The sequence below is a fragment of the Rhizobium centroccidentale genome (genome assembly GCF_030182565.1).
Lineage (GTDB): Bacteria > Pseudomonadota > Alphaproteobacteria > Rhizobiales > Rhizobiaceae > Rhizobium.
In genome coordinates this window covers 1-174,361 of record NZ_JAQJCG010000012.1, presented here as the reverse complement: position 1 = coordinate 174,361, position 174,361 = coordinate 1, and the positions used below count along the sequence as shown (strand labels likewise).

The window sequence follows — 174,361 nt, the reverse complement described above, 5'->3', positions numbered from 1 at the left end:
GTTAAATTGATTTATACGTCGCATAACTATAAATTTTATGAAGAAAATTACAACCGATACGAATAACACCGCCAATCTGAACAAGTAAAACTATACTCATCCTATCCTATCCCTTCACTCGCGACTTGCGGGCCCCATCTCACTTACGGTAGGTCGACGGATTGATGCCGTGACGCTGCAGACGGGCATAGAGACTTCTGCGCGGCAGTTTGAGCGCCTGCGCGACCTCGGAAATATCTCCCTCATATCGCTCCAGCGTGGCACGCAGAATGTTTGCCTCGAAGTGATCCATCTGATCGGAAAGGCCGAGCTCTATGGAAGGTTGGCTGCGAGCGGAGGCGAGGCCAAGCGCCGCTTGCGTTGCATAATTGCGCAGCTCGCGAACATTGCCCGGCCAATCGTATGTCAGAAACCGTGCCTCCATCGCGGCATCGATGGGTGGACGCGGCACACCATGCAGGCGAGCGGCCTCACCGAGGAAGGCGCTGAACAGCAGGCCGATATCAGCGCGGCGCTCCCGCAAGGGCGGAATGCGGATGCGCACGGTTTCCAACCGATAGAGCAGATCGGCACGAACGCGGTTATCGGTGATCGAGCCATGCGGATCGTTTTTCGTCGCGGCGACGATGCGGAGATCGACAGGGGCCGGCTCGCCGCTCGCCGAGGGCAGTTCGCGCTCCTCGACGACCCGCAAAAGCCGGCCCTGCAGCAGAGGTGACATGCTGTCGATTTCGTCGAGAAAAAGCGTGCCACGATCGGCCTCGGCAATGCGCCCGCGCCGGACGCGGTTCCCGAACAGGGTCTCGTCGGCGATCGCATCCGGCAGAGCGGCGCAATCGACCGCGACGAAACTGCGAGCGCGCCGCCTGCTCCAGCGGTGGATGAGCCGGGCCACAAGCTCCTTGCCGGTGCCCGTTTCGCCTTCGACCAGAACATCCACGTCGGCGTTTGCGACCTGGCGGATCGTTTCACGCAATCGTGCCATGACCGCCGTCTGACCGAGGAGCGGCGATGCATCCTCCGCCTCGGCGGCTGCCTGCCGCAAGCGCCGGTTTTCCAGCACCAGGCGGCGCGTTTCCAGCGCCCGGCGCACCGATGCGATCAGGTGATCGGTGGCAAAGGGCTTGGCAATGAAATCATAGGCGCCCTGTTTCAATGCACCGACCGCCATGGCGATATCGCCGTGGCCTGTCATCAGGATAACAGGCAAATCCGGATCGCGCGCCCGCACGGCCTCCAGCAGATCGTGCCCATCGATGCGCGGCAGGCGGATGTCGCTGACGATCACGCCAGGCAATGCGGTTGCAAGGCTTGCCAGGGCCGATTGCCCATCACCATGCGTCTCCACGTCGAAGCCCGCTATGGCGAAGGAATCCGTAAGTGCGGCATTGAAGGGGCCATCATCCTCGACCAGAAGAACTTTCTGCGACGCTTCCAGGGTCATGCTCGCCTCATTGTCATTATGAAAGCCGCGCCACCGAGCGGCGAAGCGCCGATGGTCAATGATCCGCCGAGATCATTCATGATGTCCTGGGCAATCCCGAGCCCGAGACCAAGTCCATCGGGCTTGCCGGTAACGAACGGACGGAATATTTCCTTGGCCAGTGCCGGATCGATACCGGGACCATTATCGGCGACAGTCAGTTTCACCATATCCTTTTCGGCAGCGTCCACGAGCAGAGCAACATGCGGATCCTCGATACCGGCAACGGCATCGATAGCGTTCTGCAGCAGATTGACGATGACCTGCTCCAACCGCACCCGTTCGGCAAGCACATGCGGCTGGCCCTGCGCCGGCAGATCCAGCCGCACGCCGGCTTTGCGAAACCGGTTTCCGACCAGCAGCAAGGCGCCCGCGATAATGGCATCGAGCGGCTCCGCTCCGGCTGCGCGCCGCCCCCGGCGTGAAAAACGCCGCATCTCCTGCGTGATCTTGCCGATGCGCGCCGTCACTTCGACCGCGGCATCCAGATTGGCGCCAACGCGATCGAGGCGATTGGCCGCGAGATGATGGCGAGCATTCTCGGCGAGAGTGCGGATGGTCGCGACAGGCTGGTTGATTTCATGCATCAACCCCGCGGTGATCGAACCGACGGAAGCAAGCCGGTTCGCCTGGGCAAGTTCCTCACGCGCATCGCGATATCGATCCTCGGCGCGCGCACGTTCAGCCATCTCATCGTGCAGCTCAGTCGTGCGTGCGGCGACGGCCTTCTCAAGCGCACGCCGATCCTCCGCTGCCCTGGCTGCGCGGGTCATCCGCCACCAGATCGCAGCGAGGATGGCGGCCAAACCCACAACGACGGGCAAAGCCAGCAGCCAGGCCCGCGCCTGCGCCTCCTGCAGCGCCGCGCGGGTGTCGAGAAGATGCAGCAGACGCAAATGCGTCCCGGCCACCGGCTGCTCCGCAGCGATCATGATGCGATCTCGCGGGCCGCGTATGCGACCGGCATCCTCGGCGTGATAATTCCCCTGCCCCAGCGCGGCGTCGCGATATTGCCCGCTTGCGACGATGCCGGCCCGGACTTCGGGCGATAAAGGTGCGAGCGTCGTCAGCACCTGTGACGGGTCGGATGCGGCAAGGATGATCTGATGCTCGTCGACCACAAACGTTTTTCCGCGGTCGTTCGCCCAGATCCGCGATACCGCATCGAACTCGAATTTGACCACGATGACTCCCACCGGAGCGGCGGCATCGCCGACCCTGCGGGCCAGAAACAGACCTGGCCGGCCGCTGATCGCTCCGGCGCCGTAATATTCCGCAGTACCGTCTTTCAGCGCCTCGGAAAAATAGGGACGAAAGCTAAAGTTCTTGCCGACAAAACTGTCTTCTGTTCCCGCATTCGACGCGGAAATGACAAGTCCCTTCTGATCGACGAGATAGATGATATAGGCGCCGGTTTCCCGCGCCAGAAAGCCAAGCTTGTCGTCAAGCCGGCGGGCGGCATCCGTTGTGGGGCTCGCGAGGGCCTCGCCAAGATCGCGATATTCGCCAAGCACGATTGGAAGAAGCCGGAAGCGCACCAGCTCACTGTCGAGCAGTCGGATATGCTGTACCGCAAGCCCGCTCGCCTCCGCATCCAGCCGCCTAAGTGCGTCCTGACGCGAAAGGGAAAGCGCCGCATACCAAATGCCCGCGGCAGCGGCTAAACCACCCACCACCAGCAGCACAATTCGCTTCAGACCCTGCCCACTCATTTGTGCAGAATATTGCACAAACTCCGAAATAGCCATGCAGAATCTTGCGCGAAATTTTCCAAGAGCAACGATCTCATCCTGAGAAAAATGAAATATATCAATAGAATATCCTGAGTAGCCCTCAAATCTCGTGCACCGCGCTTTCCTCACATATCAATAGCATCACTGGGAGAGTGGACCTTCAATACGCACAACAGTCGGACGTCGGCCGGGCAATGGCATTGCGGATATCGCCTTGATGTCAGCCGCCAGCCACGCCGAATGCGCAAGGCCTCTCCGGCGAACCTGTCGTTTGCAGCGCCATCGCTGTGTAGCGACGATCCGAAGCAAGAACGGGAGGAGAGGAACAATGCTGAATACACTGGATCCCATCACGACGACGGCGGCGACGGACGCGGCTGAGCGGCGTCAACGTCTGAAATCGATCATCGGTGGCTCCACCGGCAATCTCGTCGAATGGTTCGACTGGTATGTCTATGCTGCCTTCGCGCTTTATTTCGCACCACATTTCTTCCCGGCCGGCGACCAGACCGCGCAGCTGTTGAATTCGGCAGCGGTCTTTGCCGTCGGTTTCGTCATGCGGCCGATCGGCGCCTGGATCATGGGGCTCTACGCCGACCGCAAGGGCCGCAAAGCCGGCCTCGCCCTTTCGGTGACGCTGATGTGCGCGGGGTCGCTGATCATCGCGCTGACGCCGGGATATGAAACCATTGGCGTTGTGGCCCCGGCACTTCTGGTCCTCGCTCGCCTGATGCAGGGCCTCTCCGTCGGTGGCGAATATGGCGCCTCGGCGACCTACCTTTCCGAAATGGCCGGCCGCCAGCGTCGCGGTTTCTTCTCGTCCTTTCAGTATGTCACGCTGATCTCAGGCCAGCTTCTTGCCATCGCGCTTCTGATCCTATTGCAGGCTGTGATGACGACGGAAGCGCTGAATGCCTGGGGATGGCGCATTCCCTTCTTCATGGGAGCAGCACTTGCAGTCGTGGTCTTCTGGCTGCGGCGTGGCCTTGCCGAAACCGAGAGCTTCAAGAATGTGCGCGCAAGCGATACGCAGAAATCCGGCTTCTGGATGCTGATCACCCGGCACCCCAAGGAAACCGCGCTCGTCATGCTGCTGACGGCCGGCGGTACGCTCGCCTTCTACGCCTATTCGATCTACATGCAGAAATTCCTGGTCAACACCTCCGGGTTCAGCCGCGAAACGTCGAGCGAGATCAACGCAATCACGCTGTTCATCTTCATGCTGCTGCAGCCGGTCGCAGGCGGGCTTTCCGACAGGATCGGCCGCAAGCCGCTGATGATCGGCTTCGGCCTTTGTGGCGTCCTGTTTACCTACCCGATCTTCTCGGCGCTCGAAACCACGAGGGATCCATTCATCGCTGGCCTGCTCGTCATGGGCGCATTGGTCATTGTCACCGGCTACACATCGATCAATGCGGTCGTGAAGGCGGAGCTGTTTCCTGCCCATATCCGTGCTCTCGGTGTCGCATTGCCTTATGCCCTCGCCAATACGCTCTTCGGCGGCACAGCCGAATTCGTGGCGCTGAAGTTCAAGAGCAGCGGCTGGGAACAGGGTTTTTACTGGTATGTGACGGCGATGATCGGCATTTCGCTCATCGTCTATCTCTTCATGCGGGATACGGCCCGAGACAGCGCCATCCAGGAGGATTGAGATAGCAGGGGCGGCGAAAAGACTTCTGCCGACACAAGCACAACAAGACAGGAAGGGCGGGACATCCATGATGTTCCGCCTGAGGCTTTTAGCACGGTATTTTACGCGGAAATGCTTCGCCACCTCGGCCGTTTTCGACCTGACAAGCAACCAAGGGCTCGACCTTCATCGGTCGCAACCGTCAATGCACCGGCGTACGGCTTTTCTTGCGTCCGTTCAGCAGGTGAATGAAAGTGATCCCCTGCTCCAACAGCAGTTCGGCCGCTTTCAGATCCTTCGGGCCAAGATCGGACGAACAGCCGCGAAGATTGCATGCCAGGAACAGCGAATTGGTGACGGCGAGCGTATCGCCATCCTCCTCGGCCTCTTCGGCGGTGGCTTGCAGTACATCCGCGACGGCCGCCATAAGATCGGCGCGCTCCTGCAAGTTCATTTCGTCAAGACTTTTCGTGATCTCACTCATGACGTCTCCTTGGCGCGCCAGACCATTCACGACATCCGTCGGGATCGGCGCGGCTCGCAACTTAAAAATGATTGAAATGCGGTTGGTAAGTGAAATATGGCAATGAAAGCCGAGACCGGCAAGGCATGGCTTCCATGTTGGAAACGCATGGCATTGCGGTTGGTTCAAAATGCGCGAGATGACGATCGCAGGATCTAGCCTGAAGCCCCATCTATGGCTCAACAAGTTTCAAAGTCGCGGTATCCAGTCGTGATCCGGATGCAGACTTTCAAGCCTAAGACGTAAGTCAGCTCTTTCCGAAACCGAGCGCCTGGGATCGATCGACGATTCCAGGCGCAGGACGTCTGCTTTGCCGCCATTCAGCGCGGACGGCGGATGGCCCGCAGCTTGCCGCTGCCGCCGCCACCCGCATAGAAACGGTCCTTGCCATCGGATTCCAGGCCCGAAACGCCGGTACCCTCCGGCATTTCCAGCCGCTCCAAAACCTCGCCGGTCACCGGATCAACCCGGCGGACATCGCTTTCGTCGCCCTCCCAGGTGCCGTGCCATAGCTCGCCATCGACCCATGTCACGCCGGTGACGATACGGTTGGATTCGATGGTGCGCCGGATGGCGCCCGTTTCGGGATCGATTTCATAGATCTTGCGGCCGCGATGCTGCCCGACCCACAGGCTGCCCTCGCTCCAGGCAAGGCCTGAATCGCCGCCGTGGCCGGGCGCTGGAATGGTGGAGATTATCTTGCCGGTTTCGGGGTCGACCTTATGAATCTGGTCTTCGGCGATCTGGTAGAGGTAACGGCCGTCGAAGGCGGTGCCGGCGTGCGAGGCAACATCGATCGTGCGCACTTGCTTGCCGCTTTCGGGGTTCAGAGCATGCAGCTTTTCGCCGGAAGCGAACCAGACGTGCTGCCCGTCGAAGGTGACGCCGTTGACGCGCGGCGCATTGTCGAAGGGGCCATATTCGCGAATGATTTCCGCTTGGGACTTTTTCATGGATGCATCCTCCAGTCGGGATTGGTTGAGTTTCGATGATGAAAAAGCTTAATCGCTCGGCAGTGGTCCCGGGAGTAACAATGTTGACGGGAAGTCAATAACCGGCGGCATCATCCAGCGGCGAGCCCGGCCATTGCCGACGCCCTGCACCATCCCGTCCGCGGCAAGTGCATCGAGCGCGCGCTGCACCGTGCGCGGGCTTATCGCGAGCGCGATCGATAGCGCCGAACTCGACCAGGATTCTCCATCCGACAACAGGGCAAGCAGGGAGCCATTCTCGACTTCGACAGGCGGCGCCAGCACCACGACATCTCGCTTTCCTCGCGGTATCAGCGCGAAGCCGTGCTGTGTCGCGTTGATATCGGCAAGGGGCTCCAGGGCGACGCGAAGCCTGCCAATCTCGACCCTCAGTCTGGCTCTATGGGATTCGTCGATGTGACGGGCGCGGAACGCGCGGGAAAGCAGCAGCGCCCGCGGCGCATCGTCGGGTGCCGCCTCGGCCAGCGTGCGTGCCAGCGCAAAGAGCACCGGCCGGCCCGCAAGCGAGATGATGTCTCCGCCGCTGCGCACCACATTGCGGCAGGCATCGACAACCAAGGTATCGGACGTCAGAAGCGTCTCGACTTCGTCGAGCGACAACAGCTTTTCCCTCCCCTGCACAAGCAGTCGCGCCGCCGGCTCATCGAGAGCGCGCGCCGCATCGCGGACCTCGACCATAAGCGCGGGGATCCCCGCTTTGCCGGCCGCCTCCGCGGCGCGCGCCAGAGCGGCGCGTGCCGGCTGAATGCGCAGGCGGCGGATGGCGATGCCGGCAACGGCCAGTTCATGACTTGCTCTCGCAGCGGGCGGCAGGGGCGACGGATCGAGTTTTGCGAGCAGCCGTTCCGCCTCGTCCAAGTGACCGACCAGCAGCAGACGCCGTAGCTGCAGATTGCGGGCATGGGCAGCGTTGATTTGATCGCCATGTTTTTCGAGAGCGGCTCGCGCCGTCTCGAGCGCTTTCTCGGGCCGGCCGAGGTCGCGCGAGACAAGGGCGATCTCGGCTTCGGCCACAATGCAGCGGGCGCGCGCAATCGTCTCGCGCGGGCCGAAGGCGCGCGCGGCACTCTTCAGCAACACCTTCGCACGCGCAAGGTCGCCCAGCTGCGCCATCGCAATCCCACGCAGTGCCAGCGCCGGGGCATCATCGCGCAGCGCGACGCGCTTCAGCGCACCCAGCACGTCGCCGGCGGCAAGCGCCTGGGCAGCAGCGACGATCAGCGAATCCATCGAAATCCCGTCACACTTGTAACTCCCACCCCTTACGCCTCAAGCGGTAAGTTATCGCATATCGGCTGGCAAGATGCAGCGCCGACAAGGACAGACCTGACAGACAAGAGGAGATGAACCATGACGACGCATAAGACAGGAACACGCAACGAGTGGCTTTCGGCACGGCTTTCCCTGCTGGAGCAGGAAAAGGAGCTGACGCGGCGCAGCGACCAGATCGCCGCCCGCCGCCAGGAGTTGCCCTGGGTGAAGGTGGAAAAGGACTATCGTCTCGAGACCGACCAGGGTGTCGTTCCGCTCTCGGGCCTCTTCAAGGGGCACTCGCAGCTTCTCGTCTATCATTTCATGTTCGGACCGGACTATACGGCCGGTTGCCCGTCCTGCTCGTCGATCGCGGATGGTTTCAACGGCATTGCGGTGCATCTTGAAAATCACGATGTTGCCTTCTCGGCCATTTCCCGCGCACCTCTCGCGAAGCTGCAGGAATTCAAACAGCGCATGGGCTGGACCTTCGACTGGGCCTCTTCTGCCAACAGCGATTTCAACCATGATTTCAATGTCTGGTTCACGCCGGAGGAACAGAGCGGGGGCAAAATCGAATATAATTATCGCCGCGAGCCGCCAATGCTCGATGCTCAGGCGGGCAAGACGATACAGCAATGGGAGCTACGCGGCAGCGAAGGCCCGGTCGAACTGATGGCGTCAATGACGGGGACGGATATCGCGACCTACACGCGGGATCGACCCGGCGTCAGCGCCTTCGCCATGCAGAACGGTGACATCTATCACACCTATTCTTCCTATGCCCGCGGCCTTGATGGTCTCTGGGGCATGTACCAGTGGCTCGACCGCGCGCCGCTCGGCCGAAATGAGACCGGCGTGTGGTGGAGACATCACGACCGATACGGAGCCAACTGATGTCTGTCTCGTCCGAAATCGGTAAAAGGGGCGGCCGCATCGCCCCTGCCCTGCCCATCATCGCCGGCCGTCTGCTGGCTTTGGCCGCCGCGCCGAGCTTCGCCCTGATGACCGTGCTATCCGCGTATGGTTCAGCCGGCGACATGATCTGTTCCACACAGGGCAGCTCGATGCTCGGCGGGATGGTGCCGATGTATCTGCTCATGACCTTCTTCCATTGCGGCCCCTGGCTGAGGCTGCTTGCGAGAGATGGAAATGGCACCCGTATGTTGGGCTAGAGTCTCGACCGAACTATGCGAGATTCTTCAGGTAGAGGGAAAGCAGCTGGGTCTGGGATGAAATGCCGAGCTTGCGATAGACGTTGCGGCGGTGAACCTTCACCGTTCCCGTCGAGATATTGAGCTTCAGACCGATCGATTCCGACGAATGCCCCTGTAAAACGAGCTCGACGATGGCAGTCTCCCGGCTCGTCAGATTGAGATCCCGCCAGACGGTTTCCGCTGGCGGGATGTTTCCGTTCTGACCCGGCTTTCGCTTTGTCCTGCTGCCGGCAGCCAATTGCGCGTCGAAGCGCGAGGCGAGGCCGGTCCAATAGTATCTCACCATGCTCGCGACGATCGGCTCGACCTTCTTCAGCGTCGCAAATTCCGCAGGTGGAAAAACCCCGGTCTTCTCGCGCCGCATCAATGACAGAACGATGGTGACATCCTCGTCGGCATTGACGAAGAAACCAATCTCCTCGGCCAGTCCGGTCTGCACATAATAGGTGCGGTAATATTCGCTGGAAAAGAAGCGATCCGGCGCCAGCTCCCGCATCCTGAGCACGCCTTCGCGGCGCTCGCGCGCCGTGTGATAGAAGGGATCCAGCAGATAGGGACCGGCCTGATAGAGCGTGACGAAAACGACATGTTCCTCAGGATCGAAGGTACTGTAGAGATCGATCGGCCGCTCCTTGCCACGATAGGCGAAAACGACGACGTAATCGAACCGCACCAGCGCCGCCATCATCTGACGGAACATTTCTCCGAACTCGGCATCCGCCATCGCCGATCGGCCGATCGTGGCGTTGAAGGCGGCAAACAGCCCTTCAAGGTCGGTGCTCATGTGACGGATCCCCTCTGCCGCCCTGCGCGTCCAGCGCAGCCCCTATATACACCTCCCATGAAGCGTTTTGCGCGAAAATACCTCTTTCGGGGTATATACCTCGCGGGAAGCCCAGGCTTACTCTTTCCTTAACGACGGTGGCAATAAGGCAGATCAAGACTGCCGACCAACCGCAGGGAACAGACGTGGCATCCGCTTCTACGAACGATATCGAATTCCGTTCGGTCACGAAGAACTATGGCGCCGTGACCGCCGTAACGGACATCAATCTCAATGTGCCCAAGGGTGCATTCCTGGCGCTTCTCGGCCCTTCCGGCTGCGGCAAGACGACATGCCTGCGCATGATCGGCGGTTTCGAGCAGCCGAGCGAAGGTACGGTGCTGATCGACGGGCGCGAGATGAACGGCGTTCCCGCCTACCGGCGCCCGGTCAACATGGTGTTCCAGCACTATGCGCTGTTTCCGCATTTCACCGTCGCGCAGAATGTCGCCTACGGGCTGAAGCAGATGCGCCCGAAGATCGGCGGTGCCGAGATCGACCGGCGCGTTGCCGAAGCGCTTGAGATGGTTCGCCTCGGTGGATTCGCGAAGCGCCGCATCCATGAAATGTCGGGCGGGCAGCAGCAGCGCGTGGCACTTGCGCGCGCCATCGTCAACCGTCCTTCCGTGCTGCTGCTCGACGAGCCGCTGGCGGCCCTTGACAAGAAGTTGCGCTCGGCCATGCAGATCGAGCTTCAGACGCTGCAGCGCGAGCTCGGCATCACCTTCGTTCTCGTCACCCACGATCAGGAAGAGGCGCTGTCGATGGCCGACATCGTCTGCGTGATGAGCGCAGGCCGCATTCGCCAGCTCGGCACGCCTCAGGAAGTCTACGACCGCCCGGCCGATCTCTTCGTCGCCGATTTCGTCGGCAAGACCAACCGCATCGAGGCGACGATGGAAGCCGATGGCGAAACGCTTCGCCTCGCGGATGGCTCGGCGCTTTCGACCGGCAAGCGGCTCGCACCAGGAGCGGCGATTGCGGCCTTGCGCCCGGAGGCGATCCATCTCAGCCGCGACATGACTGTTTCAGGCATGTCCTTCAAGGGCACGGTGACGCATCGCATCTTCCTGGGCTCGTCAGCCGAATATGCGGTCACCGTCCCCGGCCTCGGCGATTTCCTGATCACCTCGGATCGCCGCAGCATGAACGAAAGTGATCTCGTGGGTCCGGGCGAAGAGGTCTTCCTCGGCTTCGACCCCACCGCCTTACATGTCTTTCCAGCATCGAATGCATAAGCCAAAACAAGGGAACAGCATCATGAGCAAGGATTACAAGGACAATCTCCCCATCTCAGCCGAAGGCTTCATGGATGAATTCATGCGCCTGAAGCGCGGCTCGATCAGCCGTCGTCACTTTCTGAATATCACCGGCCTCGGCCTTGCAACGGCAGTCCTTTCGCGCGTCCCGGGCGCGCTATCGACGCCCGCCTATGCCGCCGGCGAACTCGGCACGCAGATGTCCATCGCGACCTGGCCGAACTATCACGATCCGGCAACCTTCGAGAACTTCAAGGCAGCCACCGGCGTCGCCGTCGAGGTCAACGTCTTCGGCTCGAATGAGGAAATGCTCGCAAAGCTCCAGGCCGGCGCCTCCGGCTGGTCGCTCTTCGTGCCGACCAACTACACGATCTCGACCCATCACAAGCTCGGCCTCATCGAGGAGCTCGACCTTACCAAGATCCCGAACTTCAGCCAGGCGAGCGAGAGCCCACGCTTCACCAAGGAAGGGCAGATTGACGGCAAAACCTACGCCGTGCCGAAAAATTGGGGCACTACTGGCTTTTCCGTCAACACCAAAAAGATCAAGACCAAGCTTTCAAGCTGGAAGGATTTCTTTGAGATCGCCCAGACCGAAGCCGACGGCCGCGCCATGGTCCACGACTATCAGCTGACGACCATCGGCAGCGCACTGGTTTCCCTCGGCTACGACTTCAATTCGATCAAGCCGGAAGAGCTCGCCAAGGCCGAGGAACTGCTGATCAAGGTCAAGCCGCATCTCTTTGCCATCAATTCCGACTATCAGCCGTCGATGCGTTCGACCGACGCCTGGCTGACCATGTGCTGGACCAACGACGGCGCGCAGCTCAACCGCGACATGCCCGAGCTTGACTATGTGCTTGGCAAGGACGGCGGCGAGATCTGGACCGATTATTACGCGATCCCGAAGGATGCGCCAAACAAGGCGGCCGGTTACGCTCTGCTCAACTATCTGATGGATCCGAAGAACGCGGTGAAGGAGCACATCGCCAACGGCGCGCCGACCACCGACAGCCGTGTCATCGAGCTCCTCCCGAAGGAGATCACCTCGAACAAGATCGTTTATCCGGATGAAGCCTCGCTGACGCCGCTCGAATTCGGTGCCGCCGTCACGCTTACCGATCCGAGCCGCGCCGAACTGATGGCACGCTTCAAATCGGCCTGATCGTTTCTTCGACCCGATCCCTTCCGCCGTGACGGTGGCGAGGGGTCGGCTTCCTTCCCAGCACCGGCGGACAAAGAACCTCTCGATGCCCCTTACCCCTGCCACCAAACGGCGCCTCGTCACTGCTGGCCTTGTCGGGCCGGCAAGCATCTGGCTGTTCGTTTTCCTGGTGCTGCCCTTCATCGCCATTATCGTCTTTGCCTTTGGCGAGCGCGCGCCGGAAGGCGGTTATCAGGCAGCTTTCACCTTCGCGCAATTCGCCAATCTCGGCTCGCGGTCGGCCGCCTTCGTCAACACGCTGATCCTCGCGCCGATCGGTGCGGTGGCCTGTCTGCTCGTTGCCTATCCGGTCGCCTATTATCTGGCCGTCAAGGCCAGCCCGCAGCGCCGCCTGCTGCTCGTCTCCCTCGTCGTCGTACCCTTCTGGACCAGCCTGCTGGTGCGCACATACGCCTGGATGTATCTGCTCGGCGCGCGCGGTATTCCGCATCTTCTGGAATTCTTCGGCATAGAGAATATCAGACTCATCAACACGCCCGGAGCCGTGCTGCTTGGTATCGTCTACGGCTATCTGCCGCTGATGATCATGCCGATCTATGTCAGCCTGGAAAAACTCGACCGCCGCCTCCTTGAGGCTTCTGCCGATCTCGGCGCCAGGCCCATCTCGACCTTCTTTGGCATCACGCTGCCGCTATCCCTGCCCGGCGTCATGACCGGCGTTGCCTTGGTGACGATCCTGCTGCTCGGGGAATATCTGATCCCGCAGCTGCTTGGCGGCGGCAAGGTGTTCTTCATCGGCAATGCGCTTGTCGACCTCTTCCTGCAATCGCGCAACTGGCCGTTCGGATCGGCGATTGCCGTGACGCTGGTTGCCGTCGTCGTCATCGTGCTCCTGGTCGCGATGCGCATTGCCTGGCGCGTCGCCGGCACCCGCCAGGTGGATCTCGTCTGATGCGCGCACTCGTCACTTTCGTCTATCTTTTCCTTTATACGCCGATCGCGCTTGTCGTCCTGTTCTCCTTCAATGCCGGCCGAAATGCCAGCGAGTTCACTGGCTTTTCGACGCAATGGTACGGGCGGGCGCTGTCCAACACCTTCCTGATGGAAGCGCTGCGCAATAGCCTCATCATCGCCTTTACCAGCGCGGCACTTGCCGCAATCTTCGGTACGATGGCGGCGATCGGACTGGAGCGGCTCGGCCCTCGCGCTCGCGCCGTCTTCGACGGGCTGTTTGCCGCTGCGATCGTCGTTCCTGGTGTCGTCATCGGCATTGCAACGCTGGTGGCACTCGTCGAGGTCTTCGGTATCATCAACCCATTGATCGCAGCCGTCTGGCCCGGCGATCAGCCTCCGAAATTTGCGCTCGGCTATGGCTCGATCATCGCGGCGCACGGTCTCTTCACCATGGCGCTGGTGACGATGATCGTGAAAGCGCGCATCGCGAGCCTTGGCCGTGATATCGTCGAGGCATCCAGCGATCTTTATGCCACGCCGCTGACCACGTTCCGGCAGATCGTGTTGCCGCAGATCATGCCGTCGATCCTCGCCGGCTTCCTGCTCGCTTTCACCTTCTCCTTCGACGATTTCATTATCGCTTTTTTCGTCGCGGGATCGAACACGACGCTGCCGATCTATGTCTTCGCCTCGATCCGCCGCGGCGTCACGCCGGAGATCAACGCGATCGCGACCATGGTGCTGATCGCGTCACTCTGCCTCATTCTCATCGCGCGTTTTCTGATGCGCGAAAAGACAACGACAAACTGACCAGGAAAAACACATGATACTCAAGGATCGGGTCGCAATCGTCACCGGAGCCGGCTCTGGCATCGGCCGTGCCGGAGCGCTGATCATGGCGCGGGAGGGCGCGCATGTGATCGTCGCCGATATCGACTTGGCAAATGCCGAGGAAACTGTGGGCCAGATTGCCGAGGCCGGTGGCAACGCCGAAAGCCTTGTCGTCGATGTCATGGACGACCAAGCGCTTGAGGCCGGTGTCGCAAAGATCGCCGCGCGGCATGGCCGCATCGACATCCTGCACAATCACGCAGGCGCTCAGGTTGCAGGCAATCTGGAAGAGGTCGCGGTTTCCGGTTTCGATGCGTCCTGGAACCTGAATGTCAGGGCGCATTTCATGGCTTCGCGTTTCGTCATGCCGGTCATGAAGAAGGCCGGCAAGGGTGTCATTCTCAACACCTCATCATCATCGGGCGTGCTCTATGACCGCGAGATGATCGCCTATACCACCTCCAAACACGCGGTCATCGCCATGACCCGCCAGATGGCCGGCGACTATGCCCGCTTCGGCATTCGCGTCAACGCGCTCTGCCCCGGCTGGGTCGACACGCCGTTCAACGCGCCGTTCATCACGCAGATGGGTGGACGCAGCGCCATTGAAGATTACATCGCCGAGAAAGTGCCGCTCGGACGATGGGCCGATGTGTCGGAAATCGCCGAACCGATCCTGTTCCTGGTTTCCGACCGTTCCTCCTACATGACAGGTCAGATCCTGGTCGTCGATGGCGGCGAAACGGTCGTCTAGAGCCGTTTGTATTGACGCATTTCCGGACGGAAAACCAGTTCGCACTTTTCCTGGAATTGCTTTAGGCTTACGGACGTAGACGTCTCACCGATGCGTGAAATCCGTGCGCCGTCGTTCCTCTCAAAGCCAGTCCGGCAGCCCCGCCGCCACGCGCCCGGCGACAGCTGCCTCGACGCAATCGGCAAGGCTGCCAAAGCGCACGGCGCGTCCGCTGAGCCCCGGCCCGTAATGCGCATACTTGCCCGAATTGGTCATGACCGCACGCGTGCCGGGCGGAAAGACCGGCTCGGAGATCGAGCACCAGCAAAGATCGGGTAAAACCTGCACGCCGCAGTCGCGCAGCCGCGCGAGCGTGCCGTCAGCCTCGGCCGCCGCGATGACATCGCGTCCTGCCGTGACGATGACCATTACCTCAGGCAGGCGGCGCCGGCCGGCAAAAGCATCGGCGAGCGCATGACATTCGGCAAGCGAGGCATGCGGGCTGCCGATGGCGACAAGCTCGATGGCTTCCGGCCCCTCGTTTAACATCTTCCAGGCGGCAGCCATGTCGGCGCGTGTGATGGCGAGGCGATCGGCATTCGGATCGAGAGCATCGACGGCCTCTGGCGTCACGCCTTCGACATGCAGCATGGGAGCGGCAGACGTTGTGCCAAAGGCAGCGCAGAGCGCCTTCAGGTCGTCGCGCGACGGGTGCCCGGCGGCCAGACCGCGCAGCAACGGAATGCGATCGGGAGACGCCTTTCCGGCGAGATAGCCGACGAGCGGCCAGAAAGCATCGTCGCGACCTTCGGGAAGTTCGACATCGAGGATACGCGTCGCCTTGCGATTTTCATCCAGATATACGCCCGAAAGCGGCGCACGGCCTGTCAACGCGATGCAAAGATCGAGGAAATCTGGATGCTTGGCGGTGCGCGCACCAAGCACACTGTTGGCGAAGATGACGGCGTTGGATTCCGCCCAGCCGACGGCCTCGCCGGCGCCCGGTGCGCTATCGAGCAGATAGGGAGAGCAGGTGAAAGTCGGACGGCAGCCCATGCGCACATAGGCATCCGCCAGGCGTGCCGCCGGGTTGCCAAAGTCCTCCGGCACACCCTGCGACCGCCAATTGGCGTGATCGACGGAAATAGCGTTCATGGTGGTCGGCACGCGCACGCGTCCACCAAGCTCCGCCATTTTTTCGGCAAAGGTCAAGTTGGCCGGGCTTGCATAGATACATCCATCGATATGCGCTTGCGTCACGTCGATAAGGGAAGTGGCACCTTGCTGAGCCGCCATGGCGGTCAGGATGCGCATGGCCTGAGCGACCGCAACGCCTTCGCCTCCCTCCAGCATGGACCTGTCGGCTTCCGTCAAGGAAAGCCCGGAGGTGGCAGGTGGCAAAAGGGGAATGGTCTCGCCATCCGCGACGACGGCAGCGGTTTCGATCCTGACCGTCTTTGCCTGCGCCAGACGGGCAAAGATATCCGGCGGAAGGCGCACGACAGGCAGCTGCCGGCCGAACATCTCGGCGGCGACAAGCGCGCCGAGCGTCAACACATCCTCGGTCTCGCAAAAGATCAAGGCAGCCGGCGCGCGGCCTGTCAGCGCGAAATCGAGCAGTACGCCGGAGCCACTGCAGGAGCCGCGGCTCGAAGGCATCATCAGGATTGCGCCGGTGAGACATTCGCCATGCAGCGGATGATGGCTATCAATGACCTTGCCGGTGGCGGGATCGACTCCGCCCCAGAAGCTGAGGGCCTCCTGCGTGGCGGCGACGCGACCCACTGCGGTGCCACCCATGATACTGCGAGCCGATGCCGTGTCGTTCATGTCACCATAGATCCATATGCGAGAGGATCGTAAGCACCGATGTGGAAATCCACATCGGCATGCTTGTTTGCATTAGAAGCGTTGCGGCGAGAATGGCGTCAGATCGATCGCCGGCGCCTGCCGTGTCAAAAGGTCGGCGACAATACGCGCCGTGCCGGCCGATTGGGTCAAACCGAGATGACCATGGCCGAAGGCATAGATCACGTCCGGCGTCGCCTTGGCGCTGCCGATCGCAGGCAGGCTGTCGGGCAGCGATGGCCGGAAGCCCATCCATTGCACGCCACCTTCCGGCTTGAGACCGCTCAGGAAAGTGCGCGCCTTCTGCAGCATGGCTTCGGAGCGGCGAAAATTCGGCGGCAAGGCCAATCCGCCCAGCTCCACCGCACCGCCGACACGAATCCCGGTCGAAAGCTTGCTGACGACGAAGCCATGGCCGCCGAAGGTGATCTGCGTGCGCAGGTCGAAGGCATCGGCCGGCAGCGTCGTGTTGTAGCCGCGTTCGGTCTCGAGCGGTATATGTTCGCCGAGTGTTTTGGCGATCCGATGCGAGAAGGCACCGGCGGCCAGGACGACCTTGCCGGCCTGGCGCAGCTTTCCATCCGCGGCCACTACCTCGACACCAACCGGAAGCGCTCGAAGCGACGAGATCTCCGATGTCTCGATGACACCGCCGCGGCTGCGAAAATGCGCAGCCAGCGCCAGCGTGTAAAGCTTGGGATCGGCAATGGAATACCAGCCGGGCGTGAAGGCGCCGAGGATGAAACGCGATGCCAGCCCGGGCTGGATCGCTGCCATCTCGTCGGCTTTCAGATGCTGGAATTCGATGCCGTGATTGCTGCGAGCCTCCCAACCGGGCAGAGAGGCTTGGAATTCCGCCTCGCTCTCATAGACCTGGAGATTGCCCTCCTTGCGCAGCATCGAGAGCGTGTTCGTCGCGGCAAGGAAGGGTTCCAGTTCTGTCTTGGAAAGATCCATCAGGCTTGTCTGTGCCGCCGTAGAGTGGGCAACGCGCGACGGCTGGCAAGCGCGCCAGAAGCGGAACATCCAGGGCGTGATCTTGAGCGCATAGGCGGGCGGCACCGAGAGCGGCCCAAGCGGATCGAGAAGCCATTTCGGAGCCTTCTTCAAAATACCAGGGGACGCGAGCGGCAGGATATCCGTGAAGGCAAAGGCACCGGCGTTACCCGCCGAAGCGCCAGCGGCCGGTCCCTCGCGGTCGACGACGATGACGCTCAAGCCGCGCGCCTGCGCCGCGATCGCGGTGGAAAGGCCAACGACACCGGCCCCGATGACGATAACGTCTGGTCTTGCCATCAACATACACTCGAGAGAGATTTCGGCTGATACCGCGCTGCGCCGAAAATCTTTTCGGACTTGCCGATCTCAGTCATGACGTTCTGATGGAAATAGGCAATGCGATCGGAGACATCGCGAGCAAGCGCTGGTCCAAGCGTTAGGCAGATCATGGTCACCCCTACTCCCGGTGCGGGATCAAGCGCAGATATTACGTCATCAAACAACATATGTTCCGGCGACATAGCAAGCGTTCTTGTCGGAGGGATCGGGAACGTCTGGGCAAGGCCGGTGTGGGTCCGTGTTACCGTCATTTCTTCAGCTGCAGCGACCTGATATTGCGGGTGGCGGTAATTCACTGGCCTTCCTCAGCTGAAGCCGAAATGCGCGACGGCATAGCATGTCGATTTTTTGTATTCTTTTTGTATTTATAATTTTCAAGTCTATGATGCAAGCGAGCATAATATGGGAGAACCGAAATTGACTGATGTGATCACCCTGACGCCTGATGCGCTGCGAGACCGTGTCGAAGCGATCCTTTCAAAAGCCGGCGTCAATACGCAGCAGGCCGGTGCAATCGCACGGGTGATCGTCGCCGGCGAACGTGACGCCTGCAAGTCGCACGGCATCTACCGCATCGAAGGCGTGTTGCGTGCGGTCAAGGCCGGCAAGGCACGGCCGGATGCGGTGCCGGTGTTGGAACAGCGTGAGGATTCCGCCATCGTACGAGTAGACGCCAAGAGCGGCTTTTCCAATGCTGCCTTCGAGCTCGGCATGCCTGTGCTTGCCGAACGGGCTCGCCGCTTCGGCATTGCCGCACTCGCCATCAACGACTGCACGCATTTCGCAGCGCTCTGGCCGGAGGTAGAAGCCCTGACGGATCGAGGCCTTGCCGCCTTCGCCATGTGCCCGAGCTATTCCACCGTCGCGCCCGCCGGAGGTACAGCGCCGCTCCTCGGAACCAACCCCTTCGCCTTCGGCTGGCCGCGCATCGACAATCCGCCTTACGTCTTCGACTTCGCGACCTCGGTTGCCGCCCGCGGCGAGATCGAGCTGCACCGGCGCGCCGGCAAGCCCCTCCCCGAGGGCTGGGCGATCGATGCCGAGGGCCAACCGACCACGGATCCGGAAGCTGCTCTGGCAGGCGCAATGCTGCCGTTCGGCGGACACAAGGGCTCGGCCATCGGCACGATGATCGAGCTTCTGGCCGGCATCATGATCGGCGACTTCACCAGCCGCGAGGCGCTCGATTATCTCGGCTCCACGGCCTTCGCACCGCGGCACGGCGAACTCGTCGTCGCCTTCTCGCCGGAGGCTTTCGCTGCTGGTCGACCTGGAAATCCGCTCGCTCGTGCCGAAGTGCTGTTTGAAGCGATAGTCGGCCAAGGCGCGCGCCTGCCCTCCCAACGTCGCTTCGCTGCCCGGGCTCGTGCAGAAAAGGACGGTATCCCGCTGACCACAGAGGAAATCCGCCAACTCGATCGCCTAGAGGAACTCGGCCTCGACGCCGTGGCCTGAACGAAACGTAAGTGAAGGCCGACGTAAGACGATAAAAAGAGGCCCCGTCGGGGCCTCTCGCATCTTGCGCCTAAGCTATCGCAGGAGCTTAGGCCTTGTACTTTTCCACCGCGCCCGGAAGCTTGCTCCACTCGGCATACCAGCTATTGAACAGCTTGAACTGCGCCTCGACATAGCCGCGCTGGCTGTCGTTCAGCACGTCGCTTTCGTTGAAATGCAGCTCATATTCCTTGTCTCCCTTCAGCACCATCATGTGCTTGAAGAAGAGAACCAGGTCCGGACCTTCATCGAAGGATGACAGGACAGCCAGCGCCTGCTCCAACTCGAGCGCGCGCTGGCGCGCGTCGACGTCGCCCTTGGCGGCAGCCTGGGCAAGGTTGCAAAGATGGATAACTTCCTTGGGCAGGACGTTGCCGATGCCGGTGATGGCACCCGTCGCACCGCAATTGACGAAGCCGTGGAAGACCGCCGTGTCGACGCCGATCATCAGCGATACGTCGTCGTCGCGGCTGGTGATGTTTTCGGCGGCATAGCGCATATCGGCCGGGCCGCCGAACTCCTTGAAGCCGACGAGATTGGCGTGCTCGGCGCGCAGCGCGAAGAACAGGTCGGCGCGGGTGGCAAAGCCATAATAGGGGCTGTTGTAGATAACAGCCGGAAGATCCGGCGCTGCCGACAGGATCGCCTTGAAATGCGCCTTCTGGGCAGCGATCACCGAACCACGCGACAGCACGCGCGGGATGACCATCAGACCCTTGGCGCCGACCTTCTGCGCGTGCGCCGCATGGGCAACGGCCGATGCCGTATTGACGGCGCCGGTGCCGACGACGACTGGTACGCCTGCCTTGGCCAGCCGCTCGACGCCCTCCATGCGCTGCGCATCGGTTAGAAGCGGCCAATCGCCCATCGAGCCGCAATAGACCACAGCCGACATGCCCTCGGCGATCAACTGCTTGCCCTTGCACACCAGCGCATCGAAATCGGGGCTGCGATCGGCTCTGCATGGGGTCATCAAGGCCGGGATCACCCCGGAGAAAACGCTTGCAGTCATCTTTCTATCCTCTTGGGCCGTGGGTGGATCGGCTACCAGCCCAGCAGCATCCGCGGCCGCGCCGCACCGTCTTGCAGCATTGATACACCTTTGTATTTATTTTGTCGACAAGAAATATGCAAATTAAAGACTGATATCGAGCCGATCCCCGCGCATCAGCAATTTCTGTATCTGGGCGACGATCTGCTCGGCATGTTCGCGCGCGAGGCGCTCGGCAAGTTCCGTGTCCCGTGCCTCAACGGCGGCAATGATTTCATCATGCTCCTCGACGAAGCGGCGCGGCAGACGATCGTTGTAGGATTGGTAATAAAGGCGCAGGAGGCGCCGGCCCTCATTCAGCAATCGCGAGAAGAGACTGGCGAAATAGGGGTTGCGGCCAGCCTCGGCGATCGCAAGATGCAGCGCGGCGTTGGTGGAGATCATGGCGAGCGCATCTTGCGCTTCGACGGCATCGGCGAATTCAGCCTGAAGCGCGCGCACCCCTTCGAGATCTTCCGGACGATGATATTTAGCGGCAAGCTGCGTTGTCACCCGATACATCAGCACCAGCGCATCGAAATAGCTGTGCATGTTGAGGAAGTCGATCTGCGACACCATGGTCGAGCGGTTCGGCAGCGTATCGATCAGCCCCTCGCCTGCCAGCCGCACCAAGGCTTCACGGATCGGCGTGCGCGACATGCCGAAGCGCTCGGAAAGCTGCACCTCGTCGATGGGACTGCCCGGCGGCAGTTCCAGATCCAAAATCTCGTCCCGCAAGATGTCATAGACCACCTTCACGCCGGAGCCGCGCTTGCGCTCGTTTCGGAGGCTTGTTTCATTATCCATGGCTAACTGACCTCTTCTTTCAGCGTGAGAAATAAAGGGGCATACCAGCTAAATCAACGCTGCTTCCCGGCATTCCGGGCCTTTGCCAAAAATCGAGGATTACGCCGAGCGAACGTAAACTTCAGCGATAAAGTCGCTGCTCGCATCACAGACCCGGTTTCGTCCGCCTGCCTTCGCCAGATAGAGGGCACGATCCGCTTCGCGACAAAGCTCGGCAAGCGACCTGCATTCCCGCCTCACCTTCGAAATGCCAATGCTCGTCGTCACCACCACATCAGCACCGAGATCCGGAAATCGGGTTTGCTGAACAGCTTCCCGAATGCGCTCGGCATGGATAAGCGGCTCTCCCGCTTTCAAGGGAAGAAAGACTATGAACTCCTCTCCTCCCTGCCGCGCAAAAATGGCAGACGCCGGCAGGATCGCCTCTATCGTTCGCGATACTGCAACGAGAACTTCATCTCCCGCCGCATGGCCCCAACGGTCATTGAAATGCTTGAAGTGATCGATATCGAGATAAAGAATGGCATCTCCATCCCGAAGCCGTCCGGAAGCGTTCTCATTGAAGAAGCGGCGATTATAAAGACCGGTCAGGCCATCTCGCTCGGCCGTTTGTCTGAGTTTTACCTGTTGGCGCTCGCTTATGAAAATGACGATCGACAGCGCCAGCACGAACTTGGACAGGATCATCAGTAGGAAGCCGCTCGCCACATCGAGAAGGACGAAGGAATGGAACGAAAACTCGAGGGCCATTATCAGCGATAGCAGGCTGCAGGCCGATAATATTGCAGCAACGAATTTTCTGATCGGCAACGGTTCGCGAAAGGAGTCCCTGAATATGACGATCCCGGCGCCGGCAAGCATCACGCAGCCGAGGAAATTGAAGGTCACCGCCCTATATGTATTGTTCAAATGAAATGCCGTGAAAGCTCCGACGAGCAAAGTCAGCAGCGCAGGCAGCAATGCAAGAGCCGGTATCACTTTTCTGTCGGGATCGCTGATCACCACGAAAGATGAGCCGAGCAGCGAATATCCAAGCACGGCGCAAACGAGATTGATAAGGCTGAGAGGCGCATAGAATGCCGGATAGGTTTCGGCATATCCGGCCAATGTTGATGCCGCAGCGAGAATGACGAAACTTGAGGCAAGCAGACCAACGCCGCGGCTTTCATTCGAGCTGTATTTCAAATAACCCAAAGTCACCGCACCAGCGATATAGGATGTCTTTTGGAGAAAGAGCACTGTCGGCATATCTAATTCATTGATCATCTAAAACTACCAAAGCAGCCGGAAAGCATCGCGGCCTCGATACTCCGAACGATCTAAAGATTTTGCCAATGGGGCCGCTCAAGATCTTGCCAATGTAGCATCTGCGATAAGTCTTCGCCGAAAGCAGATCACCGCCGAGGGCGGGATTTGAAACAAGGCCGCAACGGTGACGACCGGCACCGGCGAAGTCGAGGTCACGCAAGTTCCGAACCTCGTGTCGGCCTCTGGAAAGGTAAAGCTGCCCGACGGCGGCGCCGACTGGCTGACGCTTCTCTACCATTGCGCCGGATCGAAAACTGCCTAGGGTGAACGCCTCGCCTCCGTTGCAAAGGGCTTGCTGAATTCAATTTTGGAAACGCTATGAATTTTACGTCGAACAGAGATTTTCTCGAGTTTCACTCGTTGCCCCTGAGCGTTACCCTTGCGATTATCGACCGGGCGGCCCAACTTGCAAAACATTGGCATGAGCGCACCATGCCGCAAACCCTGTTCGGCAAGCGCGTCGGCATCATTGTCGATGACACCGGATGGAGAAACACGACCGCTTTCGATCTCGGCGTGAAGGCAATGGGCGGCATATCTGCTCAACCTCCCATCAGCTTCAGTACCCGCGAACCTACAGCCGACCTAGCGGGCTACCTAGATAATTGGTTTGATCTTCTTGTCGTCAGGACAAAAGAGCTTGCTACCCTGCAGGAACTTGCTGCCGCCGCCGAAGCACCCGTCATCAATGCCCGAACAAGAACCAATCACCCCTGCGAAACGCTTGGCGATCTTGCCTATATCAAGAGCGCAAGAGGAACGCTTGATGGCCTCAAGGTTGTCGGAATTGCGCCAGACGCCAATATACTGAGATCATGGGTCGAGGCATCGCGAGCGATGCCGATGCACGTCGTTCAGGTCTATCCGGAGCGCTGGCACCTCACCGACCCGGACCTTCTGAACCCGAATTTTGAAAGCAGCACAGACGTTCGCCATCTGCTCGATGCGGATGTCATCATTACCGATTCATGGCCAACGGACGCAGAGGAAGATGCGTTGGCCGAGTATAGGGTGTCGGCTTCGCTTCTCAACGACGGAAAGCAAGGCACTGTCTTTTTGCCGTGCCCGCCAGTCATGAGAGGTCAGGAACTGACGGTCGATGCAATGCTGCATCCAGCCTGCCAAAGCCGGGCGGCCAAGGCATTTTTGCTTCACGCCCAGAATGCCTTGATGGAGTGGATGACTTCGTAGTTGCCGATGGCGGCATGTCTTGCGATACGATGCAGATGGCTACCGCGGCTCTGATTGGTTTTCGAACTTTGAAGCGACGGAAAAGCTTTGGTTCTTAAAGCAGCTGTGTAACCCAAATCCTGAAAACCGGAACCGCGAACAATGATCTGGTTTGATGCCTCTCTTGAAAAGCATGCTGACGATAATCTCCTGCGGCGTTCACTTGCGGCCCTACTCAGTGTCGATACTGACAGCGTCGACGTAATCCACGACATAGCCCAAATCACGGATATGCCGGCAACATGTCTCGTGACGTCGAAATCTTTCGATGACTATTCGCAGATCATCAGCATCTATCACTCGAGTGATCTGCACCCACCACCCATTCTTGAAGCTGCCAGCCAACTAGCACGGCTACTCCAGAGATCGCTTCTAGTGGCCAGCGACGAGACAGCGAACCCCTATTCTTTCATTCTGATATCCGGCACCGGTGAGGCTTCCGTCGTCCTGGTGGATTCTGACGAACTGGATGAGAACGATCGCTATGTCATCACGAGCCATACTTCTGGCGCGAGCGGACAATCGCGAGAGTCCGACAAATAATTTCCATCCTCCTTGTCGGAATCACCTTCGGTTGGCCGTCCTTGGACTATCAACCGCGTCAACCTGGAGGGATATCGTGGAAAACGCTCAATCAATTTGGCAGACAATCGCCGTTCTCGTCGCACGACTCATCTTTGCCGCCGTCTTCGTTATGGCGGTCTCGTTCAAGTTTATGGATATGGGCGCGACCGCGAGCTATATCGCCGCTGCCGGCTTCCCGTTTCCATTATTCCTGGCTTGGTGTGCCGCGATCCTTGAAGTGCTGCTTGCCGTTGCTTTCTTGACCGGTGCTTTGTTCGTCCCGGCGATGCTTATTGCAGCCGTTTATGTCATCTTCCTTGGCTTCTCATTCCATGGTCCGGCCCGCTGGGCCGGCAACCAAGCTGAATTCGGCTTCTTCGTGGATCACTTTGTTTTTGTAGCCGGACTGCTCTTCGCCGCCGTACATGGGCCGGGCAGCGTGCTTGCCGCCAGGTGGACGCCCTGGTCGGATAGGATATGATGCAGCTTCATCATGATCTGAAGCTTGCCGCGCATTGCCAGCAGCTTGGAATTCTGCTCCCTGCCGCATTTCAGAGTTATTTATGGCTCGATTGACGGGCGGCGCTTGCCGTTCGCTCCAGCAAGTTTGAACACGCCATCCAATCTGTTCCACCTACCAATGCTACGGTACATGGAACGGAATGGGTGGCATTGCTGAACCAACTTCCCAATCTGAACTGATGCGCTAAATTGAAAGCCGATACGCCGTCGAGCAGCAAGGTAGAAGTCCAGAATGAACGACCGGCAACCGTTTGATCTCAAGGCCTATGTGCACGACAGCGAAACAAAACCATGCTTCATCTGCGGCTTGGTCAGGAATGATCCCTCTTGCTTTCACCATCGCATTTTTGAGGACGGCGAGACGATTATTTTTCTGAGCAAGTACCCAACATTGCCTGGTTATTGCCTTGTCTGCCCGAAAGAGCACCGAGAGGATTTGGCTCAAGATCTGTCGACGGAAGAATATCTCCGATTACAGGAAAAGGTGCATCTGTTGTCTCGCGCCCTCAAAAAGGTGTTTCACGCCGAGCGAATTTATGTGCTTTCACTCGGTAGCCAACAAGCCAACAGCCACTTGCATTTTCATGTCGTCCCCTTGCCTGCAGGTGTGCCGCTCGAGGAGCAGCAATACCATGCTTTGATGGCGGAGCACGGGGTTCTGCATATAGCTGATGACCAAATGGCGCAAATGGCGTGGCGGATCGCTGAAGCCTATCATCGTGAGCTGACCGCATCATAGTTCGGCTTTAGGACTCTCATGGAACTTGCGGTTCAAAGAGATGATGCGGGTATCACGTGACACGGGCGATGCCACCAATTCGGCCGACGGTGGTTTTTTGCGTCCGTCGGCTTCCAAGCCGAAACGATCACCCTTTCTGCTCCACGTATCGATACCGCGGTCCGGAAAAGTCAAATGAGAGATTTCACAATAGCTTGAGATTATAGTTAATACTTCGCTTAGCCGAAGCTATTTAAGGCTTCGTTTCCGCCAGCCGCGACCATCCCTGCAATCGGGTTCCGGGCGATGCCGAGAGAGCGGATACGGAGATATCCAACCGAGGGCCACTTCGGAGCGCCAGATTGCAGCTCCAGGACTCTTCTTCCGCACGAGACCATATGCCGTTGCCTTCCAACAGCAGCAAAAAGCAGGGCGCTATACCCCGCGCACTACTTCGGCTGTGATTGCATGCTCTTCATGGCTTCGAGGTCTTCATGCGAGACGAACTCGCAAGCCAGCAGGGTCTTACCTGGGAAGGCCGCGGATTCGCGGGCGACCACGGACACTACTCCCATCTCGGCCGCGGGCTGCTCAGCCTTGCGCAAAGCGCGCCCATATGACTTCGTTGCGGTGCCGAGGAGATTGCCAAGCCCATCTGATGTCAGGTGATTGGTCTTGGCCAGATCGTCCGCCCGCAAGCCGTCGACCAGGATACCGAAGCTCGTTCCGGCGAAGACGATTTCATTCGTCTTGAAGCCTTGGCGACCGAAGTCCGCGGACATTTTGTAGACAGCAGCCGTTACGAGCGACGTATCCGCCTTCGCAAGCTTTTCAGCCTCATCATACATCTTTGTCGCGCTGGCAGTCGAATAAGGCGGCTTGCAAAGGGCAGCATCGAAGAAGGAAGATTTGTCGAAGGCAAACGCACTCGAACCGAGCGTGAGCGAAACAACGGCGCCCAGTGAAAGGGATGCTGCGATGTTCAAGAATATTTCCCCCAATGACTGATGAGCCATTCGAACTTCGATCGTGCCGACTGTGCTGCTGTATTTACCGCTACGATCGCCTTGCGCCAAGCCGCCCATAACGATTATCTCCAGATTTCTCATCGAGTTCGCAGATTACATAGCGACGGCCGGCGAATGTGCCTCAATCTATGAAGCCGCACTCCGATATAAAGCAGCCCTCTTCCATGCACCGAAGGACGTCGTTTGGCTTTAACGACGCAAGACGAGATTCGTGCGTTCCCGCTCGATAGCCAACCCCTGCCCTTCGTGGCTTCATTCTCGCAGATCCCTTCTCGTCTGCAACATCGCTCAAATGCGAATGCTCGTTCCCTGCCTTGCCGATGAAAGATGCTACAGGACGCCAGACAATAGCAACGGAGACCTTCACATAATCGAAGCCAGCAGCTTGTGTGGGAATCGAAGGCGAAATCCGTGCAACACTCTCCTGCACCATCAGGCGCGCGGAACATTCGAAGGCTGTGGCTTCACCAGACAGTCTGAACAACCTCAAACATAGGGAGCACCATCGACCCGCCCCCGATTGGCCGCGACTTGCTCCGCTAGCATTTGGTTTGCAGCCGCCCCGATAAAGAGCCCTCCCCTTTGAGATACGGCAACCCACACAAACCTGAGCCCTGCGACATTTTCGCAGGCTGCTTGTTACAAATTCGGGATTGAGGGAAGATGCGCCGCGTACGCGCTACCTATCGCGGCTTTGCGAAAACTAGCCGTCCAACTATAAAAATCTCGTTAACCAAAAACTTGCTGCAGACTGCACCACCTCATATATGAACGTCGGCTTGGCGTGAGGGCGAACAAGCGGGACAGATTTCTTTGCCATCCCGTCAAAATCACTTCACAATCAATCCGTAATGGAATTGCACGCAGAGGAACGATTTGATGGAAGAACCTTGGACAACCAATCGCGAGCCGGTCGTGGCGACCGAACTCGATGTCAAGAAGGCAGCCGCGATCAACACGCTCTTGCTTCGCCCCATCGGTATCCTGCCCGTCAAAGCCGGCGATCCCATCCGTCCTTTTGCGCTCGGCCTCTGGAATGAAATCCGTCCGCTTTTGAAACCTGACGTGCCGGTCATGTCTCTGCGTCGCTCCACCAGCGCGTTTCTGCATTCCAAGCGATATTATCATGCCTGCGCCCAGCCGGATTCCATGCGGCACAATCTCGCCGGCAATCCCGTCGAGCCGCTTTCGGCCGAAGACAGGCTTGCCGCACAGCAGCGCCTGATGACCCTGCGCCAAACGCAGGTCAAGGCTGCGGTCCAACGCGAAGAACCGCCGCCACCGCCAGCCTTGAGCAAAGCAGAACTCATTCGAGCTTCCCTCCTCGGTCGACGCTCCGATCGTGCTGCTCGCTGAAGCGCCTGGGCGCATTACCCCATAGCCTCCTCGCCTTCATTATAACGACCGCAATGGAAACGCTGCACCTTTGGAGTGGCAGTACGACAACGCGTTGACGGCAATTCCGGCTGCGTTCCGGTAGTCCGCGGACTACCGGTCAATTAAGCTCCGCTCACGAAATGGAAGCCTTGGGACGCATTTCATCCCAAAATCTCGCCCGACCTTCTGCGCGAGTGGTCCGCGGACTACTCCCCATTCATCCAAAAACATCCGGCAAAGCGAATCACTTTCCAGATCGGCACTGACCAAATCGACGGGATAGTAAAGCGGCAGCAGATCGATGTCGCAACACGCTGTTGATGCGCAAAAATGCATCAAAAACTGCCTTTTATCTAAGCATTTGTAAAACGGACACGAATCGGAGCATATTGTAACTGCGTAGTTCAGTAGCATTCTGTCACAATTGCGCAGTTAATTGGGAAAACAACGATGCAGCCGAGTCTCGCGCTCCAAGAAGATCAAGAGCACCTTCCAACGCTTCTGGCGACAGATGCGCAGGAATTGTCTTATCAGCTCCAGCAACATCAAGCAAAGATCTTCCCGCCTCAGTCACAGAAAACTATGCGGATGTTTTCGCCGGCCGAAGCTGCAGCCTTCATCGGCATCGGTGAAGGTTATCTTCGCCAGATCGCAGCCGAAGGCCATGGACCAGACCCGCTTTCCAATGGGCGCCGGCTTTATGCCGCCGAAGATATGGACCGCATCCGCAAGGTACTGGACGAGCGCAACGGGACACCCAAATATGTTCCCTGGCGCCGCGGATCGGAAAAGCTCCAGATCATCTCGGTCATGAATTTCAAAGGCGGTTCCGGCAAAACCACCACGGCAGCCCACCTCGCCCAATATCTGGCGCTAAGGGGCTATCGCGTACTGGCTATCGATCTCGATCCGCAGGCCTCCTTGTCCGCCCTCTTCGGTCATCAACCGGAACTCGATGTCGGCGAAAATGAAACGCTCTACGGCGCCATCCGCTATGAAGAGCCGCGTCCGATCGCCGATATCGTCCGATCGACCTATACGCCGAACCTGCATCTGATCCCCGGCAATCTCGAGCTCATGGAGTTTGAGCATGAAACGCCGCGCGCGATGGCGGCAGGTCGCGCGGAGACCATGTTCTTTGCTCGCATCGGTGAGGTTCTGACCGAGATCGAGAGTTTCTATGATGTCGTTGTCATCGATTGCCCGCCGCAACTGGGCTTTCTGACGATGTCTGCGCTCTGCGCCGCGACGTCGATCCTCATCACCGTTCATCCGCAGATGCTCGACGTCATGTCAATGTCGCAGTTTCTGACCATGACGAGCGAGCTCATGTCCGTGGTCGAGAATGCGGGCGGGCGCACCAGCTACGACTGGATGCGCTATCTCGTGACCCGTTTCGAGCCGAACGACGGACCGCAAAGCCAGATGACCGGCTTCATGCGCGCCATCTTCGGCAATCGCATGCTACAGAATGCCATGGTCAAGTCGACGGCCGTTGCCGATGCCGGTGTCACCAAACAAACGCTCTACGAGGTCGATCGTGCTCAATTCACCAGAGGTACCTACGACCGGGCTCTGGATTCGCTCAATCTCGTCAACAGCGAGATCGAGACGCATCTCCGCCTGACTTGGGGAAGGAAATAAATAGATGGCGCGCAAAAACCTCCTTGAAATCTCGGCGCCGAACACGGCGCGCACGGATGCGCCATCAGCAAAGGACAATCGTCCGATAGCGGGTTTCCTGCCGCAGGCGAGGGGTGGCGGTCCGGTGGGCGGCATTACAAGGACGCTTGGAAATATCACGGAGAAAATGGAGCGCGCCAGCGATCTCGAACGGCAACTGGCGGAAGGACAGACGGTCGTCGACATAGATCCCGATGCCATCGACGGATCCTTCGTTACCGATCGCCTCGAAATAGATCCGATTGAGCTCGGCCAATTGATTGAGCAAATACGCGAGCACGGCCAGCAGGTTCCGATCCTCGTGCGGCCGCATCCGGAATCCAAGGGGCGCTTCCAGGTTGCCTATGGTCATCGTCGTCTGGCAGCCGCGAAAGAACTCGGCATCAAAGTGCGCGCGGTCGTGCGTCAGCTCACGGACGACCAGCTGGTAGTCAGCCAGGGTCAGGAAAACAGCGCGCGCACTAATCTCTCCTATGTCGAGCGAGCATTGTTTGCATTGCGCCTTGAGCAACGTGGTTTCGGCCGCGATATCATCATGGCTGCGCTCGGCGTGGACAAGGCAGCGCTTTCCAAGATGCTGATCGTCACGAGACAGGTGCCTCTGCCGCTTATCAGCACGATCGGGCCCGCCCCGGAAATCGGCCGCAGACGATGGCTGGAGCTGGGAGAGCGTCTTGAGAGCATTGCTTCCGAGCCGATCATTGCCGAGTTGTCCGCGGACAACTATCGGAAGATGTCTAGCGATGAGCGCTTCCAGCACGCCCTCGCTTTGGCGACAGGAAAGCCCGCTTCTGCCAGGAGCACCGCAGCTCCCTCATCCATTACCGGAGTTCCGGTAACCTTTAAGCGAACGCCGGCGCGCGCCACTTTTGTTTTCGACAGCAAGGCTGCGCCTGGTTTCGACGAGTTCGTGCAGGAGAGACTGCAATCTCTCTTCAACGAGTTTCAGCAAGGAAAGGAAACGTAACCCGCAAAAGAAAAAGGCCCCCAAACGACGTCGTCGTGGAAGCCCTTCTCTGATCTTAAGCAAATCGAGAATCGCATTTCCCCGAATCACAGTCAAGAGTCTTTGACGCCGTTTTGGTGAGCTGTCTTCTTTTGCCACAACGTAGGTGAAAGAAAATGGAAGCCGAATATGTGACGACGCCTTTTGGGCGGCGGCCGATGACGTTTGCCATGTTGATGGCTCAAAGACGAGCCGAGCATGGGAAGCACATCAGGTCCGTCGACAAATGGAAGATTTATCGTGCGCTCTGTGAAGCCAAGCCTCTTCTCGGGGTGACGGATCGTGCGCTTGCAGTTCTCAATGCGCTCTTGAGCTTCTATCCGAAGAATGAACTATCGGATGACGCCAACCTGATCGTGTTCCCCTCGAACGCGCAGCTGTCCTTGCGCGCCCATGGCATGGCCGAGCAGACCATTCGCCGCCACTTGGCTGCGTTGATCGCTGCCGGGCTTCTCGTGCGCAGAGATAGCCCCAACGGCAAGCGGTATGTTCGCCGGAACAGGGCAGGGGACCTCAATGAGGCCTATGGCTTCTCATTGGCGCCTCTTCTCGCACGCGCCGAAGAGATCGAACATCTCGCCGCCCAGGTCGCAGCTGAACGGCTCCATATCCAGAGCCTGCGCGAGCGTATCAGCCTCCACAGACGCGATATCGCCAAACTGATCGAAACCGCCATTGCCGAGGCTGTGGAAGGCCCCTGGGAAGCCGTCTACGTGGCTTTCCGTGCGTTGATCGACGGTGTTTCACGATCTCCCACCGCAATGGAGCTGGACACTCTCCTGGATAAGCTCAGCCGCCTGCACGATCAAATCATCAACCAGTTGGAAACACACGTAAAAGCCGCGAAATTAAGCGGCAATCCCTATCAAAATGAGCGCCACATACAGAATTCAGACTCCGAATCCCTAATTGAATCTGAAACCGAGACCAGGCGGCAAAAAGTGCCGCTGGATGAGACTGCAATTCCAGGAACAACTCCAACGACGCTGGAAGCGGCGGCATCTCCGGACACTATCGGACCAACATCTTCAGCATCACGCGGCTTTCGCACTGAAGCTCGCAATGAGCCTCCGGCGGAACTGAAGTCTTTCCCACTGGATCTCATTCTCCGCGCTTGCCCGGACATCATGGCTTATGGACCAGCAGGGACCATCAACAACTGGCGTGATCTGTTTGCAGCCTCAATCATCGTCAAATCAATACTCGATATCAGCCCTGGAGCCTATCAGGAGGCCTGCAGGATCATGGGCACAGAAAATGCTGCCACCGTCATCGCCTGCATCCTCCAACGCGCCCCATACATCAATTCTGCCGGTGGTTACCTTCGAGATCTGACCCGGCGAACGGAGAAAGGAGAGTTTGCGATCGGTCCCATGCTTATGAGCCTTCTGCGGGCAAATACGATCACGCCAAAGGTGGCCTAGCCGGTTCCAATTTCAATGGTGAAAGATTGATATCCGGTCCCGCCAAGGCTTCGAATACAGAGCGCTGGTTTATACAGAGCTGATCAAGTCTGCTAACACGCATCGACGACGGTTTCGTTGCTGCGAAAGATGGCGCATGGCCCTCGTATAGCTAACAGTAGGAAAGAGAAAGATAGCTTCTAATTGAGTTTTTATTTCAATGAAATCAATCGGCTAGAGACAATGTAAAATTCAGCCAAATTGGCCGAATAAGTCATGGAAGACGTTCTTATCGTCTGCCGATCCCCAGTTTTTATGCCGTTTTTGCTGGCAAATGTCTATATATTTTCGCATCTGGGTTCTCGATCCAATGCTGCGATATCCACAGGTGGAGATACTGGACGGCATAACGACGGTGACAAGAGTTCTATCCCGGCTCGCTTAAACAGGCACGAGAATGATCCCGTTGCCTGTCGAATGTCCTGACTTAACTGTTGGCCACTGTCATTGCTGGTCGCAGATCGGGATCGGCTTGGCAGGCGGAGCCGGATGGTCCTTCTTGTACTGGACGATGATCGGCTCGAGGGTTTCCTTGGGCCAGAACTTCGGCGTTCCGATCTCCTTGAGGCAGGAGTCGTTCCAATACAATCCGGATTGGGCCGGGGAGCGCCCCGCCGCAACGGCCTTGGCGATCGCCTTGATGTCCGAGGACTCCGGGTAGATATAAAGCGTCGTCGGATTGTCCTTCACCATGGAGATGATCTGATTGGCATCCGATGCCGCCCAGCTTGTGCAGCCGTCGCTACGGCCGCCGGCATATTCCACCAGCTTTCCAAGCGGAACATATCCGTCCCGGTTGGCATAGGGGCTCTGCGGATCCTTCTTCATGCAGATGCCGGCAACCTTGGCGGCCGCATGTCCGCCGATCGCCCTTTCGCGAGCATTCGCGGTCTCCCCTTCGCCATCGAACTGGAGGAACGTGCGAAGATAGGCAGCTTCCTTGGTTTGTGAGAGTTTGTAGTAGCCCTTGAAGGTCGTCTTCGTCTCCTCCGTCACATAGGAACCGCCCGTCGTCAGGTTCGAGTCCATCGCATTGCCGAAGTTCTTGGCGCACATGCGGCCGTTGCCGAAATCGGCGACGCCCTTGAGATCGCGACCGCTGCCGTGGCCGGATGAAACGACACGGAACGTCTGTGTCGCCTCGCAAACGATGTAGAAGCGGCCTGCGGACTTGCCATCATTTGGAGTGTTTGGACGGGTTGCATCCATGGCGAAATAGCAGGGATTTTTGACCGTGCCTTCGCTCACTTTTCGCATATAGAGCGCGCGGGCTCTTTGCAGAACCGGTTGGGCAATCTGCCCTTCACCGGTACCGACATAGGCTCCGAGCCAAGCCGGAATGTCCGGCTGCCGGGCCGCGGCCAGCGATTGCGATGTTACGGGAATGACGAGGGCGAGGGAGCAAAGGCTGAGCATCTGGGGGACGCTTCGAAGGGCATATCTCAACCGCACGGAATTAGTTCTCCTATCAAATATTCTGGGTCCGCATGAGCGGTTGCCGTCAAAGGCAATGTTGACAGCCTGCCTGCCCCACAAGCTCGCCTGCCTCATGCTTTGATCCAGAACTCATACTTGTGCGCTGCTTTGCTGAACGAGACCCTAACAGATGCGGGAAATCCTGGCTGACAAGGAAAATTGCTCGCCTGTCATTGATCGACTCCATCTGTTTTGCGCCAGCATTCTTCAGCGATCGCGGCGCAAATATGGCGGAGTTCGGGCGAGCACGGCGCCAAGAAAGTCCTGTGCGCTTACGTTGCGTCATCAAGTCGAGATGCGGCCTGCTTCCGCAAGCGCGACAAGGTGGTCGACCACTTACTGTGACGACAGATGCGGGGCCGGAAAATCCAGCACTCGGCTGGTATAGCTTTCGATCAGTGCGCTGAACGGTGTTCCATCCGGCAGCTTCAGCACGGCATGGTGTTCGAGAAGAAACGAAGGGAGAGCGAGAGATCCGTTCCCGGATGGCGGCAGATCGGCGCCCGTTTCCCATCCTTGCGGAAGAGGCGACCAGAGCAGCTTTGCCGACAGGTTCGTGCGGGTGAAATTGAGGGCTTGAACGGCGCGACCGAAAGCGACATCGCTCGAATCGAGCGCCTTGTTCATCTCGGCTGTGAGCTTTGCCGGCACGTACCAATTATCCGCCTCGGACAGAATACGATCCCCGCAAGCCAGGCGAACGCGACGATAGGCGACAGGCTCGTCAGGTCCGACCGCCAGCAGCTTCCGGATTGAAGCATCGACCGGCTTGTCCTGGCCGCGCACGCGCTGGGCAACGATTTTCGAGCCTTCCGGTGCAAGCCTATGCGCAGCACACCAGCGATCGAGCGTCAGCGTGGCGCTGGCATTGCTGAGGAGATCGGCATTCAGGGTCTGCAGGATTGCCAGTGCTTCCAGACGCGAGGTCGGCGTGTCGGGCCACTGAGAGGCAGCCGACATTTCCTGCGCCGTCGCCGTCTGCGCGCCAAGCGCGATGACGACGGAGCTGCCGAGGGCAATCATGCGGACGAATGACGGGGGCTTTGATGGCATGCGATGAAATCCTCTGCACTGATGATTTTACAGGCCTGAACCTAATAGCTCGGAAATGCGCCGCTGGCATAGATGGCAGGCTTGCCGCTATTGGCAAGACCTGAAAAGGCTGTTGCGGACAAGCGCGGCAACTGGCCGCAAAATCATCCGCTGTCTTCCTCACCGGATAAGGTGCTTACGATCCGATTACATTCAGGCCGGCGAAAGCCAACTGGATGAGACCAGCCGTGGCGACGAAGGCCAGTGCTGAGACGAACAGCGCCGCCAGGATCAGCAATCCGTCCCGTGCCATCAGGGCGACCGAGATCGCCACGAGGGCAATGACCGGCATATAGTTGCCGAGCGGGATCGGAAGGACAATGGCGATCGCCAGCAGGAAGATCGGAAAGGACAGCAGCCATTGCATGGTGCCGCCCGTGAAAGCGGCCAGACGGCCTGGACGAACGACGGTTTCGACCCTGGCGAAGATCGGCGCGCTGCAGCGCACGATGAGATCAATGACCGCCGGTGAAAGCCGACGCCGGCTGAGGAAGGCCGGTAGCCATATCGTCCGTCGGCCTAGCGCGATCTGTACCGCCACCAGAGCGACAGCGCTTCCGAAAACGACGCCGAACGGCCCCGGTATCGGGATAAGTGCCGGTAGCGAAAGAAAGAGGATGGTAAAGGCCATGCTCGTGTGCCCGAGGCCGCTGAGCACCTCGCCGATGGAGATGCCGCCCTGCTCATGGGCGAGCCTGGCGAGATGGTGCAGGCGAGTGGATGCCCTGTCGTCGTGCTCGGTTGTGCCGGCAGTCTGTTCTGTCATCGGTCATCACCAGATGAGGTCACCGGAATTTCTTGCTTGCACAAAGCGTCAGGCTTCATCTGCACCTTCACCTTTTCCCTGGATAAGCTTGATGACAGGCGCGCAGTCCGGATCGCTTTTGTTAAGCAGATCGGCAGGGCTGCTCCAGCCGGTCGACAGGCCGATGACCGTGGAAATCGTCCAGAAAGTGTCTTCGGAGGCGCGTTGCGTCAGTGCCGGGACCTCGGACGAGAGACATGCCTGCGATTGCCTGATGATCTCGCCGGGCTGGCCGGCGGCAGCCGCGTGCCTCTCAATTTCGGCTTGAAGCGGACCAAGGGCGAAAGTTGCAAAAAGGGATGCGAGGAGATTGGAGATCATATCTGTTCCTTGTCGAAAATCTGCTTGAAGCGGGGAGGGACGATGCCCGCACGGGGCGGGCACCTCGCTGCATCAGGCCTGTTCGGCCTTGTCGCGGGTTTTCAGCAGGCTCCAGCCGACGCCGCTTGCGATGATGGCGAAGGTGATGCCAAGCGAAAGGGCGGCAGGGAATTTTTCCAGTCCCAGCATATCGGCGACGAAGATCTTCGAGCCGATGAAGACGAGCACGATGGCGAGCGCCGGCTTCAGATACTGGAAGCGGTGGATCATGGCGGCGAGTGCGAAGTAAAGGGCGCGTAGGCCGAGGATCGCGAAGATGTTCGACGTGTAGACGATGAACGGATCGGTCGTGATGGCGAAGATTGCGGGAACCGAATCCACGGCAAAGATCACGTCTGCCACTTCGATCAGCACGAGCGCCATGAAAAGCGGCGTGATGAACCAGACCATCTTACCGGTCTGCGGATGCGGCTGCTTGATGAAGAAGCGTTCGTCGTGATGATTTTCGGTGACGTTGAAGCGATTGCGCATGAAACGCACGAGTGGATTCTTCGAGACATCCGGTTCGGCATCCTTCACGACCAGCATCTTGATGCCGGTCACGATCAGGAAGGCGGCAAAGACGTATAGCAGCCATGAGAATTCGGCCACCAGTGTCGCGCCGACGCCGATCATGATCGCGCGCAGCACGATGACGCCGAGAATACCCCAGAAGAGCACGCGATGCTGATAGAGACGCGGGACGGCAAAGAAGGCGAAGATGAGGGCGATGACGAAGACGTTGTCGAGAGCCAGGGTCTTTTCGACGACGAAACCCGTCATGTAGGCAAGGCCGGAATCGGCACCGAGATACCACCATACCCAGCCGCCGAAGGCGAGGCCGAGCGTGATATAGAGCACGGAGAGCTTGATGCTCTCGCCGACGCCGATCTCCTTGTTTTCCTTATGCAGGACGCCAAGATCGAAAGAGAGGATGGCGATGACGAGCGCCAGGAAGCTCATCCACATCCAGAGCGGCTTTCCCAACCACTCCACGAAGAGCAAAGACGTTTCCATGACGGAGAACCTCTGTCGGCGCGATGTCGGAAGAGGTCCGACATCATGAGAGCGCCGACGGCTCTCACCAGAGGGGCCCGGACCAGCGGGTTGACCAATAGCTGGGAAGCGGACGTTTGCATTTCAAGAGCTGCACGCACTTTTCAAAGGAGCAGAGGTTTAGCTTGCTCCTTTAAGCTGCGGTCCGGCCAATGTGGATGCTGTGAACGCTTGCTCTCTTCTGCGCGACGAAATCCGTCAGCGCGGATGGAATGTCAACATGGGCGCTGCGCCGCGCAAGAATACGGAACGCTTTGGGAAGACAAGCGGCGATGCGGTCGATAATCGTCTCATAATCGACAATGAGCATCTCCCGACCGGCCATGAGATCGAAGAGAAGGGGATCGGCGAGCACGCGCTCATTTTCGCAGAACCAGTACGAGGAAATTGTCAGATCGGGGAGGTAACCGATCTGCGCCGGCAGATTTCTTTGCTCGAACTGGAAATCGCCGGGCAACCCCGCGGCAGCCATCAATTCTCTGGCGAGGGACAGCTGGTGTTCGGATAAATCCAGCCCCCGAAGCTCCAGCTCGGGATTGTGGGCGAGATAGGCAAAGGCAAGGCTGAAGGCGCCGGAGCCGCAGCCGAGATCGCATACCCTTCTATATCTGTGGACGGCGTCTTCTTCGAGGCTGGTAAGCGCCTGCAGGCATTTCAGAGAGTTTCGCATGCCGAATGCACGGGTGAAGGCATCGGCGGAAAGGTTATAGTCGAATATTTCGATCTGGCGCCGGCTTTCGACAGCATTGCGCAAAGCAATACTGTCGTTGCTTGGATGGTACAGGTGGTTACACCTTAGCAGGACCTCGGAAAATTCTTCGAGATTTCGTGTCTGTACGGCCGCGTATGTCATGAAGCCTGTCCTCGCCAAGGGTGTAGTCTTTGGCGTGATTGGAAAGGCTGCATGCGCCGAAAGCAAGCCCTCAAAAATTGCCCTTGACGCTCGATAGGGCAGGGCCGCGCAACGACGACCATCGAACGCCGACGCCATGTCAGCCTTGTGGTAGCGCGATCGGAAATCCTTCGAAGGTCTTGAGGGTATCGAGGACGATCGCCGTCTTCACGTGCTGAACGGATTCATGCGGCAGCAGCACGTCGTTGACGAAGCGGGAGAGATCGGTAAGCCCGCGGGTGGCGACCTTAAGGTGATAGTCCATTTCGCCTGTCAGCGCATAGGCTTCCAACACCTCCGGCAGCCCGTTGATAAGCTGCGAAAACCGGCGGGCGTTGTCCCTGTTGTGGGTAGCGAGCGTCACCGAAATGACAACGAGCATATCCAGCCCCAGTCGCTGCCGGTCGAGATTGGCCTGGTAGCTGCGAATATAGCCTTCCGCCTCCAGCCTTGTGCGGCGGCGCGAACATTGTGAAGGGGAGAGCGCGATGCGTTCACCCAGCTCGTTGTTCGTCAATCTGCCGTCTTTCTGAAGTTCCTCCAGCAGGCGCAGATCCGTTTTGTCGAGCTGTTCATCCATTGCGCAAAACTCTCGAAATCCTCACGAAGCCTGTATGAGTTTTGCCTTTTCCTCAGAAAGTTACAAGCTTTCGGGGTTAATCCCACGCCAAGTCTTGCGTAGTTGAACGCGATGGCTTTCGAGACTTTTGGACCAAGTGAAACGGAAAGGGACTGCGCAGCCACCCCGTTCGCGCCATCTCTTTAGATGCCGCGCATACAATCAGCCTTCCTTAGCGTTTGTCCCTTTAGAATTTCCAGTTGCAGAAAGTCGACTCCTTTTTACATGATTGTCATCTGGCTTTTATAAGTGGGAGGCGGGAAGCAACCAAACGCAGGGGGTATAAATGCGTAAATTTCTTCTCGCCATGATGTCTGCGACCGTAATGTCCGGCGCAGCCCATGCAGCGACAGTCTATCCGTTGGACCGGGCAACGGTACTCGCCGGCTCGCCATTCGATTTTAAGGTGGAATTCAGCAAGGTTGTGAAGCCGGAAGACGTGAAGGTCACGGTCAACGGCGAAAGCTACGATGCGGTTTTCGGCAAGGCGGCTGATTTCGTCGCAGAAGAAAAGGGCGCTGAAGACAAGGTTCTTGGGTCCGCCCTGATCCTGCGTGGCGTCAAGCTCGCAAAGCCCGGCCAGTACAAGGTTGAGGTTTTGGCCGGCGACGAGAAGAAGTCCGTCAACTGGGATGTCTATGGCACATCGGCCATGCCGAAGGCCAAGAACATCGTCTTCCTGCTCGGCGACGGTCTCTCGGTTGCGCATCGCACCGGCGCCCGCCTCATGTCAAAGGGCATGACCGAAGGCAAGGCCAACGGTCGTCTCGCCATGGACGATATCCCGCCGGTCGCCTTCATCGGCACGTCCTCGACCTCGGCGATTGCCACCGATAGCGCCAACACCATGTCGGCCTATATGACCGGCCACAAGTCTGCCGTCAACGCCCTCGGCGTCTACGCCGACCGCACGCCGGCAAGCCTGGACGACCCGAAGGTCGAAACGATCGGCGAGGCCCTGCGCCGCACCGGCAAGAAGTCGCTCGGCATCGTGACCACGGCCGAAGTCGAAGATGCGACGCCGGCAGCGCTTGTCTCCCACACCCGCAAGCGCAGCGACAAGGCCGAGATCGTCGGCATGATGTACGACGTTAAGCCGGATGTCCTGCTCGGCGGCGGCTCGGCCTATTTCCTGGCGAAGAGCGTTCCGGGCTCCAAGCGCAAGGACGACAAGAACTATATCGCGCTCTTCAAGGATGCCGGCTATGCCGTTGCCACCGACAAGAGCGAACTGGCCACCGCTGCCGGCTCCAACCAGGACAAGCTGCTCGGTCTCTTCCACGCCGGCAACCTCGATGTCGCGCTCGATCGCGAATTCCTCAAGAAGGGCACCGTCGACAAGTTCCCGAACCAGCCCGGTCTGGTCGACATGACCAAGGTCGCGCTCGACAAGCTCGCCAAGAACCCGGAAGGTTTTTTCCTCGTGGTTGAAGGTGCCTCCATCGATAAGATGAGCCATCCGCTCGACTGGGATCGTGCACTGATCGACACGATCGAGTTCGACAAGGCCGTGGCCGTTGCCCGCGCATTCCAGGAAAAGAACCCGGATACGCTTGTTGTAGTCACCGGCGACCACACGCATGGCGTCTCGATCATCGGCACCGTCGACGATAACAAGCCGGGTACCGAAATGCGCGAAAAGGTCGGCACCTATGCCGCTGCCGGCTTCCCGAACTACGAAGACAAGGATGGCGACGGCTATCCGGATCGCGTCGACGTTTCGCGTCGCCTGTTCATGGCCGCCAACAACGGTCCGGACCACTACGAGACCTTCCGTCCGAAGCTCGATGGTCCTTTCGTTCCGGCAATCCAGAACGAGAAGAAGGAATATGTTGCCAACGAAGCCTACAAGGACGTGCCCGGTGCCGTCTTCGTCCAGGGCAATATTCCGCGGGACGAGGATAGCGGTGTCCACGCCGTTGACGATGTCGTGCTCCAGGCAGCCGGCCCGGGTGCCGAAGGTTTCCGCGGATACATGGAACAGAGCGACGTCTATCGCGTGCTGGCCGATACCTTCGCGCTCGGCACCGAAAAGATGTAAGTTGTTACAGATCGTATACCATGGACAGGCGGCTTCGAGGCCGCCTGTCTCTTCATCTTTCATGGGGGTACGCGATGTCCGGGGACAGGATCGCCACCATCAATCGTCGGGGCTTTTTGGCCGCTGCCGCGGTTTTGCCTGTCATGGGCATTGCGACACGCGCGAATGCCTCGGATACACTGGGTTTTGACGAGCTATACAAGAGATTCGGCCCGCTCGGGCTCGAATTTTCCGACAAGGTGAAGCAGCTGAGCGGCAAGGAAGTTGCCATCAATGGATTCATGGCGCCGCCATTGAAGGCGGAGGCCGCTTTCTTCGTCCTCACGGAAATCCCGATGTCGCTTTGCCCGTTCTGCTCTTCCGATGCCGATTGGCCCGACAATATCATGGTCGTCTATCTCTCTTCCAAGCAGACATTCGTTCAGTATAACGCGCCGATCGCGGTGCGGGGTGTGCTGGAATTCGGCTCCTGGACCGATCCGGAAACCGGCTTCATCAGCCAGCTGCGTCTCCGCAACGCATCGTTCAGGACTGTTTGAGCACATGCTTGCGCTCGATATCTCCGGTCTTGAAATGCAGTTCCCCGGCCTGGCCGCGCCGGTTCTCACCATCGACCGCTTCCATCTGCCGGCGGGCGGCAGGCTTGCGATCACCGGTGCCTCGGGTTCCGGCAAAAGCACATTCGTCAATGCCATTACCGGCTTGGAAGATGTCAGGAATGGCAGCGTATCCTGGAGCGGTACGGAGATCACGCGCCTGTCGTCCGGCCGGCGCGATGCGTTCCGCGCCCGCAATATCGGCCTCGTCATGCAGGACTTTCATCTGTTTCCCGGCCTGTCCGCCTTCGAGAATGCCGTGTTGCCGATCAAGCTTAAACGGCGCCTTGCGTCCAACGAACGGGAACGTGCGCTTTATCTGCTGTCTGTCACCGGTATCGCCCGACCGCAGCAGAAGGTCGAAACCTTGTCGCGCGGCGAGATGCAGCGCGTTGCCGTTGCCCGCGCATTGCTGTCGCGCCCCGGCGTCATCGTCGCCGACGAGCCGACCGCCAGCCTCGATCGTCAGGCGGGCCATGAGGTTGCGGAACTTCTGCTGCAGCTTTCGGCCGAGGAGGGGACGACGCTTGTCGTCGTCACGCATGACGCCACACTCGCCGAGCGCCTCGGCCGCCGCATCAATCTGGTAAACGGGCGGATCGAGGAAGACAGCCAAGAGGTTGCCGCGCAATGATCACCTTCATCCTTGCCGACCTCAGACGCTTCTGGAGCGGTGCGCTGGCCGTCGTGGTGCTGATTGCCCTGTCGGTCGCGCTGAGCGTGACGGTGACGCTGCAGGAACGAGCTGTCCGGCTCGGCAGCGCGCGCGCTGCGGAAAAATTCGATCTGCTCGTGGGTGCCGCCGGCAGCGAGACGCAGCTGGCGCTTTCCGCCGTCTTCCTGCAGCCGGCACCGTTGCCGTTGATGGAGGGTGCTGTTCTGTCCCGCCTTGCCAGTGATCCGCGTGTCGAACTGGCGGCACCGGTCGGTTTCGGCGATTCCGCATACGGATATCCGATTGTCGGCACGACCACGGGCCTCATTTCGTCCCTCTCGCCCTCGCTCTCGCAGGGCGCGATGTTCGCGCGCCTCGGCGAAGCGGTTGTCGGCTCCGATGTCGCCTTGTCGACCGGCGCGGAAGTCAAGCCGATGCATGGTACGGCCGAGACCGGTGGCGAAACCCATACGGCGATTGCCTACAAGGTCACCGGCCGCATGGCGCCGACGGGAACAGCCTGGGATCGCGCCATCCTGGTGCCGATCCGTGCCGTCTGGCAGTTGCACGCCATGCATGGCGCGGACCATCACGACGATGATGGCGACGAAGCCAGTGTGCATGGCGCAGCCAAGCCGCATCAGCATTCCGACGGCCGCGAAGAAGGCCATGAGCATGGTCATGTCGATGCCGATGCGCCGCTCGACGAGCAATTCGACGCGCAGACGCCTGGCATTCCGGCCGTTCTCGTCAAGCCGAAGACGATTGCCGATGCCTATCGCTTGCGGCAGGAATACCGCACGGGCACGACGCTCGGCATTTTCCCGGCCGAGGTGCTGACCAGGCTCTATGCGACACTCGGCGATGCCCGCAACCTGCTTCTGGCGATCGCGCTCGGCACGCAGGCGATCGTGATTGCCGCGATCGTGCTCGTCACGATCATGCATGTCGGCTCGCGACGCCGGCAGATCGGCGCCCTGCGGGCGCTTGGAACACCGGTCCGTTCGATCGTCGTGCTCGTCTGGGGCGAGCTCTTCATCCTGTTCGCGGCCGGCATCCTGCTCGGCATCGTCCTCGGTTATCTCGCAGCATTGACGATTTCGGCGCGGCTTGCCGCTTCCACCGCCGTCCGCCTGCCTGTCGGCTTCATCTTCGATGACCTCTGGCTTGTCGGCGGCTTCGCCGCCGTTGCGTCCGTCATCTCCATCGTTCCCGCTCTCAGCGCTCTGCGCTCCAGCCCGGCAGTGGCGCTGCGGGCGTGATGAACCGATCTTGCGGCCCTCGGCGGCAAGATGGGGTCAATGCAAACGCACGCCGTTCGTTGGATCGAACAGATGCGCTTTTGCCGGATCGATCCTGAGCTGGATCGGCTGGCCCGGAGACACCGAGGGGCGGTCCCTGACGGCCGCGACGATCGATTGCGCGCCGGCCTGCAATTGCAGATGCGTGTCCGAGCCCGTCGGCTCGATGATGATGACCTTGGCCTGCACTCCGTCCGTATCGACTGCAATATGTTCCGGGCGGATGCCGAGCTGGACGGAGCGGCCGAGATGGCGGCGGGCACTTTCCGGCAGCGGCCAATGCAGATCTTGCGTGTCTTGCAGCCCCAGGGTCCCGTTTTGGTCGGTGACGAGGCCGTCGATAAAATTCATGGACGGCGATCCGATAAAGCCGGCGACGAAGCTATTGGCCGGTGCATCGTAGATGTCAAGCGGCGAGCCGATCTGTTCGATATGGCCGCCGCGCATGACGACGATGCGATCTGCCATGGTCATGGCCTCCATCTGGTCGTGCGTGACATAGACCATGGTGGTGCCGAGCCGCTGGTGCAGCGTCTTGATCTCGGTGCGCATCTGCACGCGCAGTTTGGCGTCGAGATTGGACAACGGCTCATCGAAGAGGAAGACGGCGGGATTGCGGACGATGGCGCGCCCCATCGCCACGCGCTGACGCTGCCCGCCCGACAATTGTCGGGGATAGCGATCGAGGAGGGCGGCGAGATCGAGGATTGCTGCGGCATCGTTCACTTTCTGATCGATCTCCTGTTTGCTGCGGCGCGCGAGCTTCAGCGAAAAGGCCATGTTGTCGCGCACGGTCATGTGCGGATAGAGCGCATAGGACTGGAACACCATGGCGATATCGCGCTCATTGGGTTCGAGATCGTTGACGATGCGGTCGCCGATTTCGATCTCGCCGTCGCTGATACCTTCCAGCCCGGCGATCATGCGCAGCAGGGTGGATTTGCCGCAGCCCGAGGGTCCCACAAGCACCACGAATTCTCCATCCTGTGCGGCGATGGAGACGCCGTGTAGCACTTCGAGCGCGCCGTAGCGTTTGATGGCGTTGCGAATGGTCAGTTTCGCCATGGATTTCTCTCCCGAAATCTCGGCCGGCGCTTCAGCGCCCGCCCATGCCCGCATTGAGGGCGATGCTGTTGTAGATGAGCTTCTGCAGGATGATCGCGAGGAAGACGCCTGGAAGCATGGAAAGGGTGGCGCCGGCCATCAGATAGTTCCACTGCGTGCCTTGCTGCGTCTGGAACAGGGTAAGGCCGACCGGCAGGGTGGCATTATCGGCACCGGTCATGACGATCAGCGGCCAGAGGAAGTTGTTCCATTGCCCGATGAAGGTGAAGAGCGACAGAAGCCCGATCGCCGGCATGGATAGCGGCACGATGATGCTGACGAGGATGCGCAGGCGGGAAGCGCCGTCGATCCTCGCGGCTTCCTCGAGTTCCATGGGAATGGACAGGAAGAACTGCCGCATCAGGAAAGCACCGAAGGTGCCGAAGGAGATCGGCAGGATCACGCCGGGGAAGGTGTTGACCAAGCCGAGCCTGTTGACGATCAGAAACAGCGGAATGATGAGCATCAGCGGCGGCACCATCAGCGTGCCGATATAACCGAGCAGCAGCGCTTCGCGTGCCCTGAATTTCAGCCGCGCGAAGGCATAGCCGGAAAGGCAGGAGACGACGACAGTAATCGCTGTCACGCAGATCGCGATGATGGCGCTGTTGAGGAAGAAACGGCCAAAGGGCAGGTGGGTCCAGGCGGCGGCAAAGTTACCCCATTCGAAGATATCGGGCAGGATGCGCGGAGGTATCGCCGTCACCTCGGCATTTGAGCGCACTGCATTCGAGACCATCCAGAAGAAGGGAAAGAGAAAGGCGATGGCGACGAGCGTGATTGCCAGGTGATTGACGACATCGAGCACCAGCTTCCGACGTGCTCTGGCTTCGGATCTAAGCGTCATAATGCACCCATTTGCGCTGGAACCAGAATTGCAGGGCCGTCAGCGCCATGATCAGCGCGAACATCACCCAGGCGATGGCCGAGGCGTAGCCCATCTGGAAGTTTTGAAAACCGCGTTGGTAGATGGCATAGCCGAGCGTCGCGGTCGATGATCCCGGCCCGCCCTTGGTCATGACGAAAATCTGGTCGAAGACCTGCAGCGAGGTGATCGCCGTCATGACGGTGCCGAAGAACAGCGTCGGCGAAATCAGCGGCAGCCGGATTTTCCAGAAGCGGTCCCAGGCCGTTGCGCCATCGATGCGGGCTGCTTCGAGGTAGCTTGCCGGCACCATGTCGAGCGCGGCGTTGAAGAGAACGGTATTGTAGCCGACGCCGGCCCAGATCGAGGTCAGGACGACCGCCTGCATGGCAAGTGTGCGATCGTTCAGCACGCCCGACAATGGCAGCGATAGTGAGGCCATCAGGCTGTCGAAAAGCCCGCCGCTCGTGAAGATCAGCATCCAGACCATGGCGACCGCAATCAGCGGGGTGAAGGTCGGGAGAAAGAAGATCACCCGGAACCAGCGCTGCCCGATCTTCAGGCTCGAAATCCACGTTGCCAGCCCGAGCGAGATGATGATGTTCAGTACAAGATATTCGACGGTGAAGAAGAGGGTGTTGCGCAAGACCGTCCAGAATTGCGGGTCGGTCGTAAACAGGCGCACATAGTTGGAAATGCCGACGAAACGCGGCGTACCGAGCAGCTGCCAATTGGTGAAGCTGAGCGCGATCGACGCCAGGATTGGCAGGACGAGAAACAGGACGATGCCGATCAGGCCCGGCAGCAGGAAGAACAGAGCCGTCCATCCCTCGCCTCTGAACCATTTGCGCGAGCGTGGCCTTGATCTTGCGATCATGTCGGTGTGCTTGCCCAGCATCATGGGCCTCTCCTTTCCGGCGATGGCGCTGCGGTCGAGCCGATGGGCCCGGCCGCAGGCCGACGAGACGCCCGGTCTATGGTAGCTGGCTTTGAATGTCGCTTAATACACCGTCGGGTTTCGAGTCTCCCGTCAGTGCAAGCGGCACGTACTGCATCACCAGATTCTCGAACTGGTTCCATTTCTCGTTGATGCGGAATGGTGTGGTGTGGGCAAATATATATTGCAGCGTATCGCGGGTGCCGCTGACATTCTTGGCCGCGCCGTCATACCAGGCGGTCTGTTGTGCAAGCCGGGCCGGCAATGCGCGTCCGGCCGCACCGAGGATTTCCGCGGCCTTCGGGCTGGTCAGCACCTGCAGCGCCTTGAACGCGGCATCCTTGTGCTGGCTGGTGGCGGAGATACCCCAGCCCGAGCCGGCCGTGATGAAGCGCGAAGAGCCGCTGCCGCGCGGCAGCGGTGCGATGCCGATCTTGAAATTGACATTGGCCTGTCCGGTAATCAGTGACCAGGGACCGTCTATATACATGGCGACATTGCCCGAAGCGAAGCGGCCGCTTGCCGCGGAGGCATCGGCCGCGGAGGCAAAGACCGGCGAGAGTTTGTCCTTGGCTGTGAGATCGGCGTATTTGCTGAACGCATCGACAAAGCCGGCATTGGTGAGGTCGAATTCATTGTCAGCGTTGAAATAATCCGCACCGAGCGCGACGGGGCCGGCGATGAAATCGAAAGCCTGGGTGCCATAGCCGTATGCTCCGTCCTTGGTCAGTGCCTTGGCGTCGGCCTTGAAGTCGTCGAACGTCCAGTCCTTGGCAGGCTCCTTCAAGCCGGCGGCTGCGAACTTGTCGCGATTGTAGAAGACCATCCACGGCCCGACATCGTAGGGCAGCGCATAGAGTTTGCCGTCCTGCGAAAGGCCGGACATGATCGATGTCTCGAAGTCAGCCACCTTCACGTCGCTGCCTTTCACATAATCGTCGAGCGGCGTTAGGATCGAAGAGAAATTCGGCAGTCGCATCGACTGCATCGAGACGATATCGGCGACCTGTCCCGATGCCGCCAGAACCGGCAGCCGCGTCCAGTAGTCAGTCCAACCCGAAAGCTGCAGCTTGACCTTGATATCGGGATACTGCTTGTTGACCAGATCGGCCAGCTGCTGCCAGAGCTCCGCATCGTTCGGCGCGCCCCACATCTGCCAGGTAAGGGTCACGGCGGCATCCTGCGCTTGCGCGCCGATACCGGGTAGTGAACTCGCCGCAAGGGCGGCGGCAAAGATCAATGAACGCTTCATGATTGTTCCTCCTCCTTAATGACTTTCGTTGCAGTGACGTTGATCACTATCCGGACGCTCCCCTCCGGCTTGGTCTTGCGGCTCGTTCACGCCGCGATCATGGCCTCCAGGTCGGCGATCAGGCCGATCAGTTCGCTTCGTTGACGCTGCCACGTGTCCGGGCCTTGCTCGGGCTCCAGAATGGCCGTCATCCGCTGGAGAAAGTCAGGCGGCAGCCGTTCAAGTTCGGCCGCCATGGGCAGGTTCCAGCCGTCGCCCGGAAAATAGACACGGTTGAAGGCAAAGACGGTCTGCAGAATGGCGTTGGCAAGCTTGCCTGTGAGACCGACGAGAAAGACGAGGTCGCGGCGAACGACCTTGCTCTCATAGTGATAATCCCTGGCCCATTAGCGCAGGACATCCATATATTGGCTGAGCACGGAGTCCCGCAGCGCTTCCGGATATTGCGCCAGCTGCTGCCTCCAGCCAGCCAGCAAACCCCTGGGATCGGCGATGATCTGCTGGTTGGCGAGATCGGTCGGCAGATGATAGCCCCAGATCGTCCATTCGAAGCTCTTCGGCACGACGACGCCGGCAAGCCAGGAATCCAGGTCGCGCTGGACGCCGGCATACCGCCGCATCCAGACGCCATCCATGCGGATGCCTTCGGCCTGCCAGTCTCGCAGCGCGGCATCGAAACGCCGCCACGCCGCGGTTTGCCGGACCTCCGGTCCGCGATAGGTGTCGGCATAGACTCTGAAGTCGAAATCCGATTGCGCATCCGACCATCCCTTGCCGCGCGATCCGGCGAGCGCGACGGCACCATTGCCGTCTTCTGCCAGATCGGCGATCAGGGGGGTCATCGCGGCAATGAGTTCGGTTTCGCGGCTCACGGCGGCACAGGGCGGCTGGGCTTCGCTATCTCCCTTAATCCTTGAGGATCAGTTCGATGACCGGGGTGACGACGTCAGGCTTGAGCACCGGCAGTTCCAGGGTCAAAATGCCATCCCCGACGGCGACGCCGATATTGGAGTCGACTTCGGCATCCGGGTCGAGCCAATGAAGCTCGCTGGCATCGTGCAGGAACTGTGCATATTTGACCTTGCGCCCCAGCCCTTCGATATGGATGTGGCGGAAGGGCCAGGTCTGTATATGCAGGTAGAGCCGATTGCCCTTCTGGGTGAAGCGGCATCCGTTTGGCGCCTTGTAGGTCGAAGGTCCTGCACCATAGATCGCGCGGCCGTTCAGCCGCAGCCATTCGCCATAGGTGTCGAGCGCCTTGATGGCGCGGGCGTCGAAGGTGCCGCGGCCGGTCGGACCGACATTCATCAGCAGATTGCCGCCGAGCGAGACCGTGTCGACCAGGATGTTGATGAGCTGGCCGGCATCCTTCCAGCTGGTCTCGTCGCGATAATAGCCCCAGGAGCCGCTGAAGGTGTGGCAAGCTTCCCATCGTACCGGCAGGCCCGCAACGGTCGGTGCGACGCGCGGCGTATATTGCTCCGGCGTGACGAGTTCGGGCATGTGATCCGCATCGCGCGGCAAGTCGAGGCGGTCGCCGACGATGATATCGGGTTGCAGCTGGCGCACCAGCTTCATCAGGTCGTCGCTCTCCCAATCGGCTCGGCCCTTGCCCGGCAGGCCCTTGTAGACGCGCTGTGGGTAGCTGAAATCGAACCAGATCACGTCGATCTTGCCAAAATTCGTCAGAAGCTCGGTCACTTGGTCGCGCATGTATTTGGCGTAACGCTTGACGTCGCGGCCCTCGTTGAGCTTGGCGGCGTCGGGATGGTTTCGCTGCGGGTGATGTCCGTCGATCGGGAAGTCGGGGTGGTGCCAGTCGAGCAGCGAATAATAGAAGCCGACCTTGAGCCCCTCGGCGCGAAGCGCTTCGACATAGGGGCCGATTAGGTCCTTGCCATAGGGTGTGTTGGTAACTTTGTAGTCGGTGACCTTGCTGTCCCACAGGCAGAAGCCTTCATGGTGCTTCGCGGTCAGAACGACATATTTCATGCCGGCTTCGCGAGCGCGGCGTGCCCATTCGCGGGCGTCGTAAAGGTCGGGGTCGAAATTGTCGAAATACTTCTGATAGGCCTCGGTGGTGAACTCTTCGCGGTTCTTCAGCCATTCGTGACGTGCGCCGAGGGCGTAAAGTCCGAAGTGGATGAACATGCCGAAGCGGTCGTGTCCAAACCATGCCTTGCCGTGGGCCACATTCTGGCCGCCACTGATCGCTGCGTCGCTCACACTATCCTCCCAAGTGTTAAGGCTTCATCGAACCGGTTCGATTTGATAATTGATCCACATGCCCAGTATGTCAAGCGCACTGTTGAAATCTCTTTCCGCATATTGCTTCATGGCCGGCGAATGTTAGATTTGTGACAAAGATTCATGGAAGGGAGTCCTTTCGATTGGAAGGTTTGAGGCGATAGAAACGGTTCGAAAAATTCATGGCCACCATTCGTGACGTCGCCAAACTCGCTGACGTATCCGTCTCGACGGTGTCGCTGGCCTTGAGCAATCCGGCGCGCGTTAGCCAGAAAACGCTGGAGAAAATCCGTCAGGCGATCGCCGCGGTCGGCTTCGTTGCCGATCCGCTTGCCCAGAGCTTGGCGCGTGGGCGCAGCCGCATGATCGGCTTCATCGTCGGAAATGTCGGCAACCCGTTTTTCGGGGATATCCGGCGCGAGCTGGAAAATTATGCGCTGGATCATCAGCACTTCGTCGTCGTCACCGATTCCTCGGGCAAAACGGATCGCGAGAGGGCCATGGTCGAGCATCTGATCGGCCTGAAGACCGCAGGCCTCGCACTTGCGCCGTCAGGCCATGATCGGGATTATATCGACTTCATTGCCGGCCTGAACCTGCCGATCGTCTGTTTCGACCAGAAGGTTGCCGGCATCGAGCGCGATTTCGTCGGCTCCGACAACTATCTGGCCGGGGCGATGCTGACGGAACATCTCCTGCAGCTCGGCCACAGGCGCATCGCCGTCATTACCGGCCCGAGCCATATGCATACCGCGATGGAGAGATATCGCGGCTTTGCCGATACGATGGCCAATGCCGGCGTGGACATCAATCCGAATTTCGTCGTCGACGGCCAGTTCACGCGCACAGCCGGCTATGAGGCTGCCATGCGTCTGCTGATCCAGCCCGAACGCCCCACTGCGATCCTCGGCACCAATAACGCCGTTGCGCTCTCGGCGCTGCAAGCCATGCAGGAGCTGGGCTTCCGCTGTCCCGAAGACATCTCGCTCGCCATGATCGACAATGTCCAATGGAGCTCCGTCATCACGCCACGCATCACCATGGTGGTCCAGGATACGCTGGCGCTCGGCGGCATCATCGCTAGACGCCTGATGCACCGCATCACCAATCCGCAAGGTGCGGTCGAGCCGCCGCAGGATTTCGTGCTGACGCCGAAATTCGTTCCGGGCAATTCCTGCCGGAGAATTTAAGGCTCCGTGCCCGCGGCGTAGCTGAGATTGATCACACCGAATGGCAAAGCACAGATTGCTGATCTAGTCTCGCGCAAGGTCCGGTTGCGATAATTTATGCGGGGCGAATATCGATGAACTGCGCTGTGGGGGCGATCTATGATTTCGACGTATCTCGGCTACGTGTCCGCGACAAAGGACATGGCATCGACGCTTGCACGCATCGCCAAACAGGCGACGGTCAAAAGCGACCAGCAATATTACGATGCGCATATCGGCAAGATTAAGAATGTCGATGAGTTTCTGAGCGACTACAAACTGTATAGCTATGCGGTGAAGGCCTATGGCCTCGAGGACATGACCTACGCCAAGGCCTTCATGAAAAAGGTCCTGACCAGCGATCTCAGCGACACGAGCAGCTTTGCAAACAAACTGACGGACAGCCGCTATCGTCAATTCGCTGCCGCTTTCAATTTCGGCGGCACGTCAAAAAATCAATCGGCTCAAAGCGATTCGCAGAAGAGCGATACGATCGGGCTCTATGAGCAATCCTTCGCCAATGAGACGGCCTTGGCCAAGAAGGAAAGCAAATTCTACGATAGCTGGATCGACAAGGTGTCGAACGTCGGCGATATCGTCAACAGCAGCAGGATGACGGACTATATCCTGCGGGCGCATGGTTTAAACCCGGATAATATCTCGAAGGCGTTCTTGAAGTCGGTTCTGACCAGCGATGTCAACGACCCTAACAGCTTCGTCAACACGGCGAGCAATTTTTCGACGGCATCGCTGCAGCCGACATACAAGCTGATCGCGTCGCAGTTCAGCTTCAATGCCGACGGAACGCTTTCCGGTGCGACTGCGCAGACGGCGGAGCAGAAGGAGGCCATGATCTCGCGGTATGACAGCATGGTCCCGAGCCTGTTGAGCCCGGCTGCGGCCACCAGCAATGACGATTACTATCGTCAGGCGATCACGAAGGTTCAGTCGCTCAGCGAGATCACCGGCGACAACAGGCTGTTTTCCTATATCAAGACGGCATTCAATCTCAATCCCAAGCTCACTCCGGTCCAGTTCAATCTTGCTTTCACGAACTCCGACTATGCTGCCGTGACCGGAATGGCGGATATGGTTTCGCACTTTCAGTTTGCGTCCGATGGTACGCTGCCGGCCGGTCAGCCGGCGCAGACGCAGCAAGCCATCGACGACATCTCGGCCAAATATTTGAACCAGGCGAAAGATGCGAAACAGAACCTGTTCGGCGATGCCGAAAAACACTACAAGACCGCGGTCGGCGAGATAAAGACGATCGCGGACTTCTTTGCCGCCAACGACACCAAGAACAAGAATCTTCCAACCGTGGAGGACATGGCGCTTCGCGCCTTTGGGATCGGCAAGAACGAGGTCTCCAGGGATCAGCTGCGCAAGATCCTGGAAAGCGATCCCTATGACAGCAAGAGCTATGTCAACTCGCTGAAAGACGACAGATTCGTCGAGCTTGCCAAGGCATTCAATTTTGATAGCAAAGGCAATCTGCGGGCGCCGGTCACGGCGCTGTCGCAAACCTCGATCAACAGCCTGATTTCCGCCTATTCGAAGTCGAAGACCTTCGGATTGACCGGCGAGATGCGAGACAAGGCGGTCAAGGATGCGAAGGACGCAGCGACCGAATTCAGCAAGTCGATCGCCAAGATCAAGACGGTCGACGAACTTCTGGCTGACAAGAAGCTGACGGAGTTTATCCTCGTTGCGAACAATATCGATCCCAAGTCGGTCGACAAGAATACCTTGAAGAAGGCTTTCACTGCGGATCCCGAGGATGCCAAGGGCTTTTTGAACACGCAGGCAGGCCAGCAGTTCAAGGCGATGGTGAACGTCTTCAATTTCGACGCCAAGGGAAATCTGACCACAGCCAAGATCGAGCAGGGGCAGAACAAGGGCGCACGTCTCGCCACTAACGATCTCTATCTTCATCAGACCCTGGAGACGGAGCAGGGGAGCTCCAACGAAGGCGTCCGCCTCGCTCTCTATTTCCAGCGCAAGGCGCCGCAGGTCAATTCCGTCTACGATATCATGTCGGATCCGGCGCTCTACAATGTGATCAAGACGACCTATTCGCTGCCCGCATCCATGTCGAACATGGATGTGACCCGCCAGGCGGCGATGCTTGAAAAGCTTTTCCCGATCAAGGACTTGCATGATGCCGGCAAGGTGAGCAACCTGCTCAAGCGCTTCTCGGCCGTCTATGATGCGGCAAATGGCGGGAATACGGCCTCTGCTGCATCCGCCATTCTGACGCGCGGGTCGGGGATTGGCATGAGCGCGGACCTGATGCTCTCGATTGCCCAGCTGAGATCGCGATAGCCTCTTCGTTTGCGATACTATTGATGCTGCAACACGCTCAGGCCCCCGTCCACGGTCAGGCAGGCGGCATTCATGAAGGGACACTCGTCCGAGACCATGAAGACTGCTGCCATGGCGATTTCGTGAGGCGTGGCGATGCGGCCGCCCGGATGCAGTTTCATCGTCTCGGTCTTGGCCTTTTCTGGATCGGGGAAACTGTTCCAGTAATCGATGGCCTTCTGCGTTGCGACATAGCCGGGCGCGAGCGCGTTCACGCGCACGTTCTTCGAGGCATATTCGATCCCCAGCGATTTGGTCATGCCAAGAAGCGCATGCTTGGCAAGCGGGTAGGGGAAGGTATGCGGAATGATCGTGAAGGCGTGGGTCGAGGCGATGTTGAGTATGACGCCACCGCCACGGGCGATCATCCCGGACAGCACGGACCGGCAGCAATTCCAGGCGCCTTTGAGATTGATGTCAAAGCAACGTTCCCAGTCCTCATCCGTCGTCTGCAACGGCTCGGCAAAGACGTTGATCCCGGCATTGTTGACGAGCGCATTGATGCCGCCGATTTCGCCGGATGCTCTGGCCACGGCTGCGCGCACGGCTTCGGCATCGGTGATGTCGGCGGCTTGATAGCCGAGATTGGCGCTATCTTCCTTCAGCCTATCCGCAGCCTGTTCCAGCAGAGCTTCGTCGCGATCGATCAGGAAGATGCTTGCATCTTCGGCCACGCATGCCTCGGCTATGGCCAGCCCGATCCCCTGCGCGGCTCCGGTAATGAAGATCCGTTTTCCCGAAAGGCGATTCGACATCCAGTATTCCTCTTTGTGCTGGGGCGGAAATCTCGCGGTCAGCCGGTCGCGGGCTACCGCGAATATTCCTGTGGCTGCAAGCGGATCGATCCTGCAAATGTCTCCCCGGGCTGCAGGATTTTCAAATCTCCGAGATCGGGAAGATTGTGACCGTTGGCAATGTGGGACATTGGCTCGAAGCAGAAATAGTCATGGCGAAAGGCCGGGTTGAAGTTTGTGTCGGGGACGAAGATGAAGGCGTGCCTGATCGACGTGTCGGCAGTCAGGCGCAGGCCTGCATGTCTCTCCGGCCAGACGATCTCCGCCTCACCGCTCCATCCCTCGAAGCCGTTGTTGACCCAGCGGCGGGGTAGGGGGGAAGGCGCGGAGAAATCGAGATCGGCCGGAATCTCGGTACGTTCTCCCGGAAGCCAGCCTTCCGTTTCTGTCCAAAATCGCTGCGCCGGCGCAAAGAGCGTCGCCTCAGGGGTCATCGGGAAGTATGGATGCCAGCCAAGCCCGAAGGGCAGCGCCTTCTTGCCGGTGTTCTCAACGCTCATGTGAAGCATCAGCCCTTCGGATGACAGAGCGATGATCTGCCTCGCTTCGTAATTGTAGGGCGTATCGCCCTCCCGATGATGAAAGCCGATCTGCAGTTCGTTGCTGCTGCGGGAGAGGATGGACCATTCAGCCTGCCAACCGTCGCCGTGAAGGTAATGAGGATCTGAGGCCGTGTTCGGCCTGAGCCGGTAGTCGCGCCCCTCGAACTCGAAGCGATTGTTTCGCACGCGGTTGCCGAAGGGAACGAGGGGATAGCAGGCGGAGGCGGACGCCTGCGCATCGTTCGGAGCGGGTCTCAATAGTGCAATTCTGCTGCCTTCCATCGTCCAGGCATAATCAAGCAATGTGCCGCCGAAGGTTGAAACGCGAGCCGAAAGCGAACCGTCCTGCAAATCGATAATGGTCATTAAACGGTTGCCTTCCCCTCACAACCAAGGCCGGTGCCGAACGGATGGCACCCTATATTTGCCTCATTCCATGTCAACATATATATATGATTTATTTTGGACTATCTCTGAGGTTTCTACCGTTAAATCTCGCGATTCCTCCATATGTGGTATTTCAAGCGGAGCTCCTCGCTACCGCTCAACGCTGCAATAACGCAAATAATCATACATAAATATTGACTGGTATGATGTTTTTTCATATTCAAGGTCGCGGGTCCTTAGGCTGCAAATGCAGCTTAATTGTTATACAAATAATTGACTCGTATTACAATATAACTTACGGAAATCGAGCGGTTCCCGGGAGATGGATGGGGATGCGCAAAACAAAGGGAGAGAGATCATGCGCTTTTTCAAAGCGGCAATCCTTGCAGGCACCTTTGCCGTTCTGGCGGCCGGCTCTGCTTTCGCGGAGGACGTCAAGATCGGCTTCATCGTGAAGCAGCCGGAAGAACCCTGGTTCCAGGATGAGTGGAAGTTTGCCGATCAGGCGGCCAAGGAGAAGGGCTTCACCCTCGTCAAGATCGGCGCCGAGGATGGCGAGAAGGTTCAGTCCGCGATCGACAATCTCGGCGCACAAGGTGCGCAGGGCTTCATCGTCTGCACGCCCGATGTCAAGCTCGGCCCCGGTATCGTTGCCAAAGCGGCTGCCAATCAGCTGAAGTTGATGACCGTCGACGACCGCCTGGTGAATGCCGAGGGCAAGCCGCTCGAAGATGTACCGCATATGGGCATTTCCGCAACGAAGATCGGCGAGACCGTGGGCCAGGCAATCGTCGACGAGATCAAGAAGCGCGGCTGGGACATGAAGAATGTCGGCGCGATCCGCGTGTCCTACGATCAGCTGCCGACCGCCGTCGACCGCGTCGAAGGCGCGATCTCGGTTCTGAAGGCGGCGGGTTTCCCGGCCGTGAATATCTACGACGCACCGCAGGCCAAGACCGATACGGAAGCAGCGCTCAACGCTGCGACAACGGTTCTCAACAAGCATGCCGATATCAAATACTGGGTCGCTTTCGGCCTCAACGACGAAGCCGTGCTCGGTGCCGTCCGTGCCTCGGAATCAGTCGGCATTCCCGCAACGAACATGATCGGCGTCGGCATCGGCGGCGCGGACTCGGCGATCAACGAGTTCAAGAAGCCCGCCGCGACCGGCTTCTTCGGAACTGTCATCATCTCGCCGAAGCGTCATGGCTATGAGACGGCGCTCAACATGTATGACTGGATCGCCAACAGCAAGGAGCCGCCGAAGCTGACGCTCACCTCCGGTTCCCTCGCATTGCGCGGCGACTATGAGAAGGTTCGCAAGGATCTCGGCATCGAATGATCATCCAGACAGGATGATGTCCGTCCGGCGGCCTCATAAGTGCCGCCGGACCTTCTCTCGATGGAGCAAGCATGGCTTTCCTTGAATTCAAGGGCATTTCCAAGGGCTATCCCGGTGTCCAGGCACTGTCCGATGTCTCTTTCGATGTCGAAAGAGGCGCCGTACACGGGCTGATGGGCGAAAACGGCGCCGGCAAATCGACGCTGATCCGGGTTCTCTCCGGCGATCAGGCGGCGGATAGCGGCAGCATCGTCATCGATGGCGTGGAGCAGCATTACAGCTCCGTACGTGACGCCTTTCATGCCGGCGTCATCGTCATCCATCAGGAACTGCAGCTGGTGCCGGAACTGACGGTTGCCGAAAACCTCTGGCTCGGCCGTTTTCCCGGCAAGGCCGGCGTGATCGACGGCAAGAGGCTGATCGAGACCGTTCGCACCAAGCTCAAGCAAATTGGCATCGATGTCGATCCCGCGGCAAAGGTGTCCTCGCTGTCGATCGGCGCGCGCCAGATGGTGGAGATCGCCAAGGCCGTCATGGTCGATGCGCGGGTGATCGCGCTCGATGAGCCGACCTCCTCGCTCTCGTCACGTGAAAGCGAAATCCTGTTTTCCTTGATCGACCGGTTGAGAGCCAACGGCACCGTCATCCTCTATGTCTCGCATCGCCTGGATGAGATCTTCCGGCTCTGCGACAGCCTCACCGTGCTGCGCGACGGCAAGCTCGCGGCGCATCATCCAAAGATCGCCGATACGACGCGCGAGCAGATCATTTCGCAGATGGTCGGCCGTGAGATCAGCAATATCTGGGGCTGGCGCGAACGTCCGCTCGGCGAGGTACGTCTCGAAGCCAAGGAGCTCTCGGGTTCGAAGCTGCGCAATCCCGCCAGCTTCTGGGTGCGCAGAGGCGAAATCCTCGGCTTTTTCGGTCTCATCGGCGCCGGAAGAAGCGAGTTGGCCCGCCTTCTCTATGGCGCCGATCATCGCCACCAGGGCAGCGTCTTGATCGACGGCGTTGCCGTTTCGCCCAATAATCCGAAGGCTGCCATCAGCGCCGGCATGGTTCTGTGCCCGGAAGACCGCAAGTTCGACGGTATCATTCAGGGGCGATCGATCGAGGAAAATATCGCCATTTCCTCGCGCCGGCATTTTTCGCCCTTCGGCATCCTCAATCCGAAGAAGGAAGCCTCGGTCGCCGATCAGTTCATCGCCAAGCTCAGGGTCCGTACGCCCTCGCGCAAGCAGGATATCGTCAATCTCTCGGGCGGCAACCAGCAGAAGGTCATTCTTGGCCGCTGGCTTTCGGAGCAGGGTGTCAAAGTTCTCGTCATCGACGAGCCGACGCGCGGCATCGATGTCGGCGCCAAGTCGGAAATCTATGAAATTCTCTACGAGCTTGCGGCAGGCGGTATGGCGATCGTCGTCATCTCCAGCGAGCTTCCCGAGGTCATGGGCATTTCCGATCGCATCATGGTCATGTGCCAGGGACGCGTCGCCGCCGATGTCGCTCGCGCCGATTTCGACGAACGGGCCATTCTGACTGCAGCCCTGCCCGACAAGAATGCCGCCGGCACGATCTAATTCAGGAATAGTAGTGATGAATTCGTTGAAAAAAATTCTCCTCGGCGAACAGGGCCTCGTGGTGATCTTCGCGATCGCCTTCGTGATCGTCTCGCTCTTTGTGCCGAGCTTCCTGACGGAGCGCAACATGCTCGGTCTGCTGCAGTCGGTGGTGACGATCGGCATCGTCGCGTGCACGATGATGTTCTGCCTGGCCTCGCGCGACTTCGATCTCTCGGTCGGCTCGACGGTCGCCTTTTCGGGCATGATCGCCGTCATGGTGTCGAACTCCACCGGCTCCATTCCGCTCGGCCTGCTCGCCGCACTGATCTGCGGCAGCGTCGTCGGCGTCGTCAATGGCGTCGTCATCGCCAAGTTCCGCATCAATGCGCTGATTACCACGCTTGCGACGATGCAGATCGTGCGTGGCCTCGCCTTGATCGCGTCTGATGGCCGCGCCGTCGGCATCAACGATCCGGCTTTTTACCAGCTGGCGCTGTCGCGCTTGCTGACGGTGCCGACGCCGATCTGGATCATGGTGCTGCTCTTCATCATCTTCGGCTTCACGCTCAACCGCACTGTTTTCGGCAAGAACACGCTTGCGATCGGTGGCAATCCCGAGGCATCGCGTCTTGCCGGCGTCAATGTCGTCAACATGCGGATCTGGATCTTTGCCTTGCAGGGTCTTGTCTGCGCCATTGCCGGCATTCTGCTTGCCTCGCGCATCACTTCGGGCCAGCCGAACGCGGCAACCGGGCTCGAGCTCTCCGTCATCTCGGCATGCGTGCTTGGCGGTGTGTCGCTTGCGGGCGGCCGCGCAGCGATGACCGGCGTGATCGTCGGTGTCCTCATCATGGGTATCGCCGAGAACGTCATGAACCTGCTCAATATCCAGGCCTTCTATCAATATCTCGTGCGCGGCTGCATTCTGCTGCTTGCCGTTCTGTTGGACAATCTGCGGTCGTCGGCGGCAGGGCGTGGCAGTCGCTTGTAACGGTCGGATTTCCCAGGAGAAGTTTGGGGAGAAGTTTGTCGGGCTTGCAGTTGCGCATTGATGCCGGGGCGTAGTGCCGCTCATGATCGCTGACGGGCCAGCGGAAGGGAGTGCTAGGGATGAGTACGCGTTTGGGGTCTTTACGGACGACGCAGGCCGGGGCCGCGCCCGAGCAGGGAAGGCGTACCGTGCGCGAGGAGCTGTTGAAGAAGCTCATCGGCCAGATCGTCTCCGGTGCTCTTGCCGAGGGCTCGATTCTTCCCAACGAGGCTGAGCTTTCGGAGGTTTACGGCGTCAGCCGCACCAGCTTGCGCGAAGCCATGCAATATTTGTCGGCGCTGGGGATGGTTCGCTCGCGCACTCGCGCCGGCACCACGGTCCTGCCACGAGAGAACTGGAACTATCTGGACCCGCTGGTTCTCGATGCGACCCTGGCACTCAGCAACGACCGCAGCTTCTACGATTCCCTGCTCGATGCGCGGCAAGTGCTGGAACCCGCCGCTGCCGCACAGGCGGCTGCCAATGCCACGGCCAAGCAGCTCGCACAGATTGCCGAGGCCTTCGAGGATATGGTCGCCGCCAATGCCCGCGACAACGAGGCATGGAGCCAGGCGGATCTGGAATTTCATACCGCCATCATCAATGCGAGCGGTAACTGGGTTTTCCGCCAGTTCGCTACTGCGATCCGCGCCGCTTTGCTCGCGAGTTTTCGCCTGACCAATCGGGCCAGCCAGTCGCATGATTACGCGATCGCGCGCCATCAGGATGTCCTAGATGCGATCCGCATGCGCCGGCCCGATGCAGCACGTTTTGCCATGGAACAGCTGATCGGAACGGCCAGAATGGAACTTAGCGACGCCCTGCGTGCTGCCAAGCCGAAGGACGGGTCGGAATAGGCCGGTTCGTCTGCGGCAAGGAAGTCTCGCTATCCGCTATGTCCGGCATGACGGAGCGCACTATATTGTTAACTCGGATATTAAACCTGGCCGGATGATTAAGCATGCGCGATGCCGACTTTCTCCGTCCAATAGTTCTCGCCTCATGAGTTGAAACGCAGCCGCTGTTGCAAGGCGGGGCTGCCTATGGAGGAGATTCGGAATGACGGAGGATGAAAAGGCAATCCGGAAAGTCGTGGAAACCTGGATCGCCGCGAGCAAGGCGGGCGATGCGGCAACCGTTTTAGGGCTGATGACTGATGATGTCGTCTTCATGGTGCCGGGCCGAGAGCCGTTTGGCAAGCAAGCCTTCGCCGCGGCCTCCAAGGGCAAGGACGGCGTGAAGATGGATGGCTCCAGCGAGATCGTCGAATTGCGGGTGCTCGGCGACTGGGCCTTCATTCGCAACCACATCGACATCACGATGACGTCGCCTGGTGCCGATGCCATCAATCAATCGGGTTACACACTCACGCTTCTGCGCAAGGAAGCCGATGGCCAGTGGCGCCTTGCGCGGGATGCGAACCTTCTGACCGTGCACAGCTGATCGTTGCAGCGTTCATCCGCGCCGTAGATCGCGGGATTTCCATCATGCAACTTCGAGCGCGGCTGCCAGATCGGCAATCAGATCGTCGGGATGTTCGATCCCGATCGACAGGCGGATCGTCGATTCCAGCACGCCGATGCGGTGGCGCACATCCACAGGCACGCCGGAATGCGTTGTCGTTGCCGGATGGGAAGCGAGTGATTCCGTGCCGCCGAGGCTGACGGCGAGCTTGAAGATCTGCAGCGCGTTCAGGAATTTGAACGATGCCGGCTGGCCACCCTTGATGTCGAAGGAGAAGGTGGAGCCCGCACCGCTGCACTGGGCGGCGAAGGTACGGCCCGTTGCCGAGGACGGATCCGTGTAGGGCAGGTAATGGATCTGCTCGACCTTCGGATGATCCCGCAGGAAATCGGCGACCGCCAGGGCGTTGCTGTTTGCCCGCTCCATGCGGATCTGCAGCGTTTCCAGCGACCGGCCGAGCATCCAGCAGGAATGCGGATCGAGCTGAGTGCCGATCGCTCCGCGCAGCGCCTTCACCTGTTTGATGACGGCTTTTGAGCCGAGGGCGGCGCCCGCGATCAGATCGGAATGGCCGCCGACATATTTGGTCAGCGAATAGAGGGAGATATCGGCCCCGTGCTCGATCGGCCGCTGAAAGACCGGGCCGAGCAGCGTGTTGTCGCAGGCGATGATCGGCGTGTGTCCTTGCCTCTTGCCGATCGCATCGGCAATGCGGCGGATCATGGCGATATCGACGAGGCTGTTCGTGGGGTTGGCAGGCGTTTCCACGAGAATGACCGAGACACGGCCTTTGGCCATGGCCTCCTCGGCTGCTGCCCTCACCGAGTTTTCGTTGACGCCATCGGCGAAGCCGACGGCGGCTACTCCGAGATTGAGGAATGTCTTGGCGACCAGCGTTTCCGTGCCGCCATAGAGCGGCTGCGAATGCAGGATCGCATCGCCCGGTCGCGCGAAGGTGAGAAGGGTTGTCGCGATGGCCGACATGCCGGAGGAAAACAGCGCGCTGCTTTCCGCCTTTTCGTAGACAGCAAGGCGATCCTCGACGATTTCGCTGTTCGGGTGGTTGAAGCGTGAATAGACGAGACCCACCCCCGTGCCCGCCGGCGGCTCGGTGCGGCCGGAGATGTAATTGAAGAAATCGCGCCCGTCCTCTGCCGATTTGAAGACGAAGGTCGAGGTCAGGAAAACAGGCGGTTTGACCGCGCCCTCGGAGAGCTCAGGGTCATAGCCGTAATTCAGCATCTGTGTTTCGGGATGGAGGGGGTGGTTGCCGATATGCGTTTTGGACGGATGCGGCGCAGTCATGACGGTCTCCTCGGCCGATGATGTGAATTTTAGACTCACATTATACATCACTTAGGATGCCGGCTCGCAATTCGTCATCATCTGCGATGCGGTTTCGGTACTGGCCCAATATAGGTTGGACTATCCAACTAGCGCATGACTATCCGGAATACGACAGAAAGGTCGCTATATCCGTGAGTGGCGCTCGCCGTGACGCCCTACCACCCCAATTTTCGAGAGCTTCCGGCTTCGCTGTAGCGGTCATGCAGAAATGGGGCGTTTCTTAATCGACCAGTCCTAACCGATGAGCAGGCTCGGAGGCGAAATGCATGAAGAAAACCAATGAGGTTTACATTTGAAATCGGGCGTTCGAAAATTTGTGTTTCGTGATCTTCAGAAAATCGATGGTTATATCGATCCGCCAGATGCGCTTGTCTTTCTGTCGTTGATCGAAAAGCAAAGACAGGAGAAACTTTACGGCGGCCTCGCCGAAATCGGGGTCTATTACGGGCGGTCGTATTTTTTGCTGCGCAAGATCAGTGCACCCGACGACAATGTGCTTGCAATCGACCTTTTCGACATAGAAGCGGATGGTGCGCAATATCAACGCTTTCTCGACAACGGAAGATCCCTCGGCATCCCCGTTGATGAGGACCTTGTCATAACAGGCGATAGCACTGGGCTCGATCCGCAGGCCATCATCGATAGGGTTGGGCAGGTTCGCTTTTTCAGTATCGATGGAGGACATTTGCTTCGCCACATCGTTGCCGACAGCCGGTTGGCGAAGAGCGTACTGGCCGATCACGGCATCATCGCCTTCGACGATACGTTCAATCCGGCCTGGCCGGAGGTCACGGTCGGCGTTTCGGATTTTCTGCGCAGAAACAGCGATACCTTTGCCGCCTTCTGCATGACGAAGTATAAGACCTACGTCTGCCGGCGGGATTTTCATGAGTTCTATCGAGCCGCGCTTGGCAGGGCACGACATCTCCTGCCGTTCGAGCATGCCGAGATGGATTTTCTTGGCTCGAAAGTCCTCAGGCTGCACGATCCTATCAACCGGAGGGTTGCCTATGAGCTCTTGCGGCGGCTGGGCTTGGGCGCCATATCCGAATGGGCCTATCGCTCAGCCTGACCTTGAGCCGGCCCGGCTTGCCGGTTGGCGGAATTAGCGCGATTTCGTTTTTCAAGTAATTCGAGGGGCCTGCCGGAGGCGGACCCCTCATCGGTCCCTGATCAGTAGATTTCGGGCACATACATCTCCGGCGGGACCGGCGTACGGTGATAGTCTGCATTGCGCATGCGTTCCGGCAGCACGATTTCCGGCTTCGGTACGCTTTCGTAGGGGATCTGGCCCAGAAGATGGGCGATGCAGTTGAGGCGCGCCTTCTTCTTGTCGACGGCATGGACGACCCACCACGGCGCTTCCGGAATATGGGTGCGCTCCAACATCTCTTCCTTGGCCTTGGTGTATTCTTCCCAATGCACGCGGCTCTGCAGATCCATCGGTGAAAGCTTCCACTGCTTCAGCGGGTCCTGAATGCGCATGTTGAAGCGGAATTCCTGCTCCTCGTCGGTGATCGAGAACCAGTATTTCAGAAGAATGATGCCGGAGCGAACCAGCATGCGCTCGAAATCCGGCACGGAGCGGAAGAACTCTTCCAGCTCCTCAGGCGAGCAGAAGCCCATGACGCGTTCGACACCGGCGCGGTTATACCAGCTGCGATCGAACAGCACCATTTCGCCTGCCGTCGGCAGGTGGGCGGCATAGCGTTGGAAATACCACTGGTGCCGCTCGCGTTCGGTCGGAGCGGGGAGTGCGACCACGCGGCAGACGCGCGGGTTGAGGCGCTGGGTGACACGCTTGATGGCGCCGCCCTTGCCGGCGGAATCGCGGCCCTCGAACAGCACGACGACCTTGAGTTTCTTGTATTGCACCCAATCCTGCAGGCGCACGAGCTCATGCTGGAGGCGGAAAAGCTCGCGGAAATAGACCCGCCGGTCAAGCGTCGCCTCGCTCTCGCTGATGAGGCCTTCGGCGACCAGCTCGTCGAGCCGATCCTCTTCGAGCTGCATCTCCAGCTCTTCGTCGAAGCTGTCGACGATCTCATCCTTGATGCGGCTGAGCGGGTCCTGGTTCTCTTCGGTCATTGTGTGCCTCCTGCGCTATTTTCATCTTGTCTCCGCAATCCTGGGGCTGCAGAGAGCCGGCACCCGGCTCAAGCATGTGCCGGCCGTGGCTTCGGTATTATTCGGCAGTCCAGCCGCCGTCGACGGAAAGCGTCGTGCCGGTAATCTGCTTGGCGGCATCGCCGCAGAGAAAGACAGCAATGGCAGCCACTTCGTCGACGGTCACGAATTCCTTCGTCGGCTGGGCGGCCAAAAGCACGTCATGCTTGACCTGCTCTTCGGTCATGTTGCGTGCCTTCATGGTCTCGGGGATCTGCTTCTCGACGAGCGGCGTCCAGACATAGCCGGGCGCGATGGAGTTGACAGTCACGCCATTCTGAGCGGCCTCGAGAGCGATGGTCTTGGTGAGGCCGGTAATGCCGTGCTTGGCCGAGACATAGGCAGACTTGAAAGGCGAGGCGACGAGGGCATGCGCCGAGGACGTATTGATGATGCGGCCCCATTTGCGTGCCTTCATGCCGGGGATGGCGGCCTTGATGGCGTAGAAGGCGGCAAGCAGATTGATGCGGATGATCGCTTCCCACTTGTCGTCGGGAAACTCTTCGATCGGAGCCACGAACTGGATACCGGCATTGTTGACGAGAATATCGAGGCTACCGAAGGCTTCCTCGGCTTCACGCACCATGGATGTCACTTCTTCGCCATTCATCATGTTGGCGGCGGAGTAGCGGCACTTCACGCCGAAATCGGCTTCGATGCCAGCGCGTTCCTTTTCGATCGCATCGGCATCGCCAAGGCCGTTGATCGTCACATTCGCGCCCTCGGCGGCAAAGGCGCGGGCGATCGCAAGCCCGATACCGCTCGTCGAACCGGTGACCAGCGCATTCTTCGAAGTCAACGAACCCATGATGCAACTCCTGCAATGTCTATGACATGGTTGAGTAAATGAAAAAGGCTGAGATGAGCGCACACTGCCAGCCTCGTATGTCGCTTTGATAACAGTGCGGTTTCGCCTCTCGCCGCAACCCTTCGACAGCTGACACTTCACTGTCATGCAACCGTGCAAGTTTTCGCTCCGGTACCGGCGATTTCCTCCAACGACGGAATATACGATGAAGGTCGAAGACATTCTCAAGCATGCCTATGCGATGCCGCTGACCAACCCCTCCTATCCTCCAGGACCCTATCGGTTCTTCGATCGCGAATATATCATCATCACCTACCGGACCTCGCGCGAGGCGCTTGAGGCCGTCGTGCCCGCGCCGCTCGAAATCGACGAGCCGCTGGTGAAATACGAATTCATCCGCATGCCGGATTCCACCGGCTTCGGCGATTATACCGAGACCGGGCAGGTCATCCCGGTTACCTATCGCGGGCAGAAGGGCGGCTATGTTCACTCCATGTATCTCGACGACGATGCGCCGATCACCGGTGGCCGCGAGATCTGGGGCTTTCCGAAGAAGCTCGCCAATCCGAAGATCGTCAACGAGGGCGAGGTCATCGTCGGCACGCTGCATTACGGTAGTGTCCTCTGTGCTACGGGGACGATGGGCTACAAGCACAAGCCGGTCGACCAGGGACCGCTTTTGTCCGCTCTCTCGGAGCCGAATTTCCTGATCAAGATCGTGCCGCATGTCGACGCCACCCCGCGCATCTGCGAGCTGGTGCGTTACTATCTGACCGATATCACCATCAAGGAAGCCTGGACTTCGCCTGCCGCCCTCGATCTCAGGCCGCATGTCATGGCCGATGTCGCGCGGCTGCCTGTGCTGGAAGTGGTTTCCGCGGTTCATTTCACCGCCGATCTGACGCTCGGCCTCGGCGAAGTCGTTCACGACTATCTCGCCGAGCGCAGATAGCCGCATCCTATTTTCATTTCATGCTGGAGACGGACCGTGCTTGAACGAAACACCAAGGCCGCAGCCCCGACCATTTCGGAAATTGCCGCTCAATATGATCGCGTCGCCCTGGTATTCCAGGGCGGCGGCGCGCTCGGCGCCTATCAGGCCGGCGTCTACGAGGCGCTTGCCGAAGCGGGATGCGAGCCGACCTGGCTTTCGGGCGTCTCGATCGGCGCGGTCAATGCCGCGATCATCGCCGGCAACGAGCCGGGCCGGCGCCTTCAGCGTCTGGAGCAATTCTGGCAGATCATCTCCGGCCGCAAGATCTGGGCCTATACGCCCGAAGGCGATTTCTTCCGCGATATCCGCAACCGCACCAGCTCGTGGATGACGATGACCATGGGCCAGCCCGGCTTCTTCAAGCCGCGCTTTCCCAATCCCTGGCTGGAGCTGCCGGGTGCGGAAGGTGCCACCAGCTTCTATGACTCGGCAGAGCTCAAGAAGACGCTGGAAATGCTGATCGATTTCGACGTGCTGAACGATGGCAAGAAGCGCTTCAGCGTCGGTGCGGTGAATGTCCGCACCGGCAACTTCGTCTATTTCGACACCGACAATATCCGTATCGGTCCCGAGCACATCATGGCGAGCGGCGCCCTGCCGCCGGCACTCCCGTCCATCCGTATCGAGGGCGAATATTACTGGGACGGCGGCATCGTCTCCAACACGCCGCTGCAATATCTGCTCGATCAGGAAGAGGATCGCAGCTCGCTGGTGTTCCAGGTGGATCTGTTCAGCGCCCGCGGCGTCCTGCCGCGCAGCATGCCCGACGTGCTGTCGCGTCATAAGGACATCATGTATTCCAGCCGCACCCGGCAGAATACCGACAATTTCAAGCGAATTCACGGGCTGAAGATGAAGCTCCTGGGTGCGTTGAAGCGTGTTCCGAAGGATCAGCTGACACCGGAAGAAGAAGAGCTGATTGCCGATTATTCCGATGCCGGCGTCGTCAACATCGTGCATCTGATCTATCAGCACAAGAATTACGAAGGTCACGCCAAGGACTATGAGTTCTCCGGCACGTCGATGCGCGAGCATTGGGACATGGGCCTCGAAGATACCAAGCGGACGCTGCGCCATACCGACTGGCTGCTGCCACCCTTCAGCGACGATGCCGTCGCCATTCACGATCTTCACAGGGAAGATCCGGCCTGAGCCGATAGTTGCCCTTCGGCCCGACTTTAGCGATGATCAGGCTGGAACGAGCTGCGCTTAGCTCCGGCTGATTTCATGGTTCCGACAAAACCCCTATCTTTTGCAGGACTGGTGTCAGCTCTGCTTGAGCCGGTGCCGATGAGCCGCCTGCTTGGCGCGATTGCCGCACATCGCCATGCTGCACCAGCGTCTGCGGTGACCGCGCGTGTGATCGACGAAGAGCAGGGTGCATGCGTGGCCTTCGCAGGCCTTCACATCGGAGAAATCCTCGGTGCAGACAAAACGTCCTAGCGCTTCGCCGATCGGCAACAGCAGCGATTCCGGCGATCGCCATTTCCGCATCGGCTGAAAACAAAGCCCCTCTTCGCTCGATTGTCTAGTGACGATCCGACCAAAACCTTCGTCGCGTTCCAGCAGGTGATTCAGCGGCTCTAGATCGTTCAAGGCATCCGATGTCAACGGCTTTCCCTTATGGGAGTTTACGAAAGCCCTGAACCATTCGCGCAGGTTTCTTGCCTGATCGGCGACCTTATCGAGCTCGCCAGGCAGGGCCCGTTCGCGCATGGCAGCGAGCGTCTCATGAGGCACCAGGCCCGCCTGTTCCAGCCAGCGCAGCAAGCCTTCCCCATCGTCAATCCAGTCGATCGGCACATCCACGGGCGTTGCGACCGAATTGAGGAAATCCAGTCCCAGCGTATCGCCGACGAAGATGGCGGGCGAGTGGTTGTCCATGGACTACTTCCTTTCCGGCCGTCGACAAGGATGCTGAATGGCCATTCGAAAACATGACAGGTGTATAACCTATTAAAAGCCGCTTGACAAGTTACGCATACCGGTAATAACCCTATCAACGTCATTTGAACGGTTACGAGCTTCGGGCCGTAAGGAGAAAGCTGATGTCGTCGCAAAATGCAGATATTATTCTTGTCCATGGCGCCTGGGCGGATGGGTCGGGTTGGGCAAAAGTGATCGTGCCGCTGGCCGTGGCCGGCTTTTCGGCAACTGCCGCTCCATTGCCGTTGACCTCCTTTGACGAAGATGTCGCCGCGCTTGAACGGGCGCTGGAGCGGGCGAAAGGACCGGTGATCCTGGTCGGCCACGCCTATGCCGGCGCGGTTATCTCAGCCGTTCGCGGCGAAAAAGTAAGGGCGCTGGTCTATGTTGCTGCACTTGTGCCGGATGAGGGCGAGACGGTCGCCGATGTCTTCTATCGCGGCGAGCCTCACCCGCAGGCGCCGAAACTCGCGCCTGACGGCCACGGGTTGATCTACCTTCCGCATGGCGCCTTCGCGACCGCCTTTGCACAGAACGCCAAGGCCGATGAACTGGTGGTACTGGCTGCCTCGCAACGGCCGATCTCGCCGGCATGCATCACCGTCCCCGTCGCCCGCCCGCTCTGGAAGGACCGTCCCACCTGGTTCCTGATCGCCGAGGAGGACCGGATGATCCGGGTCGACAATCAGCGCTTCATGGCAGCGCGCATGAAGGCAAAGCAGTGCTCCGTCCCCGCAGATCATATGCCGATGGTCACGGCGCCGGCCGCTATTGTCGACATTATCCGAGACGCGGCCGTCGCTATCTGAATTCTCTATTTTGTAACTCTATAAGTTCAATCAGAAAGGTTATGAAAGGACCTTATCATGACTGATATCAGCTATCGCACTGTCAATGTCGAAGGCGTCAAGGTCTTCTACCGCGAGGCAGGCTCTCCAAGGGCAGACAAGCTGCTGCTCCTGCACGGCTTTCCGACTTCCAGCCATATGTTCCGCGATCTCATCCCGCTGCTGGCCGATCGTTATCACATCATCGCACCGGATCTTCCGGGCTTCGGGCAATCCGACGCGCCGAAGGGCGGCAACACATTCGACAGCATCGCCGAGACGATCGATCGTTTCACCGAAATCGTTGGTTTCGACCGCTATGCCGTCTATGTCTTCGATTATGGCGCACCGACCGGCTTCCGCCTGGCCGTGAAGCATCCGGAGCGGATCACGGCGATCATCTCGCAAAACGGCAATGCCTACGAGGAGGGCCTGAGTGAGGAGTGGAATCCGATCCAAGCCTACTGGCGCGAAGCCTCGGAGGAAAACCGAAATGCGCTGAAGGCGGCGCTCACGCCGGAGGCAACAGCCTGGCAATACACGCACGGCGTTCCGGATGTCGCTAAAGTCTCACCGGACGGCTATTCGCTCGATAGTCTCTATCTGGCCCGCCCCGGTGCGGAAAAGGTGCAGCTCGATCTCTTCGGCGACTATAAGAGCAACGTCGCGCTCTATCCGACTTTCCAGAATTACTTCCGCACCCATAAGCCGCGTCTCTTGGCGGTTTGGGGCAAGCATGATCCCTTCTTCCTGCCGCCCGGTGCCGAGGCTTACCGCCGCGACATTCCCGAGGCGATCGTCAAGCTTCTCGACACCGGCCATTTCGCCCTCGAAACGCATGCGGGCGAGATCGCAGCCGAAATCCGCGCCTTCCTTGGCTGACATCAAGCCCTACCGCATCGACAAGGATCGGTGCGGTAGGGCGTCAGCTTTCTTCGAAATCAGGAGAAACATCCTGTCCGACGCTGTCGTGATCATCACCGGTGCAAACATTGGGCGCCGCTGCACGATATGACCGTCGAAGAGGCCACCGCCAAGTTCCCGCGGGAAGCGGGAATTGCCCGCTATGGCGAGCCGGAAGAGATCGCAGAGCTGATGGCGTTCCTGGTCTCGCCAGGAGCGCGCTGGATGACCGGCTCGGCCCTGCGCATGGATGGCGGCGAGGTGAAGTCGGTCTGATCGACGCTGGGTGACAAACGTCAGCGAGCCTTGTAGCTGACGGAGATCTTCGCGCTCGCCAGCGCTGTTTGCGCGAGTTGTGCCGTGTCCAGACCGAGGGTGCCGATCGGCAGCGGCTTGTCAAAAGCAAGGTCGAGCGTGAAGAAGCCTGTCGGGTGCGGCAGATCCTGTACGAAACGCAGCAGCGCCTTTTTCGATTCCGCATCGATACGGCTGTCGGGCAGAGCCTGCAGCGCGGTGACCGTCGTATCACGCAACTGGTTGATGCCTTGGGCGGGATCGTCCGAACCTGTCATCTGCTGCAGAAAGGCAGCCAGCGACGGCACGGCCATGCCCTCGAACAATCCTTGATTGTCGAGCCGGAAGCGCAAGTGCGAGAGTCCGGCAGATCCGTCCTGCATCAGAGCCGGCACGCCAGCATTTTTGGGCAGGTTCAGCTCGGCCGAGAGCGAGGCTTTACCGAGGCGCAGATTGGTGAGCTCCAGCTCCTGAATATCCAGGTAGCCATCCTTGGGATCGAAACGGAAGGCGCCGGACATCTCCATCGGCCATTGCTGGACCGTCGTAATGTAATTCGCCATGGCGTTGTCGAGCATCGGCGTGAAGCGCACGCCCTCGACCGAGAACCGCCCCCAGGTCGGCAGATGGTCGGGCTTGCTTGCGATGGACTTGAGGAAGTCGGCCAATCCGTCTCCCTTGAACTCGGCGCGCTCGAAGGTCCATCCCACTCTGCTGCCGGATTTGAACAGGCCATTCGTAACCGCGCAGCCGTCATGCAGGTCGGAAATGGCAAAGCCGTCGGCATGCTGGATCACTGCACTCCCCTCAATGAGATCGGTACATGGCGTCCCGGCCGTGGCGGTGAGGGGCGCGAATGAGACGAGCAATGGGAGCACGAGGGAGAAGCGCATCTTTCAGGACTACCTGTTTGAGTCGATCGGCAAATAGCCGCCACGCCATGTTTGCGGCTATGCCGCTTATGTCAAGGCGTGAGATCTCCGTAAGCCGTGCGCCGCCGATGCGGGTCGGTAAGCCGGCGATGCCCTCTATGTGAGGATGCTGTTAGCATCGGTCGCGCGGATCAGGTCTGCGGCCTTTTCGGCAAGGCAATAGGTGGCCGCGACCGTATTGGCCGAAACGATGCCCGGCATGATCGAGGCGTCGACGACGCGCAGGCCCTCGACGCCATGCACCCGCATGGTAGCGGGATCGACGACCGATCGTTCTCCGCGTCCCATGGCGCAGGTGCCGACGGGATGAAACAGCGTCCCGACCCGCTCGCGGATGAAGGCGTCAAGCGCGCCATCGCTTTCGATATCCGGCCCGGGGTCTATCTCGGCGTCCAGATGCGATTTGAACGGAGCCTGCGCCGTGATCTGGCGTGCCAGCCGGACGCCCTTGCGCAGTACGTCCATCGTGCTGTCGCCTCGGAAGAAATTATAGAGGATCGACGGCTTCTCGTTGGGATCGGCGCTCTTCAAGGCGACGCGACCGATGCTTCCGGGCCGCAGCTGGCAGACATGCATGAGGAAGCCATGGCCGGTGAAGCCCGATGCGGCCTGCGTATTGGCCCGGCCGGTGCAGAAGAAGAGCTGGATATCAGGCCGGTCGCTTTCAGGATCTGTCGAGATAAAGCCCCCGCCCTCGCCTGTTGTCGAGGAAAACAGGCCGCGTTTATTGAAAACCCAGTTAAGGACATGGCCGACATTGCGTGGCAAGGCGCGCCAGGAGACGCCGTAGGGCGCGATGGATTTCGCCCGATATTCGATGGTGACGTCGAGATGATCCTGCAGGTTCTCACCGACCCCGGGCAGGTCGGCGATGACAGGAATGCCATGGCGAGCAAGCTCCTTGGCGCTGCCGATGCCCGATAGCATCAGCAGATGCGGCGACACGAAGGAGCCGGAAGATAAGATGATTTCGCGGCCGTCGAGCATGCCGTTCTCCCCGTTTCTTCGAAAGGCAATACCGGTTGCCTTTCGGCCATCGAACACGACGCGCGTTACTTCGGTTTCGCTCATCACCATGAGGTTCGGCCGATGCCGCACCGGATCGAGATAGGCGCCTTCGGCAGTGACGCGCTCGCCGTTCTTTTGCGTGAAAGTATAGAGGCCGACACCGTTCTGTCGCGCGCCGTTGAAATCGGCGTTGAGGGGATAGCCAGCCTGTTGCGCCGCTTCCAGAAACACTTCCGCCATTGGATTGACGCTGCGCAGCGGCGCGATGTTCAGCGGTCCTTTCGTGCCGTGATAGGTTGGGTCGATCTGTTTCTCGAGCGGCGCGTTGCCGAAGCGAATGTGTCCGGCGGAGCCCGGCTCGGCCAGGATCTCGAAGCGCTCCAGCTTACGGAAATAGGGCAGCAGGTCGTCATAGCCCCAGCCCGGATTGCCGAGGTCGCGCCAATGGTCGAAATCCTCGCGCTGGCCGCGGATGAAGATCTGGCCGTTGACATTCGTCGAGCCACCCATGCCCTTGCCGCGCGGCAGGGCGATCGAGCGACCCTGCAGGCCGGGCTCGGGTTCGGTTTCGAACCAGGACATGAATTTCGGCCCACCGAGAAAGGCGAGCGCCGGCGCCATGAAGGTGACCATGGCGAGCGGAATGCGCACGATCGCCTTGCGCGCATTGCGGTCCATGCCCGCTTCGACTAGGCAGACGCGTGTGGCCGGATCTTCGCTCAGGCGATTGGCCAGCACGCAACCCGCCGCACCGCCACCGACGATGATGTAGTCGAAATCGGGCAAGGCTCAGATATCCTGGGTCTGCGGCAGGATCACCAGATCGCGGATGGTGACATTGGCGGGCCGCGTCAGCATGAAGAGCACGGCATCGGCCACATCTTCCGACTTCAAGCCCTCGCGCGCCGCAACCTTGGCATCGATAGCGGCGGGATCGGTATAGCCCCAGAGTTCGTTCAGCACGACGCCGGGCGCCACAGAGCCGACGCGGATATTGTGCTTCATGGTTTGCCGCCGCAGCCCATGCACGAAAGCCTGGATCGCATGCTTGGATGCCGAATAGATCGGCTCCCAATGGATGGCCTGATGCCCTGCCACCGAGGAGGTGACGACGATCTGGCCGCCGCCCTTGGCAATCATGTCTGGCAGCACGGCGCGGATCAGCCGGAAGACTGAATTGACGTTGATCGAAATAAGTTCATCCCAAGCGTCGGGATTGCCTTCGGCAACATCGCCGGGAATGTAGAGGCCGGCATTGGGCAGGAGAATGTCGATCCAGCCGAAGCGCTCTATCGCTGCATCGACGACCTTCTTGACTGCATCCGGTTCGGTGAGATCCGCCGGCAGCACCAGCGCGTCACCGCCAGCCTTGTCGGCGACCGCTTGCAGCCTTTCGGCGGAACGGCCGACAAGTGCGAGCTTCGCTCCCTCTTCGCCGAGCGCCAATGCAATTGCGCGCCCGATACCGGAGCTTGCGCCGGTAACCAGTGCGACCTTACCTTCAAGCTTTTGTCCCAAGATATCCTCCCCATTGGCGGAGCCTTGGAAACTCTCCGCCACGGGAGCCTAGGTAGGCTACTTCTACCCGTCAATGAAAAATCTTTTCTCACGTAAAATTTTGACCAATGCAGCAGACGTGCAGGCGGCGTCGGCGGACAGGACTCGTCAGGCCGACAGCTTGTATCCGTCTGTTTTCGCCTGTGCGGTCACTCGGCCGCTATAGGGCAGGATGCGACGCAGAACTTCCCGGGCAAACGTCTGGGCGTTCTGCTGCGCCTTGTCGAGATTGCTCACGGTTTCGGGATTGATCGAATAAGGGGCTGGCCATAGCCGAAGACTTCTGACCATCGGATTGACGCGCGTCAAAACCACCGAATGCGGGTCTTGCCCAGGACTTTCCCGGCGGCGCGGGGGTGCGGCTGCAAGCTGGCGCCCTGTTCGTCCTCCCCGTTAACTCCATGTTTTTCTGTTCGCTTTAGTTTCCCGGGGATAGTCTTGGGCGGGATCCGAATAGTATGGCGTATGCAGCGACAAGCCGGCAATTTATCCCATCGACGGATAGTTTCGTCGATCGCTTGGAGAGCGCCCGATTGCAGACCGCGAGACCGCAGAGATCGTCGACAACATCCGTAGTTTCAATGATGATATCGGCACTCTGCTCGATCTCTACCGAACAATGATGTCGCAGAGCGGGCAGGATGGCAAAAGCCCGATCAATTCGCTGCGCGGCGATCTCGCCGCCGCGCGGATCGTTGTCGATCGCATCGACATCGCCGCAGCCGGCACCAATCGGCTTAGCGAAAAGACGTCCGAGATGGTCAAGGAGCTGACGACGAGCATCCTGACCATCCAGCTCGTGCGGCGCGACATTCAATACATGGCGCTCAATACCAATCTGCGCTGCGGCAAGCTCGGCGAGGAAGGGCGGGCGATCAATGTGGTTGCCGGCGAGCTGCGCTCGTTCGCATAGCTGCTCGATGAAGATGCCGAGAAGATCCTAGTCGGGCTCGGCAAGCTCGAGATGCAGGCGACCGGCCTCAAGGACTGGCGACAGGCCGGCGAGGAGGAGAATTCCTCCGGTCTCGGCACGCATATAGACACCGCTCTTGCCCATATCGGCGAAGTCGGCGCGTCGATGGATCTCAACGTGCAGGAACTTCGCCGTTGCGGCGAGGCCAGGACTTCGCAAGTGGCCGATGTGATCAAGGGTTTGGACTTCCGCGCTGGGGTAGTTGAGACCTTGGCGTCCTGTATGAAGGAGGCAGGACGTACGCGGAGTGCGTTTGTCGATACGACCGGGCTGGAGGCTCCAGTAGCGGCGATTTCCGAGCGCATCTTCAAGATCTACACCATGGCTGCCGAACGCGAGATACATGCGGCCATTTTCGGTGCGGTGAACTCCCCCGCCGAAAGCGCGCCGGCTCCGGCCGGTGACGAGGATCTTTTTGCGGATGCTCTCTTTTAGCCTCCTGGCAGCTTGGTGCGGCGAACAAATATCCCATCGCCTTGCAAGTTGGCTTCAGCCTTTCATGACACGGCCCACGAAAGGCTGACGCTGCCTTGACAATTCCAATGCAGATGGTTCGGCGAAACCATATTCGCCGGGCCTTTGCATGAATCGAAAGACATCGATCGCCGTGACGCCAGAGGGCGTCATATCCAGTATTTCTCCTTCTACGATGGTCGTGCCGGCAGCTTCCAGATCGCAGAGATCCCGGTACGCCCTGCTCTGGAGAATATTGACCTTCAGCCTACGGGTGCGCTGGAAGCGCGCTCTTCTTTTCTGGTGCCGCTTTGCCGCCAACCCGCTTCTGACCATCCGGTGGTGGCGCTTTACTGCTGCATTTGCGGCTGCGCGCGAATTGCCGCTGCCCCATGACGAGCTGCTGCAGAAACCGCTGTCGAAATTTCTGGTCCACGGAATGCCCAACGCCCGGCGGCTCTCCCTTCTCGTCGAGCATTTTTCCATTGCGGAAACTATTTTCTCCGGGGACAGCATGACGCGGCTCTGGCGCGGCGAATGGCTGGAAATGGGCCTTGTTCAAGGCAAGAGCGAAGCATATGCATGCTGCATCGCGCTCGCCGATCGCAGCGGCGGCCGGCATGAGGGCGCTTTCGCGATCAAACTCCTACGCGTGAGCGATCAGGCACTTCTCTGCACGGCAAGATTCACCTTCGTCAATCAAGGGATGGAGGGGCGCTATACATTCGTCGTCGGCAGCATGCAGGGGCCGCGCAATGCCAAGCAGCGTATCGTCGAGGTGACCCGCGATCTTGCGGGCCTGCGCCCGAAAGAGGCGATCCTCATCGTGCTGCAGGGCCTTGCGGCGGAAGGCGGGATGCAGCACTTCCTGGCCGTCTCGCAGGCAAGGCACCCGATCCAGTATCGCCGGCATGTCCGGCAGTCGATGTTGCTGTCGAACATCGATGCTTTCTGGCTCGAGCGGTCCGCCGAGCCGGAAGGGGTCTACGGCTTCAGGGTTCCCTATTCGACGATCCTGGGAACAGACAGGCGCAGCCAGAGCAAGTCATGGTTCTATAATATCGGCGAACTCTTCCATTGATCGCCTGCCGGCCTCTTCCGGCGGCGATGGCTTTGGTCAACAAAGCCGGCATTGCCCCTGCTGTCCGGAACCGTGCGCTTCTTCCGGCACGCTGTCCGTCAAATGGATTGCGGTCATGGCGCCGCCCTCGGGCCGATTTGCGAATTCAAGATTTCCGCCGTGGGCAGCCGCGATTGCCTGCACCACGGATAATCCCAGTCCGGTGCCGCCGGTCGCCCGCGAACGCGAGGGGTCGCCGCGCCAGAAAGGGTTGACGGCAACGGCGTCCATATCCTGCGGAAATCCGGGACCGCGATCGAGAACGCGAATGGCGATCCTATCGTCCGCCAGCTGCTCGGTTTCGCATCGCAGCCATCCGCCCTCGGCAGCGTAACGGCACGCATTTTCGAGCAGCGCCAATACGGCTTGCCGAATGCGGGGGGAGTCGGCCGAGATCCAGGCGGGTTTCAGCCCAGTTTCGACCTGCAGCTTGCTGGCTTCCAGCATGGGTTTTGCCGAGGCGATGACAGTCTCGACCAGCAGGGATGCGTCGATGCGCTGACGGTCCATCACGAGTTTCTGACCGATGGCGAGCGACAGGGTGCGCAGATCCTCGACAACCCGCCCCAGGCCTTCGACCTGCAGGAGGAGATCGGAAATGATCTTCTGGTCCATCGGAAACACGCCGTCGAGCATACTCTGCAGGGATCCCTGCAGGATGGTCAACGGCGTGCGCAGCTCATGTGCAACCGCCATGTTGTTGAAGCGCAATCTTTCCTCCATCGTCTCCAGGCTGGTCGCAAGGGCGTTGAAGGTTTCAACGAGGCTCGCGACTTCGCGCGTGCTGCGATAGGAGGCTGCGACGCGGGCGGAGAAGTCGCCGGACTTCAGGCCTTCGGCGGCGGAAGTGAGATCTTCGAGCGGGCGCGTAAGCCGTCGCGCCAGGAAGACACCGATTACGGCGCAGAGCAGAGCCGACAAGAGGCCGAAGACGAGGACGGAGAGCTGCACCTTGAGATCCGTCGGCTCCGTCAGCGAATTAAGATGCTCGACAAGCAGCTTAAGCGAATCGCCGTCGGGAACCTTGTTTTCGCTCAGCATCTTGTAGGCTGTTGCGGCTCGCGGCGGCAGGGCATCGCTGATACCCTGCTCCAGATAGGTCGCATACCAGTTGACCCCCAGATAGGTCAGGCCGACGCTGAGCAGCAGCATGATCGTGGTGACGACGGCTGTGAGCGTTGCAAGCGGCGCGCTGGGAAATCTCGGTTTCTTCATCGAGGGTCCGAAAAGCGATAGCCGATGCCGCGCACGGCAGGAAAGAAGCCGATCTGCCCCATTTCCTCCAGTTTGCGCCTGAGGTTGGAAATGTGCGTATCGACGGTCCGCACAAGGGCATCGCTTTCCGGCAGGCAGGCATCGAGAATATCGGCGCGTGCGAAAGCCTGGGTCGGATGGCGGATCATGTAGGCGAGGATTCGGAATTCGCTAAGCGTCAACGGCACTGCAACGCGGCCTTCCTCCCTGTTGATGAAGACGGTGTAGCTGCTGAAATCGACCTCCAGCGCGCCGAAGCGCTTGATGGCGTCTGCGCGCTCGCCCTGCGTCCGGCGCAAGACCGCTCTGACACGGGCGACGACTTCCTGCGGGTTGAACGGCTTGACGACGTAGTCGTCGGCACCGAGGCGCAACCCGCTCAGGCGGTCGATGTCGTCAGCGACGGCCGTGACCATGATGACCGGCGTCGAGCCGGCCTGGCGCAGCCGGCCGAGCACGCCGAAGCCGTCCAGTTTCGGCAAACGAACATCCAGAAGCACGAGATCGGGCTTCAAAAGCGCATGGTGCTGCAGCGCGGTTTCGCCGTCGCCGGCGCGAACCGTGCGAAAGCCGTCCCGCGTCAGATAGCCCTCGAGTATCTGTGCGATTGCCGGTTCATCCTCCACGATGAGAACGAGACTGTTATCCACCCCTAGCGCCCTGTGTTCTTCTGTTTTTCCGTTCGGCTTTGTCGTCCGAACCTTACTATCGCGGACAAAGCCCGCTTCCGCAATTTCCAAACAGCTTTTCGTTCGTCCGATGGCCGATTCTGAACACGGCCTTCATGCGATCTTCGCCATTTCTTGACAATCGGGCTTCAGCTTGGCGCCGTTCCTCCTCTGGAGACATGGCATGTGGAAATATGCATCGAATTTATGGAGCTCCGGCTCCGGTCAAATGCGGCCGCGTCAGCTGCAAGCAGCTGCGGACAGCGAATTGGCGGTCATAGGCATGCTGATCGTCTGGACCAGCTTCGTCTTCGTGGTCTTTCCGAAACTCGATCTGGCTGTTGCGCGCTTGTTTGCCCACGGGCATGTCTTCTGGCTCGCAGAAAATCCCTGGCTGAAGGCGGTGAGGGATATTGCCCGTCAAAGCCAGCCTTATATTCTCGGCACCATGGCTGTCATCATCGTCCTGCATGTTTTCCTGCCGCGGCGATTGCGGTTCTGCTCCCCTCATAAGCCGCTTTTCGTGCTCCTGAGTTTTGCCGCCGGGCCGCTACTGGTGGTACAGACGCTGAAAGTAGTGATTGGACGCGTGCGCCCTCGTCAGCTGATCGAGTTCGGCGGCACAGCGGATTTTACCCCGGTGTGGCAGTTTTCGGCGGCGTGCAGCCGCAATTGTTCCTTCCCTTCCGGCGAAGCAGCCGCTGCCGCTGCGGCGCTGTCCCTATTGATATTCGTGCCCGCGGGGCGAAGATGGATTGCTGCGGCGATCCTGGTGCCATGCTCGCTGTTCGTGGCATTCAACCGCGTGATCTTCGGCGCTCATTTCCTGTCGGATGTCATGCTCGGATGGCTTTTGACCATGTTTGCCATGGCCATGATCTGGCACCGGATCGAAGCGAATTCGCGGGTGATCGATCGCCATGTCACGCGCCTGATGTTCAGATGATCCCATTGCCATGGAAGCAGGCGACGACATCCTCATTCAGTCCGGTTTCCGATCCTCGCGGAGCGGATTAGCTGCCGGGTGTCGCTGCAATGCGACAGTCCCAAGCAAACCCATGTTACAAACCTTAATACAACGTTTCTTCACCTTTCCTTCGATCAGGGGTTACCTATCTAGCGCTGGCCATGCTGTCGGACGCGATTGAGGCCGGTAGAGCGGATGGTGAAGGGACCTTTGGCGGGTGAGAGTGACGGGATGGGGTTGGTAGATTGGGCGTTGCGTGGAATGCTCGACACGGATGGCCGACGCAGGATGCGCTCCCGCAGAGACCATTACGAGCCATGGGTCGTGCTTGCCGTTGAGAGCTTCGAGCGGGAAATGCTGGCTTTCTACAGGCGTTCGCAGTTTACGGTAATCAAGAAAGCCGCATGAAGGGTAATTCGATACCGGGTATGGTCGCGCTTCTCCCGCAGCCTGCCTGACGAGCATGCGTAGCGCCGATCTTGCCGGATCGGCCGGTTATGCTACGCTAACATGGTCCTGCCTTTGCGGAGAACTTTCAAATGGTTACGCTGCGCGAACCGATCCTGCATCTAGTTCCCATCGAAGAATTGAGACCCACCCAAATCACTGTCGGCATGCGCGAGGTCAAGGCCAAGCGCAAGGCGTGGCGTCTCAAGGCGGAAGCGGCAGGCGATAAGGCCGGCGAGTTCCTCGGAAATCACATGGTGCCAGCCATTCGGGGACCGCGCGGAAAATACTACGTCATCGATCATCACCATCTTTCCCTCGCGCTTTATGAGGAAGGGGTGAAGGATGTTCTCGTCACCACAGTGGCCGATCTTTCGCGGCTTGATCGGGAGTCCTTCTGGTTCGTCATGGATTGCCATGACTGGATGCATCCTTTCGACGAAGAGGGGAAACGCCGGGGCTATGAGGACATCCCGAAGAGCATTAAGGATCTGGTCGACGATCCCTATCGTTCGCTTGCCGGCCAGTTGCGCCATGTCGGCGGCTACGCCAAGGACACGACGCCGTTCAGCGAATTTCTCTGGGCGGATTTCCTGCGCCGCCGCATCAAGCGCAAGGATCTCGATAAGGATTTCAAGGCCGCACTGGAAAGGGCGCACGACCTTGCCAAGGGCAAGGAGGCCGATTACTTGCCCGGTTGGTGCGGTCCGGTCGCTGAATAAATCTGAGTCGATCTCGCAAGCCTGAAGCTTCGCTGACCGACCGCTCAGCTTCGCGAGCCCGGGGTTGACACCCATTCGGCAAGCGCCTATTGCATAGGCAGCCGGCGCTGCTGGCCGTAAGCGTTTGACGTCAAGCAACGCACTCAACGATCCTCGTCGGTCGGAGTGCGTTTTTTTATGCCTTCGCCGATTGAGAAAAAGCCTGGAGATTATCATGGCTTTTCAATCGACACCCGATCCGGCGCGCGGCCGGCTGCTGCTGCTGAGCGCCATTCTCTTCATTTCCTATCTTTGCATCGGCATCTCGTTTCCGATCGTGCCGCTTTATGCGAACGGACAGCTCCGGCTCGGCAATGTCTGGGCCGGACTCGGCGTCGGCATCGCCTTTCTGGCAACCATCCTCACGCGCGGCTATGCCGGCGGGTTCTCGGACCATCGCGGCGCCAAGGTGGCTGTGACGCGGGGACTTGTATTCTATGTCGTCGGCGCTTTGACGGCTTTGGGTGCCGGCGTCCTCACCGACATGCCGTTGCCGTCCTTTCTGCTCCTCCTTCTGGGACGCTTGGCTTTGGGGCTGGGCGAAAGTCTGGTCGCCGTCGGCATCATCGCCTGGGGCATCGGTGTCGTCGGCCCGGCGCGTTCGGGTAGGGTCCTGGCGCTGGTCGGCGCCGCCATCTATGGAGCGCTCGCAGCGGGTGGGCCGATCGGGTTGATGTTGTTCAGCCGGCTCGGTTTTGCCGGGACAATGGCGATTAGCGCTGTCCTGCCATTCCTGGGCCTGGTGGCGATCTGGCAGGTTCCCGGCGTTGCGCCTCATCCCGGTCAACAGCGCCCGCCATTTTGGACTGTCGTCGGCAAGGTCTGGCTATATGGGGCGGTCGTGTGTTTTCAGGGCATAGGCTTTGCCGCGATCGGCGCCTTCTTTACGCTCTATTTCCTCGACCGGGGCTGGAACTATGCCGGACTGGGCCTGACGGCCTTCGGCGTCGGTTTCGTTCTGGTGCGCGTGTTCTTCGGCCATCTGCCTGATCGTATCGGTGGCCTGCCGGTCGCGCTCGGATCCCTGGCCGTCGAAGTGGCAGGCCAATTGCTGATCTGGTGTGCCGCCGATCCCATGCTCGCCCTGACGGGTGCCTTTCTGACCGGTCTCGGATGCTCGCTGATCTATCCTTCCATGGGCCGCGAGGTGGTCCGGCGGGTGGAGCCGCATCTGCGCGGCACGGCGCTTGGCGGCTTCTCGGCCTTCCAGGACCTCGCCTACGGGCTGACCGGGCCATTTGCCGGCCTCCTCGCCGACCGGGCCGGTTATGGCAGCGTCTTTCTAGCAGGCACCGTCGCCGCGATCGCCGGCCTGTTGATCGCGCTCTCGCTCCGCAGGATACGCGCGGTTGCGTTCAGCTGATTGATATGGCGGTCCCGGCGTTCGGCCGGGACTGCCAGAAGCGATTGGCAATATGCCCAGCGCCATCCTTGGCACAGCTACAGGGCAGCGAAAATCGCGCCGCCGACAAGACGTTGCGGCCTGCGCTGAAAGTAAAGCGGGGGCCAATCCGAGCGTGTTGGCGAGCTTAGAGGGCTCGCGGCGCATTCTTCGGCAGGTTTTTGAGAGCCCAGGACGCGATGGCCTTGTCCGCCAGCCTCTCCGTGACCTCGAATTCGCTGATCATCAGGCTAGGCAGAAGCGAAGCGCTGCGTGCTTGTGCGGCAAAATTCCTTTCGTAGTGCGCCGGCTCCAGCACATATGTGGCGAAGGCGGCAACCCTCCGCCCTCCAAAATCCGTCCGTTCGAGGAAGCTCATGACAGGCGGCGTGATGGTATTCCACCACACCGGGCCGCCGACGAGGATCAGATCGTATTTCGAAAGATTGGGAAGGCCATCGAGCAAGGGAGGAAGCTCTCCCGTTTCCAGCTCGTATTTGGACTGCTCGGCAGCACGCTGTATGTCGAGAGGATAGGGGTTGCGCATCTGGATTTCGAAGAGTTCGGCCCCTAGGAGCACGCGAAGCTTTTCGGCGACCGCTCCGGTATGGCCGGTATAGGAATAATAGACGACCAGAGTCCGTCGCTCGTCTGCGGCGAAGCTCCATCTGGGTGCGGCGGCCGCGGCCACCATCGATGTCAACACGGTGCGGCGGGAAAGGTGCATGGGTTTGCCTTCCGATTTCTATGAGGCTTTTGGGTGCGGAAGATGACCGGACAATTTCGATGGCGGACAATCATTGCTGCCGCGCCGATGAAGCGCCGATTGATGCCCCGGCCCTCCGGGCCGGCAGCATAGGTCCGCCGGAAGTCTGCATTGCCTCGTCGAGGCGCTGCTCGAGAACCAGGGGATCGGTTTCGCCCTCGTCGGCGAATTTCATGAGCTCGCGGGCGGCGATGATCGCCGTTCGGTCGGCAAACTCCAGGTCGTGCCGGGCGCAGAAGATTTCGAGAACGCGGCGAAGCGTTGCGATCTGTGATAATTCCATGGCCAATTCCATATCCTCCTGTCAGCGTCGATAGTCTCGACCGGGCAAGTGATTTTCGAGCAGAAGGTTAGGACGGTCCTGTCGCAGCTTTGTGCCGGAGATGTAAAAGCCTGTCGCCGGCAATGGCAGCGCCGGCCATCGGCTCTGGAGCGGGCCGGCGCGGCAATGATTGTTGGGCGGCTACCGCAAGCGGCCTATTTTGCAGAGCGCGCGGCAGGATTTGATCATAGTTGAAACCGGTCGATGCCGCCGTCGCATTTCGCCGATACAGGGCACATCGGCGGTGCGAGAGCTGCGACAGCTTGTTACAAATTTGCCGGCATGGGGCACATCCATGTGACAACAAGCTTATAGTTTGTCAGCTGCAGGGGGGTCTCTTCGCGCAAAATATCGATTGGATTTCGAGGACAGTTTCGATGAAATTCGTATCCTCGCGATACGGCCTGCACCGGCTGTCGTCAGATTTTCAAGTGGGGCACCGCTTGTGGCGCAACCCTCCGGTCTATGTGAAACTTTGATACACTTTTTTCGATGCGGCTCGGAGCGGCCTTCTGTAGAATGGCTTGAGATCGTGGAAACTGTCATGCAAAAAGCTGCGCACATCGCCGTCGTCGATGATCATTCGGACATAAGGGACCTTGTCGGCCAATATCTCGAGCAGCAGGGCTACAAGGTCAGCGTCGCCGATAGCGGGCTGGCCCTGAGACGGATTCTCGAGCGCGGTGCCGTGGATCTGATCGTTCTCGACGTCATGATGCCGGGTGAAGATGGTCTTTCCGTCTGCCGTCATCTCAGGGCGACAACGGATACACCCATCATTTTCTTGACCGCCATGAGCGAGGATACGGACCGCATCATCGGCCTTGAACTGGGGGCTGACGATTATCTGGTGAAGCCGTTCAATCCGCGCGAATTGCTGGCACGCATCCGGGCTGTCCTGCGTCGGGTCAATGGCGTGCCGCAGCAGCAGCGAGAAACGCTGAAAATGGCTAGGGTGGTTCGTGTCGGTCAATGGCGCGTCAATATGGGGCGGCAGGAGCTTTCGGGCGATGATGGCGTCGGCATCCCGCTCAGCACCGCCGAATTCCGGCTTCTGAAGGTCTTCCTCGAACGTCCGGGCATGGTGCTCAGCCGCGAGCAGCTTCTGGACCTGACGGTTGGCAGGGTGGCCGACATCTTCGACAGAAGCATCGACAATCAGGTGAGCCGCCTGCGAAAGAAGATCGAGCCGGACCCAAAGAACCCTTCGGTCATCAAGACGCATTGGGGCGGCGGCTACAGTCTCTCGGCGGATGTGGGGTTCGAATGATCTACTGGTGGAGGAGGAGCCTTGCCGCGCAGTTCATCGGCTTTACCCTGCTTGCCCTTGTCGTCTCGCAGTGCCTGACATTTTCAATTTCCTGGGACGAGCGCACCAAGGCGCTGCATGCCGCCATGAAGAGCGAATTCTTCAGCCGGTGTGCCTCCGTCACGCGCTTGATGGAATCCATGCCCAAGCCGTTGCGTGAACAGGCTCTGTTGGCAAGCGAGACCAGCTATTCCCGTTTCTGGCTTTCGCAGACGGAACCGACGGATGAAAGCGCATGGCGCTCGCGTGCGGCAAACGAACTTGCGCGGCCGATCGAGAATTTTATCGATCTCGGCGCGAAGTACGGCATGCGCTCGAACTCCGATGTCGATCATCTGATGTCGAAGGGGACAATGACGGCAAATGCTGCCGAGGGCTGGGCTACACCGCCGCCAGTTCTCTGGAGCCTGCCGCAGCCGGCAAAATTCGTTTATTTCGGGGATCGCAACGGATACGGCCTTGTCGTCAAGCTCAATGACGGCATGTGGCTGAACACCGCGTTCTATAAGAATGTCGGCGACCGCTGGTGGGATGTGAAATCGCTCACCTCTCTTGCGACCACCGCGCTCATCCTGTCACTTATCGGAGTGTTCATCGCCAGCCGCATCGCGCGCCCGCTGAGACGGCTTGCCGTTTCGGCGGAAGCCTTGGGGCGCGGCGAAAATCTTCCGCCGCTGCCCGAAGAAGGACCTGACGACATCAGGCGCACGGCCGAGGCGTTCAACAGGATGCAGGAACGCCTGCATCGCTTCGTCGACGATCGCACCCGGATGCTGGCCGCAATCGGCCATGATCTCAGGACGCCGCTGACTTCGCTTCGGTTGCGGGCGGAATTCGTCAAGGACGCCGATATCCAGCAGAAGATGCTATCGACCATCGACGAACTTCAGAGCATGACGGAAGCCGCCATTTCTTTCGCACGCGGCGAATCCACGGCCGAGGAAACGCGGGCCATCGAACTGGAGGCGCTGGTCGGCAGCATTTGTGACGATCTTGCCGATCTCGGCCTGCCGGTGGAATATATCGAAGGGCCGAAGACGACCTATCGCTGCCGGCCCGATGGCTTGCGCCGCGCCGTCCGCAATCTCGCGGAAAATGCGGCGCGCTACGGCGGCTATGCCAGGGTCCATATTCACCATTCCGTCAGCACCATCGATATCGTCGTCGAAGACAATGGCCCGGGCATACCTGAGGATATGAAGGAAAAGGTATTCGCGCCCTTCTTCCGTCTGGAAGCTTCGAGAAACAGGGGCACGGGCGGCGTCGGACTCGGCCTGTCTATTGCAAGGGCAGTGGCCCGGCAGCACGGTGGCGATATTTTGCTTCAGCCCAACAATCCCGGTCTGAAGGCAATCATTTCCTTGCCCCAGGAAGGGCAGGTCAAGACGCCCTCGTCGCGGGTGAGCAGGAGAAGAAGGCGGGCGCAAGCTCTCAAGCTTGCCGGGCAGGAACAGTAGATGCTTGATCCCGGCTCGTGGCAGGGCAATCGCATGGACTGAAGTCGTTACGGCGTCCCTTCTGCCCGCTGGGGAGAACGAATTTCCAGTGCTCATCCGCCCCATATGCGATAGCTCTGAGGCTTATGGGAAGACAATGCCGTAAGTCACGCGTAGCGGCACGGCAACGGTCAACGGGCAACCAGGACTACCGCATCTGCAATATGATCGGGCTGCTGCTTGCCGGATCCGTGTGCTCGCGCAGGGCCTGCACATCGTTTGCTGTAACCGCTCCGCCATGATTTCCCCAGGAAGAGCGCACGAATGTCAGGACATCGGCAATCTGCTGGTCCGAAAGCTGCTGGCGGAACGGCGGCATGCGATAGGCATCCGGGATTCCATTTGCGACGACGCGGCTGGAGCCGTTCAGCGTTACATTGATCTGCGACGCGTTTTCCTTCGCAAGCGAAGCGGCAGAGCCGGCGAGCGGCGGAATCCATTGCTGCTTTCCGCGCCCGTCGACGCCGTGACAGAAGCTGCATTTTGCAACGAAAGTCTGGGCGCCCGGTATCTGCTCACGGTTGGAAATCGATACGTTCTGGGCCGTGGCGCCGTCATATTGCCAGGGGGTGCCGTCGCGGGCGGGATCGCCGGGCAGGGATTTCAGGTAATGGCTTATCGCCTTCAGGTCGTCATCACTCATGAACTGTGTCGAATTGTTGAAGGCATCCGCCATAGAACCGAAGACGACGGCATGACCGTTCCTGCCGGTCTTTAGGAAGGCATAGATATCGTCCTCGCTCCAGCGGCCAAGGCCGGTGTTGGGATCGCCACGCAGGCTTGGTGCATACCAGCCGTCGAGAAGAGCGCCGGAAAGATAGAACGGACTGCTCTCATCCAGCGCCTTTTCCGCCATGGTGATTGCGCGCGGTGTATGGCAACTGCCGCAATGACCAGGCCCCTGCACAAGATAGGCGCCCCGGTTCCACTGGTCATCGCCGGCCGTTTTCGGCTGATAGGTGCCGCCTTCGGTGAAAACGGCGTTCCAGAGCGCCAGAGGCCAGCGCATGTTCATCGGCCATTTGATGCCGGAGGGTCTGTCCGCCTGCTTCACAGGCTCGACCCTATTCATGAAATAGGCATAGAGCGCACGAATGTCGTCGTCGCTCATCTTCACATAGGAGGGATAGGGCATGGCCGGATAGAGGCGATGCCCGTCGCGGGCAACACCCTGGCGCACGGCGCGGTCGAAATCGGCGAGCGCATAGTTGCCGATCCCGGTTTCCTTGTCCGGGGTGATGTTGGTCGTGAAAATGGAGCCGAGCGGCGTCCCCATCTCCAGCCCGCCGGCAAAGGGGGCGCTCTTCGGCGTGCTATGGCAGGCGACGCAGTCGCCGAGGCGCGCGACATATTCGCCGTGCTGCAGCAGATCCTCCGAGGGCGCCTGTGTCGCGGCGACATTATCGAAGGGAGAAGCCGGCGTGCGCGTGACGAACCACGCAATACCGCCGGCCATAAGCACGATAATCAGGAGAAGAACCAGAAGAAGTTTCTTCAAGAGTGTGCCCTCATGTCTTTGCTTCGGGATTTCGTATTCTGTCAGGCGGAAGCCAACCAAGCCGGCTCTCGGACCAGAAATGAGCCGAGAGCCGGATATGTGCCTGGCGCAGCGAGTGCTGCGCCTCAGCTTTCAAAGGTGTAGTTGGAGAGAGGCATGCTGCGTATCCGCTTGCCTGTCAGCGTGGACACCGCATTGGCGACCGCCGGCGGGATGGCTGGCAGGCCCGGCTCGCCGATGCCGCCCATTTCCGCCCCGCTTTCGACGATGCGGACGTGAACGCGCGCCATGCGATCCGGCGGCAGGATCGGATAGAGGTCGTAGTTGCGCGCCACCGGCTCGCCGTTCTTGTAGACGGCCTCCTCCATCAGCACTTGCGACATGCCGAGTGCGGCCGCCGAATTGACCTGAGCTTCGATGATTGCCGGATTGACGATGCTGCCGGGGTCGATCGCTTCCCAGACGTCATGGACGACGACCTGGCCGTTGCGGATGGAGACCTCGGCGATCGCCGCCGTATGGCTGCCGAAGGGAGAGGCCATGGCAACACCACGTGCCCGTTTGGAGCCATCCTCCGCCGTGAAGGGACCCCGCTTCCAGCCGCCTGAGAGATCGCCGGCCGCTTTCAGGAGATTGCTCAGCCGCTCGTTCTTTTCCAGCAGCTTGAGGCGCAGCTCATAGGGGTCCTGCCCACCTTTATCGGCCAGCTCGTCCAGGAACGTCTCGTAGAAGAAGTCGTTCATGGAATTGCCGACGGAGCGCCAATAGGCGAGCGTCGTCGGGTTTTTGACGTAGATCTGCGCGATGCGGTAGTTCGGGATTGCATAGGATTTGCCGGCCAGGCCCTCCAGAGCCGTCGGATCCAGCGAATCCTCCTTGTGACCGTAGACGCCTTCCGTCGGACCCTCGCAAGCGCTGATGGCTTCGAGCGCCACTGGCATGCCGTTGGCATCGAGCGCGCCGCGGAAGCGCACTGCGGCCATCGGGCGCATCGGATCGCGCAGGAACTCCTCCTCGCGGCTCCAGATGAGCTTGACCGGCTGCCCGACCTCTTTTGCAAGCTGGATGGCTTGCGGATAGGGATTGGCTGACGGATACAGGAAATGCCGTCCGAAGAAGCCGCCCAGAATGGGGCTGTGGATTATCACCTTCGATGGATCGAGCCCCGTCAGCTTGGCTATGTCGGCCTGGAATTGCTCGGGTGCCTGGTTGGGCATCCAGAGTTCGAGACTGCCGTCCGGATTGAAGCGGGCCAGGGTCGATGGCGGCTCCAGCTGCGCATGATGCAGATACTGGCTGCTGTAGGTGGCGGAAACGACGGTCTTGGCGCCGTCGAACGCTTTGGCGATATCGCCGACATTCTCCGCTTCCTTGCCATTGCCCGGTTCGTTGGCGAGCTTGTTGTTGAAAGCTGTGGTCGAAAAATCGGCGGGCATATAGCGGAGCGCAGGATTGGCATCCGAGCCGGGCTCGCGCCAATCGACCTGGGCGGCCTCGGCTGCACGCTTGGCATTCCACCAGCGTTCGGCGACGACTGCGACGGCGCCGGGCAGGCTATGGACGGAATGAACGCCCGGCATTGCCTTGAGCTGGTCTTCGTTGCGGATCTTGCCGATGGTCAGGCCAAGGCGTGGCGCGTGCTGGACGGCGGCATGCAGCATGCCGTCGACCTTGCAATCTATCGCGTAGATTGCCTTGCCCGTTGACTTGTCATGCATATCGAGCCGTTCGACCGGTTTGCCGATCCAGCGGAATTTGCTTGGGTCCCGAAGCGCGACGCTATCAGGGGCAGGAACCGGCAGATCCAGTGCTTCGCTCGCAACGTCGCCATAAGCGAGGCTGCGCCCTGACGCGGCATGGATGACCCGGCCGGGTTCCGTCGTCAGTTCAGTGATCGGCGCATCCAGGCGCTTTGCGGCGGCTTGCAGGATCATGTTGCGGGCGAGCGCGCCGAGCCGGCGCATGGTCTCATAGCTGGTGCGCACCGACATGCTGCCGCCGGTAATGCGCATCTTACCGTGCACGACCAGATAGTCGCTGCCCGTCGGCGCATTTTCGACGATGAAGGTCTTCGGATCGGCATCGAGTTCTTCGCCAACGATCTGGGCCATCGCAGTGAAGACGCCTTGCCCGCCTTCGACGAAGGGGCTCATGAAACGGATGCTGCTGTCCGGGCGGATTTCGAGAAAGGCCGGGACGCGGGTGCCTGGAGGCATTGGGCTTGCCGCCTGCTGGGCTCGCGCGCGGCCAACCGGGACGCCGAAGCCGAGGACGAAAGCGCCTGCTGCTGCACCCGCAGATGTCAGGAGAAAGTGCCGGCGTGAGATGTTGATAGGAGATCCTGTGGGAAACTCATCTTCAGGAACGAGATTGCGGCTGGTCTCGGTCACAGCGTTTCTCCTTCTTTCGACGAGAGATCTTTGACTGCCGCCTTGATCGCGTTGTAGGTGCCGCATCGACAGAGATTGATCATCGCCGCGGCGATCTCGTCATCGGAGGGATTGGGCGTTTGTTTAAGGAGCGCAGTCGCCGCCACGACCTGCCCCGATTGGCAGTAGCCGCATTGCGGAACCTGATGCTTGACCCAGGCGGCGACAACACGCTTTCCAACCGGGTCGGCTTCGATCGCCTCGATCGTCGTGATCTGGCGGCCGGCGACGCTCTCGAGCGGCGTCACGCACGAGCGCACCACTTCGCCATCGACAAGAACGGAACAGGCGCCGCATTGTGCCAGCCCGCAACCATATTTCGTGCCGGTCATGCCCAGCTCATCGCGAATGATCCAGAGGAGCGGCGTATCTCCTTCCGAATCGACTTGGTAGGATTGGCTATTGATTTGAAGATTCATGAGGCGCCTCCTGAGGCTTTCGATCGCGAACCTTCAATGCCAGTCGATGATCTGGATGCTCAACGAACGGATGATGCATAGCTCCGGCTCACAACCCGGACTATAACACTGAACCGACCGCATCAAAAAGATTAGTATGTGAAACGCGATAGAAGTTAGAAACCGGATTCATAAATCTGGTTTCCAGGCTCATTCGCTCGCGCGAAGGGAGACCGCCGTATCGAAGAGGTGATCGATGCGGCCCTCGCGCTAAGCCCTAATATACTGATTCTAATGCGTAATCGCGCAGCTATGGTCCTGCACGTCCTCGCCGCCCATGCCGGGCGGTGCGACATCCGTGAGGACGATGAAACCGGGACCGTCGGCGAAATCGGCGCCGACAACCACGAGATTGTGATCGCCCATTTCCTTCGCCGGATCCTTCAATGTCTTGGCAAGCGCCAGGAACGGATTGAAGTCGCCCAATGTCTCGCCCTTGACCCGGACCGCCGTGAACTTGTGGCCGGCGATGGTATCAGGAAGAGGTGCCCAGTCGGTCCCGATCTTGTCGGCATCGGCCTTGAGGGCTGCCCGTGCATCGGCGCTCAGGCAATCGACGTGGATATGCAGCTGGTTCTGCGAGCGCGCCTGCTGCGCGTTGACGGCCAGGCTGAGGCCGTCGCGCGGGAGCGCATGCGGCAACCGGACATTGACATCGGCTCGCTCGGCCCAGGCATCGGCAAAGAAGTTATGCGTTGCAGGATCGAGGAGTGCCGGGCTCTCCATGCCCGTGATCTTGTCGGTCGGAATCAGCAGAACTTGCGCAACGCCCCGCAGATCCTTCAGCATCGCGTAGTGCTCGGTCGTATTCACCGAAAGGCAGGGTGCAGTCTGCACCACGCACTTGTCATGAACGATCTTCCAGAGAACGTCGGAGTCGGCGAAGGCCGACGAGAAAAGGAAGGGGAGGAAGGATGCGGCAAGAGCAGTAACGCGGCGCGAGAATGTCATGGCAGGAAATTTTCCCAGTTCAAACGGTTTGGCATTGTCCGAAATTCTAGAGGGCTTAACACAGGCCTATTAGGCTGATGTGACGGCTTGACGGCGGCAAGTGTCAAATGCGGGCAAGCGCGTGCGGTAGAGATTGCGCGATATCAGCTTCGCTTCATCTTGGGCTAAGGCCGCTTTCAGTTTGGTTGCCTAAATGGCAGGAGCCGGGGAAAACCATGCCTTGCCCCGGGGAGGAAAAGGTCGCTTGCAGTGACCTTCCAAACACCCGCTGCGAGGCGTTCGCAACGCTCGATCGCCGCAACTTTGCGGCAGACAAAAAAGATCAGGAGCTTGAAATGGGTATCGGAAAGCTGATTGAAGAAGTTGCAGGTGCCGTGGCTGCCGACGAGGCCGTTGAGGCTGTCAACCCGAATGCCGGTTTCCTGACGAAGGCCGCTGCTGCCGTCGCCGGCTTTGAAGGCGTCAACAAGCTGACGGACGTGCTGAAGGAAAAAGAACAGGAACCGGCCGCAGACAATAGCGGTGACCAGAACGGCTGACGGGAAGCGGCAAGCACGCCTGCCGAAAAGAGTTTGAAAGCCGGGCATGTCCCGGCTTTTACGTCAGGCCCATTAATCTTCCACCAGTTTTACAGTTTTAGTCTCGGCCTCGACGGCGATAAAGGGGCGAAAGAATCGGGTCGGTTGCAGGATCGAACTGGCGATATTGGCAATGATCGGGCCTGACGTCTCGCTCCTTGCCAGAGCCTCCTTCCAAGCCGGATCAGCCACGAATGCTGCCCATTTCCGCTGGCGCTCCTCTAGCGATTGCCATTCGAGGAAATAGATGAGATCGTTGCTGGACGGCCCGATCATCGTCGTCCAGAAGCCGATGGGGCGGATCCCGAGCCGCTCCCAGATCGCCAGCGTCGCCGTTTCGAAACGCTCCTGGAGCGCTGGCAGCTTGCCGGGCAAGCAAGTATAGATGCGCATTTCATGGATCATGAAAAATCCTCCTTAAGCGAATTCAGAAAAGGCCGAGCCTGTCCCTGAGAGCCCGACTTAAAAGTAGTTGAGCGATAACAGCGGGTTGTGATCCCTTTAGCGCTGAATCAAAATAGGGCTTTCGATGACGTGCGCTACTATTGCTCTATTTGAGCATAACTGAAGCGGGCTTCATGTTTCAAGTGATTTTACGGACCGCGAACGGGCGTTGATCGATCCCATCCCACCGGCCGCAGTGGTGTGCGATCGAGGACAAATAGCACGGGCTCTTTCGGTCCCACCCCTTGCCATCCTCTATCTCGACCGGTTCAAAGCTAGATTCGCCCGGATGTTGGGCTTGACGAAAATAAGCCAGGCATTAATTTAAACGGAGGCGCCTCCGTTTATTCGTGGTGTCCTTCGCTTCCCAATTCAGATGAGCCGACCATGACGTTAGAATTCCACCGGTCTCGTCTTCCTGAAAGAAACCCATAGCAACCGGTAGACCGACGAAAAGTTTCTACTAGATTTCGTAGGTCTCATCTTCGTGACGATGGCAGGAGCTTATCATGACACGAACCATCCATATCGCGCTTGACATCAACGGGCAGCGCCACGAGCTCGATGTCGAGCCGCGTTTGACGCTGCTCGACGCACTGCGTGAGCATCTTTCCCTTACCGGCACCAAGAAAGGCTGCGATCAGGGACAGTGCGGCGCCTGCACCTGCCATGTCGACGGTAAGCGCGTGCTATCCTGCCTGACGCTCGCCGTGCAGGCCGAAGGCCGCGAGATCACGACGATCGAGGGGCTGACCGGCGAGGCCGGTGATCTGCATCCGGTGCAGGCAGCGTTCATCGAGCATGATGCCTTCCAGTGCGGTTATTGCACGCCGGGCCAGATCATGTCGGCGGTTGCCTGCATTCGTGAAGGGCATGTCGGTTCGGATTCGGAAATCCGCGAATATATGTCCGGCAATCTCTGTCGGTGCGGGGCCTATAACAGCATCGTTGCGGCGGTGCGCCAGGCGGCGGAGGTGGCATGATGCGCAATTTCTCCTATCTGCGCGCCGCATCGACGGCGGAGGCTGCCCAGGCGGCGCAACAGGCCGGCGCCATGCTGCTTGCCGGCGGAACGACGCTGCTCGATCTCGCCAAATGTGGTGTCGGCCAGCCCGATACCGTCATAGACATTACTCATCTCTCCGGCATGAGCGGCATCACCGTTACCGCCGATGGTGCAACGATCGGAGCGCTTGCCAGGATGAGCGAAGTCGCCGATCACAAGGATATCCGTGCGGCCTTCCCGGCTGTTTCCGAATCCTTATCTCTGGCCGCCTCTGCCCAGCTTCGCAACATGGCGACAGTCGGCGGCAACCTCCTGCAGCGCACGCGCTGTTCTTATTTCCGCGATCCCGGCGCCTTTCCCGCTTGCAACAAGCGCAATCCCGGTTCCGGCTGTTCGGCGATCGGCGGCGTCACGCGCAATCACGCCGTGCTCGGGACCAGCGAGGCCTGTATCGCCTCCTATCCCGGTGATCTGGCGGTTGCTCTGGTCGCATTTGACGCCGTGGTCGAGACGGATGGCCGCAAGGTTGCCGCCGATGATTTCTTCCTCGTACCCGGCAGCACACCGGACAAGGAAACCGTCCTGCAGCGCGGCGAGATCATCACCGCTGTCACCATTCCTGCGTCCGCCGCCTCCCGGAACTCCACCTACCTCAAGGTCCGTGACCGGCAGTCCTATGAATTTGCTGCCGCGAGTGCCGCGGTCGGTCTGGAGCTCGAAGCCGACGGCAGGACGGTCCGCGATATTCGCGTGGCAATCGGCGGGGTCGCCACCAAGCCCTGGCGGGCGCGTGCCGTCGAGCAGGCGCTGATCGGCAAGGCTCTCGTTCCGGAGGCTGTGGAAAAGGCCGGCAGGCTCGCCATGCAGGGTGCCGTCGATCATGGCGGCAACCATTACAAGATCGAACTCGCGCCGCGCGTCATCGCCCGTGCCATTTTGAAGATGGGAGGTCTCGCATGACCATGATGGAACCCCGCAAACATGGCGACGCTTCCGACGGTACGGTCGGCGGTCGTCAATCGCGCTTCGAAGGCAATATGAAGGTGACGGGTGCTGCGACCTACGCGCTGGAATACCCGGTCGAAAACCTGGTCTACGCTGTCCTCGTCCAGAGTACGATTCCGGCTGGCCGCGTCGTCGAGGTCGACGCTTCGGCAGCACTTGCGATCCCGGGCGTGCTGCTGGTGCTGACACCGGAGGACGATTTCGGTCTCAAGCTTTCGGCTGACTGGGGCGGCAACAAGCCCGCCGACGGCCCCTATTATCCCCTGCCGCGCGAAGTGCAGTTTAACGGCCAGTCGATTGCCGCCGTCATTGCCGAAAGCCGGGAATTGGCGACGGAGGCCGCCAGGCTGGTGCGTATCACCTATGAAGAGAGTAAGCACGTCGCCGATCTCAACGATCCGAATGCGGGCGAAGGCAAGCTCATGGAGCCGCTTTCGGTTGCCTGGGGTAATGCCGAGGCTGCACTTGCCGCTTCCCCGGTGCGGATCGAAGCGGAATATTCCACTCCGCGCGAATATCACGTGGCGATGGAACCGCACGGGCTGACCGCGAAATGGGACGGTGACCAGCTGACCATCTGGGAACCGAGCCAGTGGTCGCATGGCATGGCGCGCATGTATTCCGAATGGTTCGACATGCCCTATGAGAATGTCCGGATCATCTCGCCTTTCATCGGTGGCGGCTTCGGTTCAAAAGGACAGCCGCTCGCCTATGGCGCGGTTGCGATCGCGGCGGCCAGAAAGCTCGGCCGGCCGGTCAAGCTCGCAGTCACCCGGCCGCAGAATTTCACAAGCTATGGCGGGCGTGCTGCAACCCGACAGAAGATCGCGCTTGGCGCGACGGAGGATGGCATCCTGCAGGCGATCGTCCATCGCGGCGCCAGCGAAACCTCGCTCGATGCGGATTGGCCGGAACAGACGGGAGCGGCAACGTCGATCCTCTACAAGGTCGAGAATTTCTCCTCGCAGCATCGCGTGGTACCGGTCAATAGCGTGACGCCCGGCGCCTTGCGGGGACCGGGCAAAAATCCGAGCGCCTACGGTATCGAATGCGCGATCGAGGAACTGGCCTACAAGCTCGGCATGGATCCGCTCGAGCTCAGGCTGAAGAACTATGCCGATCACGACTATCAGTCCGGCAAACCGTGGTCGACACGCCGACTGCGCGAGGCGCTGACCGAAGGTGCGGAAGCCTTCGGCTGGTCGCGGCGCAGCCACGCGCCGCGCTCGATGCGCGACGGCAAGACGCTGATCGGCTGGGGCATCGGCTGCGGCACCTTCCCGGTCATCCGGGCGCCGAGCGAGGCGATGATCCGCATTCTCGGGAACGGCCGGGTCGAGGTTATCAGCGGCGCCATCGATATGGGGCAGGGCACCTATACCATCCTTGCCCAGAGCGCCGCAGAGGTCTTCGGCATCCCCGTGGATCAGGTGGACGTCCATCTCGGTGATTCACGCCTGCCGGGATCGGCGATCGCTGGCGGCTCGATGCTGGCTGGATCGATCATGGGTGCCGTCCACAAGGCAGCGGTCGCGGCTCGCGACGAACTCATCGGCCTTGCCCTCAGCGATGCCAACTCGCCCTTCCGCGAGACGGGCGCGAACACGCTGAACTTCGCCGAGGGGCGCATCGTGGCACCGCGCGGCGAGACGCCATCGCTGACGCTGGCGGAACTGATGTCCGCGCTGAAACGTGAGGAGATCGAGGTCCGGCGCAATACCCTGCCTGACGGCGCAAATGCACAGGAACAGCTCCAGGCATGGACCACCATGGCTAGGGTTCAGGGGCCGACCATGGGTGATTATTCCATGCACAGCTGGTGCGCCCATTTCGCCGAAGTACGGGTCGACGAGGATTTCGGTACGGTGCGTGTCTCCCGCATGGTCTCCGCCTTCGATTGCGGCCGCCTTTACAATCCCAAGCTGGTCGAAAGCCAGTGGCGCGGCGGTATCATCATGGGCATCGGTCAAGCACTTCTGGAAGAGGGGCTGGTCGATCAGCGGAACGGACGCACCGTCAATAACAATGTCGGCGATTACCTCGTCCCGACAAACTCCGACATTCCGGATATCCAGGTGATCTCCGTCGGCGTGCCGGACCATAATGCCTCGGCGCTCGGCGGCAAGGGCGTCGGGGAAGTCGGTATCGTCGGCGTCGCGCCTGCCATCGCCAACGCCGTGTTCCATGCCACCGGCAAGCGTGTTCGCGACCTACCGATCACGCTGGAAAAGTTGCTCTAACCGCAGTTCGGATTGAGCCGCATTGTGTAAATGAATGCGGCTCAAATACCTCAAGCCTATCTTAACTCCGGTGCGTGGGTGTCTTTCAACAGATTTCCTTTCACCGGAGCGTTGCCGGTTTGGCAATCAAAAGGCCGAAAATCGGCGCTTCTTCAGAACGCTCCCTTTTGCCATAGTTCATCGAAAGCGCTCTTGAAAGCGCTGCGAGGCGACGTCATGGCTTACGTAATCACCGAACCCTGCATCGATACGAAGGACGGCGCCTGCACCGTCGCCTGTCCGGTCGATTGCATCTACGAGGGCGGGCGGATGTTCTACATTCACCCGGACGAGTGCATCAATTGCGGCCTCTGTCTTTCCGTCTGTCCTGTCGATGCCATCCTGTGGGACGAGGAAATGCCGGCGGAGCGGCTGTTCCTGCGCGACGTCAACCGCGATTTCTTCGCTGACGGTGTGACCGGCTGGGGCGCCCCCGGCGGCTGGGACAAGAGCCGCACGACCAGCCTCGATCATCCCTTCGTGACGGCTTATGATGGAGCGCCCGAAAATCGCTTGTGATGCAAGGCATGTCTCGATTGGGTCTCGCCGCTGCCCTTTGTGCAGTGGTCGTTGCCTCTCGCGATATCAGGAAATGCCGGGCCAGCTCGCATAATAGGTGCGCGTCGCTTCCGACAATGCGTTGACGAGAGGCCGTTGCCGCTCAAGTCTCGGCAGATCGGCTCTTGCCTGCGCCAGGAGTTCTGTAAGGGCAGCGTCGAAGTCGATGCCTGTCAGTTCGCCCTCGCGCATCACCTCGCGGCCAGCCACGACAAGTCCGCTGGCATATCGCGCGCTCATGCGCGTCAACAGGACCTCCGCTTCGTCGACATCATCGAACAGCGCATCGGCGATTAGAGCTTTATAATCGATGATCGCATAGTCCTCCGCACCCTTGGCATTGATGACCTGCCTCCCAACCCGGATTGCTGCGTCGAATACATTCTCGGCCGTCAACCGTCGTGTCAGGCTACGTCCGCCATGCAGCAGATAAAGGAGACGCATTTCCCGCCAGAGATCCTGATCGTCATCCAGGCCGGTACCGTCGAGGCCTATGGCGAAGGCGGGACCGCCGAGTCCGATCATGGATGCGATCGGAGCGATGCCCGAGCGGAGGCGTAGATTGGCGGTGGGATTGCTGACGATCTGCACGCCGCGCTCGGCAAGCACTTCAAGTTCGTTGGGGCGCAGCTGGACGCCATGGGCGATGGCGAGCCGCGGCGACAGGAAGCCTATTCTGTCGAGATAATTGACGACGCCCTCCGGAAAGCGGCGGTCCAGCCAAAGGCGTTGGCGCGGGCTTTCGAGCAGGTGCATGTGAATACGCCGATCATGATGCGCCGAAGCCTCGGCAATGGCCTCCAGTAGCGCATTGGAGCACCATTGCGGCCCGATCGGCCCATATTGCACATCGACCAGCGGGCTGGTGTTGGCCGCAGCGACCGCCTCGACGGCTGCAAGTTGGGTGGAGATCGAAACGTAGGCCGGAATCGTTGATTCCAACGCCTGCCAATCACCTGCGGACAGAAACGGCCTCAGGCGTTGCGGCCCGCCATCATAGGCCCAGGCATCATGGTCAAGCAGCGGGCAGGAAAGCGCAAGTCGAATGCCGATATCGCCCGCGGCCCGCATGACGGCGCTTGCCTCGTCGACCAGACGATCGACATTGAGAGAATTATGGCAGTGCATCGTCGCGCCGACACCGGTTTTGGCCAGCCGGCCGAATGCGACAAGCGCCTCGAGATAGGGATCTGTGCGCGGCCGCAGCCTCAAGCCCGGTATCCATACCTCAAGCGCGTCGTCGACCGCGCCGAAATCAAGGGTGCGGATGCCGTAGCCATGGTCATGGGCGTTGACGGGCGAGGGCAGGATGAGGTCGCCGGGTTGCGCAGTCGTAGCATCGAACTGCAATGGCAGGTCTGTCAATCTGTCGAAACGTGTGGCCGGGCCATAGCCAGGACATTTGAGCAGGCGGATCTTTTTCATGCTTTTCTCATCTGCTGACGATGGCTCTCAAATCCTCGCCGAACCTGCGCAGCTCGGTATTAAGCAGCTCGATGACTGCTTGGCTGGCATGGGTTAGATGCCGATCGCGCGGCACGAAAACAGCGATATCGACAGTGCTGAGCTTGAAGTCCCGAATCGGGATGGCAACGATTTCGCCCGTCTGGATTTCGGGCCAGAGTCCAACCGGGGTAAAAAAACCAATGCCGTCACCCGACATGATGAGTGGTTTGAGGAGGATCGGATTGTTGGATGCGACCAAGGTTCGCCCTACGCGATTGAGCCCCGCAAGTTCGACTGCTATCGCTGAACTGACGACTTCGCTGTCGAGCGCCAGAAGCAGCTTATATTGGGCGCATTCTGGCAGCGTCACCGATTTCGCCCGCGCCAATGGATGCGATGAAGCGACCATGGCCATGAAGGCTGTGCGGATCGAGCCCACAAGCTTCAGGTCATGTGGGGTCGCAAGGTCAAAGCTGATGCCGATATCAATGTCGCCAGCCGCCATGAAATGGAAAATATTGTTGTAGGCTCCCGCTCGGACGCGAAAATCGACCGCAGGATGCAGCTTATGAAACCTCTTAATGAAATCGGGAAGAAACGTGACGAGCAGGCTGTCGAGGGCGGCGATATGGACGCGGCCCGTATTCTTTCCCTGAAGATCGCCGAGATTGGACTTCATGACCTCGAAGTCCTGCAACGTCTCCTTGGCGTGGCGCAGCACGATTTCGCCGGCAGACGTTAGGCGCAAACCGTCGGAAAAGCGCTCGAACAACGGTGTTCCAAGCTCGTCTTCCAATTTCTTGATCTGGCGGCTGACGGCGGAGGTTGCCACATGCAGCTCTTCGGACGCCTTCCGGATCGATCCGGAGCGTGCGACCTCGGCGAAATACTTCAGGATGCTGGCATGCATAGAAAGCCCTCGGCAATCTCGAAGCTATAGCATGCCTATCTGCCGCGCCAAACGGGCGCCCGCTTCTCGCGGAAAGCCGCCACACCCTCCAGGGCATCCTCGCTTTTCAGCGCCTTGATGAGCGCCGGCGTGCGCAATGCCTGAGCCTCAACCGGGCTCAAATGGGCGGTGCGATTGACCGTCTGCTTGATGGCCCGGAGCGATAGCGGCGCACAGGCGACGATGTCCGAGACCCAGCGATCGACAGCCGCATCCAGCCCTGCGGCCGATACGACTTCGTTGACGACGCCATAACTTGCCATCTCATTCGCACTGAACTGCCGCCCCGTCAGCATAACGGCCATGGCGCGGTTGAACGGGATCTTGCGCTGCAGGAGCACCATGCCGCCATCGAGCGGCATGCGGCCGACGCGGGCTTCAGGTAGACCAAAGCGGGCCGTTTCCACCGCAATGACGATATCGCAGCCGAGCACCATCTCGAAACCGCCGCCCAGCGCGTAGCCGTTGACGCGGGCGATGACCGGCACGTCAAGCGAGCGGCGGAAGGCGAGGCCGCCAAAGCCGTTTTCCCGGCCGACGGTCCAATAATCGACGCCGGAACTGCCGCTGCCGCCCTTGAGGTCCGCTCCTGCACAAAAGGCCTTCTCGCCGGAACCGGTCAGGACGACGCAACTGATATCGTCACGCTTCTCGATCTCCGCCCAGATCGACTCAAGTTCGGCTTCCGTCTCGGCATCGACGGCGTTCATCCGGTCGGGCCGATCCAGCGTGACGCGGGCGATGCGGTCCTCTACGGTGAAGGAAACGTTCATGCCGCGTCTCCCTGCACCTCGGAAAGCGAAGCCAGAATCTCGTCATTGTGCTGACCGAGCTGCGGCGGAGAAATCCGCACGGTCACCTGCGCGGCCGACATGTCGATCGGCGAGCCGATCAGCCGGATCGGACCGGCTGCGGTCTCGCCTGCCTCGAGGATCATCTTGTTGATGATCGTCTGCTCGTCCTTCAGTGCCTCGGGGAGTGAACGCACCGGCGCGCAGAGGATGTCGACGCCTTCCAGCCGTGCGATCCAATGCGCGGTGCTGTTCTTGGCGAAGTTGTCGCGGAAGATCGCCTGCAATTCCGGTCGCCGTGCCATCTGCGCATCGAAATCCTTGTAATGCGGATATTGCGAAAGGTCCTCGATCTCAAGCGCCTCGCAGATATCGCGCAAGGGGTTCTGCTTGAAGGCGCCGACCATGACGATTGCGCTGTCCGTCGTTTCGAAGACGCCCGTCAGCGGGAAGGCGCCCCAGTTCAGATCCTTCTGGCGCATCAGATGCGTCGTGCCTTCCTGCATCTGCATGGCGATCATGGAGTTGTAGAGGCTGACGGCGACCTGTTGGCCTTCGCCGGTCTTGTCGCGTTGCAGAAGCGCAAGGAGAATGCCTTGGACGAGATGCATGCCGGCCGAGTAATCGGCAAGCGGTGTGGCATAGATTGAGGTGGGGTGGCTGTTGTCGGACTTGCGGCGCATGACGCCGGAGACGGCTTGCGCCAGCACGTCCTGGCCGCCCTTGTGCTGGTAGGGGCCGGTCAGCCCAAAGCCGGTGCCGACGGCGTAGATCAGCCGCGGATTGATCTTCTTCAAGTCTTCATAGCCGAAGCCCATGCGTTCCATCACGCCTGGCCGGAAGTTGTTGACGACGACGTCAGCCGTTTCGAGCAGTGCCTGGACGGTCTTGCGGGCGCCGGCATCCTTCAGATCGAGCGCCAGGCTCTTCTTGTTACGGTTCAAGGAGCAGAAAACCGGGTTGTTGAGCCCGTCCGGATCGGAGCCCAGCGACCAACGGGAGAGATCGCCGATCTTCACCTTTTCGATCTTGATGACTTCGGCGCCGTAATCGGCCAGGACCTGCGTGCAGGAAGGGCCGAGCATGACTTGTGTGAAGTCGATCACGCGGATTCCATCGAGTGGCAAGGTCGTCATTCTGCAGCCTCCAAATATGTCGCGTTCTCCGAGGGAATGTCGCCGGGATCGGCGCCCTGGGCCCGCATCTGTTTCTGAATTGCCCTGATATCGGCCTTGCGAACGGTCGTACCGGCATTGAGGGCAACCGTTGCTGCAACACCCGCCGCTTCGCCCATCGCCATGCAGGGCGGGATTTCGCGGCTGGATTTCTGCGCCTGCGGCGTTGCCGAATAATGCCGGCCGGCGACGATCAGCTGATCGATCTCCCTCGGCAACATGGCGCGGTAGGGCGTGTAGTAATCGCGGCCGCGGCAGACCGTGTCGGCAAAATGCCGCCGGGTCATGACGTCGTCCTTCGTCACGACATAATCTCCCTGCAGCAGCCGCGTCTGGCGCACGCCGGTCTGCGGTGCGAAATCGACGACATAGGCATTCTCGAAGCCCGGCATCTTTTCCCGTGCGAAATCGAGCAGCTTTGCGATCCTTGAGCGGCCTTCCATCTCCGCCTTGGTCAGATCCTCAACCTTCAGCCCGCTCAGCGTCGGCATATGCGGGCAGTTCAGCCAGACGACGCCGGGCAGCGGTGTCTTCAGCCACCAGAAGGACCAGCAGCCGCCGATCAGTCGCTTGGCTTCATGATCGAGCGCCTTGAAGGCTTCCGGCTCCTGCTGCTCGAAACGCTCCGCCGCTTCCGTATCGACGCCGCCCCAGCGCGAGACCGTCGTCAGGATGAAATTGGATTCGACATGGGAAGCTCCCGCGCTTGCGGCGACATCGAGATCGCCCGTCGTGTCGATGACGACATCGCCGAGGATCGCCTGCATGCCTTCCTTGGTCTGGCAGATCACGCCCTTGATCGTGCCGCCCTCGACGATTGCCGAGGAGAACCAGCTATGGGTCCTGAGCTTGATCCTGGATTCCGCGATCATGTCGTAGGCGGCGCGCTTAAAGGCGTCGGGATCGAAGGCGGCCGAAAAGCAGATCGGATGCGGCATCGACTGGGTGTGGAAGTCGAAGAGGCCCCAGCGCGCCCAGCGCTGCCAGGCCTCCGGCGTATCGCGGAATTCGATCAGGCGATCGCGATCCGTCGGGGTCACGCACAGTCCCCAGCGCTTCATGCGCTCGATCATCTCCATGCAGATGCCGCGCACGGTGATTTCAAGCTCGTTGATCATGTCGTCGAGCACGAGCACCATGCCGCCGGCGGCAAGTCCGCCGACATAGGGATAGCGTTCGAGAAGCGTGACGCTGGCGCCGTTGCGTGCGGCCGAGACGGCTGCGGCAATCCCTGCCGGGCCACCGCCGACCACGACCACATCGGAGCGATCGACGACACGGATATCCCGTGCAGGCTGGTGAATAACCTGTTCCATTGGTGTTCCCTCGATGTTTTCTAAGCTTTAGTGCTGTCCAGACGGCTTCCAGCGGATCATCCTCGCCTCGGCGACCGAGACGATGAAGAAGAGGATCACGGCCAGCAGCGCGGCAATGACCACCGTCGCGTAAAGCAGCGGCGAGCGGAAATTATAGGTCGCCTCAATGATGAGGGCGCCGAGCCCGAAGCTGGAGCCGATCCATTCCGCGACGATCGCGCCCATGACGCTGCTCGTTGCGGCGATCTTCAGCGCGGCGAACAGGAATGGCAGCGAGCTTGGCAGGCGAACCTTCCACAGGATCTCCGAATTGCTGGCCGAAAGCACCCGCATCAGGTCGAGCATGGCGGGGCTCGCGGAGCGAAGTCCCTGCACCATGTTGACCAGCGTCGGGAAGAAGCAGATCAGGCCGGCGATGATAATCTTCGGGGCAACGCCATTGCCGAAGATCAGGACGAGGATCGGCGCCAGCGCGATGATCGGGATCGCCTTGACGAAGACGGCGATTGGATAGAAGGCCTTTTCGGCCGTCGCGCTATGGACGAACCAGATCGCCAGCAGTATGGCGACGAGATTGCCGAAGACGAAACCGAGAACGGCCTCGAGCACGGTCGGCAGGAAGTTTCGCATCAGTGTCGCGGCATTCTCGCGAAAGGCGTAGAGCACATCGAGCGGGCTTGGCGCCATGAAGGTCGGGATCTTGAAGATCCAGATGACCGCCTGCCAGAGCACGACGCAGCCGAGTGCCGCAAGAATCGCCGGCATATGCGAGGAGAGAACGCCGACGGTTGCGTCGAGGATGGCGACCTTGCGCGGCGCCTTGGCGATGTGGCCGATGTCGGAGTGCACGGCGTTGCTCATATGCATTCCTCCAGCAGCGCGCGCAGATGCGCGGTCACCTTGATGAAGTCGACCGTGTCGCGCATCGCAAGAGCGCGGGGATAGGGAAGATCGACCTTCATGAACTCTTTCACCCGGCCGGGGTGGGCCTGCAGCATCAGCACGTGCTGACCGAGGAAGACCGCCTCCGGAATCGAATGGGTGACGAAAACGATGGTCGTGCCCGTTTCGCGCCAGATGCGGAGCAGTTCCTCATTGAGCTTGTCGCGGGTGATTTCATCCAGAGCGCCGAAGGGTTCGTCCATCAGCAGGATGCGTGGCTTTGTTATCAGGGCACGGGCGATGGCGACGCGCTGGCGCATGCCGCCGGACAATTCGTGCGGCAGGGCATTTTCGCGACCCTTGAGGCCGACGAGGGCGAGCAGCTCCATGGGATCGTAGGAACTCTTGTCGTGCTTGCCGACTTCCAGCGGCAGGCGGACATTGTCGATGACACTCCGCCACGGCAAAAGCGTTGCCTCCTGGAAGACGAAGGCAAAATCGCGACCCTCACGTGCCTCTCGTGGCGACCGGCCGAACACCGAAACCGACCCGTCGCTGATATGGACAAGATCGGCGATGCAGCGCAGCAAGGTCGACTTGCCGCAGCCGGATGGCCCGAGCATGGTGACGAACGACCCCTCGGGAATGTCGACGGAGACATTGGAGAGAGCGGTGAACTCGTTACCCTTGTCGCCGAAGCGAATGTCGAGATCGCGAATAGAAACCGCGAGCCTCGTCGTTTCGGCTGCTGGTAGCGGCTGTTGCTGCTTGATGGTAGCGGCGCTCATCATGGCATTCATCCGATCTGCTTACGGATTTCGGTCGTCGCGTCGAGGATCGCCATGGTGGCGACGTCGTCGACGGTGGGTGTGGTGCCTGTGAATTGCTTGAGATCGGCATAGGCCTTGATCTGGGCCGCCCAATTGTCCTTGTTCATCGCACCCCAGCCGGTCTGCTTGGTGCTATCGCCGAAGGAGAAATCGATGACCGGGTGGACGGCCTCGAGCTCGCTGGCCTTGTCGAGGTTGGGATAGGCGTCGACGAGCATGTCGACCGCCTCTTCCGGATGGTCGCGAACATAACCCCAGCCCTTGGCGGCGGCCGTGGTGAAGCGCACCAGCACGTCGGAATGCTTGTCGAGCTGTTCGTCGGTCGTGTAGTAGACGTTGGCGTAGAGCTGGAGGCCTGCATCCCAAAGCATCATATCGACACGCTCGCCGCCGAGCACCTTTAGCGCATTGGTGTTCGTCACCCAGCCGGTAACGGCATCGGCCTGGCCGGTGATCAGCTGGTTCATATCTGAACCCATGTTGACCATCTTCACCTTGTCTTCCGGAATACCGTTTTTGGCCAGCAGCGCGCGCAGCAGGATGAAGGCGGTCGGCTGCGTGGCGATCGTCTTACCGATCATGTCCTTCGGCTCGCGGATCGGTGCCTTCTTCAGCGAGAAATACGTAAAGGGATGCTTACGGTATCCGGCCAGAAACGCCTTGACCGGCATGCCGGCCGAGCGGGCGAGCATGACGGACGGGCTGGAGGAAATCTGCCCGATGGTGGATTGGCCTGCTGCAACGCCGGCGACGCCATCGACATTCGGGCCGCCGGGGACGATGGTGAGATTGATGCCCTGCTCGGTGAAGAAGCCGTTCTTCTGTGCCGCGACTTCGCCGATGAGTCCGTTGGAAGCAAGCCAGCCGAGCTGCATGCGCACTTCGGCAACATCGGCGGCCTTGCCCGCGCGGATGCCGACGAAGGTCTGTGTCGCGGCGAGACCTCCGACCAAGGCGGCATTGGACAGGAAACGGCGACGATTCATCATGAATTGAGACATGCTGATAGTTCCCCTGTTGATTGGGCGACCGGACTTTTCGTCTCGTTATCCACCAATGTCAGGGATGATGGGGGAATTCAGCGTTCTAATAAAGAACAATTATGCGTACTATCGATTGCCGAAAAGGCAACGGTTAAGATGGCGCAAGTCATGCCTTAGCTGCTGTGTTCGTCGGGAGAATGCAGCCGCCGACGATCGGCGGACTTTGCGAGATCGGCGGCGAATAATGATGCATCAATGCTGTATGGGATATTCGAGCTGCAGCGCGACGATATCGGATGTTCGCGTGCCATACCGCGCGGTAATCTCGAACAGCGCCTGATCCAGCGCCTGCGCGGACGGGCGCGCGGGAACCGTCACGACCGAGGCATCGGTATGGGTCGAAAGGTCCGGCACGAGCACGAGGCCGTTGCGCGAACGGATGGATTGGGCCGGCTCCGCAATGACAGCCTTCGAACGATAGGTTCTCGACCACGCATCCGCTGTCAGCGCCAAAGCGATTTCATCGAAACCGTCCTGCACGGACAGGCGGATGATCTCGTGGTTCCAGAAGGCAAGGGTGTTGCCGGCAAAGCGCCAGAGGCGGCTCGTTGTCATGTGAAACGGTGTGGAATCATGCGCGCTGCTCCAATCGATGACACTCAGCCGGGCGGCGGCCGAGCGCGCCTTCTGCGCGCCAGCAATGGCCTCCACCAGAGTCAGGGAAGCGGGGATCGATGCCGTGACGCCCGCGGTGCTCATGACATTGCCGTCGACGATGTAACGCTGGTTATGAACCCACTCTGTCCGCGGAAAGTTACGGCGGATCTTATCGAAGGCGTACCGATGGGTGGTGGCGCGCTTGCCGTCGAACACGCCAGCCCTTGCCGCAAGCCAAGCGCCCTCAAAGATCGAAACGACCATTGCACCCTTCGATGATTGCTCACGAATCCAGGCAATGACGTTGCGGCTGTTGTCATCATGCATGGCGGGGACGATTATGATGTCGGCGCCTTCCGGATGCTCACGGTCAAAGTCCGGCATTACCGCGTCCGGCTTGATTTTCAGCGCCGGCATGAGGTTCACGATGCCGGCCTGGGTCGAGACGATCGTGACGTCAGCGACACCGGCACTGCGCAGGACGCCATAGGGGATGACGAGATCGGTCGTCTCCGTGCCTCGGTTGTCGGCGGCGATTGCGATGAGGGGCCGTGTCCGTCCGGCTTTGAACGTCGGGAGCCGGATGGCATTTTCTGCCGCTGTTGCAGGTCTCTCGAAAGGGAAAATCGCAATGCAAAATGCGAACAGGGTGAGAAGGAAGGTTTTGAGAGGATGGCGATCCATGGCACGTGTCCGGATTTTTGATGTCATGCCCTCGGAAATATTTGGTTCGCAGGCTGGCGAAAATGACAAAGATATCGCATTTTCCGCCAATGCAGGATTCTGGACATTCCCCTCGGCGCATCGTCGTTATCGGCTATGACGGTGTTCAGGCGCTCGATATCGTCGGACCGATGGAGGTCTTCGCGATGGCGAACTTCCATCTGGCGAAGGGGATGCCGCCTTATGAGGTGCTGCTCGCTTCTCCGGCCGGCGGGCTGGTGAGGAGCAGTTCCGCTGGTGGATTGGTCTTCGGCGAAACCGTAAGGCTTGAACGACTGCCTGCCGATCTCGATACGATCATCCTCGCCGGCGGCAGCGAGGATGGGCTTCGGCAGGTCATATTTCAAACGGAGCTGCTGGTCTGGCTGCATTCGCAGGCGAGGTCTACCCGGCGCATGGCCAGTGTCTGCACCGGAGCCTTCATCCTCGCGGCCGGCGGCTTCCTCGATGGCAGACGAGCGACCACGCATTGGAATTCCTGTTCCCTTTTGAAAGAGTTGCGGCCTCAGATCGAGGTCGAGCCCGATGCCATCTTTGTGGCGGAGCCGCCTGTCTTCACCTCGGCCGGCATCACGGCTGGCATCGATCTATGTCTGGCGCTGGTCGAGGCCGATTGTGGTCCGAAGACCGCTCTTGCCGTTGCGCGACAGATGGTATTGTTCATGCGCCGGCCGGGCGGTCAGTCGCAGTTCAGCACGGGCCTCGCCCTTCAGGCGAATGCGACGCCGCGCCTGCGGCAGCTCTTGAGCGAGATCATCGATGATCCGACGGGAGATCTATCGGGACCTGCTCTTGCCAGCCGGGTCGGCATGACGGAGCGCACCTTTTCGCGCAGTTTCCGAAAGGAAACCGGAACAACGCCGGCGCAATTCGTCGAAGCCGCTCGGCTGGAGCGGGCAAAGGGCCTTCTCGAAAGCTCTGATTGGCCGCTGGCCCGTATCGCCGAGCGTTCGGGCTTTTCAAGCCTCGACACTCTGCATAGGACCTTTCTCAAGCATCTTGCCATAACACCCGGCTTTTATCGGGCTCGTTTTGGCACATGCGCCTGACGACAAGGTCAGCCTCGTCACTCACATGTCGACTCATGCCGTGCTGGAAAAAACTTCTCTTCTTTCGTCGATAGAGAATATCGATTGGGAGCTAAGCTCGCGCATCAGCCGCCATATTCGATGATCTCAAGTCCGGCGTTGTAATCCGTCGCATAGATCAGGCCCCTAACATCGACGAAGACATCGGCGGACTGGATGACTTTCGGCCGGCCGGGCCGGCGGTCGGTCATGGCGGTCGGGCCTGCGGGCACGAGAGCGCCCGTTTCGACCGGACGATAGGGGTCGGAAATATCGAAGGCGCGAATGCCGGCATTCTGCCAAGTCGCAAAGATCAGGGTCTCGGAGACGAATGAGCCAGGCCGGTTTTCGTGCAGATTGTGCGGTCCGAAATGACCGCCCTTCTTCGTATAGTCGATTTCGGCCGGGATCGGGAACGTCGAGATGCTGATCGGATTTTCGGGCACGCGGATATCGAAGATCCAGGTATGTTTCCGACCGTCCTCCTCATTGTCCAGCACGGCTTCATCCGCCACGACAAGAAGATCTCGGCCGGGAAGCGGCAACGGCGAATGCGTGCCGCCGCCATAGGGCGGGCACCAGTTATGGTGTTTGATGAGCCGGGGAGCGGAATGGTCCTTGATGTCGAGGAGCGTCAATCCGCCATCGCGCCAGCAGGCATAGGCGGTGTCGCCATGGACAAGCGCATGGTGCAGGGCATAGCGTTTGCCGTCGCCCCAATCCGGTGTTTCTCCCGCCGCCCTGTTCATGCCGGGAAGCCACCATTGGCCGACAAGTTCGGGCCTGGTCGGATCGGCCATGTCGATGGTCACGAAGATATAGTCGGTAAAGCCGTCGAGCAGCGCCGAGGCATAGGCATAGCGGCCGCCGACATACCAAAGCCTGTGAAAGCCGACGCCTTCGACATCCAGTTGACCGATCTCGCGCGGCCGGTCGGGAATGGAAATATCGAACACGCTCATGCCTGCGGTCCAGGCGCGCTCACGCTTTCTGGAGGCGACCGTCTCGCCGACGGACCGCGTGTAGTAGGCCTTCTCGTCCGTGAAGGTTTCCACGTCGGCAAAGAGATCGAGCGCGTTGATGACCAGCAGCAGGTCCTCATGCGTCTGCAGATGGATGTTCCAGGTGTTGGCTGGCGCCGGCACGTAATTGACCGTCTGCGGATTTTTCGGGTCGCGTACGTCAACGATCGAGAAGCCCTGCGACCAGGGATGGGCGACATAGGCGTAGCCTCGATGAACCATCAATTGCAGCCCATCGCCACGGCCGCCGATATCGCTATGGCCGATCAGTGTCATGTTGCGGGCAAAGTCGGGTTTGGGCAGGTCGGTGGACGCCATGGCTCTTCTCATGCGTAAGGAAGTAAAGAGGGCGGCCTTTCACGGCGGCACCTGCGAAAGCGGCTGATAAGCCTCAGTTCTTGGCCGTCGGGATCCACGCAGCCGTCGCGGCATCGCTTTTCAGGAAGGCGGGGAATTTCTGCTGCAGCTCTTCGATCGTGCCGATCTTGTTGTTGATGAGATCGTCACGCGTAATGAGCGTCGGCTGCAGAAGAACGGAGTGGCCCGGAGACTGGCCGATAATGGCGAGCGAAACGGCGCGGACGGAAACTTCACCGACAACTGCCGCATTCGTGGCGGCCGTTGCGACCCAGGCGCTATCCGGCTCGATCATCAGCTGGATATCGGCGGTCGAGGTGTCGACGCCATAGATCTTCACCTGACCGGAAAGGCCGAGTTCGTCGATGGCGAGCTTCACGCCTTTGGCGAATTCATCCCATGGCGTGAAAATCACCGAAATATCCGGATTGGCGCGCAGCACCGCCTTGGTCTGGTCGGCGACGGAGGCGGGAACGGTGTCGTTGACGACACCCCAGACGGCCTTTTCTTTCAGATTGTGCTTGACGATGAAATCCTTCCACACCGCATAGCGGCGGTCGAGCGGCGCGAAACCGGCAACGTAGACAGCACCGCCGGTGAAGCCATCACCCTTATCCTTCACGGCTTGGTCGAGCACGAGCTTGGCCATATCCTTGTCGCTCTGTTCGATCTGCGGAATTTGCGGATTGTCGAGGTTGACGTCATAGGCGACAACCTTGATGCCCTTGTCGAGCGCCTTCTGCGCGACATCCTTCAGGACTTCGGGACGGCCATTGTTGATGATGATGCCATCGACACCGAGATTGATCGCCTGCTCGACGAGATTGCGCTGCGTGTCATTGTCATTGCGGGCTTGCGAGACGGTGAGGTTGACGCCAAGCGCATCAGCCTGCCGTTTGACGCCAGCCTCGAAGGCCTGCAGCCAGTCACCGCTGCCAAGGAAGCTGATGACGGCGATATTGACGGTTCTTTTATCGAAAGGAGCGGGCGCGCCGGGAATGCCGGCAGCCGATGCCGTGGTCATGAAAAGCGAGCCGGCGACGACGGCCGAAGCTATGATTTTGAATAATTTGATCATTGAAAATCCATTGAGCGTTGAGTGGGGACGGATGGCGGGATCATGCTCTGCCGCGGCTGATCCCATAGGTAAGTGCGAGCGCACCGACGAGAACGGCGCCCTTGATGAAATCCTGCGTATAATAGGGCGCGTTCAGCATCGTCAGCCCGTTCAGGAGCACGCCGACGAAGACGGCACCGATCGTCGTGCCGAGAACGTTGGGACGGCGCAGTCCCAGCACGGCAAAACCAATGAGCGAGGCTGCGACGGAATCCATCAGCAGCGAGGCGCCGGAGGAAACGTCTCCTCGACCGACGCGGGCGGCAACGATGATGCCGCCCAGCGAGGCGAGAACGCCCGAGAGCACATAGGCAAAGGTCTTCAGACGGGCGACATTAGCGCCCGCAAGCCGCGTCGCGGCTTCATTGCCGCCGGTTGCGTAAAGAAGGCGACCGAGACGCGTACGCTCGGTCAGCACGAAGAGCACGAGCGCCACGACGAGCATGAGAATGACGGGGAAGGGGACTGTGCCGAACAGGCTTGAACGTCCTATCGTCAAAAAGGCGGGATCGACCTTGCCGATCGCCTTCGTCCCATCGGGAAGGATCAGACCGACAGAGATCGAGCGCCCGGCTGTCGGGATCAGCTGCAATCCCGTGAGCAGGAACATGGTGGAGAGGGTCGCGAGCAGGTCCGGCACCCTCAGCCGAACGATCAGCAGAGCATTGACGAGCCCGACGATCGCGCCGAAGGCGAGTACCAGTGGCACGGTCTCATAGGCGTCGAGGTTCCACACGATCATCGCATAGCTCGCGGCCATGACACTGGAGGCAGCCACCGCGCCGACGGAAAGATCGAAGCCGCCGATCGCAAGCGTCACCGTGACGCCGGCACCGATGATGGCGACCACCGAAACCGCCTGCAGGATGCTCATCAGATTGTTGATGTTGATGAAGGCCGGCTGGGTGAAGCTGAAGATGATGACAAGGGCAATGAGAAGAAGAAATACCGCTCCGCGCCGCACGAACTCCTGCGGTGTAATCGTATTGCCTGCTTGCCTGACCTGTTCGGGAATTTCTGCGGTACCTTCACTCATCAGGCATATTCCTTGTTCTGTCGGTCGCCTGCGGCCGCGTCAGCGGCGTCTTTGAGACCATGATGTTCCATCACCAGCACGCGGTCGGCGACTTCGAGTGCTTCTTCCGGATCGGATGTCGCGATCAGGGTGGCGCGGTCGGTGTGGGCGCGTATGGCCGTGATAATGTCCTGGCGGGCGCCGACATCGACCCCCTGAAAGGGCTCGTCGAGAAGCAGGAGGCGGCTTGGCTCGGCCTCCCAGCGCGCGAGCACGACCTTCTGCTGATTGCCGCCGGAAAGCGACCAGACGGATGCTTCGGGACTGGAGGCCTTTATGCCGAGACGCCGAACGGCCCTTCCTCCTTCGCGGCTCTCCCGCCCGGAAAACAGGAAGCCCGACGGATACCAACGTTTCAGATGCGGCAGGCTGATCGTTGCCGCAATACTCTCTCCCGGCCAGTCCGATGGCATGAGAGAAGAGCGATGGCGGTCGGCGGCAGCCATGACGACGCCGCGAGCGATTGCATCCGCGGGCGACCGGGGCTGAAATGCAATGCCGTCCAGAATTGCCGTGCCGGAGGCAAAGCGCTCAAGGCCGAAAAGTGTCGACAGAAGCCGGCTCTTGCCGGCGCCGAGGACGCCGGTAATGGCGACGACCTCGCCGGCATGGAGCTTGAGATCGATCGGTGGGCTGTCGGCAAGCAGCCGGACAGCCTGAAGTTCCAGTATGGTCCGGTCGAATTGTTCACGGCGATGTGGGCGAGCCGCCTTCATGGAGCGGCCAATCATGGTTTCGATGGCGACGTCGAAGTCGATCGGCTGCGAAAAGGCACCGACATTGCGGCCGCCCCGCAGGACATCAACGCGATCGGCGAGCGCATCGAGATCTGCCGTACGGTGCGAAATATAGAGAATGCCCAGGCCGCGGGCCTTCAGCCGGCGGATGATATCGTAAAGCCGGCTCGCCTCGCGCGCAGACAGACTTGCGGTCGGCTCATCCAGGATCAGCAGCTGCGCCTTGTTGGAAAGGGCGCGCGCAATGGCAACCATCTGTCGGTCGGCTGCTCCAAGATCGCCAAAGTCCCGGTCGAGCGGCAGGTCGAAGCCGGCTTCCGATAGGATTGCTTCCGCCTTCCGCCGCACGGAACGTTTCGACAGAAAGAAGGGCTGGCGTCCGTCAACATATTGGTTAAGCAGCAGCGCATCCGCGACCGAGAGTCCGGCGACGCCGACGACATCGGTCGATTGATGCACGGTGACGATGCCCTGCGCCGTCGCCTCGGCCGGGCTTTCGGGGCGATAATCCGCTCCGTTCCATAGGATGCTGCCAGAATCGGCGCGGTGAATGCCCGACAGGATTTTGACCAGCGTCGACTTGCCGGCGCCGTTGGCTCCCATCAGCGCGACGATCTCGCCGCGATCGACGGTCAGAGACGCTGCCGCCAGGGCCTGCGTCGAGCCGAAAGCAAGCGAAAGATTTTGGGCATCCAGCAAGGTCATGGGCAAAGGGTCACCGATTGTCAGCGGTACTCGTAAGCCACTGGCATTCAATTAAAAGGACAAGCCTTGCTTTGTTTATTTAATCTATAGAATAAATTTTTTCGCGCGTTTCGGTTCGCCTCCATTCGGGTCTCTATAGGTGGGCGGCGAGACCGAGCAAGCCTTGCCCACGCCCGTCGCCGGGGAGTTTAATTTGTCTGAAATTTCGAGAGAGCCGAAAAAACCTTCCTTTAATCTACTAATTTTATAGACAATATAAAACCGTCAAATATCAGCAATGTCCGCGATGGCAAGGTATTCATCTTGCGCCTGCGGAAACATGCGCCAGGGGTTTTCATGGATGCAGTGCTCTATCTCGCTTCTCTCGCGCCGCGGCCAAGCCTTGCGGCAACCAAACGCGCCTGGTCGATTCTGCAGCATTTTCTGGCAGGCCTAATGGTCCTCTTTTCGCTTCTGGTGCTGCTGCACGCTGTTTGCGGAAGCTGAGATCCGCGCTTCCATCAGGAACTGAAAGGAAAACGAATGGGCCCGGCGTGCCGCATCTGAACGCCGGGCCTTATGCGGTTACTTGATGCTGTTCAGATCGACGCCCTTGGTTTCCCGAACGAAGATAAGGCCAATGATCAGAGTCATCGCAGCGATCGCGATCGGGTACCAGAGGCCATAATAGATATCGCCCTTGGCGGCGCTCATGGCGAAGACCGTTGCCGGCAGCAGGCCGCCGAACCAGCCGTTGCCGATGTGATAGGGCAGCGACATGCCGGTATAGCGGATGCGGGTCGGGAACATCTCCACCAGGATTGCGGCGATCGGGCCGTAGACCATCGTCACGTAGATGACGAGGATGGTCAGGATGAGGATGGTCAGCGGCCAGTTGATGGCTGCGGGATCGGCAACCATCTTGAAGGCACCACCGTTGGGAATGGTGTAGACCGGCATATCGGTCGCGCCGCCCGCTTGATCCGCCGTCAGAAGCTTCGCCTTGACGAGATCCGCGACCGGAGTGACCGTCTTGTCGCCCGCCCGCACGGTTGCCGCATTGAGCCCGAGTTCCGGGTTTGCGGCGATGAAGGCATCCAGCTTGGCATCCGGCACCTTGGCAGGATCGCGCGCCAGCGGGAAACCGGCCTTTTGCAGGGCAAGGTTCATGTCATGGGTGAATGCCGCGCTCTTGGCCGCTGCACCGGCACCTGCCGCTGCCGCATCGTAGGAGGTTATGGTCGCGTCGCCGATCTTGACGGTTGCCGGCTGACCGGCCGAGCCTTCGGCGATCGTATAGGGGACGGAGGACTTCGACAGGAACGAGGTGGCGATGTCGCATGAATTGTTGAACTGGTTGGTGAGGCCAACCGGATTGAACTGAAAAGTGCAATCGCCAGGAGCAGCCGTCACCGTCGCCCGGACGGTTTGCTCCGCTTGGGCGAGGGCGGGATTTGCGGCATTGGTCAGCGCCTTGAAGAGCGGGAAATAGGTGAGGATCGCCAGCGCAAGCCCCGCCATGATGATCGGCTTGCGGCCGATCTTGTCGGACAGCCAGCCGAAGAACACGAAGAAGCCGCTGCCGATCAGGAGCGCGACCGCGATCATGATGTTGACGGATTGGCCGTCGACCTTCAACACGTTCTGCAGGAAGAACAATGAATAGAATTGGCCGGCATACCAGACGACCGCCTGGCCGGCGGTGAGGCCGAGCAGCGCGATCAAGGCGATCTTGGCATTCTTCCACTGGCCGAAGGCTTCGGAGAGCGGTGCCTTGGAGCCCTTGCCCTCTTCCTTCATCTTCTTGAAGGCCGGCGATTCACTGAGCGATAGCCGGATCCAGACGGAGATGGCGAGCAGAAGGCAGGAGAGAAGGAAGGGAATACGCCAGCCCCAGGCTGCGAAAGCCTCCTTGCCGAGCGCATTCTGCACGATCAGGATGACGATCAGCGACAGGAACAGGCCGAGTGTTGCCGTTGTCTGGATCCACGACGTGTAGTAGCCGCGTTTGTTGTCGGGCGCATGCTCGGCGACGTAGGTGGCGGCGCCACCATATTCGCCGCCAAGCGCAAGGCCCTGCAGCAGGCGAAGGATGATCAGGATGACAGGCGCGGCGATGCCCCAGCTCGCCGATCCGGGAAGGACGCCGACCAGGAAGGTCGAAAGACCCATGATCAGGATCGTGACGAGGAAGGTGTACTTACGTCCGACAAGATCGCCGATGCGCCCGAAGACGAGGGCGCCGAACGGCCGGACGAGGAAGCCTGCGGCAAAGGCGAGCAGGGCGAAGATATTGCGGGTTGCTTCCGGATAGTCGCTGAAGAAGGCCGTGCCGATGAAGGCGGCCAGAGACCCATAAAGATAGAAATCGTACCATTCGAACACGGTTCCGAGGGAGGAGGCGAAGATGACCTTCTTCTCCTCCCTGGTCATGCCTCGACTCGTCGTCTCGGCCACGGACGTGGATGCCATGAATCAATCCTCCCAATTGCACCAGGGACATGGTCAAAAGACCCGTGTCATGTCCCCCATAATGACATTACGCAGGACTTTCCTGCCGATGGGCGCGGAAAGTCGCGCCAGTGGGTGCTCTCCTGATTTCCTCCCCCAGAAGATCACGCACCTGATGCATATGTGAGTGTTGGCCAAAAATTGAAAATTGCAAGGCTACAACCGCTGCCGCTTATGGAAATCTGTGTGTAAGTGTCAAGAAATATGAATGTGTTATCGCCCAGCGTAACGGCAGGGGCTTGTCGCCGTGAAAAGCGCTGCCGGGCGCGGCGAAATATGACGCACCCGGCACGGTTCGCAGAAGCGGATTCGGGCCGTTTTCAGCTTGTTTCAAGCCGGCTGCAGCTGCAGGCGCCGCATTGGCGGAAAGGCAAGCGCGATCGCGGCTGCCCCCAACCCCACCATCGACGAGCCGATGAAGAGCCAGGAGTAGTTGGCGAAGGTATCGAAGATCCAGCCGCCGATCAGAGGTCCGGCTGCCATGCCGATGCTTGAGAGCATCGATGCCGCTCCAAAGACAGTGCCGATGACGCGCGGCCCGAAATATTCGCGCGCCAGCACGGCATAAAGCGGCATCACGCCGCCATAGGCGCTGCCGAAGACGACCGCCAGCGCATAGAACTCGCCGAGTTCGCTGACCAGCAGATAGGTGGCAAGTGCCGCCGCCTGCACCAGGAGGCCGGCGACCAGCACCGGTTTCACGCCAAGCCTGTCCGCCAGCGTCCCATAAAGGAGGCGGCCGCCAAGACCCGCAAGGCCCTCGACGCTATAGATGCTGACGGCTGCCATCGGCCCCACGCCGCAGATGGTGGCGTAGCTGACCATGTGGAAGATCGGTCCGGAATGGGCTGCACAGCAGGCAAAGAAGGTCGCGCCGAGTACGAGAAACTGCGGCGAGCGGAAGATTCGGCCAAGGGGCAGGCTCTGCTCTTCCCTCTGCCCGCCCAAGGCGATGGCTTCGGCAAGAACAGGTGCTCGCCGCACCAGCAGCGCCGCCGGTATCAGCAGAACCCACGCCATGATGCCGATGACGAGCATGGCAAAACGCCAATCGTAAGCCGAAATCAGGTAGCGGGCGAAAGGCGACACCGTCATCGGTGCGACGCCCATGCCGGCTGAGACCAGCGACACCGCAAGACCTCTGCCCTTGTCGAACCAGGCGGTCGTTGCCGCGATCATCGGTGCGAAGAAGGCGCTGGCGGCAAGACCGACGAGAATGCCGTAGGTCAGCTGGAATTGCAGAAGCGAGCCCGCCCGGCTTGCCAGGACAAGTGCCAGCCCAAGCAGCAAGGCGCCTATCACAACCACGATGCGGATGCCAAAGCGATCGCTTGCTGCTCCCCAGGCAAAGGCACCGAGGCCCATGGTCAGGAAATTCAGCGTCATGGCGGCGGCGATGCCGGCATGCGACCAGCCTGTATCCGCGGCAATCGGCACTTGAAAGATCGCCAGCGAAAACATCGCGCCGAGCGCAACACAAGTCATCAGCGCACCGGCACCGACGATCACCCAACGATAGGACGAACTCATTTTGCAGCTCCCTTCATCCGGTTCGGTTCAAGGCGCGAAAGATCCGATAATATGCTTTCGCGCCATGTCTGGAATAAAGACGATTGCGTCGGGACGATTTCGACATTGCTGCCGAAAAATTTTTAACGGCGGCGTGGGCGATTCATTTGCCCATGTCGGATCGGCACTGGATGAGAGGCATCCTCGGTAGACTGAAGTGGTAGAAGCTCACCCTCCCCTTGAGGGGGAGGGTCGGCCGTAGGCCGGGGTGGGGTGACTGCGGCAATCTCTGAGGCCAGACAATTGTCACCCCCACCCGCCGCTTTGCGGCGACCTCCCCCCTCAAGGGGGAGGTATTATCTAGCATGCGGTGCGCTCAGCGAGAAGAATGTCCCGCGCGGGTGGTTGCTCGGACACCCAGCGGCCGTAGGCATCCGGAATTTAATCTTGAACTCATATAGGGCTGCTAAGACAGCCGCCTCGATGCTGGAAGACCCTGCTTCGCAGCCGTAAGGCGAGCGTAAACAGCTGCAAATGACATACAGGCTCAAAGCGATACCGAACCAGATCTTCACGTCATGGAGCGGACTATTCAATGGCTCATATCGTCATCATCAATCCGCGTTTCGAAACCTCCTATTGGGGCATGGAGCACGCTCTGCCGCTGTTCGACGTGAAGGCCAACCTTCCGGTGGCCTGCCTGCCTTTGCTGGCGGCGCTGACGCCGGCCACACATACCGTCACTCTAGTCGATGAGAATATCGAGCCGATAGATTACGGCCTGTGCGAGAAGGCCGATATCGTTGCGTTGACGGGGATGATCGTCCAGCGCTTTCGTATGACGGAAATCCTGACCGAACTCAAACGGCGCAACTGTTTCACCGTCGTCGGCGGACCTTGGGTTACGGTCAAGGAGGACTATTTCGGCAATCTCGTCGATGTCTCCTTCATCGGCGAGGCGGAGGAGACCTGGCCGAAATTCCTGGCTGAATGGCAGGAGGGTCATCATGCCCGGCGCTACGAACAGGCCGACAAGACGGATATGAGCAAGGTGCCCGTGCCGCGCTTCGATCTCTTGAAGATGGACGAATATGCTGTTGGTAGCATCCAGTTCTCGCGCGGCTGTCCCTTCACCTGCGATTTCTGCGATATCATCGTCGTTTTCGGCCGCAAGCCGCGCATTAAGACCAGCGCTCAGGTCATTGCCGAGATGGAGGCCCTGCTCGCTTCCGGGATGGATACGGCTTTCATCGTCGATGACAATCTGATTGGCAACAAGAAGGCGATCAAGGAAGTGCTGCGCGATGTCGTCGCGTGGCAGGAGCGCCATCATTACCCGATGACGTTCCTGACGGAGGCGTCGATCGATCTGGCTGACGATGCCGAACTGATGCAGCTGATGGTCGATGCCAATATCCGTGTCGTCTTCATCGGTATCGAAACCCCGAACGAAGAGGCGCTGCGCGAAACCAAGAAGCTGCAGAACCTGCGCAAGGGCGGGACGATGCTGGAGAAAATCCACACGATCCAGCAGACCGGCATGGAAGTCTGGTGCGGCATGATCCTGGGCTTCGACAGCGACGATGCAACCATCTTCGATGCGCAGCGGGTTTTCATCAAAGACGCGCGCATCGTCAACGCCATGATCGGCATGCTGGCGGCAATTCCGAAGACGCCGCTCTATACGCGCCTTGCCAAGGAAGGCAGGCTCGATCATGACGATCCGCCAGCCTACGGCACCAATGTCATCCCGCTTAACCTCTCGCGCGAAACTCTACGGGACGGATATCTTTCGGTCCTGAGCGATCTACATCAGCCGGCCGCCTATTTCGATCGTCTGGATGCGCTCTATATCGATGCCCGTATCGAACCGGAAAGTACCCGCTTACGCCACCTGCGCCGCCATCCGCTGCGTTTGCTGGCGCTCAACGCAACATGGGCATTCGAGGCGGTTGGGATTTTCCTCCGGCTGATGCGCCGGGTGAAGGAGGCGGATTTGCGAGCTACTTACCGCGCGCGGCTTTTCAATCTCCTGCGGCATCGGCGCTCTCCCGTCGTGCTGCAAATCTATGCCATCAAATGCGCCATGCATTACCACGCCCATATCATGGTGCAGCAGATGCGCACCGGGGGCGGCATCGTCAATTCGTTCTAGCCCGGCTTCAAACTTGGCAGACCTTGCGAGCAGTCAGGCCCCCCCTGCGGCAGCGATCCTCCTCTGCTCGCCAACGTCGTCACTGTTGCTTCGATGCAACATATTGTGCTGGATATTTGCAATTCGAAATTGTGGGGTTGCCGATTGGCGGATCTCGCGTATGATACGTCCATCCGCAAATCGAACAGGGAGGCGTGACATGCATAATCTACATATGTTTACATACGTCTCCGGCGGAATGATGTCGACGGCCTTGGTGTGTGCTACGCCAACGGCACGACGACTCTATAATTAAAGCTAAAAAAGCTTTATCTACGGCCGCTTAGGCGTTTTCCCATTAAACCTATATGACTTGCCGAGGGAATGACTTGGTGCGTCTTTGACGCATTCGCTCCTGAAGTCGGTCAAGCTTCAAGAGGACCTGGTCGCGTGATTGCGCCAGGAATAACGATGGCTCCTTCACAATTTATAGTTGCCGAGAGTTTGACGGCGACGATCGATGAACTTTACCAGAAATTCGGTGCCTGGAGGACTGTACGTGCCCTGCTGTTTGTCGCCTGGAAACGGCGGCAGATCTATGAGGATGTATCCGGATTATCGAATTATCAGCTTCGTGATATCGGCCTTCCCGAGCGTGAGGAAGGGTTGGATTATCGCAGCTTGCTGGCGTTGCATGTGAGCCGCCTTAAATGAGGTGGGCTTGATGCAGATGAACACTTTACTGCTCGTCCTTCTTGACCTCTGTTGGTTCGAGAATGGCGGGACGGCTGCGAAATTGCGGCGGACGGGAAACCATTTGTGTGGTGTGTTCACCGCTCCGTTCGCTGTGGCCTACCTATCGGCCGCCGCACGGCGGATATCGCAGGGGGAGGCGATGCCTTCCCCTGCGACCTAACTGGCGTCGAAAGCCGAACTGGCCGAGATCTTCGCATGCCGGCAGCATATCGGTCCGAATTCTCCAATACATAATAGAGTGTAGCCCGGAGAGGGTCGCAATCTTCCCGCAATCCGCTTATGCAATGCAGTCGTTCCATTTTGGGGATGGTTCATTGCGGATCTTGTTACTAGAAGATGAGCCGGAAATGGCTGCGGCGCTGAGCGCTGCATTGCAGGCTCGCGATGCCGTCGTCGATCACGTCTCGATCCTGGCCGATGCCGAAGAGGCTGCGATAAATCTCCCTTACGATGCCATTCTCCTCGACCGGCAGGTTCCGGATGGCGACGGCTTGTCAATCATTCCGAAGCTGAGGGCTGCCGGCGTCAATACGCCCGTTATCGTGTTGACTGCACGCGGCGATCTCGACGATCGTATTGGCGGTCTTGATACCGGCGCCGACGACTACATCGTCAAACCATTTGCCGTGGAAGAGCTGCTGGCACGACTGCGGGCCATTCTGAGACGCCCCGGCGAGTTGCGGACCGAGGTGGTGAATTTCGGCAGGCTGTCCTATGACTTCGGCTGCCATGACATACTGATCGAAGGCCAACGGCTCGAATTGCCACGCCGGGAAGTTCTGGTCTTCGAGGCGCTTGCGCGCCGGCTCGGTCGCACGGTGCCGCGTCATGCGCTCGAAGAGGCCGTCTACGGGTTCAGCGAAGATATCCAGTCGAATACGCTGGATGCGCATATCTCCCGTCTTCGCCGCAAGCTTGCCTCCGTGGAGTCCGGTCTGGAGATCCATCCCGTTCGCGGTATCGGCTATCTGATGAGACAGCAATCATGATCGCAAGCCAACCTTCCCTGCGATGGCGTCTCGTATCGCGCCTGTCATTCCTGCAGGCGATTTTCCTGTCGCTGCTTGCGGTGCTCATCGTCGCCGCTCTGTGGGCGACCGGCAGTTTCATCTCGCTTCAGCCGGAAGACGAGACCATCGATGCCATCTCCCAGTCCCTCGGGCGCGATCAGAATGGCGCCCTTGTGCTAAAGGAGACACCGGCGCTTACGGCACGGCGCGGAGATTTGCCGGGTCTCTGGTTCGTCGTGCGCGATCGCAGCGGCGCTGTGATCCAAGACGGAAGCGTGCCTCCGGCCTATGCGACGATCGGCGCTGCGCTCGACGGTATCGGACAGGCCCGTTTCGGCAGCAATCTCGGCGGCAGTATCGTGCCGGCCGCCCGGCTGCAATGGGTATCGTCTCCGGCCGGCGAGATCCAGGTCCTGACGGGCGTGGACGGCAGCGTATCGACGGTCCGCATCCTTGGAGCCATGAGTATTGTCTTCTTTAGCGCCCTTCTCCCGCTGCTGATCGTCACCGCGATCGCAACGATGATTGCCGCGCCGATCGTGGTTCGCCGCGCTTTTTCTTCGCTCGATTCCGCCGTTGCTCGCGCCGGACAGATCGATATCAATCGCCAGGGTACGCGGCTGCCGATCGACGATGTCCCGCGCGAGATCCTGCCGCTTGTCGAAGCCGTCAATGATGCGCTGAGCCGGCTGGACGAAGGCTATGAACGGCAGAAACGTCTTTTCTCTCATCTTGCCCATGAGTGGCGTACCCCGGTCGCGATCCTGCAGACACGTCTCGATGGCCTGCCGGCAGGCCCTTTGAAAGAGCGGCTCTTCGAGGATACGGTTCGCCTTGCGACCCTTGCCGAGCAATTCCTCGATCTTCAGCGCCTCAATCATCGTTTCGAACCGGCTTCGGTCGATCTCGTGGAGATCGTCGAGCACGTGGTTTCGGAGCTGGCGCCGCTTGCGATCGCTGCCAATTACGAACCCTGCTTCATCAAGGACGAGGAGATCGTCCAGGTTCTCGGTGATCGCATGGCCATCGAGCGGGCCGTCGCCAATGTCGTACAGAATGCGATCCAACATGGCGGCCGCCGTGGCAGGATAATTGTCCATGTTGGTCGTGCCACCGGCATCACCGTAACCGACGAAGGAAACGGTATCCCGCCGGAGGAGCGGGACCGCATCTTCGAGCCGTTTCATCGCCTCCCCGGGCGCGGCAAAGGGTTCGGTCTTGGGCTCAACCTTGTTCAGGAAATTGCCAGGCTCCACGGTGGACAGGTTTGCGTTGTCGACGGACCGACCGGAGGTGCGACTTTCAGATTGAGCTTCCCTTTGGCCGGATAAGTCCTCACGGATTCGCCGAGTGCAATGTTCCCGCAATCGGCTCCCTTTAGGAAAAGCCTGCCGCGCAGGCGAGTCTTTCAAGCCCTACAGGCGGGAACCCATGTCGAACACGTCTCTATTTCTGCGAACTCTCTTGACCGATCCGCGCATGGTCGGGGCCATAGCGCCCTCCGGTACGATGCTGGCCAATCTGATTACAAGCGAAGTCGATCCTTCCGCGGGTCCGGTTTTGGAACTCGGCCCCGGAACGGGCGTGTTCACGCAGGCCCTGCTTTCGCGCGGCATATGCGAAAGGGATATTACGCTGATTGAGTCTGCCCATGGCTTTGCCAGCCTGCTTCGACAGCGGTTTCCCGATGCTCGTGTCGTCTGCGCCGATGCCGCGCGGCTTGGCACTCACAACCTGCCGGAAGGCGTGCGGTTCGGCTGCGCGATCAGCGGATTGCCGCTGCTCAACATGTCGCCGAAGACAGTGATTGCCATTCTGACTGCGGTCTCGGCAAGGCTGCATGAGGGCGGGGCGCTCTATCAGTTCACCTATGGTGTCCGCTGTCCGGTGCCGCGTCGTTTGCTCGATCGGTTCGGCTTCAAGGCAACGCTGCACGGCCGGGTGTTGCGCAACTTCCCGCCCGCCAGGGTCTATAAGATCGTCCGGCGCAGGCCGCTTCACTATCCGGCTGTTGTCGTATGAATGGTACCTCCCATCTGTTCGATGTGCTGCCCGATCTGGTGGCATGGGGATTGCTTGGTCTTGCGCTATGTTCGGCGATCGAGAAGCTCGTCCCAGTCATACCATCCGCCGGCATGCTCTTGATGCTGGGTATGTTGGGTGTCGTCCATCTTGCGGCTCTACCCATCGTGATTGCCATTACCGCCGGTGGTTCAACGGCAGGCTCGTTGTTTTGGTATGGAATGGGCCGATGGCTGGGGCCGGTGCGTGGCGACATTTTCGTGCTGAAGGTGACCAGGTATCTGGATATTAAAGAAGAGCGGTATCTGCGTCTGAAGCGCAGTTATCGTGGTAATCTGATACGTGTCACGTTCCTCGGCCAGCTTGTGCCTGTTGTCAGGGCCTATATGGCATTTCCGGCAGGCGTGCTCGCCATGCCGCTGCCAGGCTTCGCCATCGCAACATTCTGCGGCGCATTGATGTGGAATACGCCGTTTCTGGTGTCGGGCTACTTGCTGCGGAGGCAGATATTTACACCAGATACAGCAACGCCTGCCGCCGTTGCAGCAGTCGCTTTGGTTAATTTTCTGCTGCTTGCTCTGTTCCGATTTCGCCGGCCAAGCCGCAACGCGGCTTAGCCGGTCATGTCGCTTGCCGTCGGCTATACGGTCAGAACGGCGTATATCACGCCGCCGTTTTCGCCGCGTGTAAGAGAAACATCGGCGATCGGGTGCTTGACCTTGTCGATGATCGACTGGACATCCTCGTCCGTTCGCCAGATCAGCGGCCAGTTCATGAAGGTTTCCATGTAACCTTCGACACCGATATCCTTGGCGAAGTTTGCAAGCAGGAACTTGCCGCCGGGCTTCAGCATCTGCAGGCAGCGTTCCGTCAGACGCACGGCTACGCTTTCGGCCAGATAATCGTAAAGGCCGGCTGCATAGATGAAGTCGAACGTGCCGAGCTTCTGTGCGCGCCCCAGAATGGTGCGAACGGAGCCGTTGATCGCTTCGATGCAGCTGCCTTGGAAGGCCGAGCTCACCGTCCCGACGCTGACCGGATCCTGATCAAGTGCGACCCAGCGTTTGAGCCTGCCACTCTGCAGAGCCTTAGACAGCTCCGCTTCGCGAAGATGGCCGGCCGCGATCGCCAGGATCTCGGCGCCATCCGTCGCCTCCGCCACCGCATCGACATGCGCTGCCAGGATCTCGCGCCTTTCACGCACGGCGACTGCGGATGCTGCCTGCCGGGTGAAATCGTAAACTTCTGCGCCCAGCGCCGAAGCTTCCGCCACCTGTGCGGCAACGGCTGGATGTTCGTAAATGAAATCCAGTAGATAGGCATCCCCGCTATAGCCGCGCGGCTTTTCGAAGGACCATCGCGTCAAAGGGTCCTGCAGCAGGAAGGACGACACGGGATGACCCTGCGCAACCGAGGCCAAATGGGCCCAGGTCAGGGGTGTCGTCTTGCTTTTCAGCGCCTGCAGACGCTCGGTCAAGGCCTTCATCGTGCCTGGAACGGGTGCGTTTGCTTCGAAGGCCTGCTGCGTAAGGGAGAGAATGAGGGCGAGTTCGGCCTCGCCCTCCTTAATTTGGTCGGTTGTAAGGTTGTTACCGGACGATCTCGTATGTTCCGAGATGGACTGAGAGGTAACGAGGCTGAAGCCATCAAGAGCGGTTTGAAATTGTTTCAATTTTAAATCATTCCGTGAACACTACGCAAACCATATCTCATATAAAAATTGAGCGCTATGGTTTTGTTAATGTCGCTGCGGCAACGCTTTCGTTATCAAACGGATCAAATTAGCCGCCGTGGTGAAGCGAGCGATTTGTTCATTCGAGCGACGCAAAGGTAACGCGGTGGACATGAAGTCTCGGCTAACTCGGGTGATGATGAGCATGCGTCGATTGTCGGGAAGCAGCGATCTTGGTCAGAGCGAGGCTCGCATGACTAACCGCCCCGATGAGCTGCGTGCGCTCTACAAAGCCTATAGCAACGATGCGCGGCGTGCCTTGGCTCGCAGCGGTCTGTGGCTTGCCGTGCCCGTTTATGTCCTCTTCCTGATCACGGATCTGGTCTTCATTCCCGACGTTTCGCACGTGACGATCCCTGCGCGGTTTCTGATCGGTGGCTTTTCGCTTCTGACCCTGGAAATGCAGTTTTCGCGGCAACGTCGTGCCGGCGAGCTTGAGGCGACATGTGCTGCGGCTGTCGTTCTTGGATATGTCGTGTGGCTGCTGCCGGCATTGCAGACGGCCAATGCCGAGGCATTCTCCTATTATGCCGCCTTCGGCGCCATCTTCATGATGGGCGTTAACCTTTTCTTCAGCCTCGAATTCGGTTTGGCACTGCTCTCGTCGGGGCTGATCTTCGCCTTTTTCCTGCTGTCGCTGACGGAATTTCACTACAGCGCCGCCTATTGTCTGGCCTTCACCACCTTCTATCTCTGTTGCTTCGTATTCACCTCCTATGTGAACTGGAAACTGAACAAGGAGCGTTTCAACGTCTTTCTCAATGCCAGAGAAGCGGAGTTGCAGCAGCGCCAGGCGACAGAACGCGGCGAAGCTCTTCTGCGGCTCTCCATCACCGATTCCCTGACCGGGATGGAGAACAGAAGAGCTGCCGATATAAGGCTGAAACAGTTTTGGGATCGCTGGCGCGAGAAGGGCGCAGCATTCGCCATCCTGCTGGTCGATGTCGACTTCTTTAAGAAGTACAATGATTATTACGGCCATCAGGAGGGTGATCACTGCCTTGTGACGGTTGCCAATGCGCTTTCGAACATCGTCGCTCCGCTCGGGGCAACGGTCGGACGTTACGGCGGCGAGGAATTTATCGTTATCCTCGATCTGGAGAGCAGCTCGGATGCGCTGGCTCTGGCGGATGCCATTTGTCAGGGGATCGAAGCTCTCGATATCGTCCATGCACAGCGCCTGGATGGCTTCCGGCATGTCACGGTGAGCGTTGGAGCGACCATTACGAGAGACGTCGCCGGCGCGAAGCTGGAGAATGTGATCAACGAGGCCGATCGCGCCCTGTATTCGGCAAAGGCGAGCGGCCGCAATTGCGCACGGATATTCGACCCGAACGAGCTGCCCGGCGGCGATGCGAGCGAGAATATCGCAGCCATTCTGAAGATCGCCATCCAGCAGAACCTCGTCTCGCTGGTCTATCAGCCGATCCAATATCTCCAGACCGGGGAGATCGGTGCCTATGAAGCTCTGATGCGCCTGCAGTTGCTCGATGGGTCGAATGCTTCTCCGGCCGTCTTTATCCCGATAGCGGAGCGCACCGGGGCGATCATGGAGCTCGGCTATTGGGCGATCAGAAGGGCTTGTTGTGATTTGCTTACCCGCGACATTGTCGACACCGTCAGCATCAACGTCTCCCCGATCCAGCTGCGGGCTCCAGGTTTCGCCGCGCAGGTGGCCGCTATTCTGGCGGAAACGGGCGTTTCGGGTCACAGGGTGGCGTTCGAGATCACCGAGGGCGTCGATATGGAGATACGCCCCGATGTCCTCGACAGCATTCAGGATCTGAAGAAGCTCGGCATTAAATTCTGGCTGGACGATTTCGGCACAGGTTTTGCCGGGTTGTCATGGCTTCGCCTGATGGAGTTCGAAACCGTCAAGATCGACAAATCCTTCCTGCATGATGCGGCAAGCAACGACAGTGCGAAGATCCTTCTTGAGGACATCATCGGTCTGGTGCGCAATCGCGGCCATCGCATCCTGGTCGAGGGCGTGGAGGACGAGGAGCAACTCAATCTCGTCAAATCCTTTGGCATCGATGCCGTTCAGGGATACCATATCGGCCGTCCGGCACCTGCGCTCAAGCATCCGATCACGATGATGCATACAGGCCGCCGCCGTCTGCAGGCATCGGCCTGAAGCACAGGCCGTCTCCAGGTCGAGGGTGATGAGAATGGCAAACGTCGATCTGTCCGAGATCTACCGAGGCTATATTGCCTGTCTCAACGGACAAGATTGGCCAAATCTGCGTAAATTCGTCCACGAAGACGTGTGCTATAATGGCGCCCATGTCGGGCTATCAGGCTATCGGCAAATGCTCGAAGATGATTTTCGCGCCATTCCCGATCTTCATTTCGATATCACTTTACTGATCTGCGAACCGCCACGCGTCGCAAGCCGCCTGCAATTTGATTGCAGGCCGACGGGCATGCTGTTCGGTATGGCGGTGAATGGCAGAAGGGTACAGTTTGCCGAGAATGTCTTCTATGAGTTTCTGGACAGGCGAATCCGGAACGTCTGGTCTGTCATCGACAAGGCGGCAATCGCGGCCCAGCTCTAGGACTTTTTCCCAAGGCGCAACGCTATGAAGCCTGCTACGAACGCCGCGAGGCCGCTTGCAATAATCGGGCCGGAATAGCTGCCGGTATGGTCGAAAATAAAGCCTGCTGCAGTTGGCCCGATCAGGGCTGCTACACCCACGGCCGAATAGAGATACCCGATAACTGCACCAATCTGGCGCGTGCCGAACAAGTCGGCGGCGACAGCCGGATAAAGGCCGACGCACCCGCCATAGCTCATGCCGAAGATCAATGCGAATAAAGTGAGCTGGATCATGCCTGATGCCGACGCCCATATGGCAAAGGAGGCAGCGACTGCAAGGGTGAGCGATGCCAGCAGCTGCCGGCGGCCGAAACGATCTCCCAGGCCTGCCAGAAAGAAGCGGCCGACGATGCTGCCGACACCGATAACGCTGACAAGGGCGGTTCCGTCCTGAATGGAAAGACCCATGTCGCGGGCGGCGGCGACGATATGGACGTAAGGAATGAAGGTGCACAGAGAGGACAGGAGAAGCACGACATAGAAAAGCCAGAACCGTCCGTCGCGCCATATTGCGGGGAGCGTATGGTTGCCGGCGTAAGCTAGGTGCGAGATCGTACTGTCCCGTCGCTTGCGGACAAGCAATGCCGCCGGCACGCCAAAGACCGCGAAGATGCAGGCAAGAGTAAGGAAACATCCTCGCCAGCCGATGAAGGGAAGGGCCTTGCCGATGGCAAAGGGCAGGATCAAGGTGCCAAGTCCAATCCCCGCCGTCGCGATGCCCGACGCCTGGCTTCGTTTGTGGATGAACCAGGATTGCACCGCTCCGATCGCCGGAACGTATGAGAGGCCGATCCCAAACCCGACGCCGAAGCCATACCAGATGTAAAGGGCGGTCAGGGACCCGGCACGGCTGGCGCCGATATAGCCGAGGATCATGGCGGCAAGCCCCAGAAGAACCAGACCGCGGGGCGACCATCTGTCGGCGAGAGGCCCGGCAATCGCGCCGAGCGAGTAGAAGAGGAATGCGGAAATGGAGAAGACGAGGGCGATCTCACCGCGGGAGGCGCTAAACTCCGCGGCAAGGCCCGGCAAGGTGGCGGAGAAGGAGTAGGCGGCTCCGAACGTCACGGCCGTCAGCACATGGGCGGCGGCAACGACCTTCCATCCCTCCCGCGTATCGGCTTCTTCATGGTCACGCGAAAGGGCAAGGTCGGACATCGGTGCGCTCGGTCAAATCATGTTGCCGGCCAATATGGCCCAGGAGGCAGCATAGGAAAAATGAATAGCGTTGATGTCTTTTATCGATTCTCCTGATTCATCTCATGGCTGATGGTCGGTTTATTCGGGAATTGCCGGCGAGGAAGAGGCCAGATCGGTTTCGATGAAAATGCAGGATCTATCGGCGGTCTGCAGCATCGTGTCGGCGACGCTTCCGTAGGAAAGGCTGCCGCTGGCTCTTTTGCTTACGCCGAGCACGATGAGATTATACCCGCCGCTGCGTGCATGCCGCAGGATCGAGAGCTCCGGCGAGGGGCCTTGCTGCACGACCTTTTCGATCTGCACGCCATAATAATCTGCAATTGCACCGACCTTGTTCAAAATATCCCGATGGTCGCTGCCGCGGTCGCTGATGCGTGGAATAGCGCTGGCGTTGCGCGGCTCGACGATTAACAACAGCGCGCAATGGGCGTTTGCCGCCTTTGCGATCGCGAGCCCGAATTCGGCAGCGCGGATGGAACGCTCCGTGCCGCTGACGGGCAGGAGGATCCGCAGATCCCCCGGATTCTTTGGAAGCGAGCCGCGTGCCGTTATGATCGCCGAAATTCCCTGGAACGCCGATGTCATGACCTGCAGCGACGGGCCAAAGCGACCATCGTCTCCCATGGAGGGTTCGATGCCCGCAAGGAGAAGATCGTGGCCTGTATCGGAGACGTCTTCGAGTACAGTTTCGAGTTTGTCGCTCTTTTCTCGAACTGTCACATGGATATCGCCTTGGCCAGCCAAATTCTGCTCCGGTGGCGCAGACGCAAGCAGGTCGGTGGCGTATTGGCGCAGATCTTCCGCGATTGTCTTGGCTTGCGACGCTGGACGCAAGTCTCCCGATGCATCGGGCGCGTCCAGAGTTTCATCGGCTTCGCGCGCATCCATCACCGTGACGGGCATCTTGCGCGTCACCGCGAAGAAAGCGGCGATCCAGGTTGCCAGACGGCTGCTTTGTGAACCGTCGACAGCCAGCAGGATGCGTTCAAAATTTCCGAGGAAGCTCTCGCTTTCGAATTGTTCGCGCTCCAGACGATTGCGTTCCTCTTCGCGCAGCGGCAGGCGGGCAAGTGCCCAACGAAGCGTCGGCGGCATCGCCATGGTGGTGATGACGGCCATGGCGACGATGACGGAGAAGAGCTTTTCGTCCAGCACGCCGACCGACAGGCCTATGGTCGCGACGATCACTTCCGTCGATCCCCTCGCATTCATGCCGCAGCCGAGCGCCAGGGCCTCCGATGCCGAATAGCCGCCGAACCTGGCGGCGGCAAAAGCGCCGCCGAACTTGCCGATGCTCGCTATGACCACGACGGCAGCCGTCAGCAGCAGGATGGAGGGATCGGCAAGCACGGTGAGATCGGTCTGCAGGCCGGTCAGCCCGAAGAAGACGGGCATGAACAGAGCCGTCGTCAAGGCGCGAAGCTGCACATCGATCTGACGTGTGAGAATGGGCGATTCACCGACCAGAATGCCGGCAACGAAGGCGCCGAGGACGGTATGGACGCCGATGAGGTTGGTGATGATCGCCATCGTACCCATGATTGCGATGATGGCGCTGAGCACGGGCAGGTCGCTGTGGAAATTGTCGTTGGTCCAGCGGATAATTTCGAAGACTACCCGTCTGCCGACGGTGAAGCTGACGGCCATGAAGGCCAATGTGCCGATGACGCTGGTCGCGAGCGTCGTGAGATCGACCGTGCCTTTTTCGGCAAGACCGAATGTTATGGCGATGATGACCCACCCGATCGTATCGTCGATGATGGCGGAGGCGACGATCAGTTGGCCGATGTTCCGGCGCATGAAGTCCATCTCGCGAACCACGGAAGCGACGATCTTCACCGAGGAGATGGAAAGCGCAGTGCCCAGGAAGAGGGACGTTACCAACCGCTTTTGAGGATCGGGAAGCAAGGCGTCGGGGATGAGCTCGCCCAAGGCAAATCCCGCTGCGAAGGGAATGACGATGCCGGTCAGCGAGACGCCGGCCGCGGATTTGCGCAGACGTTTCGCAAGACCGAGATCGGTCTCCATGCCGGCGAGCAGCAGGAGAAAGAGAATGCCGAGCTGGCCGACCGCATCGGCCATGCTCTTTTGTGCGCCGTCCGAAGGAAAAAGGCTCGCTTGTGCATGCGGGAAGACCAGGCCGAAAAGGGAAGGGCCGAGAATGATGCCGGCGATGATCTGGCCCATGATCGATGGCTGGCCGATGCGCACCATCAATTCGCCGAGCAGCCTGCCTGATACGACAAGCAGAATGATCTGGATCAGGAACAGCCCTTCCGAAGGGTGACTGGCCTTCTGCCCCTCCGCTGCGAAGGCGGATTGCGCAATCGACAGTAACAGGGCGACGGTAATGAGAATGATAACGGCGTTTGACGAAAATGGCTTCGAGACATTCTGGCGTGACGGCATGGACTGATCCCACTGAGCAGCAGGAAAACGCTCCAAAGCCTTTGCCGTTCCAGATCATTACTGATTGCCGCCGTCGCCAGGACTGCATCGGGCGCTTGGAAGCGGCCGTGGTCCGCCGCTCATCCGGCCGCGGACCATGGGCTGGCCGGAACGATCAGACCCGTTCCAGCGCGATGGCAATTCCCTGGCCGACGCCGATGCACATGGTGGAAAGCGAATAGCGCCCGCCGGTTTCCTTGAGCTCCAAGGCAGCCGTGCCGGTGATACGCGCACCCGACATACCAAGCGGATGACCGAGCGCGATGGCGCCACCGTTACGATTGACGCGCGCGTCGTCATCGGCAATGCCGAGTTCGCGCAGCACGGCAAGTCCCTGCGAGGCGAAGGCTTCGTTGAGTTCGATGACATCGAACTGTTCCTGGCGCATGCCGAAGCGCGTCATGAGCTTGCGCGAGGCCGGAACCGGGCCGATCCCCATGATGCGCGGGGGGGCGCCGGCAGCCGCACCGCCCAGAATGCGCGCTATCGGCGTCAGGCCGTATTTTCTGGCCGCTGCTTCTGAAGCAATGATGAGTGCGGCAGCGCCATCATTGACGCCGGAGGCGTTGCCGGCCGTCACCGTGCCGCCTTCCTTCTTGAAAGGCGTGCCGAGCTTGGCAAGCGCTTCCATCGAGGTTGCGCGCGGATGCTCGTCCTTGCCGACGATAACCGGATCGCCCTTGCGCTGCGGGATCGTGACTGAGGTGATCTCCTTGGCAAGCCGGCCGTTCTCCTGTGCTGCCGCAGCCTTTGCCTGCGAGCGGACGGCAAAGGCGTCCTGATCTTCGCGGCTGACCTTGTAGTCTTCGGCGACGTTCTCGCCGGTTTCGGGCATGGAATCCACGCCATACTGCTTCTTCATGACAGGATTGACGAAGCGCCAGCCGATGGTGGTGTCGTAGATCTCGGCATTGCGCGAAAAGGCGCTTTCGGCCTTGGGAATGACGAAAGGCGCTCGCGACATGCTTTCGACGCCACCAGCGATCATGATGTCGGCCTCGCCGGCGCGGATGGCGCGGGCAGCTGTGATGACGGCATCCATGCCCGAGCCGCAAAGCCGGTTGATCGTCGTCCCGGGCACCGAAATCGGCAGGCCGGCCAGCAGGCCTGCCATGCGCGCGACGTTGCGATTGTCTTCGCCCGCCTGGTTGGCGCAGCCGTAGATAACGTCGTCGATTGCTTCCCAGTCGACCGAGCCGTTGCGCTCGATTAGTGCCTTCAGCGGCACGGCGCCGAGATCGTCGGCGCGGACGGAAGAAAGCGATCCGCCGAAGCGGCCGATCGGCGTGCGGATATAGTCACAGATGAAGGCTTCGGTCATGATCTTCTCCCTACGGCATGTCGCGCAAAACGTTATGGCGGTTTGCAATAGCGACCTACGAGATATTATAAGCTTAAAGCATTGCGCGCGAGTCTGAAAGATCGCAACGGGCTTCAGAGCTTCGGCACAATGAGGTCGGCAACGGGGCGATCGATATGGAGCGGCGCGCCGGTCATCGCCTGCAGCTCGTCCATCGTCATGTTGGCGAGCTTTTCACGGACGACGAAGCCTTCCTTGGCAATGTCGATGACCGCATGGCTCGTATAGATGCGGGTAATGCAGGCGACGCCGGTCAATGGGAAGGTGCAGGCCTCCACCAGTTTCGGCTTACCGTCCTTGGTCACATGTTCGGTGATGACGAAAACCTGCTTGGCGCCATGGACCAGATCCATGGCCCCACCGACAGCGGGCACACCCTTCGAGCCGACGCGCCAGTTGGCGAGGTCGCCATTTTGCGCCACCTGATAGGCACCGAGGATCGCGACATCCAGATGGCCGCCGCGTACCATGGCGAAACTATCGGCATGATGGAAGAAGGAGGCGCCGGGCTTCAGCGTCACGGCCTTCTTGCCGGCGTTGATCAGATCCCAATCTTCCTCGCCTTCCGCCGGCGGCTCGCCGAAATTCAGGATGCCGTTTTCAGTGTGGAAGATCGCCTGACGGCCCGGAGGCTGGTAGCGGGCGACCATTTCCGGAAAACCGATGCCGAGGTTAACATAGGCGCCATCTTCGATATCTTGAGCCGCGCGCCAGGCGATCTGCGCGTTGGAGAGCTTGATGTCTTCGCGTGTGTCGATGGTCATACGTAGGCCACTCCGGCTCGAATGAGATTTTCTTCCTGCTGCGGATCGGCGACCTCAACGACACCGTTGACGAAGATGCCGGGGGTAACGATGTGCTCGGGATCGAGCTCGCCGGCGGCAACGATTTTCGAGACCTGTGCGATCGTCCTAGCCGCGGCCATGCACATCAGCGGATTAAAATTGCGGCCGGCCTTGTTGTAGATGAGATTGCCCTGCACATCGCCGACTTCAGCTTTGACAATGGCGAAATCGGCCTTGAGCCAGCGCTCCTGAACATAGTGGCGGCCGTCGAATTCCGCGATGACCTTGCCGTTGGCGAGTTCGGTGCCATAGGCAGTTGGGGTATAAAAGGCTGGAATGCCTGCACCGCCGGCGCGGATGCGTTCGGCAAGGGTGCCCTGAGGCACCAGCTCCAGCTCGATTTCGCCGGCCAGGTAACGGTCCGTGAACGCGCGCGGATCGGATGAGCGCGGGAACGAGCAGATCATCTTCTTGACCATGCCGGCATCGATCATGGCTGCGATGCCGATGCGCCCGTTGCCGGCATTGTTATTGATGACGGTCAGCTTCTTCGGGCCTTTATCGATCAGCGCATGAATGAGTTCGATCGGCGCACCGGAGCCGCCAAAGCCGCCGATCATGACGGTCGCGCCATCGCCGATGTCCGAGACGGCAGCCGCCGTGCTCGCGATTGTCTTATCCATGCGGAAACTCCCACTTGTCATGCGGGCGGACCAAGGCGCCCCGTCCTCTTCCTTTCGAATAGATCAGCATGGGCTGGACGGCAATCAATTTGTGCGTTATTTGATTTTTGTTCATATATCGCACAAAAGGCATGAAGTTTGGAGGGGCTATGCGCGAAACGGATTTCGTCAGCGGCTTTGCCAGGGGATTGAAAGTCATCGAAGCCTTCGGCGAGACGCGGCAGCGCCTGACGATCGCCGAGGCATCGAAGCTGACCGGGCTCGATCGTGCCACGGTGCGCCGTTCGCTGCTGACGCTCGCCGAACTCGGCTATGCCGTCTTTGATGGGAAATTCTTCACGCTGACGCCGAAGATACTCAGGCTCGGTCACGCCTATCTGGCTGCGACGCCGCTGCCGATCATCATCCAGCCGCATCTCGATCAGCTTGCCGAGCGCGCCGGGCAGAATGCGTCCGCCTCGGTGCTCGACGGCACGGAGGTCGTCTATATCGCGCGTGCCTCGCAGCGTCGGGTGATGTCGATCAACCTGACGCCCGGCAGCCGCCTTCCGGCTTTCTGCGCTTCGATGGGCCGCGTCCTGCTGGCGGCGCTGTCGGAAGGCGAGGCGCGCTCCGCGCTTGGGCGAACTGATCTCAAGGCGAACACGCCGAATACCAAGACCGATCCCGAGGAGTTGATGGCCGAGTTCCGCCGGGTGAGGGAGCAGGGCTATGCCGTTATCGATCAGGAGCTGGAAATCGGCCTTTGCTCGATTGCCGTGCCGGTCGAAAACGATCGCGGCCAGACCGTGGCGGCGATCAATATCGGTGCTCCGGCTGCCTATGTTGCGGCTTCCGACATGGCCGAGCAGTTTCTGCCACTGCTGAAAGAGACGCAAAAGGCGCTGCGGCTGGTGCTGCCGTAGCTTTTGTATTTTCGGGGCATCCTCGTCCTTCGAGGCTTCGCCTTCGGCTGCGCACCTCAGGATGAGGATGGAGCATGCCCGATGATCGCTATGCTCTGCAGCATTTTTTGGTGAAGCGAGAAGATCAGCCCTCATGCTGAGGAGGCCCGCAGGGCCGTCTCGAAGCACGAGGGCGGGTGGCTGCCCGCGATCCAGATTGTCTCGTTCACATTCCCAGCCTCTCCCGCTCCTCGATACGCCAAGCGCGGGGCGTCTGGCCAGTCTGCTTGACGAAGAAGCGCGAGAAATAAGCCGGATCGGCAAAGCCCAGGCGATAGCTGATTTCCTGGACCGTCGCGAAGGTGAAGACCAGTTCGCGCTTGGCTTCGTCCAGCAACTTGCGTGTAATGAGTTCATGCGCGCCATGGCCCGTCCGGCTGCGCACGATACGACTGAGATGGGCCGGCGAGATGCCGAGGTTCTCGGCATAGAAGGCGGCCGGCTTGTGCGAGCGGAAGTGGCGCTGGATGAGGCCCCGCAGCATCTCCATGCGGCGCTCGCTTTCGTCGCCTGGCGTCGATCCTTCTTCAGCCTTTTGGGCTATACGCGCCGTCAGCAGCAAGGCCGAAGTCAGATAGGCATCCAGCAGATCGTTGCGGCCGTTGCGGTGGCTCGCAAATTCTTCGCCCAGGCGTTTTAGCGTATTGGCGACATAAGCCGCGTCTTCGTTGCCCATGTCGAGCAGGGTCAAATGCGGCTCGGCAAGCCATGTTCCCAGCCGGCTGCGGTCACCGGGAGACGTCTTCAGATGCGAGATCAGCACCGTGATGACAAAGCCGTCTATATCTCGCGAAAAGCGGAAGCCGTGATTGAGGCGAGGCGGCACGGTAATGACGGCGGGCGGCGTTATGGCATGGGGAGTTCCGTCAAAGATGGCATCGCCGGATCCGGCATCTATGTACAAGATCTGGAAAAAGCTCTCATGCCTGTGGGGGCGGATCTCCCAGTGATGGAGGCTGCTGCGGGAAGGGATCGTCTCGCAATGCAGCCAGAAATCCGGCTTTCTGCCGGTATTTTCGCCATAGAGCTCATAGATCGGCACGTTCTTCGTCATGGCACTCCTCGCTCAACATGTTCGATTTGTGCAATTTCATGACCGAAATGTCCATTGTGGATCGGCCACGCGCCGAAGAGACTTGAAGCAAGATAGACGCATGGGAGGAGACGATGCGCACTCAAGTCGCCATTATCGGTTCGGGGCCGTCCGGGCTGCTGCTCGGCCAGCTGCTGACGGAGGCTGGCATCGACAATGTCATTCTCGATCGGGTCGGCAAGGATTATATTCTCGGCAGAGTCCGCGCCGGCGTTCTTGAGGAAGGCACTGTCCGGTTGCTGGATCAGGCGAAGTCCGCCACGCGCCTGCATGCCGAGGGCTTGCCGCATGATGGCTTCTCGCTTGCGTTCGACGGCCGCGATCATCGCATCGACCTTCATGGTCTCACGGGCGGTAAACGGGTCGTCATCTACGGCCAGACGGAGATGACCCGCGACCTGATGGCCCGCCGCGAGGAAAGCGGCGCTCCAACCATCTACGGCGCCGTCAATGTGCAGCCGCATGGTTTCGATGGTGATACGCCCTATCTAACCTATGAGAAAGACGGCGTTTCCCATCGCATCGATTGCGATTTCATCGCCGGCTGCGACGGCTTTCATGGTGTCAGCCGCAAATCGGTGCCGCAAAAGGCAATCCGCAGCTTCGAGAAGGTCTATCCCTTCGGCTGGCTCGGCGTGCTGGCGGAGGTGGCGCCCGTCAATCACGAGCTGATCTATGCCAACCATCCCCGTGGTTTCGCGCTATGCTCCATGCGATCGATGACACGCAGCCGCTATTACATTCAGTGTCCGCTCGACGAGAAGGTCGAGGACTGGAGCGACGACCGCTTCTGGGATGAACTGCGCCGCCGGCTGCCGGCCCATCATGCCGAGGCTCTGATCACCGCGCCGTCCTTCGAGAAATCGATCGCGCCGCTGCGCTCCTTCGTGGCCGAGCCCATGCGTTTCGGCCGCCTCTTCTTGGTCGGCGATGCCGCGCATATCGTACCGCCGACCGGTGCCAAGGGCCTCAATCTGGCGGCGAGCGACGTGCATTACCTGTTTTCGGGTCTCGCCGAGCATTATCAGGACCGCTCGAATGCCGGGCTGAAGGCCTATTCCGCCCGTGCGCTTGCTCGCGTTTGGAAGGCGGTGCGCTTCTCCTGGTGGATGACGACGATGATGCATCGCTTTCCCGATACAAATGATTTCGACCAGAAGATCCAGGAAGCCGAGCTCGACTATCTCACCCATTCCCGTGCCGCTTCGACCGCGCTCGCCGAGAACTATGTGGGTCTACCGTTCTGAAGCGGGGCAATCGCATACGGACAGGTTAGCCCCTCATCCGTCCTCTCACAGTTCGCTTCGCTCAACTGTTCGAGTCCACCTTCTCCCCGCACGCGGGGCGAAGGGGTTTGGCGAGGTAGCTCCCTCGCCCCGTCAAAACGGGGAGAGGGCCGGGGTGAGGGGCATTTCAGTTTTCTAAGCCCGCCTCAAAACTTCTTGGCAATCTCGCCTGCCGCTTCTCGGATTGTCTGCATCAGGATCGATAGGGGCAGGGTGGGGATAGCGTCGGTGCGCATGGTCAAGCCGACCGGTCCTTTCGTTTCGCTGGTATCGATCGGCAGCAGCGCCAATAGCCCGTCATCGACATCCCCGGCAACGACGCCGGCCGAGATGATCCAGATGGCGTCGCTCGATCGCACGAAGGCGCGGCCGAAGGAGTCGGAGACGGTTTCGATCTGGTTGGGCAGTCCGCCGGCGCCGTTGGCGATCAGGAAGCTCTCGACGAAGGGCCGGATGATCGAGCCGCGCGTGGGCATCAGGACAGTATAGCGGTTGAGATCGGAAAACAGCGACTGCCTGTCGGACAGCAGCGGATGGCCGGCCCTGACGGCGAAGACGACCTGTTCGGAGTAGAGATGCTCGAAGGAAAAGCCGGTCATCTTGTCGGGGCTTGCCAACCGGCCGACGACGAGATCGAGATCGCCGATACGCAACTGCTCCAGCAGCACGGCATTCTCGCCGGTGACGATCTTGATGCGGCTCCAGGTCTCCTCTTTGAGAAACAGGTCCATCGCCCTCGGCATGATCCGCGTCGAGACCGTCGGCAGCGCGCCGACGCGGATCGGCGGCGCTTCGCCAGAGCGCTCCTGCGAGACGGAATCGAGACCCTGGCGCAAGGCCGTCAATGCTGCGCCGGCATGGCGGAGAAGAACTTCGCCGTAGCGGGTGATGCGGATGCCGCGCCCATCGCGCTCGAAGACGGCGACGCCAAGTGCTTCTTCCAGCTCGCGGATGGTTTTCGTCACCGCAGGCTGGCTGATATTCAGCAGCGCAGCCGCCTTGATCACGCTTTTCTGGCGCGCAACCTCGACAAAGGTCTGCAGATGGCGGAACTTGATGCGTGCGTCGAGCATGCTCACTCATAACCCTGGAGTTATCGTAGAGCAAAGAAATATCATTTTACCTAACCAGATTATACATCCAATCTCGCGTCTGAGGAGATTTCCAGTGCAGTTTGCCCGCATCAACGACGTCACGATCCATTATCAGATCATTGGCGGCCCCGGCGACAAGCCGGTTCTTGTCTTTGCCAATTCGCTGGGCACCGATTTCCGGATCTGGCGCGATGTGATCGTGCGCCTGGCCGGCGATTTCGCCATTGTTCTTTATGACAAGCGCGGCCATGGTCTCTCCGATCTCGGCCAGATGCCCTATTCCATCGAGGATCATGCGACCGATCTTGCCGGCCTGCTCGATTTCCTCTCGGTCAAGAACGCCATTATCTGCGGCCTGTCGGTCGGTGGGCTGATCGCGCAGTCGCTCTATCAACGCCGTCCGGATCTGGTGCGAGCGCTGATCCTCTGCGATACCGCTCACAAGATCGGCACGGCCGAGAGCTGGAATGCCCGTATTGCGCAGGTCGAGGCTGATGGTATCGAATCCATCGTCGATTCCATCATGGAGCGCTGGTTCACGCCGGCCTTTCGTCGTCCGGAAAACATCGCCTTCGCCGGCTATTGCAACATGCTGATCCGCCAGCCGGTCGCAGGTTACGTCGCCACTTGTGCTGCTCTTCGCGATGCCGATCTGACCGAAGCCGCGGCCAAGATCGCCGTCCCCACCATCTGCATCGTCGGCGATCAGGACGGCTCGACGCCGCCCGATGTGGTGCTGTCGACGGCAAAGCTCATCCCGAATGCGCGTTATGAAGTGATCAAGGACGCCGGCCACATCCCCTGCGTCGAACAACCCGAGGCGTTGACCGAAGTCATCCGTGCCTTCATCGATGTCGTCCTGCGTGGAGAACAAACCTGATGAATGACCCTACCGCGCCGTCCGAGCGCTATCTTCAGGGCATGGCGACACGCCGCGCTGTGCTCGGCGACAGCCATGTCGATCGTGCGCAGCAGGCGGTGACGGAGTTCGACCAGCCTTTTCAGGAGCTGATCACCGAAGCGGCCTGGGGGCATGTCTGGTCGCGCCCGACGCTCAGCCGGCGTGAGCGCTCCATCGTGACGATCGCGCTGCTGGCCGCACTTGGTCAGGATGATGAGGTGGCAATGCATGTGCGCGCCACGCGCAACACCGGCGCGACGCGCGAGGACATCTGCGAGGCGCTTCTGCATGTGGCGATCTATGCCGGCGTGCCGGCCGCCAACCATGCGATCAAGATCGCGAAGCAGGTTTTCGAACAGATGGACGCCGAAAAGGCGGCATGAAACGAGGCAGACATGTCCGATAGAAGCAACAGCAAGCCCGAGACGGGCGCCTTTTTCGCCCGGGACCGCGCCTGGCATCCGCCAGCCTTTGCGCCCGGCTACAAGACCTCCGTGCTGCGCTCGCCCCAGCGCGCATTGCTCTCGCTCGACGGCACGATCTCGGAAATCACCGGGCCGGTCTTCGGCCATTCGATATTGAACGAGCTCGACAACGACCTGATCCATAATTTCGCCAAGCCGGGCGAGAGCGCCATCGGCGAGCGGATCATCGTCCATGGCCGTGTGCTCGACGAGCGTGGCCGGCCGGTGCCGGGCGTACTGCTCGAATTCTGGCAGGCCAATGCCGGCGGGCGCTATCGCCATAAGAAGGAAACCTATCTCGCCGCCATCGATCCGAATTTTGGCGGCTGCGGCCGCGCCATCACCGATGAGGAAGGGCGCTATGCCTTCCGCACCATCCGTCCCGGCGCCTATCCCTGGCCGAACGGCGTCAACGATTGGCGCCCCGCGCATATTCACTTCTCCGTCTTTGGTCATGGCTTTGCGCAACGGCTGATCACGCAGATGTATTTCGAGGGCGATCCGATGATCTGGAAATGTCCGATCGTCGGCACGATCCCCGACAGACAAGCGATCGAGCAGCTGATTGCGCCGCTCGACTGGGGTAATACGATCCCGATGGATGCCCGCGCCTATAAATTCGATATCGTGCTGCGCGGTCGCCGTTCGACCCTGTTCGAAAACCGGCTGGAGGGCAATTGATGGTACAGGATCTCGGCTACCTCAAGGAAACGCCGTCGCAGACGGCAGGCCCTTACGTCCATATCGGTCTGACGCCGAATTACAGCGAGATCGGCGGCGTCTACGAGACCGATCTCGGCTCCGTCATGGTCAACGACAAGACGCTGGGTGAGCGCATTACGGTGACCGGCAGGGTGATTGATGGCGCGGGAGCGCCGGTCAAGGATGCTGTTCTCGAAATCTGGCAGGCCGACAGCGCCGGGTTCTATAACAGCCCGTCGGAGCTGCGCGGCACGGCCGATCCGAACTTTACCGGCTGGGGCCGCTGCCCGACCAATTCCATCGACGGCGTTTTCCGTTTCGAAACCATCAAGCCCGGCCGTGTTCCCTTCAAGGACGGCCGCAAGATGGCGCCGCACATCACCGTCTGGATCGTCGCACGCGGCATCAACATCGGCCTGCACACGCGCATGTATTTCCCGGAAGAGACCGAGGCCAACGCCGAGGACCCTTTGCTTGCACGCATCGAACACAGGGATCGCCTCGCAACGCTGATTGCCGTGAAGGAAGGCTCCGTCTACACCTTCGACATCCATTTGCAGGGCGACAAAGAAACGGTTTTCCTCGATATATAGACCATGAGCATTTCTCCTTTCGATCATCCGTTCCTGTCTGGCCTCCTCGGCGACGAAGAGGTTGCGGCCTATTTTTCGGCCAAATCAGATATCCGCTCCATGCTCTCTTTCGAAGCGGCGCTTGCTCAGGTCGAGGTGCAGCATGGGCTGATCCCGCAGGATGCAGTTACGCATATCGCTAAGGTCTGCGGCAGTTTCGAGCCTGATCTACCAAGCCTGACGAGAGCAACGGCATCGGATGGCGTCGTTGTGCCTGAGCTTATCAGGCAGTTGCGCAAGGCAGTCGGCGAGGATGTCGGCAAACATGTCCATTTCGGCGCTACCAGCCAGGATGTCATCGACACCAGCCTTATGTTGCGCCTGAAGGCCGCCGCTTTTATCCTGAGCAACCGTCTCTTGGCCGTATCCGCCGCGCTCACCAAACTGGATGAGCGTTTCGGTTCGAACCGGCTCATGGGCCGTACCAGAATGCAGGCGGCGATCCCAATCACCGTGTCCGACCGGCTTCGGGCGTGGCAGCATCCGCTCGATCAGTATCGCGATCGGCTGACGCAGGAGAGTTTCCCGCTACAGTTCGGTGGGGCCGCCGGCACGCTGGAAAAATTCGGGTCGAAGGCGGCCGAAATCAGGAGCTCGCTGGCGCAGACGCTCGGCCTGACGGACGAGCCGCAATGGCAGAGCCAGAGAGCACGCATTGCCGAACTGGCCGGGCTCTTATCGATGATCTCAGGCAGCCTCGGCAAGATAGGCCAGGATGTTGCGCTTCTGGCGCAGGCGGGCGACGAGATCGAGCTTGCCGGCGGCGGTGGTTCCTCCGCCATGCCGCACAAGCAAAACCCGGTCGCCGCGGAAACGCTGGTCACGCTTGCCCGCTTCAATGCGGTGCAGCTTTCGGGCATTCATCACTCGCTGGTGCATGAGCAGGAGCGCTCCGGTGCCGCCTGGACATTGGAATGGCTGCTGCTGCCGCCCATGGTCGTGGCGACGGCGGCGTCGCTACGCCATGCCCTGCAACTGGTTGGCATGATCAAGCGCCTGGGAACGATAACTGAGTAGGATATTTCCATCATCCATAACCAGATCAATATGGGTGGCGGTCTTTATTTCATTTTACATTACCATTTCCCGTGAGAAATTGGCGATGATCGAAATTTGAACGATCAAGGGCGGCACAAGAAACGGCTGCCGGGAGGAGAAAAATGAAACGGTTTGTCTTGGCCGCCGTTGCGGCCGTTGCGCTTGGCGGCGCTGCTTATGCCGACACCATCAAGGTCGGCGTCATCGGTCCGTTTTCCGGCCCGTTCGCGCTGCAGGGCAAGAATTTCAAGGCCGGCATCGACGCCTATATTACAATGAACGGCAAGAAGGTCGGCAACGACGAGGTGGAGGTGATCTATCGCGATTTGCCTGCGGCTGATCCGGCCCAATCGAAGTCGCTCGCCCAAGAACTCGTCGTCAAGGAGAAGGTGCAGTATCTCGCTGGCTTCTACTTCACGCCGGATGCGATGGCCGTAACGCCGATCCTCAAGCAGGCCAATGTGCCGATGGTGATCTTCAATGCCGCCACTTCGGCGATCGTCACCAAGAGCCCGCTCGTCGTGCGCACCTCCTTCACCACCTGGCAGACGTCGACTCCGATCGCCAAGGTCGCCTTTGATGCCGGCGTGAAGAAGGTTATTTCTGTCGTCAGCGATTACGGCCCGGGCGTCGACGCCGAAAATGCCTTCAAGGCGGGATTCGAGAAGCAGGGCGGCCAGGTGGTTCAGGCGATCCGCATGCCGCTTTCGACCAATGACTTCAGCCCGATCATGCAGCGCATCAAGGATTCCGGCGCGCAAGGCGTCTTCGCCTTCCTGCCATCCGGCCCGACGACGCTCGGTTTCGTCAAGGCTTATAATGAGAATGGCCTGAAAACAGCGGGCATCAAGCTGTTCGCGCCCGGCGACCTGACGCAGGAATCCGATCTGCCGGCGCTTGGCGATGCCGCGCTCGGCATGCAGACGACTTTCCATTATTCGGTGTCGCATGACTCGCCGGAAAACAAGGCCTTCGTTGCGGCCGCCGGCAAGGCGATCGGCAATCCGGCTGAGCTGACCTTCCCAGCCGTCGGCGCCTTCGACGGCATGCATGTCATCTACAAGATGATCGAGGCGACCGGCGGCAAGCAGGATGCGCAGAAGGCGGTCGACGCCGTGAAGGGCCTGTCCTGGGTCAGCCCGCGCGGCCCTGTTACCATCGATGCGGAAAGCCGGCATATCACGCAGAACATCTATCTGCGTGAGGTCGCCAAGGGCGATGATGGCAAATACTACAACAAGGAAATCCAGACCTTCGAGAAGCAGGGCGATCCAGGCCTTGCTGCCGCGAAGTAAGCGCTCCTGAAGCTCCTACCTCTGATCGGAAGCCTCCGTTCAGGGGTGTGACGACAGCGGTCGCGTAACAATAACCGGACCAGCGATATCAATGCAAACCGTGCTCAGCATAGCAGTCGATGCCCTCGCTTACGGCATGGTGCTGTTCGTCATCTCCATCGGCCTCTCGGTCACGATGGGGTTGATGCGCGTCGTCAATCTGGCCCATGGCGCCTTTGCCATGATCGGCGGCTATATCGCTTCCTATGCGGCGCGCGATCTGGGGCTTGGCTATGGCGCTGCCGTCTTGCTGGCCGTGGTCGGCACCGTCATCATCTCCATCCCGATCGAACGGCTGCTCTATCGGCGCATCTATGGTGCGCCCGAGTTGACGCAGGTGCTGATGACGATCGGCATCACCTTCTGCATCATCGGTATCGCCAACTACGTCTTCGGCCCGACTTTGAAGACCATACCCTTGCCGGGCAGCCTGCAGGGCTCCGTCGATCTTGGCTTTCGGACCATCGGCACCCATCGCATCTTCGCGATCGTCTGTGGCCTCATCGTTGCTTTGGCGCTGTGGTACACGATTGAGAAGACCTCCTTCGGCGTGAAGCTACGGGCCTCAGTCGACAATGCCTCAATGGCGGCGGCTCTCGGTGTGCGAACAGAAATCGTCTATGCGGTCAGCTTCGCGATTGCCGTTGGGCTTGCCGCCTTCGGCGGCGTCGTGGGGGCCGAGCTACTACCGGTCGAACCCTATTATGCCCTGCGCTACATGGTGACCTTCCTGGTCGTCGTCTCTGTCGGCGGCGCGGGCTCGATCTCCGGCGCGCTGCTCGCCTGCCTCATTCTCGGCTGCATCGACACGACCGGCCGCTACCTCATGCCGGAATACGGCGAATTCTTCTTCTATCTGGCCGTCATCGCCATCGTCTGCGTCTTCCCGCGCGGCTTTGCCGGGAGAATGAAGTAACATGGCCTTGACCCTTGAAAGAGAGGCGGCGACGACCGTGACCAGACATCGTACATTCGGGCAGGACCTGGTCGCGGTTGCGGTCATCCTCGTCATAGCTGCTGCCGGCTATCTGCTTTTTCCGGACAACCTCGCCCTTCTCACCCGTCTGATCGCAATCGCGCTTCTCGTGCTGTCGCTCGATCTTGTCACAGGCTATTGCGGCGTGGCGACCCTCGGTCATGCGGCGCTGTTCGGTGCCGGCGCCTACGCTGCCGGCATCGCATCGGCCCATTACGGCATCAACGATCCCTTGCTCATGACGCTTGCCGGCATCGTCGCCGGAGCCATCGCCGGCCTGATCTGCGGCGTCGTCATTTTGAGAGCGCATGGCCTGCCGCAGCTCGTGCTCTCGATCGCGCTGGTCTATCTCTTCCACGAATTCGCCAACAAGGCATCGAGCTGGACAGGCGGCAGCGATGGATTGTCGGGGATTTCAGCCGATCCGCTGTTCGGTGTTTTCGAGTTCGATCTCTATGGGCACACGGCCTACTTCTATGGCGTGGCACTGCTGCTGATCGTCCTCGTGCTTTTGCGCTTTCTCGTCCGTTCGCCCTTCGGCATGCTCTGCCGCGGTATTCGGCAGGATCCCTTGCGCATCCGCGCCATGGGCGCTTCGCCGAAGGTGGCTCTCATCAAGATGTATGTCATTTCCGGCGCCGTTGCCGGCATCGGCGGCGCCTTGACCGCGATCTCGACACAGGTCGTCGGTCTCGACAGCCTCTCCTTCACACAATCGGCCGAGGCGCTCGTCATGCTCGTACTCGGCGGCACTGGATCGCTGTTCGGCGCGCTCGTCGGCACGCTGATTTTCATGCTGTTCGAGGATTACGTCTCGGCCGCCAATCCCTTCCATTGGCTGACGATCGTCGGCGCTCTGCTGATTCTCGTCGTTCTCTTCGCGCCCACGGGCATTTACGGCACGGCCGCCGCCTATGTGGCCCGTCGCAGGGAGGCGCGGGCATGAGTGCGATTTTTGAAGTCAGCAATCTGAAGAAGGCGTTCGGGGGTCTGACGGTGACGAACAATGTCAGCCTGTCGATGGCGCCGGGAGATCGTGTTGCGCTCATCGGCCCGAACGGCGCGGGCAAGACCAGCTTCGTCAATCTCGTCACGGGCAATCTGCCCGTCGATTCCGGCGAAGTCCGTATTGCGGGACAAAACGTCAACAAGGTCGATGCCATCGGCCGGGTCAGGCGCGGCCTCGTACGCTCGTTCCAGGTGACCAGGTTGTTTCAGGATATGACTCCGGCCGAGCATGTGGGCATGGCCGTGCTGCAGCGGACGGGTCGCTCCGGTCGCATGTTCGGCAATTTCCTCGCCATGCGCGATGTCATGGCCGAAACGGAGGAACTGCTCGACACGCTCGGCCTCAGCGCACTTGCGCATCGCAAGGTCAGCGAAATCGCTTACGGCCAACAGCGGCTCCTGGAAATTGCCGTTGCCATGGCCCTGAAGCCGAAGGTGCTCCTGCTCGATGAGCCCGCGGCCGGCGTGCCGCAGAGCGATACCGGCCGCATTGAGCAGGCGCTGGCCGATCTTCCCGCCGATCTCGCCGTGCTGATGATCGAACATGACATGGACCTCGTTTTCCGCTTCGCCAAGCGCGTGGTGGTGCTCGCCGCCGGCACAATCATATTCGACGGTTCACCGAAAGACGTGACGCAGGATGCGCGGGTGCGCGAAGCCTATCTTGGGAGCTATGCCAATGCCGGCCACGCCGCTTGAAGTCGAAAACCTGTCGGCCGGCTACGGGCCGACGCGGGTGCTGGAAGGGGTTTCATTTTCGGTCCGCGCCGGCGGGCGGCTCGCCGTGCTCGGCCGCAACGGCATGGGCAAGAGCACGCTGCTTGCCACGCTCGCCGGGCAGACCCGGCGCTATGATGGCCGCATCCGGCTGGGTTCGGCCGACATCGCTGGCCTGCCGAGCGCCCGCCGCGCCCATCAGGGCCTCGGCTATGTGCCGCAGACGCGCGACGTCTTTCCGACGCTGACGGTGGAGGAAAATCTCTCCGTTGGGCTCAAAGGACGGCCGAAGAGCGCTTTGCAGGAAGCCTATGACATGTTCCCGCGCCTGAAGGAGCGTCGCAAAAATTTAGGCAGCCAGCTTTCCGGCGGCGAACAGCAGATGCTGTCGACGGCCCGTACAATTCTCGGCCGTCCTTCCGTCCTGCTTCTCGACGAGCCGCTGGAGGGGCTTGCCCCCGTCATCTGCGAGGAGTTGATGGCCGCCTTCGCCAAGCTTGCCAAATCGGGCGATATGACGATCCTGCTCGTCGAGCAGCGCATCCAAAGCGCGCTCGATTTTGCCAGCGATGTCATCATTCTGGAACGCGGCCGGCTTGCCTGGAAGGGTACGCCCGAGGGGCTGGCTGCGGATCATGGCGCGGTTGAACGCTTGCTCGGCGTCGGTGGATTGCATTAGCCCATCTGCTTCGGCTGTGCTCCGATGGAGCGTGGCGTTATAATGAAACGCCATGCTCCCACCAGCCGCCTGCCGTTGCAGCGGCTGTTCCGTTTGTCGTAGACAGTCGTCTGCTTGTTTTTGAGGAAGTGCAAGATGGATCGATTTACCGGCGGCTGCTTGTGCGGCAAGGTGCGGATCGTCGCGTCGGGGCGCCCCTATCGGGTCGGCATTTGTCATTGTCTCGACTGCCGCAAGCATCACGGCGCGCTTTTCCATGCCTCCGCGATCTTTCCCGAGGATGCGGTGACGATCGAAGGCGAAACACGAGACTATGCCGGCCGATTTTTCTGCCCTCACTGCGGCTCGTCCGTCTTCTCGCGAAGCGCAGACGAAATCGAAGTGAACCTCGGGTCTCTCGATGCTCCGGATCGGTTGAAGCCGACCTACGAACTCTGGACCGTCCGCCGCGAATCCTGGCTGCCGCCGTTTCCGCTCGCGAGACGATATGATCACGATCGCGAGGCAACGAGCCGCTTCGAGGATTAGGTCAGGCTCGCCGCAAGCGTTATGATGACGAAAATTGTCACGGCGATCGGTATCGATTCATGTTGACGATAAAACGTTGACGATTTATCGATATATTATCATCGTTGTTGGCGTCGTTCTGCTGGAGGCGGGTTTGTCGGAGAAGATTTCGGGTCGTTGGGATTTCTGGATCGATCGCGGCGGTACCTTTACCGACGTTGTCGGGCGCGATCCGTCCGGTGCTCTCCACGCCCGCAAGGTCCTCTCGGAAAATCCCGAGGCTTATCGCGATGCGGCCGTTCATGGCATTCGTCTCCATCTCGGTCTTGGCAAGGGCGAGCCGGTTCCTGAAGGTGCGATCGGCGAGGTCCGCATGGGCACGACGGTCGCCACCAATGCGCTGCTCGAGCGCAAGGGCGAACGCCTTGCGCTGGTAACGACGAAGGGATTTCGTGACGCGCTGCGCATCGGCTATCAGGAGCGCAAGAAGATCTTCGCGACCGAGATCGTCAAGCCGGAAGCGCTATACGAAGATGTCGTCGAGATCGAAGAGAGGGTGCTTGCCGACGGCACCGTCGAACTGGCTCTGGACGAAAAGGCTGCAGAAGCGGCACTGCGCGACCTTCTCGCTAGAGGTTATCGCTCCGTCGCCATCGTCTTCATGCATGCCTATAAATTTCCGGCGCATGAGGCTGCGGTCGCGAGGATCGCCAGATCCATTGGCTTCGAGCAGGTTTCGGTCAGTCATGAGGTCTCACCGCTGATCAAGCTCGTCGGCCGCGGCGATACGGCTGTCATCGACGCCTATCTGTCGCCGGTGCTCGGCCGCTACATCCGCCAGGTCTGCGATGAGCTCGATGTCGAGCGCACCGGCGCGCGCGTCATGTTCATGATGTCGTCAGGCGGATTGACGGCCGCCGACATGTTCCAGGGCAAGGACGCGATCCTTTCGGGTCCGGCTGGCGGCGTGGTCGGCCTTGCGAAAACCGGCGAGCAGGCGGGTTTTGCCAATGTCATTGGCTTCGACATGGGCGGCACCTCGACGGATGTGGCGCATTTCGATGGCGAATATGAGCGCGCCTTCGAGACGGAGGTGGCGGGCGTCCGCGTCCGTGCGCCGATGATGCTGATCCACACTGTCGCGGCCGGCGGCGGTTCGATCCTGCATTTCGATGGTGATCGCTTCCGCGTCGGCCCAGATTCTGCCGGCGCCTTTCCGGGTCCGGCCTGCTATCGCAATGGCGGTCCGCTGGCGGTCACCGATGCCAATGTCATGGCCGGCAAGCTGCTGCCGGAATTCTTCCCCTCCATTTTCGGACCCAACCAGGATCAGCCGCTCGATGTCGAGACGGTGCGGACCAAGTTCGCATCCCTCGCAGCCGAAATTGGCGATGGGCGAAGCCCGGAGGACGTTGCCGACGGCTTTATCCGCATCGCGGTTGCCAATATGGTCGAGGCGATCAAGAAAATCTCCGTGCAGCGCGGCTATGACGTGACGCGCTATGCGCTCAACTGCTTCGGCGGCGCCGGTGGCCAGCATGCCTGTCTGGTGGCCGATGCGCTCGGCATGAAGAGCATCCTTCTGCATCCGATGTCCGGCCTTCTCTCCGCCTATGGCATGGGCCTTGCCGATATCCGCGCAACGCGCCAGAAGGCACTCGGCGTTTCCCTCGATGATGCCGCACCTGCCGCCATCGCAGCGCTTGGCAGCGAACTGCGTGGCGAATGCGTGCCCGAATTGGGAGCCCAAGGTGTCGCAACGGCCGAGATCAAGACGGTCCAGCGCGCCCATATCCGCTATGCTGGCACCGATACGCTGCTGGCGGTCGAAACGACTTTCCCCGAGATCGACAAGCCCTCGCGGCTGCGCAGCCAATTCGAGACGCTGCACAAGCGCCGCTTCGGTTTCGTTGCCGAGGACAAGCCTTTGGTGGTGGAAGCCGTCGAGATCGAAACGATCGGCGGCGCTGCGGCCGATATCGCAGTCGAGCTGGAGACGATGGGCGAAGGTGAAGCTGAGGCAGCAAGGCGCACCGCCTTCTATTCGAACGGCGAGAGTCACGATGCGGCCGTTGTTCTGCGCCAGGCGATCAAGCCCGGCCAGACCGTGACCGGTCCGGCCATCATCATCGAGCCGAACCAGACTGTTGTCATCGAGGACGGCTGGCAGGCGCAGCTGACGGTCAAGGATCATATCGTCCTCGAGCGCATCAAGGCGCTGCCCGAACGCAGTGCCATCGGTACCAAGGCCGATCCGGTGATGCTGGAGATTTTCAACAATCTTTTCATGTCGATCGCCGAGCAGATGGGCATGACGCTGCAAAACACGGCCTATTCGGTCAATATCAAGGAGCGGCTGGATTTCTCCTGCGCCGTCTTCGATGCGGAAGGCAATCTGGTCGCCAACGCGCCGCATATGCCGGTTCATCTGGGCTCGATGGATGCGTCGGTCGCAACCGCGATCCGCGAAAACGCCGTCATCCATCCGGGCGACGTCTTCCTCATCAATGCGCCCTATAATGGCGGCACGCATCTGCCTGACCTCACGGTCTGTACCCCGGTCTTTGACGATGCGGGTCAGAAGATCCGCTTCTGGGTCGCCAGCCGCGGCCATCACGCCGATATCGGCGGCATTTCGCCGGGCTCCATGTCGCCGCTCGCCACCCATATCGAGGAGGAAGGCGTCTATATCGACAATTTCAAGCTGCTCGATCGCGGCCGATTCTGTGAGGCGGAACTTACCAAGCTGCTGACGGGTGCGCGCTATCCGGTGCGCACGCTGGCGCAGAACATCAACGATCTCAAGGCCCAGGTTGCAGCCAACGAGAAGGGCGTCGCCGAGCTGAAGAAGATGATCGTTCACTTCGGCGAGGATGTGGTCGATGCCTATATGGGCCATGTTCAGGATAACGCGGCAGAAAGCGTGCGCCGCGTCCTCGATCGCCTGTCCGACGGTGAATTCAGCTATGAGATGGATCAGGGCTGCAAGATCGTCGTCAAGATTTCGATCGACAAGGACAAGCGCGAGGCGACGGTCGATTTCAACGGCACGTCCGCGCAGCGCCCGGACAATTTCAATGCGCCGCAGCCCGTCACACGCGCCGCCGTCCTCTATGTCTTCCGTGTGCTCGTCGAGGCCGATATTCCGATGAATGCCGGCTGCCTCCGGCCGATCCGGATCATCATTCCCGAAGGCACGATGCTGACGCCGAAATATCCAGCGGCCGTCGTTGCCGGCAATGTCGAGGTCAGCCAGGCCGTGACTAACTGCCTGTTCGGCGCCGTCGAGGCGCTTGCCGCAGCCCAAGGCACGATGAACAATCTGACCTTCGGCAACGATGCCTATCAATATTACGAGACGATCTGCTCCGGTGCGCCGGCAGGACCGGGTTTCAATGGCGCCGATGCGGTGCACACGCATATGACCAATTCGCGCCTGACCGACCCCGAAATCCTCGAAACTCGGTTCCCGGTCGTGCTGGAAGATTTCCACATTCGTCCGAATTCGGGCGGACGCGGCAAATGGAACGCCGGCAACGGCACGCAACGCACGATCCGCACGCGCGAAAAGCTGGAATTCGCGATCCTGTCAGGCCATCGGCGTGTGGCGCCCTTTGGCGTGAAGGGCGGCGAAGCAGGACAGACCGGCCGCAATTATGTCCGTCGCAACGATGGCAAGATCGAGGAACTGATCGGCTCGGCCCATACCATCCTCGAAGCTGGCGAAGCCTTTACGGTCGTCACTCCCACTGGCGGTGGCTACGGAAAACGGGACGAATAGCAATGTGATGCCGGGTCGAGCGGCCTTGATCGCTCGGCCCGTCGAATCTGCTGGGCCTTGATCCGGTTCGAAGGAGTTTTCAGGTGACGTCCGAGGAAAAGAGTAAGCGACGCGAATTGATCGTATCGTCGGCCCATCTGGCCGGCGGCAGCTCGCCGGCCTTGTCGGAGCTGGAATACGGGTCAATCCTCTTTTCCCATGCCTTCAATCGTTGGCTGGTGCGCTGCATGGCGGCGGCCGGTGTGCCTGGCCTTTCGCCGATCGAGATCCTGATCATCCATTCGGTGCGGCATCGCGACCGGCCGAAAACGCTTGCCGATCTCTGCCTCGTCCTCGACATCGAGGACACGCATGTCGCCAATTACGCCATCAAGAAGCTTGAGGCGGCAGGCCTCGTCAAAAGCGGCAAGGCCGGCAAGGAAAAGACCATCCGCGTCACTGACAAGGGCCTGGACGCGCTGAAGCGCTATACCGAAATTCGCGAGCGGCTATTGGTTGAGGCAACGAAAGTATCGGGTCTCTCGCAAGACGATCTCTCCGATATCGCTTCGCATCTGAGGGCATTGTCTGGCTATTACGAACAGGCGGCACGTTCGGCCGCCACACTGTAAGATAAAAGAGCGTGTAAGTTTCTCTCAAATCTTCTTGGCTCTTCCCAAGGTTCGCTTTTCACTGCGTGCTAATATCATTTGGGTCGCCGGCGTCACACGCAAATTCCCGCCTCTTATCTATTCTGCCACTTCATACCTATATTAGGTCTGTGCGATCCGTTGGCGGATGTTCCTCCAACGATCGATATCGATCGAACGATATGAGATCCAGTTTTTACCACCGCACGACTTTTAGAAATTGCTGGCTTCGCACGATAGCAAAAGTGTGCTTTTTTTGACCGAAAGGGGAATGGTGTAAAAACTTCCATGAACAACGATAGTTTTGAGCTGAAATTTTGGGGCGTGCGGGGGAGCATCCCTGTATCGGGACCGGAATTTGAGCGGTACGGCGGTAATACGTCGTGCATTGAGTTACGGCATGACGGCAGGCATATCTTATTCGACGCCGGGACGGGTTTGCGCGAAGCGGCCGGCTCCCTTGCCAAGGAGGGGATCCGCAACATCGATCTCTTCTTTACCCACTCCCACTACGACCACATCATCGGCTTACCTTTCTTCAACGCGATCTATGATCCGCGCGTGAGCGTCGATCTCTGGTCGGGCCATCTGGCCGGCAAGACGACGACGCGGCAGCTGATCGGCCAGTTCATGCGGCCGCCGTGGTTTCCCGTCGAACCCGACATCTGTCGCGCGGCGATGAATTTCCGTGACTTCGCCGCCGGCGATACGTTGAAGCCACATCCGGGCATCGTCATCCATACGACGAGGCTGAATCATCCCGGCGGCTGTATCGGCTATCGCATCGAATGGGCGGGCCGGGTGATCGCCATGGTCTATGATACCGAGCATGTGGCAGGCAAACTCGATGAGGCGGCGCTTGAGCTAATGGCGGATGCAGATCTTGCCATCTACGATGCGACCTATCTCGAAGCCGAGATGCAGAAATATCTCGGTTTTGGCCATTCTACTTGGCAGGAGGGCATCAAGCTTGCCAAGAAGGCCGGCGCCAAGCGGCTTGCCATGTTCCATCACGCGCCCGGCCGCACGGACCGCGAACTGGATGACATGCAGCGCGATGCGCAGAAGAGCTTCCCCGAAGCGTTTTTCGCCTTTGACGGGCAATCGCTGCAGCTCTGAGGTACGTTAGCCGAAAGCGTCCATTGTTAGACCGGGCAGCACCCCGTAGACTGGAACGACTTTCGGGAGGTTGCAAGCATGACCGTCAAACGGATGGACAATGTCGGAATCGTCGTCGAAGACCTGGCAGGGGCGATTGATTTCTTTCGCGAACTTGGTCTTGAGCTCGAAGGGCAGGCGACGATTGAGGGAGAGTGGGCGGGGCGTATCACCGGGCTCGGCGATCAGCGCGTCGAAATTGCCATGATGCGCACGCCGGACGGCCACAGCCGACTCGAGCTCTCCCGTTTCCTTGCGCCGCCTGTCATCGCGGATCATCGCAACGCCCCGATCAACGCTTTGGGCTATCTCCGCGTCATGTTTGCCGTGGACGACATCGACGACACACTTGAAAGGCTCCGCATGCGCGGCGCGCAGCTCGTCGGCGAGGTGGTCCAGTATGGCAACACATATCGCCTCTGCTATATCCGCGGGCCTGAAGGGCTCCTCATCGGGCTTGCCCAGGAACTCAGCCGAGCGCAACACGACGGCTAGTGTATGAAATGGTTCACCGGCCGCCATTCGATGGCGGCATGGTCGACCGTTTCCTCGAACAATGTCTCGACGAAATCCCAGGCGAGATCGTCATGGACGAGGTGGTGCGTCATCACCCCGATCGGTTCGTCATGGCCGTCGAAACGGATCCGGAGTTCTTCAACGAGACGTGCGATTACTTCGGCATGCGGTAAACCGCCACGTACACCGTGCCATCTCATGATATCGATATGCGTGTTGATCAGGCCGATAGGGGCCTGCTTTGCCAATCCAAAAACGGAGACGGCGCGATAGCCGAAGGGGGCGAGATGCAGCAGCAGCGCATCGTCGATCCGGTTCCACGGCGGCACCAGCAGCGGTACGAACTGCTTGCCATAAAGAGCTTCGAGCTTGTCAAAGCCGCGATGCAGCTCGTCGAGCACGATTGCCTGTGGCCGATGCAGACCGAGTTCCTGCTTCTTGGTCTCGTCAGGAGCATAGTTTTGATGCGTCCAGCCATGCACCGTGGCAGTGATGCGGCTTTCCCGCGCCAGACGCTCGGCGAGTGCCTCGCCCGTCGGCCCCGGAATGATCGCAAGAGCCATCGGCACGTCGAAACGATTGGCAAGCGATAGAAGCCGGTCGAGGGCAGGGGTCGGCTCGATGGCATCGTCGTCGCGGAACCAGAGTTTTACCTTTCGTCCGGCCTCGCTCCATCGCCGCAGCTCGTCGCGCAGGGGCTGCCAATCGGCTCTATCGCTCATAATAAGTGTCTCCCAGATGGTTTCGAAGAATGGTTTCCAACCGCGTCGACGCGGCGGTCAACGAACGCTCCTGATGCACGAAGTCATAGGCTGCGTCTGCCATGGCCTGATGCCGGCTTGGATCGTTCAAAAGCTCGGCGATGGCCCCGGCATAGGCCGTGATATTGCCTTCAGGCGTCAAAAGCCCCGTCCTGTCGGCCATCACCACTTCCGGTACGCCGGCCGTTGCCTGTGCGACGACGGGCAGCCCGGCGGCCTGTGCCTCCAGATAGGCAAGGCCATAGGCTTCGTTGCAGCCGGGCCAGACATAGAGGCCGGCGGTCGCCAGCTCCTGCGCGATCTCTGCGGTGGAACGTTCTCCGCGCCAGATGATGCGGCTTTCGCCGAATGTGGAAAACAACGATCTGACCTCGGCCCGCATCGGCCCATCGCCGATGATGGTCAGGGTCCAATCCTGATCGCGGATAAGATCGAGCGCGCTCGCCAGCATGGCGTAGCTGTCAAACTTGTCGCCCTTCCGCAGCATCGCCACGGCAATCAGCCATCGCGGATCGGGGGAGGAGCGTGTAAAGGGCGCAGTATCGATGAAGGGCAGGAAGCGCTCGTAGCGGCCATCGGGGATCGCATCGAGCAAACCGATCCGGTCCCGCTCGGTAAAGCACAGATTGACGGCGGCCAGCCTTACCGCATCGGCGATAAGGCGCTGGTTCTCGCTCCAGCCGGTCTCGTCATGACGGCGGGAATAGGAAGCCTCCGCCGTGACATAGGGGATGCCCAGCCTCCTGGCGACGGATGGACCGATGAGATCGGGCGTCTTGTAATAGGGATGATAGGTGAACCACAGATCAGGCGCTGCCTCGCTTTGCCAGCGCTCGATCAGGCGGCCTGCTTCGGCTTGCGCCTGCAGGGCGATTTCCATGCGTGGGCCGGCTTCCGGGGTGGGCGTGAAACTGCGCAATTCGGAAGCGACTTCGACCTCATGCCCCGCCATCTTCAATGCTGCGATGATCTGGCGGGCCATCAGCCGGTCGCCGGATGGGACCGAATGGGCAGGTGACTTCAAGGGAGCGTAAAAGGCAATCTTCATGATGTCGTCACACGGTTGACGATTAAGTGATGGCAGGAACCCGAATCGTGAAAAGATTGCCCGAATTCCGACCGGTTGCGTGACAATAAGGTCCCTGCTTCAAAAAGCCGCGTTCTCGACGGCATGCGGCGTTGCGGCTACTGCATAATTCCTTAAATCGGAATCGATTTAGGGATAAAATTATGCAGCAGATTAAAAGTGCTACAGCGACCTTTGCGCGTCGTATATAACGCGCAGCGCTGTAGATGATAGGCGATAGCCGTTTTCGGATCTGTTGTGAACGGGCAATATACATTGGGTTTGATGACCATCGAGGCAAGAAAGCCAATCATGACCGATCGCCTCGTGCGAAAGCTGCGTCTCGGCTCGGGTCTGATCGTTTTTGTTTTCGTCATTATGCATTTGGCCAACCATTCCCTCGGCCTGATCTCGCTCGGCATGGCCGAACATGCGCAACATTGGTTCATGGCGGTTTGGCGCAATCCGGTTGGAACCCTGCTTCTCTATGGAGCGCTGATCCTGCATATCCTGCTCGTGCTGCGAATGCTCTACAAGCGCAGAACGCTCGTCATGCCCGCCGGCGAAGCTTTTCAGATCGTCACCGGTCTGTTGGTGCCTCTCCTGCTGATCGACCATATCGTTGCGACGCGTATCGTTCACGAAGTCTACGGCTATCACGACACCTACAAGGCGATCGTGCGTAGCCTGTGGGTGACTTCGCCATTCAACGGGATGCGCCAATCGTTCGTCCTCCTCATCGTCTGGCTTCATGGATGTATCGGCGTTCATTTCTGGCTGCGCTACCGCCCGTGGTACACGGCGATCGCGCCCGTCATTCTGTCGCTTGCCATCGTTTTGCCGGTTCTTGCGTTGCTCGGCTTTGCCGCAATGGGCAAGACCGTGGCGCATGAGGTCGCCCAGGAGGATGAACGCGGTTATCCCGGCGGCTATTACAGCGACGTGCGAAGCTTCGGCGAAACGGGCTCGGCGCCGGGCGGTAAAATAGCGGAAACCTTATGGCCATACCGTGCCGGCTTCTATGGCGCCTTCAGCCTGTCGATCGCCGCTCTTTTCGCCTTCCGGGCGCATCGCAGGCTGCGAGAGCGGCAATATCAGGTCGCCATCCGCTACGCAGGCGGAGAAGTCGTGCACGCACCACGCGGTTTCAGCGTGCTCGAAGCAAGCCGTCTCGGCGGCATCCCCCATTATTCGGTCTGTGGCGGCAAGGGGCAATGCTCCACCTGCCGCGTGCAGATCATCGAGGGCGCGGAAAACTTGCCGCTGCCCGAGCCGCTGGAGCAGAAGACCTTGAACCGTATCGGCGCAACGCCGGATGTCAGACTTGCCTGTCAGCTGCGGCCGACCGGCAATGTCAGCGTCGTGCCGTTGCTGACGCCGATGGCCGAGGCGACGATTCCGGTCTATACGCAAGCGGCAAGTCCCGGCCGCGAGCGCGAGATTGTCGTCTTCTTCTGCGATCTGCGCCATTTCACCTCGCTGACGGAATCACGGTTGCCCTTCGACATCGTTTTCCTGCTCAACCGCTATTTCGCCATCGTTGGCCGCATCATCGAGGAGAATGGCGGCCGGATGGACAAGTTCATCGGCGATGGTGCCATGGCGCTCTTCGGCCTTCGCACGACCCCGAAGGAGGCCAATCGCCAGGCATTGAAAGCGGCCGCCGCGATCATCCGAGAGATCGACAAGCTCAGCGACGAGCTGGCTGATGAACTGGCTGCCCCGCTCGAAATCGCCATCGGCATTCACACCGGCCTCGCAGTCGTGGGCTCCATGGGCTATGGCAGCGTCAAGAACGTGACCGCGATCGGCGATACGGTCAATGTCGCCAGCCGTCTCGAAAGCGTCGCCAAGGAATTCAACACCGCGCTGGTCTTTTCGGAGCCGGTGGCACAGCTTTCGGAAGCCGATATTTCCGGCACCGAAAGCCGCGAGATCGCCGTCAGGGGCCGGGGCGAGCCCTTGCGCGTCTATATCGTCTCGAAGGAGGCGAGTGGCCACTTTGCCTGATTTTCCGATACCGGAGGCGCCGATCTTCGCCGTTTGCAATGAAATGGCGCTGGTGTAGGGATGGCGCTCATGTTCGACCGCAAGATCCTCACAAGAAAATACTGGAAGCGGGCTTTTCGCCGCAAGCGCGATGCGATCGCCACACGCCTCTTCGACACTAGGCTGGGCCGGGACATTCTCGTCAGTGCTATAGGTCCTCGCGTGAAGACGATGACCGTCGATTGCGGCGATCACGTCCTCAGTTTCTCGCCGGCCGACTACATCGGCCGCAAGGTTTTTCGCAAAGGGCATTTCGAGCGCGATCATGTCGACCGCCTGCTGAGCGTGTTGCGCGAGCGTGGCCTGCTGCGCAAGGGATCGGCACTCCTGGAGCTCGGCGGCAATATCGGCACGCAGACCTGCTATTTTGCCTTGAGCGGCGCCTATGACCGCATCGTCAGCGTCGAGCCGGATCCGCGCAATTTTCGCTTGCTGGAGGCCAACATCGCCGACAATGGCCTGCAGAAGATGGTGGCGGCGGTCAATTGCGCCGCCGGCGATCGCGAGGGGCAACTCGATTTCTATCTCAACCACAAGAATCATGGCAAGAGCAGCGCATTGCGGCAGAGCGCGGCCGACGAGAAGATCTCGGTGCCTGTCCTGCCGGTCGGCGATATTCTCCTGCAGGCAGGCGTCGATTCCGCCGATATCGGGCTGATCTGGATGGACATCGAGGGCTATGAGCCGGTTGCCTGCCGTTCGATGAGCGCGCTGATGGCCCGCAAGGTGCCGCTCTATCTGGAGTTCACTCCGGCCTTCTACGGCAAGGATCAGACCAGAGACTTCGTTGCTGATCTTGCCCGGCACTATAACGAATGTCTCGCCTTCTTCGAAAGCGGCGAGCGGATCATGAAGGTGGTCGAACTGCCCGTCGAGGGTGAACAGTTCGACGTCCTGTTTCTGCACTGAGCCTATTTGCGCCGATAGATGAAATAGCGGCCGTCCTTGACCGTCGAAGGCAGGGGCAGCGCCTCGAGATCCGGATGATCGAGGGGGAGGCCGCTGATCGCAAGCCCGCCCGATGCCAGCACGCCGGTCATGATCTCGGGCAGCCAGGTTAATGTTATCGCATCCTTGTCTTCGTAGCCGGTGCCGATATCCGCATGGGCGAGCGAGGCATTGGCGCCGATAAAGGTTTTCGCCGTGTCCCTGATCTCGCCGAGCACGAGATCGTCGGCCGACGGCATCGAAGGACCATAGGCATTGACCGCCCGGTCGAAGGCGATGATGCGGCGATCGGGAAAAAGTTCGCGCAGGTGATCGAAGGTGCGGCCATTGCCAAGACCGAGCTCCAGCACGGGGCCATCAAGCATTCTCACCTCGTGGGCAACGGCATTGAGGATGTCGCGCTGTGCGCTGAGGCGGCGAATGAAACTATCCAGGCGGCTCATCGTATTTGAAGTATCCTTGGCGTCTTGTGCCTCTCCCGCAGTGGGCGTAGCACGGCGGGCATCGCTGCGTCGACCGCCCGCTGGCTTTTCAACGCATTTGCTGTAGGGATAGATTGTCGCGGCGCTCAATGAAGGGGGACATCATGGCCGAGCCATCCAATGATGATTTCTTCCATAAGCTTGCGGGTTTCACGCGTTTCGAAGGTGTGACCGACAGCGCCAATTACCAGCCTCTCCCGGATGACTGGCTGATTGCCGTCGCCGACATCGTCAGCTCGACGAAGGCGATTGCCGCCGGACACTACAAATCGGTCAATATGGCGGGCGCCAGCGTGATTTCCGCCGTGCTCAACGCCTTGGGCCGAGGCGACTACCCCTTTGCCTTCGGTGGGGATGGTGCAGTGGTCGCCGTCCCGCCTTCCGGCGCGGAACGAGCACGACAAGCTCTTGCGGCTGTACGGGGCTGGGTGATGGAGGAGCTGCAGCTCGATCTGCGCACGGCTTTGGTGCCGATGGGCGCCATTCGTGGCGAGGGGTTCGACGTGCGGGTCGCCCGCTTCAGTCCGAGCGATTATGTCTCCTATGCCATGTTTGCCGGCGGCGGCACGAGTTGGGCGGAGCTGCAGATGAAGGCGGGCCGCTTCATCGTCGAGGCGATGCCGGCAAGAGTGGAACCCGATCTGACGGGCCTTTCGTGCCGCTGGAATCCAATCAAGGCGCAGAATGGCGAGATCGTCTCGATTATTGCCATTCCCGGCGACGCTGGAAGCGGTCCGAAATTTCAGCAACTGGTCGCCGATATCATTGCCATATCTGCGGAGCAGAGCCGCGACAGCCATCCCGTCCCGGTCGAAGGCCCGACGCCGGCATTGAGCTTCGGTGGCGCGGATATCGAGGCGCGGGCTTTGGCCGCCCCGGCCAATCGCTGGTGGCGCAAGCTTGCCATTGATGCTCAGATCGTCCTTGTCTGGGTTCTCGACAAGTTCGGGGTGAGGACCGCAACTTTCGATGCCAAGATCTACCGGCGTGATCTTGCGGCGAATTCCGATTTTCGCAAGTTCGACGATGGCCTGAAAATGACGATCGATGTCGACGCCACGCATCTTGAGCGCATCGAGGCGCGCTTGCGCCAGGCCGAGGCGGAGGGTGTCTGCTGTTTTGGTCTGCATCGCCAGGATAGCGCGTTGATGACCTGTTTCGTGCCGACCCCGCTCATGCGCGATCACATGCATTTCATCGATGGGGCGAGCGGGGGTTATGCGATGGCGGCGATGGCGCTGCGGGAAAAGAGGCCGCCCGAGCTTGCCGCGGGCGAGTGATCTTCGATTGTCACACGCAGCTGGCCATGGGTTTCAGTCGCGATTTTTATCGACCCATTTCGGTTTAGCCCATTGTTTCAGCTGAATATGCGCCTTATCTGAAAGAGAACAAAACGAGAGTCGCCGATTGCGACGGCTGCCGTTTTGCTGCATTTCTGGTGCGGGGGCGTGAGAGATGCATTCGATTTTTCTGGTGCCCGCGCAATCCAGGGGTAGCAAGGGAACGCGCTGGTGCCGTTAATGATTGTTTCATCCAGCCTGGAACGATAGGCCGGAAATTCCGGAAGTGGAAGTCGGCGAAGAAGCCGGTGCTCCATGGCCGGCGAGACATCGGGCATTGCAAGATAGGCCGCGGGGACAATGACTATTCATTCGAGTGTTTCTGATCTTCTTCTTGATAAAGTAGCGGAATGGCTGACACAGGCGGCGCTCACAGGCGAAAACCTGGAGACCATCGTTCGTGGCTTCTGCGAACGCATGGCTGCGACGGGGATGCCGCTCAAGCGCGTGCATTTGACCTTTTCCATGCTTCACCCGCTCTATGATGCGCTCGGCTTTACCTGGCGGCGTGCCGGCGGTCTGATGATCGAGGGCTACCGGCATGGCAACGAGAAGCCGGAACGCTTTGTACAGAGCCCCTACTATTATCTTCTCTCCAACAATCTTCAGCACCTGCGTCGCCGCATCGATGTCGACGGTGCTGTCGAATTTCCGATTTTCGAGGATCTGCGCAAGGAGAAGGTCACCGACTATATGGCCTTCGTGCAGACTTTCGGCGCGGGCTCTGTGCAGGGGATGATGGGCTCCTGGTCGACCGACAGCGTCGGCGGTTTCAGCGAAGAGATGATCGGCGCGTTGATGCGCATGCAGAACCATCTGGCCATGGCCGCCAAGATGGCGGTGCTCGGCAAGCTCGCCAACAATATGCTGACTACCTATCTCGGCGGCGATGCCGGAAAGCGTGTGCTGAACGGCCAGATTCGCCGCGGCGACGGCGAGACGATCCGCGCGGCCCTCGTCATGGGCGATATGCGGCAATCCACGGTTTATGCCGAAAAGGAAGGGCGCCAAGCCTATATCGATACACTGAACGAGTTCTTCGACGCGATCGCAGCGCCGTTCAATCGTAATGGCGGCGAAATCCTGAGCTTCCTTGGTGACGGATTTCTTGCCGTCTACCCATGCGGGCGGCACAAGGACCCGTCAAAGGTGGCTTGCGAAGCTGCACTTTCGGCCGTTTTCGAGGCGCAACGCCGTGTCACGGCGCTCAACAGCGATCGCCAGTCGCGCAATTTGAGCGAAGTGCGCTACGGGATCGGCCTGCATGTCGGCAACGTCATGTTCGGCAATGTCGGCTTGAGGGACCGCTTGACGTTTTCCGCCTTCGGCGCAGCGGTCAACGAGGTCGAGCGCCTACAGTCGCTGACCAAGAAATATGCAACCGAAGTCGTCGCAAGCCAGGCTTTCTCAAGCTACACCGATTGCGAATGGGGGACGTTGGGAGAGGAAAAGCTGCGCGGCGTGCGCCAGCGCTTCACCGTCGTTTCCCCGAAAGCCGCGACGCCAGCCAATGGCGCGCTCGAGATCTTTCAGGAAACGGCACCGGACAGCCTCTCCGAGGCCGAGCAGGTCATTCTCTTGCACAGGGATGCCAAGAAGTTCGAGAACCGTTTTCAAGTTGAAAACCTGACTCCGTAACCGCTGATGCGGCCCGCTTCAGCATAAGCCGATATATCACTGGAAAGACGACGGTTTTTTTACAGTCGCCGCATTGCTTTGACCAGCTAGACACCCGTTATGGCCTACGTTAGTGTGCCGTATAAGGCCACAAAGGTCATGTGAGCGGGAAATAATATGTATGGCGTCAGGGACTGATCTACTGCGTATTGAGAACCTCGACGTCTCATTCTCCCTTTACGGGGATAGTCTGCGCGTCGTCAAGAATGCCGGCTTGAGAGTGCTTCCAGGCAAGGTTACGGCGCTCGTCGGCGAATCCGGCTCCGGCAAGTCGATCATCAGCCAATCGATCATGGGCATCCTCCCAACGGCGGCGAAGGCGACCGGCCGGATTCTGTTTACCGATCCGCTCAACGGTCAGACGACCGATATCCTCCAGTTGCCGCGCGACGGCGTCGCCATCCGCGGGCTGCGTGGCGCGCGGATGGCAAAGATCTTCCAGGAGCCGATGACCTCGCTGTCGCCGCTGCATACGGTCGGCAATCAGATCAGTGAAGCGCTTCGCATTCACAGCGCCGGCACCAGCAGAGCCGAGCAGCGCGAAAAAACGGAAGAGATGCTGAATCTCGTCGGCTTTCAGGACCCGGTTCGCACTTTCGACATGTATCCCTTCGAGCTTTCCGGGGGCATGCGCCAGCGCGCGATGATCGCCATGGCGCTGATCTGCAATCCGGCGCTGCTGATTGCCGACGAGCCGACGACGGCATTGGATGTCACCATCCAGGCGCAGATCCTCGGCCTGCTGCGCAATCTTCAACAGACATTCAACATGGCGATGCTGCTGATCACTCATGATCTCGGCGTCGTTGCGAACATGGCCGACGAGGTCGTGGTCATCTATCATGGCGAGATCATGGAAGCAGGTCCGGTCGAGACGATCTTTCGTCAGCCCCAGCATCGCTATCTGAAGGCGCTGATGTCGGCGGTGCCGCATTTCGACATGAAGCCGGGAGAACGATTGAAGTCCTTGCGGGATGTCCCGGTCAATCTCGGCACTTTCTCCAGCAAGAAGAAGCTTATCGGCAACGGTGTGCCGGCTGCGGGTACGGCGCCCGATGTCCTGCTCAGCGTGCGCAATCTGACCAAGACCTATACCTCGAAGGCGGGCGGGCTGTTCGGGCGACGGGATGGCACGAAGTTCCGCGCGGTCGATGATGTCAGTTTCGATATTCGCCGTGGCGAATGTCTCGGCCTAGTCGGGGAAAGCGGCTGCGGCAAGACCACCGTAAGCAAGATCCTGATGCGGGGTGTCACTGCCGACAGCGGTTCCGTCACCTTCGATGACGGCAGCGGCAAGATCGATGTGCTTGCCGTCAAGGGCGATGAATTGATGGATCTGCGCACGAAGATCCAAATGGTTTTCCAGGACCCGGTCTCTTCGCTTTCTCCGCGCATGACCATCCGCAACATCCTGAGCGAACCCCTCGAAATCCATGGGCGTGGCGACAGTGACGAGCGCAAGCAGAAAGTCACGGCGCTGATGCAGGCGATCGGGCTCGACAAGCACTATCTGAGCCGCTATCCGCACAGCTTCTCCGGCGGCCAGCGCCAGCGCATCGGAATTGCACGCGCCTTGGCGCTAGGCCCCAAGCTTCTGATCCTCGACGAGCCCGTCTCGGCGCTCGACGTGTCCGTCCAGGCGCAGATCCTGAATCTCCTCAAGGATCTGCAGAAAGAACTCGGCCTGACCTATCTGTTCATTTCGCACAATCTCGCGGTGGTCGACTATATGGCCGATCGGATTGCCGTGATGGCGCGCGGACGCATCGTCGAAATCGCGCCGCGCGAGATCATCCTGCGCGATCCCGTTCATCCCTATACGCGCTCACTGCTTTCGGCGGTGCCATTCCCCGATCTGGACCGGCCGCTGGATTTCTCAGCCCTGGGCAGCGAAGGCGCCGCAGCCAAGCAGAAATGGGGGCCGCAATTCTCCGAGGGAGCGGACGGAGATCTGGCCTATGCCGATCTGGGCGGGGGACATTTCGTGCGTGCCCGCCGGGGTCTCGGTGCCCAGGAGCTGCGCAAATGATTAATCGCCGCAGCTTTCTCGGCCTTTTGGCCTCTACCGTTCTGCCCCAGTCCGTCCTCGCGGCCGATGTTGACAACGAGCCGGAATATTTCGCCGATTGGCTGAGGGCCGGCCAGATGCCGCATCTCGCCAAACGTTTGCCGAAATTCCCCCGCGTCGTCAATGTCGCGGCCATGGGGCGCATGCCGGGCCGTTATGGCGGCTCCGTGCGCACGCTCATCGGCAGCCAGAACGATATCCGCCTCATGACCATCTATGGCTATGCTCGCCTGGTTGGTTATGACAGCACGCTGACGCTTCAGCCGGATATTCTCGAGTCCTTTTCCACCGTCAACGATATGGTGTACACCTTCAAGCTGCGCGAGGGCCATAAATGGTCCGACGGGCAGCCGTTTACGGCCCATGATTTTCGTTACTGGTGGGAAGACGTCATCCTCAACAAAGAGCTAACGCCCGGAGGAGGCGCGCTGGAACTCCGCCCGCACGGTAGCCTGCCGCGTTTCGAGCTGATCGACGACTTGACGGTGCGCTATTCCTGGGATGATCCCAACCCGAATTTCCTGCCGATCCTGGCCGCGCCCCAGCCGCTCGTCATCGCCGGGCCGGCGCATTATCTTAAGCAGTTCCACAAGAAATACCAGGACAGCATTCGTCTTTCCTCGCTGATGAAGGAAAACCGGGTGAAGAAATGGCAGGATCTGCATATCAAGATGGGCCGCTCCTACCGGCCTGAAAATCCCAATCTGCCGGTACTCGATCCATGGAAAAACACGACAGCGCCGCCGGCCGAGCAATTCGTATTTGAACGCAACCCCTATTTCCATCGCGTTGACGAGAACGGGCGGCAGCTGCCCTATATCGATCGCATGATCCTGAACATCAGTTCTTCGGCGATCATCGCCGCCAAAACTGGTGCGGGGGAAAGCGATCTACAGGCGACCGGCATAGACTTCAATGACTATACGTTCCTTAAGGAAGCGGAAAGGCGCGATCCAAGCAAGATCAAGGTCGATCTCTGGAAGGCGGCGCGCGGGTCACGCGTTGCCCTGTACCCCAATCTGAATAGCGCCGATCCAGTCTGGCGCGATCTCTTGCGCGATGTTCGGGTGCGCAGAGCGCTGTCGCTTGCGATCGATCGTCACGAGATCAATATGGCGGTCTTCTACGGCCTCGGTACGGCAAGCGCCAACACGATGTTACCCGACAGCCCGCTTTTCAAACCCGAATATGCCTCTGCCTGGATCGAGCACGATCCGGCTCAGGCCAATGCTCTTTTAGACGCTGCCGGCCTGGACAGACGAGATGAAGACGGCATCCGTTTGCTGTCGGATGGCCGGCGAATGGAGATTACCGTTGAAACCCCGGGAGAAAGCACGCTCGATTCCGACGTGCTCGAATTGGTGACCGATCACTGGCGCAAAATCGGCATCGCGCTTTTCATTCGCGTGTCCCAACGTGATGTTTTCCGCAGTCGCGCTATGAGCGGGCGCATTCTGATGTCAATGTGGTTCGGCCTCGACAATGGCGTGGCGACGGCCGACATGAATCCGGGCGAATTGGCGCCGACAGCCAACGACCAGATGCAATGGCCGCTTTGGGGCATGTACTATCTCTCGCGCCAGACGCAAGGGGTGGCTCCCGATGTGCCGGAAGCAGTCGAGTTGGTCAAGCTGCTGGGCGAATGGGAGGAAGCTGCCTCCTCCTTCGAACGTGCCGAAATCTGGCACAGGATGCTAAAGATTTACACGGATCAAGTGTTCTCCATCGGCCTGGTCAACGCCACCTTGCAGCCGATCGTGCATTCGGCCCGCATGCAGAATGTGCCGGAAAAGGCGCTTTACGGCTTCGACCCGACCTGCCTGCTCGGCGTGTACATGCCGGACACCTTCTGGATGAAGGAGGAACGCCGGAATGCTTAAATATATCCTCTGGCGTACCGCCGTGATGATCCCGACCTTGGTCATCATCTCCATGTTGGTCTTCACCATCATCCAGTTGCCGCCCGGAGACTTCTTCGATAGCCAGATCGCCGAACTGCGTGCTCAAGGCGACACCGCCAATCTCCAGGATATGGAGAATCTTCGCCATGAATATGGGCTCGACCAGCCATTGCCGCTCCAATACCTGCATTGGGCCGGCGGCATGCTGCATGGCGATTTCGGCTATTCCTTCGAATATCAGCTGCCGGTATCGGATGTCGTCGGCGACCGGCTCTGGCTGACAATCCTCGTGTCGATGACAACAATCCTCTTGACCTGGCTGATCGCTTTTCCGATCGGCATCTATTCGGCGACTCATCAATATAGCTGGGGCGATTACGGCCTGACTTTCCTTGGTCTGCTCGGTATCGCCATTCCGAATTTTATGCTGGCGCTGATCCTGATGTATTTCGCCAATGTCTGGTTCGGCGTGTCGATCGGCCATCTGATGGATCAGCAATATCTCTCGCAGCCGATGAGCTGGGAGAAGGCGCGCTCGATCCTGTCGCATCTGTGGATTCCGGTCATCATCGTCGGCACGGCAGGGACGGCGGGCATGATCCGCCGCCTTCGCGCCAATCTCCTCGACGAGATGCAGAAGCAATATGTCATCACCGCACGAGCCAAGGGGCTGCATCCCCTGAGGGCTCTGGTGAAATATCCGCTGCGCATGGCGCTGAACTTCTTCGTGGCCGATATCGGCTCCATCCTGCCGTCGATCATTTCGGGCGCCGAGATCACGGCAATCGTGCTGTCGCTGGAGACGACCGGCCCGATGTTGATCCGGGCCCTGCAAAGCCAGGACATGTATCTTGCCGGTTCATTTCTGATGTTTCTCGCCTTCCTCAATGTTATCGGTGTGTTGATCTCGGATATCGCGCTCGGCTTTCTCGATCCCCGCATCCGCTTGCAAGGCAGGAGCACAAAGTGAGCGTATCCCTGCCAAAACCCGGGGCTCCCCTGGAGCATTACGTCTCGAACGCGGATTTCGATCCGGATCAGTTCGAAGCCATGTCGGCCGGCCAGCAGCGCTATTACATGGCTTCTCAGAAGAAGCTGATGTGGTGGAAGTTCAAGAAGCACAAGCTCGCGCTTGCATCAGGCATTTTCCTGCTGCTGGCCTATGGCATGATCGTGATTGCCGAGTTTCTCGCCCCCTACGGGCTGCATACCCGCAATGTCGATTACATCCATTCGCCGCCGCAGGCGGTGCACTTCTTCAACAATGGAGAGTTCGTCGGACCGTTCGTGTACGGCCGCAAGATGACGCTCGATATCGATACGCTGCGCCGGGTCTATATCGATAATCGCTCGGATGTACAGCCGATCCGCTTCTTCTGTCGCGGCGACGCCTATCGCTTCTGGGGGCTGGTGGATTCGAACGTCCATCTGGTCTGTCCTGCGGTCGGCGGACAAATGTACCTGCTTGGGACGGACCGTTTGGGCCGCGACGTGCTGTCGCGCATCATCTATGGCGCACGCATATCCCTAACCATCGGGCTGATCGGCATTTCGGTCAGCTTCGTGCTCGGCATCGTCATCGGCGGTCTAGCGGGCTATCACGGCGGCCTCTTCGATCTCCTCGTCCAGCGCGTGATCGAGGTGCTGCAATCGCTGCCGAGCTTGCCACTGTGGATGGCGCTGGCCGCGATCATGCCCGTGAGCTGGAGCCCGATCATCGTCTATTTCGGCATCACCATCATTCTCGGCATTCTCGACTGGACCGGTCTGGCGCGCGCCGTGCGCTCGAAACTTTTGTCGCTGCGGGAGGAGGACTATGTTCTCGCGGCTCAATTGATGGGCGCCAGCACGCCGCGTATCATCGGTCGTCATCTCGTTCCCGGCTTCATGTCGCATCTCATTGCGTCGGCAACGATCTCCGTTCCGAGCATGATTCTCGGCGAAACTGCGCTCAGCTTCCTCGGATTGGGGCTTCGCCCGCCAATCACGAGCTGGGGCATTTTGCTGACCGAGGCAAGGAGCGTCAGCGTCATTGCCTTCTATCCATGGCTCCTTTTCCCTATGATCCCGGTGATTTTGATCATTCTGGCGTTCAACTTTTTAGGAGACGGCTTGCGCGATGCCGCCGATCCCTACAAATAGCAGGATGAACGGCGAAGACAGGATTGCAATTCGAGAAGCGGCCCGCGGATGTCGTTTGCCGACAGACCGCGTATAATTTTCACCCCCAGAGGTTTTTGCCTATGAAGCGGCGCTTAGAAGATGCTCGAATCCTCATGTATAGCCATGACACGTTCGGTCTCGGCCATCTGAGGCGGTGCAGAACGATTGCCCATGCGCTTGTCGAGGACTATCGCGGTTTGAACGTGCTGATCATTTCCGGCGCGACGATCGCAGGGGCATTCGATTATCGTGCTCGTGTCGATTTCGTCAAAGTGCCGAGCGTTATCAAGCTGCGCGACGGCGAATACACGTCTATGGCGAGCCATGTCGCGCTGCAGGAAACGCTGAAGATGCGGCAGTCGATCATTCGCCATACGGCCGAAACCTTCCAGCCCGACGTTTTTATCGTCGACAAGGAGCCGATGGGGCTGAAAGGCGAGGTCGAGGAGACGCTGACCTATCTGAAGGCGCGCGGCACCACGCTCGTACTCGGCATGCGCGACGTGATGGATGCGCCGCACCTGCTGGAAGCCGAATGGAAAAAGAACAACGTCCTCCAGAAGATCGATCAATTCTACGATCGCGTCTGGGTCTACGGCCCGCCAGATTTTCACGATCCGCTCGTCGGCCTTGATGTCCCCTCCGGTGTGCGCCGAAAGATGGAGTTCGTCGGCTTCCTGCAGCGCAGCGTTTCCACCCTGGGCACGAAATCGGAACATGTGCCTGACGAGGATTATATCCTGGTGACAACAGGCGGCGGTGGCGACGGCGCCGATCTCGTCAGCGATGTCATTGCCGCTTTCGAGGAGGACAGCTCCCTCACGCAGAAGACGCTGATCGTGCTCGGCCCCTATATGCCCGCCAAGGAACGCGGCCAGCTTTTGGAGCGCGCCAGCAAGATCGACTGTCTGCAGGTCATCGAGTTCGACAACAAGATGGAAGAGCTGATCGCCGGCGCCAAGGCTGTCGTCGCAATGGGCGGCTATAATACCTATTGCGAGATCCTGTCCTTCGACAAGCCGGCGCTGATCATTCCGCGCACGCGGCCGCGCGAGGAGCAGCTCATCCGTGCACAGCGGGCAAGTGAGCTCGGCCTCGTCGACATGCTGCTGCCGGAAGAATCGGTCGATCCGAAGCAGCTTGCCGCTGCCCTGAAGCGCCTGCCGAACCGGGCACCACCTTCGGCGAGCAACAGCAACATGCGTCTGGAAGGGCTTGTGCATATTTCGCGCACTGTTGGCGAATGGTTCGATGACCGCGAGCGCTATACGCCGCTATCGATCGTTGCCGAGTAGATTACCGGAACCGGTCGATGCGGAAGAAAATACTGGTGGTGCTGAAAGGCTATCCCCGCCTGTCGGAAACCTTCATCGCGCAGGAGCTGCTCGGCCTGGAGAGGGCTGGCTTCGAGCTGACGTTGATTTCGATGCGCAAGCCCACGGACAAGAAGCGTCATCCCGTCCATGACGAGATCAAGGCGCGCGTCGTCTATCTGCCCGAATATCTGCATAACGAACCGTTGAGGGTGCTTCGCGCCCTCTTTGCTGGTATCGGCAAGCCTGGGTTCAAGCCGCTCCTGAAGCAGTTCTGGAGCGATCTGAAACGGGATATTGCGCCGAACCGCGTGCGGCGCTTCGGTCAGGCCTTGGTGCTTGCGCATGAATGGCCCGATGGCGGTGAATGGCTGCATGCGCATTTCATCCACACGCCGGCCTCGGTAACGTCCTATGCCAGCATCATGACCGGTATTCCCTGGACTTGTTCGGCCCATGCCAAGGATATCTGGACGTCGCCGGACTGGGAGCTCTCGGAAAAACTCGGCCGCGCCCGCTGGACCGTGACCTGCACGCGCACCGGCTTCGAGCACATGCGCGATCTGGTCGGAGCGGACGACAAGGTCCATCTGAGCTATCACGGTCTGGATCTCGATCGCTTCGGCTCCTTCATCGGCGAACATTCCAGCCGCGATGGCAGGGAGGCTTCCGATCCCGCTTTTATCCTCAGCGTTGGACGTGCGGTGGAGAAGAAGGGATACGACGTGCTGCTGAAGGCGCTGGCATTGCTCCCCGGCGATCTCAACTGGCGCTTTACTCACATTGGCGGCGGCGATGGCCTGACGAAACTCAAGGCATTGGCCGATACGCTTGGCATTGCCGACCGCATCACCTGGAAGGGTGCGCTGGCACAGGAAGACGTGCTTGCCCACTATCGCCAGGCCGATATCTTCGCGCTTGCTTGCCGGGTGGCCGCTGACGGTGATCGTGATGGACTGCCGAACGTGCTCGTGGAGGCCTCTAGCCAGCGTCTCGTCTGCGTCTCCACCAATGTCTCCGGCGTTCCCGAGCTCCTCGAAGATGGTGCGAACGGTCTCGTCGTTCCTCCGGAGGATCCGCAGGCGCTTGCCGTGGCGCTGGAATCCGCCATTCGTAACCCGGCGCTGCGTCACAGGCTGGGCGAAGCGGCCGAAAGGCGGGTGCGCGAGCATTTCGACTATCACGCCAGCATCCGGCAACTGACAGGGCTGTTCGAGGAGCAATGGCAGAGAGAAGATCAATGGCGGAAATCCGCATGACAACCTCGCATAGCCTACCCTTGCGGGTCTTTTTCTACGTTCAGCATCTCCTTGGCATCGGCCATCTGGCGCGGGCGAGCCGCATTGCCAGCGCGTTGGCGAAAGACGGCTGCCAGGTGACGATGGTCACCGGCGGCGTGCCGGTCAACGGATTTCCCGGCGCTGATGTGACCTCGGTGACATTGCCGGCCGTGGTTGCGAGCAGCGCCGGCTTTTCCGGCCTCGCCGATCAGTCAAGCAACCCGGTCGGCGAAGAGTTTCTGTCCCGCCGGAGGGATCTGCTGCTGGAGGCGTTCCGGCAGGCTGCACCCGATGTCGTCATCATCGAGGCCTTTCCCTTCGGCCGCAGGCAGATGCGTTTCGAGCTCCTGCCGCTGCTCGACGCCATTGCCAAATCTGACCCGAAGCCGAGGCTCTACACCTCCGTGCGGGACATTCTGCAACAACAGAAGAAACCGGGGCGCGACGAAGAGACGGTCGGCCTGCTTCGCGATCATTTCGATGGCGTGCTCGTCCATGGCGATCCGCATTTCGTCCGACTGGAAGAGACCTTTCCCCTGACCGAGGCGATCGCCGACAAGATCGTCTATACGGGTCTTGTCGCACCCGCTTTGCCGCCGGAACCGGTCGAAATCTTCGACATCGTCGTTTCGGCCGGCGGCGGTGCTGTCGGGCGCGACCTCATCCGCGCCTCGTTGGAAGCGGCAAGCCGCGTGGCCACCGATCGCCGCTGGCTGCTGATCGCCGGGCCGAATCTGCCGGAGCAGGATTACGCCGATCTCGCTGGCGCCGCACCTGGCAATGTCGAGTTCGTTCGCTTCCGCAAGGACTTTCCCTCCCTTTTGCGTGGCGCCGAGCTTTCGATTTCGCAGGCCGGCTATAATACGGTCGGTGATCTTCTGGTGACCGGCTGCCGCGCCATTCTGGTTCCTTTCACCGCCGGCGGTGAGACGGAGCAATCCGTCCGAGCCGAGCGGCTGGAGAGATTGGGGCTGGCATTGGCCTTGCCGGAAGCGGGATTGACGGCGGATATGTTAGTCGAGGCCGTGAGGACAGCGCTGTCCCGACCCAAGCCAGGCAACCCGGATATCGATCTTGGCGGCGCCGCCAGAACATCGGCCATTCTGCGTGAGATCAGGTAGCGACGTGTACGGCCGATATCGGAGACATCCTGTCGTTTTATCCTCCTGGATTCCCGCAATCTTGTGATATAAATCGAAAATTCGATGAATCGGGAGGAGCGTGGACGAAAGACCGGGCGGAGTCCCTTTTCACATATGGGGCCACGTATCAGTAACGAAACCTTCCCGCATCTCTGCAACATCGGTGCCGGCATCGCGCTGGCGCTGGGCGTTGAATTTGAAAGCCTGCAGTAAGCAATGGAAAAAAGCCTAGCGCGCTACATTTGGTCGAATACCCGGCTGGAGCAGATCTGGATACTGCTCGTCGTCGCGGCCTCGATGATCCCGTACTTCCTCTCCTTCGACTTACCGAAGCAGATCGTCAACGGGCCCATCCAGGGCAAGGGTTTCGAACATCCTGGCGATACGCAGACCTTCATGCACATCGCCTTCAATGTGCCACTCATCGGCCATGTCGAGATTTTTCAAGGCGTGCAGCTGACGCGCATGTCGATGCTCGTTGCGCTGAGCATGGTGTTTCTGGCGCTCGTCGTGCTCAACGGCCTCTTCAAACTCTATATCAACACCTACAAGGGACGGCTCGGCGAGCGCATGCTTCGCCGTATCCGCTTCGAGCTGATCGACCGGGTATTGCGGTTTCCGCCGGCGCATTTCAAGCGGGTCAAGCCCGCTGAAATCGCCACCATGATCAAGGACGAGGTAGAGCCGATGGGCGGCTTCACGGGCGATGCCTTCGTGCAGCCCGCCCTTCTCGGCGGCCAGGCGGTAACGGCGCTCGTCTTCATCATCATGCAGAATTTCTGGCTCGGCATGATTGCCGCCGCCATCGTCGCCGTGCAGGCGATCGTCATTCCCCGCATGCGCAAGCGGCTCCTGGAACTCGGGCGCCAGCGGCAGCTGACGGCGCGCGAACTTTCCGGCCGCGTCGGCGAAATCGTCGATGGCATCGGCACCATCCATGCCAACGATACGACGAACCTGGAGCGCGCCGACATTGCCCACCGGCTCGGATTGATCTTCTCGATCCGCTACGATCTCTACCAGTGGAAGTTCATGGTGAAATTCATCAATAACTTCCTGGCTCAGGTCACGCCCTTCCTGTTCTACCTGATCGGCGGCTTCCTGGCGTTGCAGGGCCGCCTGGACATCGGTCAGCTCGTCGCCGTCATCAACGCCTATAAGGATCTGCCCGGCCCGCTGAAGGAGCTGATCGACTGGGACCAGTCGCGTCAGGACGTCCAGGTAAAATACAATCAGGTGGTCGAGCAGTTCAGCGTCGATCACCTGATCGATCCGAAAATCCAGGCGGTTTCGCCCGCGCCCGCGGCCCGCATAACCCATTCTCTCGTCGCAACCAATCTGACGATCGTCGACGACAGCGGCGCGCGCGTGCTGGACCATGTTTCGGTTGAAATTCATCCAGGTGAACGGGTGGCGATCGTCGGCGACAGCGGTGCAGGCGGCGAATATCTCGCAGAGGCGTTCGGGCGCCTGACCTGGCCGGACAGCGGCCGTATCTCGATCGACGGTCACGATATTCTGGAACTGCCGGAATCCCTCATCGGGCGACGCATCGCTTACGCCTCCTCCGAAACGTTCTTCTTTCACGGCACCTTGCGCAGCAATCTCCTTTATGGCCTCAAGCATGCGCCGCTCGTTGCCCCCGTCTACAGCGAGGATGAGGCAGTAAAGGTCAAATGGAGCATGGCCGAGGCACGGCGGGCGGCCAATCCCGAATTCGATCTCAATAGCGACTGGGTGGATTACGCCGCTGCCGGCGCAACGGGGCCGGATGATATCTATTCCGCAATCCGGCCGGTTCTCGATGCCGTCGCCATGTCGCAGGATATTTTCGACATGGCCCTGCGCTCGAATGTCGATGCCACTGCACACCAGGATCTGACGTCGCGCATTGTCGAACTGCGGCAGGCATTGCGCTCGCGGCTTGAGGAGGAAAAGCTCGAGGATCTCGTAGTTCCCTTCGAGTTCGATGCCTACAATCCGCAAGCGACGGTTGGTGAAAATCTGCTTTTCGGTACGCTGAAGCGGCCGCAGATGACCAATCGCAAGCTGGCGGCTCATCCCTATTTCCGGCAGATATTCGCCGAGACGGGTCTGGTATCCGATTTATACGATATGGGCCTGGAGATCGCCGAAAACGCGGTCGAACTCTTCACGGACCTGCCGCCGGACCACCCGTTCTTCCAGCAGCTGACCTTCATGACGGCGGAAGATATCCCGACCTATGAGGCGCTGCTGCAGAAGCTGAACGGCAAGGGCTATGAGGCGGCTACCGACGATGAGCGTGCGGCCATCATCCGGCTGAGCTTCTCCTATATCGAACCGCGTCACCGCTTCGGTCTTCTGACGCAGGTGCTCATGGAAAAGATCGTGCAGGCCCGCGCGAAATTCTACGAGAATATCCCGGCTGATCTTGCCAAGGTCATCGAGCGCTATGATCCGGAGCGTTTCACCGCGTCCGCCACCTTGATGGACAACGTGCTGTTCGGCCGCATCGCGCATCAGCAGGCGAATGCACCGGAACGCATCCACCAGATCATGTATGATGTGTTCGGGCGTCTCGGCATGCATGATGCAGTTCTGTCGATCGGGCTGGATTTCGACGTCGGCTCGGGCGGCAAACGCCTGACCAATGTGCAACGCCAGAAACTCAATCTTGGTCGCGCCCTTCTGAAGCGTGCCGATTACATCATCTGCAATCGGCCGCTGCCAGCGCTCGACCATCGCGTCCAGGATCAGATCGCGAGGGCCATTCTCGGCGAACTCCATAGCGGGGATTATGCACCGGCGATCATCTGGGTTCTCTCCAACCCCAGTTTTGCCGAATTGTTCGACCGTGTCATGGTTTTCGATCACGGCAGCCTCGTCGAAAACGGCTCTACCACCGATCTTTTAGAGAAAAACGGTATGTTCAAAGAACTGTTATCGTAATATCCTATCTCGACAGTGGCGTCTGGGGCCGAACACTGGGGGTATTGAAGCTCATGCTTCTGAAGGACGAAGTTGAAATGCTGAAGCGGGTGCCGATTTTTTCGCGCATTGCACCTGCAAAATTGAAACTTTTGGCGTTTACATCCGATCGGGTCAGCTACAATGCTGGCCAAACCCTGTTTCATCAGGGCGATCAAGGTGATGCAGCCTATGTTGTTCTTTCAGGAACCGCTGATATTCTCGTCGATAGCCCAGCCGGCGAGATCAAGGTTGCTGAAGTCGACCTTAATTCCATCGTTGGCGAGATCGCCATCCTCTGCGATGTCTCTCGTACAGCCACGGTAAAAGCGACTTCGAGGCTGGAGGCCTTGAAGATCAGCAAGGAGCATTTCCTGAAGCTGCTCAGCGATTTTCCGGAGATGGCCGTCGAGATCATGCGCGTGCTGGCAGATCGCCTCAACCACACGACCTCGGAACTGACCGCCGTCCGTAGCCGCCTCAACCAGCCGCAGTCGATGTCCACCCACTGAGATTGAGGGGGCAAGTGCCCAGACTTTTGAGAGGCGGGCGTCCCATTTCAATATGGCGAACCCAATTCCGAAATATGCGCGGCCTGAATATGAACGCCGATTTCTTCTCAGCGACATTCCGGATCTTCCCGGAATGGCATTCCGGCTGATCGAAGATCTTTATCTCGACGACACCAGGCTGCGCCTTCGCAAGATCACCTGCGAGGATGGAAACGAGCACTACAAGCTCTGCAAAAAATACCCCGGCCCGAGCGCCAATCCCCTGGCAATCGTCAATATCTACCTGACATCGCAGGAATATGATCTTCTTTCAGCGCTGAACGGCAAAAGCATTCGGAAGAGGCGGTACAATATTGCCCCGTCCGCGCTTTGCCTCGATATTTTCGAAGGCCAGCTTGCCGGCTTGGTTCTATGCGAGATCGAGGCGGAGTCCGTCGCCTTGCTCGAAGCGCATACATTGCCTCACTGGATTGGACGCGACGTTTCAGACGATCCGTTTTTCACCGGCGGCAATCTTGCTTCTATCGATGCTGCGCAACTGTCGGAGAGACTGGCGTCGCTCGGGTCTGGCGCTTAGTCGTTAACGATCTTGCCGGCAATGAAGAAGCTCAAGACAGGCAGCGCGATCCAATCAAGCCAATCGGAGGGAGGTGCTGCGGTGCGTCGTCTTTTTTTCGCGAAGGAGGTTTTCTCTGCCGCCTTCGTAGGCTCTAGAGCGTTTCATGTTTTGTTTGAAGCGTATCCTGCATTGACAAGATAATTGGTGCACTCGTCTGGACTGATTGTCTGGACGAGTGAGCCGAGATAT

The 174,361-nt window shown here is 59.8% G+C and carries 159 protein-coding genes and 1 pseudogene; 89 read left to right on the top strand and 71 right to left on the bottom strand.

Annotation, left to right across the window (positions count from 1 at the left end; all coding sequences use genetic code 11):
* Positions 1-139 precede the first annotated feature (139 nt).
* Complete coding sequence (locus PH562_RS17645) at positions 140-1,444, bottom strand: sigma-54-dependent transcriptional regulator (RefSeq protein ID WP_285174384.1); 1,305 nt, start codon at positions 1,442-1,444, stop codon at positions 140-142.
* The gene (locus PH562_RS17640) at positions 1,441-3,195 is read right to left on the bottom strand and encodes a sensor histidine kinase (RefSeq protein WP_285174383.1); all 1,755 of its coding nucleotides are present in this window, start codon (positions 3,193-3,195) and stop codon (positions 1,441-1,443) included. The genes PH562_RS17645 and PH562_RS17640 overlap by 4 nt, the downstream gene beginning before the upstream one ends.
* A gap of 349 nt (positions 3,196-3,544) precedes the next feature.
* On the opposite strand from PH562_RS17640, the gene PH562_RS17635 reads away from it, so the two are divergent.
* Complete coding sequence (locus PH562_RS17635) at positions 3,545-4,867, top strand: MFS transporter (RefSeq protein WP_285174382.1); 1,323 nt, start codon at positions 3,545-3,547, stop codon at positions 4,865-4,867.
* A 181-nt stretch (positions 4,868-5,048) separates the two neighbouring features.
* Here the strand turns inward: PH562_RS17635 and PH562_RS17630 are convergent, their stop codons facing one another.
* From PH562_RS17630 to PH562_RS17620, 3 genes are all read right to left on the bottom strand, one after another.
* Entirely contained in the window at positions 5,049-5,330 is a 282-nt protein-coding gene (locus PH562_RS17630) for a hypothetical protein (RefSeq protein WP_285174381.1), read from the bottom strand.
* Positions 5,331-5,689: 359 nt separating this feature from the next.
* Entirely contained in the window at positions 5,690-6,322 is a 633-nt protein-coding gene (locus PH562_RS17625) for a Vgb family protein (protein WP_285174380.1), read from the bottom strand.
* Positions 6,323-6,370: 48 nt separating this feature from the next.
* Positions 6,371-7,591, bottom strand: a complete 1,221-nt coding sequence (locus PH562_RS17620) for a helix-turn-helix domain-containing protein (RefSeq protein ID WP_285174379.1) — start codon at positions 7,589-7,591, stop codon at positions 6,371-6,373.
* 120 nt (positions 7,592-7,711) lie between these two features.
* On the opposite strand from PH562_RS17620, the gene PH562_RS17615 reads away from it, so the two are divergent.
* Together PH562_RS17615 and PH562_RS17610 are read left to right on the top strand one after the other, a co-directional pair.
* Positions 7,712-8,509: a DUF899 domain-containing protein gene (locus PH562_RS17615; RefSeq protein ID WP_285174378.1), complete on the top strand. Its 798-nt coding sequence runs from the start codon at positions 7,712-7,714 to the stop codon at positions 8,507-8,509.
* The gene (locus PH562_RS17610; protein WP_285174377.1) at positions 8,509-8,787 is read left to right on the top strand and encodes a hypothetical protein; all 279 of its coding nucleotides are present in this window, start codon (positions 8,509-8,511) and stop codon (positions 8,785-8,787) included. Before PH562_RS17615 ends, PH562_RS17610 begins: the two co-directional genes overlap by 1 nt.
* Before the next feature lie 13 nt (positions 8,788-8,800).
* Here the strand turns inward: PH562_RS17610 and PH562_RS17605 are convergent, their stop codons facing one another.
* On the bottom strand, positions 8,801-9,613 hold the full coding sequence (locus PH562_RS17605) for a helix-turn-helix domain-containing protein (RefSeq protein ID WP_285174376.1): 813 nt from the start codon (positions 9,611-9,613) through the stop codon (positions 8,801-8,803).
* A gap of 185 nt (positions 9,614-9,798) precedes the next feature.
* On the opposite strand from PH562_RS17605, the gene PH562_RS17600 reads away from it, so the two are divergent.
* From PH562_RS17600 to PH562_RS17580, 5 genes are all read left to right on the top strand, one after another.
* Positions 9,799-10,890: an ABC transporter ATP-binding protein gene (locus PH562_RS17600; protein WP_285174375.1), complete on the top strand. Its 1,092-nt coding sequence runs from the start codon at positions 9,799-9,801 to the stop codon at positions 10,888-10,890.
* Positions 10,891-10,912: 22 nt separating this feature from the next.
* Positions 10,913-12,076 carry a polyamine ABC transporter substrate-binding protein gene (locus tag PH562_RS17595; RefSeq protein ID WP_285174374.1) on the top strand — a complete coding sequence of 388 codons (1,164 nt, stop codon included), beginning with the start codon at positions 10,913-10,915 and terminating at the stop codon, positions 12,074-12,076.
* An 85-nt stretch (positions 12,077-12,161) separates the two neighbouring features.
* Complete coding sequence (locus PH562_RS17590) at positions 12,162-13,028, top strand: ABC transporter permease (RefSeq protein WP_285174373.1); 867 nt, start codon at positions 12,162-12,164, stop codon at positions 13,026-13,028.
* Complete coding sequence (locus PH562_RS17585; RefSeq protein WP_113228488.1) at positions 13,028-13,840, top strand: ABC transporter permease; 813 nt, start codon at positions 13,028-13,030, stop codon at positions 13,838-13,840. Before PH562_RS17590 ends, PH562_RS17585 begins: the two co-directional genes overlap by 1 nt.
* 13 nt (positions 13,841-13,853) lie before the next feature.
* Positions 13,854-14,615 carry an SDR family NAD(P)-dependent oxidoreductase gene (locus tag PH562_RS17580; RefSeq protein ID WP_285174372.1) on the top strand — a complete coding sequence of 254 codons (762 nt, stop codon included), beginning with the start codon at positions 13,854-13,856 and terminating at the stop codon, positions 14,613-14,615.
* Between the two features lie 120 nt (positions 14,616-14,735).
* Here PH562_RS17580 and lhpI read toward each other — a convergent pair whose 3' ends face one another.
* Both lhpI and PH562_RS17570 read right to left on the bottom strand, forming a co-directional pair.
* Positions 14,736-16,424 carry a cis-3-hydroxy-L-proline dehydratase gene (lhpI, locus tag PH562_RS17575; RefSeq protein ID WP_285174371.1) on the bottom strand — a complete coding sequence of 563 codons (1,689 nt, stop codon included), beginning with the start codon at positions 16,422-16,424 and terminating at the stop codon, positions 14,736-14,738.
* A gap of 72 nt (positions 16,425-16,496) precedes the next feature.
* A complete protein-coding gene (locus PH562_RS17570) occupies positions 16,497-17,738 on the bottom strand; it encodes an NAD(P)/FAD-dependent oxidoreductase (protein ID WP_285174370.1) in 1,242 nt (413 codons plus the stop codon).
* 459 nt (positions 17,739-18,197) lie between these two features.
* Between PH562_RS17570 and PH562_RS17565 the strand changes: the two genes are divergently transcribed.
* Positions 18,198-19,235 (top strand): Ldh family oxidoreductase, encoded by a 1,038-nt coding sequence (locus PH562_RS17565; RefSeq protein WP_285174369.1) that lies wholly within the window; start codon positions 18,198-18,200, stop codon positions 19,233-19,235.
* A gap of 88 nt (positions 19,236-19,323) precedes the next feature.
* On the opposite strand, the gene PH562_RS17560 is transcribed toward PH562_RS17565, so the two are convergent.
* From PH562_RS17560 to PH562_RS17550, 3 genes are all read right to left on the bottom strand, one after another.
* Positions 19,324-20,286, bottom strand: coding sequence for a dihydrodipicolinate synthase family protein (locus PH562_RS17560; protein WP_285174368.1), 963 nt, complete (start codon positions 20,284-20,286; stop codon positions 19,324-19,326).
* A gap of 123 nt (positions 20,287-20,409) precedes the next feature.
* On the bottom strand, positions 20,410-21,111 hold the full coding sequence (locus PH562_RS17555) for a GntR family transcriptional regulator (RefSeq protein ID WP_285174367.1): 702 nt from the start codon (positions 21,109-21,111) through the stop codon (positions 20,410-20,412).
* Between the two features lie 99 nt (positions 21,112-21,210).
* On the bottom strand, positions 21,211-22,377 hold the full coding sequence (locus PH562_RS17550) for a GGDEF domain-containing protein (protein ID WP_285174366.1): 1,167 nt from the start codon (positions 22,375-22,377) through the stop codon (positions 21,211-21,213).
* Positions 22,378-22,543: 166 nt separating this feature from the next.
* On the opposite strand from PH562_RS17550, the gene PH562_RS17545 reads away from it, so the two are divergent.
* The 5 genes from PH562_RS17545 to PH562_RS17525 all read left to right on the top strand — a co-directional run bounded on the left by PH562_RS17545 (position 22,544) and on the right by PH562_RS17525 (position 25,474).
* Positions 22,544-22,681, top strand: a complete 138-nt coding sequence (locus PH562_RS17545) for a hypothetical protein (protein ID WP_285174365.1) — start codon at positions 22,544-22,546, stop codon at positions 22,679-22,681.
* 56 nt (positions 22,682-22,737) lie between these two features.
* A complete protein-coding gene (locus tag PH562_RS17540; RefSeq protein WP_285174364.1) occupies positions 22,738-23,610 on the top strand; it encodes an ornithine carbamoyltransferase in 873 nt (290 codons plus the stop codon).
* A 141-nt stretch (positions 23,611-23,751) separates the two neighbouring features.
* Complete coding sequence (locus PH562_RS17535) at positions 23,752-24,192, top strand: hypothetical protein (RefSeq protein WP_285174363.1); 441 nt, start codon at positions 23,752-23,754, stop codon at positions 24,190-24,192.
* A 76-nt stretch (positions 24,193-24,268) separates the two neighbouring features.
* The gene (locus PH562_RS17530; protein ID WP_285174362.1) at positions 24,269-24,694 is read left to right on the top strand and encodes a DoxX family protein; all 426 of its coding nucleotides are present in this window, start codon (positions 24,269-24,271) and stop codon (positions 24,692-24,694) included.
* A 273-nt stretch (positions 24,695-24,967) separates the two neighbouring features.
* Entirely contained in the window at positions 24,968-25,474 is a 507-nt protein-coding gene (locus tag PH562_RS17525; protein ID WP_285174361.1) for an HIT family protein, read from the top strand.
* Positions 25,475-25,902: 428 nt separating this feature from the next.
* On the opposite strand, the gene PH562_RS17520 is transcribed toward PH562_RS17525, so the two are convergent.
* Positions 25,903-26,439 carry a hypothetical protein gene (locus tag PH562_RS17520; RefSeq protein WP_285174360.1) on the bottom strand — a complete coding sequence of 179 codons (537 nt, stop codon included), beginning with the start codon at positions 26,437-26,439 and terminating at the stop codon, positions 25,903-25,905.
* A gap of 921 nt (positions 26,440-27,360) precedes the next feature.
* Here PH562_RS17520 and PH562_RS17515 point away from each other — a divergent pair.
* The 4 genes from PH562_RS17515 to repC all read left to right on the top strand — a co-directional run bounded on the left by PH562_RS17515 (position 27,361) and on the right by repC (position 31,971).
* On the top strand, positions 27,361-27,837 hold the full coding sequence (locus PH562_RS17515; RefSeq protein ID WP_285174359.1) for a ProQ/FINO family protein: 477 nt from the start codon (positions 27,361-27,363) through the stop codon (positions 27,835-27,837).
* Positions 27,838-28,308: 471 nt separating this feature from the next.
* Positions 28,309-29,502, top strand: a complete 1,194-nt coding sequence (gene repA / locus PH562_RS17510) for a plasmid partitioning protein RepA (protein WP_075852829.1) — start codon at positions 28,309-28,311, stop codon at positions 29,500-29,502.
* 4 nt (positions 29,503-29,506) lie between these two features.
* Positions 29,507-30,508 carry a plasmid partitioning protein RepB gene (gene repB / locus PH562_RS17505; protein ID WP_285174358.1) on the top strand — a complete coding sequence of 334 codons (1,002 nt, stop codon included), beginning with the start codon at positions 29,507-29,509 and terminating at the stop codon, positions 30,506-30,508.
* Positions 30,509-30,663: 155 nt separating this feature from the next.
* Positions 30,664-31,971, top strand: coding sequence for a plasmid replication protein RepC (gene repC, locus PH562_RS17500; RefSeq protein ID WP_285174357.1), 1,308 nt, complete (start codon positions 30,664-30,666; stop codon positions 31,969-31,971).
* 483 nt (positions 31,972-32,454) lie between these two features.
* On the opposite strand, the gene PH562_RS17495 is transcribed toward repC, so the two are convergent.
* The 7 genes from PH562_RS17495 to PH562_RS17465 all read right to left on the bottom strand — a co-directional run bounded on the left by PH562_RS17495 (position 32,455) and on the right by PH562_RS17465 (position 38,271).
* Complete coding sequence (locus tag PH562_RS17495) at positions 32,455-33,462, bottom strand: hypothetical protein (protein ID WP_113228471.1); 1,008 nt, start codon at positions 33,460-33,462, stop codon at positions 32,455-32,457.
* 360 nt (positions 33,463-33,822) lie between these two features.
* A complete protein-coding gene (locus PH562_RS17490) occupies positions 33,823-34,539 on the bottom strand; it encodes a hypothetical protein (protein ID WP_285174356.1) in 717 nt (238 codons plus the stop codon).
* Between the two features lie 175 nt (positions 34,540-34,714).
* Positions 34,715-35,344, bottom strand: a complete 630-nt coding sequence (locus tag PH562_RS17485) for an exopolysaccharide biosynthesis protein (RefSeq protein ID WP_285174355.1) — start codon at positions 35,342-35,344, stop codon at positions 34,715-34,717.
* Positions 35,345-35,392: 48 nt separating this feature from the next.
* Positions 35,393-35,704 (bottom strand): hypothetical protein, encoded by a 312-nt coding sequence (locus PH562_RS17480; RefSeq protein WP_285174354.1) that lies wholly within the window; start codon positions 35,702-35,704, stop codon positions 35,393-35,395.
* 72 nt (positions 35,705-35,776) lie between these two features.
* On the bottom strand, positions 35,777-36,760 hold the full coding sequence (locus tag PH562_RS17475; RefSeq protein ID WP_285174353.1) for a TerC family protein: 984 nt from the start codon (positions 36,758-36,760) through the stop codon (positions 35,777-35,779).
* A 172-nt stretch (positions 36,761-36,932) separates the two neighbouring features.
* Positions 36,933-37,790: an SAM-dependent methyltransferase gene (locus PH562_RS17470; RefSeq protein ID WP_285174352.1), complete on the bottom strand. Its 858-nt coding sequence runs from the start codon at positions 37,788-37,790 to the stop codon at positions 36,933-36,935.
* Position 37,791: 1 nt separating this feature from the next.
* Positions 37,792-38,271 carry an Lrp/AsnC family transcriptional regulator gene (locus PH562_RS17465; RefSeq protein WP_285174351.1) on the bottom strand — a complete coding sequence of 160 codons (480 nt, stop codon included), beginning with the start codon at positions 38,269-38,271 and terminating at the stop codon, positions 37,792-37,794.
* A 325-nt stretch (positions 38,272-38,596) separates the two neighbouring features.
* On the opposite strand from PH562_RS17465, the gene PH562_RS17460 reads away from it, so the two are divergent.
* The 4 genes from PH562_RS17460 to PH562_RS17445 all read left to right on the top strand — a co-directional run bounded on the left by PH562_RS17460 (position 38,597) and on the right by PH562_RS17445 (position 42,864).
* Entirely contained in the window at positions 38,597-40,351 is a 1,755-nt protein-coding gene (locus PH562_RS17460) for an alkaline phosphatase (RefSeq protein WP_285174350.1), read from the top strand.
* A gap of 74 nt (positions 40,352-40,425) precedes the next feature.
* Positions 40,426-40,890, top strand: a complete 465-nt coding sequence (locus PH562_RS17455) for a hypothetical protein (RefSeq protein ID WP_285174349.1) — start codon at positions 40,426-40,428, stop codon at positions 40,888-40,890.
* 4 nt (positions 40,891-40,894) lie between these two features.
* Positions 40,895-41,581, top strand: coding sequence for an ABC transporter ATP-binding protein (locus tag PH562_RS17450; RefSeq protein WP_285174348.1), 687 nt, complete (start codon positions 40,895-40,897; stop codon positions 41,579-41,581).
* Complete coding sequence (locus PH562_RS17445; RefSeq protein WP_285174347.1) at positions 41,578-42,864, top strand: ABC transporter permease; 1,287 nt, start codon at positions 41,578-41,580, stop codon at positions 42,862-42,864. Before PH562_RS17450 ends, PH562_RS17445 begins: the two co-directional genes overlap by 4 nt.
* A gap of 36 nt (positions 42,865-42,900) precedes the next feature.
* Here PH562_RS17445 and PH562_RS17440 read toward each other — a convergent pair whose 3' ends face one another.
* The 7 genes from PH562_RS17440 to PH562_RS17410 form a co-directional block, all read right to left on the bottom strand.
* Positions 42,901-43,968 (bottom strand): ABC transporter ATP-binding protein, encoded by a 1,068-nt coding sequence (locus PH562_RS17440; RefSeq protein WP_285174346.1) that lies wholly within the window; start codon positions 43,966-43,968, stop codon positions 42,901-42,903.
* A gap of 31 nt (positions 43,969-43,999) precedes the next feature.
* Complete coding sequence (locus PH562_RS17435; protein ID WP_285174345.1) at positions 44,000-44,854, bottom strand: carbohydrate ABC transporter permease; 855 nt, start codon at positions 44,852-44,854, stop codon at positions 44,000-44,002.
* Positions 44,844-45,749, bottom strand: a complete 906-nt coding sequence (locus PH562_RS17430; protein WP_483315359.1) for a carbohydrate ABC transporter permease — start codon at positions 45,747-45,749, stop codon at positions 44,844-44,846. Before PH562_RS17430 ends, PH562_RS17435 begins: the two co-directional genes overlap by 11 nt.
* Positions 45,750-45,846: 97 nt before the next feature.
* On the bottom strand, positions 45,847-47,061 hold the full coding sequence (locus tag PH562_RS17425) for an ABC transporter substrate-binding protein (RefSeq protein WP_285174344.1): 1,215 nt from the start codon (positions 47,059-47,061) through the stop codon (positions 45,847-45,849).
* 86 nt (positions 47,062-47,147) lie between these two features.
* On the bottom strand, positions 47,148-47,297 hold the full coding sequence (locus PH562_RS17420) for a hypothetical protein (protein ID WP_285174343.1): 150 nt from the start codon (positions 47,295-47,297) through the stop codon (positions 47,148-47,150).
* A gap of 150 nt (positions 47,298-47,447) precedes the next feature.
* Entirely contained in the window at positions 47,448-47,933 is a 486-nt protein-coding gene (locus PH562_RS17415; RefSeq protein WP_285174342.1) for a hypothetical protein, read from the bottom strand.
* A gap of 34 nt (positions 47,934-47,967) precedes the next feature.
* Positions 47,968-49,287, bottom strand: a complete 1,320-nt coding sequence (locus PH562_RS17410) for an alpha-L-fucosidase (RefSeq protein ID WP_285174341.1) — start codon at positions 49,285-49,287, stop codon at positions 47,968-47,970.
* A 203-nt stretch (positions 49,288-49,490) separates the two neighbouring features.
* Here PH562_RS17410 and PH562_RS17405 point away from each other — a divergent pair, with 203 nt between their 5' ends.
* Positions 49,491-50,498: a LacI family DNA-binding transcriptional regulator gene (locus tag PH562_RS17405; protein ID WP_285174340.1), complete on the top strand. Its 1,008-nt coding sequence runs from the start codon at positions 49,491-49,493 to the stop codon at positions 50,496-50,498.
* 138 nt (positions 50,499-50,636) lie between these two features.
* On the top strand, positions 50,637-52,841 hold the full coding sequence (locus PH562_RS17400; protein ID WP_285174339.1) for a DUF1217 domain-containing protein: 2,205 nt from the start codon (positions 50,637-50,639) through the stop codon (positions 52,839-52,841).
* A 17-nt stretch (positions 52,842-52,858) separates the two neighbouring features.
* On the opposite strand, the gene PH562_RS17395 is transcribed toward PH562_RS17400, so the two are convergent.
* Both PH562_RS17395 and PH562_RS17390 read right to left on the bottom strand, forming a co-directional pair.
* Positions 52,859-53,635 (bottom strand): SDR family oxidoreductase, encoded by a 777-nt coding sequence (locus PH562_RS17395; protein WP_285174338.1) that lies wholly within the window; start codon positions 53,633-53,635, stop codon positions 52,859-52,861.
* Positions 53,636-53,688: 53 nt separating this feature from the next.
* Positions 53,689-54,582, bottom strand: coding sequence for an aldose 1-epimerase (locus PH562_RS17390; protein WP_285174337.1), 894 nt, complete (start codon positions 54,580-54,582; stop codon positions 53,689-53,691).
* A 379-nt stretch (positions 54,583-54,961) separates the two neighbouring features.
* Between PH562_RS17390 and PH562_RS17385 the strand changes: the two genes are divergently transcribed.
* The 5 genes from PH562_RS17385 (at position 54,962) to PH562_RS17365 (ending at position 59,977) form a co-directional block, all read left to right on the top strand.
* Positions 54,962-55,945: an arabinose ABC transporter substrate-binding protein gene (locus PH562_RS17385; protein WP_285174336.1), complete on the top strand. Its 984-nt coding sequence runs from the start codon at positions 54,962-54,964 to the stop codon at positions 55,943-55,945.
* Between the two features lie 71 nt (positions 55,946-56,016).
* A complete protein-coding gene (gene araG, locus PH562_RS17380; protein WP_285174335.1) occupies positions 56,017-57,522 on the top strand; it encodes an L-arabinose ABC transporter ATP-binding protein AraG in 1,506 nt (501 codons plus the stop codon).
* A gap of 16 nt (positions 57,523-57,538) precedes the next feature.
* Positions 57,539-58,495 carry an L-arabinose ABC transporter permease AraH gene (araH, locus tag PH562_RS17375; RefSeq protein WP_285174334.1) on the top strand — a complete coding sequence of 319 codons (957 nt, stop codon included), beginning with the start codon at positions 57,539-57,541 and terminating at the stop codon, positions 58,493-58,495.
* 119 nt (positions 58,496-58,614) lie between these two features.
* On the top strand, positions 58,615-59,391 hold the full coding sequence (locus tag PH562_RS17370; RefSeq protein ID WP_113228449.1) for a FadR/GntR family transcriptional regulator: 777 nt from the start codon (positions 58,615-58,617) through the stop codon (positions 59,389-59,391).
* 202 nt (positions 59,392-59,593) lie between these two features.
* Positions 59,594-59,977, top strand: coding sequence for a YybH family protein (locus PH562_RS17365; protein WP_285174333.1), 384 nt, complete (start codon positions 59,594-59,596; stop codon positions 59,975-59,977).
* A gap of 42 nt (positions 59,978-60,019) precedes the next feature.
* Here PH562_RS17365 and PH562_RS17360 read toward each other — a convergent pair whose 3' ends face one another.
* Complete coding sequence (locus PH562_RS17360) at positions 60,020-61,303, bottom strand: cystathionine gamma-synthase family protein (protein WP_285174332.1); 1,284 nt, start codon at positions 61,301-61,303, stop codon at positions 60,020-60,022.
* Between the two features lie 334 nt (positions 61,304-61,637).
* Between PH562_RS17360 and PH562_RS17355 the strand changes: the two genes are divergently transcribed.
* The gene (locus PH562_RS17355; RefSeq protein WP_112608611.1) at positions 61,638-62,417 is read left to right on the top strand and encodes a class I SAM-dependent methyltransferase; all 780 of its coding nucleotides are present in this window, start codon (positions 61,638-61,640) and stop codon (positions 62,415-62,417) included.
* Between the two features lie 101 nt (positions 62,418-62,518).
* Here PH562_RS17355 and ppk2 read toward each other — a convergent pair whose 3' ends face one another.
* Positions 62,519-63,433: a polyphosphate kinase 2 gene (gene ppk2 / locus PH562_RS17350; RefSeq protein ID WP_113228446.1), complete on the bottom strand. Its 915-nt coding sequence runs from the start codon at positions 63,431-63,433 to the stop codon at positions 62,519-62,521.
* Between the two features lie 97 nt (positions 63,434-63,530).
* Positions 63,531-64,319, bottom strand: coding sequence for a 3-hydroxybutyrate dehydrogenase (locus PH562_RS17345; RefSeq protein WP_113228445.1), 789 nt, complete (start codon positions 64,317-64,319; stop codon positions 63,531-63,533).
* Positions 64,320-64,524: 205 nt separating this feature from the next.
* On the opposite strand from PH562_RS17345, the gene PH562_RS17340 reads away from it, so the two are divergent.
* Positions 64,525-65,271, top strand: coding sequence for an acetoacetate decarboxylase (locus PH562_RS17340; protein WP_285174331.1), 747 nt, complete (start codon positions 64,525-64,527; stop codon positions 65,269-65,271).
* Between the two features lie 36 nt (positions 65,272-65,307).
* Positions 65,308-66,465, top strand: a complete 1,158-nt coding sequence (locus tag PH562_RS17335; protein WP_285174330.1) for a DUF3734 domain-containing protein — start codon at positions 65,308-65,310, stop codon at positions 66,463-66,465.
* A gap of 114 nt (positions 66,466-66,579) precedes the next feature.
* Here PH562_RS17335 and PH562_RS17330 read toward each other — a convergent pair whose 3' ends face one another.
* Positions 66,580-67,197 carry a CGNR zinc finger domain-containing protein gene (locus tag PH562_RS17330; protein ID WP_285174329.1) on the bottom strand — a complete coding sequence of 206 codons (618 nt, stop codon included), beginning with the start codon at positions 67,195-67,197 and terminating at the stop codon, positions 66,580-66,582.
* Between the two features lie 164 nt (positions 67,198-67,361).
* On the opposite strand from PH562_RS17330, the gene PH562_RS17325 reads away from it, so the two are divergent.
* From PH562_RS17325 to PH562_RS17315, 3 genes and pseudogenes are all read left to right on the top strand, one after another.
* Positions 67,362-68,048: an alpha/beta fold hydrolase gene (locus tag PH562_RS17325; protein WP_285174328.1), complete on the top strand. Its 687-nt coding sequence runs from the start codon at positions 67,362-67,364 to the stop codon at positions 68,046-68,048.
* A 57-nt stretch (positions 68,049-68,105) separates the two neighbouring features.
* The gene (locus tag PH562_RS17320) at positions 68,106-68,948 is read left to right on the top strand and encodes an alpha/beta fold hydrolase (protein ID WP_285174327.1); all 843 of its coding nucleotides are present in this window, start codon (positions 68,106-68,108) and stop codon (positions 68,946-68,948) included.
* A 108-nt stretch (positions 68,949-69,056) separates the two neighbouring features.
* A pseudogene (locus PH562_RS17315) lies at positions 69,057-69,245 on the top strand (SDR family oxidoreductase); the annotation flags it as partial.
* A 20-nt stretch (positions 69,246-69,265) separates the two neighbouring features.
* Here the strand turns inward: PH562_RS17315 and PH562_RS17310 are convergent.
* From PH562_RS17310 to PH562_RS17295, 4 genes are all read right to left on the bottom strand, one after another.
* Positions 69,266-70,060 carry a hypothetical protein gene (locus PH562_RS17310; RefSeq protein WP_285174325.1) on the bottom strand — a complete coding sequence of 265 codons (795 nt, stop codon included), beginning with the start codon at positions 70,058-70,060 and terminating at the stop codon, positions 69,266-69,268.
* 231 nt (positions 70,061-70,291) lie between these two features.
* Entirely contained in the window at positions 70,292-71,989 is a 1,698-nt protein-coding gene (locus PH562_RS17305) for a GMC family oxidoreductase (RefSeq protein WP_285174324.1), read from the bottom strand.
* A 3-nt stretch (positions 71,990-71,992) separates the two neighbouring features.
* A complete protein-coding gene (locus PH562_RS17300; RefSeq protein ID WP_285174323.1) occupies positions 71,993-72,721 on the bottom strand; it encodes an SDR family oxidoreductase in 729 nt (242 codons plus the stop codon).
* Between the two features lie 147 nt (positions 72,722-72,868).
* The gene (locus PH562_RS17295; protein ID WP_113228437.1) at positions 72,869-73,075 is read right to left on the bottom strand and encodes a hypothetical protein; all 207 of its coding nucleotides are present in this window, start codon (positions 73,073-73,075) and stop codon (positions 72,869-72,871) included.
* Positions 73,076-73,379: 304 nt separating this feature from the next.
* On the opposite strand from PH562_RS17295, the gene PH562_RS17290 reads away from it, so the two are divergent.
* The 3 genes from PH562_RS17290 (at position 73,380) to PH562_RS17280 (ending at position 75,267) form a co-directional block, all read left to right on the top strand.
* Complete coding sequence (locus PH562_RS17290; RefSeq protein WP_285174322.1) at positions 73,380-73,673, top strand: hypothetical protein; 294 nt, start codon at positions 73,380-73,382, stop codon at positions 73,671-73,673.
* 51 nt (positions 73,674-73,724) lie between these two features.
* Entirely contained in the window at positions 73,725-74,168 is a 444-nt protein-coding gene (locus tag PH562_RS17285; protein WP_285174321.1) for a hypothetical protein, read from the top strand.
* Positions 74,169-74,316: 148 nt separating this feature from the next.
* Positions 74,317-75,267: a DUF535 family protein gene (locus PH562_RS17280; protein WP_285174320.1), complete on the top strand. Its 951-nt coding sequence runs from the start codon at positions 74,317-74,319 to the stop codon at positions 75,265-75,267.
* A 36-nt stretch (positions 75,268-75,303) separates the two neighbouring features.
* Here the strand turns inward: PH562_RS17280 and PH562_RS17275 are convergent, their stop codons facing one another.
* Both PH562_RS17275 and PH562_RS17270 read right to left on the bottom strand, forming a co-directional pair.
* A complete protein-coding gene (locus tag PH562_RS17275; protein WP_285174319.1) occupies positions 75,304-76,521 on the bottom strand; it encodes an ATP-binding protein in 1,218 nt (405 codons plus the stop codon).
* Positions 76,518-77,210, bottom strand: a complete 693-nt coding sequence (locus PH562_RS17270) for a response regulator (protein WP_113228434.1) — start codon at positions 77,208-77,210, stop codon at positions 76,518-76,520. Before PH562_RS17270 ends, PH562_RS17275 begins: the two co-directional genes overlap by 4 nt.
* A 202-nt stretch (positions 77,211-77,412) precedes the next feature.
* On the opposite strand from PH562_RS17270, the gene PH562_RS17265 reads away from it, so the two are divergent.
* The 4 genes from PH562_RS17265 to PH562_RS17250 all read left to right on the top strand — a co-directional run bounded on the left by PH562_RS17265 (position 77,413) and on the right by PH562_RS17250 (position 80,766).
* The gene (locus PH562_RS17265) at positions 77,413-78,174 is read left to right on the top strand and encodes a phosphatase PAP2 family protein (RefSeq protein ID WP_285174318.1); all 762 of its coding nucleotides are present in this window, start codon (positions 77,413-77,415) and stop codon (positions 78,172-78,174) included.
* A 252-nt stretch (positions 78,175-78,426) separates the two neighbouring features.
* Positions 78,427-78,603, top strand: a complete 177-nt coding sequence (locus PH562_RS17260) for a hypothetical protein (protein WP_285174317.1) — start codon at positions 78,427-78,429, stop codon at positions 78,601-78,603.
* A 131-nt stretch (positions 78,604-78,734) separates the two neighbouring features.
* Entirely contained in the window at positions 78,735-79,364 is a 630-nt protein-coding gene (locus PH562_RS17255) for a ParB-like protein (RefSeq protein ID WP_285174316.1), read from the top strand.
* Between the two features lie 214 nt (positions 79,365-79,578).
* On the top strand, positions 79,579-80,766 hold the full coding sequence (locus tag PH562_RS17250) for an arabinose transporter (RefSeq protein ID WP_285174315.1): 1,188 nt from the start codon (positions 79,579-79,581) through the stop codon (positions 80,764-80,766).
* A 166-nt stretch (positions 80,767-80,932) separates the two neighbouring features.
* Here the strand turns inward: PH562_RS17250 and PH562_RS17245 are convergent, their stop codons facing one another.
* Both PH562_RS17245 and PH562_RS17240 read right to left on the bottom strand, forming a co-directional pair.
* Positions 80,933-81,511, bottom strand: coding sequence for a flavodoxin (locus PH562_RS17245; protein WP_285174314.1), 579 nt, complete (start codon positions 81,509-81,511; stop codon positions 80,933-80,935).
* A 70-nt stretch (positions 81,512-81,581) separates the two neighbouring features.
* A complete protein-coding gene (locus PH562_RS17240) occupies positions 81,582-81,833 on the bottom strand; it encodes a hypothetical protein (RefSeq protein ID WP_285174313.1) in 252 nt (83 codons plus the stop codon).
* 583 nt (positions 81,834-82,416) lie between these two features.
* Between PH562_RS17240 and PH562_RS17235 the strand changes: the two genes are divergently transcribed.
* The gene (locus tag PH562_RS17235) at positions 82,417-83,142 is read left to right on the top strand and encodes a response regulator (protein WP_285174312.1); all 726 of its coding nucleotides are present in this window, start codon (positions 82,417-82,419) and stop codon (positions 83,140-83,142) included.
* A complete protein-coding gene (locus PH562_RS17230) occupies positions 83,139-84,638 on the top strand; it encodes a sensor histidine kinase (RefSeq protein ID WP_285174311.1) in 1,500 nt (499 codons plus the stop codon). The genes PH562_RS17235 and PH562_RS17230 overlap by 4 nt, the downstream gene beginning before the upstream one ends.
* 187 nt (positions 84,639-84,825) lie before the next feature.
* Here PH562_RS17230 and PH562_RS17225 read toward each other — a convergent pair whose 3' ends face one another.
* From PH562_RS17225 to PH562_RS17210, 4 genes are all read right to left on the bottom strand, one after another.
* Positions 84,826-86,175, bottom strand: a complete 1,350-nt coding sequence (locus PH562_RS17225) for a c-type cytochrome (RefSeq protein WP_285174310.1) — start codon at positions 86,173-86,175, stop codon at positions 84,826-84,828.
* Between the two features lie 125 nt (positions 86,176-86,300).
* Entirely contained in the window at positions 86,301-88,565 is a 2,265-nt protein-coding gene (locus PH562_RS17220; RefSeq protein WP_285174309.1) for a xanthine dehydrogenase family protein molybdopterin-binding subunit, read from the bottom strand.
* Positions 88,562-89,023: a (2Fe-2S)-binding protein gene (locus tag PH562_RS17215; protein ID WP_285174308.1), complete on the bottom strand. Its 462-nt coding sequence runs from the start codon at positions 89,021-89,023 to the stop codon at positions 88,562-88,564. The genes PH562_RS17220 and PH562_RS17215 overlap by 4 nt, the downstream gene beginning before the upstream one ends.
* 270 nt (positions 89,024-89,293) lie before the next feature.
* A complete protein-coding gene (locus tag PH562_RS17210; RefSeq protein ID WP_285174307.1) occupies positions 89,294-90,013 on the bottom strand; it encodes a CDP-diacylglycerol diphosphatase in 720 nt (239 codons plus the stop codon).
* Between the two features lie 335 nt (positions 90,014-90,348).
* On the opposite strand from PH562_RS17210, the gene PH562_RS17205 reads away from it, so the two are divergent.
* Positions 90,349-90,552, top strand: a complete 204-nt coding sequence (locus PH562_RS17205; RefSeq protein ID WP_113228875.1) for a hypothetical protein — start codon at positions 90,349-90,351, stop codon at positions 90,550-90,552.
* Between the two features lie 72 nt (positions 90,553-90,624).
* Here the strand turns inward: PH562_RS17205 and PH562_RS17200 are convergent, their stop codons facing one another.
* Complete coding sequence (locus tag PH562_RS17200; RefSeq protein WP_113228424.1) at positions 90,625-90,996, bottom strand: NIPSNAP family protein; 372 nt, start codon at positions 90,994-90,996, stop codon at positions 90,625-90,627.
* Between the two features lie 548 nt (positions 90,997-91,544).
* Between PH562_RS17200 and PH562_RS17195 the strand changes: the two genes are divergently transcribed.
* From PH562_RS17195 to fdxA, 4 genes are all read left to right on the top strand, one after another.
* The gene (locus PH562_RS17195) at positions 91,545-92,018 is read left to right on the top strand and encodes a (2Fe-2S)-binding protein (protein ID WP_285174306.1); all 474 of its coding nucleotides are present in this window, start codon (positions 91,545-91,547) and stop codon (positions 92,016-92,018) included.
* Positions 92,018-93,001, top strand: coding sequence for an FAD binding domain-containing protein (locus PH562_RS17190; RefSeq protein ID WP_285174387.1), 984 nt, complete (start codon positions 92,018-92,020; stop codon positions 92,999-93,001). The genes PH562_RS17195 and PH562_RS17190 overlap by 1 nt, the downstream gene beginning before the upstream one ends.
* Positions 92,998-95,286, top strand: a complete 2,289-nt coding sequence (locus PH562_RS17185; RefSeq protein WP_285174305.1) for a xanthine dehydrogenase family protein molybdopterin-binding subunit — start codon at positions 92,998-93,000, stop codon at positions 95,284-95,286. Before PH562_RS17190 ends, PH562_RS17185 begins: the two co-directional genes overlap by 4 nt.
* A 216-nt stretch (positions 95,287-95,502) precedes the next feature.
* Positions 95,503-95,844 carry a ferredoxin gene (gene fdxA / locus PH562_RS17180; protein ID WP_095437155.1) on the top strand — a complete coding sequence of 114 codons (342 nt, stop codon included), beginning with the start codon at positions 95,503-95,505 and terminating at the stop codon, positions 95,842-95,844.
* A gap of 66 nt (positions 95,845-95,910) precedes the next feature.
* Here fdxA and PH562_RS17175 read toward each other — a convergent pair whose 3' ends face one another.
* The 9 genes from PH562_RS17175 to PH562_RS17135 form a co-directional block, all read right to left on the bottom strand.
* Positions 95,911-97,308, bottom strand: a complete 1,398-nt coding sequence (locus PH562_RS17175) for an amidohydrolase family protein (protein WP_285174304.1) — start codon at positions 97,306-97,308, stop codon at positions 95,911-95,913.
* Between the two features lie 7 nt (positions 97,309-97,315).
* The gene (locus PH562_RS17170) at positions 97,316-98,239 is read right to left on the bottom strand and encodes a LysR family transcriptional regulator (protein WP_285174303.1); all 924 of its coding nucleotides are present in this window, start codon (positions 98,237-98,239) and stop codon (positions 97,316-97,318) included.
* A 35-nt stretch (positions 98,240-98,274) separates the two neighbouring features.
* On the bottom strand, positions 98,275-99,051 hold the full coding sequence (locus tag PH562_RS17165; protein ID WP_285174302.1) for an enoyl-CoA hydratase-related protein: 777 nt from the start codon (positions 99,049-99,051) through the stop codon (positions 98,275-98,277).
* Positions 99,048-100,205 (bottom strand): CaiB/BaiF CoA transferase family protein, encoded by a 1,158-nt coding sequence (locus PH562_RS17160; protein ID WP_285174301.1) that lies wholly within the window; start codon positions 100,203-100,205, stop codon positions 99,048-99,050. The genes PH562_RS17165 and PH562_RS17160 overlap by 4 nt, the downstream gene beginning before the upstream one ends.
* Positions 100,202-101,560, bottom strand: a complete 1,359-nt coding sequence (locus PH562_RS17155) for an FAD-dependent oxidoreductase (protein ID WP_285174300.1) — start codon at positions 101,558-101,560, stop codon at positions 100,202-100,204. The genes PH562_RS17160 and PH562_RS17155 overlap by 4 nt, the downstream gene beginning before the upstream one ends.
* Before the next feature lie 27 nt (positions 101,561-101,587).
* Positions 101,588-102,421, bottom strand: coding sequence for an ABC transporter permease (locus tag PH562_RS17150; protein WP_285174299.1), 834 nt, complete (start codon positions 102,419-102,421; stop codon positions 101,588-101,590).
* On the bottom strand, positions 102,418-103,233 hold the full coding sequence (locus PH562_RS17145) for an ABC transporter ATP-binding protein (RefSeq protein WP_285174298.1): 816 nt from the start codon (positions 103,231-103,233) through the stop codon (positions 102,418-102,420). Before PH562_RS17145 ends, PH562_RS17150 begins: the two co-directional genes overlap by 4 nt.
* A gap of 5 nt (positions 103,234-103,238) precedes the next feature.
* On the bottom strand, positions 103,239-104,273 hold the full coding sequence (locus PH562_RS17140) for an ABC transporter substrate-binding protein (protein ID WP_285174297.1): 1,035 nt from the start codon (positions 104,271-104,273) through the stop codon (positions 103,239-103,241).
* 234 nt (positions 104,274-104,507) lie between these two features.
* Positions 104,508-105,596 carry a DJ-1/PfpI family protein gene (locus PH562_RS17135; protein WP_285174296.1) on the bottom strand — a complete coding sequence of 363 codons (1,089 nt, stop codon included), beginning with the start codon at positions 105,594-105,596 and terminating at the stop codon, positions 104,508-104,510.
* Positions 105,597-105,658: 62 nt separating this feature from the next.
* On the opposite strand from PH562_RS17135, the gene PH562_RS17130 reads away from it, so the two are divergent.
* Positions 105,659-106,684 carry a GlxA family transcriptional regulator gene (locus PH562_RS17130; protein ID WP_285174295.1) on the top strand — a complete coding sequence of 342 codons (1,026 nt, stop codon included), beginning with the start codon at positions 105,659-105,661 and terminating at the stop codon, positions 106,682-106,684.
* A 104-nt stretch (positions 106,685-106,788) separates the two neighbouring features.
* Here PH562_RS17130 and PH562_RS17125 read toward each other — a convergent pair whose 3' ends face one another.
* From PH562_RS17125 to PH562_RS17100, 6 genes are all read right to left on the bottom strand, one after another.
* On the bottom strand, positions 106,789-108,042 hold the full coding sequence (locus tag PH562_RS17125; RefSeq protein ID WP_285174294.1) for an LVIVD repeat-containing protein: 1,254 nt from the start codon (positions 108,040-108,042) through the stop codon (positions 106,789-106,791).
* Between the two features lie 73 nt (positions 108,043-108,115).
* Positions 108,116-109,159 carry a substrate-binding domain-containing protein gene (locus PH562_RS17120; RefSeq protein ID WP_285174293.1) on the bottom strand — a complete coding sequence of 348 codons (1,044 nt, stop codon included), beginning with the start codon at positions 109,157-109,159 and terminating at the stop codon, positions 108,116-108,118.
* 40 nt (positions 109,160-109,199) lie between these two features.
* Positions 109,200-110,234 carry an ABC transporter permease gene (locus tag PH562_RS17115; RefSeq protein ID WP_285174292.1) on the bottom strand — a complete coding sequence of 345 codons (1,035 nt, stop codon included), beginning with the start codon at positions 110,232-110,234 and terminating at the stop codon, positions 109,200-109,202.
* Complete coding sequence (locus tag PH562_RS17110; RefSeq protein ID WP_285174291.1) at positions 110,234-111,715, bottom strand: sugar ABC transporter ATP-binding protein; 1,482 nt, start codon at positions 111,713-111,715, stop codon at positions 110,234-110,236. Before PH562_RS17110 ends, PH562_RS17115 begins: the two co-directional genes overlap by 1 nt.
* Before the next feature lie 564 nt (positions 111,716-112,279).
* Complete coding sequence (locus PH562_RS17105; protein ID WP_285174290.1) at positions 112,280-114,166, bottom strand: MFS transporter; 1,887 nt, start codon at positions 114,164-114,166, stop codon at positions 112,280-112,282.
* A gap of 369 nt (positions 114,167-114,535) precedes the next feature.
* Positions 114,536-115,735 (bottom strand): MFS transporter, encoded by a 1,200-nt coding sequence (locus PH562_RS17100; RefSeq protein WP_285174289.1) that lies wholly within the window; start codon positions 115,733-115,735, stop codon positions 114,536-114,538.
* A 574-nt stretch (positions 115,736-116,309) separates the two neighbouring features.
* On the opposite strand from PH562_RS17100, the gene PH562_RS17095 reads away from it, so the two are divergent.
* The 6 genes from PH562_RS17095 (at position 116,310) to PH562_RS17070 (ending at position 122,253) form a co-directional block, all read left to right on the top strand.
* Positions 116,310-117,869, top strand: a complete 1,560-nt coding sequence (locus PH562_RS17095) for a B12-binding domain-containing radical SAM protein (RefSeq protein WP_285174288.1) — start codon at positions 116,310-116,312, stop codon at positions 117,867-117,869.
* A 450-nt stretch (positions 117,870-118,319) separates the two neighbouring features.
* Positions 118,320-118,562, top strand: a complete 243-nt coding sequence (locus PH562_RS17090; protein ID WP_285174287.1) for a DUF1127 domain-containing protein — start codon at positions 118,320-118,322, stop codon at positions 118,560-118,562.
* Positions 118,563-118,918: 356 nt separating this feature from the next.
* Complete coding sequence (locus PH562_RS17085; RefSeq protein WP_285174286.1) at positions 118,919-119,593, top strand: response regulator transcription factor; 675 nt, start codon at positions 118,919-118,921, stop codon at positions 119,591-119,593.
* Complete coding sequence (locus tag PH562_RS17080; protein WP_285174285.1) at positions 119,590-120,945, top strand: sensor histidine kinase; 1,356 nt, start codon at positions 119,590-119,592, stop codon at positions 120,943-120,945. Before PH562_RS17085 ends, PH562_RS17080 begins: the two co-directional genes overlap by 4 nt.
* A 100-nt stretch (positions 120,946-121,045) precedes the next feature.
* The gene (locus PH562_RS17075) at positions 121,046-121,636 is read left to right on the top strand and encodes a class I SAM-dependent methyltransferase (RefSeq protein WP_285174284.1); all 591 of its coding nucleotides are present in this window, start codon (positions 121,046-121,048) and stop codon (positions 121,634-121,636) included.
* Positions 121,633-122,253 carry a DedA family protein gene (locus PH562_RS17070; RefSeq protein WP_285174283.1) on the top strand — a complete coding sequence of 207 codons (621 nt, stop codon included), beginning with the start codon at positions 121,633-121,635 and terminating at the stop codon, positions 122,251-122,253. Before PH562_RS17075 ends, PH562_RS17070 begins: the two co-directional genes overlap by 4 nt.
* 23 nt (positions 122,254-122,276) lie before the next feature.
* On the opposite strand, the gene PH562_RS17065 is transcribed toward PH562_RS17070, so the two are convergent.
* The gene (locus PH562_RS17065) at positions 122,277-123,308 is read right to left on the bottom strand and encodes a class I SAM-dependent methyltransferase (protein ID WP_285174282.1); all 1,032 of its coding nucleotides are present in this window, start codon (positions 123,306-123,308) and stop codon (positions 122,277-122,279) included.
* A 253-nt stretch (positions 123,309-123,561) separates the two neighbouring features.
* On the opposite strand from PH562_RS17065, the gene PH562_RS17060 reads away from it, so the two are divergent.
* Entirely contained in the window at positions 123,562-125,505 is a 1,944-nt protein-coding gene (locus tag PH562_RS17060) for a putative bifunctional diguanylate cyclase/phosphodiesterase (RefSeq protein WP_285174281.1), read from the top strand.
* Between the two features lie 34 nt (positions 125,506-125,539).
* On the top strand, positions 125,540-125,926 hold the full coding sequence (locus PH562_RS17055; RefSeq protein ID WP_095437132.1) for an ester cyclase: 387 nt from the start codon (positions 125,540-125,542) through the stop codon (positions 125,924-125,926).
* Here the strand turns inward: PH562_RS17055 and PH562_RS17050 are convergent.
* From PH562_RS17050 to PH562_RS17030, 5 genes are all read right to left on the bottom strand, one after another.
* Entirely contained in the window at positions 125,923-127,125 is a 1,203-nt protein-coding gene (locus tag PH562_RS17050; RefSeq protein ID WP_113228400.1) for an MFS transporter, read from the bottom strand. The two genes, PH562_RS17055 and PH562_RS17050, sit on opposite strands and share 4 nt — an antisense overlap.
* 120 nt (positions 127,126-127,245) lie before the next feature.
* Positions 127,246-129,576 (bottom strand): cation:proton antiporter domain-containing protein, encoded by a 2,331-nt coding sequence (locus PH562_RS17045; protein WP_285174280.1) that lies wholly within the window; start codon positions 129,574-129,576, stop codon positions 127,246-127,248.
* Positions 129,577-129,730: 154 nt separating this feature from the next.
* Positions 129,731-130,936, bottom strand: a complete 1,206-nt coding sequence (gene pcaF / locus PH562_RS17040; protein WP_285174279.1) for a 3-oxoadipyl-CoA thiolase — start codon at positions 130,934-130,936, stop codon at positions 129,731-129,733.
* 113 nt (positions 130,937-131,049) lie between these two features.
* Entirely contained in the window at positions 131,050-131,739 is a 690-nt protein-coding gene (locus tag PH562_RS17035; RefSeq protein ID WP_285174278.1) for a CoA transferase subunit B, read from the bottom strand.
* Entirely contained in the window at positions 131,736-132,443 is a 708-nt protein-coding gene (locus tag PH562_RS17030) for a 3-oxoacid CoA-transferase subunit A (RefSeq protein ID WP_285174277.1), read from the bottom strand. The genes PH562_RS17035 and PH562_RS17030 overlap by 4 nt, the downstream gene beginning before the upstream one ends.
* Positions 132,444-132,592: 149 nt before the next feature.
* Here PH562_RS17030 and PH562_RS17025 point away from each other — a divergent pair, with 149 nt between their 5' ends.
* The gene (locus PH562_RS17025) at positions 132,593-133,348 is read left to right on the top strand and encodes an IclR family transcriptional regulator (protein WP_285174276.1); all 756 of its coding nucleotides are present in this window, start codon (positions 132,593-132,595) and stop codon (positions 133,346-133,348) included.
* A gap of 205 nt (positions 133,349-133,553) precedes the next feature.
* Here the strand turns inward: PH562_RS17025 and PH562_RS17020 are convergent, their stop codons facing one another.
* Positions 133,554-134,441: a helix-turn-helix domain-containing protein gene (locus PH562_RS17020; protein WP_285174275.1), complete on the bottom strand. Its 888-nt coding sequence runs from the start codon at positions 134,439-134,441 to the stop codon at positions 133,554-133,556.
* 113 nt (positions 134,442-134,554) lie between these two features.
* On the opposite strand from PH562_RS17020, the gene pobA reads away from it, so the two are divergent.
* Positions 134,555-135,727 carry a 4-hydroxybenzoate 3-monooxygenase gene (pobA, locus tag PH562_RS17015; RefSeq protein ID WP_285174274.1) on the top strand — a complete coding sequence of 391 codons (1,173 nt, stop codon included), beginning with the start codon at positions 134,555-134,557 and terminating at the stop codon, positions 135,725-135,727.
* Positions 135,728-135,912: 185 nt separating this feature from the next.
* Here the strand turns inward: pobA and pcaQ are convergent, their stop codons facing one another.
* Positions 135,913-136,839: a pca operon transcription factor PcaQ gene (gene pcaQ, locus PH562_RS17010; RefSeq protein WP_285174273.1), complete on the bottom strand. Its 927-nt coding sequence runs from the start codon at positions 136,837-136,839 to the stop codon at positions 135,913-135,915.
* A 94-nt stretch (positions 136,840-136,933) separates the two neighbouring features.
* On the opposite strand from pcaQ, the gene pcaD reads away from it, so the two are divergent.
* The 15 genes from pcaD to PH562_RS16935 all read left to right on the top strand — a co-directional run bounded on the left by pcaD (position 136,934) and on the right by PH562_RS16935 (position 151,881).
* Positions 136,934-137,740 (top strand): 3-oxoadipate enol-lactonase, encoded by an 807-nt coding sequence (gene pcaD, locus PH562_RS17005; RefSeq protein WP_285174272.1) that lies wholly within the window; start codon positions 136,934-136,936, stop codon positions 137,738-137,740.
* Entirely contained in the window at positions 137,740-138,144 is a 405-nt protein-coding gene (gene pcaC / locus PH562_RS17000; protein WP_285174271.1) for a 4-carboxymuconolactone decarboxylase, read from the top strand. Before pcaD ends, pcaC begins: the two co-directional genes overlap by 1 nt.
* A 12-nt stretch (positions 138,145-138,156) precedes the next feature.
* The gene (gene pcaH / locus PH562_RS16995) at positions 138,157-138,906 is read left to right on the top strand and encodes a protocatechuate 3,4-dioxygenase subunit beta (protein ID WP_285174270.1); all 750 of its coding nucleotides are present in this window, start codon (positions 138,157-138,159) and stop codon (positions 138,904-138,906) included.
* Positions 138,906-139,520, top strand: a complete 615-nt coding sequence (pcaG, locus tag PH562_RS16990; protein ID WP_285174269.1) for a protocatechuate 3,4-dioxygenase subunit alpha — start codon at positions 138,906-138,908, stop codon at positions 139,518-139,520. The genes pcaH and pcaG overlap by 1 nt, the downstream gene beginning before the upstream one ends.
* 3 nt (positions 139,521-139,523) lie before the next feature.
* Positions 139,524-140,576: a 3-carboxy-cis,cis-muconate cycloisomerase gene (locus PH562_RS16985; protein ID WP_285174268.1), complete on the top strand. Its 1,053-nt coding sequence runs from the start codon at positions 139,524-139,526 to the stop codon at positions 140,574-140,576.
* 143 nt (positions 140,577-140,719) lie between these two features.
* Complete coding sequence (locus PH562_RS16980; RefSeq protein ID WP_285174267.1) at positions 140,720-141,892, top strand: ABC transporter substrate-binding protein; 1,173 nt, start codon at positions 140,720-140,722, stop codon at positions 141,890-141,892.
* Between the two features lie 91 nt (positions 141,893-141,983).
* On the top strand, positions 141,984-142,847 hold the full coding sequence (locus tag PH562_RS16975; protein ID WP_285174266.1) for a branched-chain amino acid ABC transporter permease: 864 nt from the start codon (positions 141,984-141,986) through the stop codon (positions 142,845-142,847).
* A 1-nt stretch (position 142,848) separates the two neighbouring features.
* Positions 142,849-143,853, top strand: coding sequence for a branched-chain amino acid ABC transporter permease (locus PH562_RS16970; RefSeq protein ID WP_285174265.1), 1,005 nt, complete (start codon positions 142,849-142,851; stop codon positions 143,851-143,853).
* Complete coding sequence (locus PH562_RS16965) at positions 143,850-144,614, top strand: ABC transporter ATP-binding protein (protein ID WP_285174264.1); 765 nt, start codon at positions 143,850-143,852, stop codon at positions 144,612-144,614. Before PH562_RS16970 ends, PH562_RS16965 begins: the two co-directional genes overlap by 4 nt.
* A complete protein-coding gene (locus tag PH562_RS16960) occupies positions 144,595-145,311 on the top strand; it encodes an ABC transporter ATP-binding protein (protein WP_285174263.1) in 717 nt (238 codons plus the stop codon). The genes PH562_RS16965 and PH562_RS16960 overlap by 20 nt, the downstream gene beginning before the upstream one ends.
* Positions 145,312-145,446: 135 nt before the next feature.
* Positions 145,447-145,839, top strand: coding sequence for a GFA family protein (locus tag PH562_RS16955; RefSeq protein WP_285174262.1), 393 nt, complete (start codon positions 145,447-145,449; stop codon positions 145,837-145,839).
* 133 nt (positions 145,840-145,972) lie between these two features.
* The gene (locus PH562_RS16950) at positions 145,973-149,599 is read left to right on the top strand and encodes a hydantoinase B/oxoprolinase family protein (protein ID WP_285174386.1); all 3,627 of its coding nucleotides are present in this window, start codon (positions 145,973-145,975) and stop codon (positions 149,597-149,599) included.
* An 83-nt stretch (positions 149,600-149,682) separates the two neighbouring features.
* Positions 149,683-150,210 carry a winged helix DNA-binding protein gene (locus PH562_RS16945; RefSeq protein ID WP_069610284.1) on the top strand — a complete coding sequence of 176 codons (528 nt, stop codon included), beginning with the start codon at positions 149,683-149,685 and terminating at the stop codon, positions 150,208-150,210.
* A 306-nt stretch (positions 150,211-150,516) separates the two neighbouring features.
* Positions 150,517-151,347, top strand: coding sequence for an MBL fold metallo-hydrolase (locus PH562_RS16940; protein WP_285174261.1), 831 nt, complete (start codon positions 150,517-150,519; stop codon positions 151,345-151,347).
* A gap of 78 nt (positions 151,348-151,425) precedes the next feature.
* Positions 151,426-151,881 carry a VOC family protein gene (locus PH562_RS16935; protein WP_285174260.1) on the top strand — a complete coding sequence of 152 codons (456 nt, stop codon included), beginning with the start codon at positions 151,426-151,428 and terminating at the stop codon, positions 151,879-151,881.
* Here PH562_RS16935 and PH562_RS16930 read toward each other — a convergent pair.
* Both PH562_RS16930 and PH562_RS16925 read right to left on the bottom strand, forming a co-directional pair.
* Positions 151,878-152,624: a polysaccharide deacetylase family protein gene (locus tag PH562_RS16930; protein ID WP_285174259.1), complete on the bottom strand. Its 747-nt coding sequence runs from the start codon at positions 152,622-152,624 to the stop codon at positions 151,878-151,880. The two genes, PH562_RS16935 and PH562_RS16930, sit on opposite strands and share 4 nt — an antisense overlap.
* Complete coding sequence (locus PH562_RS16925) at positions 152,614-153,711, bottom strand: glycosyltransferase family 4 protein (RefSeq protein WP_285174258.1); 1,098 nt, start codon at positions 153,709-153,711, stop codon at positions 152,614-152,616. The genes PH562_RS16930 and PH562_RS16925 overlap by 11 nt, the downstream gene beginning before the upstream one ends.
* Positions 153,712-154,014: 303 nt before the next feature.
* Here PH562_RS16925 and PH562_RS16920 point away from each other — a divergent pair, with 303 nt between their 5' ends.
* Positions 154,015-155,739 carry an adenylate/guanylate cyclase domain-containing protein gene (locus tag PH562_RS16920; protein WP_285174385.1) on the top strand — a complete coding sequence of 575 codons (1,725 nt, stop codon included), beginning with the start codon at positions 154,015-154,017 and terminating at the stop codon, positions 155,737-155,739.
* A gap of 69 nt (positions 155,740-155,808) precedes the next feature.
* On the top strand, positions 155,809-156,687 hold the full coding sequence (locus PH562_RS16915; RefSeq protein ID WP_285174257.1) for an FkbM family methyltransferase: 879 nt from the start codon (positions 155,809-155,811) through the stop codon (positions 156,685-156,687).
* A 2-nt stretch (positions 156,688-156,689) separates the two neighbouring features.
* Here PH562_RS16915 and PH562_RS16910 read toward each other — a convergent pair whose 3' ends face one another.
* On the bottom strand, positions 156,690-157,169 hold the full coding sequence (locus PH562_RS16910; RefSeq protein ID WP_285174256.1) for a class I SAM-dependent methyltransferase: 480 nt from the start codon (positions 157,167-157,169) through the stop codon (positions 156,690-156,692).
* A 143-nt stretch (positions 157,170-157,312) separates the two neighbouring features.
* On the opposite strand from PH562_RS16910, the gene PH562_RS16905 reads away from it, so the two are divergent.
* The 12 genes from PH562_RS16905 (at position 157,313) to PH562_RS16850 (ending at position 174,130) form a co-directional block, all read left to right on the top strand.
* A complete protein-coding gene (locus tag PH562_RS16905; RefSeq protein WP_285174255.1) occupies positions 157,313-158,488 on the top strand; it encodes a DUF3095 domain-containing protein in 1,176 nt (391 codons plus the stop codon).
* Positions 158,489-158,848: 360 nt separating this feature from the next.
* Complete coding sequence (locus PH562_RS16900; RefSeq protein ID WP_113228374.1) at positions 158,849-160,186, top strand: adenylate/guanylate cyclase domain-containing protein; 1,338 nt, start codon at positions 158,849-158,851, stop codon at positions 160,184-160,186.
* Positions 160,187-160,346: 160 nt separating this feature from the next.
* Positions 160,347-162,254 (top strand): ABC transporter ATP-binding protein, encoded by a 1,908-nt coding sequence (locus PH562_RS16895; protein ID WP_113228373.1) that lies wholly within the window; start codon positions 160,347-160,349, stop codon positions 162,252-162,254.
* Entirely contained in the window at positions 162,251-164,173 is a 1,923-nt protein-coding gene (locus PH562_RS16890) for an ABC transporter substrate-binding protein (RefSeq protein ID WP_285174254.1), read from the top strand. Before PH562_RS16895 ends, PH562_RS16890 begins: the two co-directional genes overlap by 4 nt.
* Positions 164,166-165,164, top strand: coding sequence for an ABC transporter permease (locus PH562_RS16885; protein WP_113228371.1), 999 nt, complete (start codon positions 164,166-164,168; stop codon positions 165,162-165,164). The genes PH562_RS16890 and PH562_RS16885 overlap by 8 nt, the downstream gene beginning before the upstream one ends.
* Positions 165,161-166,336, top strand: coding sequence for an ABC transporter permease (locus PH562_RS16880; RefSeq protein ID WP_285174253.1), 1,176 nt, complete (start codon positions 165,161-165,163; stop codon positions 166,334-166,336). The genes PH562_RS16885 and PH562_RS16880 overlap by 4 nt, the downstream gene beginning before the upstream one ends.
* Before the next feature lie 101 nt (positions 166,337-166,437).
* A complete protein-coding gene (locus tag PH562_RS16875) occupies positions 166,438-167,652 on the top strand; it encodes a glycosyltransferase family protein (protein ID WP_113228369.1) in 1,215 nt (404 codons plus the stop codon).
* Between the two features lie 17 nt (positions 167,653-167,669).
* Positions 167,670-168,929, top strand: coding sequence for a glycosyltransferase family 4 protein (locus tag PH562_RS16870; protein WP_285174252.1), 1,260 nt, complete (start codon positions 167,670-167,672; stop codon positions 168,927-168,929).
* Positions 168,926-170,071 carry a glycosyltransferase family protein gene (locus PH562_RS16865; RefSeq protein ID WP_113228367.1) on the top strand — a complete coding sequence of 382 codons (1,146 nt, stop codon included), beginning with the start codon at positions 168,926-168,928 and terminating at the stop codon, positions 170,069-170,071. Before PH562_RS16870 ends, PH562_RS16865 begins: the two co-directional genes overlap by 4 nt.
* Positions 170,072-170,308: 237 nt before the next feature.
* Complete coding sequence (locus tag PH562_RS16860) at positions 170,309-173,023, top strand: ABC transporter ATP-binding protein (RefSeq protein ID WP_113228366.1); 2,715 nt, start codon at positions 170,309-170,311, stop codon at positions 173,021-173,023.
* A 53-nt stretch (positions 173,024-173,076) separates the two neighbouring features.
* Positions 173,077-173,553 (top strand): cyclic nucleotide-binding domain-containing protein, encoded by a 477-nt coding sequence (locus PH562_RS16855; RefSeq protein WP_015343447.1) that lies wholly within the window; start codon positions 173,077-173,079, stop codon positions 173,551-173,553.
* A 133-nt stretch (positions 173,554-173,686) separates the two neighbouring features.
* Positions 173,687-174,130, top strand: coding sequence for a CYTH domain-containing protein (locus PH562_RS16850; protein ID WP_285174251.1), 444 nt, complete (start codon positions 173,687-173,689; stop codon positions 174,128-174,130).
* The last annotated feature ends 231 nt before the right edge of the window (positions 174,131-174,361 follow it).

What these genes read in the sequence shown, in the direction of transcription:
- PH562_RS17645 (WP_285174384.1), bottom strand. Translation starts at nt 1,444, where the DNA reads ATGACCCTGGAAGCGTCGCAGAAAGTTCTTCTGGTCGAGGATGATGGC.
- PH562_RS17640 (WP_285174383.1), bottom strand. Translation starts at nt 3,195, where the DNA reads ATGAGTGGGCAGGGTCTGAAGCGAATTGTGCTGCTGGTGGTGGGTGGT.
- PH562_RS17635 (WP_285174382.1), top strand. Translation starts at nt 3,545, where the DNA reads ATGCTGAATACACTGGATCCCATCACGACGACGGCGGCGACGGACGCG.
- PH562_RS17630 (WP_285174381.1), bottom strand. Translation starts at nt 5,330, where the DNA reads ATGAGTGAGATCACGAAAAGTCTTGACGAAATGAACTTGCAGGAGCGC.
- PH562_RS17625 (WP_285174380.1), bottom strand. Translation starts at nt 6,322, where the DNA reads ATGAAAAAGTCCCAAGCGGAAATCATTCGCGAATATGGCCCCTTCGAC.
- PH562_RS17620 (WP_285174379.1), bottom strand. Translation starts at nt 7,591, where the DNA reads ATGGATTCGCTGATCGTCGCTGCTGCCCAGGCGCTTGCCGCCGGCGAC.
- PH562_RS17615 (WP_285174378.1), top strand. Translation starts at nt 7,712, where the DNA reads ATGACGACGCATAAGACAGGAACACGCAACGAGTGGCTTTCGGCACGG.
- PH562_RS17610 (WP_285174377.1), top strand. Translation starts at nt 8,509, where the DNA reads ATGTCTGTCTCGTCCGAAATCGGTAAAAGGGGCGGCCGCATCGCCCCT.
- PH562_RS17605 (WP_285174376.1), bottom strand. Translation starts at nt 9,613, where the DNA reads ATGAGCACCGACCTTGAAGGGCTGTTTGCCGCCTTCAACGCCACGATC.
- PH562_RS17595 (WP_285174374.1), top strand. Translation starts at nt 10,913, where the DNA reads ATGAGCAAGGATTACAAGGACAATCTCCCCATCTCAGCCGAAGGCTTC.
- PH562_RS17590 (WP_285174373.1), top strand. Translation starts at nt 12,162, where the DNA reads ATGCCCCTTACCCCTGCCACCAAACGGCGCCTCGTCACTGCTGGCCTT.
- PH562_RS17585 (WP_113228488.1), top strand. Translation starts at nt 13,028, where the DNA reads ATGCGCGCACTCGTCACTTTCGTCTATCTTTTCCTTTATACGCCGATC.
- PH562_RS17580 (WP_285174372.1), top strand. Translation starts at nt 13,854, where the DNA reads ATGATACTCAAGGATCGGGTCGCAATCGTCACCGGAGCCGGCTCTGGC.
- lhpI (WP_285174371.1), bottom strand. Translation starts at nt 16,424, where the DNA reads ATGAACGACACGGCATCGGCTCGCAGTATCATGGGTGGCACCGCAGTG.
- PH562_RS17570 (WP_285174370.1), bottom strand. Translation starts at nt 17,738, where the DNA reads ATGGCAAGACCAGACGTTATCGTCATCGGGGCCGGTGTCGTTGGCCTT.
- PH562_RS17560 (WP_285174368.1), bottom strand. Translation starts at nt 20,286, where the DNA reads ATGACTGCAAGCGTTTTCTCCGGGGTGATCCCGGCCTTGATGACCCCA.
- PH562_RS17555 (WP_285174367.1), bottom strand. Translation starts at nt 21,111, where the DNA reads ATGGATAATGAAACAAGCCTCCGAAACGAGCGCAAGCGCGGCTCCGGC.
- PH562_RS17550 (WP_285174366.1), bottom strand. Translation starts at nt 22,377, where the DNA reads ATGATCAATGAATTAGATATGCCGACAGTGCTCTTTCTCCAAAAGACA.
- PH562_RS17540 (WP_285174364.1), top strand. Translation starts at nt 22,738, where the DNA reads ATGAATTTTACGTCGAACAGAGATTTTCTCGAGTTTCACTCGTTGCCC.
- PH562_RS17535 (WP_285174363.1), top strand. Translation starts at nt 23,752, where the DNA reads ATGATCTGGTTTGATGCCTCTCTTGAAAAGCATGCTGACGATAATCTC.
- PH562_RS17525 (WP_285174361.1), top strand. Translation starts at nt 24,968, where the DNA reads ATGAACGACCGGCAACCGTTTGATCTCAAGGCCTATGTGCACGACAGC.
- PH562_RS17515 (WP_285174359.1), top strand. Translation starts at nt 27,361, where the DNA reads ATGGAAGAACCTTGGACAACCAATCGCGAGCCGGTCGTGGCGACCGAA.
- repA (WP_075852829.1), top strand. Translation starts at nt 28,309, where the DNA reads ATGCAGCCGAGTCTCGCGCTCCAAGAAGATCAAGAGCACCTTCCAACG.
- repB (WP_285174358.1), top strand. Translation starts at nt 29,507, where the DNA reads ATGGCGCGCAAAAACCTCCTTGAAATCTCGGCGCCGAACACGGCGCGC.
- repC (WP_285174357.1), top strand. Translation starts at nt 30,664, where the DNA reads ATGGAAGCCGAATATGTGACGACGCCTTTTGGGCGGCGGCCGATGACG.
- PH562_RS17490 (WP_285174356.1), bottom strand. Translation starts at nt 34,539, where the DNA reads ATGCCATCAAAGCCCCCGTCATTCGTCCGCATGATTGCCCTCGGCAGC.
- PH562_RS17485 (WP_285174355.1), bottom strand. Translation starts at nt 35,344, where the DNA reads ATGACAGAACAGACTGCCGGCACAACCGAGCACGACGACAGGGCATCC.
- PH562_RS17480 (WP_285174354.1), bottom strand. Translation starts at nt 35,704, where the DNA reads ATGATCTCCAATCTCCTCGCATCCCTTTTTGCAACTTTCGCCCTTGGT.
- PH562_RS17475 (WP_285174353.1), bottom strand. Translation starts at nt 36,760, where the DNA reads ATGGAAACGTCTTTGCTCTTCGTGGAGTGGTTGGGAAAGCCGCTCTGG.
- PH562_RS17470 (WP_285174352.1), bottom strand. Translation starts at nt 37,790, where the DNA reads ATGGCGTCGGCGTTCGATGGTCGTCGTTGCGCGGCCCTGCCCTATCGA.
- PH562_RS17465 (WP_285174351.1), bottom strand. Translation starts at nt 38,271, where the DNA reads ATGGATGAACAGCTCGACAAAACGGATCTGCGCCTGCTGGAGGAACTT.
- PH562_RS17460 (WP_285174350.1), top strand. Translation starts at nt 38,597, where the DNA reads ATGCGTAAATTTCTTCTCGCCATGATGTCTGCGACCGTAATGTCCGGC.
- PH562_RS17455 (WP_285174349.1), top strand. Translation starts at nt 40,426, where the DNA reads ATGTCCGGGGACAGGATCGCCACCATCAATCGTCGGGGCTTTTTGGCC.
- PH562_RS17450 (WP_285174348.1), top strand. Translation starts at nt 40,895, where the DNA reads ATGCTTGCGCTCGATATCTCCGGTCTTGAAATGCAGTTCCCCGGCCTG.
- PH562_RS17445 (WP_285174347.1), top strand. Translation starts at nt 41,578, where the DNA reads ATGATCACCTTCATCCTTGCCGACCTCAGACGCTTCTGGAGCGGTGCG.
- PH562_RS17440 (WP_285174346.1), bottom strand. Translation starts at nt 43,968, where the DNA reads ATGGCGAAACTGACCATTCGCAACGCCATCAAACGCTACGGCGCGCTC.
- PH562_RS17435 (WP_285174345.1), bottom strand. Translation starts at nt 44,854, where the DNA reads ATGACGCTTAGATCCGAAGCCAGAGCACGTCGGAAGCTGGTGCTCGAT.
- PH562_RS17430 (WP_483315359.1), bottom strand. Translation starts at nt 45,749, where the DNA reads ATGATCGCAAGATCAAGGCCACGCTCGCGCAAATGGTTCAGAGGCGAG.
- PH562_RS17425 (WP_285174344.1), bottom strand. Translation starts at nt 47,061, where the DNA reads ATGAAGCGTTCATTGATCTTTGCCGCCGCCCTTGCGGCGAGTTCACTA.
- PH562_RS17420 (WP_285174343.1), bottom strand. Translation starts at nt 47,297, where the DNA reads ATGGCGGCCGAACTTGAACGGCTGCCGCCTGACTTTCTCCAGCGGATG.
- PH562_RS17405 (WP_285174340.1), top strand. Translation starts at nt 49,491, where the DNA reads ATGGCCACCATTCGTGACGTCGCCAAACTCGCTGACGTATCCGTCTCG.
- PH562_RS17400 (WP_285174339.1), top strand. Translation starts at nt 50,637, where the DNA reads ATGATTTCGACGTATCTCGGCTACGTGTCCGCGACAAAGGACATGGCA.
- PH562_RS17395 (WP_285174338.1), bottom strand. Translation starts at nt 53,635, where the DNA reads ATGTCGAATCGCCTTTCGGGAAAACGGATCTTCATTACCGGAGCCGCG.
- PH562_RS17390 (WP_285174337.1), bottom strand. Translation starts at nt 54,582, where the DNA reads ATGACCATTATCGATTTGCAGGACGGTTCGCTTTCGGCTCGCGTTTCA.
- PH562_RS17385 (WP_285174336.1), top strand. Translation starts at nt 54,962, where the DNA reads ATGCGCTTTTTCAAAGCGGCAATCCTTGCAGGCACCTTTGCCGTTCTG.
- araG (WP_285174335.1), top strand. Translation starts at nt 56,017, where the DNA reads ATGGCTTTCCTTGAATTCAAGGGCATTTCCAAGGGCTATCCCGGTGTC.
- araH (WP_285174334.1), top strand. Translation starts at nt 57,539, where the DNA reads ATGAATTCGTTGAAAAAAATTCTCCTCGGCGAACAGGGCCTCGTGGTG.
- PH562_RS17370 (WP_113228449.1), top strand. Translation starts at nt 58,615, where the DNA reads ATGAGTACGCGTTTGGGGTCTTTACGGACGACGCAGGCCGGGGCCGCG.
- PH562_RS17365 (WP_285174333.1), top strand. Translation starts at nt 59,594, where the DNA reads ATGACGGAGGATGAAAAGGCAATCCGGAAAGTCGTGGAAACCTGGATC.
- PH562_RS17360 (WP_285174332.1), bottom strand. Translation starts at nt 61,303, where the DNA reads ATGACTGCGCCGCATCCGTCCAAAACGCATATCGGCAACCACCCCCTC.
- ppk2 (WP_113228446.1), bottom strand. Translation starts at nt 63,433, where the DNA reads ATGACCGAAGAGAACCAGGACCCGCTCAGCCGCATCAAGGATGAGATC.
- PH562_RS17345 (WP_113228445.1), bottom strand. Translation starts at nt 64,319, where the DNA reads ATGGGTTCGTTGACTTCGAAGAATGCGCTGGTCACCGGTTCGACGAGC.
- PH562_RS17340 (WP_285174331.1), top strand. Translation starts at nt 64,525, where the DNA reads ATGAAGGTCGAAGACATTCTCAAGCATGCCTATGCGATGCCGCTGACC.
- PH562_RS17330 (WP_285174329.1), bottom strand. Translation starts at nt 67,197, where the DNA reads ATGGACAACCACTCGCCCGCCATCTTCGTCGGCGATACGCTGGGACTG.
- PH562_RS17325 (WP_285174328.1), top strand. Translation starts at nt 67,362, where the DNA reads ATGTCGTCGCAAAATGCAGATATTATTCTTGTCCATGGCGCCTGGGCG.
- PH562_RS17320 (WP_285174327.1), top strand. Translation starts at nt 68,106, where the DNA reads ATGACTGATATCAGCTATCGCACTGTCAATGTCGAAGGCGTCAAGGTC.
- PH562_RS17290 (WP_285174322.1), top strand. Translation starts at nt 73,380, where the DNA reads ATGATGTCGCAGAGCGGGCAGGATGGCAAAAGCCCGATCAATTCGCTG.
- PH562_RS17285 (WP_285174321.1), top strand. Translation starts at nt 73,725, where the DNA reads ATGCAGGCGACCGGCCTCAAGGACTGGCGACAGGCCGGCGAGGAGGAG.
- PH562_RS17280 (WP_285174320.1), top strand. Translation starts at nt 74,317, where the DNA reads ATGAATCGAAAGACATCGATCGCCGTGACGCCAGAGGGCGTCATATCC.
- PH562_RS17275 (WP_285174319.1), bottom strand. Translation starts at nt 76,521, where the DNA reads ATGAAGAAACCGAGATTTCCCAGCGCGCCGCTTGCAACGCTCACAGCC.
- PH562_RS17265 (WP_285174318.1), top strand. Translation starts at nt 77,413, where the DNA reads ATGTGGAAATATGCATCGAATTTATGGAGCTCCGGCTCCGGTCAAATG.
- PH562_RS17260 (WP_285174317.1), top strand. Translation starts at nt 78,427, where the DNA reads ATGGGGTTGGTAGATTGGGCGTTGCGTGGAATGCTCGACACGGATGGC.
- PH562_RS17255 (WP_285174316.1), top strand. Translation starts at nt 78,735, where the DNA reads ATGGTTACGCTGCGCGAACCGATCCTGCATCTAGTTCCCATCGAAGAA.
- PH562_RS17250 (WP_285174315.1), top strand. Translation starts at nt 79,579, where the DNA reads ATGGCTTTTCAATCGACACCCGATCCGGCGCGCGGCCGGCTGCTGCTG.
- PH562_RS17245 (WP_285174314.1), bottom strand. Translation starts at nt 81,511, where the DNA reads ATGCACCTTTCCCGCCGCACCGTGTTGACATCGATGGTGGCCGCGGCC.
- PH562_RS17240 (WP_285174313.1), bottom strand. Translation starts at nt 81,833, where the DNA reads ATGGAATTATCACAGATCGCAACGCTTCGCCGCGTTCTCGAAATCTTC.
- PH562_RS17235 (WP_285174312.1), top strand. Translation starts at nt 82,417, where the DNA reads ATGCAAAAAGCTGCGCACATCGCCGTCGTCGATGATCATTCGGACATA.
- PH562_RS17230 (WP_285174311.1), top strand. Translation starts at nt 83,139, where the DNA reads ATGATCTACTGGTGGAGGAGGAGCCTTGCCGCGCAGTTCATCGGCTTT.
- PH562_RS17215 (WP_285174308.1), bottom strand. Translation starts at nt 89,023, where the DNA reads ATGAATCTTCAAATCAATAGCCAATCCTACCAAGTCGATTCGGAAGGA.
- PH562_RS17210 (WP_285174307.1), bottom strand. Translation starts at nt 90,013, where the DNA reads ATGACATTCTCGCGCCGCGTTACTGCTCTTGCCGCATCCTTCCTCCCC.
- PH562_RS17205 (WP_113228875.1), top strand. Translation starts at nt 90,349, where the DNA reads ATGGGTATCGGAAAGCTGATTGAAGAAGTTGCAGGTGCCGTGGCTGCC.
- PH562_RS17200 (WP_113228424.1), bottom strand. Translation starts at nt 90,996, where the DNA reads ATGATCCATGAAATGCGCATCTATACTTGCTTGCCCGGCAAGCTGCCA.
- PH562_RS17195 (WP_285174306.1), top strand. Translation starts at nt 91,545, where the DNA reads ATGACACGAACCATCCATATCGCGCTTGACATCAACGGGCAGCGCCAC.
- PH562_RS17190 (WP_285174387.1), top strand. Translation starts at nt 92,018, where the DNA reads ATGCGCAATTTCTCCTATCTGCGCGCCGCATCGACGGCGGAGGCTGCC.
- PH562_RS17185 (WP_285174305.1), top strand. Translation starts at nt 92,998, where the DNA reads ATGACCATGATGGAACCCCGCAAACATGGCGACGCTTCCGACGGTACG.
- fdxA (WP_095437155.1), top strand. Translation starts at nt 95,503, where the DNA reads ATGGCTTACGTAATCACCGAACCCTGCATCGATACGAAGGACGGCGCC.
- PH562_RS17175 (WP_285174304.1), bottom strand. Translation starts at nt 97,308, where the DNA reads ATGAAAAAGATCCGCCTGCTCAAATGTCCTGGCTATGGCCCGGCCACA.
- PH562_RS17170 (WP_285174303.1), bottom strand. Translation starts at nt 98,239, where the DNA reads ATGCATGCCAGCATCCTGAAGTATTTCGCCGAGGTCGCACGCTCCGGA.
- PH562_RS17165 (WP_285174302.1), bottom strand. Translation starts at nt 99,051, where the DNA reads ATGAACGTTTCCTTCACCGTAGAGGACCGCATCGCCCGCGTCACGCTG.
- PH562_RS17160 (WP_285174301.1), bottom strand. Translation starts at nt 100,205, where the DNA reads ATGACGACCTTGCCACTCGATGGAATCCGCGTGATCGACTTCACACAA.
- PH562_RS17155 (WP_285174300.1), bottom strand. Translation starts at nt 101,560, where the DNA reads ATGGAACAGGTTATTCACCAGCCTGCACGGGATATCCGTGTCGTCGAT.
- PH562_RS17150 (WP_285174299.1), bottom strand. Translation starts at nt 102,421, where the DNA reads ATGAGCAACGCCGTGCACTCCGACATCGGCCACATCGCCAAGGCGCCG.
- PH562_RS17145 (WP_285174298.1), bottom strand. Translation starts at nt 103,233, where the DNA reads ATGATGAGCGCCGCTACCATCAAGCAGCAACAGCCGCTACCAGCAGCC.
- PH562_RS17140 (WP_285174297.1), bottom strand. Translation starts at nt 104,273, where the DNA reads ATGTCTCAATTCATGATGAATCGTCGCCGTTTCCTGTCCAATGCCGCC.
- PH562_RS17135 (WP_285174296.1), bottom strand. Translation starts at nt 105,596, where the DNA reads ATGGATCGCCATCCTCTCAAAACCTTCCTTCTCACCCTGTTCGCATTT.
- PH562_RS17130 (WP_285174295.1), top strand. Translation starts at nt 105,659, where the DNA reads ATGACAAAGATATCGCATTTTCCGCCAATGCAGGATTCTGGACATTCC.
- PH562_RS17125 (WP_285174294.1), bottom strand. Translation starts at nt 108,042, where the DNA reads ATGGCGTCCACCGACCTGCCCAAACCCGACTTTGCCCGCAACATGACA.
- PH562_RS17120 (WP_285174293.1), bottom strand. Translation starts at nt 109,159, where the DNA reads ATGATCAAATTATTCAAAATCATAGCTTCGGCCGTCGTCGCCGGCTCG.
- PH562_RS17115 (WP_285174292.1), bottom strand. Translation starts at nt 110,234, where the DNA reads ATGAGTGAAGGTACCGCAGAAATTCCCGAACAGGTCAGGCAAGCAGGC.
- PH562_RS17110 (WP_285174291.1), bottom strand. Translation starts at nt 111,715, where the DNA reads ATGACCTTGCTGGATGCCCAAAATCTTTCGCTTGCTTTCGGCTCGACG.
- PH562_RS17105 (WP_285174290.1), bottom strand. Translation starts at nt 114,166, where the DNA reads ATGGCATCCACGTCCGTGGCCGAGACGACGAGTCGAGGCATGACCAGG.
- PH562_RS17100 (WP_285174289.1), bottom strand. Translation starts at nt 115,735, where the DNA reads ATGAGTTCGTCCTATCGTTGGGTGATCGTCGGTGCCGGTGCGCTGATG.
- PH562_RS17095 (WP_285174288.1), top strand. Translation starts at nt 116,310, where the DNA reads ATGGCTCATATCGTCATCATCAATCCGCGTTTCGAAACCTCCTATTGG.
- PH562_RS17090 (WP_285174287.1), top strand. Translation starts at nt 118,320, where the DNA reads ATGGCTCCTTCACAATTTATAGTTGCCGAGAGTTTGACGGCGACGATC.
- PH562_RS17080 (WP_285174285.1), top strand. Translation starts at nt 119,590, where the DNA reads ATGATCGCAAGCCAACCTTCCCTGCGATGGCGTCTCGTATCGCGCCTG.
- PH562_RS17075 (WP_285174284.1), top strand. Translation starts at nt 121,046, where the DNA reads ATGTCGAACACGTCTCTATTTCTGCGAACTCTCTTGACCGATCCGCGC.
- PH562_RS17070 (WP_285174283.1), top strand. Translation starts at nt 121,633, where the DNA reads ATGAATGGTACCTCCCATCTGTTCGATGTGCTGCCCGATCTGGTGGCA.
- PH562_RS17060 (WP_285174281.1), top strand. Translation starts at nt 123,562, where the DNA reads ATGACTAACCGCCCCGATGAGCTGCGTGCGCTCTACAAAGCCTATAGC.
- PH562_RS17055 (WP_095437132.1), top strand. Translation starts at nt 125,540, where the DNA reads ATGGCAAACGTCGATCTGTCCGAGATCTACCGAGGCTATATTGCCTGT.
- PH562_RS17050 (WP_113228400.1), bottom strand. Translation starts at nt 127,125, where the DNA reads ATGTCCGACCTTGCCCTTTCGCGTGACCATGAAGAAGCCGATACGCGG.
- PH562_RS17045 (WP_285174280.1), bottom strand. Translation starts at nt 129,576, where the DNA reads ATGCCGTCACGCCAGAATGTCTCGAAGCCATTTTCGTCAAACGCCGTT.
- pcaF (WP_285174279.1), bottom strand. Translation starts at nt 130,936, where the DNA reads ATGACCGAAGCCTTCATCTGTGACTATATCCGCACGCCGATCGGCCGC.
- PH562_RS17035 (WP_285174278.1), bottom strand. Translation starts at nt 131,739, where the DNA reads ATGACCATCGACACACGCGAAGACATCAAGCTCTCCAACGCGCAGATC.
- PH562_RS17030 (WP_285174277.1), bottom strand. Translation starts at nt 132,443, where the DNA reads ATGGATAAGACAATCGCGAGCACGGCGGCTGCCGTCTCGGACATCGGC.
- PH562_RS17025 (WP_285174276.1), top strand. Translation starts at nt 132,593, where the DNA reads ATGCGCGAAACGGATTTCGTCAGCGGCTTTGCCAGGGGATTGAAAGTC.
- PH562_RS17020 (WP_285174275.1), bottom strand. Translation starts at nt 134,441, where the DNA reads ATGACGAAGAACGTGCCGATCTATGAGCTCTATGGCGAAAATACCGGC.
- pobA (WP_285174274.1), top strand. Translation starts at nt 134,555, where the DNA reads ATGCGCACTCAAGTCGCCATTATCGGTTCGGGGCCGTCCGGGCTGCTG.
- pcaQ (WP_285174273.1), bottom strand. Translation starts at nt 136,839, where the DNA reads ATGCTCGACGCACGCATCAAGTTCCGCCATCTGCAGACCTTTGTCGAG.
- pcaC (WP_285174271.1), top strand. Translation starts at nt 137,740, where the DNA reads ATGAATGACCCTACCGCGCCGTCCGAGCGCTATCTTCAGGGCATGGCG.
- pcaH (WP_285174270.1), top strand. Translation starts at nt 138,157, where the DNA reads ATGTCCGATAGAAGCAACAGCAAGCCCGAGACGGGCGCCTTTTTCGCC.
- pcaG (WP_285174269.1), top strand. Translation starts at nt 138,906, where the DNA reads ATGGTACAGGATCTCGGCTACCTCAAGGAAACGCCGTCGCAGACGGCA.
- PH562_RS16985 (WP_285174268.1), top strand. Translation starts at nt 139,524, where the DNA reads ATGAGCATTTCTCCTTTCGATCATCCGTTCCTGTCTGGCCTCCTCGGC.
- PH562_RS16980 (WP_285174267.1), top strand. Translation starts at nt 140,720, where the DNA reads ATGAAACGGTTTGTCTTGGCCGCCGTTGCGGCCGTTGCGCTTGGCGGC.
- PH562_RS16975 (WP_285174266.1), top strand. Translation starts at nt 141,984, where the DNA reads ATGCAAACCGTGCTCAGCATAGCAGTCGATGCCCTCGCTTACGGCATG.
- PH562_RS16970 (WP_285174265.1), top strand. Translation starts at nt 142,849, where the DNA reads ATGGCCTTGACCCTTGAAAGAGAGGCGGCGACGACCGTGACCAGACAT.
- PH562_RS16965 (WP_285174264.1), top strand. Translation starts at nt 143,850, where the DNA reads ATGAGTGCGATTTTTGAAGTCAGCAATCTGAAGAAGGCGTTCGGGGGT.
- PH562_RS16960 (WP_285174263.1), top strand. Translation starts at nt 144,595, where the DNA reads ATGCCGGCCACGCCGCTTGAAGTCGAAAACCTGTCGGCCGGCTACGGG.
- PH562_RS16955 (WP_285174262.1), top strand. Translation starts at nt 145,447, where the DNA reads ATGGATCGATTTACCGGCGGCTGCTTGTGCGGCAAGGTGCGGATCGTC.
- PH562_RS16940 (WP_285174261.1), top strand. Translation starts at nt 150,517, where the DNA reads ATGAACAACGATAGTTTTGAGCTGAAATTTTGGGGCGTGCGGGGGAGC.
- PH562_RS16935 (WP_285174260.1), top strand. Translation starts at nt 151,426, where the DNA reads ATGACCGTCAAACGGATGGACAATGTCGGAATCGTCGTCGAAGACCTG.
- PH562_RS16930 (WP_285174259.1), bottom strand. Translation starts at nt 152,624, where the DNA reads ATGAGCGATAGAGCCGATTGGCAGCCCCTGCGCGACGAGCTGCGGCGA.
- PH562_RS16925 (WP_285174258.1), bottom strand. Translation starts at nt 153,711, where the DNA reads ATGAAGATTGCCTTTTACGCTCCCTTGAAGTCACCTGCCCATTCGGTC.
- PH562_RS16920 (WP_285174385.1), top strand. Translation starts at nt 154,015, where the DNA reads ATGACCATCGAGGCAAGAAAGCCAATCATGACCGATCGCCTCGTGCGA.
- PH562_RS16915 (WP_285174257.1), top strand. Translation starts at nt 155,809, where the DNA reads ATGTTCGACCGCAAGATCCTCACAAGAAAATACTGGAAGCGGGCTTTT.
- PH562_RS16910 (WP_285174256.1), bottom strand. Translation starts at nt 157,169, where the DNA reads ATGAGCCGCCTGGATAGTTTCATTCGCCGCCTCAGCGCACAGCGCGAC.
- PH562_RS16905 (WP_285174255.1), top strand. Translation starts at nt 157,313, where the DNA reads ATGGCCGAGCCATCCAATGATGATTTCTTCCATAAGCTTGCGGGTTTC.
- PH562_RS16900 (WP_113228374.1), top strand. Translation starts at nt 158,849, where the DNA reads ATGACTATTCATTCGAGTGTTTCTGATCTTCTTCTTGATAAAGTAGCG.
- PH562_RS16895 (WP_113228373.1), top strand. Translation starts at nt 160,347, where the DNA reads ATGGCGTCAGGGACTGATCTACTGCGTATTGAGAACCTCGACGTCTCA.
- PH562_RS16890 (WP_285174254.1), top strand. Translation starts at nt 162,251, where the DNA reads ATGATTAATCGCCGCAGCTTTCTCGGCCTTTTGGCCTCTACCGTTCTG.
- PH562_RS16885 (WP_113228371.1), top strand. Translation starts at nt 164,166, where the DNA reads ATGCTTAAATATATCCTCTGGCGTACCGCCGTGATGATCCCGACCTTG.
- PH562_RS16875 (WP_113228369.1), top strand. Translation starts at nt 166,438, where the DNA reads ATGAAGCGGCGCTTAGAAGATGCTCGAATCCTCATGTATAGCCATGAC.
- PH562_RS16870 (WP_285174252.1), top strand. Translation starts at nt 167,670, where the DNA reads ATGCGGAAGAAAATACTGGTGGTGCTGAAAGGCTATCCCCGCCTGTCG.
- PH562_RS16865 (WP_113228367.1), top strand. Translation starts at nt 168,926, where the DNA reads ATGACAACCTCGCATAGCCTACCCTTGCGGGTCTTTTTCTACGTTCAG.
- PH562_RS16860 (WP_113228366.1), top strand. Translation starts at nt 170,309, where the DNA reads ATGGAAAAAAGCCTAGCGCGCTACATTTGGTCGAATACCCGGCTGGAG.
- PH562_RS16855 (WP_015343447.1), top strand. Translation starts at nt 173,077, where the DNA reads ATGCTTCTGAAGGACGAAGTTGAAATGCTGAAGCGGGTGCCGATTTTT.
- PH562_RS16850 (WP_285174251.1), top strand. Translation starts at nt 173,687, where the DNA reads ATGGCATTCCGGCTGATCGAAGATCTTTATCTCGACGACACCAGGCTG.